This is a genomic window from Natronoarchaeum sp. GCM10025703 (assembly GCF_042661985.1).
In the GTDB taxonomy this organism is placed as follows: Archaea; Halobacteriota; Halobacteria; order Halobacteriales; family Natronoarchaeaceae; genus Natranaeroarchaeum.
The window spans coordinates 113,123-343,808 of sequence record NZ_JBHSZF010000001.1; the positions used below are offsets into that span (position 1 = coordinate 113,123).

Annotated in this window: 191 protein-coding genes, 2 tRNA genes, 1 other RNA gene and 56 pseudogenes (1 of these 250 only partly in view); 147 read left to right on the plus strand and 103 right to left on the minus strand. The window is 62.9% G+C overall.

What is annotated here, in order from left to right:
• The 4 genes from ACFQH2_RS00620 to ACFQH2_RS00635 form a co-directional block, all read left to right on the plus strand.
• On the plus strand, positions 1-30 hold the 3' end of the coding sequence (locus ACFQH2_RS00620) for an LAGLIDADG family homing endonuclease (RefSeq protein ID WP_377057122.1). Its footprint begins 3,735 nt before the window's first position; only the last 30 of its 3,765 coding nucleotides appear in the window; its start codon lies beyond the left edge, outside the window; the stop codon is at positions 28-30.
• Positions 31-81: 51 nt separating this feature from the next.
• A complete protein-coding gene (locus ACFQH2_RS00625) occupies positions 82-399 on the plus strand; it encodes a hypothetical protein (protein ID WP_377076330.1) in 318 nt (105 codons plus the stop codon).
• Positions 396-866, plus strand: coding sequence for a hypothetical protein (locus tag ACFQH2_RS00630; RefSeq protein ID WP_377076331.1), 471 nt, complete (start codon positions 396-398; stop codon positions 864-866). Before ACFQH2_RS00625 ends, ACFQH2_RS00630 begins: the two co-directional genes overlap by 4 nt.
• A 91-nt stretch (positions 867-957) precedes the next feature.
• On the plus strand, positions 958-1,104 hold the full coding sequence (locus ACFQH2_RS00635) for an HVO_2523 family zinc finger protein (protein ID WP_377055841.1): 147 nt from the start codon (positions 958-960) through the stop codon (positions 1,102-1,104).
• On the opposite strand, the gene ACFQH2_RS00640 is transcribed toward ACFQH2_RS00635, so the two are convergent.
• A complete protein-coding gene (locus ACFQH2_RS00640) occupies positions 1,098-1,706 on the minus strand; it encodes a TVP38/TMEM64 family protein (RefSeq protein ID WP_377076332.1) in 609 nt (202 codons plus the stop codon). The genes ACFQH2_RS00635 and ACFQH2_RS00640 overlap by 7 nt on opposite strands.
• 183 nt (positions 1,707-1,889) lie before the next feature.
• Here ACFQH2_RS00640 and ACFQH2_RS00645 point away from each other — a divergent pair, with 183 nt between their 5' ends.
• The 5 genes and pseudogenes from ACFQH2_RS00645 (at position 1,890) to ACFQH2_RS00665 (ending at position 6,574) form a co-directional block, all read left to right on the plus strand.
• Positions 1,890-3,269, plus strand: coding sequence for an MFS transporter (locus ACFQH2_RS00645; protein ID WP_377076333.1), 1,380 nt, complete (start codon positions 1,890-1,892; stop codon positions 3,267-3,269).
• Between the two features lie 58 nt (positions 3,270-3,327).
• A complete protein-coding gene (locus tag ACFQH2_RS00650; RefSeq protein ID WP_377055847.1) occupies positions 3,328-3,612 on the plus strand; it encodes a DUF7536 family protein in 285 nt (94 codons plus the stop codon).
• A gap of 153 nt (positions 3,613-3,765) precedes the next feature.
• Positions 3,766-4,903 (plus strand): annotated as a pseudogene (gene citZ, locus ACFQH2_RS00655) (citrate synthase).
• Between the two features lie 131 nt (positions 4,904-5,034).
• Complete coding sequence (locus ACFQH2_RS00660; protein ID WP_377055851.1) at positions 5,035-5,871, plus strand: class I SAM-dependent methyltransferase; 837 nt, start codon at positions 5,035-5,037, stop codon at positions 5,869-5,871.
• 76 nt (positions 5,872-5,947) lie between these two features.
• Positions 5,948-6,574, plus strand: coding sequence for a class I SAM-dependent methyltransferase (locus tag ACFQH2_RS00665; RefSeq protein WP_377055853.1), 627 nt, complete (start codon positions 5,948-5,950; stop codon positions 6,572-6,574).
• A 14-nt stretch (positions 6,575-6,588) separates the two neighbouring features.
• Here the strand turns inward: ACFQH2_RS00665 and ACFQH2_RS00670 are convergent, their stop codons facing one another.
• Together ACFQH2_RS00670 and ACFQH2_RS00675 are read right to left on the minus strand one after the other, a co-directional pair.
• A complete protein-coding gene (locus ACFQH2_RS00670; protein ID WP_377076334.1) occupies positions 6,589-7,725 on the minus strand; it encodes a stage II sporulation protein M in 1,137 nt (378 codons plus the stop codon).
• A 68-nt stretch (positions 7,726-7,793) separates the two neighbouring features.
• Complete coding sequence (locus ACFQH2_RS00675; RefSeq protein WP_377076335.1) at positions 7,794-8,132, minus strand: hypothetical protein; 339 nt, start codon at positions 8,130-8,132, stop codon at positions 7,794-7,796.
• A 296-nt stretch (positions 8,133-8,428) separates the two neighbouring features.
• Between ACFQH2_RS00675 and ilvA the strand changes: the two are divergent.
• Positions 8,429-9,639: pseudogene (ilvA, locus tag ACFQH2_RS00680) on the plus strand (threonine ammonia-lyase).
• On the opposite strand, the gene ACFQH2_RS00685 reads toward ilvA, so the two are convergent.
• Positions 9,615-9,962: a hypothetical protein gene (locus ACFQH2_RS00685; RefSeq protein WP_377055859.1), complete on the minus strand. Its 348-nt coding sequence runs from the start codon at positions 9,960-9,962 to the stop codon at positions 9,615-9,617. The pseudogene ilvA and the gene ACFQH2_RS00685 sit on opposite strands and share 25 nt — an antisense overlap.
• Positions 9,963-10,051: 89 nt before the next feature.
• On the opposite strand from ACFQH2_RS00685, the pseudogene ACFQH2_RS00690 reads away from it, so the two are divergent.
• The 7 genes and pseudogenes from ACFQH2_RS00690 to ACFQH2_RS00720 all read left to right on the plus strand — a co-directional run bounded on the left by ACFQH2_RS00690 (position 10,052) and on the right by ACFQH2_RS00720 (position 15,819).
• A pseudogene (locus tag ACFQH2_RS00690) lies at positions 10,052-10,431 on the plus strand (Rid family detoxifying hydrolase).
• Entirely contained in the window at positions 10,428-10,634 is a 207-nt protein-coding gene (locus ACFQH2_RS00695) for a hypothetical protein (RefSeq protein ID WP_377055863.1), read from the plus strand. Before ACFQH2_RS00690 ends, ACFQH2_RS00695 begins: the two are co-directional and overlap by 4 nt.
• 27 nt (positions 10,635-10,661) lie before the next feature.
• Positions 10,662-10,743 (plus strand) — tRNA-Ser (locus tag ACFQH2_RS00700).
• 170 nt (positions 10,744-10,913) lie between these two features.
• Positions 10,914-11,192, plus strand: a pseudogene (locus ACFQH2_RS00705) (hypothetical protein).
• A 281-nt stretch (positions 11,193-11,473) separates the two neighbouring features.
• Complete coding sequence (gene thsB / locus ACFQH2_RS00710) at positions 11,474-13,129, plus strand: thermosome subunit beta (protein ID WP_377057124.1); 1,656 nt, start codon at positions 11,474-11,476, stop codon at positions 13,127-13,129.
• A gap of 356 nt (positions 13,130-13,485) precedes the next feature.
• Entirely contained in the window at positions 13,486-15,012 is a 1,527-nt protein-coding gene (locus ACFQH2_RS00715) for an alkaline phosphatase family protein (RefSeq protein ID WP_377055867.1), read from the plus strand.
• A gap of 82 nt (positions 15,013-15,094) precedes the next feature.
• Positions 15,095-15,819, plus strand: a pseudogene (locus ACFQH2_RS00720) (class I SAM-dependent methyltransferase).
• 4 nt (positions 15,820-15,823) lie between these two features.
• Here the strand turns inward: ACFQH2_RS00720 and lrp are convergent.
• Positions 15,824-16,285 carry an HTH-type transcriptional regulator Lrp gene (lrp, locus tag ACFQH2_RS00725; protein ID WP_377055871.1) on the minus strand — a complete coding sequence of 154 codons (462 nt, stop codon included), beginning with the start codon at positions 16,283-16,285 and terminating at the stop codon, positions 15,824-15,826.
• Between the two features lie 127 nt (positions 16,286-16,412).
• On the opposite strand from lrp, the gene glnA reads away from it, so the two are divergent.
• Together glnA and rnpB are read left to right on the plus strand one after the other, a co-directional pair.
• The gene (glnA, locus tag ACFQH2_RS00730; RefSeq protein ID WP_377055873.1) at positions 16,413-17,768 is read left to right on the plus strand and encodes a type I glutamate--ammonia ligase; all 1,356 of its coding nucleotides are present in this window, start codon (positions 16,413-16,415) and stop codon (positions 17,766-17,768) included.
• A gap of 113 nt (positions 17,769-17,881) precedes the next feature.
• An RNA gene (gene rnpB / locus ACFQH2_RS00735) (RNase P RNA component) lies at positions 17,882-18,267 on the plus strand.
• 28 nt (positions 18,268-18,295) lie between these two features.
• Here the strand turns inward: rnpB and ACFQH2_RS00740 are convergent.
• Positions 18,296-19,339, minus strand: coding sequence for a hypothetical protein (locus ACFQH2_RS00740; protein ID WP_377076336.1), 1,044 nt, complete (start codon positions 19,337-19,339; stop codon positions 18,296-18,298).
• A 390-nt stretch (positions 19,340-19,729) separates the two neighbouring features.
• On the opposite strand from ACFQH2_RS00740, the pseudogene uvrA reads away from it, so the two are divergent.
• The 4 genes and pseudogenes from uvrA to ACFQH2_RS00760 all read left to right on the plus strand — a co-directional run bounded on the left by uvrA (position 19,730) and on the right by ACFQH2_RS00760 (position 24,561).
• A pseudogene (gene uvrA / locus ACFQH2_RS00745) lies at positions 19,730-22,692 on the plus strand (excinuclease ABC subunit UvrA).
• 128 nt (positions 22,693-22,820) lie between these two features.
• Entirely contained in the window at positions 22,821-23,234 is a 414-nt protein-coding gene (locus tag ACFQH2_RS00750) for a hypothetical protein (protein ID WP_377076337.1), read from the plus strand.
• Positions 23,231-23,479 (plus strand): hypothetical protein, encoded by a 249-nt coding sequence (locus tag ACFQH2_RS00755; protein ID WP_377076338.1) that lies wholly within the window; start codon positions 23,231-23,233, stop codon positions 23,477-23,479. Before ACFQH2_RS00750 ends, ACFQH2_RS00755 begins: the two co-directional genes overlap by 4 nt.
• A gap of 93 nt (positions 23,480-23,572) precedes the next feature.
• Positions 23,573-24,561 (plus strand): annotated as a pseudogene (locus ACFQH2_RS00760) (WD40/YVTN/BNR-like repeat-containing protein).
• 550 nt (positions 24,562-25,111) lie between these two features.
• Here the strand turns inward: ACFQH2_RS00760 and ACFQH2_RS00765 are convergent.
• Complete coding sequence (locus ACFQH2_RS00765) at positions 25,112-25,309, minus strand: hypothetical protein (RefSeq protein ID WP_377055883.1); 198 nt, start codon at positions 25,307-25,309, stop codon at positions 25,112-25,114.
• A gap of 85 nt (positions 25,310-25,394) precedes the next feature.
• Here ACFQH2_RS00765 and gfo6 point away from each other — a divergent pair, with 85 nt between their 5' ends.
• The 3 genes and pseudogenes from gfo6 (at position 25,395) to ACFQH2_RS00780 (ending at position 28,671) form a co-directional block, all read left to right on the plus strand.
• A complete protein-coding gene (gene gfo6 / locus ACFQH2_RS00770; protein WP_377055885.1) occupies positions 25,395-26,477 on the plus strand; it encodes a D-xylose 1-dehydrogenase Gfo6 in 1,083 nt (360 codons plus the stop codon).
• A gap of 113 nt (positions 26,478-26,590) precedes the next feature.
• A pseudogene (locus tag ACFQH2_RS00775) lies at positions 26,591-28,344 on the plus strand (glycoside hydrolase family 3 N-terminal domain-containing protein); the annotation flags it as partial.
• A gap of 180 nt (positions 28,345-28,524) precedes the next feature.
• Positions 28,525-28,671, plus strand: coding sequence for a fibronectin type III-like domain-contianing protein (locus tag ACFQH2_RS00780; RefSeq protein WP_377076953.1), 147 nt, complete (start codon positions 28,525-28,527; stop codon positions 28,669-28,671).
• Positions 28,672-28,832: 161 nt separating this feature from the next.
• Here the strand turns inward: ACFQH2_RS00780 and ACFQH2_RS00785 are convergent, their stop codons facing one another.
• Positions 28,833-30,317, minus strand: a complete 1,485-nt coding sequence (locus tag ACFQH2_RS00785; protein ID WP_377076339.1) for an aldehyde dehydrogenase family protein — start codon at positions 30,315-30,317, stop codon at positions 28,833-28,835.
• A 90-nt stretch (positions 30,318-30,407) separates the two neighbouring features.
• Here ACFQH2_RS00785 and ACFQH2_RS00790 point away from each other — a divergent pair, with 90 nt between their 5' ends.
• Positions 30,408-31,289, plus strand: coding sequence for a dihydrodipicolinate synthase family protein (locus tag ACFQH2_RS00790; RefSeq protein WP_377076340.1), 882 nt, complete (start codon positions 30,408-30,410; stop codon positions 31,287-31,289).
• 86 nt (positions 31,290-31,375) lie between these two features.
• On the opposite strand, the gene ACFQH2_RS00795 is transcribed toward ACFQH2_RS00790, so the two are convergent.
• A complete protein-coding gene (locus tag ACFQH2_RS00795) occupies positions 31,376-32,326 on the minus strand; it encodes an extracellular solute-binding protein (protein WP_377076341.1) in 951 nt (316 codons plus the stop codon).
• Here ACFQH2_RS00795 and ACFQH2_RS00800 point away from each other — a divergent pair.
• Positions 32,293-32,445, plus strand: coding sequence for a hypothetical protein (locus tag ACFQH2_RS00800; RefSeq protein ID WP_377077015.1), 153 nt, complete (start codon positions 32,293-32,295; stop codon positions 32,443-32,445). The two genes, ACFQH2_RS00795 and ACFQH2_RS00800, sit on opposite strands and share 34 nt — an antisense overlap.
• A gap of 365 nt (positions 32,446-32,810) precedes the next feature.
• Here ACFQH2_RS00800 and ACFQH2_RS00805 read toward each other — a convergent pair whose 3' ends face one another.
• From ACFQH2_RS00805 to ACFQH2_RS00820, 4 genes are all read right to left on the minus strand, one after another.
• Positions 32,811-33,740 carry an Ldh family oxidoreductase gene (locus ACFQH2_RS00805; protein ID WP_377076342.1) on the minus strand — a complete coding sequence of 310 codons (930 nt, stop codon included), beginning with the start codon at positions 33,738-33,740 and terminating at the stop codon, positions 32,811-32,813.
• A gap of 3 nt (positions 33,741-33,743) precedes the next feature.
• Positions 33,744-34,889: a UxaA family hydrolase gene (locus ACFQH2_RS00810; RefSeq protein WP_377076954.1), complete on the minus strand. Its 1,146-nt coding sequence runs from the start codon at positions 34,887-34,889 to the stop codon at positions 33,744-33,746.
• Positions 34,890-34,918: 29 nt separating this feature from the next.
• Complete coding sequence (locus ACFQH2_RS00815) at positions 34,919-35,224, minus strand: UxaA family hydrolase (RefSeq protein ID WP_377055899.1); 306 nt, start codon at positions 35,222-35,224, stop codon at positions 34,919-34,921.
• A gap of 80 nt (positions 35,225-35,304) precedes the next feature.
• A complete protein-coding gene (locus tag ACFQH2_RS00820) occupies positions 35,305-36,309 on the minus strand; it encodes a YeiH family protein (protein ID WP_377076343.1) in 1,005 nt (334 codons plus the stop codon).
• Positions 36,310-36,713: 404 nt separating this feature from the next.
• On the opposite strand from ACFQH2_RS00820, the gene ACFQH2_RS00825 reads away from it, so the two are divergent.
• Positions 36,714-37,571 (plus strand): carbohydrate ABC transporter permease, encoded by an 858-nt coding sequence (locus ACFQH2_RS00825; RefSeq protein ID WP_377076344.1) that lies wholly within the window; start codon positions 36,714-36,716, stop codon positions 37,569-37,571.
• 1 nt (position 37,572) lies between these two features.
• On the plus strand, positions 37,573-38,442 hold the full coding sequence (locus tag ACFQH2_RS00830; RefSeq protein ID WP_377055908.1) for a carbohydrate ABC transporter permease: 870 nt from the start codon (positions 37,573-37,575) through the stop codon (positions 38,440-38,442).
• A gap of 27 nt (positions 38,443-38,469) precedes the next feature.
• On the opposite strand, the pseudogene ACFQH2_RS00835 reads toward ACFQH2_RS00830, so the two are convergent.
• The 3 genes and pseudogenes from ACFQH2_RS00835 to ACFQH2_RS00845 form a co-directional block, all read right to left on the minus strand.
• A pseudogene (locus ACFQH2_RS00835) lies at positions 38,470-39,038 on the minus strand (NAD(P)-dependent oxidoreductase).
• Between the two features lie 5 nt (positions 39,039-39,043).
• Positions 39,044-39,430: pseudogene (locus ACFQH2_RS00840) on the minus strand (C-terminal binding protein); the annotation flags it as partial.
• Positions 39,431-39,489: 59 nt separating this feature from the next.
• Positions 39,490-40,605: a mandelate racemase/muconate lactonizing enzyme family protein gene (locus ACFQH2_RS00845; RefSeq protein ID WP_377076345.1), complete on the minus strand. Its 1,116-nt coding sequence runs from the start codon at positions 40,603-40,605 to the stop codon at positions 39,490-39,492.
• A 365-nt stretch (positions 40,606-40,970) separates the two neighbouring features.
• On the opposite strand from ACFQH2_RS00845, the gene yicI reads away from it, so the two are divergent.
• The 6 genes and pseudogenes from yicI to ACFQH2_RS00875 all read left to right on the plus strand — a co-directional run bounded on the left by yicI (position 40,971) and on the right by ACFQH2_RS00875 (position 47,890).
• Positions 40,971-43,211: an alpha-xylosidase gene (yicI, locus tag ACFQH2_RS00850; protein ID WP_377076346.1), complete on the plus strand. Its 2,241-nt coding sequence runs from the start codon at positions 40,971-40,973 to the stop codon at positions 43,209-43,211.
• Between the two features lie 66 nt (positions 43,212-43,277).
• A complete protein-coding gene (locus ACFQH2_RS00855; RefSeq protein ID WP_377076347.1) occupies positions 43,278-44,426 on the plus strand; it encodes an ABC transporter ATP-binding protein in 1,149 nt (382 codons plus the stop codon).
• A gap of 207 nt (positions 44,427-44,633) precedes the next feature.
• Positions 44,634-45,416: an IclR family transcriptional regulator gene (locus ACFQH2_RS00860; RefSeq protein WP_377055919.1), complete on the plus strand. Its 783-nt coding sequence runs from the start codon at positions 44,634-44,636 to the stop codon at positions 45,414-45,416.
• Between the two features lie 667 nt (positions 45,417-46,083).
• Positions 46,084-46,551 carry a pyridoxamine 5'-phosphate oxidase family protein gene (locus ACFQH2_RS00865; protein WP_377055921.1) on the plus strand — a complete coding sequence of 156 codons (468 nt, stop codon included), beginning with the start codon at positions 46,084-46,086 and terminating at the stop codon, positions 46,549-46,551.
• 94 nt (positions 46,552-46,645) lie between these two features.
• A pseudogene (locus ACFQH2_RS00870) lies at positions 46,646-47,065 on the plus strand (CBS domain-containing protein); the annotation flags it as partial.
• Positions 47,066-47,145: 80 nt separating this feature from the next.
• Positions 47,146-47,890 (plus strand): annotated as a pseudogene (locus ACFQH2_RS00875) (sugar phosphate isomerase/epimerase family protein).
• A gap of 20 nt (positions 47,891-47,910) precedes the next feature.
• Here the strand turns inward: ACFQH2_RS00875 and ACFQH2_RS00880 are convergent.
• Together ACFQH2_RS00880 and ACFQH2_RS00885 are read right to left on the minus strand one after the other, a co-directional pair.
• The gene (locus ACFQH2_RS00880) at positions 47,911-48,981 is read right to left on the minus strand and encodes a CGCGG family rSAM-modified RiPP protein (protein ID WP_377076348.1); all 1,071 of its coding nucleotides are present in this window, start codon (positions 48,979-48,981) and stop codon (positions 47,911-47,913) included.
• A 95-nt stretch (positions 48,982-49,076) separates the two neighbouring features.
• Positions 49,077-50,432, minus strand: a complete 1,356-nt coding sequence (locus ACFQH2_RS00885; RefSeq protein WP_377055931.1) for a hypothetical protein — start codon at positions 50,430-50,432, stop codon at positions 49,077-49,079.
• A 133-nt stretch (positions 50,433-50,565) separates the two neighbouring features.
• On the opposite strand from ACFQH2_RS00885, the gene ACFQH2_RS00890 reads away from it, so the two are divergent.
• The 3 genes from ACFQH2_RS00890 to ACFQH2_RS00900 are packed head-to-tail and all read left to right on the plus strand — an operon-like array spanning position 50,566 to position 51,682.
• Positions 50,566-50,838, plus strand: coding sequence for a DUF2249 domain-containing protein (locus ACFQH2_RS00890; protein ID WP_377055933.1), 273 nt, complete (start codon positions 50,566-50,568; stop codon positions 50,836-50,838).
• The gene (locus tag ACFQH2_RS00895) at positions 50,817-51,464 is read left to right on the plus strand and encodes a hypothetical protein (RefSeq protein ID WP_377076349.1); all 648 of its coding nucleotides are present in this window, start codon (positions 50,817-50,819) and stop codon (positions 51,462-51,464) included. The genes ACFQH2_RS00890 and ACFQH2_RS00895 overlap by 22 nt, the downstream gene beginning before the upstream one ends.
• Positions 51,461-51,682 carry a DUF2249 domain-containing protein gene (locus ACFQH2_RS00900; RefSeq protein WP_377055937.1) on the plus strand — a complete coding sequence of 74 codons (222 nt, stop codon included), beginning with the start codon at positions 51,461-51,463 and terminating at the stop codon, positions 51,680-51,682. Before ACFQH2_RS00895 ends, ACFQH2_RS00900 begins: the two co-directional genes overlap by 4 nt.
• 42 nt (positions 51,683-51,724) lie before the next feature.
• On the opposite strand, the pseudogene ACFQH2_RS00905 reads toward ACFQH2_RS00900, so the two are convergent.
• Both ACFQH2_RS00905 and ACFQH2_RS00910 read right to left on the minus strand, forming a co-directional pair.
• Positions 51,725-52,119: pseudogene (locus tag ACFQH2_RS00905) on the minus strand (DUF2267 domain-containing protein).
• Positions 52,120-52,338: 219 nt separating this feature from the next.
• On the minus strand, positions 52,339-53,010 hold the full coding sequence (locus ACFQH2_RS00910) for an SDR family oxidoreductase (RefSeq protein ID WP_377076350.1): 672 nt from the start codon (positions 53,008-53,010) through the stop codon (positions 52,339-52,341).
• Between the two features lie 253 nt (positions 53,011-53,263).
• Between ACFQH2_RS00910 and ACFQH2_RS00915 the strand changes: the two genes are divergently transcribed.
• The gene (locus ACFQH2_RS00915) at positions 53,264-53,701 is read left to right on the plus strand and encodes a hypothetical protein (protein ID WP_377055941.1); all 438 of its coding nucleotides are present in this window, start codon (positions 53,264-53,266) and stop codon (positions 53,699-53,701) included.
• Between the two features lie 49 nt (positions 53,702-53,750).
• Here the strand turns inward: ACFQH2_RS00915 and ACFQH2_RS00920 are convergent, their stop codons facing one another.
• A complete protein-coding gene (locus ACFQH2_RS00920) occupies positions 53,751-54,212 on the minus strand; it encodes a DUF4112 domain-containing protein (protein WP_377055943.1) in 462 nt (153 codons plus the stop codon).
• 449 nt (positions 54,213-54,661) lie between these two features.
• Here ACFQH2_RS00920 and ACFQH2_RS00925 point away from each other — a divergent pair, with 449 nt between their 5' ends.
• Positions 54,662-55,690 (plus strand): tyrosine-type recombinase/integrase, encoded by a 1,029-nt coding sequence (locus tag ACFQH2_RS00925; protein WP_377055945.1) that lies wholly within the window; start codon positions 54,662-54,664, stop codon positions 55,688-55,690.
• Positions 55,691-56,067: 377 nt separating this feature from the next.
• On the opposite strand, the gene ACFQH2_RS00930 is transcribed toward ACFQH2_RS00925, so the two are convergent.
• The gene (locus tag ACFQH2_RS00930) at positions 56,068-56,265 is read right to left on the minus strand and encodes a hypothetical protein (protein ID WP_377055947.1); all 198 of its coding nucleotides are present in this window, start codon (positions 56,263-56,265) and stop codon (positions 56,068-56,070) included.
• A 604-nt stretch (positions 56,266-56,869) separates the two neighbouring features.
• Here ACFQH2_RS00930 and ACFQH2_RS00935 point away from each other — a divergent pair.
• Positions 56,870-57,313 (plus strand): hypothetical protein, encoded by a 444-nt coding sequence (locus ACFQH2_RS00935; RefSeq protein WP_377055948.1) that lies wholly within the window; start codon positions 56,870-56,872, stop codon positions 57,311-57,313.
• A 267-nt stretch (positions 57,314-57,580) separates the two neighbouring features.
• Here the strand turns inward: ACFQH2_RS00935 and ACFQH2_RS00940 are convergent, their stop codons facing one another.
• Complete coding sequence (locus ACFQH2_RS00940; protein WP_377055950.1) at positions 57,581-58,546, minus strand: hypothetical protein; 966 nt, start codon at positions 58,544-58,546, stop codon at positions 57,581-57,583.
• Entirely contained in the window at positions 58,547-59,392 is an 846-nt protein-coding gene (locus ACFQH2_RS00945; RefSeq protein ID WP_377055952.1) for a hypothetical protein, read from the minus strand.
• A 264-nt stretch (positions 59,393-59,656) separates the two neighbouring features.
• Here ACFQH2_RS00945 and ACFQH2_RS00950 point away from each other — a divergent pair, with 264 nt between their 5' ends.
• From ACFQH2_RS00950 to ACFQH2_RS00980, 7 genes and pseudogenes are all read left to right on the plus strand, one after another.
• Positions 59,657-61,441, plus strand: a complete 1,785-nt coding sequence (locus tag ACFQH2_RS00950; protein ID WP_377055954.1) for a hypothetical protein — start codon at positions 59,657-59,659, stop codon at positions 61,439-61,441.
• 646 nt (positions 61,442-62,087) lie between these two features.
• Positions 62,088-63,592, plus strand: a pseudogene (locus ACFQH2_RS00955) (type I restriction-modification system subunit M).
• Positions 63,585-63,911: a hypothetical protein gene (locus ACFQH2_RS00960; RefSeq protein WP_377076351.1), complete on the plus strand. Its 327-nt coding sequence runs from the start codon at positions 63,585-63,587 to the stop codon at positions 63,909-63,911. Before ACFQH2_RS00955 ends, ACFQH2_RS00960 begins: the two are co-directional and overlap by 8 nt.
• A complete protein-coding gene (locus ACFQH2_RS00965) occupies positions 63,898-64,506 on the plus strand; it encodes a restriction endonuclease subunit S (protein ID WP_377076352.1) in 609 nt (202 codons plus the stop codon). Before ACFQH2_RS00960 ends, ACFQH2_RS00965 begins: the two co-directional genes overlap by 14 nt.
• Positions 64,506-64,889 carry a restriction endonuclease subunit S gene (locus tag ACFQH2_RS00970; RefSeq protein ID WP_377076353.1) on the plus strand — a complete coding sequence of 128 codons (384 nt, stop codon included), beginning with the start codon at positions 64,506-64,508 and terminating at the stop codon, positions 64,887-64,889. The genes ACFQH2_RS00965 and ACFQH2_RS00970 overlap by 1 nt, the downstream gene beginning before the upstream one ends.
• Positions 64,882-67,838 (plus strand): annotated as a pseudogene (locus ACFQH2_RS00975) (type I restriction endonuclease subunit R). Before ACFQH2_RS00970 ends, ACFQH2_RS00975 begins: the two are co-directional and overlap by 8 nt.
• A complete protein-coding gene (locus ACFQH2_RS00980) occupies positions 67,831-68,553 on the plus strand; it encodes a M48 family metallopeptidase (protein WP_377055962.1) in 723 nt (240 codons plus the stop codon). The pseudogene ACFQH2_RS00975 and the gene ACFQH2_RS00980 overlap by 8 nt, the downstream one beginning before the upstream one ends.
• 1,295 nt (positions 68,554-69,848) lie before the next feature.
• On the opposite strand, the gene ACFQH2_RS00985 is transcribed toward ACFQH2_RS00980, so the two are convergent.
• Both ACFQH2_RS00985 and ACFQH2_RS00990 read right to left on the minus strand, forming a co-directional pair.
• Positions 69,849-69,922 (minus strand) — tRNA-Ile (locus ACFQH2_RS00985).
• A gap of 103 nt (positions 69,923-70,025) precedes the next feature.
• A pseudogene (locus ACFQH2_RS00990) lies at positions 70,026-70,606 on the minus strand (FxsA family protein).
• 130 nt (positions 70,607-70,736) lie between these two features.
• Here ACFQH2_RS00990 and ACFQH2_RS00995 point away from each other — a divergent pair.
• Positions 70,737-72,374: pseudogene (locus ACFQH2_RS00995) on the plus strand (DUF255 domain-containing protein).
• A gap of 52 nt (positions 72,375-72,426) precedes the next feature.
• Positions 72,427-73,229, plus strand: a pseudogene (locus ACFQH2_RS01000) (TrmB family transcriptional regulator).
• Positions 73,230-73,371: 142 nt separating this feature from the next.
• Here the strand turns inward: ACFQH2_RS01000 and mptA are convergent.
• Positions 73,372-74,298 (minus strand): GTP cyclohydrolase MptA, encoded by a 927-nt coding sequence (gene mptA, locus ACFQH2_RS01005; RefSeq protein ID WP_377055969.1) that lies wholly within the window; start codon positions 74,296-74,298, stop codon positions 73,372-73,374.
• A 69-nt stretch (positions 74,299-74,367) separates the two neighbouring features.
• Positions 74,368-75,191 (minus strand): annotated as a pseudogene (locus ACFQH2_RS01010) (NAD(+)/NADH kinase).
• 247 nt (positions 75,192-75,438) lie between these two features.
• Between ACFQH2_RS01010 and ACFQH2_RS01015 the strand changes: the two are divergent.
• Positions 75,439-76,719 (plus strand): KaiC domain-containing protein, encoded by a 1,281-nt coding sequence (locus ACFQH2_RS01015; RefSeq protein WP_377055973.1) that lies wholly within the window; start codon positions 75,439-75,441, stop codon positions 76,717-76,719.
• Here the strand turns inward: ACFQH2_RS01015 and ACFQH2_RS01020 are convergent.
• Entirely contained in the window at positions 76,716-77,687 is a 972-nt protein-coding gene (locus ACFQH2_RS01020) for a succinylglutamate desuccinylase/aspartoacylase family protein (RefSeq protein ID WP_377055975.1), read from the minus strand. The genes ACFQH2_RS01015 and ACFQH2_RS01020 overlap by 4 nt on opposite strands.
• A gap of 138 nt (positions 77,688-77,825) precedes the next feature.
• Here ACFQH2_RS01020 and ACFQH2_RS01025 point away from each other — a divergent pair, with 138 nt between their 5' ends.
• Positions 77,826-78,203 (plus strand): hypothetical protein, encoded by a 378-nt coding sequence (locus ACFQH2_RS01025; RefSeq protein ID WP_377055977.1) that lies wholly within the window; start codon positions 77,826-77,828, stop codon positions 78,201-78,203.
• Positions 78,204-78,226: 23 nt separating this feature from the next.
• Here ACFQH2_RS01025 and ubaA read toward each other — a convergent pair whose 3' ends face one another.
• Positions 78,227-79,051 carry an SAMP-activating enzyme E1 gene (gene ubaA / locus ACFQH2_RS01030; RefSeq protein WP_377055979.1) on the minus strand — a complete coding sequence of 275 codons (825 nt, stop codon included), beginning with the start codon at positions 79,049-79,051 and terminating at the stop codon, positions 78,227-78,229.
• Positions 79,052-79,174: 123 nt separating this feature from the next.
• Here ubaA and ACFQH2_RS01035 point away from each other — a divergent pair, with 123 nt between their 5' ends.
• The 4 genes from ACFQH2_RS01035 to ACFQH2_RS01050 all read left to right on the plus strand — a co-directional run bounded on the left by ACFQH2_RS01035 (position 79,175) and on the right by ACFQH2_RS01050 (position 83,275).
• Entirely contained in the window at positions 79,175-79,495 is a 321-nt protein-coding gene (locus ACFQH2_RS01035; protein WP_377055981.1) for a rhodanese-like domain-containing protein, read from the plus strand.
• Positions 79,496-79,690: 195 nt separating this feature from the next.
• On the plus strand, positions 79,691-79,879 hold the full coding sequence (locus tag ACFQH2_RS01040) for an HVO_0416 family zinc finger protein (RefSeq protein ID WP_377055983.1): 189 nt from the start codon (positions 79,691-79,693) through the stop codon (positions 79,877-79,879).
• A gap of 406 nt (positions 79,880-80,285) precedes the next feature.
• Complete coding sequence (locus ACFQH2_RS01045) at positions 80,286-82,130, plus strand: UvrD-helicase domain-containing protein (RefSeq protein ID WP_377055988.1); 1,845 nt, start codon at positions 80,286-80,288, stop codon at positions 82,128-82,130.
• A 5-nt stretch (positions 82,131-82,135) separates the two neighbouring features.
• Positions 82,136-83,275 (plus strand): M24 family metallopeptidase, encoded by a 1,140-nt coding sequence (locus tag ACFQH2_RS01050; protein WP_377055990.1) that lies wholly within the window; start codon positions 82,136-82,138, stop codon positions 83,273-83,275.
• Here ACFQH2_RS01050 and ACFQH2_RS01055 read toward each other — a convergent pair whose 3' ends face one another.
• From ACFQH2_RS01055 to ACFQH2_RS01065, 3 genes and pseudogenes are all read right to left on the minus strand, one after another.
• A complete protein-coding gene (locus tag ACFQH2_RS01055; RefSeq protein WP_377055992.1) occupies positions 83,276-83,482 on the minus strand; it encodes a hypothetical protein in 207 nt (68 codons plus the stop codon).
• A gap of 82 nt (positions 83,483-83,564) precedes the next feature.
• The gene (locus tag ACFQH2_RS01060; RefSeq protein WP_377055994.1) at positions 83,565-83,828 is read right to left on the minus strand and encodes a DUF7533 family protein; all 264 of its coding nucleotides are present in this window, start codon (positions 83,826-83,828) and stop codon (positions 83,565-83,567) included.
• A 65-nt stretch (positions 83,829-83,893) separates the two neighbouring features.
• A pseudogene (locus ACFQH2_RS01065) lies at positions 83,894-84,121 on the minus strand (GNAT family N-acetyltransferase); the annotation flags it as partial.
• 397 nt (positions 84,122-84,518) lie between these two features.
• Here ACFQH2_RS01065 and hmgA point away from each other — a divergent pair.
• A pseudogene (hmgA, locus tag ACFQH2_RS01070) lies at positions 84,519-85,728 on the plus strand (hydroxymethylglutaryl-CoA reductase (NADPH)).
• 9 nt (positions 85,729-85,737) lie between these two features.
• Here hmgA and ACFQH2_RS01075 read toward each other — a convergent pair.
• Together ACFQH2_RS01075 and ACFQH2_RS01080 are read right to left on the minus strand one after the other, a co-directional pair.
• A complete protein-coding gene (locus tag ACFQH2_RS01075) occupies positions 85,738-86,826 on the minus strand; it encodes an aminomethyltransferase family protein (RefSeq protein WP_377055998.1) in 1,089 nt (362 codons plus the stop codon).
• Positions 86,827-86,892: 66 nt separating this feature from the next.
• A complete protein-coding gene (locus ACFQH2_RS01080) occupies positions 86,893-87,189 on the minus strand; it encodes a DUF6432 family protein (protein ID WP_377056000.1) in 297 nt (98 codons plus the stop codon).
• Positions 87,190-87,310: 121 nt separating this feature from the next.
• On the opposite strand from ACFQH2_RS01080, the gene ACFQH2_RS01085 reads away from it, so the two are divergent.
• A complete protein-coding gene (locus ACFQH2_RS01085) occupies positions 87,311-88,195 on the plus strand; it encodes a DUF7093 family protein (protein ID WP_377056002.1) in 885 nt (294 codons plus the stop codon).
• A gap of 33 nt (positions 88,196-88,228) precedes the next feature.
• Positions 88,229-88,621 (plus strand): DUF5611 family protein, encoded by a 393-nt coding sequence (locus ACFQH2_RS01090; protein ID WP_377056004.1) that lies wholly within the window; start codon positions 88,229-88,231, stop codon positions 88,619-88,621.
• Between the two features lie 3 nt (positions 88,622-88,624).
• On the opposite strand, the pseudogene ACFQH2_RS01095 reads toward ACFQH2_RS01090, so the two are convergent.
• The 3 genes and pseudogenes from ACFQH2_RS01095 to ACFQH2_RS01105 all read right to left on the minus strand — a co-directional run bounded on the left by ACFQH2_RS01095 (position 88,625) and on the right by ACFQH2_RS01105 (position 91,652).
• A pseudogene (locus ACFQH2_RS01095) lies at positions 88,625-89,822 on the minus strand (DUF418 domain-containing protein).
• A 1-nt stretch (position 89,823) separates the two neighbouring features.
• A complete protein-coding gene (locus ACFQH2_RS01100; protein ID WP_377056008.1) occupies positions 89,824-91,281 on the minus strand; it encodes a DUF402 domain-containing protein in 1,458 nt (485 codons plus the stop codon).
• Positions 91,278-91,652 carry a DUF7532 family protein gene (locus tag ACFQH2_RS01105; RefSeq protein WP_377056010.1) on the minus strand — a complete coding sequence of 125 codons (375 nt, stop codon included), beginning with the start codon at positions 91,650-91,652 and terminating at the stop codon, positions 91,278-91,280. Before ACFQH2_RS01105 ends, ACFQH2_RS01100 begins: the two co-directional genes overlap by 4 nt.
• Positions 91,653-91,842: 190 nt before the next feature.
• Here ACFQH2_RS01105 and ACFQH2_RS01110 point away from each other — a divergent pair, with 190 nt between their 5' ends.
• Both ACFQH2_RS01110 and argS read left to right on the plus strand, forming a co-directional pair.
• Complete coding sequence (locus tag ACFQH2_RS01110) at positions 91,843-92,316, plus strand: HTH domain-containing protein (protein ID WP_377056012.1); 474 nt, start codon at positions 91,843-91,845, stop codon at positions 92,314-92,316.
• A gap of 60 nt (positions 92,317-92,376) precedes the next feature.
• Positions 92,377-94,221 (plus strand): arginine--tRNA ligase, encoded by a 1,845-nt coding sequence (argS, locus tag ACFQH2_RS01115; protein WP_377076354.1) that lies wholly within the window; start codon positions 92,377-92,379, stop codon positions 94,219-94,221.
• Here argS and minD read toward each other — a convergent pair.
• Complete coding sequence (gene minD, locus ACFQH2_RS01120; protein ID WP_377056016.1) at positions 94,218-95,615, minus strand: cell division ATPase MinD; 1,398 nt, start codon at positions 95,613-95,615, stop codon at positions 94,218-94,220. The genes argS and minD overlap by 4 nt on opposite strands.
• 218 nt (positions 95,616-95,833) lie before the next feature.
• Here minD and prf1 point away from each other — a divergent pair, with 218 nt between their 5' ends.
• Positions 95,834-97,087: a peptide chain release factor aRF-1 gene (gene prf1 / locus ACFQH2_RS01125; protein WP_377056018.1), complete on the plus strand. Its 1,254-nt coding sequence runs from the start codon at positions 95,834-95,836 to the stop codon at positions 97,085-97,087.
• 19 nt (positions 97,088-97,106) lie between these two features.
• On the opposite strand, the gene ACFQH2_RS01130 is transcribed toward prf1, so the two are convergent.
• Positions 97,107-97,952, minus strand: a complete 846-nt coding sequence (locus tag ACFQH2_RS01130) for a hypothetical protein (protein WP_377056020.1) — start codon at positions 97,950-97,952, stop codon at positions 97,107-97,109.
• Between the two features lie 119 nt (positions 97,953-98,071).
• Positions 98,072-98,419 (minus strand): hypothetical protein, encoded by a 348-nt coding sequence (locus tag ACFQH2_RS01135; protein ID WP_377056022.1) that lies wholly within the window; start codon positions 98,417-98,419, stop codon positions 98,072-98,074.
• Positions 98,420-98,556: 137 nt separating this feature from the next.
• On the opposite strand from ACFQH2_RS01135, the gene ACFQH2_RS01140 reads away from it, so the two are divergent.
• From ACFQH2_RS01140 to ACFQH2_RS01175, 8 genes are all read left to right on the plus strand, one after another.
• The gene (locus ACFQH2_RS01140) at positions 98,557-99,663 is read left to right on the plus strand and encodes a tRNA (guanine(26)-N(2))-dimethyltransferase (RefSeq protein ID WP_377056024.1); all 1,107 of its coding nucleotides are present in this window, start codon (positions 98,557-98,559) and stop codon (positions 99,661-99,663) included.
• 53 nt (positions 99,664-99,716) lie between these two features.
• Positions 99,717-100,106 carry a YhjD/YihY/BrkB family envelope integrity protein gene (locus tag ACFQH2_RS01145; protein WP_377076355.1) on the plus strand — a complete coding sequence of 130 codons (390 nt, stop codon included), beginning with the start codon at positions 99,717-99,719 and terminating at the stop codon, positions 100,104-100,106.
• The gene (locus tag ACFQH2_RS01150) at positions 100,064-100,822 is read left to right on the plus strand and encodes a YihY/virulence factor BrkB family protein (RefSeq protein WP_377076356.1); all 759 of its coding nucleotides are present in this window, start codon (positions 100,064-100,066) and stop codon (positions 100,820-100,822) included. The genes ACFQH2_RS01145 and ACFQH2_RS01150 overlap by 43 nt, the downstream gene beginning before the upstream one ends.
• A 125-nt stretch (positions 100,823-100,947) precedes the next feature.
• On the plus strand, positions 100,948-101,139 hold the full coding sequence (locus ACFQH2_RS01155) for a hypothetical protein (protein ID WP_377076357.1): 192 nt from the start codon (positions 100,948-100,950) through the stop codon (positions 101,137-101,139).
• Positions 101,140-101,490 (plus strand): hypothetical protein, encoded by a 351-nt coding sequence (locus ACFQH2_RS01160; RefSeq protein ID WP_377077016.1) that lies wholly within the window; start codon positions 101,140-101,142, stop codon positions 101,488-101,490.
• On the plus strand, positions 101,409-102,005 hold the full coding sequence (locus tag ACFQH2_RS01165; RefSeq protein WP_377076955.1) for a phosphatase PAP2 family protein: 597 nt from the start codon (positions 101,409-101,411) through the stop codon (positions 102,003-102,005). The genes ACFQH2_RS01160 and ACFQH2_RS01165 overlap by 82 nt, the downstream gene beginning before the upstream one ends.
• A gap of 64 nt (positions 102,006-102,069) precedes the next feature.
• Complete coding sequence (locus ACFQH2_RS01170; protein WP_377056030.1) at positions 102,070-102,717, plus strand: potassium channel family protein; 648 nt, start codon at positions 102,070-102,072, stop codon at positions 102,715-102,717.
• A 49-nt stretch (positions 102,718-102,766) separates the two neighbouring features.
• A complete protein-coding gene (locus tag ACFQH2_RS01175) occupies positions 102,767-103,201 on the plus strand; it encodes a universal stress protein (RefSeq protein ID WP_377056032.1) in 435 nt (144 codons plus the stop codon).
• A gap of 2 nt (positions 103,202-103,203) precedes the next feature.
• Here ACFQH2_RS01175 and ACFQH2_RS01180 read toward each other — a convergent pair whose 3' ends face one another.
• Entirely contained in the window at positions 103,204-103,977 is a 774-nt protein-coding gene (locus ACFQH2_RS01180; protein ID WP_377056034.1) for a hypothetical protein, read from the minus strand.
• 55 nt (positions 103,978-104,032) lie between these two features.
• A complete protein-coding gene (locus tag ACFQH2_RS01185) occupies positions 104,033-104,377 on the minus strand; it encodes a DUF7577 domain-containing protein (protein ID WP_377056036.1) in 345 nt (114 codons plus the stop codon).
• Between the two features lie 131 nt (positions 104,378-104,508).
• Here ACFQH2_RS01185 and ACFQH2_RS01190 point away from each other — a divergent pair, with 131 nt between their 5' ends.
• The 8 genes and pseudogenes from ACFQH2_RS01190 to ACFQH2_RS01225 all read left to right on the plus strand — a co-directional run bounded on the left by ACFQH2_RS01190 (position 104,509) and on the right by ACFQH2_RS01225 (position 109,934).
• Entirely contained in the window at positions 104,509-104,754 is a 246-nt protein-coding gene (locus ACFQH2_RS01190; protein ID WP_377056038.1) for a PRC-barrel domain-containing protein, read from the plus strand.
• Positions 104,754-105,209: pseudogene (locus tag ACFQH2_RS01195) on the plus strand (NOB1 family endonuclease); the annotation flags it as partial. The gene ACFQH2_RS01190 and the pseudogene ACFQH2_RS01195, both read left to right, overlap by 1 nt.
• Positions 105,210-105,522: 313 nt before the next feature.
• Entirely contained in the window at positions 105,523-106,194 is a 672-nt protein-coding gene (locus tag ACFQH2_RS01200) for a hypothetical protein (protein WP_377076358.1), read from the plus strand.
• Positions 106,195-106,216: 22 nt separating this feature from the next.
• A pseudogene (locus ACFQH2_RS01205) lies at positions 106,217-107,032 on the plus strand (Hvo_1808 family surface protein); the annotation flags it as partial.
• Positions 107,024-107,224, plus strand: a complete 201-nt coding sequence (locus ACFQH2_RS01210) for a PGF-CTERM sorting domain-containing protein (protein ID WP_377076956.1) — start codon at positions 107,024-107,026, stop codon at positions 107,222-107,224. The pseudogene ACFQH2_RS01205 and the gene ACFQH2_RS01210, both read left to right, overlap by 9 nt.
• 126 nt (positions 107,225-107,350) lie before the next feature.
• Positions 107,351-107,956, plus strand: a pseudogene (locus ACFQH2_RS01215) (Hvo_1808 family surface protein); the annotation flags it as partial.
• Positions 107,944-108,741: an Hvo_1808 family surface protein gene (locus ACFQH2_RS01220; protein WP_377076359.1), complete on the plus strand. Its 798-nt coding sequence runs from the start codon at positions 107,944-107,946 to the stop codon at positions 108,739-108,741. The pseudogene ACFQH2_RS01215 and the gene ACFQH2_RS01220, both read left to right, overlap by 13 nt.
• 45 nt (positions 108,742-108,786) lie before the next feature.
• Positions 108,787-109,934 (plus strand): annotated as a pseudogene (locus ACFQH2_RS01225) (nicotinate phosphoribosyltransferase).
• Between the two features lie 20 nt (positions 109,935-109,954).
• Here the strand turns inward: ACFQH2_RS01225 and ACFQH2_RS01230 are convergent.
• Entirely contained in the window at positions 109,955-110,557 is a 603-nt protein-coding gene (locus ACFQH2_RS01230) for a TIGR00296 family protein (protein ID WP_377056050.1), read from the minus strand.
• A gap of 171 nt (positions 110,558-110,728) precedes the next feature.
• Between ACFQH2_RS01230 and ACFQH2_RS01235 the strand changes: the two are divergent.
• Positions 110,729-111,597 (plus strand): annotated as a pseudogene (locus ACFQH2_RS01235) (polyprenyl synthetase family protein).
• Here the strand turns inward: ACFQH2_RS01235 and ACFQH2_RS01240 are convergent.
• Both ACFQH2_RS01240 and ACFQH2_RS01245 read right to left on the minus strand, forming a co-directional pair.
• Positions 111,582-112,655: pseudogene (locus ACFQH2_RS01240) on the minus strand (DUF373 family protein); the annotation flags it as partial. The pseudogenes ACFQH2_RS01235 and ACFQH2_RS01240 overlap by 16 nt on opposite strands.
• A gap of 46 nt (positions 112,656-112,701) precedes the next feature.
• Positions 112,702-113,361: a DUF6517 family protein gene (locus ACFQH2_RS01245; RefSeq protein WP_377056056.1), complete on the minus strand. Its 660-nt coding sequence runs from the start codon at positions 113,359-113,361 to the stop codon at positions 112,702-112,704.
• Between the two features lie 133 nt (positions 113,362-113,494).
• Between ACFQH2_RS01245 and ACFQH2_RS01250 the strand changes: the two genes are divergently transcribed.
• Positions 113,495-114,490: a radical SAM protein gene (locus tag ACFQH2_RS01250; protein WP_377056058.1), complete on the plus strand. Its 996-nt coding sequence runs from the start codon at positions 113,495-113,497 to the stop codon at positions 114,488-114,490.
• Positions 114,491-114,664: 174 nt separating this feature from the next.
• Here ACFQH2_RS01250 and ACFQH2_RS01255 read toward each other — a convergent pair whose 3' ends face one another.
• The 4 genes and pseudogenes from ACFQH2_RS01255 to ACFQH2_RS01270 all read right to left on the minus strand — a co-directional run bounded on the left by ACFQH2_RS01255 (position 114,665) and on the right by ACFQH2_RS01270 (position 117,230).
• Complete coding sequence (locus ACFQH2_RS01255) at positions 114,665-115,270, minus strand: DUF7411 family protein (protein WP_377056060.1); 606 nt, start codon at positions 115,268-115,270, stop codon at positions 114,665-114,667.
• 1 nt (position 115,271) lies between these two features.
• Positions 115,272-115,621: pseudogene (locus ACFQH2_RS01260) on the minus strand (DNA-binding protein).
• Between the two features lie 121 nt (positions 115,622-115,742).
• Positions 115,743-116,191: pseudogene (locus ACFQH2_RS01265) on the minus strand (30S ribosomal protein S19e).
• A 57-nt stretch (positions 116,192-116,248) separates the two neighbouring features.
• Positions 116,249-117,230, minus strand: a pseudogene (locus tag ACFQH2_RS01270) (oxidoreductase).
• Positions 117,231-117,378: 148 nt separating this feature from the next.
• Here ACFQH2_RS01270 and ACFQH2_RS01275 point away from each other — a divergent pair.
• Together ACFQH2_RS01275 and ACFQH2_RS01280 are read left to right on the plus strand one after the other, a co-directional pair.
• Positions 117,379-117,936 (plus strand): AIR synthase related protein, encoded by a 558-nt coding sequence (locus ACFQH2_RS01275; protein ID WP_377076360.1) that lies wholly within the window; start codon positions 117,379-117,381, stop codon positions 117,934-117,936.
• On the plus strand, positions 117,831-118,250 hold the full coding sequence (locus tag ACFQH2_RS01280) for a hypothetical protein (protein ID WP_377076957.1): 420 nt from the start codon (positions 117,831-117,833) through the stop codon (positions 118,248-118,250). The genes ACFQH2_RS01275 and ACFQH2_RS01280 overlap by 106 nt, the downstream gene beginning before the upstream one ends.
• A 19-nt stretch (positions 118,251-118,269) precedes the next feature.
• Here the strand turns inward: ACFQH2_RS01280 and ACFQH2_RS01285 are convergent, their stop codons facing one another.
• The 3 genes from ACFQH2_RS01285 to ACFQH2_RS01295 form a co-directional block, all read right to left on the minus strand.
• Positions 118,270-119,391: a site-2 protease family protein gene (locus ACFQH2_RS01285; protein ID WP_377056070.1), complete on the minus strand. Its 1,122-nt coding sequence runs from the start codon at positions 119,389-119,391 to the stop codon at positions 118,270-118,272.
• A 121-nt stretch (positions 119,392-119,512) separates the two neighbouring features.
• Positions 119,513-119,773 carry a DUF7123 family protein gene (locus tag ACFQH2_RS01290; RefSeq protein WP_377056072.1) on the minus strand — a complete coding sequence of 87 codons (261 nt, stop codon included), beginning with the start codon at positions 119,771-119,773 and terminating at the stop codon, positions 119,513-119,515.
• Positions 119,774-120,059: 286 nt separating this feature from the next.
• The gene (locus ACFQH2_RS01295; protein WP_377056074.1) at positions 120,060-120,890 is read right to left on the minus strand and encodes a molybdopterin synthase; all 831 of its coding nucleotides are present in this window, start codon (positions 120,888-120,890) and stop codon (positions 120,060-120,062) included.
• A gap of 103 nt (positions 120,891-120,993) precedes the next feature.
• Here ACFQH2_RS01295 and ACFQH2_RS01300 point away from each other — a divergent pair, with 103 nt between their 5' ends.
• From ACFQH2_RS01300 to ACFQH2_RS01315, 4 genes and pseudogenes are all read left to right on the plus strand, one after another.
• On the plus strand, positions 120,994-122,415 hold the full coding sequence (locus ACFQH2_RS01300; protein ID WP_377076361.1) for a hemolysin family protein: 1,422 nt from the start codon (positions 120,994-120,996) through the stop codon (positions 122,413-122,415).
• 28 nt (positions 122,416-122,443) lie between these two features.
• Positions 122,444-123,169, plus strand: a complete 726-nt coding sequence (gene pyrH / locus ACFQH2_RS01305; protein ID WP_377056078.1) for a UMP kinase — start codon at positions 122,444-122,446, stop codon at positions 123,167-123,169.
• Positions 123,166-124,868: pseudogene (gene lysS / locus ACFQH2_RS01310) on the plus strand (lysine--tRNA ligase). The gene pyrH and the pseudogene lysS overlap by 4 nt, the downstream one beginning before the upstream one ends.
• A 76-nt stretch (positions 124,869-124,944) precedes the next feature.
• Positions 124,945-126,735 carry a site-2 protease family protein gene (locus tag ACFQH2_RS01315; protein WP_377056082.1) on the plus strand — a complete coding sequence of 597 codons (1,791 nt, stop codon included), beginning with the start codon at positions 124,945-124,947 and terminating at the stop codon, positions 126,733-126,735.
• On the opposite strand, the gene ACFQH2_RS01320 is transcribed toward ACFQH2_RS01315, so the two are convergent.
• A complete protein-coding gene (locus tag ACFQH2_RS01320; RefSeq protein ID WP_377056084.1) occupies positions 126,736-127,236 on the minus strand; it encodes a 2'-5' RNA ligase family protein in 501 nt (166 codons plus the stop codon). It abuts the gene before it with no gap.
• A 41-nt stretch (positions 127,237-127,277) separates the two neighbouring features.
• The gene (locus ACFQH2_RS01325; RefSeq protein WP_377056086.1) at positions 127,278-127,472 is read right to left on the minus strand and encodes a DUF7554 family protein; all 195 of its coding nucleotides are present in this window, start codon (positions 127,470-127,472) and stop codon (positions 127,278-127,280) included.
• 94 nt (positions 127,473-127,566) lie between these two features.
• Between ACFQH2_RS01325 and ACFQH2_RS01330 the strand changes: the two genes are divergently transcribed.
• From ACFQH2_RS01330 to ACFQH2_RS01405, 16 genes and pseudogenes are all read left to right on the plus strand, one after another.
• Positions 127,567-128,619, plus strand: a complete 1,053-nt coding sequence (locus ACFQH2_RS01330; protein ID WP_377076362.1) for a DUF4897 domain-containing protein — start codon at positions 127,567-127,569, stop codon at positions 128,617-128,619.
• A gap of 309 nt (positions 128,620-128,928) precedes the next feature.
• The gene (locus tag ACFQH2_RS01335) at positions 128,929-129,753 is read left to right on the plus strand and encodes a hypothetical protein (protein WP_377056090.1); all 825 of its coding nucleotides are present in this window, start codon (positions 128,929-128,931) and stop codon (positions 129,751-129,753) included.
• A gap of 17 nt (positions 129,754-129,770) precedes the next feature.
• Entirely contained in the window at positions 129,771-130,469 is a 699-nt protein-coding gene (locus ACFQH2_RS01340) for a DUF7345 domain-containing protein (RefSeq protein ID WP_377056092.1), read from the plus strand.
• A gap of 361 nt (positions 130,470-130,830) precedes the next feature.
• Entirely contained in the window at positions 130,831-132,036 is a 1,206-nt protein-coding gene (locus tag ACFQH2_RS01345; protein WP_377056094.1) for an argininosuccinate synthase, read from the plus strand.
• A gap of 1 nt (position 132,037) precedes the next feature.
• Positions 132,038-133,596, plus strand: a pseudogene (gene argH, locus ACFQH2_RS01350) (argininosuccinate lyase).
• A gap of 170 nt (positions 133,597-133,766) precedes the next feature.
• A complete protein-coding gene (lysW, locus tag ACFQH2_RS01355; protein WP_377056098.1) occupies positions 133,767-133,931 on the plus strand; it encodes a lysine biosynthesis protein LysW in 165 nt (54 codons plus the stop codon).
• 40 nt (positions 133,932-133,971) lie between these two features.
• Positions 133,972-134,855: pseudogene (lysX, locus tag ACFQH2_RS01360) on the plus strand (lysine biosynthesis protein LysX).
• The gene (argC, locus tag ACFQH2_RS01365) at positions 134,855-135,901 is read left to right on the plus strand and encodes an N-acetyl-gamma-glutamyl-phosphate reductase (RefSeq protein ID WP_377056102.1); all 1,047 of its coding nucleotides are present in this window, start codon (positions 134,855-134,857) and stop codon (positions 135,899-135,901) included. The pseudogene lysX and the gene argC overlap by 1 nt, the downstream one beginning before the upstream one ends.
• A 61-nt stretch (positions 135,902-135,962) precedes the next feature.
• A pseudogene (locus ACFQH2_RS01370) lies at positions 135,963-136,846 on the plus strand (acetylglutamate/acetylaminoadipate kinase); the annotation flags it as partial.
• Between the two features lie 4 nt (positions 136,847-136,850).
• Entirely contained in the window at positions 136,851-137,987 is a 1,137-nt protein-coding gene (locus tag ACFQH2_RS01375; RefSeq protein ID WP_377056106.1) for an aspartate aminotransferase family protein, read from the plus strand.
• Positions 137,984-139,054, plus strand: coding sequence for a [LysW]-lysine hydrolase (locus ACFQH2_RS01380; RefSeq protein WP_377056108.1), 1,071 nt, complete (start codon positions 137,984-137,986; stop codon positions 139,052-139,054). Before ACFQH2_RS01375 ends, ACFQH2_RS01380 begins: the two co-directional genes overlap by 4 nt.
• Positions 139,051-139,974, plus strand: coding sequence for an ornithine carbamoyltransferase (gene argF / locus ACFQH2_RS01385; RefSeq protein WP_377056110.1), 924 nt, complete (start codon positions 139,051-139,053; stop codon positions 139,972-139,974). The genes ACFQH2_RS01380 and argF overlap by 4 nt, the downstream gene beginning before the upstream one ends.
• Positions 139,975-140,062: 88 nt before the next feature.
• Complete coding sequence (locus ACFQH2_RS01390) at positions 140,063-140,299, plus strand: hypothetical protein (protein WP_377056112.1); 237 nt, start codon at positions 140,063-140,065, stop codon at positions 140,297-140,299.
• A 194-nt stretch (positions 140,300-140,493) separates the two neighbouring features.
• Positions 140,494-140,872 (plus strand): annotated as a pseudogene (locus ACFQH2_RS01395) (helix-turn-helix domain-containing protein).
• Between the two features lie 39 nt (positions 140,873-140,911).
• A pseudogene (hjc, locus tag ACFQH2_RS01400) lies at positions 140,912-141,333 on the plus strand (Holliday junction resolvase Hjc); the annotation flags it as partial.
• A 61-nt stretch (positions 141,334-141,394) separates the two neighbouring features.
• Positions 141,395-142,707, plus strand: a pseudogene (locus ACFQH2_RS01405) (cytochrome P450).
• Between the two features lie 16 nt (positions 142,708-142,723).
• On the opposite strand, the gene ACFQH2_RS01410 reads toward ACFQH2_RS01405, so the two are convergent.
• Complete coding sequence (locus ACFQH2_RS01410; protein WP_377056118.1) at positions 142,724-143,371, minus strand: SWIM zinc finger family protein; 648 nt, start codon at positions 143,369-143,371, stop codon at positions 142,724-142,726.
• Between the two features lie 143 nt (positions 143,372-143,514).
• Between ACFQH2_RS01410 and ACFQH2_RS01415 the strand changes: the two are divergent.
• Positions 143,515-144,602, plus strand: a pseudogene (locus ACFQH2_RS01415) (molybdopterin-dependent oxidoreductase).
• 344 nt (positions 144,603-144,946) lie between these two features.
• On the opposite strand, the gene ACFQH2_RS01420 reads toward ACFQH2_RS01415, so the two are convergent.
• A complete protein-coding gene (locus ACFQH2_RS01420; RefSeq protein WP_377076363.1) occupies positions 144,947-145,285 on the minus strand; it encodes an Hsp20/alpha crystallin family protein in 339 nt (112 codons plus the stop codon).
• 266 nt (positions 145,286-145,551) lie between these two features.
• Positions 145,552-146,832, minus strand: coding sequence for a DNA primase regulatory subunit PriL (locus ACFQH2_RS01425; RefSeq protein WP_377076364.1), 1,281 nt, complete (start codon positions 146,830-146,832; stop codon positions 145,552-145,554).
• Positions 146,833-146,911: 79 nt separating this feature from the next.
• Between ACFQH2_RS01425 and ACFQH2_RS01430 the strand changes: the two are divergent.
• Positions 146,912-147,496 (plus strand): annotated as a pseudogene (locus ACFQH2_RS01430) (hypothetical protein); the annotation flags it as partial.
• A gap of 9 nt (positions 147,497-147,505) precedes the next feature.
• On the opposite strand, the gene ACFQH2_RS01435 reads toward ACFQH2_RS01430, so the two are convergent.
• Together ACFQH2_RS01435 and ACFQH2_RS01440 are read right to left on the minus strand one after the other, a co-directional pair.
• A complete protein-coding gene (locus ACFQH2_RS01435) occupies positions 147,506-148,465 on the minus strand; it encodes a C-terminal binding protein (protein WP_377056130.1) in 960 nt (319 codons plus the stop codon).
• A 132-nt stretch (positions 148,466-148,597) separates the two neighbouring features.
• Positions 148,598-149,341, minus strand: coding sequence for a DNA polymerase sliding clamp (locus tag ACFQH2_RS01440; protein ID WP_377056132.1), 744 nt, complete (start codon positions 149,339-149,341; stop codon positions 148,598-148,600).
• A 131-nt stretch (positions 149,342-149,472) separates the two neighbouring features.
• Here ACFQH2_RS01440 and ACFQH2_RS01445 point away from each other — a divergent pair, with 131 nt between their 5' ends.
• A complete protein-coding gene (locus ACFQH2_RS01445; protein ID WP_377056134.1) occupies positions 149,473-150,240 on the plus strand; it encodes an SAM-dependent methyltransferase in 768 nt (255 codons plus the stop codon).
• Here ACFQH2_RS01445 and ACFQH2_RS01450 read toward each other — a convergent pair.
• The 3 genes and pseudogenes from ACFQH2_RS01450 to tatC form a co-directional block, all read right to left on the minus strand.
• Complete coding sequence (locus ACFQH2_RS01450; RefSeq protein ID WP_377056136.1) at positions 150,237-150,413, minus strand: ribbon-helix-helix domain-containing protein; 177 nt, start codon at positions 150,411-150,413, stop codon at positions 150,237-150,239. The two genes, ACFQH2_RS01445 and ACFQH2_RS01450, sit on opposite strands and share 4 nt — an antisense overlap.
• Before the next feature lie 93 nt (positions 150,414-150,506).
• Positions 150,507-152,330: a twin-arginine translocase subunit TatC gene (locus tag ACFQH2_RS01455; RefSeq protein ID WP_377076958.1), complete on the minus strand. Its 1,824-nt coding sequence runs from the start codon at positions 152,328-152,330 to the stop codon at positions 150,507-150,509.
• A gap of 9 nt (positions 152,331-152,339) precedes the next feature.
• Positions 152,340-153,001, minus strand: a pseudogene (gene tatC / locus ACFQH2_RS01460) (twin-arginine translocase subunit TatC); the annotation flags it as partial.
• Between the two features lie 96 nt (positions 153,002-153,097).
• On the opposite strand from tatC, the gene ACFQH2_RS01465 reads away from it, so the two are divergent.
• Positions 153,098-154,534 carry a twin-arginine translocase subunit TatC gene (locus ACFQH2_RS01465; RefSeq protein WP_377056140.1) on the plus strand — a complete coding sequence of 479 codons (1,437 nt, stop codon included), beginning with the start codon at positions 153,098-153,100 and terminating at the stop codon, positions 154,532-154,534.
• 74 nt (positions 154,535-154,608) lie between these two features.
• Here ACFQH2_RS01465 and ACFQH2_RS01470 read toward each other — a convergent pair whose 3' ends face one another.
• A complete protein-coding gene (locus tag ACFQH2_RS01470) occupies positions 154,609-154,992 on the minus strand; it encodes a hypothetical protein (RefSeq protein ID WP_377076365.1) in 384 nt (127 codons plus the stop codon).
• 198 nt (positions 154,993-155,190) lie between these two features.
• Here ACFQH2_RS01470 and ACFQH2_RS01475 point away from each other — a divergent pair, with 198 nt between their 5' ends.
• The 3 genes from ACFQH2_RS01475 (at position 155,191) to ACFQH2_RS01485 (ending at position 156,068) form a co-directional block, all read left to right on the plus strand.
• Positions 155,191-155,418 (plus strand): histidine phosphatase family protein, encoded by a 228-nt coding sequence (locus tag ACFQH2_RS01475; RefSeq protein WP_377076366.1) that lies wholly within the window; start codon positions 155,191-155,193, stop codon positions 155,416-155,418.
• Positions 155,358-155,810, plus strand: coding sequence for a histidine phosphatase family protein (locus tag ACFQH2_RS01480; protein ID WP_377076367.1), 453 nt, complete (start codon positions 155,358-155,360; stop codon positions 155,808-155,810). Before ACFQH2_RS01475 ends, ACFQH2_RS01480 begins: the two co-directional genes overlap by 61 nt.
• A gap of 117 nt (positions 155,811-155,927) precedes the next feature.
• Positions 155,928-156,068, plus strand: a complete 141-nt coding sequence (locus ACFQH2_RS01485; RefSeq protein WP_377056146.1) for a hypothetical protein — start codon at positions 155,928-155,930, stop codon at positions 156,066-156,068.
• Between the two features lie 4 nt (positions 156,069-156,072).
• Here the strand turns inward: ACFQH2_RS01485 and ACFQH2_RS01490 are convergent, their stop codons facing one another.
• Both ACFQH2_RS01490 and ACFQH2_RS01495 read right to left on the minus strand, forming a co-directional pair.
• On the minus strand, positions 156,073-156,354 hold the full coding sequence (locus tag ACFQH2_RS01490; RefSeq protein WP_377076368.1) for a hypothetical protein: 282 nt from the start codon (positions 156,352-156,354) through the stop codon (positions 156,073-156,075).
• A 29-nt stretch (positions 156,355-156,383) separates the two neighbouring features.
• Positions 156,384-156,629 (minus strand): annotated as a pseudogene (locus tag ACFQH2_RS01495) (hypothetical protein); the annotation flags it as partial.
• Positions 156,630-156,941: 312 nt separating this feature from the next.
• On the opposite strand from ACFQH2_RS01495, the gene ACFQH2_RS01500 reads away from it, so the two are divergent.
• From ACFQH2_RS01500 to ACFQH2_RS01515, 4 genes are all read left to right on the plus strand, one after another.
• Entirely contained in the window at positions 156,942-157,448 is a 507-nt protein-coding gene (locus ACFQH2_RS01500) for a peroxiredoxin family protein (protein WP_377056150.1), read from the plus strand.
• A 2-nt stretch (positions 157,449-157,450) separates the two neighbouring features.
• Positions 157,451-157,681: a hypothetical protein gene (locus tag ACFQH2_RS01505; protein ID WP_377076369.1), complete on the plus strand. Its 231-nt coding sequence runs from the start codon at positions 157,451-157,453 to the stop codon at positions 157,679-157,681.
• The gene (locus ACFQH2_RS01510; protein WP_377076370.1) at positions 157,615-158,340 is read left to right on the plus strand and encodes a prenyltransferase; all 726 of its coding nucleotides are present in this window, start codon (positions 157,615-157,617) and stop codon (positions 158,338-158,340) included. Before ACFQH2_RS01505 ends, ACFQH2_RS01510 begins: the two co-directional genes overlap by 67 nt.
• 123 nt (positions 158,341-158,463) lie before the next feature.
• A complete protein-coding gene (locus ACFQH2_RS01515; protein WP_377056154.1) occupies positions 158,464-158,892 on the plus strand; it encodes a CBS domain-containing protein in 429 nt (142 codons plus the stop codon).
• A 130-nt stretch (positions 158,893-159,022) separates the two neighbouring features.
• Here ACFQH2_RS01515 and ACFQH2_RS01520 read toward each other — a convergent pair whose 3' ends face one another.
• The gene (locus tag ACFQH2_RS01520; RefSeq protein ID WP_377056156.1) at positions 159,023-159,391 is read right to left on the minus strand and encodes a DUF2237 family protein; all 369 of its coding nucleotides are present in this window, start codon (positions 159,389-159,391) and stop codon (positions 159,023-159,025) included.
• A gap of 202 nt (positions 159,392-159,593) precedes the next feature.
• Here ACFQH2_RS01520 and ACFQH2_RS01525 point away from each other — a divergent pair, with 202 nt between their 5' ends.
• The 5 genes and pseudogenes from ACFQH2_RS01525 (at position 159,594) to rpiA (ending at position 164,911) form a co-directional block, all read left to right on the plus strand.
• On the plus strand, positions 159,594-161,654 hold the full coding sequence (locus tag ACFQH2_RS01525) for a MutS-related protein (protein ID WP_377076371.1): 2,061 nt from the start codon (positions 159,594-159,596) through the stop codon (positions 161,652-161,654).
• Positions 161,655-161,680: 26 nt separating this feature from the next.
• Entirely contained in the window at positions 161,681-162,574 is an 894-nt protein-coding gene (locus ACFQH2_RS01530) for a DUF4097 family beta strand repeat-containing protein (protein ID WP_377076372.1), read from the plus strand.
• Between the two features lie 48 nt (positions 162,575-162,622).
• On the plus strand, positions 162,623-163,750 hold the full coding sequence (locus tag ACFQH2_RS01535) for an ORC1-type DNA replication protein (protein ID WP_377056162.1): 1,128 nt from the start codon (positions 162,623-162,625) through the stop codon (positions 163,748-163,750).
• Positions 163,747-164,034 carry a hypothetical protein gene (locus ACFQH2_RS01540; RefSeq protein ID WP_377056164.1) on the plus strand — a complete coding sequence of 96 codons (288 nt, stop codon included), beginning with the start codon at positions 163,747-163,749 and terminating at the stop codon, positions 164,032-164,034. Before ACFQH2_RS01535 ends, ACFQH2_RS01540 begins: the two co-directional genes overlap by 4 nt.
• A gap of 193 nt (positions 164,035-164,227) precedes the next feature.
• A pseudogene (gene rpiA / locus ACFQH2_RS01545) lies at positions 164,228-164,911 on the plus strand (ribose-5-phosphate isomerase RpiA).
• 52 nt (positions 164,912-164,963) lie between these two features.
• Here the strand turns inward: rpiA and ACFQH2_RS01550 are convergent.
• Positions 164,964-165,131 (minus strand): DUF1931 family protein, encoded by a 168-nt coding sequence (locus ACFQH2_RS01550; RefSeq protein WP_238478301.1) that lies wholly within the window; start codon positions 165,129-165,131, stop codon positions 164,964-164,966.
• Between the two features lie 656 nt (positions 165,132-165,787).
• On the opposite strand from ACFQH2_RS01550, the gene ACFQH2_RS01555 reads away from it, so the two are divergent.
• Entirely contained in the window at positions 165,788-166,033 is a 246-nt protein-coding gene (locus tag ACFQH2_RS01555) for a GIY-YIG nuclease family protein (protein WP_377056168.1), read from the plus strand.
• Positions 166,034-166,074: 41 nt separating this feature from the next.
• Here the strand turns inward: ACFQH2_RS01555 and ACFQH2_RS01560 are convergent, their stop codons facing one another.
• Positions 166,075-166,578 (minus strand): GNAT family N-acetyltransferase, encoded by a 504-nt coding sequence (locus tag ACFQH2_RS01560; protein ID WP_377076373.1) that lies wholly within the window; start codon positions 166,576-166,578, stop codon positions 166,075-166,077.
• 59 nt (positions 166,579-166,637) lie between these two features.
• On the opposite strand from ACFQH2_RS01560, the pseudogene ACFQH2_RS01565 reads away from it, so the two are divergent.
• The 4 genes and pseudogenes from ACFQH2_RS01565 (at position 166,638) to ACFQH2_RS01580 (ending at position 170,787) form a co-directional block, all read left to right on the plus strand.
• Positions 166,638-167,185, plus strand: a pseudogene (locus tag ACFQH2_RS01565) (KH domain-containing protein).
• Between the two features lie 91 nt (positions 167,186-167,276).
• Positions 167,277-167,789, plus strand: coding sequence for a hypothetical protein (locus ACFQH2_RS01570; protein ID WP_377056173.1), 513 nt, complete (start codon positions 167,277-167,279; stop codon positions 167,787-167,789).
• A gap of 198 nt (positions 167,790-167,987) precedes the next feature.
• Positions 167,988-169,645: pseudogene (gene thsA, locus ACFQH2_RS01575) on the plus strand (thermosome subunit alpha).
• Between the two features lie 161 nt (positions 169,646-169,806).
• Complete coding sequence (locus ACFQH2_RS01580; RefSeq protein WP_377056175.1) at positions 169,807-170,787, plus strand: ornithine cyclodeaminase family protein; 981 nt, start codon at positions 169,807-169,809, stop codon at positions 170,785-170,787.
• Here ACFQH2_RS01580 and ACFQH2_RS01585 read toward each other — a convergent pair.
• Positions 170,732-171,010 carry a DUF7535 family protein gene (locus ACFQH2_RS01585; RefSeq protein WP_377076374.1) on the minus strand — a complete coding sequence of 93 codons (279 nt, stop codon included), beginning with the start codon at positions 171,008-171,010 and terminating at the stop codon, positions 170,732-170,734. The two genes, ACFQH2_RS01580 and ACFQH2_RS01585, sit on opposite strands and share 56 nt — an antisense overlap.
• A 50-nt stretch (positions 171,011-171,060) precedes the next feature.
• Complete coding sequence (leuS, locus tag ACFQH2_RS01590; RefSeq protein ID WP_377056179.1) at positions 171,061-173,724, minus strand: leucine--tRNA ligase; 2,664 nt, start codon at positions 173,722-173,724, stop codon at positions 171,061-171,063.
• 106 nt (positions 173,725-173,830) lie between these two features.
• Between leuS and thrC the strand changes: the two genes are divergently transcribed.
• On the plus strand, positions 173,831-175,087 hold the full coding sequence (thrC, locus tag ACFQH2_RS01595) for a threonine synthase (RefSeq protein ID WP_377056181.1): 1,257 nt from the start codon (positions 173,831-173,833) through the stop codon (positions 175,085-175,087).
• A gap of 111 nt (positions 175,088-175,198) precedes the next feature.
• Here the strand turns inward: thrC and ACFQH2_RS01600 are convergent, their stop codons facing one another.
• From ACFQH2_RS01600 to serA, 5 genes are all read right to left on the minus strand, one after another.
• Complete coding sequence (locus ACFQH2_RS01600) at positions 175,199-175,846, minus strand: sensor histidine kinase (RefSeq protein WP_377076959.1); 648 nt, start codon at positions 175,844-175,846, stop codon at positions 175,199-175,201.
• The gene (locus ACFQH2_RS01605; RefSeq protein ID WP_377076375.1) at positions 175,771-177,027 is read right to left on the minus strand and encodes a PAS domain-containing protein; all 1,257 of its coding nucleotides are present in this window, start codon (positions 177,025-177,027) and stop codon (positions 175,771-175,773) included. Before ACFQH2_RS01605 ends, ACFQH2_RS01600 begins: the two co-directional genes overlap by 76 nt.
• Before the next feature lie 113 nt (positions 177,028-177,140).
• Positions 177,141-179,174, minus strand: a complete 2,034-nt coding sequence (locus ACFQH2_RS01610; RefSeq protein WP_377076376.1) for an ATP-binding protein — start codon at positions 179,172-179,174, stop codon at positions 177,141-177,143.
• The gene (locus ACFQH2_RS01615; protein WP_377056187.1) at positions 179,171-181,108 is read right to left on the minus strand and encodes a PAS domain-containing protein; all 1,938 of its coding nucleotides are present in this window, start codon (positions 181,106-181,108) and stop codon (positions 179,171-179,173) included. The genes ACFQH2_RS01610 and ACFQH2_RS01615 overlap by 4 nt, the downstream gene beginning before the upstream one ends.
• A 117-nt stretch (positions 181,109-181,225) precedes the next feature.
• A complete protein-coding gene (gene serA / locus ACFQH2_RS01620; RefSeq protein ID WP_377056189.1) occupies positions 181,226-182,815 on the minus strand; it encodes a phosphoglycerate dehydrogenase in 1,590 nt (529 codons plus the stop codon).
• A 103-nt stretch (positions 182,816-182,918) separates the two neighbouring features.
• Between serA and serB the strand changes: the two genes are divergently transcribed.
• On the plus strand, positions 182,919-183,563 hold the full coding sequence (gene serB / locus ACFQH2_RS01625) for a phosphoserine phosphatase SerB (RefSeq protein ID WP_377056191.1): 645 nt from the start codon (positions 182,919-182,921) through the stop codon (positions 183,561-183,563).
• A gap of 152 nt (positions 183,564-183,715) precedes the next feature.
• On the plus strand, positions 183,716-184,294 hold the full coding sequence (locus tag ACFQH2_RS01630) for a DUF7090 family protein (protein WP_377056193.1): 579 nt from the start codon (positions 183,716-183,718) through the stop codon (positions 184,292-184,294).
• Here ACFQH2_RS01630 and ACFQH2_RS01635 read toward each other — a convergent pair.
• Positions 184,228-185,081 (minus strand): annotated as a pseudogene (locus ACFQH2_RS01635) (hypothetical protein). The gene ACFQH2_RS01630 and the pseudogene ACFQH2_RS01635 overlap by 67 nt on opposite strands.
• A gap of 319 nt (positions 185,082-185,400) precedes the next feature.
• Between ACFQH2_RS01635 and ACFQH2_RS01640 the strand changes: the two are divergent.
• Positions 185,401-186,255: a phosphatase PAP2 family protein gene (locus ACFQH2_RS01640; protein ID WP_377056197.1), complete on the plus strand. Its 855-nt coding sequence runs from the start codon at positions 185,401-185,403 to the stop codon at positions 186,253-186,255.
• A 7-nt stretch (positions 186,256-186,262) separates the two neighbouring features.
• Here the strand turns inward: ACFQH2_RS01640 and ACFQH2_RS01645 are convergent, their stop codons facing one another.
• The gene (locus ACFQH2_RS01645) at positions 186,263-187,282 is read right to left on the minus strand and encodes a lysylphosphatidylglycerol synthase transmembrane domain-containing protein (protein WP_377056199.1); all 1,020 of its coding nucleotides are present in this window, start codon (positions 187,280-187,282) and stop codon (positions 186,263-186,265) included.
• A 107-nt stretch (positions 187,283-187,389) separates the two neighbouring features.
• Between ACFQH2_RS01645 and ACFQH2_RS01650 the strand changes: the two genes are divergently transcribed.
• The 5 genes and pseudogenes from ACFQH2_RS01650 (at position 187,390) to hemB (ending at position 192,393) form a co-directional block, all read left to right on the plus strand.
• On the plus strand, positions 187,390-188,244 hold the full coding sequence (locus ACFQH2_RS01650; RefSeq protein ID WP_377056201.1) for a hypothetical protein: 855 nt from the start codon (positions 187,390-187,392) through the stop codon (positions 188,242-188,244).
• Positions 188,241-189,218, plus strand: a complete 978-nt coding sequence (locus ACFQH2_RS01655) for a glycosyltransferase family 4 protein (protein WP_377056203.1) — start codon at positions 188,241-188,243, stop codon at positions 189,216-189,218. Before ACFQH2_RS01650 ends, ACFQH2_RS01655 begins: the two co-directional genes overlap by 4 nt.
• Positions 189,219-190,343 carry a glycosyltransferase gene (locus ACFQH2_RS01660; RefSeq protein WP_377076377.1) on the plus strand — a complete coding sequence of 375 codons (1,125 nt, stop codon included), beginning with the start codon at positions 189,219-189,221 and terminating at the stop codon, positions 190,341-190,343. It abuts the gene before it with no gap.
• A gap of 179 nt (positions 190,344-190,522) precedes the next feature.
• Positions 190,523-191,314 (plus strand): annotated as a pseudogene (locus ACFQH2_RS01665) (NAD-dependent epimerase/dehydratase family protein); the annotation flags it as partial.
• 69 nt (positions 191,315-191,383) lie between these two features.
• Positions 191,384-192,393 (plus strand): annotated as a pseudogene (gene hemB / locus ACFQH2_RS01670) (porphobilinogen synthase).
• Here the strand turns inward: hemB and ACFQH2_RS01675 are convergent.
• Entirely contained in the window at positions 192,326-192,835 is a 510-nt protein-coding gene (locus ACFQH2_RS01675) for a cupin domain-containing protein (RefSeq protein ID WP_377076378.1), read from the minus strand. The pseudogene hemB and the gene ACFQH2_RS01675 sit on opposite strands and share 68 nt — an antisense overlap.
• Positions 192,836-193,484: 649 nt before the next feature.
• Between ACFQH2_RS01675 and ACFQH2_RS01680 the strand changes: the two genes are divergently transcribed.
• The 4 genes and pseudogenes from ACFQH2_RS01680 (at position 193,485) to ACFQH2_RS01695 (ending at position 196,665) form a co-directional block, all read left to right on the plus strand.
• A complete protein-coding gene (locus ACFQH2_RS01680) occupies positions 193,485-193,997 on the plus strand; it encodes a hypothetical protein (protein ID WP_377076379.1) in 513 nt (170 codons plus the stop codon).
• Positions 193,958-194,701 carry a hypothetical protein gene (locus ACFQH2_RS01685; RefSeq protein WP_377076380.1) on the plus strand — a complete coding sequence of 248 codons (744 nt, stop codon included), beginning with the start codon at positions 193,958-193,960 and terminating at the stop codon, positions 194,699-194,701. Before ACFQH2_RS01680 ends, ACFQH2_RS01685 begins: the two co-directional genes overlap by 40 nt.
• Positions 194,674-195,447: an alpha/beta hydrolase gene (locus ACFQH2_RS01690; RefSeq protein ID WP_377056215.1), complete on the plus strand. Its 774-nt coding sequence runs from the start codon at positions 194,674-194,676 to the stop codon at positions 195,445-195,447. Before ACFQH2_RS01685 ends, ACFQH2_RS01690 begins: the two co-directional genes overlap by 28 nt.
• Before the next feature lie 34 nt (positions 195,448-195,481).
• Positions 195,482-196,665 (plus strand): annotated as a pseudogene (locus ACFQH2_RS01695) (anion permease).
• A 9-nt stretch (positions 196,666-196,674) separates the two neighbouring features.
• On the opposite strand, the gene ACFQH2_RS01700 reads toward ACFQH2_RS01695, so the two are convergent.
• Positions 196,675-197,988 (minus strand): hemolysin family protein, encoded by a 1,314-nt coding sequence (locus tag ACFQH2_RS01700; protein WP_377076960.1) that lies wholly within the window; start codon positions 197,986-197,988, stop codon positions 196,675-196,677.
• 248 nt (positions 197,989-198,236) lie between these two features.
• Here ACFQH2_RS01700 and ACFQH2_RS01705 point away from each other — a divergent pair.
• Both ACFQH2_RS01705 and ACFQH2_RS01710 read left to right on the plus strand, forming a co-directional pair.
• Positions 198,237-198,482 (plus strand): annotated as a pseudogene (locus tag ACFQH2_RS01705) (glutathione S-transferase N-terminal domain-containing protein); the annotation flags it as partial.
• Positions 198,483-198,492: 10 nt separating this feature from the next.
• Positions 198,493-199,011 carry a redoxin domain-containing protein gene (locus ACFQH2_RS01710; RefSeq protein WP_377056221.1) on the plus strand — a complete coding sequence of 173 codons (519 nt, stop codon included), beginning with the start codon at positions 198,493-198,495 and terminating at the stop codon, positions 199,009-199,011.
• Between the two features lie 142 nt (positions 199,012-199,153).
• On the opposite strand, the pseudogene ACFQH2_RS01715 reads toward ACFQH2_RS01710, so the two are convergent.
• From ACFQH2_RS01715 to ACFQH2_RS01730, 4 genes and pseudogenes are all read right to left on the minus strand, one after another.
• Positions 199,154-200,022: pseudogene (locus ACFQH2_RS01715) on the minus strand (ribose-phosphate diphosphokinase).
• Positions 200,023-200,085: 63 nt separating this feature from the next.
• Positions 200,086-200,511: an HIT family protein gene (locus ACFQH2_RS01720; RefSeq protein WP_377056225.1), complete on the minus strand. Its 426-nt coding sequence runs from the start codon at positions 200,509-200,511 to the stop codon at positions 200,086-200,088.
• 45 nt (positions 200,512-200,556) lie between these two features.
• Positions 200,557-201,192: a uracil-DNA glycosylase gene (locus tag ACFQH2_RS01725; protein ID WP_377056227.1), complete on the minus strand. Its 636-nt coding sequence runs from the start codon at positions 201,190-201,192 to the stop codon at positions 200,557-200,559.
• Positions 201,193-201,199: 7 nt separating this feature from the next.
• Complete coding sequence (locus tag ACFQH2_RS01730; RefSeq protein ID WP_377056229.1) at positions 201,200-201,442, minus strand: hypothetical protein; 243 nt, start codon at positions 201,440-201,442, stop codon at positions 201,200-201,202.
• A 100-nt stretch (positions 201,443-201,542) separates the two neighbouring features.
• Here ACFQH2_RS01730 and ACFQH2_RS01735 point away from each other — a divergent pair, with 100 nt between their 5' ends.
• From ACFQH2_RS01735 to ileS, 3 genes and pseudogenes are all read left to right on the plus strand, one after another.
• Entirely contained in the window at positions 201,543-201,770 is a 228-nt protein-coding gene (locus ACFQH2_RS01735; RefSeq protein WP_377076381.1) for a hypothetical protein, read from the plus strand.
• 226 nt (positions 201,771-201,996) lie between these two features.
• Positions 201,997-204,369 (plus strand): alpha-amylase domain-containing protein, encoded by a 2,373-nt coding sequence (locus ACFQH2_RS01740; protein ID WP_377056233.1) that lies wholly within the window; start codon positions 201,997-201,999, stop codon positions 204,367-204,369.
• A gap of 84 nt (positions 204,370-204,453) precedes the next feature.
• Positions 204,454-207,698 (plus strand): annotated as a pseudogene (gene ileS / locus ACFQH2_RS01745) (isoleucine--tRNA ligase).
• A 138-nt stretch (positions 207,699-207,836) separates the two neighbouring features.
• On the opposite strand, the gene ACFQH2_RS01750 reads toward ileS, so the two are convergent.
• From ACFQH2_RS01750 to ACFQH2_RS01775, 6 genes and pseudogenes are all read right to left on the minus strand, one after another.
• On the minus strand, positions 207,837-208,388 hold the full coding sequence (locus ACFQH2_RS01750; protein WP_377076382.1) for a glucodextranase DOMON-like domain-containing protein: 552 nt from the start codon (positions 208,386-208,388) through the stop codon (positions 207,837-207,839).
• 71 nt (positions 208,389-208,459) lie between these two features.
• Positions 208,460-209,599 (minus strand): annotated as a pseudogene (locus ACFQH2_RS01755) (glucodextranase DOMON-like domain-containing protein); the annotation flags it as partial.
• Positions 209,596-211,893: an alpha-amylase family glycosyl hydrolase gene (locus tag ACFQH2_RS01760; protein ID WP_377076383.1), complete on the minus strand. Its 2,298-nt coding sequence runs from the start codon at positions 211,891-211,893 to the stop codon at positions 209,596-209,598. The pseudogene ACFQH2_RS01755 and the gene ACFQH2_RS01760, both read right to left, overlap by 4 nt.
• A gap of 404 nt (positions 211,894-212,297) precedes the next feature.
• A complete protein-coding gene (locus ACFQH2_RS01765; protein WP_377056239.1) occupies positions 212,298-212,831 on the minus strand; it encodes a heme NO-binding domain-containing protein in 534 nt (177 codons plus the stop codon).
• Positions 212,832-212,925: 94 nt separating this feature from the next.
• Positions 212,926-214,104, minus strand: coding sequence for an SPFH domain-containing protein (locus tag ACFQH2_RS01770; protein WP_377056241.1), 1,179 nt, complete (start codon positions 214,102-214,104; stop codon positions 212,926-212,928).
• A 71-nt stretch (positions 214,105-214,175) separates the two neighbouring features.
• Complete coding sequence (locus ACFQH2_RS01775) at positions 214,176-215,918, minus strand: excinuclease ABC subunit C (protein ID WP_377056243.1); 1,743 nt, start codon at positions 215,916-215,918, stop codon at positions 214,176-214,178.
• 177 nt (positions 215,919-216,095) lie between these two features.
• Between ACFQH2_RS01775 and ACFQH2_RS01780 the strand changes: the two genes are divergently transcribed.
• Positions 216,096-216,170, plus strand: coding sequence for a hypothetical protein (locus tag ACFQH2_RS01780; protein WP_377057132.1), 75 nt, complete (start codon positions 216,096-216,098; stop codon positions 216,168-216,170).
• A gap of 19 nt (positions 216,171-216,189) precedes the next feature.
• Here ACFQH2_RS01780 and ACFQH2_RS01785 read toward each other — a convergent pair whose 3' ends face one another.
• On the minus strand, positions 216,190-217,602 hold the full coding sequence (locus ACFQH2_RS01785; protein ID WP_377056245.1) for a DHH family phosphoesterase: 1,413 nt from the start codon (positions 217,600-217,602) through the stop codon (positions 216,190-216,192).
• 124 nt (positions 217,603-217,726) lie between these two features.
• On the opposite strand from ACFQH2_RS01785, the gene ACFQH2_RS01790 reads away from it, so the two are divergent.
• Positions 217,727-218,086, plus strand: coding sequence for a hypothetical protein (locus ACFQH2_RS01790; RefSeq protein WP_377056247.1), 360 nt, complete (start codon positions 217,727-217,729; stop codon positions 218,084-218,086).
• On the opposite strand, the pseudogene ACFQH2_RS01795 reads toward ACFQH2_RS01790, so the two are convergent.
• The 6 genes and pseudogenes from ACFQH2_RS01795 to hemL form a co-directional block, all read right to left on the minus strand.
• Positions 218,087-218,832 (minus strand): annotated as a pseudogene (locus ACFQH2_RS01795) (uroporphyrinogen-III synthase).
• Positions 218,822-219,634 (minus strand): uroporphyrinogen-III C-methyltransferase, encoded by an 813-nt coding sequence (cobA, locus tag ACFQH2_RS01800; RefSeq protein ID WP_377056251.1) that lies wholly within the window; start codon positions 219,632-219,634, stop codon positions 218,822-218,824. Before cobA ends, ACFQH2_RS01795 begins: the two are co-directional and overlap by 11 nt.
• Positions 219,606-220,753 (minus strand): annotated as a pseudogene (hemC, locus tag ACFQH2_RS01805) (hydroxymethylbilane synthase). The gene cobA and the pseudogene hemC overlap by 29 nt, the downstream one beginning before the upstream one ends.
• A gap of 69 nt (positions 220,754-220,822) precedes the next feature.
• A complete protein-coding gene (locus tag ACFQH2_RS01810) occupies positions 220,823-221,293 on the minus strand; it encodes a DUF393 domain-containing protein (RefSeq protein WP_377056256.1) in 471 nt (156 codons plus the stop codon).
• A 59-nt stretch (positions 221,294-221,352) separates the two neighbouring features.
• Positions 221,353-221,526 (minus strand): hypothetical protein, encoded by a 174-nt coding sequence (locus tag ACFQH2_RS01815; protein ID WP_377056258.1) that lies wholly within the window; start codon positions 221,524-221,526, stop codon positions 221,353-221,355.
• Positions 221,527-221,586: 60 nt separating this feature from the next.
• Positions 221,587-222,924, minus strand: coding sequence for a glutamate-1-semialdehyde 2,1-aminomutase (gene hemL / locus ACFQH2_RS01820; protein ID WP_377056260.1), 1,338 nt, complete (start codon positions 222,922-222,924; stop codon positions 221,587-221,589).
• Positions 222,925-223,025: 101 nt separating this feature from the next.
• On the opposite strand from hemL, the gene ACFQH2_RS01825 reads away from it, so the two are divergent.
• The gene (locus tag ACFQH2_RS01825) at positions 223,026-223,835 is read left to right on the plus strand and encodes a GIDE domain-containing protein (protein WP_377056262.1); all 810 of its coding nucleotides are present in this window, start codon (positions 223,026-223,028) and stop codon (positions 223,833-223,835) included.
• A gap of 208 nt (positions 223,836-224,043) precedes the next feature.
• On the opposite strand, the gene ACFQH2_RS01830 is transcribed toward ACFQH2_RS01825, so the two are convergent.
• From ACFQH2_RS01830 to ACFQH2_RS01845, 4 genes are all read right to left on the minus strand, one after another.
• On the minus strand, positions 224,044-225,756 hold the full coding sequence (locus tag ACFQH2_RS01830) for an ammonium transporter (protein WP_377076384.1): 1,713 nt from the start codon (positions 225,754-225,756) through the stop codon (positions 224,044-224,046).
• Positions 225,757-226,179: 423 nt separating this feature from the next.
• The gene (locus ACFQH2_RS01835) at positions 226,180-226,884 is read right to left on the minus strand and encodes a DUF5828 family protein (RefSeq protein WP_377056266.1); all 705 of its coding nucleotides are present in this window, start codon (positions 226,882-226,884) and stop codon (positions 226,180-226,182) included.
• A gap of 95 nt (positions 226,885-226,979) precedes the next feature.
• A complete protein-coding gene (locus ACFQH2_RS01840; RefSeq protein WP_377056268.1) occupies positions 226,980-227,162 on the minus strand; it encodes a DUF5786 family protein in 183 nt (60 codons plus the stop codon).
• 95 nt (positions 227,163-227,257) lie between these two features.
• Positions 227,258-228,355 (minus strand): NADH:flavin oxidoreductase/NADH oxidase, encoded by a 1,098-nt coding sequence (locus ACFQH2_RS01845; RefSeq protein WP_377056270.1) that lies wholly within the window; start codon positions 228,353-228,355, stop codon positions 227,258-227,260.
• A 143-nt stretch (positions 228,356-228,498) separates the two neighbouring features.
• Between ACFQH2_RS01845 and upp the strand changes: the two genes are divergently transcribed.
• Together upp and ACFQH2_RS01855 are read left to right on the plus strand one after the other, a co-directional pair.
• Positions 228,499-229,173 carry a uracil phosphoribosyltransferase gene (gene upp, locus ACFQH2_RS01850; RefSeq protein WP_377056272.1) on the plus strand — a complete coding sequence of 225 codons (675 nt, stop codon included), beginning with the start codon at positions 228,499-228,501 and terminating at the stop codon, positions 229,171-229,173.
• A 72-nt stretch (positions 229,174-229,245) separates the two neighbouring features.
• A complete protein-coding gene (locus ACFQH2_RS01855) occupies positions 229,246-229,443 on the plus strand; it encodes a DUF7569 family protein (protein ID WP_377056274.1) in 198 nt (65 codons plus the stop codon).
• A 145-nt stretch (positions 229,444-229,588) separates the two neighbouring features.
• Here ACFQH2_RS01855 and ACFQH2_RS01860 read toward each other — a convergent pair.
• Positions 229,589-230,187 (minus strand): annotated as a pseudogene (locus ACFQH2_RS01860) (IMPACT family protein).
• Positions 230,188-230,191: 4 nt separating this feature from the next.
• Positions 230,192-230,620, minus strand: a complete 429-nt coding sequence (locus tag ACFQH2_RS01865; protein WP_377076385.1) for a hypothetical protein — start codon at positions 230,618-230,620, stop codon at positions 230,192-230,194.
• Positions 230,621-230,686: the final 66 nt, after the last annotated feature.

Below are 230,686 nucleotides of genomic sequence, written 5' to 3' on the forward strand. Positions count from 1 at the left end.
TGCGAGTCCTGCGGCTGGTCGGAGTGCTGACGTAACATCGTCTGACGCGCTTTTTATTCCTACCCGGCATACGACCGACAGATGCCGACGATCCATCTGGACGTCTCTGAGTCGCTCGCCGAGAGCCTCGATACAGAACGAGAGCTGCTGGGATTCGAATCCCGCGAGGCGTATCTCCGCTGGGTCGTCGACCACCGGACCGACATCGAAGTCGGCTCGGACCGCGAGCAGGTGCTCTCTGCCTTTACCGAGCGCGTCGAGGAGCTGAAGCCAAACTCGACGACGCCGACGAAGCCGAGGCGCTCGATGGGGACGCCCTCACGACCGGCACCGAACCGGAGGAGAGCAGGGAGCCAGTCCGTGAACCCCGAACCGCGCGGATCCAGGACGACTCGGTGAACGAACTCGCTACTGAGCTATCCGGCGTCGAGAACGAACGCCTCGACGCATTCGCCCGGTCGGCAGTCCGCCAGACTGGCGAGACGTTCGACGGAAGCCCCGAAAGCGGCCTCGATTACGAACTACCGGCCGACCTCGACGACGGCGAACGCCCCGGCGAAGCGATCACCGACCTCGACGCCATCGAGGTGCCGGGCCACGACGAGACGCTGATAGAGCGCCGCCGGATCGCCGTCGGGGCGGCGCTGGTCTTCCTGCGAGACCGCGAGGAGGCCAAACGCAACGAGTTCATCGAGGCGCTGTACGAGGAGTATCCCGCAGGCTACGAGACGAGCGAGACCTGGTGGGACTGCGTGAAAGCGGGGTTGCGACAGATCGACCGCGTCTTTCCGGCCCGGGAAGGCCGGCGTGTCTGGCGGTTCAATACGACGCCGGGGCGGGTGACGCGGTTGCCGAGTCGCGACTGAGGGGTCCTGTCGGGGCTCACGAACCGCGACTGCGGCGACGGCCGATGATAGAGAGCGAAGAATCTTGTCGCCGGAGCGAGAACGGCAGGGTATGGCAGATGACGTCGACGAGGGAGCCGAGACGGGCGACGGTGGCCGGCCCTGTCCCCGGTGCGGGACGGCGATGTACCACCGCCACTGCAAGTACGTCTGTCCCCAGCATGGCGTGATCTTCGACTGTGCGGACACCTTCTACTGAGAGCGGTTCCCGACCGAACGGCGACTCTCTACGAGATGCTCGTAGGCCGGGCCGGCGAGCAAAACCATCGCGGCGAGCGTCGTGATGACCCCCAGTCGCGTCCCGACGCCGCCGAGGCCGGCCGTCGATATCGTATGGAACGAGTTACCGAGGACGACGGCCGCCATCGTCCACGGGAGTTCGCCGAGCAGCACGCCGCCCGCGAGCACTCGTAGTCGGACGTTGCCCATCCCGGCAGCGGCGCTGACCGCGTCGGCAGGGACGGGTGCAAGTCGGCCCGCGACGACGCCACGGAAGTCGCCGGTCGCGTCGAAAAAGCGGCTTCCAGCCGTCGCGAGTCGCGCGACGACACCACAGTTCCACCCCGCGGCGACCCACCGGCCGGCGTAGAAGGCCGGAACCGACGTGAGGACTGCTCCCGCAAGCGCGACCGGAAACCCCAGCGCGATGCCGAACCCGTAGCCGACGGCCACCGCGACCAGTGTGGTCGGCCACAGGACGAGCGGGCGGAAGAGATAGAGGAGTACCACGGCGCCACCGAAGAGAAGCGGGTCCGCCGCAAGCGTCTCAACCGCGCCGAGTACCGCGGTTTTGGAGGTCAACAGCGCCGCCGGTACGACGGCGAGAAGGAGAGCACGGCGAGACGGCGATCCGCGAAACGCATCACCACTTGCTGTGTCGTCCTGGTTTGAACCTCTTGTGGTTGAGAGAAGTTCGAGTCGCCGATGAATGGGGTTGCCGGCGACCGAAATCACTTCACGAAGGGGTGTCGAAATCGAACGTGTATGGCAGCCGAGGACACTGCGGAGGCCGAACCCGACGTTTTCGACCCGTTCAGACAGTTCTTCGCGCTGGAACGGGACGTCCTCGTCCTCTCGCTGGCGATGTTCGCCTTTAGTCTCGGCTTCCAGATGACCGGGCGATACATGGCCGAGTACATGAGCGCGCTTGGTGCGAGCGCGCTCGTCATCGGCCTCTACGGCACGTTCGGCAACATCATCGGCGCGGTCTACCCCTACCCCGGCGGTGCGATATCCGATCGGATCGGCTCGCGGTACGCGCTGACGGCGTTCGGTCTCGTCACGACGCTCGGGTTCGGTATCTGGCTCGCCGCGCCGCTGCTGGATGTCACGGTCGGTCCCGTCTCGCTGTCGATTGTCGCCATCTTCCTCGGACTCGTACTTGCGCAGGCGTGGAAGTCCTTCGGCCTCGGCGCGACCTACGCCATCGTCAAGCAAGCCGTCCCACCCTCGCGACTGGCCGCGGGCTTTGCCAGCACCGAGAGCTTTCGCCGGACGGCCTTTCTCGTCGGCCCACTGATCGCGGCCGCCATCTTCGCGCCCTTCACCAGCGCCGCGGACGACGTCGTATTCGCCTTCCAGTTGATCCTGCTGGTCGCAATCGGCTTCGGCGTGCTCGGAACGCTCGCCCAGCATCGCCTCTACGACGCCACCGACGATAGCTTCGGCAAGGAGTTCGAGGGACTCGCACAGTTACGCGAGGACCTTCAAAACCTGCCCGGTCCGCTTCGCCCGCTGCTCGTCGGCGACATCCTCGTACGCTTTGCTAACGGGATGGTCTATATCTTCTTCGTGCTCGTCGTCACGCAGTTTCTGGACGTCGGGCTCTCGCTGTCCCTGCCGACACTCGGTACTGTCTCGCTCTCGCCGCAGGCGTACTTCGGCATCCTGCTCGGCCTCGAGATGTTCGTCGCCCTGCTGGTGATGATTCCGGCGGCGAAAATCGCCGAACGCGTCGGGCTGAAACCCGTCGTCGCCGCGGGCTTTCTGGTCTACGCCGTCTTCCCGGTACTGCTCATTCAGGCTCCTCAAAATGCCCTTGCACTGGCCGTACTCTTTGCATTTTCCGGACTCCGGTTCGCGGGACTGCCTGCACACAAGGCGCTGATCGTCGGGCCTGCCGAGCAGGGGACCGGCGGGCGCGTCACAGGGGCGTACTATCTGCTCCGAAACGTCGTCGTCATTCCAAGCGCGGCGCTGGGCGGCCTCATCTGGGACGGGTTCTCGAACCCGCTGACCGGCGAGGTGCTGTTCGAGGGCGATCCCGTCCTGGCCTTCTCGATTGCGACGGTGATCGGTCTCGTCGGGACAGGCTACTTCCTGCTCTTCGGCGAGGAGTTCGAGGCGTACGCGGCGGAGAGTTGAGCGTCGAACTCCTGCAGAAACCGACGCGGATTAGTGGGGGCCGTTCCTACATCATAGCGTGTCTCAGGAACCGATAGAAAGCGCCGATACCGGCCCCGATCACGACGGGACCAAACGGTTCGCGGCCGCGCTGGGCGTCGGACGTAACGCCAAACTCTCGGTCGCAGCGAGTTTCGTCCTGTCGATACTGCTGTACGTGGCCTTCGTCATCGCGCCGGCCCAGACAACGCACAATCCGCTGCTGTACGCCGGTCTCACCGCAGTGATCTGGTTCGCGCTATCGCTGACGCTGACGCTGGTGTTGACTGCGTACTCCGCCTGGAGACTCGTCCGGAGCGAGTAGGTGCCGAGTCGGTTCCATTCCCAGTTAGCTACACGTTACACCGTTGAAAATCCCATATTCGACGGTGTCGAGCAGTCATTTCTTCGACGAAGAGCAGAAACTATCAGGGACAAACGGCAATGTTTTTCCCCTACGGTCTGAAAGCGTATGGGTATGTCAGACGAGGTCAAAAAGGGCAGAGGGCGTCCTCGTCGCGGAATCAGAACTCAGCAATATCGACGGCGACGTCGGGAAACTGATCTACCGCGGCTACGCCATCGAAGATCTGTCGCGTGACGCGAGCTACGAAGAAGTCCTGTATCTGCTCTGGCACGGACATCTTCCGGATCGCGACGAACTCGCCGACTTCGAGGCGACGATGGCCGAGGAGCGATCGGTCGACGACGGCGTCATCGACGTCGTCAGCGAACTCGCCGAACAGGACGAGGATCCAATGGCCGCGTTCCGGACGGTTGTCTCCATGCTGTCGGCGTACGACCCCGAGGAGAGTGGCTACGACGCCGAGGACGGCGACGCGCTCCTCCGGAAAGGTCGACGCATCACGGCGAAGATGCCGACCGTGCTGGCGGCGTTCAGCCGGATTCGTGACGGCGAGGAGCCGATCGAGCCACGGACGGATCTCGATCACGCCGAGAACTTCCTCTACATGCTAAACGGCGAGGAGCCCGACGAGGTCCTCGCGGAGACGTTCGACATGGCGCTCGTGCTACACGCCGATCACGGCCTGAACGCCTCGACGTTCTCCGCGATGGTGACCGCGAGCACGCTCGCTGACGTCCACAGCGCCGTCACCAGCGCCATCGGAACGCTCTCGGGCGGCCTTCACGGCGGCGCGAACCAGAACGTGATGCGGATGCTCAAAGAGGTCGACGCCGCAGAGAAGGACCCGGTCGATTGGGTCATCCAGGCGCTGGACGAGGGGCGACGCGTCCCCGGCTTCGGCCACCGCGTCTACGACGTCAAGGACCCACGCGCGAAGATCCTCGGCGAGAAATCCGGGGAACTCGGCGAGGCCGCCGGCGACACCAGATGGTACGAGATGAGCGTCGCCATCGAGGAGTACATGGCCGAGAACAAGGGGATCGCCCCGAACGTCGACTTCTACTCCGCGACGACCTACTACCAGATGGGCATCCCGCTCGATCTGTACACCCCCATCTTCGCGATGAGCCGCGTCGGTGGCTGGGTCGGCCACGTTGTCGAGTATCTCGACGAGAACCGCCTCATTCGCCCGCGAGCACGCTACACTGGCCCCGAAGACCAGACGTTCACGCCGCTCGACGAGCGGTAGACGTCACGCGGCGCGGCGTCTTTCCCGTTCAGTCTACGCGACGCCGAGAGCCCTCTTTGCTGTCCCCTCGGCCGTCACGACCACCTCGGTCGACAGGTACGTTTACAATCGTTCCACACCGGCGTAGCAGTATGCAGCAGCCGACTGATGGCCCCCAGCAGTTCTACGACGAGTACGGACACGACGAGTGGGACCGCCTCGAAACCGGCATCGACGGTCGGTTGGAGTTCGAGGAGACGATCAGCGCGCTCGAAGCGGGCCTCCCCGAGTCGGGCCACGTTCTCGACGCCGGGTGTGGTGCCGGCCGGTATGCGGTCTGGCTGGCCGAGCGGGGCTACGAGGTCATCGCACTCGACCTCAGCCAGCGGCAGGTCGAGATGGCGCGTCGCCACGCGGCCGAGCGCGGTGTCGAGTCCAAGGTGTCGGTCTTCCAGGGCTCGATTACGGATCTCCCGCTACCGGCGGATCGGTTCGACGCGACCTGCTGTCTCGGCGGGGCGCTCTCTCACGTACTCGATGATGGCGAGCGGGTGCGCGCAGTCGAAGAACTGCGCCGGATCACGGCGCCGGAAGCGCCGCTGTTCGTCTCCGTGATGGGACTGCTCGGCGCGGTACAGCTATACGCGCTGAGCGGGTCGTATCTCGAAGCGCTCCCGGAACTGCTCGAACACGGCGACTACGACGCGGAGTTACTCGAGAAGCACGGCTACGAGATGGTGTTCACCGATACCCATTTCTTCCGTAGAGAGGAGTTTGCCGGGCTACTCACCGATGCCGGAGTATCGGTGGGCGAGGTGGTCGGTCTGGAGGGACTCGGTTCCCCGTTTCACGACGCCGACCTTCGGGACGTCCTCGCCGACCGGAGCGAGTCCGAGCGGGCGGCGCTCGAACGAGCCATCGGGATGACCAACGAGGACCCGGCGGTTGCAGACATCTCCGTCCACATGCTCGCTATCGGACAGGCGTGACCCGAAGTCAGAACTTCACGAACGGCAACCCGTCGACCGTGCCAAGACTGAAATATCTCTCCGGAAAACGACAGGTATGAACGACCGGCGTGCCGTCCGAGATGCGTACGACGAGATGGCGGACGACTACTTCGAGCAGTATACCGAGGCGGTGCGCGAGGAGGCGCTTCCCGAACCTGTCGAGCGGTTCTGCGAGGGTCTCGGCGGCGACGAACGCGTGCTCTCCGCTGGCTGTGGCGCCGGTGATGCCCCGCTTGCCGCGGCGGGCGAGAGCGGCGTCGGGCTGGATTTCTCTCGCGAGCAACTGTCGCTGGCACGAACGGGTGTCGCAGGCGGACTCGTACAGGGCGACATGACTGCGCTACCGTTCGCCGACGACTCGTTCGACGCTCTCGCTGCGCTTTACTCGCTGATTCACGTCCCGCTCGAAGAGCACCGGGCCGTCATCGAGGAGTTCGAGCGGGTCCTTCGGCCGGGCGGAGAGCTACTCCTCACCGAGGGCGGCGTCGAATGGAGCGGCTCGAACCCTGACTGGCTGGACAGCGGTACGGAGATGCGCTGGTCGATGGCCGGTACCGAGGCGACGCGCGAGGATCTGCAGGCGTTCGGCTTCGAGGTGCAGGGCGTGTGGGACGTTCGAGATCCGACGACAGAAGAGGGGACGAAACCGTTCTTCCTGGCGACGCTACCGGAGAGCCAGTAGTCGCGACATCCTGTTCAGAGGCCGATCAGGCCGGAGTAGTACGGGCTAACGAACGCCTCGATCAGACCGGCGACGGCAAAAAGGAGCAGGAGGCCGACGAGGACGTGATAGGCCCGCTCGATATCGCCAGTGATCGCTTCGCGGCTGTACCGACCACGGGCGAGTCGGAGCGTCGACCGCCCGAGATAGAGGCCGAGCGCACCCGCGATCAGCAGTGATGGAATCTCGATGATGCCGTGGGGGACGACGAAGGCGATCAGTTCGATGGTGTTGGTCTCGAACCGGGCAATCGCGCCGAGGAAGAAGCCGTTGTAAAACAGCGTGACGATCGTCGGGATGCCCGCGGCAAGCCCCGAGTACGCCTGTGCGACGCCGACCTGCCAGTTGTTCGCGGTGAGATTGATCGCTTCGACCGGCGGGAACCAGCCGACGAGGCGGTTCGTGATAGAGGCCTGCAGGACGGGATCGAGTCGAGCGCTGAACAGCCAGCCAGCGTAACCGCTCACGACGAAGATTGCGGTACTCGCGACGTGATAGGTCGGGGTCGAGCGGACGAAGGTAGTGAGTTCGGCCCAGCCACGTCGGAGCGCCGCGACGAACCGCGCGCCGAGGCCGCGCTCGCGGGGACGCGGGACGAGCGTGTGCTCGGTTCGCTCGCTGGCGAACAGCCACGTCTTGACGAAATCCAGCAGGGGGATCACGGCCAGGGAACTGACCAGCGCCGCCAGCGTCGGCGTCCCGATAAACTGGAACAGGCCGGTGAGCGTCGACGTTGCGACCCCGACCGCGATCAGCAGGACGACGTACAGTCCGGTCGTCAACAGGTTGTTCCGGACGAACCCGAGGTTCCGTCTGACGGCAGCGAACACGCCCACGTCCTCGACGACGACCGCCTGTGGGGCGAAGAGAAACGCCACCCAGATAAACAGGATCAGTGGCAGCCAGACGAGTGCTGCGAGAAGGCCGACCAGGACGCCAGTCGCCTCGCTAACCAGGACCCACGCCGCCGCTACACTCCCGATCAGGACGCCGGTAAGGACGGCCATGAGACCGATTTCGAGGAGTGCGAGGCCGACGAACCGCCGGTAGTCCCGTGCGATACCGTCGACGCCAGCCCGCAGTCCCGGTCGGTTGCGGAGGACGGCATACACCGCGTGGACCTGGCCAGTGCTGACGACGGCGTTGATCAGGAACAGGGCGAGGGCCAGCGAGACGATAGTTAGCGCGCCAACAGCAGTAGCTCCGGCGTCAGAGCATTCTCGGCCGCGGTCGCCAGTGCATCGGTGGACTGGCCGTCGATCATCGTCTGGCCGTTCTGCTGGTCGGGCCCCATTCCTGGACCGTCGATCGAGAACGGCCCGAGCGTCTCTACCTCCGTGAGGATCGGTTCGAGCGTGTTCTGGGAGAGCATCACCAGATAGCCACTGAGGATTCCGACGAGCATGACCGTCTGCGCGATTGCCGGCGTCGCCAGCCCAAGCAAGTAGTACGGCAGTATATCGGAGGGTTGAGACCGGTACCCGCGGTAGGCCGCTCGGACGGCATCGTCGATACTCATACTAACATTTCAGTTTGCTAGCCCTTTTACTGTTAGCTCTCGGTGAGTCACTCCGAAGGGGGAATAGAGGATGATGCACGGCGCGTGTGACGTGCAATCCAGTAGAGGTAGTGGATACATCATAAACCCCAGCCCTCCGGAGTGGAAGTGAAACCGCAGTACAGCGGCGTAGTGAAAATATCGTCAGACGGCTGTTCGACAGGCGTCGTATGCCGATCCGGGCAGGAGCTGCCCGGCGGACTGACCTGCGCCGGTGGTCAACAGATCCTTTAATGGGTCCGTTCGTACGGGGCGGTATGATCGATGCCGACGACGTGCTCGCGGCCCGCGACCGGGTTCGAGAGACGTCCCGCCACACACCCCTGGAGTACTCGCACACTTTTTCGGAGATGACCGGCGCGGACGTCCACCTGAAACTGGAGACGTTCCAGCGGACCGGGGCGTTCAAGATCCGCGGCGCGACGAACAGGATCGCGACGCTGAGTGACGCGGAGCGCGAGGCCGGTGTCGTCACCGCAAGCGCCGGCAATCACGCACAGGGCGTCGCGCTCGCGGCGAGTCGTGCCGGCGTCGACAGCAAGATCGTGATGCCCGAGCACGCCCCGATCTCGAAGGTGAAAGCGACCAGAAACTACGGGGCGGAGGTCGTTCTACAGGGCGTCGACTACAGCGAAGCGGCGGAGCACGCCCACGAGATCGAGGCCGAGGAGGGGCGGACCTACGTCCACGCCTTTGACGATCCGATGATCATGGCCGGACAGGGGACGATCGGTCTCGAAATCGTCGACGACCTCCCCGAGGTCGAGACCGTGATCGTCCCGATCGGTGGCGGTGGCCTGATCTCCGGGATCGCCACCGCCCTCAAGGGCTACGACTCCGATATTCGCGTGATCGGCGTGCAGGCCGAGGGGGCCGCAAGCGTCGCACAGTCCCTGCAGAAAGGCGAGATTTACGAGCGCGAGAGCGTCGATACGATCGCCGACGGCATCGCCACCAGACGGGTCGGCGATCGGACCTTCGACGTGATCGAAGAGCGCGTCGACGAGGTCGTCACTGTCGACGACTCGGAAATCGCCGTCGCACTGACCTACCTCCTGGAGCGATCCAAGACGCTGGTCGAGGGGGCCGGCGCAGTGACGCTCGCCGCGTTGCTCAACGAGCGCTTCGAGTTCGAAGAGGACGAAACCATCGTCCCCTGCCTCTGTGGCGGGAACATCGATCTGAACACACTTACGACCGTCATCATGCGCGGACTGGTCGAGACCGGCCGGTACGTCAGGCTCCGGACGGTGCTCAAGGACCGCCCAGGCGCACTGGACGACCTTATCGACGTGATCGCCGCCCAGCAGGCCAACATCTACGCGATCCAGCACGACCGGACCTCGCGGGATATCGGCATGAACGCCGCCGAGGTCGAACTGGACCTGGAGACACGGGGGAAGAGCACGTTGCCACGCTCATCGCAGGGATGGAAGAGCGGGACTACGAGGTCGAGTTGCTCTCCTGAGACGGCGACTCGACCGCATCCAGGACGATCCGATCGCTGAAACCGCCACGCTCGCTGGCTTTCTCCTCGCGGATCGTCTCTATGTGCTCGAACTCGACGTCCCGATGGCGACAGATGGCCCGGATGACTTCGAGTACGTCTGCAAGTTCGTCGAGATCGCCGCTCTCGCGGAACTCCGCGGTTTCCTCACCGAGCTTGTCCGCGAGGCGCTCTCCGTACTCTACGTCGTCGGCGACGTGAACGATCGGCGTCTCGCCGCTCTTGTGGATGATCTCCGGGATCTCATCGCGCACCAGTTTGTCGTACTCGCGTCCGTCGGTCATCGGGTGGCGGTTTCTCCCGGTCTTGGTAAGTCGTTTCGGCAACCGACAGGACCGGCCGTTTTTTGTCGACGCCGCCCGACCACTCGCGCATGAAACGCATCGTCAGCACCGACGCCGCGCCGGCCGCAGTCGGCGCGTACAGTCAGGCGACCACGAACGGCGACTTGCTCTTTACCGCGGGACAGATCCCGCTCACCCCGGACGGGGAACTGCTCGACGACGAACTGATCGACGTCCAGACCGAGCAGGCCCTGGACAACCTCGTCGCGGTACTGAAGAAGACGGTCTCGGGCCCGAAGACGTCCTGAAGGTGACCGTCTTCCTCGACGACATCGACGACTTCGACGCGATGAACGATACGTACGCATCTTACTTCGAGTCGAAGCCACCGGCCCGGAGCGCCGTCGGCGTCGAGAAGCTACCGAAGGGTGTCGGCGTGGAAGTCGAGGCCATCGCAACCCAGCCGTGAGGCCGCGCGTCAAGTCGAGTCTGCTGTGGGGCGTCGTCGGGGCACTCTCGTTTCTCGTCCTGCAGAACGGTTACGTGTTGCTGGGCGGCGATTCGGTCCCGCTGTGGGGCGTTGCCACCCTGACGGCGCTGGTCGGCGTCGTCTCGGCAGTGACGACCTACTACGGCGAAGGCTGGTGGTTGAGTCGGAAAGAAAATGCTTAAACACGGGACGGGATTACCTTCAGGTGAGCCAGGATGGCCGAATGGTAAGGCGCACGCCTGGAAAGCGTGTTCCCTTTCGGGATTCAGGGTTCAAATCCCTGTCCTGGCGTATTTTGTCACGAACAACTCGTGAGTGGCAAATACCCGATTGAAGGGATTTGAACCACGGAAATCCGAGCGTAAGCGAGGATTTGCATCGGGTTCAACTCCCTGTCCAGAAACTCCCCCGCAGAACCACACCCCCGAAACCTTCTTTCGACGTCCCGCCCTCCTCCCGTTATGTCACCGACCGTCGACGAGCTTCTGAAACGAGATTCGGGTAGAGACAGGCAGGTACGAGCGCGTCGAGTCGACGGCGTTCACCAAAGAGGCACTGGCCGCGATCTGTGAGGCAGTCGACTACGAGATTGACACTGGAACGCTGCCGCCGAAGTCGGAGATGCGGGCGGGAATCCTCTGGTCGATCGGCGAACTCGACGAGAACGATCCGGAGGAAGCGACGCGACCGCTGCGGAAAGCGGAGCAGAAGCCGTCGCGAAGGCGCTCCGAGAAGCGTAAAGCCCAGCATTAGGTTTCGATTTCGCAGCAGCGAGCAGGGCCCGGATACCGACGAACGAGGGGTATCCGTGGCGAACGAGAGCTGGTATATAAATATTTGTTTCTGGTAGCTAGCCACAGAAAGACATACGAGAGACGAAGATCGAGTTCGATCGCGCCTGACGCCCTCTAAACACCGAATAGCGAATTTTAATCGGCGACAGGGACGGAAGCGTTGGCGGTAAAATAGACAGATTTATATAGAATCGCAATCAATCCATCGTCTGTACATGAGTCAGCGAATGCAGCAAGGTCAGCCGATGATCGTAATGAGCGAGGACGCCCAGCGCGTTCAGGACCGGGACGCGCAGGACTACAACATCTCCGCTGCCCGTGCCGTGGCGGAGTCAGTCCGCTCGACCCTCGGCCCGAAAGGGATGGACAAGATGCTCGTCGACTCGATGGGATCGGTCACCATCACCAACGACGGCGTCACCATCCTCAAGGAGATGGACATCGACAACCCGACAGCCGAGATGATCATCGAAGTCGCCGAGACACAGGAGGACGAAGCGGGCGACGGCACGACGACCGCCGTCTCGGTCGCCGGCGAACTACTCAAGAACGCCGAGGATCTCCTCGAACAGGACATCCACCCGACGGCGATCATCAAAGGCTTCCACCTCGCGAGCGACCAGGCCCGACAGGAAGTCGGCGATATCTCCGGTGACGTCGACCCCGACGACGAGGATCTGCTCCGCTCGGTCGCCGAAACGTCGATGACCGGTAAAGGCGCTGAACTCAACAAGGAACATCTCTCCCAGCTTATCGTCGACGCCGTCCGAAAGGTCACCGTCGAGGACGACGATGGCGGCCACGTCGTCGATCTGGAGTTCCTCAACACCGAGACTCAGACCGGTCACTCCTCGAGCGATTCCGACCTGCTCGAGGGCGCAGTGATCAGCAAAGATCCCGTCCACGACAACATGCCGAGCGAGGTCGAGGACGCCGAGATCATGCTGCTGGACAGCCCGGTCGAGGTCGACGAGACCGACGCCGACACCGAGGTCAGCGTCACCGATCCGAGCCAGCTCCAGCAGTTCCTCGACCGCGAGGAGGACGAAATAAAGGCGAAAGTCGATGCTATCGTCGACTCCGGTGCCGATGTCGTCTTCTGTCAGAAGGGTATTGACGACCTGGCACAGCACTATCTCGCCAAGGAGGGCATCCTCGCCGTCCGACGCGCGAAGAAGTCCGACATCGAGTTCCTCAAGGAGGTCCTCGGCGCGAACATCGTCTCCGATCTCACCGCTGTCAACGCCACGGACCTCGGCCACGGCGACGTTACCCGTGACGACGCCGACGACCTGTTCTACGTCTCCGGCGACGGCCACGGTGTGACACTGCTGATCCGCGGCTCGACCGAGCACGTCGTCGACGAACTCGAACGCGGCATCAACGACGCACTCGAGGTCGTCGCACAGACCGTCTCCGACGGCCGCGTGGTCGCCGGCGGCGGCGCAATCGAAGTCGAAGTCGCGCGACGTCTCCGCGACTACGCAGACAGCGTTTCCGGACGCGAACAGCTTGCGGTCGAGGCGTTCGCCGACGCGCTCGAACTCGTCCCCCGCGTACTCGCTGGCAACGCCGGACTCGACTCCATCGACACGCTCGTCGACCTCCGTGCCGCCCACGAGGGCGGTGACAAGCGCGCCGGACTGAACGTCTTCTCCGGCGACATCGTCGACACCTACGATGCTGGCGTCGTCGAACCCGCACACGCCAAAGAGCAGGCACTCACCTCCGCCACCGAGGCGGCGAACCTCGTGCTCAAGATCGACGACATCATCTCCGCTGGCGAACTGTCGACCGACAAGGGCGGCGACGAGGCTGGCGGCCCTGGCGGCGCACCCGGCGGCATGGGCGGCATGGGTGGCGGCATGGGCGGCATGATGTAAGCGTGGTTTGAACCGAGTGAAAACCACGGAAATGCGAGCGGCGTCCGCGTGAACAGTTCGGTGGCATAAGCCCATCTTACCGATTTCCGTCCCAATCGCGGCTTCGTTCCCGATCCGTTCGTTCTCGACCGAAGAAGAGTACAGTATCCATCAGCGGACAGGTCCGCCTGTCTCCTTTGTGAGTCCGACAGATAGTAAGGGAGTATACGAACGTTTCGTCGGTCGAGAGTCGATCCGGGGATTCGTGGAAACCGCTGGAGGGCAGCGTAAAAGCCAGGGATATTCCGGGCAGGATATCTCTTACCGCTCTGAACGATCTTGCGGTATTTTTCTGACTGCCCACTCGAACACATCCTATGCCGAGAACCATAGTCGTGGGTCTCGACGGGGCGAACTACGAACTCGTCGAGAAGTATATCGACGATGGGGAGTTGCCGAATTTTGGGCGGATCCTATCAGAAGGGACGACGGGCGACCTCGAATCGGTTCTACCGCCCGTGACGTCACCCAACTGGAAGTCATACTCGACCGGAAAGAACCCGGGGAAGATCGGCATCTTCTGGTGGTTAAACGTCGATACCGAGAACAATCGGGTGTATCTACCGAGCGAGCGATATCACGAGAACACGGAGTTCTGGGAGATCATCGGCCGCTCCGAGCCAGTGGGCGTCATGGGGATGCCGACGACGTTCCCCCCGAAATCGGTCGACACGTCGGACTCGTTCGTCGTCGCGGGCGCTCCGGACGCGAGCAACTCCGGATTCGCCTGGCCACCGGCAGTCGAGGAGGAACTCGTCGACCGGTTCGATTACCGGGTATCCCGGATCAATCGATCCGAGGACGAAGACGAGGCCGCATACGAGGAGGAACTCGATCTGATCGATCAGCGCTTTCGGGCCGCAAAGCACCTGTTCGCGGAGCACGACGTCTCGTTCCTGCAGGTGACGACGTTCTACATCAACTCCCTGCATCATCACCTGTGGGACAGTGAGTACACTCGCCGTGGCTGGAAGATCATCGACGAGCATCTCGGCGATTTCCTCGACGAAGGCCACGATATCGTGTTGATGAGCGACCACGGACACAACGAAATTCACACCGTGTTCCGTGTCAACACCTGGCTCCAAGAGCAGGGGTATCTGCGCTTCGACAATCAGGTCGCCGATGCGCTCCGCACCGTCGGAGTCAACTCGGATCGGATCAACCGACTGGTATCGGCGGTCGATCAACGCCTCACCGGTATCCACGTAAAGGATACCCTCGAACGGCTGACTCCCCAGTGGGTTATCAACAACCTCGCTGACGAGGAAGGACGGATGGGGCGGAACAAACTGCAAAACGCCGACTGGGAGCATACCGACGTCGTCGGTAGCGCACAGGGCCCGCTGTATCTGAACGTCACGAGCGAGGAACGCTACGAGTCGCTGCGGGCCGAACTGATCGAACGGCTCGAATCCCTGACCGATCCCGCCGGCCGGCCGATAGCGCGGGAAGTGTTCCGTGGCGAGAAACTGTTCCACGGCAAGTACGCCGACGAGGCACCGGATCTTATGATCGATCAGGCATCGAACGTGCATATCTCGGATAAACTCGGGTACGACTCGGCGTTCAGCGACACGGACGAGGACTGGAACGGCGTCAACACCCGCTCAGGACTGTTTGCGGCAATCGGTCCCTCGTTCGGTACTGGCGACATCGGAACGCTGTCGATTCTCGACCTCGCGCCGACGCTTCTGCATCTTCGCGGCCACGCCGTCCCGCCGGATATGGACGGGGTCGTACGAGAGGACGTTTTCGCGCCGGATTCCGCTGCGGGGACGCGAGAGGTCGAGTATCGGAACGCTGCGCACCCGGTTCGGGGCGACGGCTCACGGTCGGGATGAGGACGCGTATGGCGGACATGATGGCAATTGACCAGCCGTAGCGAGGCTATCGTTTATATAACATCGAGACGACAGTATGGCCATGCCGGATCCTTTCGGGCACGCGATTTACGACCATTATCACGAACGGCGATCGGAGCCACTCGTTCAGCGGGATGGCGAAGAGACCCTCGATCATCCGATCGAGCAGTTCTATTTCGACGAGTACGAGGCGAGTGACGATCCGTGGCTGGAGTCGTGGCTCGACGGGCCCCTGCTGGACATGGGGGCCGGTGCTGGCAAACACGCGCTGTACTTTCAGCAGCGCTTCGACACGGTCGGCATCGAGATCAGTGAACCGCTCGTCGAGACGATGCGCGACCGGGGCGTCGAAGACGTGCGACTCGCCGACATGTTCTCGCTCCGGGAGACGTTCGACCGCGACCGCTTTTCCGCCGCGCAGCGCACGGGACCCAACTCGGCCTCGTACGATCGATGGATGGACTCCGGTCGTTTCTCGGCGACCTCGCTCACGTGACGCGGCACGACGCGACTGCAGTGGTCGACAGCTACGATCCGGGCCACGAGGCTACGTCGGAACTACTCGGCTACAGGGACGATCCAACGCCTGGACTCGCCTTCCGTGTGATGTCGTTCGAGTACGACGGCGAGACCGGAGCGACGCTGCTGTTCAGGCTGTTCAGTCCCGATCGAGTGCGCGAGGCGACGACCGGCACCTCCTGGACCCTCGTCGACGTCGCGCGGGACGACCCGGACAGCGCTCACTACCGGATCGCACTCGAAAAAACGGCCGCCGTCGACGGCTGAGGCGTTACTCTTCTTTGAGGTCGAGTTCGAACTGGTCGTTCTCGCTGGTGGCGTTGAGGACGACGCTCGTGTTCGACTCGCGGATGTCGGGATCAGTGAGCAGTGTCTTGATCTGCTCGTTCATACCGTCGGTGTCCTCGAACTTGCCGATCGCGATGATGTCGTAGCCGCCCGTGACCTCGTAGACGCTGATCATCTGTTTCTCCTGTTCGAGGCGCTCCGTGATGTCGGGGAGCGCGTTCCCCTCGACTTTGAGCTGGAGGATTGCAGTGACGTCGTAATCGAGTTCGCCGTAGTTGATCTTCGGCGTGTACCCCTCGATAACGCCACCTTCTTCTAGATCGCTGAGGTGATTCGAGACTGTAGTGACCGAGACGTCGAGCTCCTCGGCGAGGCTTCTGAGACTGGCCCGGCCGTCTCCGAGCAGTGCATTCACTAGTTTTGCATCCAGATTTTCGTACGTCATTATACCCACCAATCCACTCCAGCCATTATAATTTTACGAATATCCAGTTTCAGAGCGAGCACGGTAGAATTGCGCAGAACAGTAGGGCTTTAATACTGGCTATCCACTCATCTACTGACGACAAAACATGACAAGTGGAAGCCTCACATCGGAGGAACAAGCGGTACTCGACGAGATAGAAGAGAAAGACGTCGATTTCCTGCGGCTGCAGTTTACCGACATCCTTGGTACAGTCAAAAACGTCGCCGTGCCCGCGCGGCAGGCGGAGAAAGCGTTCACCGAGGGGATCTACTTCGACGGCTCCTCGATCGAAGGGTTCGTCCGCATTCAGGAGTCCGACATGCGGCTCAAACCCGATCCGGAGACGTTCGCCGTTCTGCCGTGGAGAACGGACGATCAGGCCGCCGCAGGCCGAATGATCTGTGACGTCATCAACACCTCGACGGGCGAACCGTTCGAGGGCGACCCACGCTACGTCCTCAAGCAGGCCATCGACCGCGCCAACGAGATGGGCTACACGGTCAACGCCGCCCCCGAACCGGAGTTCTTCCTGTTCGAGGAGGACGAGGACGGCTACGCGACGACGAAAACCGCCGACCACGGCGGTTACTTCGACCTCGCACCGAAGGACCTCGCGAGCGACGTGCGCCGCGACATCATCTATGGCCTCGAGAGCATGGGCTTCGAGATCGAAGCCAGCCACCACGAGGTCGCAGAGGGGCAACACGAGATCAACTTCGAGTACGACGACGCGCTGTCGACCGCCGACAACGTCGGGACGTTCCGAACGGTCGTTCGCGCCATCGCGGCCCAGCACGACCAGCACGCGACGTTCATGCCCAAGCCGATCCCGAAGATCAACGGCTCCGGGATGCACACGCACATCTCGCTGATGACCGACGACGGCGAGAACGTGTTCCACGACGAGAGCGACGAGTTCGATCTCTCTGACACCGCGCACTCGTTCCTCGCGGGCATCCTCGAACACGCGCCAGCGATCACGGCTGTCACCAACCCGACAGTGAACAGCTACAAGCGTCTCGTCCCGGGCTACGAGGCACCCGTCTACGTCGCCTGGTCGGACCGCAACCGCTCGGCCCTCATCCGCAAACCGGCTGCACGCGTCCCAGCCGCCTCTCGTATCGAGGCGCGCTTCCCCGACCCGTCCTGTAACCCGTACCTCGCGCTGGCCGCGCTCATCACGGCCGGTCTCGAAGGGATCGAGCAGGACCTCGACGCGCCGGATCCAGTCCGCGAGAACATCTACGAGTTCGACGAGCAGAAACGCGAAGAATACGGCATCGACACGCTGCCGTCGAACCTTGGTGAGGCCGTCGACGCCCTCGAAGAGGACGAAGTCATCCTCGGCGGGCTCGGCGACCACATCAGCGAGAAGTTCGTCGAAGCGAAGAGCCAGGAGTTCGAGGAGTACCTCGTCGACGTCTCTCAGTGGGAGATCGACCGGTACCTCGAAACGTACTGAATCGACGACCTCGCGACGAACAGCACGCTGATCGCTTTTTATTTTTTACAGTCGATAGCGTCCGCGCCGGGCACCGCGACAGGCTTAAACACAACAGTCCTCTACAGTAATGTGGTAGAGAGAGCCCGGCCTCCGCGTGTTTCACGTGAGGAAAGTCCCCCCACCGTCTTGGCAGGTGACGGGGCGCAAGCCCTGGGCGGGAAACCGTCGGCTCTGGAACAGAAACGACACGTCTCGACCCGATCGATGAGGTGCGCGAACTCCGACCGATAGAAAGTGAGGAGGAGATAACCCACCGAGAGTAGGGAGGCCCATCGGGCCTCCTATTAGGCGAACGGCGCAGGCCGCTCGCAGACGGTCGAGGATCGATGGAACGGCGAATCCCCACCGGTGCAAGTCGACGCCGTCGATGCGAGAGCATCGAACGGTAGCCAGGACACAGGCGTCGATGCTCAGCCGAATGCCGGGCAGAACAGAAGGGGGCTTACTCCTCTCTGCCGAATTCTACGTCACTAGCCGCCGGTTCGTCAATCCTCGTCAGTTGTCCCGAACCGACGGGAGAGCGCATACGCCGTCGAGATGCCGACCACCGAACCGATGGCCGAAAAGCCGGGCAGCGAGTCGTCGTCCTGGTCGGCGACGGAGTACTCGGCACCGATGGGAGCGGCACCGGACTCGGCAAGCCGTCCGGCCGAGACCAGCCACCCCTGTGACTGCGTCCCGTCGAACTCGGAGGTCTGGCCCGTCGTGATGTAGCCGTCGTCGACTGACAGGAGCGACCCGAACGAGCCCCTGCCCTCGCCACTGTACGACTCGGAGGCGATCAGGGCTCCGTCGGCGTTGATCGCCGCGAGCCATCCCTCGTCGAGTCGGCGGCCCGCCAGGACACAACCGCCGTCCGAGCGGATGACCAGATCGTGACAGGCCGATTCGACGTCGTTGACCCAGCGCCACTGCTCGGTGCCGTCCTCATCGGTTTTGATCACGACGGCCCGGAAGATGTGCGAGGAGTCACCGGTCCGGCCGCCGAGGAGATATCCGCCGTCGTCGGTGGGGACGACGGCATGGGCGAGCGAGTATGCACCCTCGATATCGTACAGTTCCTCCCAGTCTACCTCACCGTTCTCGTCGGTTCGAGCGAGTAAGACCTGCGAATCGTCTTTCCTGTCGGTCGATCCGGCGAGTAGATAGCCACCGTCGACCGGGACCACGTCGTAGCAGATGTTGGTCGTGGCGCTCTCCCCGAAAGTCCGCAGCCACCGTTGGTCCCCTTCGTCGTCGATCGAGACGAGAATGATCTTGGTTCCCTGCGTCGAGTAGGATCGGGCGTGGCCGGCCAGAACGTAGCCGTCAGCCACTCGCGTCGCGGCGTTCGCCGAGACGTGCCAGGAACGGGCGTACTCCGATCCCCAGTTGAGCACCCCGTCAGATCCGAGTGATAGCGCAGTGGCGTTCGGTTCGTCGGTGAGATGCGTCGTGACGTCTCCGCCCGCGAGACAGCCGCCGTCGGGCCCCGTAACGACCGAGTACAGGGGGCTTCGTCGCCCGGCCGATTGTCGACGAACTCCCACTCCGCCCCGCCGGTCTCGTCGACGCGCTGGACCCAGCCGTGACGCGTGCCGCCGGGAAAGCCGACCGATCCGGCGAGATAGTAGCCGCCGTCGACCGGCGAGATGGCATTGCATTCGACGTCCTGTGCTGAACGGTCGTAGGTCTCGCTCCACCGCATTGCGCCGGGGGACTCCTGCAGGGACGATCCTCCACCGACGCCTGCGGCAACCGAGGCGGACAACGCAGTCCCCGTCACAGTGAGTCCACCGAGCAGTCGACGGCGAGTAAGTCGACGGTCGGGGAGCGATTGCTTCATGGTAGTTGATCGTGGGAAGCCGGGGGTAAAGATCTACCTGCCGAGGAACCGGAACCGACGGGTATACACGGATCCGGTCCGTACTCCGGCCAGAATGAGCAAGGACTACATCGAGGTCCGAGGAGCCGAGGAGAACAACCTCAAGGACCTCGACGTCGAGATTCCACGCGAGCAGTTCACCGTCGTCACCGGGCTCTCGGGCTCGGGAAAGTCCTCGCTCGCGTTCGATACCGTCTACGCGGAAGGACAACGCCGCTACATCGAGAGCCTGTCTGCCTACGCACGGAACTTCCTCGGGCAGATGGACAAGCCACAGGTCGAGACGGTCGAGGGGCTTTCGCCCGCGATCTCGATCGACCAGAAGAACGCGGCGAACAACCCCCGATCGACGGTCGGGACCGTCACCGAGTTACACGACTACCTGCGCCTGCTGTACGCCCGCGTCGGGACGCCACACTGTCCGGAGTGTGGCAGAGAGGTCGGCGAGCAGAGCGCCCAGAACATGGTGTCGCGCCTGCTGGATCTCCCCGAAGGGACGAAGGCGAAACTCGCCGCGCCGGTCGTCCGCGACCAGAAAGGTGCCTTCGAGGAGTTGTTCGACGAACTCGTCGGCGAGGGGTACTCCCGCGTCGAGGTCGACGGCGAGGAGTACGACCTGACACTCGACAAACCCGATCTCGACGAGAACTTCGACCATACGGTCGACGTGATCGTCGACCGCGTGAAGATCGCACCAGATGCTCGCTCGCGGATCGCCGACTCCGTCGAGACCGCACTGGAGGAGGCAGATGGCGTGCTGAAGGTCATCCTTCCGAACCCGCCCGACGAGATCGATGTCGGCGCAACCGCGCGGTCGACCGGCGATCTGGGAACGGGCGGCGAGAAGGACGATACCGCCGAGGAACGCCGCGTCGTCGAGTTCTCGGAGGAGTTGGCCTGCACTGAGTGCGGGATCGATCTCCCCGAAATCGAGACGCGTTCGTTCTCGTTCAACTCCCCACACGGGGCCTGCCCGGAGTGTGAGGGGATCGGCGAGACCAAGGAGGTCAGCGAGGAACTGGTCGTACAGGACACCGCGAAGCCGCTGAAACACGTCTTCGAGGCGTGGAGCTACAACCGCTCGTACTACCAGACCCGCCTCGATGCCGTCGCGGCACACTTCGACGTCTCGCTGTCGACACCGTTCGAGGAGCTTCCAGCAGCAGTCCGGCAGGCGTTCCTCTACGGGACGAGCGAGGAAGTGCTGTTCAAACGCCGGACGAAAAACGGCACTCGACAGAAACGAAAACGGTTCGAGGGGGTCATTCCGAACCTCGAACGGCGATACGTCGAGACGGATAGCGAGGGCACCCGCGACCACATCGAGAAGTACATGTCCGTCACCGAGTGCCCGGCGTGTGAGGGCACCCGGCTCAAGGACGCCTCACGGGCGGTGCTCGTCGACGACACCGCAATCACGGAGGCCAACCGGATGAGCATCGGCGACGCGCTCGCGCACTTCGAGGAGATGGAGGCAGACATGTCCGACCGCGACCGAAAGATCGCCGAGGAGATCCTCAAGGAGATCCGCGCACGGCTTGGCTTCATGTGCGAGGTCGGCCTGGAGTATCTGACGCTCGACCGGGAGGCGTCGACGCTCTCGGGCGGCGAGAGCCAGCGGATCCGGCTGGCGACCCAGATCGGCTCCGGCCTGGTCGGCGTGCTCTACGTGCTCGACGAGCCGTCGATCGGCCTCCACCAGCGGGACAACGACCGGCTACTGAACACCCTCGAAGAGCTTCGGGATCTGGGCAACACCCTGCTCGTCGTCGAACACGACGAGGAGACGATGCACCGGGCCGACAGCGTCATCGACCTCGGCCCCGGCCCCGGCAAGCGCGGCGGCGAGGTCGTCGCACAGGGCGACGTCGAGGCGGTCATGGCGGCCGACGAATCGATCACGGGCGACTATCTCGCGGGCAGGACGAAGATACCAGTCCCCGACGAGCGACGCGACCCCGACAGCCACCTCACCATCGAAGGGGCACGGCAGCACAACCTCGACGATCTGACGTCGACCTGCCGATCGGCTGTTTCACTGCGATCACCGGCGTCTCAGGCTCCGGGAAGTCGACGCTGATGCACGAGGTGCTGTACAAGGGACTGGCTCGCGAGATGAACGACAACACGAGCGTCGATCCCGGCGATCACGACGCGATATCCGGTCTCGAAGGTATCGAGACGGTCCGGCTCATCGACCAGAGCCCGATCGGTCGGACGCCGCGGTCGAACCCCGCGACCTACACGAGCGTTTTCGATCACATCCGCGAACTGTTCGCCCAGACCGAACTCTCGAAGCGTCGGGGCTACGAGAGAGGGCGGTTCTCGTTCAACGTCAAGGGCGGCCGTTGCGAGGAGTGTGGTGGGCAGGGGACCGTCAAGATCGACATGAACTTCCTCTCGGACGTCTACGTCCCCTGCGAGGAGTGCAACGGTGCGCGCTACAACGACGAGACCCTCGACGTCGAGTACAAGGGCAAGACGATCGCCGACGTGCTGGACATGTCCGTCGAGGAGGCCTACGACTTCTTCAGACACGACTCGCGGATCGAGCGCCGTCTCAAACTGTTAAAAGACGTGGGCCTCGACTACATGAAACTCGGCCAGCCCTCGACGACGCTCTCGGGTGGCGAGGCCCAGCGCATCAAACTCGCCGAGGAACTTGGCAAAAAACAGACCGGCGAGACGCTGTATCTGCTCGACGAGCCGACGACCGGACTCCACTCGGCCGACGAGCGAAAACTCATCGACGTTCTCCAGCGGCTGACCGACAACGGCAACACCGTCGTCGTCGTCGAGCACGAACTCGATCTGGTGAAAAACGCCGACAACGTCGTCGACCTCGGTCCGGAGGGTGGCGAGAACGGCGGTCGGATCGTCGCGATGGGGACGCCAGAGGCCGTCGCCCGGAACGACGACTCACACACGGGTCGCTACCTGCGCGACCTGCTACCGGACGTCGATCTTGACGGGCCACGATCGGATCGCGAGATCGCCGCGGCAGCGTCAGACGACTGAGGCGAGCGGGATACCGTCCCACCGGTACGAGGAGCAGCTTCCATTGTTCGATTCTGTACATGTCAGGTTGTTCAACGATAGTAACGGTTAGCCAAAGGTATTTGCGGATAGTCTACCAACTACGTTCCATGACTCCACTCGAAATCGGGCTGATAGCAGTGGGGATCGTCCTCGCGTTCGCGGGCGCTGCGCTGTTCAAATACACCGTCACTCTCGTCGGGTTCCTTTCGGGAGCCGCTGCCGGCTACTTCATCGCAGGCTACCTCGCTCTGGAGCCACTGATGCTGGCCGGCGCTGCACTCGTCGCCGGAATCGTCGGCGTCTTCCTCGCGTTTTCCCTCATCACGACCGTCGCGACAATTCCGGGGTTCCTGCTCGGTTCCTACGTCGCCGCGACGACCGTCGGCCTCTCCGGGTCCTCGCTGGGCGTCGAGTCCGTCGGGATCACGATGTTCGGCGGCATCGTCGGTGCGGCGGCCGCGGGACTGCTGTTCAAAAAGGTCCTGCCGATTCTGATGGCCTTCGTCGGGGGGCACTGGTGACCCAGGCGTGGACCATCGACGCGTTCACCGAGGCGGCCACGGAGCTCGATCCCTCGCCGGTGTTGTTCGATCCGACGCCGACGTTCCTCGCGGTCGTCGTCCTCGGGACCCTCAGCCAGTACGGCCTCGTGAAACTGGGCTGGGCGAAGAAACTCACAGTCCCGCTGAGTATACTGTGGGCACGGCTCCGCGGCGCTGACGAACCCGTCGACGAACCTGCGGAGCCCGAGCCGAGTAGCGACTAACCCCCATCGCGGGAGTGAACCGGTTGGATGCAGGAGATTCCGGTCGAGCCGTTGTACCGAACGATTATCACGGCCCGACACCGAGAAGAGGATATGCGCATCTACGCGGCGATGCGGGATCGACTTTTCTGCGTTCGGACAGGGATATCCCGGACGAGTGAACAGCTGTCCGGGCACAAGATAGAGTGTGTCACTGCCAACGAGGAGCACGCGTTCTGCGGGACGTTCGACGCCGGACTGTTCCGAACCGGCGATGGCGAGTCCTGGGAGCGGATCGGTGGGGACGTGCTGCCGGACGCAGTGACCGCAGTGGCGCTCTCGTCACACGACCCGGCGGAGCTCTGGGTCGGAACCGAGCCGAGCCGGGTGTTCCAGTCCACCGACGCCGGCGAAAGCTGGGACGAGGTCGACGGCCTGTCGGAGCTTCCTCGGCCGACGAATGGTCGTTCCCGCCGCGACCGAACACCCATCATGTTCGCTGGATCGAACAGGATCCGAACGACGCCGATCGAGTGTACGTCGGGATCGAGGCCGGCGCACTGCTGGTGAGCCGTGACGGCGGAGCGACCTGGACCGACCGGCCCGAAGGCGCGCGGCTGGACAATCACCAGCTGGCCACACATGCCGATGCGCCCGGCCGGGTGTACGCCGCCGCCGACGGCTACGCCGAGTCGGACGACGGAGGTGCCTCGTGGAACCATCCACAGGACGGGCTACACCACCGATACGTCTGGAGCGTCGCCACCGATCCGGGCGATCCGGATACCGTACTCGTCTCCGCGGCGAAAGGGGCGAGATCGGCGCACAGAAGCCCCGAATCCTACGTCTACCGGCGTCGTGGAGATGGCGAGTGGTCCCGGATCGGCGAGGCAGCCACCGCTGGAAGCGGACTCCCGACCGGCGAGGCCGTCTATCGCTACGTGCTGACGGCGGGGGAGCGAACCGGCGAGTTCTACGCGCTATCGAACACCGGACTGTTCCGGTCGAGAGACGCCGGATCGAATTGGAGCAGGATCACGATGGAGTGGCCGGACGCCTGTGAGGAGATGACGGCGAGGGGACTGTCCGTCACCGCGGAGTAGGGCGAACAGGCGGCGGGAACACGAGCGGAGCGACGTGCCGCACACTTCTGAGGCAGTCCTCGACGACGGAGACCGTCACGGATCGCTCCGGGGCAGTTGTCAGCGCACGAGTGGGGTCGCCGCCCGATTCGATATAAACCTGCGTACCCGACAGTGCCGAGTAGCTGCGGTATAGCAATTATATAAGAATAAGTTTATATATAGATTTTGTATAAGAATGCGAGAGCCGATTTTCGGGATATGTATCCTATAGACGGAGAGTAAGCTGTTAACATCGTTTTTATCTTGTATGGTGTGCTTTACGGGCTCATAATGACATTTGATTCCGAGCAGTTACAATCGGGAAATCATAGCGAGTATACCTGTAGTTTGGAAGATATAAGAGCAATTTAGGCGTTGTAACCAGTCTAAAATGTTGTTTGAACTAATTTCTCCGGCAGGGATGCAGTAGACCGTCTACGAAGACGATAAATATATTATTTTCTATACTTTAAGAGTATTTCCAGTATTTATATAATTCTGTAGCCTTGTCGACGTGCGCACCACGTACTCACTCGCCGTGTGCGATGCGGCCGGCGTCGAGGACGCTTTCGACTGGCTTGCGACAGACTGGGCAGTGAACCGTGACACCACCGTCGTCCCACTCCTCGACCAGAACGGCGTCGAGTTCCGCCCCGCATTTCGGGCACACTACCGGTCCTGCCCCGGGATACTCACACAGTTTGCAGTCCATGTCCTCTGGCTCCATGGGAGAGCGGTATCGGGACTCGAACGTAAAACTACGGATCCGCCAGTCAGTTTTAACTGCCGGTAGTGAGAGTGTACGGCTGGACATGGAGCTTGAGTCGATACTCGACCGGGGCTGTAGCCGTGACTGGCAGACGATCGATCCCGACACAGCCGACCCCGTCCGGTTCGCCGTGATCGGGATCGGCTGGTTCACCCGCGAACGGGCCTTACCCGCCCTGCTCGACAGCGATAGTTGCACTCCGACGGTGACCGTCAGCAGCACCACGGAGAAGGCAGAACGTGTCGCGGGGGAGTTCACGACAGTCGAGCGCGGGATCAGCTACGACGAGTTCCACGACGGTGCCGCCACCGACCTGTACGACGCCGTCTACATCTGCACTCCCAACGCCCTGCATCTCACCTACACCGAGACGGCGGCGAAGTACGGAAAAGCCGTGCTCTGTGAGAAGCCGATGGAGCGTGACGCCGAACGGTCTCGGACGATGATCGACGTCTGCGAGGATGCCGGCGTCCCGCTAATGATCGGCTACCGCATGCACACCGAGCCAGCAGTGCGGCGAATGCGCGAGGTAATCGACGCGGGGCTGATCGGCGATCCGGTCGAGGTGTACGGCTCGATGAGCCAGCGGATGCTCGAACACGTCAATCCGGATCCGGAGCAGTGGCGACTGGACGAGGAACTCGCAGGCGGCGGCGCGCTGTTCGATATCGGACTCTATCCGCTGAATACGACCCGGTTCGTCCTCGGCGAGGATCCGGTGGCCGCCACCGGCCGGACGCGGAGTTCTCACGGGGCGTTCGACGAGGTCGACGAGAGCGTCACCTGCACGCTGGAGTTCCCCAACGACGTCTACGCGACCTGTGCGGCGAGCCACAACGCGCGCCAGTCCAGCACGCTACGGATCACCGGTACTGATGGCTACGTGGCCGTCGAACCGGCGTTTTTCCAGAATCAGACGCGCGCGCTGCACGTCTCGCGAGGCGACGGGCGACTCTCGGTCGAGCTAGAGAAAGTCGATCAGATGCGCGAGGAGTTCGATTACTTCGCCGACCGACTGCGGTTGGACGCAACGATCCACCCCGATGGGGAGCACGGCCTGACCGACGTCGAGACGATGGAAGCGATCTATCGGGCCGCCGACCGCCGCGAGTGGGTCGATCTCTGAGACGAGGCGTCAATATTCTCTGCAATGAGTAGAGCAAAGTGCTGCTCCCGTATTTTCCCTGTATGGGCGAGCACCCGGAGTCCGATAGCCGTGTCGCTGACCTCGTAGAGCGGATGACGCTGGAAGAGAAGGTCGCACAGATCGGGACCGTGCGGATCGGGGCGGTGCTCGAGGACGGAGAGTTCGCGGCGAGAAAGGCCGAGGACGTACTCGGAGACGGCATCGGACGTGTGACCCGCGTCGGCCGCGAGAGTCATCTCCCGCCCGCGGACCTCGCCGAAGTCATCGACGACATCCAGCAGTTCCTGCGTGAGGAGACGCGCCTCGGCATCCCGGCAATCGTCCGCGAGGAGAGCCTGTGTGGCTACGCGGGACGGGGCGGGAGCGTCTTTCCACAGAGTATCGGACTCGCGAGCACGTGGGACCCACAGTTGGTCACGCGAGTCGCGGCGACGACCGCCGAACAGCTATCCGCAATCGGGATCGATCTGACGCTCTCGCCCGTCGCTGATCTCAGTCGCGACCCCCGATGGGGCCGAACTGAGGAGACCTACGGGGAGGACCCGTCTCTGGCTGCGGCGATGACCGCCGCCTATGTCGAGGGGTTACAGGATGCAGGCGACGAGACGGTACACGCCACGCTGAAACATTTCGTCGGCCACGGCGGGGGCGAAGGGGACGGAACAGGGCCTCGGCCGACGTCTCGCCCCGGAAGCTTCGAGAGGGAGCCTGCGTTCCCTTCGAGGCAGGTATACGACAGGCCGACGCCGCTTCGGTGATGGCCGCGTACCACGACATCGACGGGATCCCCTGTCACGCCTCGCATAGCCTGCTGACCGGGCTCTTGCGCGAGGAGTGGGGGTTCGACGGGACTGTTGTCTCGGACGGCCGCGGGATCGATCTCCTGCAGTCGAAGCAGGGGGTCGCCGCCGACAGACAGGAAGCGGCCGCGGTAGCGATCAACGCCGGCATCGACGTCGAACTTCCCGAGCGCGAGTGTTTCGGAGATCCACTGGTGGCCGCGGTCGCAGACGGCGACGTCGAAGAACGCAGGGTAGAGCAGGCGGTGAGTCGTCATCTCCACCAGAAGGAGACGTTGGGACTGCTCGATCCGCCCCCTGCCGACAGCCACGACCTCGATGTCTTCGAGGCCACTGGAGCGGCGACTGGTGCTCACGCCCGGTCCGTCGCACGCGAGGCCGCCACGGAATCGCTCGTGCTGTTACAGAACGACGGGCTACTGCCGCTCGACGAGGGGACCGACACCCTCGCCGTCCTCGGGCCGAACGCCGATGCCCCGCGCCATCTGCTCGGCAACTACGCCTATGCGGCCGCCGAATCGCGCGATAGCGGCGTCGAGGTCGTCACACCGCTCGATGGGATCCGCAAGGTCGTCCCCGACGAGACAACGATCAGCCACGTCAGAGGCTGTGACGTCAGGGATCGGACTGATTCCGAGATCGAAGAGGCGGTACGTACGGCCGACGACGCCGAGATAGCGGTCCTCTTTCTGGGCGGGTCCTCGGGGATCGATGTCGAGCGGGAGACGACCGCGACCGCGGGCGAAGGCCTCGACCGGGCGGATCTGGGGCTCCCCGGCCGACAGGACGAACTCGTCCGGGCCGTACACGAAACCGGGACGCCGGTCGTCGTCGTCCTCGTCAACGGACGCCCGCTCGCGACCGAGTGGATCGCCGAGAACGTCGGGGCGGTCGTCGAGGCCTGGCTTCCCGGCGAGGAGGGCGGCCGGGCGATTGCGGACGTCCTGTTCGGCCGGGAGACCCCCGGCGGGAGGCTCCCAGTCTCGATCCCGCGGTCGGTCGGCCAGTTGCCGGTCCACTACAATCGCAAGCCCCCAAGCGCCGACTACGAGTACGTGTTCGGCGACGCCAAGCCGCTCTACCCGTTCGGCCACGGCGAAAGCTACACCGAGCTCCGGTATCGCGAGCTGTCGATTACGCCATCGTCGGTCGCCGCCGGCGACCGCGTCACCGTCGAGGTGACGGTCGAGAACGTCGGTGATCGACCGGGTGCGGCAGTCCCACAGGTGTACGCACGGGACGTCGTCGCGAGCCGGATCCGACCGGCCAGACAGCTCGTCGGGTTCGAGCGGGTCCAACTCGCCCCGGGGGAGGCAAAGACGGTGGCGTTCGCCGTGCCGACCGAACAGCTGCCCTGTACGACCGGGAGCTGATCCCCGTCATCGAACCGGGGACAGTCGAGATACGGGTCGGACCGTCCGCGGCGAAGACCGCACTCGCCCGGGAGTTCGATATCGTCGGCGAGCGGCGCGTCGACACGCGCGCAAAATTCACGGAGACGTCGGTCCGATAGCAGTGGGGCCGGGATCGACTCTCAGGCGTTCTTGCCGCTGTGGAAGCCGACGAGTTTCTCCCGGGAGAAGTGATCGAGCGCGTACTTGATGCCCTCTTTGCCCATGCCACTGTCTTTGAAGCCGCCGTAGGGCATGTGATCGGCGCGGAACCCGCTGACGGTGTTGACGTTCACGCCCCCGGCGTCGATCCGATCCGCCGCGCGTTTCGCCCGGTCGATATCCTGCGTAAAGATTCCGGCTTCGAGACCGTACTCGGTGTTGTTGGCCTCTTCGAGCGCTTCCTCGAAATCGGAGACGCTGATGACGGGGACGAGCGGGCCGAACACCTCCTCGCTGGCGGCCGGCATCTCCGGTGTGACGCCCGAGAGAACGGTTGGCTCGAAATGACGGCCATCGTACTCGCCGCCGCACTCGACGGTTGCGCCTGCCTCGACCGTCTCCTCGAAGATCCGCTTTACCTTCTCGGCCGCACCGTCGTCGATGAGGGCGGAGATACTCGTCTCCTCGTCGAACGGATCACCGAAAGTGAGCGCTTCGGTGTGCTCGACCATCGCGTCGACGAGTTCCTCCTCGATGGAGTCGTGGACGATCACGCGCTCGACGCTGTTACAGACCTGGCCGGCGTTCGAGCACGCGCCGCCGACGACCTGTGCGGCGGCCGAGTCGATATCGGCGTCGTCCCAGACGATGGTGGGGTCGTTGCCGCCGAGTTCCAGCGTGAGCTCTTTCATCCCGCTGTTGTTTGCGATGTACTTGCCGACACCGGTACTGCCGGTAAAGGAGATGGCCTCGACCTCGTCGCTGTCCAGAAACACGTCGCCGATGGTGCTCCCCTTCCCAGTAACGACGTTGACCAGTCCGTCCGGGGCGTCGAGTTCGGTGGCCGCCTGATCCAGATACTGGAACAGTTTGATCGAGACCAGCGGCGTGTTCGACGCTGGCTTCCCGACGACAGCGTTGCCCGCGGCCAGCGCGGGGGCGACCTTGTGTACCATCAGGTTCAGCGGGAAGTTGAACGGCGTGATTGCGGCGACCACACCCAGTGGCTCTCGCTGGGTAAACGCGTGCGTCCGAGCGAACCCCTTCTGGGCGTCCATCGGGACGTACTCGCCGAACATCCGTTTTGCCTCCTCACCGGAAAGTCGGAGCGTCTGGATCGCCCGGTCGACCTCGCCGCGAGATTCGGTGATCGGTTTCCCCTGTTCGGCCGTCATCAGCCGCGCCATCGCTTCGGCTTCCTCTTCGAGCAACTCCGCGGTCCGGTAGAGCAGTTCGTACCGCTGATAGGCGGAGAGGTCCGACGCTTCGACGGCGCGATGGGCCGCCTGGACCGCCGCTTCGGCCTGTTCTGTGCTTGCGACCGGTACGGAGCCGACTTTGTCGCCGTCGTACGGATGCAGAACGTCCGTGCGTTCGTCAGCATCGACCCACTCCCCATCGATCAGTATACGCTCGTCGTGAAGTTCGATCTCGACGCTCATGAGTTTCGTTAACACGGTTGTCACCGATTTCTCATAAACGTTTGTATCAGTGACCGGTATCATCCCCCGGGTTGAACACAAACGTTTTTATCTCAGATATACAAGCATCCATTCATGCGACTTGAGGGGACAGTCTGTCCCATGCCGACCCCGACGACTGGCAGGGACATCGATACCGATGCACTGGCGGAGTACACGAGCTATCTGATCAACGGCGGTGTCCACGGTCTCTTTCCCTGTGGCTCGATCGGAGAGTTCCCCAGTCTCACACGGGCACAGCGGTCGAACGTGCTGGAAACCGTCGTCGACAGCGCGGACGACGTCCCCGTGTTGGCCGGTTGTGGGCACACCAGCGCGGGCGACGTCGCTGAGCACATTCGAGACGCCGACGCCGCGGGCGTCGATGCCGCAGTCGTCGTGACGCCGTACTACCTGAGTACGACGCAGGACGGGTTACAGCGCTTCTTCGAGACCATCGCGGACGACAGTTCGTTACCGATCGTACTGTACAACATCCCAGCCCTGACCGGTGAAGAGCTCTCGGTCGACCTCGTCTCGACGATGGCCGAGCATCCGAACGTCGTCGGTCTCAAAGATACCTCGGGAGATCTGACCTTTCTCTACGACGTCATCGAAACGACGCCATCCGACTTCGACGTCTTCCAGGGGGCCTCGAGCTGCCATAGCATCGCTCGAACTCGGTGCAAGCGGGTTGATCGCTGGGCCAGCAAACGTCTTCCCCGGCCAGTCGCACAGCTGTACGACAGCTATCGCCACAGCGACTACGACCATGCACGACAGTTGATGAACAGCGTCGTCAACCCCGTCGTGAGTACGATGAACGACATCCCGACCGCCGCGGCGATGAAACATCTCGTCCGCCGCAGCGGGATCGATATCGGCACGCCGCTTCCACCGCTCCCCCAACTCGACGACGCACAGCGAGAACGGCTCGATCACTGTTACGACTCCGTGCTGGCGTCGGTGACGGTGTAGTTCGGGGCCGACGCTACGGGGCTTTATGAGAGCCATTAAAAATACTGCAGTAACAGATCGTCCGCCGAAACGAACGACCGGGGTGCTCAGGCTTCGTCGATCTGATCTTCGATCTCGGACTGAGCGTCGTCGAGCGCCTCCTGCGGCGTCTTGCTCTGGACCAGCGCGTTGTTGGCCTGCGTGAACACGATTTCGGAGAACGTCGGGTAGTCCGCGAGCCCCGGACGTGCGTTAGTTCGACCGAGAATGTCCTCGAACAGCGTCAGTTCCTCGAACTCGTTCCGAATCTCCTCGTTCTCGTACACTTCCTGCCGGACCGGGAGACGGCTGTGCTCCTGGGCGAGACGCTCTTGGATCTCGAGCGAGCTAAACGTCGCAAACTGCTGTGCGAGCTCCGCGTTCTGCGCGTTGGCGTTGATAAAGAGGTTCCAACCGCCGAGACAGGAGTTCTGCGCGTCGGGGTTGTCCTCGGAGGTCGGCAACGGTGCGACGGTGAAATTATCCTGCACGCTCGAACCGTCCTCGTTCATCAGCGCGACCGCGTAGGGCCAGTTACGCATGAACAGCGTGTTGCCCTGCTGGAACGTCTCGCGGTTCTCGTCCGTCGAACTCGATGGCATAAACTCCGGCGTGATTTCGTACTCGTGGATGAGGTCGACCGCGTGCTGGAGCGCAGCGACGCCCTCCTCGTTGTTGACGGTGACGCTGTCGCCGTCGTAGACCTCACCGCCCATGCCCCAGACCCAGTTGAGCCACATGATCGTGAGGCCCTCGTTGGTGCCACCCTGCCAGATGTAGCCGTTTTCGATCTCGTCGTCCTGGTCAAGGATGTCCTGGGCCATAGTGACGAGTTCCATGAACGTCTCGGGCGGGCCATCGTAGCCGTACTCCTCAGCTTGTCCGTCCGGTAGTACAGAGCGTTGGCGTCGGTATGGAGCGGCATCCCGTACATCGACCCGTCGATGGTCATCGCATCGACCGGCGTCTGGAGCATATTGTCGGTGTGACCCTCCGGATCCTCCATCTCGGCCGCCCACCCGTTGCTGGCGAACTCGCCGGGCCAGATGATGTCCATATTACCGATGTCGAAATCCCCCGACTCGGCGACGAACTGGTTGACGTAGTACTCCCGCGTCGAGGTGGCATCTCCCGGTGAGGACTGCGTCGACACCGAAACGTCCTCTTGCTCCTCGAACATCGGGACGATATCCTCCGCGTCAGCCCCGAAGTAGCTCGGATGGACGTAGTTCAGATCGGTGCCGTCGTCGTCGCCACCGAGACAGCCCGCCATCGCTGCCATACTCCCGAGTGCCGTTGCTTTCATAAACTGCCGTCTCTGTTTGTCAGGCATACACTCACATACTTTGCATATATCCTTAATAATCTTTTCTATTGTTCCCTTTCTGACCATTGGAAAACAAAGCGTCGCGGCTCGGGACAGACGCCCAGCGCGTCTCGCCCGCTAGTTCGAGCGCCTCCTCCCAGAGGTCAGACCCTACCTCGATCGTCTCAGTTCGTTCCTCACGAACCGATCTCTCGCCGGGAAGCCTGATCTCGTCGACGTCGACCGCCCGTTCGATCCGCTTGAGCGAGGCCAGAAACGCGTTCGTCTCCGATTCTGAACGATCCGCCCGCGGTGGCATCAGGATCGATCACCACGAACAGATCGCCTTTCGTGCATGGCTCCTCGGTGTGGTAGGTGCCAGTGACGTCCTCTCCCATAGCCGCTCCGACGAGACCACCGGCGAGTACTTCGACGGCGATTGCCAGCCCGGAGCCCTTCGGCCCGCCAAACGGCAGGATCGTCCCGTCCAGCGCGGCCTCGGGATCGGTGGTCGGTTGCCCCCTGGCGTCGAGCGCGATGCCCTCGGGGATCTCTTCGCCCTGTTCGGCGGCCTCGTTGATTGACCCGCGTGCGATCGCTGACGTGCTCATATCGAGGTTGAACGGCGGATCGGTCGGTAGCCCGATCGCGATCGGGTTCGTCCCGAGGACCGGTTCCGCGCCGCCGTGGGGCGGCATCGCTGGCTCCGTATTCGTCATCGCGATGCCGACGTAGCCCGCCTCGCGGATCTCGTTCGTGTAGTAGCCGAGCATCCCGAGGTGGGTCGAGTTTCGGACCCCGACCAGCCCCACACCGTACTCTTCGGCCCGCTCTATCGCCTCGGCGATCGCGTGCTGGGCAACGGCAGGGCCCAGTCGCGCGCCGCCGTCGATCGTACTCGCGGCACCCGCGTCGGTGGCAATCTCGATCGACCCCTCCGGATCGACGTTCCCGTGTTCGACCCCGCGGAGATATCGGGGAAGCCGGATCAGTCCGTGCGAGGACTTCCCGCGTGCCTCTGCAGTGACGAGCATCTCCGCCGTCGTCACGGCATCACACTCTCGGATGCCGTGGTCCCGAAAGGCCGCTGCGGCCACCTCACGGGCGCGGTCTCTATCGATCTCCATCGATCACGTGGAGGGGCCGATCCGGTGGATAGCGAACTGGCTCTCGCCGAGCACCTCGCTCAGCGTCTGTTTGCCGTTGACGACATCCAGGATCTCGTCCCAGAGTTCGTCGGTCGCCCAGTCGATCGAGGCGTCGCCGACCAGCGCCTCGCTGACGTCGACATCGGTCTCCTCGGGGACGCGCTCTGCGCTCCCGGGGTTGCCCGTGATCTTGATCGTCGGCATGACGGCATTCGAGAGGGTATGACCCTGCCCGGTCGAGATGATCATGAAGTGTGCGCCGCCCGCGCCGATCCCGGTAACGGATTCAGCACCGTGGCCCGGAGTATCCATGATATACATCCCGCTTTCGTCAGGGATCTTCTCGGCGTAATCCACCAGATCCTGGATCGGCCCGTCACCGGACTTGACGAGCGCGCCCAGCGCCTTCTCCTCGATTGTCGTCAGTCCACCGTCCATGTTGTCCGGCGTTGGCTGTGCGCCACGGACGTCGTAGCCGGTCTCCTGTAGCCGCTGTTCCCAGTCCTCGACGTAGTCGAGAATCTTCTGTGCGACCTCGTCGTTGACCGCCCGCTCTGCGAGGTCCTCCTCGCCGCCGAAGAACTCCGGCGTCTCCGCGAAGACGGCGCAGCCGCCCTGATCGATGAGTCGCCAGGCCGCACCGGCGGTCGCCTTGTGCTGGCAGAGACCGCTGGTCGTGTCGGACGTTGCACAGTTGATCCCGAACGTGAGATTCGAGAGGTCGTGTGGCTGGCGGCGCTGAGCGCTGGCGTCCTGTACCATCTCCTGTGCGGCGTTGACGGTCGCTTTGAGCCCGTTCATCACGCCCTGCTCGTCGTGGATGTTGATGCTCGCGCTCGGACGGCCCGTCTCGCCGATATCGCCCGCCAGTTCGTCGCCGTCGACGATTTCGCCGGCATGTGCAACGACGACTGCGCCGTAGGTGTTCGGATGCGTCCCGTAGCCCAGCAGGGTTCGGTACGTCTGGAACACGTCAGGCTTGGTCTGGCATCGCCCAAGCGGATGCGTGATCGGAATGGCGTCGTCGACGATATCCGCGGCCCGTTTCACCGTGTCGTTGGCGTACGGTGCCGTCGCGATGATCGGGACGAAGTTTGAATGCCGATACTCCCGTCGTCTCGTTCGTATCCAAGGAAGTCAGTCATGATCGATCTGAGTCAGTCGCCGCTCGCAGCGAGGTCGCCACGGCCGTAGTTGCTCTCCACGTTGTGAACGTGGACCCATTCTCCGGCATCGATATCTTCCGACGCCTGGCCGATGCTCAGCCCATACTTGATGATCGTCTCGCCGCGCGAGATCTCTTCGAGCGCGATCTTGTGACCGAACCGAACGTCTTCGAGCACGTCGACGACGACCTCGTCGTCACCGACGTCGACGGTCACTGTTTCGCCCTCGCTCACCTCGCGGATGGCTGTGGCGACATTGTCCTCTGGTTCGACTGCTACGATGTGGGAGTCACCCATAGAAGAACAGGCCGACTCGGAGGTAAAATAGCTTGCTATACCGGCGGTTTCGTGACCGTTCGGTCGATATCGGCCACAGATCAGCCGACGACGGTGAGCAACCCGGCCAGCGAGACCACACTCACGGTCGCGAACGCGAGCAACACCACGAGCACCGGCCGAACGCCAGCGCACCGAAGCTTCTGCAGTTCGAGGTCGGTTCCGAGGCCGACGAACGCGAGGAGGAACAGCCAGCCGTAGGCAGTCTCCATCGACGCCAGCTGGCCCGCGGAGAACACGCCCGCACTGGCGATCAGCGCCAGTGCCAGAAAGCCAAGCACGAACTTCGGGAACCGGTCCCAGAGTTCGCGCCACTGGACGGACGAGGAGCCGTCCGTGTCCATTCGCCGCCGTGCGTAGTAGGTCGCGTAGCCGACCGCGACGACGCCGATCAGTGCGTTCCGGGTCAGTTTCGTCACCGTTGCCCACTGGCCGGCGGCGCTCGAGTGCTCGAAGCCGACAGCGACGACCGGCCCGGTACTGAACATGCTCAGTCCGGCCCACATCCCGAACACCTGTGCAGGGAGTTCCAGCACCCGGCCGATCACCGGGTACGCCAGCAGCGTGATGGCGTCGAACAGCAGGACTGTCGCGGCGGCGTAGGCGAGGTGTTCTTCCTTGGCCTCGATGCTACCGGCGACCGCGACGACCGCGGAGACCCCACAGATGCTGGATCCTGCGGCCAGCAACGAGCCGAGTCGCTCGCCGAGACCGAAGACGCCTCGCGCAAGCGCTTCGACGTAGACGAGCGTGAACAGGGTGACCGCGAGGACGGAGACCACGACGACGGCCCCGCTCTCGACGATGGTATCGAGCGCGAGCGACGCGCCCATCAGGACGATACCCGCACCCAGCCAGAGGTTGTGCGTCCGAACGCCTCGACGCATCCACGTCGGGATGCCGACGGCATTCGTGAGAACCACACCGATTACGATTGCGACCAGCAGTTCGTTGACCCCGGGGACTCGCGCACCGGCGACGCGAGCGAGGCCAGCGCCGACGACTAACAGCGAGAGGCCAGGGATGTATTCCCGGGCCGTGCGCACCAGAGAGAGCTCGTCAGACACGGTCTCACTTCAGAACCGGGGATGTCGACGCCGACGACGAGCGCAACGATTCCAACCGCGCAGACGACGCTCTGCCAGTCGGTATCGAGGGCTGCCAGCGACGGACGGTCGGTTCGATAACGGACCGGCGAACACTCCCGAAACGGCTTCTGTCAGCGGACATGCGTTGTGTTTGTCGTCACCTCGCCGGGATATTTAAACGTCTCGACCCAGCGCTCACAGCAGTCTTCGATGCCCGTAGATTTATGTGCGCGGTCAAGCATTGCATGTGTATAGATGGCAGTCGACACGCCAGAAAAGTCAGGGAGGGCTCTCGCCTGGCGAACAGCGCCTTACAGTCGAGGTACCGACGATACAGACAGTTCCGCTTCTCCGACGGAGAGATGGCAGCCCTGTTGCTCGCTCCGGTTCTCACCTATCTGTTCGTGATCTCTTACTACCCGATCATCGACACGGTATGGACGAGTCTCCATCAGGGGAGCGTACTGCCGACGGCTGAACAACAGTTCGTCGGGCTAGAGAACTACGCCACGGTCCTGCAGAGTTCCTCGTTCTGGAACTCGTTTACCGTCACGATGATCTACACGTTTGGGAGCGTGCCCATCGAGATGGTGATCGGTCTGGGACTCGCGCTCCTGGTCAATCGCGGGTTCAGAGGCAAGTATATCGCCCAGGCGGCGATCCTGTTCCCGTGGGCGCTCCCGACGATCATCAACGCCCGGATCTGGGCGTGGCTGTTCCACGGCGAGTACGGTGTCATCAACGACCTGCTCATCCGGGTCGGCATCCTCGAATCGGCCTACCCGTTCCTGTCGGACCCACAGGTCGCTCTGGGGTCGATGCTGTTCGTGACTATCTGGAAGACGAGTTCGTTCGTCGCCCTGATCCTGCTGGCCGGACTCGCGAGCATCCCCGACAACCTGTACGAAGCGGCACGGATCGACGGCGCGAACAAGATCAAGCAGTTCTGGTACGTCACGCTACCGCTGCTCAAACCCGTGATCCTCGTCGCGCTGATCTTCCGCACCCTGCCCGCGTTTCAGGCGTTCGGACTACCGTACGGACTGACCGGCGGCGGGCCGGGCGAGTCGACGACGACGCTCGTTCTGTGGGCGCACAGTCAGACATTCACCCGACTGCAGTTCGGTGAGGGCGCTGCCGCGGCGACGATCATCACGCTCATCGCGATGGTGATATGTGTAATCTACGTCGTGACGCTGTACGAACCGGAGGTGAGATAGTATGAGCATCGACACTGAGGACCGATCGCTGTTCGAGCGCTACAACCCCCAGCGGATCGGCGAGCTACTGGGCTTTTACGGCTCGATTGCCGTGCTCTGTCTGGTCTCGTTCTTCCCGATCATCTGGATACTGATCACCTCGGTCAAGCCGGCATCGGAGATCATCACGTTCCCCGTAGAGTACATCCCGCGAAGCCTCACCCTCGACAACTACGTCGTCGCGCTCGAACAGGCACCGTTCGCCCGATATCTGTTCAACAGTTTCATCGTCGCCTCGGGGACCGCAATCGTCTGCGTCGTCTTCGGGTCGATGGCGGGCTACGCGCTCTCGCGGCTGGACTTCGAGTACAAACTCCACGTGCTGATGATCGTGCTGGTCTCCGCGATGTTGCCCTTCTTCGGGCGACTGATCCCGCTATTCGATCTGGCGCGTTCGACCGGCTTCCTGAACAGCTATCTCGGGCTGATCATCCCCTACTCGGCGTTTCAGCTCCCCTTCGCTATCTGGATCTTCCAGGCGTACTTCAAGGAGCTACCGGATTCGCTGGAGGAGGCCGGACTGATCGATGGGCTCTCACACATCGGCGTCCTCTTCCGGATCATCCTGCCCGTCTCGGCACCCGCGATGGCGACGACGGCGATCATCGTCTTCATCTACGCCTGGAACGAGTTCCTGTTCGCGCTGACGTTCATGACCGAGGACTCGATGCGGACGATCACCGTCGGCATCGCGCTCTACCAGGGCGAGTACACGTACCCGTGGGCGACGATCTCCGCCGCCGTGTTCATGTCGATCGTCCCGCTGCTCCTGTTGATGCTGGTGTTCCAGCGGAAGATCGTCGAAGGACTGACCTCGGTCGGAAAGGCGTAATCCCAGTTTTTCGCGGCCCGCTTTCCGTTACAACTCGTTGACGACGTTCTCCGGGCGCTCGCCGGTGAGCCCCGCCCGAACGTTCTCGGCCGCCCGGCGGCGTCGCTCGGCGTTGGCCTCCTCGGAGTACCACCCGACGTGTGGCGTCGCGACGACGCGCTCGTGTGTGCGGAGCGGATCGTCGGCGGCGGGCGGTTCCTCCGGAAAGACGTCGAGCCCTGCGCCCCTGATCTCCCCGTCGTCAGCGCCGCCCGGAGCGCGTCGCCGTCGACGATGGGGCCGCGGGCGACGTTGACGAGGACGGCACCGTCGTTCATCCGCTCGAAGGCGGCGTCGTCGAACATCCCGCGCGTCGCCTCGACCAGCGGCGAGTGGATCGTCACGGCGTCCGATCGATCGAGGAGCGTCTCGAACTCGACGAGGTCGGCACCGTGGTCGGCCGCCGTCTCGGCGTCGACGTACGGATCGCTCGCCACGATATCGAAGCCGAGCGCCCCCGCCCGGTCGGCGACGGCCCGCCCGATTGCGCCGAACCCGACGACCCCGAGCGTCTGCGTGGAGAGTCGGTGGATCGGCGCGGCGACCCTCGCTCCCACTCGCCCGCGGCAACGGAGTCGTTGTAGCGAGCGAGGCCGCGGTACAGCGCGAGGAGCAGAGAGAGCGCGTGTGTCGCTACCTCCTCCTGGCAGTAGTCGGGGACGTTCGTCACGTAGATCCCCGCCTCGGTCGCCGCCTCGCTATCGACGTTGTCGACGCCGATGCCGTAGCGCGCGACGATCCGGCAGCCGTCGAGTCGGCTGATCAGGTCGCCATCGATCTCGTATCGCAGATTGAGGATCGCGTCGGCATCGACCAGGTCCGCGTCGATGTCTTCGGTGTCGAGGTCGCCGCCAGCGTCGCGCACGTCGGCGATATCACCCAGTACGTCCCGCTCGATCGAGAGGTCGGCGAAGTCGTGGTCGCTAACCACCACAGTGTGCTTCGTCATACACTCTCAGGGAGCGTGATTAGCTCAAAAAAGCTATCGGTCGGTTACCCGAGGAGGAGTCAGATGATCAGGTCCGAGCCGTCGGTGAGGTATCGCTCGGCGAGGTCGCGGTCGATCTCGACGCCGAGACCGGGGCCCTCGGGGACGTCGATGTAGCCGTCCTCGAGGATCGGACCGTCGCCATGTGTGCGCTTTGCGAAGTCGTTCCACCACGGCACGTCCCGAGAGTGCCACTCCATACAGAGGAAGTTCGGCACCGCCGCCGAGAGATGTGCGCCCGCAACCGTCCCGAGCGGACTGGAGATGTTGTGCGAAGCGATCGGGATGCCGTAGAGATCACAGATCGTGGCGATCTTTTTCATCTCGCCGAGGCCGCCACACTTGTTGACGTCGGGGGCGGCGATGTCCAGCGCTCCCTCACTGGCGTACGTGTTGAACTGGGCCGGGGTCACGAGGTTCTCGCCCGTCAGGACGGGGAGATCGAGCGCCTCGGTGACGCGACGCTGGGCATCGAGTTTCTCCGGCGGCACGGGGTCTTCGAGCCACGCGAGATCGTACGGTTCGAGCTTTTTGCCCAGGCGGATCGCGGTCTCCGTGGTGAAGTTCCAGTGGAGATCCATGCCGAGGTCGATGTCGTATCCGATCTCGTCGCGGACGGCCTCGACCAGCGAGACCTTGTGCTCGATTGCCTCGTTGTCCATCCGTCGGTTCGCCTCGTCGTACTCGGCGTGGGTCGGCACGTCGAGGTCGAACTTGAGCGCGTCGAACCCCTCGTCGACGACCTCGCGGGCGGCACGAGCGTACGATTCGGGGGTGTAGACCTCCTTCGGGTCGTGTGCACCGGCCTCGCCGAGTGACTCCCCGCCGTGGGTGTCACAGTATATCTTGATCTCGTCTCTGTACTTGCCGCCCAGCAGTTCGTACACCGGTACGTCGAGCAGTTTGCCTTTGATGTCGTAACAGGCAGTCTCGATGGCGGTGAACGCCGCCTGTCCGATCCGGCCACAACCGGTGTAGCGCTGTCTGAGCAGTTCGACGATCCGGTCGGTATCGAGGGGTTCTCGCCCGCGAGGTCGACGTCCATCCGCCCGGCCATATCCAGCGCCGCCTCTGCGCGAAAGGTCTCCCCGAGGCCGTAGTGCTCGGTGTTCGTCTCGACTTTGACGATTCCCCACGTGAAGTTGCCCGCGATCGCCATCGTCTTGACATCGGTGATCTCGATATCCCGGTCCGGCGGTCGGTGCGTCTCGTCGACACCCATATCGCGCCACGGGACGCCCCCGCCCTGCGGAATACGGTAGTCTGGTTCGTCGGTCATGAGTACACTCCCCAAGAGCAGGATAAGCAACATAATGATTGTGGTCGGCGAGGGGGACACGGAGGATAGCTTTAATATGCTTACCACGGGTCTCTCGAAAGAGAACGATGGTTCTGAACCACTGTCAGCGGGGTCCGGCGGTACGACCGGAGCGAGAACGCGATAGAGTTACTCTGTGACGTAGACAGGGAACTCGCCCGACCACACAGCGACGACCGCCCGGTGCCGGTCGAACTCCAGTTTCTGAACGCCTCGACGTTCGAGTTCGAGCTTCGGGCGAACCCGGAAGCGGGTGAGGATCGGAACCCCTACCCCGAGTTCGACCGGGCGGCCGTCCGCGAGGACGTCGACCTCGAACTGGAAGAGCGCGACGGCACCCTCGTCGTCCGGACCGAGACGCTCCGGGTAATCGTCGGTCTCGACGCGTGGTCGTTCCGGGTCGAAGCCGACGACGGGACGCTCCTGTTCGAGGAGCAACGCGACGACCGAGACGTCCGCGGCAACGACCGCGTGGAGCCGCTGGGGTTCAGTGAAGAGGAGATCAACCACGGCCCCCACCGTGTTACGGAGACGGGGACGGCGTTCTCGCTGGCTCCCGGCGAGCGCCTGTACGGCCTCGGCGAGAAGTTCACGCGGTTCGACCGCCGGGGCCAGGAGATCGAGTCCTGGCACGTCGAACCCCTCGGCACCGAGAGCGAGCGCGCCTACAAGAACATCCCCTTTCACGTCTCCTCGCGGGGCTACGGCCTGCTGGTCGATACGACCCACCGCGTCAACTACGACCTCGGTGTCGAGTCGACTGCGAGTGCGACCGTCGGCGTCGAGGACGACCGGTTTTCGTTCGTCTTCTTTGCCGGCCCCTCGATCAAGACGATCCACAGTACGTACACCGAACTGACGGGACGGCCCGACAGGCCGCCCAAGTGGAGTTTCGGCGTCTGGATGTCGCGACTCGGCTACGAGTCCCGCGAACAATTAGAACGGATCACCGACCGCCTCCGGGAGGAGTCGATCCCGGCGGACGTGGTCCACCTCGATCCGTTCTGGATGCGCGAGAACAAATCGACGGATCTGGTCTGGGACACCGAGCAGTTCCCGGATCCCGAGGGGATGATCGAGGACCTCCACGAGAACGGCTTTCGGCTCTCGCTCTGGGAACACCCACACGTCCCGGTGGGGACCGATGCGTTCGTCGAGGCCCGCGAGGAGGGGTATTTCGTCGAGGACGGCACCGGGAAGCCCTACGTTATGGAGCGCACCTGTCAGGGGGACTACCGCGGAGCGATCGTAGACTTCACCGACCCGGACGCCGTCGAGTGGTGGACGGACAAACACCGCCGATTGCTGGAGATGGGCGTCGACACGTTCAAAACCGACTACGGGGAGTACGTCCCCGAGGACGCGGTCTTCGCGAACGGGCTCTCCGGGACGGCGATGCACAACGTCTACCCGTATCTCTACAACGAAGCCGTCTACGAGACGGTCGGCGAGGTCAACGGCGACGACGAGGCGCTGGTCTGGGGACGGGCCGGCTGGACCGGCAGTCAGCGGTTCCCCGTCCACTGGGGTGGCGACCCACAGACGTCGTTCAACGGGATGGCCGCGGCGCTGCGGGGCGGACTGAGCGCGTCGCTGTCGGGGATCGGCTACTGGAGCCACGACATCGGTGGGTTCCGCGGGGAGCCAAGCACCGAGACGTACATCCGATGGTCGCAGTTCGGACTCCTGTCGAGTCACTCGCGCTGTCACGGCACGACGCCGCGCGAGCCATGGGCGTTCGGGGAGGAGGCGGTCGAGATATTCAAACAGTTCGCTCGGCTTCGATACCGGCTCATGCCCTACATCTACAGCGAAGCCGAAGTGACGAGCCGAACCGGCTATCCGATCGTTCGCCCGCTCCTGTTCGAGTTCGAGGACGATCCATGCACCCACGAGATCGACGATCAGTACCTGCTCGGCGAGTCGGTGCTTGTTGCCCCCATCTTCGACGAGTCCGGCGAGCGCTCGGTCTACCTGCCAGAGGGCGAGTGGATCGACTGGTGGAGCGACGACCGCTACGAGGGCCAACAGCACCTCGACGTGACGGTGCCCCTCGACCGGGTCCCACTGTACGTTCGCGCCGGGAGCGTCCTCCCGATGCGTGACGCCACCGAACGGATCGAGGAGGGGCCGCCGGAACGGCTGACGCTCCGGACGTATCTCGCCGACGGGGCGGCCGCCGGACGCTACTTCGACGAACAGCGCGAGAAACTCGCCGAGTTCGGAATCAAACGGAGCGGCGAGACGATCACTGTCGAGGCGGATCCCGTCACGCCGACCTGCGAGTTACACGTCGATGGCGTCACAGAAGCGCCAGCGGACGTGATCGTGAACGGGGAACCGCTCGACCGGAGCGAAGACGGAGCCACAGTTGGCGAGTGGGAACTCGCCGACGGAGCGCTCCGTTCGGTCTTCGAGCCGTAGTGGACTCGATGTACCCACGGGATTTATTATCAGGGATTTCAAATCAAGCGTATCAGGTGACTATCTATGGGAACAGTTGACGTTAACGGTCTCACGAAAGTGTACGACGACGGGGGCAGTAACGAGATCGTCGCCGTCGAGGATCTGAATATCAGTATCGAGGACGGTGAGTTTCTGGTACTCGTCGGGCCATCGGGGTGTGGGAAATCGACGACGCTTCGATGTCTCGCCGGGCTAGAGATGCCGTCCAGCGGAACGATCGAACTCAACGGCGAGGAAGTCACTCACAAACGGCCCAAGGACCGGGGCGTGGCGATGGTCTTCCAGAACTACGCGCTCTATCCGCATATGAACGTCAGAAAGAACATGTCGTTCGGGCTAAAGATGACGACGGACCTCTCCAAGGAGGAGCGCCACGAGAAAGTCGAGTGGGCCGCGGACATCCTCGACATCTCCGAACTGCTCGACAAACGCCCGAAAGAGCTCTCAGGCGGCCAACAACAGCGTGTCGCGCTCGGCCGGTCGATCGTCCGCGACCCGGAGATCTTCCTGATGGACGAACCGCTCAGCAACCTCGACGCGAAACTGCGCACGACGATGCGAACGGAACTACAGGAGCTACAGCAGGATCTCGGCGTGACGACGGTGTACGTCACGCACGACCAGACCGAGGCGATGACGATGGGCGATCGGATCGCAGTTCTCGATCACGGAGAGCTCCAGCAGATCGGGACGCCGCTCGAGTGTTACCACCAACCCGAGAACAAGTTCGTCGCCGGCTTCATCGGCTCGCCGAGCATGAACTTCCTCGAAGTCACCCATCGAAACGGGCGACTCGAAGGCCCGGAGTTCAGCTACGAACTCAAGCCGGAGATCCGCGACCAACTACGAGACGCCAGCAACGAGTTGACACTCGGAGTGCGACCGCAGGATATCGAACTGGCGGACCCGTCAGTGGACAACGCGGTCCCGGCCTCGGTCAACGTCGTCGAGCCGATGGGGGAGGTGTCGATAATCTACATCGATATCGGCGGCAAAACGTTCACTGCTGGTGTCAGTGGCGAACTGATCATCGACAACGATCAGGAACTCTACGTCCACCTCCCTCCCGAGCGACTCCACCTGTTCGACAGCCAGACGGGCGAGGCAGTGAAGAACCGAGAAGCCATCGCCGGGAGCGACGCGATAGACGAGTACATGATCTCCTCGACGTAGCGGAAACACCTGTTTACAGCCGCTCGACACCACGTCTCGTTCGCACACGGCAAACGCCTCTTTTCGTACGCAAACCGTCTTATCGACTCCAGTGCCCGGTGTGAGGGGAGTATCAACGTCCTCCACCGCTCCGGTCATACCCCGTTCAATCGGCCCGCGTTTCCGAGATGCAAACAATTAATAATGATTAATCACTGGTTCTGAAACATGAGCGAAACACCCCGGCAAACGGAGGAAAAACGAACTGTCCAGGCGGTCCAGTTCTCCTGTGACATCATCGACGCGCTCAAAGAACTCGACGGAGCAGGTGTCACCGAAATCGCGAACCATCTCGACGTCTCGAAAGGCGCAGTCCACACCCACCTTGCCACACTCGAATCCAACGAACTCGTCAAGAAAGGGGACAACGAATATCGCCTCAGTCTTCGATTTCTCGACCTGGGCGAGTACGTCCGCAATCAGATAGATATCTACTCGGTCGTTCAGGAGGAGATCGATCGGTTAGCCGAGAACAGCGGCGAGGTCGCCCAGTTCATGATCGAGGAGCACGGGCGGGGCGTGTATCTGTACAAGTCTATCGGCGAGGATGCCGTCCAGACGGCGTCGTACGTCGGAACTCGCAACCCGCTTCACTGTACGGCACTGGGAAAATCCATTCTGGCGAATGTACCCGAAGAGCGGGTCCACGAGATCATCGACCGGCACGGACTCCCCGCACAGACGCCGAACACGATTACCGATAGGCAGGAGTTACTGGAACAGCTCGAAACCGTGCGCGAGCACGGTCTCGCGTTCGACAGAGAAGAGGTATTCAAAGGACTGCAGTGTGTTGCAGCACCGGTGCTCGATCAGGAGGGGAAGGTGATCGGTGCCGTCAGTGTCACCGGACCGAAAAGCCGAATGCAGGGCGAGTACCTCGAATCTGAGGTCGCCGAAATGGTACAGCACACCTCGAACGTAATAGAGGTCAACGCGGCACAGATCCAGTAGTCTGTTTGCACAGCGCAAACGAAAGTCGGGGTCGGACGGCGAAACGCCGGCCTTTTCACCGTTTTCGTTTGCGAGAGGTAAACGACAATCTCGGACGAGTTAGGGTGTCGAACCGAATCGTATTACAGCAGTACGCCTGTAAATAGAGACTGAGAAACTGCGGTCCACGCTCGCGGCCACAACCGTCACCAGGGCCGGAACCGGTTACAGGGGTACTTCCGTAAATCAAGGCGAACCACTCCTTCGACTTGCTCGATACTGACAGCACACTGGACGGAGCCGAAAAATAGCAATATATTTAGTATACTACTATAATATATTCTTTCAAATCTTAAAAAAGCGGTCATAACTATCCATCTCTCGATCGGAGTAAATCCCCATTTAGCCTATTGAAACGACCATAAACGTAGCTTCAGGATGTAGGACACGATCTACATTTCGTACGAGTGCAGAGAAGTAGTAATCTATTCATAACGCGGAATCAGTAGTATAAAGCGCCCAGATACAGTATTATGCCTCCCACTGCCGCGAACAGGGACATTCAAGATTTGATAACACATAATAAAAAAATAATACTACTATATTGAATATATTGGTCCTCTCTGCCGACAAAGCCCGATGAACGGCAGTAGGGGTTTTTGTACGGTGTTCGCCCTACTAGAGCACGATGTTCGTCGATACGCTCGAAGAGGCCGGTGTCGAACAGATGAGCGACGCCGAGATCAAGGAGTTCCTCACCGTACAGGGGGTCGGCGTACTCGGCCTCCCCAACGGGGAGGTGCCGTACCTGCTCCCGATGTCGTTCGGGTACGACGGTGACAGACGGCTGTACTTCACCTATCTGGTCAACGGAGAAAGCCAGAAAAACTCGCTGAGCGCCCAGGCCGATTCTGCGAGCTTTCTCGTCTACCAGGCGGACTCGACGTTCAACTGGGAGAGCGTCCTGCTGGAAGGCAGGATCGACAAACTCACTCCGGCGGAGTGGGAGAACCTGGGCGATGCGACGGATGGCGAGTGGCGTCCCCAACTACTCTCCGAGAAATCCGAAGACGGCGCAGTCAGATTCTACGAGTTCGTGATCGAAAGCCAGAGTGGTATCAAACACACGGGGCTTCCGCCGGGGTTCGAGAGCTAGCCGGTCGGTGCTCACCGGCAGTCTCCCACTCGGCACCCGGCCACCACAAACGACTATCACAGCTACCGTTGCCGTTCTAGATGGGGGAGAAAACATGCCAATCGAAGACCTCGCGCGAAGTGATGTCGTAACAGCAGGATCGAACACCTCAGCCACGGAACTCGCGGTGCTCATGGACGACGAAGACGTCGGGAGCGTCGTGATCACTGACGGAGAGACGCCCCGTGGGATCGTAACCGACCGGGATCTGACAGTCGGAGTGCTGGCCGAGGGGGCGGACTCGGACGAGATCAGCGCCGGTGACGTGATGTCGACCGAGCCAACGACGGTCGACCGTGACGCCGGGTTCTACCGGGCCACAGAGCTGATGGCACAGCACGGCGTTCGCCGGCTTCCGGTCTGTGACGACGATGACCAACTGGTGGGGATCATCACCGTCGACGACCTGAACGAACTGCTCGCGGACGAGCACGGCGAACTGGCGTCAGTGATCCGTGCCCAGCGCCCGCCCTACCAGGCGAGCCACGCGGGATCGGTCCCCCTTTTAAGAAAGACCACCCGGAGAGTTATGCAGACGTCGACGAGTGCCTGGGTATGGACGTTGGCCTCACCGTCGGCGACTCGATAGCGCGCATGGCGGCGACCGTCGAGGGGTTCGATCTGGCCGAGTTCTCGATCGGCGAGGGAACCGACGTCGACGAGATCGATCGGAACAGACTCGACGAAGTACTTTCAGAAGCGGATGCCGACCTCTGTGTCCACTTGCCGTTCAAGCAGGTCGCGGTGACGCCCGTCACCGAGATCAACGACGCGATCCGGGCGTATCTGACGCGGTTGCTGGAGTGGGCGGGCGCTCAGGGAGCAACGAAGGCAGTGCTCCACGGAACGGCCCGGAACCCACACGATACGGATCTCCGCCCGGCCTTCGCCGACCAGCTATCGGCAATCGGGGGCATCGCGGCGGACGCGGGCGTCGAACTCGTCGTCGAGAACGTCGGCCACCAGAAACGAGGACTCCCGCTAACGGTGCTGGGGGATCTGGCACGCGAGACGGAGACGGCAGTCTGTTTCGACGTCGGCCACGCATACATGGAGGACGGCCACGACGGCATCGACCGCTTTCTCTCGGGCTACGGCGACCTCGTCTCACACCTGCACGTTCACGACGCGCGAAGCCGCGGCGACACCCACCTACCGCTCGGCGCTGGCGAGATAGACTACGGCATCGTCGCCGAGGAGCTGGGGGTTCGATGGGACTGTCGCAGTCGAGGTGTTCACCGACGACGTGGCGCTGTTGGAGGACACACGACGGCGGATCGAGAGCCACCTCGCGCCCTGACTCGTCGCGGTCCGGGACGATCAGCTCTGTAGCGTGACGCGGTAGACGTAGCCGCCACAGCCACACTGGTCGACTACTGTGGTCTCCGCGTCGGGGTAGTTCTCGCGGATCGGAGCCTCCAGATAGTCGTCGGGACTGTCGTGGTTCGGGTGCGTAACGAGGTTGACGTGATAGCCCGCGCAGGTCTGCTCGATTGCGGCGAGCGCGTGCTCGACCAGCGTCTCCCGGTCGTCGGCGTAGCGGTCGCCCTCCAGGTTCGCGGACCACGATGCCGCATGATCGGTATCCAGAAATTGTGGGCGGTTCTCGTCTTTCCCGCTCTCCGCCGCTTCGCCGCCGTCGGCAACGTCGCTGTTGGACATGTAGTTACCTTGGGCGCGGACGACCCTCAGAGGCAGTGCGAACAGGTTCGGGGTAACGCCGCAGGCCTCGTCGTCGATCGAGTGGGGTTCGATCGGGTGACGCGGCAGGTCGTCGACGTACTCGCGAACGATGGTCCGCTGGACGCGCTGGAGCACTTCGCTACACGTCGATTTCGCGATATCGAGATGCTCCGCGACTTCGGTCAGCGTGCAGGTGCGCGGGACGTCGTAGTAGCCCCGCTCGACGGCCTCGAAGAGTACCTCGCGCTGGCGCTCGGTGAGCGACTCACCGGGGTTCATTCGCTGCTGGACGTACTCGACGTCGAACTCCGCACCGACGGTTCGGAGTAGCTCTCCGAAGTCGGCCACGCGGTCGTGCGCGCCGGTGACGTCGACCCGGGCGATACCGTTCTCGATCTTGACGGGCATCTCGATCGGGACGCCCGCCTGCTGTGCGGCGTTCATCAACAGCGGTGCGTGCGCTTCGACCTGAACCGTCGCGACCCCGTCTTCGAGCGCCATCACTGATAGCTCAGCGATCGTCTCGTGGGCCTCTATCGCGTCGAGGACGGAATCGATGTCGTCCGCCGTCACCTGCACGAGTGCGAACCCCGCGCCATCCCCGGGCGTGGTAGTCACCACCTGGAACTGCGCGTCGGGAAACTCGCGGGAGACCGCGCTCACCCACGGCCCCTCGGGGAGGTTCACGTGGAGTCGAGCCTGTGCCATATCATCGCTTTGCTGTCGCGACGCAAGTCCCTTCCTTTTCGTGGCTCCCGATCCTCGATTCGGTACGGCGTATGAGGGCGCTCCGATCCGGTCCCTCACGGCTCCGGAGCGTCCATTTCCGTCGACTCGTCGTATCGGACGAGCATCGTCGGCCCGGCGTGGCGAGCCAGCGTCAGGACGAGATTACCGACGAACAGCAGGACCCCGGCGATGACGAGACTGCCAGCGAGCAGTCGGACGGTATCCGCGTAGCCGCCCAGCGAAACAGTCGCGGAGGCGAGCAGGAGGGCTGTCCCGACGACCATCGCGGCGAACTCGATGGCGGAGACGCGACCGTCGTAGAGGTCGTCGATTGCGGGTACGCGTTCGAGACCGACGCGGTCGCTGTAGCGTTCGAGCCAGACGATAAACGGCACGACGTGATACACCGTCCCGATCACGACGAACCCGATGAGCGCGCCGAGCAGGAGGCTACCGACGGCCGGATGGCCGAACCGAACCGGCGCGCCGAGTGGGCGAAGGATCCAGGTCCCGGCCGCGGTCAGCCCCCACGCCAGTGCGGTCACCGTCACGACCGCGTATCGCGAGAGCATCGGCGTTCCGCCCGTCGTTGCAGTCCGGAGACGGCGGCCGAGAACGAGTCCAGTCACCAGCACGCCGGCGGCGACGAGTAGCCCGCCGAGGGTAGCGACGGGCGCGTGCTGGATCAGCCGTCCCGCCGCGAGCGTCAGGACGCCGACGGGGTAGATTACGGTCTCGGCGGCCACGAGTCGGTCGTCGAGCGGCGTCGGGTCGCTCTGGGTAAACATCGGACCGAGTTGGTAGAGTGCGCCGACGACGGTCGTCAGCACGCCGCCGAAGACGGCGAGGGTCACGTGTGCGTCCACGACGGCCGGGCGTGCGAGTCCGGCATCGATGAGCACGCCCCATCGGTAATCAGCGGCGAGAGTTCCACCGAGCGTGATCGCGAGCGCAAAGAAGCAAAGCGCCAGCGCGAAGTGTCGCTCGGTGACGTCGAACGGCCGCGCTGGCCAGAGCGTCCGGGAGAGGTTGTAGACGAAGACGGCGAACCCGGCCACGATGAGCGCGGCGAACTCGACGCCATCGAGCGGTCGACCGAGCCAGAGCACGCCAGCAAAGCCGGCGACGCCGACTGCGATCAGCGCGAGTTGCAGGTTCGCCAGCCGTTCGGAGTAGATCTCGACGCCCGACCAGACGGGGACGAACTGCGTCATCGCCCCGACGATGGTGAGACAGACCCACCCGACGAGCAGCAGGTGGGCAACCGCGATGCCGCCGAAGGCCGAGGACGGAACCGGGCCGTCCATCGTCCACGAGAGACCGAGCACGGCCCCCACGACGAGGAATGCGAGGGCAACGAGAAAGTGCCGAAGCGGTATCGTCGTCGGTGGACGAGTCGACGTAGTAAGATCCTCGGAGAGGGTTTGCATGGTTGCCGGTTAGCAGTACTCCCCCGTGAGGCTAGTTCCGCATATGTTCGGGATGCCCGAGCCAGTCGGACTGTATCCGCCCCCGAACACGTTCGGAACAAACCATGGGATGCTGGGGACCCGAACGTCGGGTATGTCCCACGAAGCGACCGTGCTCGCCGAGACGGACGCTCCGGACGACCGGCCGGTCGAGACGCTGGACGTTCGCGAACTCGGGCCGCCGGAGCCGTTACAGCGTACCTTCGAGTTGTTGGCCGACCTGTCCGGCGAGACCGTCCTCGTCCAGCACAACGACCGCGCGCCACAGTTCCTCTATCCGAAGCTAGAGGACCGCGGCTACAGCTACGAGACAGTCGAGACCGACGACGACGTCGTGACAGTGGTGTGGCGAGAGGTGGGCGAATGAGCCTGTTCGGCGGGAACGAACCGGAGTTCGATCCGGACGACGCGTTCGTCTCCGAGCACATTCCGGATCCCGGTAGTTTTCTGGAGGGCCACGAGATCCTGGTCGAGGACGAACACGTCGTCGTCCATCGCCACGCCGCGGACGCCTTCGAGGAGTACGGCGTGTACGACGCCACGTTCGGGTACAACCTGGCCCAACTCAACCGGGATCCGCGACACACCGACGCCGGGTTTCGCTACGCCGAGGAACGAGAGGACCCGGCGACGCTACGCGCGGAGTTCACGCCGACGACCGCGTTCTGTCCGCAGGCCGAGCCACTGGCCGTCGGGGCGTTCCGCGCGCTAAACGCCGTCGACGCGCACGGCTACGAGCAGGTCCGCGTCCGGGTGGACGAGACGCTCAACGGTAGCGAAGCAGTCAACGACCAGCTGAACGCCTCGAATCCGACGAGACGGACGCAGACCTCGATCCGACCGGCGACGGCGAGAGCAACAGACCGGGAGAATCGTCACGTCCGTTCTGAGTCGGTGACACTCGGTACCGTGTGGAATCTGTCGACGCTCCCAGGCGACGAACATGTTCCCGACAACGACCACCGCCGTCCGGCATCTACGTCCGGTGTATGAGCACGTCAGAGCCAGTTCTCGACGCTCGTGAGATCAACGAACCGCCGTTCGAGGCGATCAGCGAGGCACTCGACGACCTCGACGAGGGAGCGACGCTTACCCTGATTAATCCGTTCGAGCCGCGACCGCTGTACGACGTACTGGACGAACGCGGGTTCACCCACACGGCCGAGCAAGTCGCCGAATCGGAGTGGCACGTCGAGATCAAGCATCGCTGATCTCTGCGAGCGCGCGGATCCCGCCGAGTGCGCGGAGGGATGCTAGTCGGATGCTTCCGAGGCGTCGAGGAGCTCGAACAGCGGATCGAACTCTTCCGGAAGCCCTGCCCGGGCCTTCTCGATGTTGCCCGCCGGGACGTCCTCGGCGACGACGACCATCACCTGCTGGGCGTGGTAGTTGGCGTCGGACCGATCGACGCCCTCGCGTTCGGCCACCCGATCCAGGAACTCGTTGTAGTCGAAGCGCTGTCCGTGCTCGGCCTCGATCAGGTAGCGATCGATCTCCATCGGCAGTGGACTCGCGAGATCCGTCGCCTCCCCTCCGGCATCCGCTCGCCGAGCGTCGTCAGGACCGCACGGATGGCGCGAACGGCCTCCCCGTACTGTGCATACTCCAGTCTGTGCTGTACCTGGCCGACGAAATCTTTGTAGTTCATAGCTGTCTGGTAGCAGACCGCTGGTTTCCCCACTGTACTCCGTTCAGAAACTACGACGGCAGAGAGGATAAACCTGATAACGGATGAGAAGTCGATGCAGTCAGCACGGCGGTCGGCCCACCAGTATCGGTCGAACTATCGGTTCATGAGCGCCTCGAACAGCGCCAACAACAACCGAACACGAGCAGTCTGAGCCCGATCTGTCCCAGTTCCCTTCGACTACCTGTACGTCTGCGTGACACGGGCCACGACGAGCGGAGGAGAACGACCAGGATATGAAAAATGAAGCCGATCAGTCGACGAGCCAGCCACCGTCGACGTCGACCGCAGCACCGTGCATGAACGAGGCGTCATCGCAGCGAGGAAGACGGCGACAGTCGCGATCTCTTCGGGCGCGGCGTAGCGCCCTGCTGGCGTATCGGCGGTCATCGCCTCCATCTCTTCGATCAGATCGTCGGTCATCCCCGTCTCGACCGCGCCCGGACAGATCGCGTTCGCCCGGAGCTCCGGCCCGTAATCGTGTGCGAGCTGTTTCGTAAACCCGATCAGCCCGTGTTTCGAGGTCGTGTAGGCCGAACCACCTCCCCCAGCAACTTTTCCGGCGATCGACGCCGTATTGATGACGACGCCCTCGTCGTCCCCCTCCAGTAGTTCGGGGAGAGCGGCACGAGTCAGATAGAAGGGCCCGTTCAGGTTCACGTCGAGGACGCCGTGCCAGAGGTCGTCGGACGTCTCCGTAGAGCGCCATCGCCTCCCCACCGTCGCTCTCGATCTCGTCGGCAACCGCCTCGATACCCCCTCGTCGACGTCGACCGCGACCACGCTTGCACCCTCGTCGGCGAACTCGTGGGCCATCGACTTCCCCATTCCCGATGCTCCACCCGTAATCACGACGACACTATCTGATAAGTCGAACATAACGACACGAGCAGAGATCCGTCGACTGCCACCGAGACGGTAGCCGTCGGTAGTGCGCCATAGACCGAGCAGACATCGACCGGCATGTATCCGTGTGTTTCTATGATGTAAAAGTAAAGAAAATTGATCTTTCAGCAAGTAATCGGCCTCACAGACGCCCGGAAACACGCGCTCCGAGCAGCGCAGAACACAAAGGATTTGCCACGTGGGCAGCGACCAGACGGCCGTGAATCGACGTACATATCTGGCATCAGTCGGAGTTACGGGAGCGGCAGTACTGGCAGGGTGCACAGATGGTAGCACCGGTGGCGACGACTGTCGGATCGAGACCGAAGAAAGATCAGAAAAAATATACGACGGGTGGGAGACGATCGGTGCCGGCCAGACGTGGACGGTCCGGGCCGAGGTCGAGAAAGCGGGTCACGAACTGGAGATCCTTGCGGTACAGACGGGCGATGGTGCGCGGCCGCTGTTACGGGTGGAGGATTCCAACGGGGACCTCGTGCTGGAGACCGACGTCGCCGATCGTATCGAGCGTCGCCTCACCGCCGAGACCGAAGGCCGGTACTACATCTCTCTCGAAAACACTGCGGCGTTGACCTCGGGCGAGTGGGACCTCGACGTCACGTATCACTACGAGGTCGAGCAGGAGGTCTGTGAGTAGGCAGTGATAGGTATCGCCCTCGTCAGGCGAGTACGGTTTCTGTGAATACTCAGTCCGTTTGAATCGGGACATCGACAGCTGTCTCTGCGTCATCACTATCGTTCGAGTTCTCGGCAGGTGGTTCGGCAAGTTCCTCGAGTGCAAGTTCGACATTGCGTTTGTTCGCCTTCCAGAACGAGTCGAAGAGAGTGCCGGCGTAGGGAATCGACCCACCAGCCACGTCGATACTGATATTGGCGATCATCCGCAGCAATGTCATATAGGAGACGCCCAGATTGGCAGACTCGACGATGATATAGACCGAGATACCAGCGCTGAACAGATCACCAGCGACCGGGAGGACGCCGAGAATCGGGTCGATACCGACGCTGGTGTTCGTCCCCGGAATCTGGATACTCTCGTCCAGCGCATACGCAACAGCCTCCATCCGGTGGAGCGCTGCCTCGTCGACGCTGGGCGGGATCTCCCCATCATACTCCACGTCGAAACGCGACTGGAAATTGGCTGTCATACGACCGCAGGTCGGGCGGGACACGGAAAGGCATCGTGGTGATCAGGAACGAAGTGCAATAAAATCGAACTACCCGGCCAGCACTGTCCCAGGCTAGCCGGCTCTCCGGAGTAGCGGTCAGTGCGGTTCTCCGGTTAGCCGTTCCAGAGAATCACACGCTCGGTCACTTCGCCGGGTCGAGTACGTCTTCGGCTTCCTCCTCGGTCAGGTAGCCTTCGGCGATGGCGAGAAAAGTCGTGGAAAGGTGTGTATGGAAGCTACCCACGTCTGGTCATTCATTATCGTCAGGAAAACTCATGGGCCAACGCGGATTTGAACCGCGAACCTCAGCGCCTCTACCGCACGATTTCGGCGCTTTAGCCGCCACGCGGGCGGTTATTTGCGAATTGCTCACTCTGCGGTTGAGCGTAAGGCCCACTCTCCGAAACTTGTGTTCCGGATACCACCTCATGTCCAATCCAGAATACGAACTCTACGAAACCGAACCCGAAACTGCACTTGAACGATACATCTCCGATCGGGAAAACGAAGTCCAATCCGCAACTCTCCGATCACACAAAGCTCGACTGAAAAAATTCATTGAGTGGTGTGGGATCGAAGGAATAGAAAACATGAACGACCTCAATGGTCGCAACCTACAGGACTTCCGCTACTGGCGGAAAGAAGACGGGGATCTGAACAACGTCACACTCCACACCCAAATGACCACCTTCCGAGTGTTCATAACGTGGTGCGAAGACTTCCAAGCAGTCACTCCCGGCCTTCATGAGAAAATACGTGTCCCCAAACTCGATCCGGGGGAAGACGTTTCAAACGACAAAATGGAACCTGAAAAGGCTCTCAAGATCCTCGATTATCTCGAAAAGTTCCAATACGCCTCTCGGGATCATGCAATGTTTCGACTACTGTTCCGAACTGGAGTCCGGACTGGAGGATTGCGTACTCTCAATGTCTCGGATTACCATTCCGAGGACCAATACATTGAGGTGAAGCATCGACCTGAAAAAGATACTCCGCTCAAAAATGGAAGTCAAGGACAACGGCCAATCTACCTCAATTCCATGACCTGCCAAGTTCTCGAAGACTACATCGAGAATAACCGGATTGAAGCGAAAGACGACTACGGACAGAAACCACTGCTCACTACCAACCACGGTCGGCTCTCTCCCAATACCATCCGCCAACGTCTGTACAAACTCAGCCATCCCTGCTTCTACACAGGAAAGTGTCCACACGACGAAAATCCGAAAACGTGTGATTTCAAAAACAATGTAGACTACGCGAGTCAATGCCCATCTTCCAAATCCCCACACTCAGTCCGAAAAGCCAGCATCACCTACTGGCGTCAGCGTGATACTCCAGCGCAACAAGTGGGGGAACGAGCTAACGTGAACCAAGATATAATCGAAAAACACTACGACAAGCGAACTGATAAAGGGAAAATGGACCAGCGGAAGGACTTCTTTGATCGGGAATAAGAGGCGTCTGTTGATCTCTCGAATGACCCATCAATAAATAAAAAAATCCCCCGACCTGTTAAGGCCGAGGGTGGGGCGTTCATTCATTCACAGTAATCGTCGCGTCGATCTTCTTGAGCGGAGTTGGCTTCTCAATATCCACCTGTAGATCATCATGACCAGTTTCATCTTTATGTTTTATTGCGAAAAATTTGATCGCACGTCCAGTGGTGTACGGACTGTACTCTCCTTCTTTTAAAGAATCAAACAACTGGCATTGTTGAAATCCTATTCTTCAGACATATCATCGTCTGAAACAGCCGGTCGCTGAAGAGTGCGTATCTGCCACAGAATAAGAAATCAACTTCAGTAGGCCGTGGTCGGTTGGTTGCAGAAACTCACCGACCGTATAAGATGTATGATAATAAAAGAAAGCCCAATATTGCTCCACCGATAAAACCACTCACTCCACCAATCTGACCGCCAAGTACTGCTCCAACACCACCCAGAACAAATCCAAGAACAGTACTACCAAAAATAAGAAAAGCTCCCGTCTGCCATTCTTCGACCAGATCAACTCCGCTCTTTTCAGCCATACAATACATATCAATGCCCATCCAGTTAAAACAATCGTTGCGCATGAGTTTTAATCGGATGGGATTTCTGAAACGAACGCCATCCCCTTACTGAATACATTACCTGTACTGACCGCAAACGGGTAACATATATCATATACTGGGGATTTCAAGAAAGGCAAATAGAGACGATACAACCACGACGGAGACGAAGCGTCAATAGAGATCTGCTTGTCCGACTACTCTCGGGAGTAGATATCGTGTTCAATCATTCGCTTCATTTCTGATGTGATCGCTTCTGAAAGTAGCCACAGAGAGATTGGAAATACAATAAATATCAGCAATTCAGATATGAAAATTGCGATATAAGATATGATCGTTGAAATCAAGGATACTACAAATAGCTTCCCAGTAAGGGATAGTGTATAACTTGGCACAATAAAACGTTTCCTTGATCTTACAAATAACCGACGGAATCACACTGAATTTAGTTCGCATCCATCGCTTATCAAAACATATTTGAATTGATATTTGTATGCCAAATTTCAAAGAGTTATCGTACTTTCTTTGAGTCTTTAGTAAGATATTTGATAAGAACTAAGTTGAGTGCGCTCGTAGATAGAGTATGAGCGAAAACAAAGAAGCCGATTTCCACATCTACTATCGCAAGGCTGGTGGGGGATTCACTCGAAGTCCTCGCGATCACTTCGTGAAAAACGGTGAAGCACTGTGTGATTATGGCGTCAACCCACCGGATACTGATGATCTAAAACCGATAGAAGATTTGTCTGATGGTGAATGGGCACTGCTTCTAAGTGGAACCCACAGCGGTAGCTCGAATCTCTGTGATAAATGCATTGAGCGGGCAGACTGGGAGGACATCTTCCCAGAGGATATTCCGGATGAGGCTCCTGAGTACGAATGTCCAACATGTGGTGAGGCTGCATTAGCAGTAGACTTAGAGCATGTTGCCTACGTAACCCACGGTTCGCTTGCTCCGTTCCGAGGGACTACTCACAAAGTACCGCGGGACCACTACGAGCAATGGCGGCGTCAGCCTACACAGTGAGCTGAGTTCTCAGTAGTCTTGTTGAATACAGCGTGCGCATCAGCTCGGAATACCGAGGCAACATTATATTCTTACCATGGGCGCGCTTTACCGCTACCCAAGCGCTCTATGGGATTATACTCTCACTCCCTGCCTAATACGCTCGATTCTACTATACCGCCGTATTGGTATGTAATAAAAGCCATCATGTGTGCCGCACCGTGACGTGTCAATTTGGTAAATCGGTTAAGCAAGCCCCGCTTGATGAGGATTAGCCAGGAGAAAGAGCTACAGAATCAACCTGTCTTCGGAAGCATAGCAGTAGATACTCCGAATTAGCAACGTGGCAGTAATAGCAGAGTCAAGTGCGATCTCTGATGAGGTATCCCACCTTTCAAGAATCTCAGTATCATCTCCGTGTGCGCCTCCTTTATTTCTAATCTCGGTGAACGCGAAGACTCTACGCTTGTGAATACGCTTTACCAAATCATCACCCTGTAGATGGTTGACGACAGGGATTATTCCAGAGGCGCTTCCATAGTCTCGGTCATCGCTACCGTACTTATCACCAACATTTCTAAGAAAGTCCTCAAGTGCTCTTCCCGTAGCACTAATTGAATCTCGTGGACTTTGTATATGTTTCAGATAGCCATTTGCCAAATCGGCTTTCGTGTCTTCATCTAAGAAAGACATCAGCTCTTCTCCCAAGATCTCGTCCAAATATATCCTTACTTCCAGCTCCGAATCAAGAGATTCTCGAAGTTGTTCTATTGAGTGGGTGGAGTCCGTTGGAATTTCTCGAACCTCAATAGAAACGTCTCCTTCTTCAGTCAATATTCCAGCATACTGACCTAATCGCTCAAAGTACGTCTGCATATACTCTTGTCCACTTGCTAAGTCCTCATACGCCGCATAGACCATCTTTGAGGCTTCTTCAGATGAATAGCCACGGTTCAAATAAGCTGCATAATCTATGAATGGCTGATGCCTCAACAGTGCTCTCTCGATAACGGCATTTCTGTTATCAGGGGGTAACTGTTGTATCAGGTCGCTATATTCAATATCGACGGTGTATTCACCATCCACAACAACAATCTCTAATTCTTGTAGTATCTTGACTGCTTCCCGAACCTTGCGCTCGGATTCATCGACGAATTGTGCGACCGTTTTATTATTAGCACGCTCATCCAACTCAGAAAAAGCGAACAATATCTCAGTTATATCCTCTGGTGGAACTACGTATGCGGGAAACATTCACTCTAAGTCTTTATTCTTAAGCGAGTTTATCAAAGAGGTAACCTCTTCACTCTCCCAGTCAGCTGATGAGATCTCGATATTGACCGTGACATCGAAACCTGATTCTATGCTTTCCTCAATGGTTTGGGATACCTCAACATTCTCCTCCTGAGAATTTATCGGAGAAGAAGGGGTAGTCCCATCAGAGGATTCTAAATCTTTGTTTTCTTTTTCATTGTTGTTTCCTTCTTCATCATCCTCATCTATGGGAAGTTCTTCCTGAGTAGGCTCTTCATCTTCCGGCTCTTCCGACGCTGAATCAGAGAGAAATTCAGAATATTCTTCGTTCACAACCAGACGAGTTGGATAGCCACTTTGTCCCCGTTTATATTCTCCGACGCCACATTCATCTAAGACCTGTAAAAACGTACCTGCGGCAGACTCAAGGGTTCTATCACTCACCCCAAAATCGAAATTAATCCCCATCTCACTTTGAACAACTTCTCTCTCAAGATACTGTTCTCCATCATCACTCGTTAGACTTCCCCCAACGATTTCGAGAAGTGTGTTGTAGAAATCATATTGCTTGACGAGACTTCTGAACAGTTCTTTTTCCTCCTCGTCAGAAAGTCTCCCATAACCAATTCGCTTACCTTCTGTCGTTGGTTTGTAGCCGTTCTCTGTTTTCTCAAACAATCCGAGTTGAACAGCTGCTTCAAGGGTTCTACTGAAAGTGCTACCCTGTAGGTCTTCAACCCCTTCCTCTAATTCGTCCTTATCCGTTTCTGAAACATCACGTGACTCCTCACAGAGTAGTTTGATATTGCCAATTGTCGCATCGTATGGGGGTTTTTCGTAGCTCATATCATGGGGCTGACTCACCCCCACTACAATAAAGTTCGGAAGAAGACTAATACGTAAAAAGAGATGTTGCCTAATTGGCTGTACTACCCGGTTTGCCTGCTACTGTGTACAACCTCTATATTCAGAATACTATTCATATTAATAGCTAAGGGTCTAACAGATCCGAAAGGGATTTTCCAATACTGTTTAATCCCCTCATCCCACGGTCTATATATCGCAGACAGTCTATTTGATCACTCGACTGCAGAATTGACTCGCTCTGAGGTGCGTGATCGGCTTGATGAAACACTTCTTGCTGCCTTTGAACAGGACAACTCCACCCTTGTTGAAGCTCTCCCTGCGATGGGTAAAAGCTACGGCGTCATCAAATGGGCAGACGACACCGACAACCAGCTCACGATCTTAACCTCTCGTCACGAACTCTACGACCAGTACGAAGACTGGTGTATTGACCGAGAGCTATCTTATCTCGAACTACCTGCCTTCCAGCACGTTTGCGAAACAATGGGAGAGGATGAACCCATTGAGGCGGAGGTAAACGAGGTCTATGACGCAGGAATCTCAGGAGCAGAACTACACCGGAACGCTCAACGATACTTTGGAGAACCGCTCCCTTGCCAACGAGAAGGTCGCTGTTCGTATATGGAGAAACGGGAGTTCAACCCTGATGACTACGACATTCTGATCGGCCACTACTTGCAGGCCCATAATCCGAAATACCTCGAAAATCGGTATGTCGCATTTGACGAGTTCCCCGGTGATGCATACTTTTTCGAGCCAACACACATTGAGGCCACGAGAGCGGTGAGCAACTATCTGAAAGAGGAAGACGATCTCCCCTTCAAGAACTGGAAGGATCTGATTCGACGCCGAGGTAATGACGAGTACAAGGAAGCTATCAAGGAGTGGAAAGAGGACCTCGGTTTCTACTCACATCGAGATACACGGGTCAACCTGCAACGGAGGCCGGGATTCCATGCCCATGCCCCACTGCTTACCCACGCTGGACTTGAATTTCAACTGCTGGAGAATGAGTGGGAGTACGCAAAACTTGGATCAGGGCGGAGAGCTGTTCGCAGTCCAGAGGATGAGTGGACAGTTCTTGTTCCACCCCCACTCTATAATGCGGAAAGCGTAGTCGTCCTTGACGGTACTCCAACGATCACCAAATGGCGGCTTGTTCTCGGTGGTGATTGGTTGGAGCACGAGGAAGTTCTTGAATCTGACGAGGAGAAGCAGGAGTATCTTCGAGACGTTCTTGATCTCCAGATCATCCAGACGAATGCTGGCGCAAAACCCTACCAGAGCGGAACACACGTCAATATCAGGTCGGATGGATCTTTACTGGAAGGCATCTATGAGCGGGAGGGCAGTCGTCCAGCAGTTATCACCTCGAAACAGGCGAAGGAACAGTACGAATCGAGTTCCCTGGAAGAATACATTGAGTCGGCAGAGCACTATGGAAATCTCAAGGGGAGTAACGAGTTCGCCGAAACACGACTGGGAGCGGTAATCGGAAGTCCACATCCTCCGGAAAGCGAAGCAATTCAACGATGGGGCGCTCTCAATGGAGATGCTGTCGAACGGAAAGTGGACGAAGACGGTAGAGTAACCCGTGGCGTTGATCTCGATTTCGGTTCACTCGGAAATGCACTATTCCAAGCTGTCGTTGAAAAGGAAGTCCTGCAAGCAGTGATGCGATTCGGTCGAACACCGAGTAATGGAGAACGCGGGGCGACGGTGTATGTCCATACGTCTCGGCTCCCTTATTGGGTAACTCCTGACGCACGCGGGAAAGTCAAAACATGGTCAAGGGGAATGCAGGAAGTTGTCGTGGGACTCAATGAATCGGAACAGTGGCCAGATGATGAGGTGACGAATAGCGAGATCGCAGAAAAGACTTCGATCGGCAAACGGCAGGTTAGTGAGCTGATGCAGGAGTTAGACGAGGAAGGGTATGTAACACATCGACGGGGAGGCCGTGGAAACGCATACCACTGGTCGAACGAGCGACTGGAGGATTTCACGGAGTTCGGACAGTTGGAGTAGGTTTCCGAATTCTTACGTATATACTTTATACGTCAAACTTCGGAAAGACAGGGAGTATTACCCTCTCAATCAAAATACAATACACTAACGCATTGAGTGGGATTAGATCTCTTCTTAGCTTCTTAATCAGACGAGACACTAAGTCCAACAATTTAAAAAGTCCTATTGTAACTCAGTAAAACAATTCTCCCCCACTCAATGCGATGTAATTCTGGAATAAAACATGGGTAATTATTAGACCTACAAAACAGTCTAATAAATCCATTAAAAGTATATTATCAACTATTACGAGTGCGAATTGGGGATATACAAAGGTAGAAGGACACCCCGAGTTCTACAAGCGGATTGATGGTGAAATGAATCTCACTGGCAAAGAGTATCTTCTTCGGATGATATAGAACTCAAGCGTCGTCGGCTATGTGATGCAGTCCTTGTTGAGGGCGACAAGACAAACTCACATCGAGGCGGTCTTCCGTGAGCAGAGTCGCGGGTACTCTCAGTATTCTCTCCCCCTCAATGCAGTGGAGTATAGAACTTAATCATGGCATCTGCACGTATGCTACCAGCAGTAGAGTTGTAGAATTACTGTGAGCACCTATCGAATCCCATCACAGGACATATTACGATTGAACGGAACACTATGCCCATGACTATTTCGTTGGATGAGCTGGAATCCCATCTGTTCAAATGTGCCGATATAATCCGCGATGCAGTCGATCCAACCGACTATAAGGAGTACATCCTACCGCTCGTTTACTACAAGTCGATCTCCGATGAGTTCGAGAAACAATACGCTGAGACTGTCGAGGAGTACGGCGAGGACTTCGCACATCGGAAGAATCTCTACGACATTCCCGTTGTTCCCGAAGGCCATCTGTGGGAGGACATTCGCTCTGTCTCGGACAACGTTGACCAAGCCTTGGACGAAGCCTTCGAGGCGCTCACCGAGGAGAACCCCGAACTGACGGGCGTTTTCCGCGCGGACTACATCAACGCCGACGCGCTCGATGACGACCGGCTCGGGAAACTCGTCGAACATCTCACGACGTACGATCTCGACCGAAATAGCGTTCCCCCAGATATGCTTGGAGAGGCGTATATGGATCTGGTTCGCCACTTCGCGGAGGAGGAAGGGAAGTCCGGTGGGCAGTTCTTCACGCCCCCGCAAATCGTCAATCTCTGCGTTCGACTTGTCGATGACTTCGATGACGGGATGACCTTCCACGACCCGACTGTCGGCTCAGGCGGGATGCTCATCGAGGCCGCACGGTATTATCGCGAGAACCAGGGCGGTGACGAGAAGAAACTCAAATTCAGCGGGCAGGAAATCAACCCAGACATTGCGGCCATCGCCAAGATGAACCTCTCCATTCACGGGCTGGATGGGCAGATAGAGCGCGAGGACTCCCTTTCGAGTCCCGCATTCGCCGACGAGGAGAACAGCGAACTCACGCGCTTCGACCGGGTGCTGGCAAACTTCCCGTTCTCGGCTGATTGGGCGAAAGACGAACTTCAAGACGATTCGTATGGCCGCTTCAAACATTGGCACGAGAAACTTCCGCGAGCAGATCGGGGAGACTACGCCTTCATTATGCATATAGCTGAACAACTCAAGCGTCCCGAGCGCGATGCGGCGGGGGCAAAGCCGCTATCGTCATTCCCCACGGCGTGCTGTTCCGCAAGCACGAGGGACGCTATCGGACGCATATGCTGGAGAACGATATGGTGGAGGCCATCGTTGGACTGCCTGAGAACCTGTTCCAGAACAACTCGATCCCATCCGCCGTTCTCGTGTTGAACACGAACAAGCCCGCCGAGCGCGAGGGTGAAGTACAGTTTATACACGCCGCAGACGACGCGTTCTATCGAGAGGAATCGAATCAGAATATTCTCACTGAGGGTGGACTCGACCACGCCGTTGAGAACTTCCGCGAGTGGGCGAGCGAGGAGCGCGTGAGCCGCACGGTATCGCTGGACGAAATTCGAGAGAACGACTACAATCTCAACATCGCGCTATACGTCGATACCACGGAGCCGGAGGAAGATATTGACGTTGAGGAAGAACTTTCCAAACTCCGGGAACTCCAAGCCGAACGCGACGAGATTGAGGCGACGATGGACCAGCACATGGAGGCACTGAACTATGAGTGAAGACGCGACGTTGGACGAATTTGTTGAGTCTTCTAACGACGATACTCAAGAGACAACTTGGGAAGAACATCAACTGAGGAAATTAGTCGAACAACTACAAGCCGGAGGGACCCCGGACACTGACAAAGACGAATACTACGGTGGTGATATTCCGTGGGTCAAAACTGGTGAACTGGGACAACTGAAAATCGGCTCTACTGAACAGTCAATAACAGAACAAGGTCTGGAAGAATCAACCGCTCGGCTTTTTCCTTCAGAAAACCGTCCTGATTGCGATGTATGGGGCTACCACGGGCGAGGTGTCGATGTTAGACACTGAGGCGACGACGAACCAGGCTTGCTGTGGTATTATCCCAGACGACCGTCTACTTCCGCACTATCTGTATTACCAACTGGTACATGATAAAAAACAGTTGGAGAGCCTCAGTGCTGGCTCTGGACAGCAAAATATCAGTAAGTCTATTTTGGAGAAGTTCAGAGTCTCGCTCCCTCCAATCTCTGAACAGCGCAAAATCGCCACCGTACTCCACAACGTTGACCAAGCGATTGAGAAGACTGAAGACGTTATTAATCGCCTTAGACGGGTACAGAAGGGTACACTCAGGAACCTATTCAGAAACGGTGTTGGAGAGCAGTCTGAAACTAAGACTACCCCTATGGGACAGTTCCCGAAAGATTGGGAATTGAAAACTATGGAAAGTGTAGGCACTCTGATTAATGGAGATGCGTTCCCTAAAGAATATCAGGGGAGTTCAGAAGGGGACTATCCATTTATTAAAGTAAGCGACACTAATGACTATCGAAGATACGTTTCAGGGGCGCAAAATTATATCTCGCAAGAGATTGCTGAAGAAGTCGGATGTAATATCCAACCTGAGGGGACAGTTATTCTCCCGAAACGGGGGCGGCCATAATGACAAATAAGAGGAGAATATTGGCCCAAGATTCTGCGATAGACAACAACCAAATCGGTATTGTCGGAGAAGAAGTGAAACCTCTCTTTCTGTATTACTATCTCTCAGACGTGGATATGGGCCGCTTTGTTCAGGAGGGAGCAGTCAAATCTCTCACAAAATCCCTCCTCTCAAAGGTTCGTGTTCCCGTACCGCCTGTAGAGATACAATCAAAAATAGTTGCTATTCTGGAGAGTATTGACAAACAGATTGAGACGGAGAAAAGAGTCAAGACTCAGCAGGAACGTCTCAAACGCGGTCTAATGCAAGACCTCCTTTCGGGAACAGTCCGCACAACCGACACTAACATAGAGGTGCCTGAGGAAATCGTACAGTATGGTTAGCATCCCATCCGAGGGTGGCGTCGAACGCTCGCTTCTCTCGTGGCTCGACGGCGTCGGATGGGAGACACACGGACAGGACGGCGACCGTGGTGCGAACGTCCTTGACGATGCCTACGAGCGCGACAGCCATGAGGTAATCTACTGGAATCTCTTTGCCGAGCAGGTCATCGCGTTGAATGAAGAAGTGACCGAGGACAACGTCGATAAGTTCGTTTCCTCCCTCCGCCGCGACCTCGACGTCGATAACCTGATGCAAGGCAACCGCGCGTTCTACCAGTTACTCACCAAGGGCAAGAAGTTTAATGTCCAGCGCGATGGCGGGGCGACCGACACGATCTACGTTGACCTCATCGACTACGAGAACCCTGAGAACAATCGCTTCCACGCGGTGAATCAGTTCTCTGTCTCCCGCGAGACGACCATCCGCCCGGACGTGAATCTGTTCGTCAACGGGATTCCACTCGTGACGATGGAACTCAAGAGCCTCGCGCAGGATAACGACTGGCACGACGCCGTCCGCGATCTCAAAGACTACGAGGACGACGTACCCCGGCTGTTCGTCCCCGGTCTATTCAACGTCGCCGCCGACACGATGGAACTGCGATACGGTGCGATCGGCGCTCCAAAGGAGTTCTACGAGCCGTGGAACGATGCTCCTCCAGAGTACGAGGCTGACAACGAGATGCATCAGGCGGTACGGGCATTGTGCAACCCCAAGAACCTCCTTGATCTACTCAAGCGGTTCGTCTTTTACGAGCGACGAGCTGGCGGCGATGCGAAAATTGTCCCGCGGTATATGCAGTACTACGCCGTGAACGCTATCCTCGATCGCGTCGATGAGGGTGAACACGATCGGGGGCTCATCTGGCACACCCAGGGGTCCGGGAAGTCTTTCACGATGCTGTACGCTGCTGAGAATCTCCTGAAGCGTGATGTAGCACGTAGCCCGCAGGTGTTCATCATCGTCGATACGGACAAGCTCAACAGCCAGATGCGCGACCAGCTGGCGAATCTCTCGCTGGAGCAGTGGACGGAAGCCGAGAGTATCGACCATCTGCAAGAACTCATTGAGCGGGGGCAAAGCGAGCTTGTCCTCACGACTATTCAGAAGTTCCAGGATGTTGAGCCGGAGGAACAGGGCAATGATGAGGTCATAGTCATGTCTGATGAGGCTCACCGCTTCATGGAAGCCGACCTTGGTAGCCGCCTCAATGCAGCGTTACCTGAGTGCTATCACTTTGGCTTTACCGGGACACCTGTTCGAGAGGGAGAACGCCACGAAGATCGGAACACGTTCCGTGAGTTCTCTCCCGAGGGGAAGACTACCTGCACCGTTACTCAGTAAAGCAGGGAATCGACGACGGCCTGATTCTTCCCGTCTACTTCACACTCCGCCACGAGATGGAGTGGGAAATCGACGAAGCGGGGTTAGATGAGGAGTTTGAACAGAAGTTCCGAGGCCTCACGACCGAGGAGAAGCGTGACGCTATCCGCGAGAACGTTAACGCCACTACACTCGCAGAAATCGAACCGCGAGTTGATCGAGCTGTTGAGGAGATCGACCAACACTACGACGAACACGTTGCCCCAAACAGCTGGAAGGGAATGGTGGTCACTCCAAGCCGACGGTCGGCAGCGATGTACGGAGAACACCTCATTGAGCGGCGTGGAGAAGATGAAGTGGAAGTCCTCTACACGGCGACCAACGACGACCCGGACCTCATTCAACAGTTCCACACGGATTCTGAGGAGCGCGACAGTATCGTGAAGGCGTTCAAGGATGACGAGAACCCGAAACTCCTCGTCGTTCACAATATGCTCTTGACAGGCTTCGACGCGCCTGTACTGAAGACGATGTACCTCGATCGGAACCTGAAGAACCACAATCTCATGCAGGCGATTGCCCGGACGAATCGTCCTGCTGCTGGGAAAGAGAACGGGGAGATCGTGGACTTCCAGGGCGTCTTCGAGAACATAGATGAGGCGTTGGACTACGACGCCGAGACGAAAGCCTACGCCGCACAGGACAAGGACGAACTCTATGACGATCTCGTGGACCAGTTGGAGTCCGTTATGGAGATCTTTGATGGGATACCCAAAGACGATACACAGGAAGCAACCTACGAGGCCGTCGAGCGTGTTAGCACCCATCCAGAACGGCGTGATTTCAAGCAGGGCTTCCGTCGGCTTCAGAACCTCTACGAAGCCATCGCTCCCGATGGACGCCTTGTTAACGAAGGGATTGACCGGGAGTACAAATGGCTCAGTCGGATACACGTCGCATTCAAGCGAACTACCTCCGGAGATGATGACCCCGAGGACGATATGCGTGAGAAAACCCGTGAGATCATCAGCGATAACGTGGAGATCACGCAGATCAAGCGCGATTTCCCTACCTACAAGCTCGGAGAGGAATATCTCGAAGACGTCGAGGGCTTGGAGAACCCAGGAGTGAAAGCATCACAGATTGCCCACGCCACACGGGACCATCTCCATCCACGAGAGAACCAGAACCCGCGGTATAAACGCCTGAGTGAGCGCGTCACCGATATAGTCGAACGTTGGCAAGGCGACGATATTAGCGATCCTCAGGCAGTTGATGCCCTGAGATCAGTTGAGGAGGAGATACTGACTGTCGAGGAGGAAGCTGATGAGCAAGGGATGGACAATGCTGAGTTCGCTATCTATACCCATCTGACAGAGGAGACTCCAGAAGCGATTGACTCTGACGAGCAAGCAGAAGCCGTTGCGGAGGAGATCGTCTCGCAGTTTCAGGAACGTATTGATCGTGCTTACTCCGGCTGGAAAACGAACCAACAGACCATCGCTGAAATCGAACGCATCCTGCTGGATGTTCTGGTCGTCGAATACGACCTTGGGCACCTGATTCAGAACGATGACGAGTTTGTGGACTCCATTCGGGATTACCTGATTCAGAACAATGGCTGAGTCACAGTTCCATGAGATCGAACTGTTCGGCAACACTGTTGAATACGAGGTTCGTCATAGTGACGACGCTACAGAACCCCGGATTGATGTGGACATACACGGCGTGACGGTTGTCGTTCCAGATTCGGAGGAAATCCAGCCGTCGGAGCTACTTCGAGACAATGCAGCGTGGGTGATGGAAAAGCAGCGTACCTACGACAGTTACCGTGAAGACATTCCAGATCGCTCTTTTGAGGCTGGTGAGTCGTTCCCGTATCTCGGAGAAGAACGAGAGTTGATCATCGAATCCGCGACGAGTCATGCTGTAACTGATGATGTGATTCGCCTTCGGAAGAGTGCGGTTGAGCAGTCCTCGATCAAGCAGACACTCAAAAACTTGTATCGGAAGAAAGCGCGAGAATATCTCGTTGAGCAAGCGGACTACTATTCAGAGCAGATGGGAGTCGAATACAAGCAGATCGAGATACGGAACCAGCGTACAAAGTGGGGGAGTTGTTCGACTACGGGAACACTTGGCCTGAACTGGCGCTTGATGATGGCACCTCCCAAGGTGGTGGATTACATTGTCGTTCACGAACTCGCACATCTTCGAGAGTCGAATCATAACGAATCCTTCTGGTCGCTCGTTGCTGAATACGATCCGGAGTATGAATCACACGCCGAATGGTTGGCAGAGAACAGTACTCGGTTGATTTTCTCGAAGGAAGATCTATGATATGGAGAGTGTCGGAGATTGAGCTGACCTCATCTCCTTCTTGATCACAGGAATCTGGTGAGTAAATCTTTGTAATCTGTCTCTGGTGTTCTTTTGCATTGAGTCGGCCCATATATCAAAAATAAATAATAGATGGAATTTATATATTAATCAAATTAAGTGTTGTTCTCATACCTACCTCCCGCTCTACTCAGTAAAAAATATTGTAGATATATATTACCATAATACGGATAATATAGTACAGTACAATATAGTAGTAGTATAGTATAACAGTATAATATAGTAGTACTGTAGTTAGTAGTAGTAATATAATAGACTACAATAGAGTACGATATTCCCGCCCTCAATGAATTAGAACTCGTGATTGAAACTCTCAGTATCAACTAAAGTATAGAGATGTAGTATCAAGACGGAAGAATGAGGATCTCGGTCTGTTGCTTGGTGTACTTTGGGGATCTTGATGGGGATTCGTATCTATTCTAATGGATATAAGAGGGGCGTGAGCAAGTTCTTTGAGATTATGAGTGGGATGGGGCGTTTTTCTTGAATAAATGTATCAGGGACCAGCACACGGAAGATCTGCGGTTACTCTGGTTAATTATAATATATACTGAATAAGTAGATAACTAACAGAATTATTAGTATTGGGTTGGAACATTGATCCGGGTTACTGAATGGATACATATGTGACCCCCTCTCTCAAATTTCTCCTCTGAGATCAGAAAATCTGGGTTCCTAAGTGTCCGTATTAGTATTGCAGCGAAGGTGAACAAGCGGGTCCATGGATGGAGCTACAGGATAAGCGAACTTCAGATAGCGATATATTTGAATTCAATTCTTGCTTCCGAATTAGAACGCATTGAGTCGGAGAAGATTGTTCGCTATCCCATCGGGTTAACGCTCGGTGGGATTTTTTTATTTATGAGAGTAGTTCTTTCGCGTCAACGTCGTCGGTCATGTTCTGACTTTGTTTAAGCTCTAACTCCCCCTCAATGCGTCCAAGCACTGAGGAAGCATTATGACGATCTTCCGAGTCTCGATCTCGATCATCCTTAATCTGCTCCATTTCGTGTTCGAGAAAAGCAAGCAGGCGAGGTGATAGCTCCATGTTAGATAATTGATTTACAGGCACTAAAAGGTATGGTAATTGAAATTTCGGCTGAAGTCAATCGCAAGACAGCGGCAGATTGAATCTCTCTTCAACAGATCGTCTGTTGAGATGGATGGATTTGAGAAGGCGGTATTTATAAGTAACACCGTCCCGTGTGTGGGTTTGGAATCACAAAGAAAGGGAGTGGGCCAACGCGGATTTGAACCGCGAACCTCCCGGTTATCAGCCGAGCGCTCAACCTAATTGAGCTATTGGCCCTCGAACGCATTATCGGGTAGTGTGCTCTTGTGTTTAAGCGTTTCCTTCTTCGCGTCCACCGATCACTGTCATCAGGTGACGCCCTCCCGTGGTCTGCGGGGGGTCAGCGGTCGGGTGAGTCGTCCGAATCGTCGAACTCGACGTCGTAGGAGTCGTCGCCGAGGTCGTAGACGTCGTCGTCGCTCCCCTCGGAGCTCCCACCGACATCGAAGGGACTCTCGGTCTGGCCCGATCCGGTTCCCATCCCCCGCCGGACGTGTCCTCGGGGAAGCCGAAGGTGTAGACCTTGCCAGTAGCGAAGCCGTCGGTCTGCTTGTCGAGGTAGGGCACGATGACGAACTTCTTGGCGACGGCTCTGATCGCGATCCGGGTCGGCGGGATGACGAGCAGGAAGCCGATGAGGTCCGTCACGAGCCCCGGCGTGAGCAGGAAGGCACCAGCAGCGATCAGGAAGCCGCCGTCGATCAGTTCGTTCGTCGGGACGCTGCCGGTCCGGAGGGTGCGTTGGAGCTTTCGGATCGTCCGTTTACCCTCGGCCTGGACGGCAAGCGTCCCGATCAGCGCCGTCAAGACGACAAGGAGCACGATCTCGAGCCCACCGATCCAGTAGAACCCGAGCGCGACCAGGAGCGCCGAGTCAAGCAGCGGGATGAGCATCAGCAGGGCCAGAATCCGCTTGAACATACGACAGGGTAGCGGCTCCGCGGTGAAAACGCTTAACACTCGATACTCGTCGGCCGAAACGCGGAGCGCCGTCCGAGATGGCCCGAGGCCGTCCCGAAGCCCTTACCCCCGCGGCGGCGTAGCCGGTGACATGGACGAACACGCAGCCCGGACCAACGTCGAGTGGCACGAGTGGGGGCCGGAGCCGTTCAGAAATCGCCGACCGGGCGGGCAAACCGATCCTGCTGTCGCTCTCGGCGACGTGGTGTTCGTGGTGCCACGAGATGGACAGGGAGACGTACAGCGAGCCCCGTATTGCCGCGAACATCAACGATGGCTTCGTGCCGGTTCGCGTCGACGTCGACCGTCAGCCTCGCGTCCGCGAACGGTACAACATGGGCGGCTTTCCTTCGACGGTGTTTCTCACGCCGGACGGCGAGCTACTGACCGGATCGGGCTATCTCGGCCCCGACGGGATGCGCCAGGTGATCACGAGCGTCCGGAAGATGTGGGACTCGAAAGGCTCCGCCGCGGGGCGAATCCCGCGCAGTGTCAACGGCGAGGGGCCACCGTCGGGCGCGCTAAGCGAGGACATCGAGCGACATTTCCTCGGCTCGCTACACGAGACCTACGACGAACGCGCCGGGGGTGGGGGACCGAAGCGAAGTTCCCGATGCCCCGGACTGTCGAGTTCGCGCTCAAGCGCGAGCGCGAGCAGGCGCTACGCACGCTGAGTGCGATCACCACGAACCTGCTCGACGAGTACGCCGGGGGCTTCTTCAGATACGCCGTCGAGGAGAACTGGGCGGACCCACACTACGAGAAGCTACTGGACACGAACGCCGCGCTGGTCCGGGCGCTCTCCAACGCGTATCTCTACACCGGTCGGGATGAGTACCGAGAGCCGGCAGAGCGCACCCTCGACTATCTGACGACGACGCTGTGGACTGGCTCGGCGTTCGCCGGCAGTCAGTCCGCAGGGAGCGGAGCAAGCTACTACACGCTGGAGCCAACCGAGCGCGAGGGCGAGGACGCACCCCCGTAGACGAAACGGTCTTCGCCGACCGGAACGCGCTGGCTATCGATAGCCTGCTGACCTACTACGCCTACACCGACGAGGACCGGGCCCGCCAGTACGCCGAGCGAGCACTCGAGCACCTCCGTGCCGAACTGATCGACGGGGGAGATACTCCATTACGAGGGCGACGAGACGGTCGAACGCCTCCTCCTGTCGGATCAGGCGCACACCCTCGCGGCGCTGCTCACTGCCAGAGAGGTCCTCGGTGCCGAGACGGTCGAACTCGCGCGGACAGTCGCCGACGCGACCATCGACGAACTGTTTACCGAGGGCTCGTTCCGCGACGGCCCCGCAGCGGGGCTGGGCCTGCTCGACAGGCCGCTCCGGCCGCTCGACGACAACGTCGAGATGGCCGACGCGTTGCTCGATCTGGCCCTCATCACGGGCGAAGATCGGTACCGCGAAGTCGCTTGCGAGACCGTCGAAGCCTTCGCCGGCGCGTACGACCGCTTCGGGCCGCAGGTGGCTGGCTTCGGGTCGGTCACCGCTCGGCTGCTACACGACACGCTGACGATTCACGTCGCGGATTCCGCGGGCTCGGAACTGCACCGCGCCGCACTGCGCGTCGGCGACCACGAGAAGGTCGTTGTCCCAGAGACGACGGGAATCGAGGACGGCACTGCACTCGTACAGCGCGGCGACCGCTCGGCAGAGCCAGCGGCGGATCCGGCCGAACTGGAGAGTCGCGTCCGGGAGCTCTCGACCGAGTAACATAGATTACAAACGGTCGGTGCGTTTATACTGTTCGAGCGTTTTTTGGGGTATGGCCAGTCTCAGGGATCTCGGGCTATCCGAGTACGAGGCACGTGCATACCGGTCGCTTCTCAACACCGGACCCACAACTGCGAAAGAGTTGTCACGGGTGAGTGACGTGCCAATGGGCCGGATCTACGACGTGCTCAACAGTATCGAACAGTACAACCTGGTCCGGACCCAGACCGCGAGCAGGCCGAAAAAGTACGTCGCCGTCGAGCCCTCGACTGCGCTCGATCGACTGCTCGACGACAAGAAACGCGAACTCGAAGAGAAGGCCGACCAGTACGAGGAGATCGTCGACGATCTGGCGACCGAACTCCACGCCGCAGAGCCGGTCGAAGACCAGTTCTGGACGGCCGCAGTCGGCGCAGAAGAGACCGCCGACCTGCTCGTCGAGCGACTCTCGGCGGCCGACGAACGGATCGTCGTCGTCGCCTCCGACCAGACCTCGTTGTTCGATCAGGGCGACATCGGAACGCTCGTCGCAAAACAACTCGAAGCCGCTATCGACCGCGGCATCGACATCAAGGTGCTGATGACGCCCGGGCAGTCGATTCCCTGCCCGAGACCGTCGGCGAGCGCCACCGCGAAACGCTCTCGCCCAGCCCCGACTACGAGGTTCGGGTCAGCGATGACGTGACGGGGACGTTCAACATCATCGACGACGTCGAGGTCTGTATCCAGGTTCCCCATCCGCTGGCGGCAAACGATACGTTCGGCATGATCGATCTGAAAGACCCAGAGTTTGCGACCAACATCCACGACGAGTTCGTCCCGCGCTGGGAAGACGCCCGAACCCTCTCGTTCTAGTTCTCGCCGTCCTCACAGCCGCTCGGGGCGGGATCGAGTTCCCAGTTACGCTCGACGCGTCCGGCCTCACCCACCATCGGCAACGGTATTGTCCGGGTACAGCCGACCGGTTATAAAATAGCGTCCGTCAGACGCCGGGGGCTCAGTTCCGGACTTCCGCGCGGAGTTGGCCCATCCCGATATGTCGTTCGGCGTGGGCGTTGTGCTGGTGGATCGACTCGTCGTTGGACTGGCGCATGGAGATCACCGCGTCGTCGCCCAGGTCGGGGAACTCTTCGACGACGCCCTCGGCCATCGCACGGACGCAGTCCTCGACGAACTTGGCGTCGGCGTGGGACTCGTAGGTCATGTGGTCCTCGTCAGGGCGTTTGGCCATGTTGTAGATCCGACCGCTCATCGAGTCTTTGGCGACTTCGATCAGGTCGCGCAGGTCGACTTCGGGTGCGCCGGGGCTCTCGATAGTGATCTTGGCGTGGCCGCGCTGGGAGTGTCCCGGCTGGGGGACATCGTCGAGGAACTCCTCGACTGCGTCGGCATCTACATCTAGTTCTTCGAGTTTGTCGCGGGCGCGGGATTCGGACATCCCCTGTGAGCAGGGACAGACCGTCATCCCGGTGACGTCGACACCGATCATCTCACGAGTCCCGTCCTCAGTCGCCGTTGCACTCGCAGTGATATCGACGGTGCTCTGGGTCTCCTTGTCGGAGGCCGGCGTCTGTTCGCGCTGAACGAGTTCGGCCTCCATCGCGACGGTAACCTCGCTGGTGTACTCGTGTTTCTCGATCAGACGTTCGGCGGCGTCGCCACAGACGTCCTCGACGCGGTAGGCCTCGTCCCGGGTCGCGTCCTCGAGCGTCTCGTCGATGACCTCCATGTTTCGGCTCATGTCGGCGCCTTTGCGCCAGGAGGGCAGATCGACGAACACTTCGAACTCGGCCATCAGCACGATAGGGCGCTTGTTGGGGCGGGCGAGTTTGACCAGTTTCTCCACATCCGTGACGCCGACCTGACTCAGGCCAACGGTAACGTCCGGGCGCGTCGCTTGGACGTCCGGCAGTTGCTCACTCATCGAACCGTTTTAAGGGTGTCAACTGATTAGTCCTTTCGATAGGGGCACTTCTGCTACTCGCCGAGAGGGTCACTCCAGTTTCTTCAGCGCCTCGAAATAGTCGACGCTTCCCCTGCGATTCTGACCGGGACCTCGGCCGTACTGACGGTGACAGTGGCCGGCGGATCGATCCGCTCTCTGGTCCGACCGTCGCTGACCACGAACGCCTCCTCGGCGCCCGAAACGGAGACCGACACTGTGCTGTCGATGTCGACAGCAAGCGACGGCATCGAGTCCGTCGGACACATCTCGGTGAGGACGATTGCCTCGATAGAGGGATGGACCAGCGGACCACCCTCGCTGAGGTTGTACGCAGTGCTACCGGTCGGCGTCGAGACGAGCACGCCGTCCGCGTGGCCGGTCGTGTACACTTCGTCATCGACGCGGACGGTGAAGTCGGCCCCGTTACCATGGCCTCGCTGGGGACCCTGAAACGCTATCTCGTTGATCGCCGGTTCGAGCGACCAGTCACCGTTGCTCGCCCGGAGGCGGGGTATCTCTCGCGAGCGGGCCCGGCCCGTCTCGCGGAGCTGTTCGACTTCGGCGGTGACGGCCTCGATGGCATCGGCTGGCGCGATGGCGTTCAGAAAGCCGACCTCGCCGAGGTTGATGCCCATGATCGGCGTCGACCCCGCGCCACGGGCGGCGTACAGAAAGGTGCCGTCGCCGCCGATGGAGACGACCAGATCACACTCGGCCATCTCGTTGACGTCGACTCCGGGACGGTCGAGTGCGCCAGCGGTGGCGGTGTCGAGCGTCGTCGTCAGATCGTCCGCTTCGAGCGTCCCGACTAGTTCGGCCGCGAGACTCACTGCCTGCTCGTTGTCCCGCTGTGCGACAATCCCGACGTACATGGAGTCGGGTAGCATGCGGGGAGTAAAAAGCCCCCGTTGACGGCGGGACTGGAGCAAAGTTAATCAGGACCCGGTGTCTGATTGGAGATAGTACGGCCGTTGTCCAGCGATGCTATCGGAACCGATATGAACCATACGAACACGCTCAACGCGTCAGGAGGGTTGCGCCCGGGTAACGGACCATCTCCAGCGACTGCTGGGAGCCACTGCCGGGCTACCGATACTGCCGAAACCGCAGGTGGGCGTCGTGAGTGAGGGCGACGGTTCCGGTCACGAGAACGACGACCCCGAGGAAGCGCAGACGGATCCCGACCACGAGGACGACGACTGGTTCGAGCAGGCGCTTGCAGCGGAAGAGGGCGACGCGGAGGACCTCTTCTCGGGCGAGTGGGCTCTCGAGGAGGCCGACGAGCATGCAGACGACGCCGAAGCGCCAGGAAGCGAAGACGACGAAGCGGACGAGGTGGCCGCACGGTCCTCGTCGGTGGATCAGGCTGCCGACGACCTCGAAGACGCGTTCGAAGAGATAGCCGTGGACGAGAAGCCGGACCCCTTGGAGAGCCTCCAGAACGCAGAGCGGGACGCCAGAACGGTCGACGAGACGGATCCTGGTACTGACGAGGGGGCGGGCGATAGCGGACTGTTCGATCGGGGGTTCGGCGACGCGCTCGGCCAGGCTCCCGACATTCCAGCGGAGTCCGATGACGTCTCCGCCGACGGTGACGACCTGGATATCGACGAGGAGTTCGACATCGACGGGGAGTTTGAGATGGGGGCCGACGACTTCGAGACGCTCGGCGGCGGCGGGTTCGAGGGGGATCCCGACTCGGATATCGACCGGATCGCCCTCGGCATCGAAGGCCTCGATGCGATGGTGCAGGGCGGCATCCCCGCCCGCGCGCTGATGGTCGCCATCGGGAGCGCCGGGACGGGGAAAACGACGCTCGGCCTGCAGTTCCTCGCGGAAGGACTGCGAAACGGCGAGCGCGCTGTCTACATCACCCTGGAGGAGTCACGCCGGCGCGTCATCCGAAGTGCGACCGAGAAGGGGTTCTCCTTCGACGAGTACGCCGAAGACGGGGATCTGGCAGTTGTCGACATCGACCCCGTCGAGATGGCAAACAGCCTTCAGAGCATCCGGAGCGAACTCCCGCGACTCATCGACGAGTTCGGGGCGTCCCGACTCGTGCTCGACTCGGTCTCGCTGCTGGAGATGATGTACGACGACCGCGCGGCCAGACGAAACGAGATCTACGGCTTCACCAAGAGCCTGAAGAAAGCGGGCGTCACGACGCTGCTGACCAGCGAGGCGAGCGAGGAGTCGGCGTTCGCCTCCCGCCACGGCATCGTCGAGTATCTCACCGACGCCGTCTTCGTCCTGCAGTACATCCGCCCCTCCGATTTCCGGGAGACACAACTCGCCATCGAGATCCAGAAGATCCGCGACGCCAACCACTCCCGGGAGACCAAACCCTACGAGATTACGGACGACGGCATCAACGTCTACCGGCAGGCGAACATCTTCTAGTCGACGACGGCGATACCCGCAAGCCGATCGCCGACCGTTACTGTCGCCTCTCGGGTGAGCGCGTAGAGGACGCCTTCACGCTCCGTACGGACGGTCTGGAGCGTCTCGTAGGTCGCCGGATCGTACACCGTCCCGAGCGTCGACCCCTCGGGAATCGTCTCACCGAGTTCGTAATCGCCGGTGACCCGAAACAGCCCCGATCCAGTTGCGTCGACGTTGCCAAGGTGGTTGCGCGCGTCCTGTCTCTTGCCGTTTTCGACTGGCGACCCCGCCAGGATATCGAGTTCGCGGAGAACGTTGAACAGGCCCGTCACGCCGGTATCGATTGCGGATTCGACGAACTGTTTGTTGTGTGCTAACTCGGGTGTGATCGCCGAAATCCCTTCGCGGGCCGCGGCGACCCGGAGTTTCCCGCCGAAGCCGCGCTCTTGCCACTCGTCGGGGGCGTCCTCGCCAGATGGCTCCGCCAGCAGGAGGTCGGTACCGAACGTCTCGGCCAGCGATCTGGAGCGGTCGTCGCCCTCCGTGTAGACGACGTGTGGGTACATATCCGGGCTTCCCGTGTGCAGGTCGACGACGATGTCGGCATCACCGGCGTACTCCCAGAGTTCGGCGGCCATCCGCTGGTGGAGCGTCCCCTCGTCGTGGCCCGGCCAGACGCGGTTCATATTCGGGTTGACGCTGTCTAGCTGTTCGGGCGTCGTGTAGGAGACCCGATCGAAGGTTAGCGGGTTCGCCACAGGGACTGCGATCACCGTCCCCGCGCGAGTGTCGGCGGCAAGCCGGTCGTGAACTCGCCGGAGCACCTCGGTCCCGTTGATCTCCCGGCCGTGCTGAGCGGCCTGGACGTACACCGTCGGCCCCGATTCGTCGCCCTCGTACCGGTGGATCGTCGTCGAAATCTCCGTCCCCGACGGAAGCCGTGCCAGGGTCACGCGCTCGGCCGCGTGTCCGGCGCTCTCGCTCATACGTCCACCTTTGCGAGCACGATAATAGGCTTTCGCCACGGGACTCGTCTCTGCAGGCGCTCTCGGTCGGAGTTTCGGACTGGGAGGACTCCGGCCGTGAAAGGTAAGCTTATTATCATTCCTATCGAACTGTCGGGTATGCCCTCCCGAGAAAACGCCGTCGTCGTAGTGTCCGCTCTGGCAACAATCACCGCCCTCGGAGTGCTGACCGCCGTGGAAGCGACGGTCGGGATGCCCGCCGACTGGGGCGCAGTCGTTGCGTTCCTGCTCTTTGTCGCATTCGGATACGTAGCCCCGCAAGCGTATCTGATGCGCGTCGACGACTCCGTCTCCAGCGCCTCGCGGATGGGCGTCGTCGTTCTCATGCTCGGTCTTCTCTCGGTGATGTTCACCGATACCGTCTCCGGCGTGCAACAGGACGTTATCTGGGGAACCGTCGTGGTGTCGGTACTTGCGGTCTTCGTGTATCAGGCGCGCGAGGGATACCGGCAGTCGGTCGCGAGCAACAGTGCGTAGCGCCACGGAGCACGAGACAGAACTCAGTCGGCACCGATCGAGCACGTCTCGACGTATTCGACGTCGTGGACGGACTCGATAGCGGGGTCGTCGCCACAGACCGGACAGTCCGGATTCTTGCGGATCTCGACCTCGTCGAACTCCATCGCCATCGCGTCGTAAAACAGGAGTCGACCATCGAGCAGGTCGCCCTGGCCGAGAATCATTTTCACCGCTTCGGTCGCCTGGATACAGCCGACTGTGCCCGGCAACACGCCCAACACGCCCGCCGTCGCGCAGTCGGCCACCATCCCATCCGGCGGCGCTTCGGGGAACACACAGCGGTAACACGGTGAGTCCTCGGTCGCGGGGAACGTGGTGATCTGGCCCTCGAACTGGAAGATTGCACCGTGGGTGAACGGCACCCCGGCAAGCGTGCAGGCGTCGTTGACGAGATAGCGCGTCTGGAAGTTGTCACTGCCATCGATCACGAGGTCGTAGTCGGCAATCAGCGCATTGACGTTCTCCGTGGTGACGCGAGTCTCGTGTTTATCGACGTCGACATCGGGGTTCAGCTCCGCGACGAACTCGGCGGCGCTATCGACTTTCGGCCGGCCGACGTCGTCGTCGCCGTGGATCACCTGGCGCTGGAGGTTCGACCGCTCGACGACGTCGTTGTCGGCGATGCCGATGCGGCCGACGCCCGCCGCGGCAAGATACTGGATGATTGGCGCGCCAAGCCCACCCGCACCGATCACGAGCACCGAGGCGTCGAGCAGGCGCTTTTGCCCGTCCGGTCCCACGTCGTCCATGATGACGTGCCGAGAGTACCGGTCCAGTTGGACCGGGTCGAGGTTCAGATCGCTCATACGTACTGTTTGGACCAGGACTCGAATAAACGGGACGGTTCAGGAGGGCACTCCGACAGCGGATCGGCAGAACATCGCGCTGCCGAAGCCCTTTACCCGAATCGAACCGAACAACCGATATTGATGGTCGAGGATATCGCACCCGAAACGGTCAACGAGAAGTTGGAGAACGGCGACAACCTGCAGGTCGTCGACATCCGCCGGCCGCCCCAGTTCGCCCGAGGGCACATCCCCGGCGCCGAGAACGTTCCGTTCCCCGAACTCCCCCAGCGCGTCGACGAGCACGACTGGGGCGACGAAATCGTCGTCGTCTGCCCGGTCGGCAAGAGTTCACAGAAGGCCGCACGGATGCTCGAATCGTACGAGGGCGTCGACGAGGACGCTCGCGTGCTCAATCTCGAAGGCGGCTATCGCGCCTGGGAGTTCGACCTCGAAGAGGCCTGATCCGAACTGTACTGCCGTCAGTCGTGTATCACCGACAGGACCGTCCGACGGAGCGAGCTATTAGGTGTGACAAACTTGCCATATTACTATAGATAGTTGTACGTTCGTCCACGGATCCGTTGGTTTGCGGAGGAACTGGCAAGGGTTTCCCGGCCACCAAGCTTTATTAGCGTGGTGTGTGAACAGGTACCGTGTATGGCGTCCGCACCCAACGATGCCGGAGACGATCTGATCGACAACTTCCTTTCACGTCACGGCCACGAAACAGAACCCGTAGGATGGGAGCGGAACTATAACAAGCTACAGTGTCCGGAATGTGGCGGTCTCCACGACGAAGACGCATCCAGTTGCTCCGTCTGTGGTTGGTCGCCGACCCGACCGTAACGAAGGAGAGACGACTCGCTGTTCGACGTTTTTTTGCAATCGTGCTCCGGAGCAGTGCCTCTGTGAGTGCCGGAGCCCATGCCGTCGCGTTCGACCGTTCGCTCCGGGAAGCCATCTGTAATTCTTAGGCCGATATCGCCAGTAAAATTATATAGATGGCTTCCTCACGTTCCTCTGGAGAACGCATGCCACACTGTCAGAACTGCAATTCGTTTGTCACAGTCGATTACGCGCGAGTGTTCACGCCCCGCGGCGTTGACGAACCGCGGGTCTGCCCGCAGTGTGACGACCTGATTCGGGAGGGAAGCGACGTCCGCGAAGCCCGCTCGTCCCGGGGGAACTGACCGCTGATAGGCCCAGAGCGAAGCCACGGGGCTTATAGTGTTTCGTATAGTGATACTGTGTAATGACTGCAGCCGATACGTCCGTCACCCGCCTGTTCGGTGGTCCTGGAAGCGGGAAGACGACGGCGCTTCTCGACCGGGTCGAAGACCTTCTGGAAGACGGAACGGTGAGCCAGCGTGACGTGCTCGTCGTCTCCTACACACGGGCCGCCGCCGCGGAGATCCGCGAACGGCTGGCCGAGCGACTCGACGAGAACCCACGAGCACTCAAGGGCAACGTCTGCACGATGCACGCGAAGGCCTACGAACTGCTCGATCTCTCCCGGAACGACGTCGTCGGCGAGTCCGACAAGGAGGAGTTCTGTGAGGACTACGGTATCGAGTTCGAGGACGAGTACGGCGGTGGGGGCCGACGAACCGCCCGGTCGACGACGCTTGGCAACAAGATCATCGCGACGAGCCAGTGGCTCCAGCGCACCCAGCGTGACGTCTCCGACTGGTACGACGTACCGTTCAAGTGGGACGTCGAGGAGATCCGACTGCCGCCGGACGTCGATCCGAACGCACAGGACGGCGGGAAGTACACGCCGACCTGGCCGAGCGACGACGACCGTGTCGACGTTCCCGAAGCGATCCGTGCCTGGCGGAACTACAAGGGCGATCAGGGGGTCGTCGGCTTCGCCGACATGCTCGAACGCGTCAAACAGCGCTCCCTCCTCCCGAACGTCGACTACCTGGTGATCGACGAGTTTCAGGACATCACCAAACTGCAGTACGGCGTCTACGAGGAGTGGAAACCGTACATGCAGAAGGTGCTGATCGCCGGCGACGACGATCAGGTCGTCTACTCCTGGCAGGGTGCCGATCCCGCCCTGCTGCTCGACGAGGAAGTCGACGAGGACGTCATTCTGCCGAACTCCTACCGGCTCCCCTCGAACGTCCTGAACGTCGTCAACCGGGAGATCCAACATATCGACCAGCGCCAGGACAAGGACCTGAACCCGCGCAAGGAGGGCGGCGTCGTACAGGGCGAGGAAAGCCCCTCCATGCTCGACCTGGTTCGGGAGGTCCGCGCGACGGTCGATGAGACCGACGAGGAGACCGTGATGTTGCTGTTCCGGGCGCGCTACCAGATGTTCCAGTTCATCGACGAGTTCATCACCGAAGGGATCCCGTTCAGCGTCCTCACCGACCAGCGGATGTGGACCGACCGGCTGACCCAGTTCGTCCAGGCGATCGAGGCACTCGACACCGACGAACCGATCAACGGTCTGGAAGCGCGCCGACTGGCCGACATGCTCGCGGATTCGGCCTTCGGCTCGAACGACCGCGACGAACTGTTCGACGCCATCGAAGACCGCGAGGAGGAAGCGGGCGTCGACGACATCGTAAACCTCACCATCGAACCGGACCTGATCGGCGAGCACGTCCCGTTCATGCCCGGCCCGAAGTCCGCGGCCGACATGTCCCGAAAAGTGACGAGTTTCCAGAAAAAGAGCGTCACCGCCTACTTCGCCGTCGGCGAGTATATCGGGATGGACACCGAGCGCGTCCGACTGGGCACGATCCACAGCGCGAAAGGCCGCGAGGCCGACCACGTCTTCGTCGGCACCGACCTGACCGAGAAGGTCGTCGAGCAGATGGCCGCCACGGTCGAGGATCCGACCGACGTCCCCGGCTGTGAGGAGTTCACGAAGACGACCAACCCCGTCCCGACGCTGACCGACAACGAACGGCGCGTCTTCTACGTCGGGATGAGCCGTGCTCGCGAGCGACTCGTCATCATGGAGAACCTGGTCAGTGGCGCGCCCACACTCCCCATCGACGTCTTGCTCCACAACGAACCCGACGAGCGGCCCATCGACGACCTGTTGATAGAAGCACGAGAGCCCCTCGAAGCACAGTAAGCCGGATGAGCGGATCGAAAGCGCCTGCAACAGCCGATTTCGACTGGTTGGCTGCCGAACTCGCTGGGCGCGACGCCACCGGATTCGTCCACGTGGGCCACGACTCGTCGATCCGGTACTGCACCGGCTACGACGGCGCTACACCTGTCGCGTTCGTCTACACCTCGAAAGCGGCAGTGCTCTGTCTGCCGACGACGGTCGAGGGCGTCCCGGAGTTCTCCAGCATGGTCCGGCGGTTCGATGCACGACGCCGACATCCCGGGCAGGCGGCGGCGAGCGTGCTCGACGAACAATCGGGAGAGACGACGGGAACCGTTCTCGTCCCCCCGCCGATTCCTCACGACGCCGCGCTCTATCTCGAAGAGGCGGGCTACGAACTGGCGTCGAGCGACGTCGTCGAGCGCGCCCGCCGGGAGAAAACGGAGTGGGAGCAGACCCGCACCACGTTCGCACAGGGCGTCGCCGTCGAAGGAGTCGACCGGGCACGCGCGGTGCTCGCCGAGGCGGAGCACTCCGGCAATCGGCTACTCTGGGATGGCGAACTGTTGACGGCTACTCGCCTGCGAGGAGCTATCGACGAGGCGATGGTCGCCGCAGGTGGCCTCCCGAGCGGCACCACACGGGTCGGCGTCGGCGGGCCGCCCGAGACGCCGAGCGTCGACGTACCGATTCCGCAAGCCGCGACGGTTACGGTCGACGTTGCACCGCGGGTGCCAGCAGGCTATCACGGTCACCTCACTCGCACTCTCGTCGTCGACGGCGATGGGGGCTGGAACCGCCGCGCCCACGTCGCAGTGACGAACGCCCGGTCTGCCGCACTGGCGACGCTCGACGCGGGGGCGGGCGTCACGACGGGCGAACTCCACCGCGAACTGGTCGCCGAACTCGGCGCATACGGCTTCGACCCGTCGCCGGAGTCCGGCGACGTCATCGCGAACCTCGGCCACGGCGTCGGCCTCGACCCGTACGAGTCGCCGCCTGTCGACGGGACGGCCGAACTCCCCGCCGGCACAGTGCTGGCGCTCCGGCCGGGACTGGCCACATCCGAGCACGGCTACGTGGCTGTGGGGGATCTGATACTCGTCGAAGAGGACGGCGCACGGCCGGTCGTCGAGTATCCGCCGGGGATGCAGGTCGGCGACTGATCAGGACGAACCGAGAAAATACTTCAGTCCCATCGCCCAGAACGACGCGAAAAAGACGACGGCAGCGGCGATACCGATCGTCTGGTCGTCGATTCCGAACGGGGAGAGGACGACGTTCAATACGAGCAGTACGGCGAAAAAGCCGACGAGGCCGACGAATACGGACACCGCCATCCCGAGTTCACCGGCGAACGATCGAAGAGCCATACGGATCCGTCTGTGGACGGATGATAAATACATTTGCATAGCCGTTGGTGTTGCAGTAAAATTGAAGAAATATACTATGCGATCACTCGTGCTCGGGCGGCGCGTCGGAGTCAGCCTCGTCGGGGTCCCGGATGAACCGTCCGACGGTCTTCTTCGCGACGATCGAGGGCACGTCGAACGGGGTCGTCAGGAACCGTTCCGCGAGCACCATTACGACGCCGAGACCGACGAACAGCAGTCCGATCGAGTTGCCGGCGAGATAGATGTTACTGCCCGCGTAGACCATCGGAATGGCGACGGCGAGCGCGCCGACCATCGTCAGCGACTCGAAAAAGCCCAGTTGCATCGGGTCGACGTAGGCGCGGCGACGACAAAAACACTCCGGGCTTGCTCGGCGGGCGTGTGGAGTGATTACGCCTGTGAGTAGGTCATCCGCACCAGCGGTTCGACACCGCCCTCTGGCACCTCCATCTCGGGGTCGAACAGATCGAAGCCGACCGATTCGTAGTACGGCACTAGCCCGCGCCGACAGAGCAGGGAGAGCCCGGCGACCTCCTGGAGGTCGGGATGCTCGACGACCGCCGTCATCAGCGTCTCGCCGAGGCCCTCCCCGCGGTAGTCCGTCGCGACTAGCACGTCAAAGACGTTCGCGTAGTAGGTTTAATCGGTCAGCACGCGCGCCGAGGCCACGAGTTCGCCGTCCGCTTCGAGTCCCACGGCGACCTCCGTCCCGGCGAGCGCGCGGCGGACGTCCTCGACGTTACGGTCCTCCCACTACTCGTACTCCTCGTAGAGGGCGGTCAGTGCCGGGGCGTCGTCGGGGGAGAGATCACGGACAGTCGTCATCGAGTGAGGTGTATTCGGGCGTTCGACAACGGTGTTTCGGTCCATACTTCGAAAAGCATAGCTTATTACTTCGTATTCTGTAGTCTGTCGCTTCGAGTTCGATAAGCCGATGAGCGGTGTGTACGTCGACGAGCGGTCCGACCGGCCGGAAAGAGCAACTGTTAGGGGCCGGGCAGGCCATGCCCGTACCATGACCGACGCTGCCGACCTCGCCGACCGCGTCCTGAACGGCGACCTGCGCCTGCACGAACTGGAAGAGCATACCGATCACGAGACTGCTGTGACGGCGCGCCGCCTGGTGGTCGAGCGCGAGACGGGGGCCGATCTGTCGACCGTCGGCGAGTACGCTTTCGACGCGGCCGACGCCGAACCGAACATCGAGAACGCCATCGGCGGCGCACAGCTACCGATGGGCGTGGTCGGCCCGGTAGCGGTCGACGGCGGGGCCGCATCCGGGGAGTACTACCTGCCCCAGCGACGACGGAGGGCGCACTGCTGGCGAGCGTCAACCGTGGCCTCTCCGCGATCCGTTCGGCGGATGGGGCGCAGGCCCGCGTCACGAAATCCGGGATGACCCGCGCACCCGTCTTCCGCGTCCAGGGTATCGTCGAGGCAAAGGCAGTGATCGACTGGGTCGCGGAGAACACCGACCGCCTGCGCGAGGCCGCCGAGTCGACGACCAGCCACGGCGAACTGCTCGACATCGAACCCTACGTCGTCGGCGATTCGGTCTACCTCCGCTTCGCCTACGACACGAAGGACGCGATGGGGATGAACATGGCGACCATTGCGACCGGCAAGGCCTGCGAACTCGTCGAGAGGAGACCCCGGCGGATCTCGTTGCGCTCTCGGGCAACCTCTGTTCGGACAAAAAGCCCGCGGCGATCAACGCCGTCCAGGGCCGCGGGCGGAGCGTCACCGCCGACGTGGAACTGGATCGGGAACTGGTCGAGGAGCGACTCGGTACGACGCCCGAAGCCATCCAGGAGGCGAACACCCGAAAGAACCTCGTCGGGAGCGCGAAGGCGGGCAGTCTCGGCTTCAACGCCCACGCCGCAAACGTCGTCGCCGCCGCCTTCCTCGCGACCGGACAGGACGCCGCGCAGGTCGTCGAGGGATCGAACGCGATTACGACCATCGAAGAGCGCGGCGACAGCCTCTATGCGAGCGTCAGCATCGCCAGTCTCGAAGTCGGCACAGTGGGCGGAGGGACGAAACTGCCCACACAGGCCGAGGCGCTGGACGTCCTCGGCGTTCGCGGCGGCGGCGACCCCGCAGGGTCGAACGCCGACGAACTCGCCGAGATCATCGCGGTCGGCGCGCTGGCGGGCGAACTCTCCCTGCTCGCCGCGCTTGCCTCCCGCCATCTGTCGAGCGCGCACGAGGACCTCGGCCGATAGAGAAAACAGCTATTCGTAGGCCGGGAGCCGTCCCGACCGGTCGCTCCCTTCGACGAAGGGGAGCGAGGTACTCGTCGCGGGGACGTCCTCGCCGTCGACACGCACGGTGAGGTCGTCTTCCTCGGCGGCGTCGAACTGCACGAGTGCCAGAGCGATCGGTTCCGCGACCAGTTCGGTCCGGGCGGCGCGGGTCACTTCACCGACCGAGGCGTCACCGTCGAACACTGCCGCACCTGCCGACGGGACCGCCTCGCAGGTCAGTCCGACGAGCCGTTTGCTCGGCCGACCGCGGTTCTCGACGCGGGAGACGACCTCCTGGCCGACGAAACAGCCCTTCTCGAAGTCGACGGCGTTGCGAAGGCCGAGGACGTTCGGTATCTGGCCCTCCAGTTCGGTATCGAACAGCGGCGTCCCGGCTTCGAGCGTCAGCGTCTCCCAGCTATCGTAGCCGAAGGGGGCGGCGTTGAGTCCGTGGTTTAGCAGGGTGTCGTAGACGGCTTCGGCATCGTCGGCCGCGCAGACGACCTCGAAGCCCTCGTCGCCGGCCAGCGCGTCGGTCCGGATCACCGAGACGCCCTCGTCGCCCATCGAGCCGCGGACGAAGGAGAGATGCGCCTCGGGCGTTCCGGACTTGTTGAGCACGCTTGCGACTTTTTCGGTGGCTTTCGGCCCGTGAAGCCCGAAGACGGCGTAGTCGTCGGTCGCCAGGTCGATGTCAACGTCCTCGATGAACGTCTTCTCGCGCCACTCGTCGGCGAGCGGTTCGGCGCGCTGGGGCGGGGTGAAGATCAGGAGTCGCTCGCCGGCGTTGTAGACGTACATGTCCGTCTCGATGCCGCCCTGGGGATCGAGCACGAGCGCGTAGGAGCCTTCGCCGTTCTCGGTCGGCACGGCGTTCGAGACGACGTTGTCGACGTAGCTCACCCGATCCGAGCCCTCGATCGTGAGGACGCCGTAGGCCATCTCGATCAGGCCGACGCCGTTGCGGACGGCGCGGTGGGTACGGCCAGGCCGGCCGAAGTGTCGGACGACCTGCCGTCCGCCGCGCTCGGCAAAGGTCGCGCCGTGATCCTCGTGGACGGAGTGGATAACGGTCATTACCCGTACTGGGGGCTATGGGCGAAAAAGGTCAGCGGTTCGAGCAAGCGGGCGAGAGGCGGCGGATCAGAACGGCAGTCGTTCGCGCAGTTCCTCGAAGAATGATGGCTCCTCCGAGTCGTTCGTCGTCGACGGAATCACGCGCTCGTCGGCCTTGATCACCGTCCGCTTCCCCGAGTCGTCGACCTGAATGAGTCCGTCGTCTTTGAGCGATTCGAGCGCGGCCTCCAGGTCGTGGATACTGACCTCGGCGTGAGATCGAAGCTCGAACACCGTCATCCCGTCGTCGTTCCGATCGACAAGCGCATCAAGCACCGCGACCTCTACGTCAGCCCTGTCGCGATACTCCGGCCGTGCTTTCATATATGATACATACGCCCCATCCGTTTTTACCCTTATTTTCGTTTTCTGACGTGTTTGCAGTGTTCGGCCGACGTACTCGCGGGCGGCAACTTTTTAGGGGGCGGTTGGGTATGCGTGGACAATGGCTATCAGGTGTTCGCTCCTCGGACACGACTACGGCGACAGCGAAGTCGAGCGTGAACGCGAGGAACAGGGGAACGAAGTGGTCGTGACGATCCGGGAGGAACAGACGTGTTCCCGGTGCGGGAAGACGAAACTCGTCAGCGAGAACAAGGAGGTAACCGCGCTGACGGAGTCGGCCGACGAACCCGAACCGACCACGCAGGAGACAGCAGGCGACGCGACGCCAGAGCCCGATTCTGGTGGGGACGCACCGAACACGGAGCCAGCGGCCGCGGAGAGCGAGACCCCGCCGGCCGCCGGGGACGGCCACGACGCCGAGTTCGTCGACGAGGGACCCGACGACAGCGACGAGGTCCCGGCCGCGACGCAGGAGGCCGGTGCCGCGACCGAGGCCGACGACGAACCGGAGATGGACCCCGAAGAGGACGACGCGGTGATCCTGGACGCCGACGACGAACCCGAGGAAGAGCCCGAACGCGAGCGAGCACACGGCGAGTGGCCCGACTCGGACGACACGCGGGCCGACGACGACGAACCGAGCGAGGACTGGCCGGCAGTCGAGGGAGAGGACGAGGGGTACGACGCCGATACCGGGAGCGGTAAGCCCGAGGACGTCGAGTTCGGCGGTGGGTTGCGGCCCGAGTCCGGCGGCGATGCCGACGGCGAGGCAGTCGTCGAACGCCCCGAACAGAACGCCGAGACGACGTTTACGAGCGTGGATAGCGCGCCGACGCCGGTCGAGTCGACGGGAGACGGGAGCGGTTCGCAGTACGTCTGTCCGGAGTGTAGCTTCTCCGCACCGGGGACAGGGAGTTCGCTCAGAGCGGGCGATATCTGTCCCGAATGTCGGAGCGGCTACCTCGCGGAGCAGAAGCAAGCGTAACGGGTAAATCAACGCCGACCGATTTCATCAACCATGAAAGAGTACAAGATGCGACGCGGCGAGTATCTCGAAGAACGAATCCCCGATATGAAAGAAACTGTCGAAGACTACTTCGGCACGATAGACGGGACCGAGGAGTTCAAGGGCAACGACCTCTACGTCGTCGAGGATCCGGACAACCCCGTCTTCGATCGGATCGTCGCCGGCACTTCCGAGTACGGCAGCAAGAAAGACAAGCTTGCGGTTCACTTCGAGGAGCGCCCCGCAGAGGACGTCATCGCGGAGGGCAACGCCGACGCGGCCGCAGACGCCGTCGACGCGAAGAACGATTTCCTGCTCGAAGCCACCGGCCGGGACGCCAAATCCCGCCGCGAGTCGATGAAACGTCAGGTCGAGGACGACCCGGACCACGACGTCGACGCCTGAAGTTCACTTTCTGAGCGGTTCGCGCCGCCGGTAAGTGAGGACGCGCCAGACCCACTCGACCGGCCCGAACCGATAGTATCGTAGCCAGAGCACCGACAGCACCACCTCTACCGCCCAGATTCCCGCGACGATACCGAGTAGTTCGATACGTTGGAAAGTGCCAAACAGACCGAGACCGTGGCCGTAGAATATCGACGTCGCCACCACCGTCTGAAAGAGGTAGTTCGAGAACGCCGTCCGCCCGACTGCGGCGAGCGCACGAGTGATCGGGCCGTCGGACCGCCGGCCAGCGTACAGGAAGATACCGCCGAGATACGCGCTCGAGACCAGGGGCGCACCCCAGTAGTTGAACTGTCGCCAGTACAGCGCCGCGCCCGCGGACCAGTCGTTGGCCGAGATGTAGACGAGGCCCGCGAGGATCAGCGCGAACCCGCCGAGCGCACCGCCGGCGATCAGCCGACGGTAGAACGCCGTCGAACGGTCGTGGGTGAAGACACCGAGTTTGTACAGCGCCATCCCGACGAGCATCAGCCCGCTGACACGCCAGAAGGAGTAGCTAACGTAGCCTGTCGTCTCGCGCTGGATCGCCGCCGGCACGCGATGCTCTAGCTGTGTGACCCAGCCACTTCGGTACGTTTCGACCTCCTGCTGGATGACGCTCGCGGCTGGGTCCCACTGCGGGGCGATGGCTTCGGCACCCGACTGAACGGCGACGAAGAGTTCGAGCACCGATGGGACGGCAAAGATACCGACCCCGATCAGGAGCAGTTTCCGGGGGCCAGCCCCGGGCCGTGATGACCCAGAGGCCGCTGACTCCGTAGGCGACGAGGATGTCGCCGTACCAGAGCAGGTGGGCATGCGCCAGTCCGATGACGATCAGCCAGACCGTGCGCCGGTAGTACAGCGAGCGGGCCTCCTGGCCTTTCCGTTCCTTGCTGTCGGTGAACAGGATGATGCCCGCGCCGAACAGCAGGGTAAACAGCGTGATGAACTTCCCCTCCGCGAAGATGTGCGTGAACAGCCACGCCGCGTAGTTCACCCCGGTGAAGTCGCCGTAGATGTTCGGGTTGAACAACACGTCCTCGGGCATCGCGAACACCCAGATGTTGATCAACAGAATGCCGAGCAGCGCGAACCCACGGAGAGCGTCTAAACTGACGATGCGTTCGGACGGCGGCGTGGGGCGTGGGGTCTCGGTCATGTTAGAGGGCGTTTTCGACTGCAGTCGCGACGTTTCGAGCCTTCTCGGCGAGCGCTTCGGGGAGATAGCCGGCGTCAACGGCGGCGGCGAGTTCGTCCTCGTCGACGCGTTCGACCGTGCCATCGGGCTGTTTCACGACGTCGACGTGGAGGTCGACGTATCGGGCCGAATCCGGGAACAGTTCGACTGGCGTACAGATGTTGACGTAGGTGCCTTTCCGCTCGCCGTCCTCGCCGCGGTAGACCGTCGGATACCACCACCGGCCCTCGACGAGTTTCGTGATGGCGATGTCACCGCGCGTGCGCTCGGTGCCGATGCCGTCGTAGGTGCCCGAACTCCGCATCTCGCGACGGACCGTCACGCCCGCATCGGTGCGTTCGGTCACCTCGCCGCGGCCGAGTTCGAGAAGTCGACCGTCCGGTTTGCCGTGACCGAGCGCGAGCAGGTCGCCCTCGACGGGGCCGAACTGGCCAGTGACGGCGGCAAACGGAAACTCACCCGCTGGCTCGCAGACGGCTTCGACGAAGTCCACCGCGTCGCTGGCGGAGCGGTCGCCGGCTTTGATCCGGTGGTGGCCCGGCATCGTCGTCGTCACGTCGCGGCGCGAACCGTCGAGCGCGCTGCGGGACTCGCGGCCGAACCAACACCAGACGGTCGCGTTGGGAGCCACAAGCCGGCTTTCAGTGTCGGAATCAGCGGGCGATTCGCCGTCGGCGTCCGCGAGCGTCTCCTCCAGCGTGTTCGCACGGGCGGTGGTCCGGTCGAGCGCGTCGCCGAGCGTCCCGATCTCGGCGTCCGCGGCCGGACGCTCCCAGCGGATCCCCCAGCCATCGGGGGCGTCGACCGGGAGCATCTCGGTGGTGCGGACGAGTTCGGTCCCACGCTGGCCGCTGACCGCGGCCCGCACCTCCTCACGGCCGCGGACGAGCGAGACGAGTCCACCGCCCGCCTCGATATCGGTGCTCAGTTGTGGCCGATGGTCGGCCCACGGCGGTGCGGCGTCACGCACCTGCACGCGGATCCGGTCGCCGTCGTCGACGTAGCCGTCGGTGTCGTCGTAGGGGAGAAAGCCCTCGACATCGCCCGTCGGGAGCGGGACGTCGTCCAGTTGGACCGTCGAGGGATCCCCGAGCGCGACGATAGCGCCGCTGCCGAGCGTCTCGGTCACCTGTCCATCGAAGACCGCACCCGTCGGGGCTGGATCCGCCCAGACGAGGGTATCGCGGGCAAGCGACCTGAGTTCGGGAAGGACGGCGTCGACCGCGTCGGTCGGCCCCGATACACCGACCCCCTGTCGATGCTTCGTGTCCGTAATCGAGACATCACGGGGGGCCGCTTCGAGGTCCGCCTCGAAGCGCTCGCGGATCGGTGGCGACGCCTGCACGACGTCGTGACCGGCATCGAGCAGTCGCCGGGTGAGTGCAGTCGTGTAGATGCCTCGGAGCCGAACCCGCGTCATAGCCGCTCTCGCGAGCGGGCGAACCGGACGCGGTCGTGAACCGTCGGACCGAGCGAGAGTTCGACGAGTCCGTCGTCGAGCACCCGGCCGTCCTCGACGTACGCACCCCAGCTATCGAAGCGGAGCCAACCGCGCATCTCCGCGGCGTGCGTCGTCAGGTCGAGGTAGTCGACGGTATGCTCGGGGTATTCGTCGACGCTGTGGGCCATCTCCATGTCCGAGTAGACGCTGTCGGCGTCGCCAAAGAAGGCTTCCAGTTCGTCCGCAGTCTGTCGGGTCGAATCGACGACTGCCTCGGACGTCTGCTTGAGGTCGTCGACGTCGAGGCCGGCCTCGCGCAGTGCGTTCTGAGTGCGCTGGTCGAAATGCATACTCCCCCGTTATCGGGCCAGGGTTTTTAGCGTGACGCGCCAGAGCGGGCTATCAGGGGGTCGTCGAGGCGGAACTGATGGCCCGAAGCAGTATCCGAATCGTGACAGTACATTCCAGTGACTGGTCCCCGAAAAGAGGGGTCGGGAAAGGACTTTATCGGGCTATGTGGTACATTCTCTCGGGGGATTCATGGACAGAACGGACGGACCACTCCGAATCGAGGTGTATATGCGCGGGTTCGCACCCGACGCTACGCAGCAGACACAGGAATCGACGCTGCAACGACTGTACGAGTTGCAAGAATCGGGCGTCGTCGACGAAGTAGATGTCACGCGGTGGAGTCGAAAGGTCTGTTTCCGGTCAGGCGGTCGCGGCGGCGTTCCGGAGGAGATAGCGATGTACAGGGAGTTCGAACGCGCTCTGGAGGACACCGACCTCACCGTCGATCCGTTCTTTCGCGTGCGTCAGGGCGCAGCGGGTCGGACGGTGATGTTCCTGCCGGTACTCTGTCTGGTGCTCCGGAAAGGTGAGCAGTTCTCGGGAGTCTACCCGTGTGCCGGCCCGGACGAAACGTACACCGTCTCGGACTGTCTGGAGGCGCTCGAAGAGGACCGGGAGCTCGACGAAGTGCCGGGCGTACGGTCCGAACCGAAGCCGGTCTGAGTCCCAGCGCTCCGCGTCGAAACTCGTCACTCCTATATCCGGCGCTCGAATAGGGGGCACATGTTCCTCTCTATCCGCGACGAAGTGGCAGACGCGCTGGCGGGCGCACTCGATGCGCTCGACCTGCCCGAGGACGACCTCGGCATCGAGGAGCCACCGGAGGATGTCGACGCCGTGCTCGCGTCGAGCATCGCCTACCGGTTGGCCGGCGAGGTCGGCGCACCGCCGCCGAAAGTCGCCGCAGACGTGGCCGAGGCCATCGACGCCGGCGAGTACGAGTACGTCGACGCCGTGACCACACAGGGACCGTACGTCAACTTCCTGCCGAGCGACCGGTACTTCGCCGACACCCTCGACGCCGCCCAGTCGGACGGCTTCGGCCGACTCGACGACCGCGAGACGAGCGTCGTCGTCGAACACACCAGCGCCAACCCGACCGGCCCCGTCCACGTCGGCCGGGCGCGCAACCCGATCATCGGCGACGCGCTCTGTCGCGTGCTCGATTACGCCGGCTACGACGTCGACCGCCACTACTACGTCAACGATGCCGGGCGACAGATCGCCGTCTTCGCCTGGGCCTACGAGCGCTTCGACGAGGGGGACCTGCCCGACCCCGAACGCGACAAACCCGACTACGAGTATGTCCGCTACTACCGCAAGGGCAACGCGTTCCTCGAGGACGCGCCCGAGGAGGAAGTCGAGGACGCCGAAGCCGAGATCGAGGCCATCATGCAGGGCCTCGAAGCCGGCGACGAGGACGCTTACGAGCGCGTGAGCGAGGTCGTCGACACCGTGCTCTCGGGGATGCAGGAGACCCTCGCCAGACTGCCAGCCGAGTTCGACGAGTTCGTCAAGGAGACGCGCTTTATGCGGAATGGCTCGACCGCCGACCTCGTCGAGCGACTCAAGGAGCTCGATCAGGCCGTCTACGACGACGAGGCGTGGCAACTCGAACTCGACGAGTACGGCATCGAGAAGAACCTCGTCTTCCTGCGCTCTGACGGCACCAGTCTCTACCCGACGCGGGATCTGGCCCACCACGAGTGGAAGTTCGACAACTACGACCGTGCCGTCACCGTCATCGGCGAGGACCACCACCTGGCATTCGAGCAGCTAGACGCCGCGCTCGACCTGCTGGGCAACGATACCGACCAGCTCGATCAGCTGTTTTACTCGTGGGTCAACCTCCCCGGCGGCGAGGGGATGAGCACCCGCGAGGGCACCGGCGTCGACCTCGACGACCTGCTCGACGAGGCCATCCACCGTGCCCGCGAGGAGGTCGAGGACCGCCTCGACGACCGCATCCGCGACGACGACCTGGACGTCGAGGACGTCGACCGGATCGCCTGTCAGGTCGGCATCGGCGCGGTCAGATACGATATCGTCGCCAAGCAACCGACCAAATCGATCACATTCGAGTGGGAACGCGCGCTCGATTTCGAGGCCCAGTCCGCGCCGTACGTCCAGTACGTCCACGCACGATGTTGTGGGATTCTGGACGAGGCGCAAGGGGCCTCGAATAGGTCGAGCGGTGACGAACCGCGAGACGGCGAGGCGCAAGTGACACCGACCCCCGCCGACGTCGACCCCAGTTTGCTCGACACCGACGCCGAACGCGACCTGCTCCGCACCGTTGCCCGCCTGCCGGCGGTGATCGAAGAGGCCGCCGAGGACCTCCAGCCCCATATCGTCGCGACCTACACCCGCGACATCGCCGAGCGGTTCAACGTCTTCTACCGCGAGTGTCAGGTGCTCGGCGACGATATCGACCCCGAGGTGCGCGACGCTCGCCTCGCACTCGTTGCCGCCGCCCAACACGCCGTTGCGAACTCCTCGATGTCCTCGGAGTCGAGGCTCCCGAGTCGATGTGAGAACGCGGGGAGAAACGTCCGCCGGAGCGTCTAGAACAGACCGCCCAGGAATCCTTTCCCGTCCTCTTCGTCCGCGTCTTCTTCCGCTTCCCCTTCGCCAGCGGTGTCCTCGTCGGTGCCGTCTTCTGCCGGAGCGTCGCCCTCCTCGGCCGTCGAATTGCCACCACGGAACGGGACTGCGTCGTCAGCGAGGTCGTCGGACGAGTTGGTCGCGGCGTCGGCATCCGCTTCCGCGTCGGGAATCGTCACGCCGTCCGCGGATGCTTCGGCCCCGCTGTCTGCACCGCCCGCTTCGGGCGCGACCGTCCCGGCCGCGGCTTCGACAGAGTCACTCTCCGCGTCGGCGACGACGTCCGCCTGCTCGTCGACGTCTTCGTCGGGGGTCGCCTGCTCGTCCGACTCCTCGGCGTCCACATCCACGTCCGACTCTTCGATTTCGGCATCCGGGTCGGACTCTTCGGTTTCCGCGCCCGGGTCGGACTCTTCGGTTTCCGCGCCCGGGTCGGACTCCTCGCTTTCAGCCCCCTCCCTCTCCAGCGAGAGGTCGATATCTTCGTCGGGAATGTCGTCTCCGTCGGTGTCAGCCGAATCAGTCCCGTCAGCAGCGGTCGCGTCGGACTCGACGTCCGAGAGCGCATCGGACACGTCGGAGGACTCGGCACCGACTGCCGCCGATGCCTCGTCCGTCGTCTCCGGGGACTCCTCGGAAGCGTCGCTCGACCCGCCACCAATCCCAGCGGCGAGTTCGCGGTATGCCCCGGCGGCGGGCGAGTCGGGCGTGTTGACGACCAGCGGTGTTCGGGCGTAGACGCTGTCCCGGACGGCGTCGTCTTCCGGAATAACGCCGATCAAGGGGAGGTCGAGGCGCGCGGCGATCTGTTCGTAGGAGACGTCGTCGCCCGAACGGGTGCGGGTGAGCACCAGCCCTGAGATGTCGCCGCCCGCCTGTTCGGCGAGTTCGACCGTCTTCTTCACGTCCTGGACCGACGCCGGTTCCGGCGTCGAGACCAAAATCGTGGCGTCGGCGATGCCAAGGGGTAGCACGGACTCGTGGCTGATGCCGGCGCCCACGTCCAGCAGGACGTAGTCGAACTCCGAACGGAGTTGGTCGATGACCTCACGGAGTCTCGTCGCGTCGGCCTGCGCGAAACTGGTGAGTTCGGTCCCGCTGGGCACCGCACCGATCCGTTCAGCCACCTCGTAGGTCGCCTCGGTCACGGTCGCGTCGCCGGAGAGTACGTCGTGTAACGTCGGCCCGTCCGGTGACAGGTTCACGAACCCGGCGAGGTTCGCCATGCCGAGGTCGGTATCCACGAGGACGACCTTGTGTCCTGCGCCTGCCAGTGCAGTACCGAGATTGACGGTCGTAGTGGTCTTTCCCACCCCTCCTTTGCCGCTCGCGACGGCGTAGACTGTTGTCGAAGACATCCGTTGTTATGAGGCTAACACCCATGTGTAATAAAACATCGTTCAGAAGTGCCGGTAACTGGCAAATTCCAGACCTGACAGGAGACGTTGTCGACGTGACAACGACGGGACTGGTGGGCGCGCTCGAAGCTACTGACCGATTCGAGCAGTGAGAGCCGTTGGCGTCCGCTATCCATCTGTCAAAGCATACTTAGGCCCGCCAGCGGTTAGTACACATAATGAGCCAGCAGGAAAAAGAGCACTCCGACCGGAAGAAGTACGAGTTCCGGAAGGTCATCGAGGACCTCAAAGAGTACGAGGGCTCGGGGACCCAACTCGTCACGATCTACGTCCCGCCGGACAAGCAGATCAGCGACGTGGTCGCACATATCACGCAGGAACACAGCGAAGCGGCCAACATCAAGTCCAAACAGACCCGGACGAACGTCCAGGACGCGCTGTCGAGCATCAAGGCGCGCCTGAAGTACTACGACACCTACCCGCCGGATAACGGGATCGTCCTGTTCTCGGGGGCTGTCAACACCAGCGGCGGCCGAAGCGAGATGGTGACCGAGACGCTGGAGAACCCGCCCCAGCCGATCGAGTCGTTCCGCTACCATTGCGACTCCGATTTCCTTACCGAGCCGTTAGAGCACATGCTGGCCGACAAGGGGCTGTACGGCCTCATCGTGCTGGACCGCCGCGAGGCGAACGTTGGCTGGCTGAAAGGGAAGCGCGTCGAACCGGTCAAGTCCGCCTCCTCGCTGGTCCCCGGCAAGCAGCGAAAAGGTGGTCAGTCCGCACAGCGATTCGCCCGCCTGCGCCTCGAAGCGATCGACAACTTCTATCAGGAGGTCGCCGAGATGGCCAACGACCTGTTCGTCGCCAAGCGCCACGAACTCGACGGCGTGCTCGTCGGCGGCCCCTCGCCGACCAAAGACGAGTTCCTCGACGGCGATTACCTCCACCACGAGCTCCAAGACAAGGTGCTCGGGAAGTTCGACGTCTCCTATACTGACGAATCCGGGCTCTACGACCTCGTTGACGCCGGCGAGGAAGCTCTCGCGGACGCCGAACTCATGGAGGACAAGGCGCTGATGAAGACGTTCTTCAAAGAGCTTCACGACGGCGAGAAGGCGACCTACGGCTTCGACCAGACCCGTCGAAATCTGATCATGGGCTCCGTCGAGACGCTCCTGATCAGCGAGGACCTTCGCAAGGATGTCGTCACGTACGAGTGTCCGAACGGCCACGAGGAGCGGAAGCTACTCGAAAGCCGGAAGTCGACACCCGATCACACCTGCTCGGAGTGTGGCGAGACGGTCGACGCCGAAGCGGGCGAGCGCGAAGACGCTATCGACCACCTCATCGATATCGCCGAACAGCGCGGCACCGAAACGACGTTCATTTCGTCTGACTTCGAGAAGGGCGAACAGCTACTCAACGCCTTCGGTGGGTTCGCAGGAATCCTGCGGTACTCGACCGGCGTCTGAGTGCTGTCTCTGCTGGCGCTCAGTTCCCACTCGCCTCGAGGCTAACCTCGTACTGCTCACTGGCGGTGATCAGGATCCAGCCCATCCCGTCGTCGTCTACATCGGTTTGGGTTGCGTAGTTACCCGTCCCTTGGAGTAGCTGGTGGCCGTAGCTGCCGTCGAGATCGAGGCGTTTCATGAAGAACTCCCCGTCGCCGCCGTGATCCATCGACACGCTCACGCCCTCGCTGAAGTCGATCGGACCGACGTAGTCCGGTTCCGCTCCCTCGACAGTCATTGGGAGGTCGACCACTGTCGCGTCGGCGGCCGGGTTCTGGACTGCCGTGATCGTCCACTCGACTCCTTCGTCCGCCTGAACGTCGATATCGTGCTCGCCCGTGACGAAGAGCGGGACAAAACTCTGGTAGATCTGGAGATCATAACCCAACGTCTGCTGGCTGTTGCCGTCGGCGTCGATGACCGTAAGATCCAGCCCTTCGACAGGATCGACGCGGAGGCCGGAGAAGCCGTCCACCACGTTGAGCTGATCGATGGTTCCGGAGCCGGTCCCCGAGAACTCTTCTTCGATAGCAGTGTTCTCTCCGCCGTTTTCCCCACCGTTCTCTTCGCCGTTCTCCCCACCGTTCTCCTCGCCGTTCTCCCCGCCGTTCTCCCCACCGTTCTCCTCGCCGTTCTCCCCACCGTTCTCCCCGCCGTTCTCCCCGCCGTTCTCTGAGCCGTTCTCCCCGCCGTTCTCTCCGCCGTTCTCCCCGCCGTTCTCTCCGCCGTTTTCTTCACCATTCTCCTCGTCGTCGGAGCCGAGGCAGCCACCGACGGCGGCCATACTTGCGATACCACACGTACCGATGAACGTTCGTCGTCGCATCGTGTGTTAGGGCAGGGTATCAGCTAAAAGGTATACGCACAATATCGGAATAGAAGTAGCTGCTTACCGAAGCTAAACATATACTACTCCGGGAGACAAACGAGTAGACGGCAACTACATTACAAGAACTCGCGGACGTCCGAGTACCACATGTCGTGGTGGTCGACCGCGTCGATCCGGCGGGCGATCATGACCGCAAGTGCGTGCCAGCAGAGATCGGTCGGATCGTTCTCATCGAGGTTGTAGAGACTGTCCTTGCAGGTACAGCCCCGTCCCTCGATGACGTACTCCTCGGTATGGCCGACCACGACCGTGAAATCCCGGTACTGCTTGACCCGCTCCTCGGCGACGGCTTCGATCGCACGCGCGCCGCGGTCGCCGTGGACGGCCGTGATCCGCTCGACGGCGGCGGGCGTCAGTTCGCCGGCGTCCGAGAGGAGCGCCTGCCAGTCGTCGAGGTCGGTCACGATGGACCACCTGCTGGCGTCCACGTGACTGGAGTAGGCCGGTACACCGGGCGGTAGTTGGGGCGCACCTGTCAAAACAGGTTCGGATACGAGAGGTGCATCGTGGCACTTTTCGCTCGTGGGCGGCGAGGGCGTGTATGGAACTTCGGGAGGGTGCAGTCGAAATCGAGGTGCCCGAACAGGACTCCGAGGGCATCGACGACGCCGTCTTTTTCAATCCGGTCCAGGAGTTGAACCGGGACCTCACGGTCGCGACGCTGCGGGCCTATCGGGAGCGAGAACCACGCGCCAACTCGTATCTGGACGCGATGGCTGCAAGCGGGATCCGCGGCGTCCGCGCGGCGGCAGAGGGCTGGGACGCCACGCTCTGTGATACCGACCCCGACGCCGTTGACCTCTGTGAGCGAAACCTCGAACGGAACGATCTGGACGGCGAGACGGCCGAGCGCGACGTCAACGCCCTGTTGCACGAGGAGTTGTTCGACGTCGTCGACATCGACCCGTTCGGGACGCCGATCCCCTTCGCCGACGCCGCTTTCGCCAACGTCCGCAACATGGTCTGCGTAACGGCGACCGACACCGCGCCGCTGTGTGGCGCGCACTTCGACAGCGGCGTCAGGAAGTACTCCGCCGTCCCGCGCAACACCGAGTATCACGGGGAGATCGGGATGCGCATTCTGCTGTCGGCGCTCGCCCGCACCGCGGCCCGGTACGACGTCGGCGTGCGGCCGCTGTTCTCCCACGCGACGAACCACTACGTCCGGACCTATCTCGCACTCGACCATCGCGCGACCGACGCCAACGAGACGCTCGATGAGATCGGTCACATCTACCACTGCGAGGACTGTCTCCACCGCGAGCACGAGCACGGACTGCTCGCGAATCCGCCCGAAACGTGCCCGGCCTGTGAGGGGAACCGCGTACTCACGGCCGGGCCAATATGGCTCGGCAAGAACCACGACGCGGCGTTCGTCGAGCAGGTCCACGAGCACGTCACCGACGACATGGGGACCGCGAAGAAAGCCCGAAAGTTGACGACGACGATTGCAGACGAGATCCACCGGCCGACCCACTACGATCAACACCGCCTCTGCAGGCAGTGGGGCCGGACTGCGATCGGTATGGACGAGTTCATAGATCGGCTACGTGCGGCGGGCTACGAGGCCTCCCGAACCCACTACGGTGGCACGACATTCAAGAGCGACGCGAGCGTCGAGGAGTGCAGGGCGGCCACGATGGACTGATCCGGCACGCACCACGCAACCAGTTTTTGTATGATTACCCGCATATACATTCTGTGGGAGACCCATCGATGTCGTCGGTAGACCAGTTACGAACGATCCTCAGGACGGCCCAGTCCGAAGGGATCACGTTTCTGGCGGCGGGGGTCGCGTACTACGCCTTCGTCTCCCTGATCCCGTTGATGCTGCTCGCGCTGGTGATCGGATCGATCATGGGTGGCGACGTCTTCGAGGGACAGATTATCGCGTTCGTCGGGGAGTTCCTGACGCCGGAGGCCCAGGAGGCGCTGGTCGAGGCGCTGACCGGCGAGGCCGGTCGTAGCGGCGCGACAGCCATCGGGCAGCCGTGTTGCTCTGGAGCGCATTACGGCTCTTTCGGGGACTCGATCGGGCGTTCGCACAGGTGTACGGCACCGCCAGAACGACGACGTTCTTCGATAGCATGATCACGGGCGCGACCGTGTTCGGTGCGATCATTGTCGGCATTGGAGCGGTGACTATCATCGGCACGGCGATCAGCCGACTCCCGCTGGGTCCACTCGGCCAGGAGATAGCGACGCTGATCCTCTTCTCGACGCTCGTCGTGGCGTTTTATCCGATGTACTTCGTCATGCCCGATCCGAGTCTCGACCCGATCGATGCGGTACCCGGAACGGTGATCGCAGCGGTCGGCTGGATAGTTCTCGGCGTTGGATTCCAGTTGTACACGGCGTTCGCGGGCAACTTTGCGGCGTACGGCGTCATCGGGGGTGTCTTGCTGTTGCTCACCTGGCTGTACTTCGGTGCGCTGATCGTAATGGTCGGTGCGGTCGTCAACGCAGTGTTTAGCGGCCATATCGACGAACAAGCGGCGAGCGGGGAAGTCGACGTGGGGCAGGCACAGGAGGAGGAACCGGAGGAGAGTACCGACAAGCAACCCGAACAGGACCGGCAACTACAACGTGGTGGCGTTCGACGTGTCACACAATCGGAAGCGATGACGGACGACGAACCCAGCGAACACGACGATAGCGAGGATCGTGGCGTCGGAATGGCCGGCCCCGGACCGGAGGAGGCTGGCGTCGACGCTGATACCGACGAGGGCGAGGCGAGTACCGGTACCGCACCGAAAAGTGAGGTGCAGCGGCTCAACAGCGAGCAGCAGAGCTCAGAAAACAGCTAGACGACTTCGAGGACGACGTCGAGAGCCGGACAGTCGATCGCGATAGCGTCGAGAGCGATCTCAAGCGCTACGTCCGTCGACGGGTTCGCCGCGGTCATGCACGGGGCTGGGGGCCGTATCTCGTCTTGCTGTACGGCACGGCGATGACCATCGGGGCGTTCGTCTACCTCAACGGCGGGTGGGCTGTCGCGGCGATGCTGGTCATCTGGCTGTCGACACTCGGGCTATACGTTCTGATGTTGCTGGTGGGTGTCGGACTGAACGTGCTCGGCGTGCCCGGCCGACTTCGGAACGTGATCGGCGAGTGGCGCTCCTAGATGACGGCGTGGTTTACCGGCGTCGAGGCGATTCAGGGAGCGACGCCGGAGTGGGCCGCGCTCCCCTTTGCCGGGGCGACGCTACTGGGCGAGGTCTGGATCCTCGTAATAGCGATGACGCTCGCATACTGGTTCACTGGCCGCCGCGACATCGCCGCGCTGTTCGGCGTCTCGCTGACGGCGCTCTCGCTGGTACTGGTTCTGAAGGCGGTGTTCGGCCTCCCCGTCCAGCAACCGGTCCCGCAGTACCCGCCGAATCGGTCGCATCGATCGCTCGGCCGTTCTACGAACGTGAGACGACGGCAACCACGGACGGTTTCCCGAGCGGTCACGCTCTCGGGGCGACAGTGACGTGGGGCGCGCTCGCGGCGTTGCTCGATAGCCCCTCCCGGCGATGTCGGCTGCTCCTCGCGGGTGCCGCCATCGCCCTCGTCGGCGTCTCGCGGGTCGTCCTGGGCGTCCACTACCCGGTCGATGTGGTGGCCGGAACCCTCCTCGGAGCGGGCGTCCTCGCCGTTGCCCTGCCGGCGTGCAGGCGACTCGACGATCCGGCGACACCGGCGCTCGTAGCCGCCGTTCTCGCAGGATGTCTCGCCGTCCTCGTCACCGGTGGCAGCGGCCCGGCCGCCAGCGCGGCCGGTGCGGCCGTCGGCGGACTGGTCGCGTGGACCACGGTCGGTCATGGTCCCGCGTCGCTCACTCCGACGGTACGTGGCGTCGGCACCGCAGTCGTTGCCCTCGGGGTCGTCCTGACGGGCGGGATCGGACTCGGACTGCTCGCTGGTTCGCCGGTCGGCCCGTATCTCGGGACCGCGCTGGTGGGTGCCGGAGTACTCGCGTTTCCGGCGTCGCCGATCGTTCGGTGAGATCGCCTGCCGGAACCGTGAGCGTCGCCAGCCTTTTTTATCCCCGGTAGCGTACCACTATCGCATGAAGTTCGTTATCATAGGGTACGGGCGTGTGGGCATCCGGACCGCACGCATCCTCCGCGAGGAGGGCCACGAAGTGATCGTCGTCGACGAGAGCCCGGAGAAGGTCAGACGCGCCGAGTCGGACGGGTTCGAGACGATCGAGGGCGACGGGAGCGAGGACAGTACCTTGGAGCAGGCGGATCTCGAAACGGTCGACGCCGTCGGCGGGCTAACCGGTGATCTCAACGCCAACTTTGCGGCCTGCATGATCGGGAAACATCACGGCTGTCGGACGGTGCTCCGGATCGACGAGGACTACAGACACGATATCTACCGGAAGTACGCCGACGACGTCGACGAGGTCATCTACCCCGAGCGCCTCGGCGCGGCCGGAGCGAAGACGGCGCTACTCGGCGGGGATTTCAACGTCGTCTCCGATCTCACCGAGAAACTCCAGCTATCGGTGTTCCGCGTGGGCGAGAGCGCGGCCGGCAAGCAGATACACGACGTGGACCTACCCGAGCGCGCACGGATCTACGCACACGGCCGCAAGAACGAATCTCTGACTATCCCGCTGCCCGGGACGACGCTCAACGAGGGTGATCAGGTCGCCGTCATCGTCGAGACGGACAGTATCGAGACTGTCAAGACGGCGCTCGCCGGCTGAAACATACCCCGACACTTTCGGAGCCACGGGACGAAAAGAAACTGGTATCATGTACGAGGAGATCTTGCTCCCGACAGTCGGTAGCCCCGGCGGCCAGCGCGCAGTCGCCGAAGCGATGGATCTCGCCGACCTCACGGGGGCCCGGCTACACGTGCTCTACGTCGTCGACGACGACCCCAGGAGGGGACTCACTGACGGTCGATGGGAGACGATCCGGGAATCCCTCCGGACCGAGGGCCGGGAGGTCATCGCCGACGTCGTGAGCAGAGCGACCGAGGCGGGCGTCGAGACCGTCACACGCGTCGACGAGGGGGCCCCGGACGAGAGTATCGTCGAGTATGCCGACGAGAACGGGATAGACGCCATCGTAATGGGGACCCACGCCCGGACGGGAATCAGCAAGTTCCTGCTCGGAAGCGTCACCGAGAACGTGATCCGTCGCGCGAATCAGCCAGTGCTGGTCGTGCGCATCGACGAGGAGTAGTCTCAGCGGAAACAGCGATCGAACGCGCCAGTCCGCCGGATCGCGAGCAGTTCCTCGACGGCCGGGGCGTCGAACCGCATCGGGCGACGCCACCACGGCCCGTTGCCGGAATCCGAGGAGAGATCGGTGACCAACCGGTTGGCGTCGCTCCCCGCCTCAGCGCTACTGAGCGGGACCGCCCGATCGTACAGCGCCGAGTCGTCCGGATCGCCGGCGAGCAGCACTTTCGCATCGAACTGTTCCCGGCGGACGTGGGCGTTGGACGCGAACCACTCCTGCTCGGCCGGTGGGAGCGCTCGATACTCCTCCCCGGTAAGCGGGTCGCGAGCGAGACGGAACTGGCCGATGACGTAGGCACCCCACTCGGGGGCGATCCAGCGCGCGCGTGGTTCGTCGCTCGCAGTTGGCGCGTTTTCGTCGTCGACAGTCGGTTCGGCTTCTTCGTCGGTCGCCGAAAGCGTCGCGTAAAAGAAGACGTAGTCGCCCGCCGACAGATCGGTCAGCGGACCGGCCTTGACGCCGTGCTCGTCGCCGTAGGTGTACCGGTCGCAGTGGGCGTATTCGGCAAAGGCAGGGTCGAGGTGGACCGGCGTGTCGAGGTGACCGTCGGGGAGCGACGTGCGGAGGTCGAGATCCGCGTAGGTGGGGACCGGTTCGTCGACCGGTTCACGCTCCGGGATCGGGACGTACTCGAACCGGCCGTCGGCGTAGATGGGACCGCGGACGCCGGGGAGGTTCGTGTTCGCGGCGACGTTGATCGCTACTGCTCGGGGCACGGTGTCACAGACAGTCCGGTGGCTAAAAAGTCCCGGCTACCCGGTCGGCGCGGCATCAGACGCCCAGTTGGCTCCCACAACTTCGACAGTACGAGTAGATCGCCTCGCGTTCGTTTCTGGTGCCGCAGTGCTGGCAGACGATGGCGTCCTCACCCGCCGCAACTGCGTGGTGGACTTCCGGGCGATCCTCGGGAGCGCCTTCGGGGTGCCGACCGTGCTGTGTGTGCGCGGGATAGGGCTGGCTCGGCGCGGCGCTCGGCGTCGTCCCCTGCGTGTGTTCTCCCTCGTCGGAGAGGTCGAACGACCGGTCACGGTCCTCGCCACGCAGGTACAGATAGACGAACGCCTGCACCAGGACGAGCAAGAGTGCGTACACGAGCACCCATTGCCAGACCTCCATGCGTCGTGGTACGACCCCACACACCTTCAGTGTTCGGCCCAGAACAGGACTCCACCGCCGGTCGTCGCGATAAAAAAACGGTGTCGGTTCCGCCCGTGGCGTTTATACTACAGGAGGCGAAACGAGTCTGTATGTCCGACATACTCGCGGAAAACCTCTCCGGAAAAGCCGTCATGGGTACTGACGGAACCGAGCTCGGCATGTTGTACAACATCACGATGGATCTGAAAAGCGGCGAACTCCACGACGTCGTCATCGAGCCCGACGAAGACACGACGGGCCACGGAAGCGATCTCCGGACCGACGAAAGCGGCCGCTATCGCGTCCCCGTCCAGGCAGTCCAGGCAGTGAAAGACTACATCGTCGTAAAGCGGTAATGTACGTTCTCGACTCCTCAGCGTTTATCAACGAGTATCACACCGATAGCCAGACAGCAACCATCCCGCTCGTCCGGGAGGAGCTCGAAGACGAGAGCGCCTACCGGTACGACGCGATGGAGGGCTCGGGGATGCATATCCATATCCCCGGCGACGAGACCGTCGAGAAGATCGAACGGGCGGCCCGCGAGAGTGGCGACCTCGATGCGCTCTCGGACACTGACATTCGGCTGATCGCCGCGACCTTCGAACTCGACGGCCGGCTGGTGACCGATGATTACGCGATGCAGAACGTCGCCGAGAAGCTCAACGTCGACGTGGAAGTGATCGCACGGGACGGAATCGCCGAACAGCGTAACTGGCAGTTCCAGTGTCAGGGCTGTGGTCGCGAGTTCGACGAGAACAAGGATCGGTGTCCGATCTGTGGGAGCCCGCTCTCCAGAAAGAATCCCTCGAACGCCTGGGCGGGATCGGAATCTTCGAGTCCGCGCTCGATCAACTGCCGGAGCACCTCCTGTTCCGTGAGCTCGTACTCCCTGGCGAGTCGCTCGACTCGCTTGCCGACATCGTCGTCACAGACGATGGAGTACTGTCGTGGCATGACAGTTTGTACCGAAGCGTGAGGTAAAAAACTGAGTCAGACGGCTGTCATACGTTCAATCCACGATATCTGCGGCGAACCCCCTGGAGCCGACGGAAGACGTTGTCTGGACCGTCACTAACGTCCATTACAAACAGTTTTTATGCGCCTGTCACGATACTGTGACCATGCGCCAGCACCTCGCCGTGTGCATGGCCCTGCTGTTTGCACTTTCACTGGTTGCGATCCCTATCGGCAGCGCAGCGACCGTTCAAGCGACCGGGACGGCGACCCCGCAGGAGGGCGACGTCGCAACGGCGAGTACGACACTCCAGAGCGACGGCGATGTGAGCGACGGCGGTGTAGTCCACACATGCGCCATGGACCCACCCGAGGATTACGCCGATCCGGCGGAGGACGGCCTCGGCTGGTCGAACGGCTACTGGTACGACGAACCACTCGACGTTAACACGACAGGAGGACTCAACGAGTCCGAGTTCGACGCGCTGGTCGCCCGGACCGAGGCCCGCGTCGAAGCGATCCGGTGTCTCCCCTTCGAGAACGAGACGACAGTCGAGGTGATCACGCGCGAGGAGTTCGCGAACGAAACCGCCCAGTGGAACGTATCGGAGGACCGCCGCGCGTTCGAGAACGTTGTCTACGAGGCCCTGTTGCTCGTCGACGACACGGATGTCGCGGAGGTCCGGCGGGAGAACCTCGAAACGGGCGTGGGGGATACTACGACCCAGCCACTGATCGGATCGTCGTCATCGCGGACGACGAAGAGTCACTGGAGTTCGACGAAACGGTTCTCGCCCACGAACTCGGTCACGCCCTGCAGGACCAACAGTTCGATCTGAGTCGCTTCGACGAGCAGATGCTCGACGCAGCACCGCAGAGAACGGACTGATCGAGGGTGACGTCGGCTACGTCGAACAGCTCTACGAAGGGGCCTGCGAGGACGGCGTCTGGGCGGATACCTGCATAGAGGTTCAGGATCCCGAGCCAGCACCCGGGCCGGACGACCTCGCGAACGTCGGCCTCTATCTCCTCTCCTTCCAGCCGTACAGCGACGGCCCCGCGTTCGTCGACGCGCGCTACGAGTACGACCCCGGCGAGCAGTCGGCCGGCAACTGGGGGCCGGTCAACGAACTGTACGAGAACCCGCCCGGAACGACAGCCGAGGTGATCAGTCCCGACCGGTATCCGAGCTACAAGTCGACAAACGTGACGATACAGGACAACAGTACTGACGAGTGGGAGCGACTGACAGTCGAGGGGCGACCCGACTACGAGACCGTCGGGCAAGCAGGGCTGTTCACGATGTTCGCTAACCCGACGTTCGACTCGGCGGCGGATCAGCTGATCGAACCGAGCGAGCTGCAGGACAACGACTCGCCCTACAGGCTCTACAACTACAGCAACGAGTACGTCACTGGCTGGGACGGCGACCGGCTACAGGTCTACGAATCCGAGGACGGCGAGACGGGCTACGTCTGGGCGACCGAGTGGGAGAGCGAGGAGGACGCACTGGCGTTCAGGCAGGGCTACGACCGACTGCTCGACGATGCGTGGAGTATGGACCGCGTCGAGGGTCGGGCCGGCACCTACGAGTCCGGCGACGCGTTTGCGGGGGCGTACTACGTCGACCGCGAGGGGACACAAGTGTCCATCGTCCACGCGCCAACCGTGGATCAACTTTCGGACCTCGAAAGCACCGCCGAATCGACCACCGAGTGGGAACTCCCACAGTCGACGCCTGCCGACGACACCGGCACCGGCACCGACACCGGCACCGACGAGATACCGGGCTTCGGGATCGTAGCCGCCGTGATTGGCCTCTTCGGTGCGTTTCTGATTGTCCTTCGGCGGCGACGCAACGGCGGTTGATCGTCCCCGACGATATCACCCGGAGCGGACAGTTTTAACACTGCTTAGCAGTTGTGTAGGGACGTGAACACGAGGATCGTGGCGGCGATCGGAGTCGGTCTCTTGTTACTGCTTGCCGGCTGTACGGTGCCGACAGTCGACGATGAGGGGCCACAGCCGCTCGACGACGGCGAACTCGGCCACGTCGATGGCTACGAGTACGACGACTCCATCGACGTCGACACGAGCGACGGACTGGACGAGGGTGAGTTAGAGGCTGTCACGAAACGAGCGATGGCCCGGATCGAACAGGACCGTCGGCTGAACTTCGAGCAGGCGGTGCCAGTCGAAGTGATCAGCCGCGAGGAGTTCCAGAGCGGCAGCGCGACCGAGCGGAGTTACGACGCGCTGGACAAACAGCTCTGGCGGGCGGCCTTCGTCGTCGGCGACGACAGCAGCGTCGACGAGGAGTTCAGCGCGCTGTACGGCTCGTCGGTCCAGGGCTACTACACGAGTGCCCGGGGCGGACAGATCGTTCTCGTCGCCGACGATCCGGACGCGGTCGAAGTGGACCGTGGGACGCTCGTCCATGAACTCACGCACGCCCTGCAGGACCAGCACTTCGGGATCAATCGCGACACTGCAACCCGCGACGAGCGGCTTGGCTGGCTGGGGCTTCTGGAGGGTGAGGGCAACTACATCATGGACCGGTACGAGGAACGCTGTGGGACCGAGTGGGAGTGTATCGACCCCGTCGAAGGGGGTCGGGTGCGAGCCAGCAGTCGTTCAACGAGGGGCTCTACCTGTCTATCTTCCACCCCTACTCGGACGGCCCGCAGTTCGTCCACGAACTACAGGAGCGTGAGGGCTGGGAAGGGGTCAACGCGGCCTACGAGGACCATCCGACGAGTACCGCGCAGATCATCGATCCGGACCGCTATCCGGACGACCCCGGTACGGACGTCGACATCGCGGATCGAAGCACCGACGCGTGGGAGCCAGTCGGCGAGGACGGCCCGCGCTCCGAGATGCTCGGCGAGGCCGGACTGTTTGCGGCGTTCTGGTACAACGGCGTGATCGACCAGCAACAGATCACTTCGGCGAGCGGCGAGTACGCCCGGTACAACTACGCGCACCCGCTGACGAACGGCTGGGACGGCGACAGCATCGTCGTCTACGAGGACGGCGACGAGCAGGCCCACGTCTTCGAGTCCGAGTGGGAGACCGAGTCCGACGCCGAGGAGTTCGCATCGGGCTACGCGGAGCTACTGACGGGCAACGCCGCCGAACCCATCGACAACCGGACCTACCAGGTCGACGAGGGCGAATCGTTCGCGGGGGCGTACCGCCTCGTCCAGAACGGTACGACGGTGACCATCGTCTACGCACCGACTGTCGAGGCGCTCGACGAGGTCCATGCCATCGAAGAACCGGTAACCGCGTCGGTCGCGACGCCCTCGACCGTATCGGCTACCGACAGCGACCAAACCGCCGCAGCTGCCTCCACTGGCAGTAGTGACGGTATTGCCACACACTGACGGCCGAACGGACGTTTTTTGATGCCGCTCCCGAACAGTAGCCGTATGAGTGATCAGTTCGGGACGGTTTCTGCGGAAGCGATCCGGGACGGGACGGCGACGGACTCGTACTTCCATCGCACGGAGCGCACCCTCGAACACGCCGGAAAGAACCCGACGGTCGTCGCGGAAGTCACCGTCGACCAGTTTCCGACCGGCACGTACGACGTCTTTACCGGAATCGAGGACGTCGCACGCATGCTCGAAGGGCGATCCGTCGACGTCGATGCCATACAGGAGGGACGACTATTCGATGGCGGCCCAGTGATGCGGATCGAGGGGCCGTATCTGGAGTTCGCCCGGTTCAGAACCTCGCTGCTGGGTTTTCTCTCGCAGGCAGCGGGTACGCAACGAAGGCCCTGCAAGCGCGGCGGGCCGCACCGGACTCGCAGGTGCTCTCGTTTGGCGCGCGACACGTCCACCCGGCGATCACGCCGCTGGTCGAGCGGGCCGGGGTACTCGCGGGGATGGACGGTATCTCCCACGTCGCGGCAGGAGAGGTTCTCGACCGGGAAGCCGGCGGAACGATGCCACACGCGCTCTTGCTCTGTTTCGGGAAGGGCAACCAGGAAGCAGCGTGGGTCGCGTTCGACGAGGCAGTCGACGAGAACGTCCCGCGGGTCGCGCTCTGTGATACGTTCACCGATGAGGTCGACGAGACGCTACGGGCTGCCGACGCGCTGGGCGAGAACCTGGACAGCGTCCGAATCGACACCACGAGTTCGCGTCGCGGGGACTTCAGACATATCCTCAAAGAACTCCACTGGGAACTCGACGCCATCGGTCGCGAGGACATCGACCTGTTCGTCAGCGGGGGGATTACGCCCAAGACCATGCGAAAGCTCCGGGATGTCGCCGACGGGTTCGGCGTTGGGAGCTACGTCACCGACGCCGATCCGCTGGACTTCGCGCTCGACATCGTGGCTATCGATGGGGATCCGATCTCGAAACGCGGGAAGCTCTCGGGTATCAAAGAGGTCTACCGGACCCCCGACGGTGGCCACCACGTGGGGCTGGCACGCCGGGACGGTCCGGCCGACGGCGAATCGCTATTCGAGCCGTTGCTCCGGGACGGAGCAGTCGTCCGCGAGTTCGATCTCGACGCCGCTGCGGAGCGACTCACGGCGGACGCGGATCTGGTTGGAATGGAGTAAGTCGGCGGCAGTTGCTGAAGCTACAGGTGTTCGACGCTGCCGTTCGGCTCGCGTTCGCGATATATTTCGCCCTCGAAGAGCGTGATCATTACGTCCTCTCGCTGCCACGCGTTCGGGGGAAGACCTGCCTTCCGGCAGGTGCGGTCGAGATACTCTTCGGCCGACCAGCCGTTCTGGACGGGTACGGTGGGGTAGAGCCAAGCGCTGTTGTCGCCGGCGTCAACGATTGCGCCGTGTGTGCCCAGTTCCAGGTCCCCAACCGGGTCGTCGGTGAGGATGAGGTTCGTCACCGCACAGACCGAGACTGTGATGTTCGATAGCTCTGCCGGGCGCACCTCGGACCCACAGGAGTTGTCGCTCGCCGCCTCGATGGCGGCTTCGACGATGACGTGACCGAGTTGATCATCACCCTGATGGGCGCCAGCACATCCACGGAGGCTCGCTCGACCGCGGGTCGACTGGAGGCGAACGTACGCCCCAGTACGTTCGTAAAATGCCTCGCGCATGCTTCCCGGCTGTTCACGCTGTCCGTTCTGGACGTATGCCTCGACGGCCTCGCGTGCAAGTTCAACCGACCGCGCCCCATCCTCGTAAGAGAGACTGACGCTTTGAGCCTCAGACATAAGGTGTATAACGGTGTTGAACGACTTGAGTCCTTTCCTTCCAGTTGGATTAGCTTACCTGTTGGTATGTTACTAGTAAACAGGATAAGTAGTTTTTTACTGTTACCGGAGGATCGACCAGTATCCATCGATCCGTCACCTACTTGCCCGAGCACTCCTAACGCGGCGTCAATGAAGTTTCTGGAGCGCCGGAGGGGCTGGTCGAGGATCGGCTGGAGGCGGTGCTCGAAAATGTCGAACCCACGGAGCTCTCCGAGGAGGTCCAGCAGGTCGCACTGTCGGGCGGAAAACGCGTCAGGCCGCTCGTTACCGTCTTGGCGTGTGAAGCCGCCGGCGGGGAGGCCGAGGACGCCGTCGACTTCGGCGTCGGGATCGAACTGGTGCACAACGCGTCGCTGGTGGTCGACGACGTGATCGACCAGTCGGAGATGCGCCGTGGCGTCGAAAGCGCGTGGACAGCCCACGGCTACGGCCCTGCAATCGTGGCTAGTGACGGCTTACTGGGCGAAGCGTTCGAGCTGTTCTCCGACGAGCCCCGTGCGATGCAGGCGGCAACGGAGGCGATGATCGAACTGGGCGAGGGTGAAGCGACCGAACTCGTCGCCCAGCCAACGAACGAGGAGGAGTACATGCAGCTCGCGCGGCGGAAGACTGGCGCGCTGTTCCGTGCCGCGGCGGAACTCGGCGCGATCGCCGCCGGCGCCGATCCGTTCGACGTCGAAGCGTTCGGCGAGTACGCCGAGCGGATGGGCGTCGCCTTTCAGATCCGTGACGACGTGCTGGACACGACCGCCGACGCCGAAGCGCTCGGCAAGCCGACCAACCAGGACGCCGAGATGGATCGACCGTCGGTGGTGCAGGTGACCGATCTGACGCCGGACGAAGCGACCGCACTCGCCCGGGAGGAGGCCGACGCCGCGATTGACGCGCTCGAACGCACGGAAGCGGCCAACACTGACGCTGGGGAGTATCTCCGTGACCTCGCGGAGTTCGTCGTCGTCCGCGAGCACCAGGACGGCGCTTCGGTGTCTGTCGGATAGCGCGATTCCGCAATCGCGAAGACGAGCGTACTGCTGATTCCCAGCAACGTCCCGCTCGTGAGCGCCGCCGCAAGGTAGGACAGGCCCTCGATACCGAGAACGTACGCGCTGACGCCGTGCAGGACAACTGCGATAGCGAGGACGTACAGCGGCGCGTTGAGATAGCGCCACTCCAGTTGATCAGCCAGATATTCGTCCGTGATCTGACCCAGACTGGTCGTCGCGCCCGCCGCCGCGAACCACTGGATTGCACCGTAGACGAGCGCCGAGAGCACTTCCAGCGCACCGAGACCGCCCGGATCGGCCGCCTGCATCGTTTCGAGTTGATCGACGCCGCTCACGCCGCCGATGACGAGCAGAACCGCGGCGACCAGATACGTTATCAGCGTCACGCGACCGGCGTAGAGGCTCCTGCGCGCCCCTTCGGCCGCGCTATCGATGTACTCGCCCACTCCCAGCCCCCGTGAGAGCAAGTACAGTCCGAGCAGGCCGGAGGTGACGCCGAGGACGAGTCCCGGAAGGTCGAAGACGCTCGCCAGCACCGCCAGCGGGTACATCAAAAGCAGGATACCGAGCGGCATCAGAAGCGTCCCGCGGGTCTCCGGGTCGTTCAGCACCTGCTTGATCGTGTAGTAGATCGATTCGAGGTCCTGTGCCTGCCGGACGACGACCCGCGAGACGCCGTCGACGGTAACTCGTGAGCGGATCACCGGGACGACGCTCTCGTCCTGCGCGCCGTCGGTGACGATCAGGGCGCGGACCTCTTCGCGGGTCGAAAGGCTCGCCAGCACCGTGTCGACCTCCTCGCCGACTGCACGGTTCGCAGCGACGTCACCGCCGTTCGTGCCGGTGACTGCAGCGACCTCGACCGATTCGTCGTCGACGGATTCGGTGATATTGAGTCCCTTGAACAGGACGTTGACGTCACTGTCCTCGGGGTCGGCGGTAGCGAGTTCGACGGCCGCCTCGCGGACGTCCCGCCGGCCGATAACGGGCGTCGAGATGCCCGTTTTGCGGCCGAGGTCGTCGTCGAGGTCGACACACAACACCAGCAGCATCGGACGATGCTACGCTCGCACGTGATTTACCTTTTTGGTCCTGACGCTACGACTCGTGCTCGACGCCCTCGAACAGCGTCTCGACGCTCTCTTCTTCCTCCGGAAGCGCATCCGGGTAGACGCCGATGGCGAGCACGAAGTCCTCGCCGTGGTCGACCGCCTCGGAGACGTGGAGTCGAAGATCGATCGTCACGCTGGAGCCAGCGATCCCCGCCGCACCCTCGTACTCGGTAATCGTCGGTTCGGCCCCGAGCATCGACGTCGAATACTCGCCGACCGACTGCAGGTCCTCGATCCCCTCGTATCGGTCCTGCACCATCTCGGCGATGCGGTCCGTGTCCCAGCGATCGATCGGGTTGACCGACCGGCCGGCAATCTCGAACTTCGGCGTCGAGAGGACGCTGAAGGCCGCACCCTGAAACCGCTCGACCAGGTCGATCTCGACGGCCCGGTCGTACTGGCTGTGCCAGTTCGTGAGCCGCACGGTTCGGCTCTGGTCCGCAACCTCGAAGGTCTCCTCGATGGCGGCCTCCTCCACCGTGTTTTCCCCGTAGCCCGTGCTGTCGAGTGCGCTCTGTGAGACACTGCCCGGCGATGCGCTGACCTCCAGCGCCTCGTCACCGGTGACGAAGCCGAGACAGCCCGCAAGTCCGCCGGTGAGTGCAACACCGGAGGCCGCAAGAACACGTCGTCGCTGTGGATCCATACTACACGGACAGGAAGTGGAGGGTTGAATACTCTGTGGCCCAGCGCCGGTGTGGGGCCTGCTTACACGCACCGCTCGGAGGGGACTCGATTCGCACGCTTTTTCAGGACCCGACGCATAAAGGGGATAACGAATGATCTCGAAGGGCTGCGAGCAGTGCGCTAAAGGAGGAAAGATGGTGCTGTTCGTCTACGGGTACTGCGACCAGCGCGACTGCTTTTACTGCCCACTCGGCGAGAACCGAAAGAACGTCACGGACGTCTACGCCAACGAGCGAAAGGTAGAATCCGACGAGGACGTCCTCGAAGAGGCCCACCGGATGGACGCGCTGGGCACTTCGATCACCGGCGGCGAACCACAGGAGGCGATGGACCGGACCTGCCGATATCTCGAACTGCTGAAAGACGAGTTCGGCGAGGACCACCACACGCACCTCTACACCGGTATCACGGGCGGGCGCGAGAACATGCGCCGCCTCTCGGACGCCGGCCTCGACGAGATCCGCTTTCACCCGCCGTACGAGCAGTGGGGCGACCTCCACGGCACCGAGTGGGAGGAGATCCTCTACATCGCTCGCGAGGAGGGGCTAACCCCCGCCTTCGAGATTCCCGGCATCCGCGCCGAGACGGAGTTCCTCGACTTCCTGGACGAGGGCGCGGCCGACTTCTGTAACGTCAACGAGTTCGAGATGAGCGACGGTAACTACCGCCGGATGCAAGAACAGGGCTACGAACTCAAGGACGGCCACATGAGCGCCGTCGACGGCGACCGCGAGGAGATTCTCGACATCATGGGCGATCACGAGAAGGTCTACTTCTGTACCAGCGTCTTCAAGGACGCCGCCCAGCACCGCCGCCGACTCAAGCGCATGGCCAAGAACATCCGCCGGGAGTTCGACGAGATCACCGACGACGGCACCATCGTCTACGGCAAGACGTGGGTAACCGAACGCCGACTCGACGACATGGGCGTCCCCGAGGAGTTCTACACCGCCAAGTCCGATCACGTCGAGATCGCCTGGTGGCTCTTAGAAGAGATGATCGAGGAGGGCGACGTGGAGGAAGGCGAGATCGTCGAGCAGTATCCGACGGTGGACGGGACTGTAGTCGAGCGGACGCCGCTGGCGTAGAGAACCTACTGCGAGCGAAGGAAGTGAGCGAGCAGCCTTTTTGGCCGAGATTTTTGCGCCGAGCGGTCGTAGCACGACCCGAGGCGAAAAAGGTCGTGCTGGACGCCGCTGGCGTAGAGAACCTACTGCGAGCGAAGGAATTGAGCGAGCAGCCTTTTTCGCCGGGAAACGATCCTACTCGTCGCCCGCTGAACGCACGTCAGTCACGTACGTCTGTTCGTGGTCCGGGAAGACGTCGCCGATCGCTTCGTGGCCGTGCTCTTCGGCGAGCAGTGCGCGCAGTTCCGCCTCGTAGTCCGACCGCGGAATCTCCTCGCTCGGCCCGACTGTGACGTCGAGCGTCGTCTCGACCAGTCGGTCGACGGCACCGCGGCCGAATCCGGACAGCGGCGCGATATAATCGATCTCATGGCGGTCTTCAAGGCTCTGGGCCTGTGCGCGGGAGACCGAGGGGACGCGGTCGTCCCGCCGGGTACCGTCCGCGACCGCGTCGAACTCCATCCCGGCGACGGTTTCGAGCGCGTGGACGTGGACGTCCTGAATCGCGTTGCGGGGGTAGCCGTCCGACCGCATCTGCTCGACTGCCTCGTGGGCGACGCCCTCGTCGAGTTCGACGCGCTCGAAGGGGTACGACAGCGTTTCGGCGGTGTCGCGGGCGTGTTGCCAGTCGTCGGTGACGCCGAAGTGGGCGGTGACCAGCGTCACGTCGTAGAACTCGTCGAGCAGCAACGCGGCGAGAGTGGAGTCTTTCCCGCCGCTGAAGAGGAGGCCAAGCCGCATCCTACCGCCGCCGGATATTGAAGCTCTTGGAGTCGGGTTTGAGCTCTTCGAGGATCTCTTTCATCTGTTCCTCGTCGATCTGTCCCTGCACGCGGCCGCTCTGGGCGAGCGCGACGACCTGACGTTCGACCTGCTCGCCGAAGTCCGGCTTGGACATCTTGACCGTGTTGAGTCGCTTGCGCGCGCCGTCGGTGAGGTGCTGACGGAGCAACGCCTGTTTCTGTGCGTCGGCCTGCTCCTGTCGGGCCTGCTGTGCTTCGGGGATCCCCCTTCGCCCTGCTGTTCTTTGAGCTGTTCCATCTTCTTCTGGCGGATCTCGTCTATCTTCTCCTCGTCGGGGTTGTTGCCCATGGCTATCTAGATAATGCCGCGCTGGCGGCAAAGTCATTACGGACGGGCCACGAGGACGACTGCAGGCCGATTGCCGCCGCTACTGGGTGGCAGATACGGAGTAAAACAGTGTATCAGTCGCTCAGGCGTACTTCTCGAGTTCGGGACGGTCGAGGTCTTCGAGCACTTCGGTCGCGGTTTCGTCGAGGAGGCTCTGTCCTTCGGGAGTGACGCGGCGGCCCTCGCCATCGGCGATCGTGATGAGATCCTCGTCTTCAGCTGCTGGAGGATGGTGCGGATGACGTTCTGGCTGCCGTCGGTTCGCTTGTCGGGGGCGACGCGGTAGCGGTTCGAGCCGTTCTTCGAGCTACCGTACTCGGTCGAGAGTCGCTCGACGCCGACCGGGCCACTCATCGCGACTTTGCGAAGGAGACTCGCGGCGCGGGTCGCCCAGAAGTCCTCCTGTTCGGGCGGCAGTTCCGAGCCGACGCCGGTCGTCGTGTACTCGGCCCAGTCGGGCTCTTCGATCTCGATCTCCTCGACGAGCGCTTCGATGAGCGCGTCCGCAGGTACGTCGTACACCGTTGTCATAGGGATTTCTTCCCTGCCGCGCCATTTAAGACCATCGTATCGTGGCCGGGGCGGGGCTCAGGCCTCCGTCGCGTACCGATCGAAGGCGTACGTGATGCCGGTGAGTTCCGCGGAGATGTCCCAGAGTTCCCGCGCCAGTTCGCGGTCGTACGACGCCTCGCTGGACCGCTGTCGTTCGGGGTAACCGCGCATGTTCATCAGTCCGCCGGGGCCGATATACTCGCTGCCCTCGATATCCGGGGCAGTCGCAGCGTACAGCAACGGTAGCACGCCACGGTCTGCTGGCTGTCCGAAGAGCCGGTTTGCGGCCGACGCCATCCATAGCCGTACCTTCGATCCGGAAAGCTCCGGGCCACGACGTTGCAGGTCGGTCGCTGCATAGCCGGGATGGCACGTCAGACTCGTTACATCGACGTCGGCGGCACTCAGGCGTCGGTCCAGTTCGTACGCGAACAGGACGTTCGCAAGCTTGCTCCGGCCGTACGCGCCCCACTTGTCGTAGGAGGCTTCGGCATCGTCGCTGGCTACGTTCAGAAATAAGTCGCTCGGGGTCGATCTCGCCGCGCTCGTGGACCCCACTGGAGTGGGTGACGACCCGCGTTTCCTGGTCGGGAGTGATGAGCAGGTCGAGCAGTCCGGCCGTCAGCGCGAAGTGCCCGAGATGGTTGACGCCGAACTGTAGCTCGAAGCCGTCCGCCGTTTCGCGATAGGGCACGGCCATCACCCCGGCGTTGTTACAGAGCACGTGTAGTTCGTCGTACTCGTCGCTGACGCGCTCTGTAAACGTCTCGACGGAATCGAGATCCGCGAGGTCACAGCGCTCTACCGAGAGGTCCGCGTCGGGGACTTCCTCGCGAATCTCGTCCCGGGCGGTCCGCCCACGGTCGAGGTCGCGACACGCCATGATGACGTCTCCACCCTTGTTCGCGAACGCCCTGGTGGCCTCGAACCCGAGGCCGCTGTTCGCACCGGTAACGACGATCGTTCGTCCGGACTGGTCCGGCATGTTCTGGGCCGTCCAGTTATCGGTCCCTGCCATTTGATCCGTATATGCACTGAAATTGCTAAACACTGTGGGTACGGGCGAAAGATGCTCGCCCGACAATTGAGGCCGGTAACCGGGGCGTTCGGCAGGGGCGGTGCCGCCGACCGAGTCGCTTTTTTCGGTGCTCCCGAAAGGAGGGGACATGGACGAGCGCGCCGCGCTTTTGATGCTCGAAACGGAGCTAGACGCCGCCGGCGATGACGCCGCTGTCGTCGGCGAGCAGGTCATCACGACTGACATGCTCCACGAGCGAACCGACTTCCCCGAGGGGACCACCCGATACACCGCCGGTTGGCGCGCCGTCGGCGCATCGCTATCGGATGTCGCTGCGATGGGGGCTGAAGCAACGGCCGCCGTCGCCATCTACGCCGCCCCCGAGTTCGACCGTACGGAACTCGCCGAGTTCGTCGATGGGGCTCGCGACGTCTGCGAGTCGGTCGACGGGGCCTACGTCGGCGGCGACCTCGACGACCACGTCGAGTTCACCGTGGCGACGACGGCGGTCGGGGAACCGACGAGCCAGTGTTGCGAAGCGGGGCGCAACCGGGCGACGCAGTCTGTGTCACCGGTGCCCTCGGTCGGAGCGCGGCGGCCCTGGAGCAGTTTCGCGCCGGGGCGACCGACCGCGGAAACGAGCTATTCCAGTTCTCGCCTCGGGTCGCTGCCGGGCAGGCGGTCGCATCCGAGGCAACCGCGATGATGGACTCCAGCGACGGCCTCGCCCGGTCGCTCCACCAGCTATCCGAGGCGAGCGACTGCGGGTTCAGAAATAGAGTTCGACGCCGTGCCGGTCGCGGCGGCCGTCGACGAGGTCACGGACGGGGACGACGACTACCGGGAGGCGGCGCTCTTTTTGGCGAAGATTTCGAGCTAGTGTTTACCGTCCCCGAGGAGGCCGTCGACGACGTTGCCGAGCGCTCGCCGACCGCCGTTACCCGGATCGGGCGTGCTACGCGCGAGGGGATCCTGATGGACGGGGACCCGCTCGAAGACCGGGGCTACACCCACGGCTAAGCAGGGGATCGGCGGGACGTTACGTAATAACCTCGAACGGGACCGGCGTGAAACACAGCGCCGCGAGCAGGAACGCAAGCGCTCCGATAGCCATCCGCCGGGGGCCGATCGAGGATTCCGACAGCGGCTGTGCGGGGCCGACGACCACGAAAAAGAGCGCTATCAGCCCCCAGAACACCCAGATGAACGAGCCCGAAAAGCTCACGTCCGCGACGTAGTAGAGGTAGCCGGCAAGCCCGAACAGCGTCCATGGGACGAGCGCGGCGAGGTCCTCCATCCGCGTGCCGAACATGGCCCGGGAGATGTGGCCGCCGTCGAGTTGCCCGACCGGGATCATGTTCAGGAAGGTGATGAACATGCCAACCCAGCCGCCGATGACGACCGGATGAACGCTCCGGATGGGGTCGTTGGCGTACAGTGACTCTCCAAGGAGGGTTGCGAGCAGTTCCAGTAGCGGCGGATGGCCGAGCATGACCGTGATCCCCTCCTCGCTGGCCGCGATCTCGCTCGGAACGGTCAGGGGGTCGAGCGTGAGTCCGATCGCAGTAACGATGATCGTCGCGACAAGTCCGGCGAGAGGACCTGCAACCCCGATGTCGAACTGCGCGCGCCGGTCGGGGATCGGCCCGCTCATCTTGATTACCGCGCCCGCGGTGCCGATGATCGAGGGGATCGGGATGAAGTACGGTAACGTCGCCTCGACGCCGTGATACCGGCTCATAACGTAGTGGCCGAGTTCGTGGACCCCGAGCACGGTGAGCAGGGCGACGGTGAACGGCCAGGCGTCGATGATCGCGAGTATGCCGTTGCTCAGATCGATGTGGAACCAGAGCGCCCCGGCGATCAACGTGGAGACGATAGTCGCCAAAAGGAGGAAGACGTTCGTCCATGGGATCCCGTCGATCCCGTCGTCGACTGGCTCTGCGACGATGACGTCGGTCCGGCCCCGTCTGGTGAAGGTGATCCGATAGCCGGCATCGTTGAAAACGGGCCAGAGTTCGCGGAGCAGACTCTCGTAGGAAAGCAGTGGCGTGCCGTAGTACTCGATCCGGTCACCCTCGGTGCGGACCTCGTGGACGTGAAAGCGGCCGGTGAACACCTGTAGCGGTGGTCCGATATCGGGTGACTCCGTCGCGTGCATCTATCCCGATGTAATGCTCTCCACGGTTAAAGACTCCACGACGAGGGCTACGCTATCGACGAGTCGTCGCTAACTGTGCGGTAGTAGCAGCGAAAACGAGGAGGGCGGCAAAGAGGGATCTTCAGGCGGGTTCGACGCGCCAGGTCGTCGCGCTCGTGTACGACCACTTCTCGACTTCCAGATCCGTGCAGGAATCCCGGAGCTTGACCATCAGGGCGCCGATCTCTTTGGGCGAGAGACCGACCTCGTCCGCGATGAACTTCCCTTTGAAGTAAAGCTCGCCGTCTCTGGCTTTCTCCGCAAGGTACTGTCGGAGCGTCTCTTCCTTGCTGAGGTTAGCTTGCGGGTCATCGTCCGTGGAGGGCTGCGGTGTTGCACTCATTGATACCACCTGATTCTACCTAACCCGCCGGTATATGTTATAAAGAGAGGTTACTTCGATCCGTTTCGATCCGATTTGCAGATTTTTCCAGTAATCGTAGACGTTTTACGGCTATCATCAAAGCTTCAAAGCCGGTCCAAAATCTCCCAGACGTTTTAAAACCGGTTCTAAATCCGTATTTTGTTATTTCGTTTGAGTAATATACTATTAATTGATACGATGGGTGACGGGCGAACTGGCGGCGTAGACAGGCGACTCGCGGAGCGAAGTTGCCCTCGCGCGACGGCTAGTCGCGCTGGTGGACCCAGAACTCGTCGTCCACGGTGACCTCCTTCTTGAACAACGGCACCTCGTCTTTGAGCCGATTGATCCCGTCTTCGACGGTTCGGAACGCCTCCTCACGGTGCCCGGCCAGGACGACGACAAAGACGATATCTTCGCCGTACTCGATGAGTCCGGTTCGATGGTGCAACAGGACGTGCTGAACGCCCTCGCGGGCTTCGAGTTCCTCCTTGATCGTCGCCATCCGTTCGTCCGCGATACCCTCGTACTTCTCGAACTCCAGATACTCCGTCGGTTCGTCTTCGGGGTCGTCTTTCGCGCGGACGCGCCCGGTGAACGTAGCGATTGCCCCGGCCCGTTCGGCGGCAGGCGAGCGTTTCGCCCGTGCAACGAGCGATTCGAGCGACTCGAACGGTTCGTGGTCCTCGACGGCCGCAAGGACAGCAGAAACGTCGATAGCGTCGGCGTCGGCCCCCTCCGCGAGGACCGGTCCAGCGTGGTCCCGTCCGCCGAGGACGACCTGTGGCAGGTTGGCCCCGCTGTATCCCTCGACCACTGCGTAGTCGTACTCTGTCGACAGTTCGGTGAGCGTCTCATCGAGCGTTCGACTCGTTCCGGTGGCGAACCAGCCCTCGTCGTCGGTGATCCCGTAGGTCGCCTCCGCGCCGGCGGCCCGGTGGCGTGCCGTGTCCTTTCCGTCGGTATCTATCGCCGGCGCATGAGTCATCCGTTTGATCGTCGCGACGCTGCCGCGATCGCTCAGACGGTCGACGATCCGTTCGACGAGCGTGGTCTTCCCGGAGTCCGAGGGGCCGACAACGCCGAGTACGTGCATATCTCGAACCACGGCGGCGCGGGATTTGTAGGTTCTGGAGCGCTATCGAGAGTGACGAGCCATCGAGATGAAACTTTACGGCTGGGACCGATACGTTCAGGATATGTTTCCGTTCGTATCCGACCCGATTACTGTCGATCTACTGGCAACGGTGTTTGCGACCGCAGATGGCGGATCGATCGCGGCCAGTTCCGACCTGTTGTCACGAGAGGTAGTGACGGCGGCCGGCGTGGCCGCGATCCTCGTTCTGATCGGTCTCTCGGCGTTTTTCGCCTCCACTGAGATCGCTATTTTCTCGCTCGGAAACCACCGGGTGAGCGCGCTCGTCGAAGACGGCGTCCGCGGAGCGAAGACGCTGGAGGGGTTGAAATCGAAGCCACGACGCCTGCTGGTGACGATTCTCGTTGGGAACAATATCGCCAACATCGGAATGTCCTCGATCGCGACGGGTCTCCTCGGGATGTACTTCGAGGCCGGGCAGGCGGTCCTCATCGCAACGTTCGGGATTACATCGGTCGTCCTGCTGTTCGGCGAGAGTGCGCCCAAGTCCTACGCCGTCGAGAACAGCGAATCGTGGGCGCTGCGGATGGCCCGCCCGCTGAAACTCTCGGAGTACGTTCTGTTCCCCCTGATCGTCATCTTCGATAGGCTGACCCGAATCGTGAACAAGATGATGGGCAGTGCGGGAAACATCGAGAACGCCTACGTGACCCGATCGGAGATCGAAGACATGATCGAGACGGGCGAGCGCGAGGGAGTACTGGAGGCCGACGAACATCTTATGCTCCAGCGAATCCTCCGCTTCCGGAACCGGATCGCCAAGGAAGTGATGGTGCCGCGACTCGACGTCGTGGGAGTCTCCGCAGACGCGACCGTCGAGGAAGCGGTCGACGTGGCGATCGACAGTGGGTTCACACGGCTACCGGTGTACGAGGAAACGCTCGATGAGGTCGTTGGCGTCGTCGAGGTGAACGACCTCGTGGCTGCCGGCGGTGACAGCGAGGAGGTGACGGCGAGGGAGGTTGCGATAGAGCCATACATCGTCCCCGAGTCCAAAGACGTCGACGAGATCCTGACCGAACTCAGGGAGGACCGCCGCAGGCTTGCGATTGTCGTCGACGAGTTCGGGACGACAGCAGGAATCATCACTATCGAGGACATCGTCGAGGAGATCATCGGCGAGGTGCTCGGAAAGACCGAGCAGGTGCCGATCAGGTGGCTTGCCGAAGACGTCTTGCTGGTCCGCGGTGAGGTCAACGTTCACGAGGTCAACGACGCGCTGGATCTCGATCTCCCCGAGGGCGGCGAGTTCGAGTCGATCGCCGGCTTCGTGTTCGATCGGGCGGGCCGCCTCGTCGAAGAGGAGAGACCGTCACCCACGACGGGGTCAAACTGGTCGTCCAGACGGCTGAGAACAACCGGGTGCTCGAAGTTCGCGTCGAACTCCCGGAGGAGCGTTCGCCGGTCGAGGGTGACGAGGAGTAACACGCTGAACCCGTGGAACGTCGGACTTGGCAACCCTTAAGACTGCAACAGGGTTACGACGCGGTAGCATGAAAGTGGTCGTTTCTATCGGCGGGAGCGTACTCGCGCCGGATCTGGGGGCCGAACGGATCCGCGAGCACGCAGACGTCATCGAAGGACTGGTCGACGACGGTTGTACCGTGGGCGCGGTCGTCGGCGGCGGTACCGTCGCACGCGAGTACATCGGCACCGCGCGCGACCTCGGCGCGAACGAGATGAAACTCGACGAGATCGGTATCGACGTCACGCGACTGAACGCGCGATTGCTGATCTCCGCGCTCGGGCAGCAGGCCGTCCCATCGCCCGCAGAGACGTACGAGGAAGCAGGTGCAGCGATCAAGCGTGGCGACGTCTGCGTGATGGGTGGCGTCGCGGCGGCACAGACGACCGACGCCGTCAGCGCCGCCCTCGCCGAGTACGTCGACGCCGATCTGCTCGTCTACGCCACCAGCGTCCCCGGCGTCTACAGCGCCGATCCGAACGAGACTGACGACGCGACGAAACACGACCAGCTCTCGGCGGCGGAACTGGTCGACGTTATCGCGGGGATCGAAATGAACGCCGGCAGTTCGGCACCGGTCGACCTACTGGCCGCAAAAGTGATCGAACGCTCGGGGATTCGGACGATCGTTCTCGACGGCACGAAGCCGGAGCGTATCGCAGAGGCGGTCAGGTACGGCAACCACGACGGGACTGACGTGATCCCGGACGGTGTGGGCGACGAGCCGACCTACTGGGCCGATCAGGAACGATGAGCGAGGAACCGGACGAGGACCGGCCGGACCACGGCGTCCCCGCCGAGTACGATCCGTATCTCCTGCGAGAGGACGGCGGCGAGGGGACACAGCACGCGTTCTGGGCCGACCGGGTCGCCGACCATATCGAGGATCGAGAGCCGGACGACCCAGTCGTCATCAAGGGCGGCATCTCACCCTCGGGCATCCCGCATCTGGGGAACGCCAACGAAATCGTGCTGGGCTACTTCGTCGCGGAGGTGCTCCGCGAGCGCGGCTACGAGGTTCGGCAACTGTTCACGACCGACGACCGCGATCCGCTTCGCGGGCTTCCGCGAAAGCTTGCGGATCTAGACGGCCAGATCGTCGGCCTCGGCGATATCGACGCCGGCGCGCTCGGGCGGAATCTGGGCAAACCCTACACCGACATTCCCGACCCCTTCGGCTGCTGTGACTCCTACGGCGACCACTTCTCGACGCTGATCGCAGCGATTGCGGACGATCTGGACGTGCCGATCGAACTCGTCTCGAACACGGACTGCTACGAGGACGGCCGCTTCGAGGCCGCGACCGAGTTCGTGCTGGAGAACCGCGAGACGGCGCGTGACGTCCTCGCCGAGTACCAGAACAAAGTCGACGAGGACTACGTCCCATTTAACCCCATCTGTGAGGAGTGCGGGAAGGTCACCGAAACCGTCACCGACGTCGACGTCGAGGCCGGCACCGTCTCCTACCGCTGTACGGACATGGAGGCCGGCGATCAGACGATCGACGGCTGTGGCCACGAGGGGACGGCTGCCTGCGCGAGGGGAAACTCCCCTGGCGCTTCGAGTGGGTCGCACAGTGGCGCGAACTGGGCGTCGACTTCGAGCCGTTCGGCAAGGACCATGCCGAGGGCTCGTGGCCCAGCGGCGTCGATATCGCGCTGAACGTCTTCGACGTCGAACCGCCGGTACCGATGGTCTACGAGTGGTTCACCCTCGACGGCGAACCGTTCTCCTCGTCGGCCGGGAACGTCGTGATGGTTCCCGAGGTGCTCGAACTGATCGAACCCGAGGTGCTCCGCTACTTCTTCGCCAGGGACCCGACCCGCTCGCGGGACTTCTCGATCCCACGGCTCGACCAACTCGTCGACGAGTTCGACCGCCTCGAAGCGATCTACTACGGCGAACAGGAGCCAGGCGAGGACGCCGACAAGGCGTTCGCCGACCGGGTCTACCCGTTCCTCGTCGACGGCGAGCCAGCCGACGAACGGCCGATCCGGATCCCGTTCCGCTTTGCCGCAGTACTCGGGATGACCGAGGACCCCGCGCTTCGCGAGGAAATCGCGAGGCGAGAGGGCCACATCCCCGACGACGCCGACGAGGATGTCGTCGCGGATGCGCTCTCGCGGGTCGAGCAGGCCCGCCGCTGGGCGCGCCGGACCGACAACGCCTACAACTACGAACTCAAGCGCGAGTCCATGCCCGACGTCGAGTTCGACGCGAACACCGAGGCGGCGCTCGACGAACTCGCCGACTTCATCGAGACCCACGACGACCCCGAGGCGATCCAGGGCGAGATCTACGAGATCGCACGCCGACACGACGTCGACGTCGGTGACTTTTTCGCCGCCGGCTATCGGCTGTTCTTCGATCAGGAGGAGGGACCGAAGCTCGGCACCTTCCTCGCAAAGCTCGACGAGGCGTTCGTGCTGGACCGACTCCGGCGCGAGCGGTAGTCGGTGCGACGGCAGACCAGTAGCGGGTTTCATCCAAACCAAACGCATATCCGAACGCCACCCCGAGAATACTCCAATGAATACGCTGATCTGGGTCGCCACCGGGGTCCTCGGCTACTGGATCCTCGTGAGTGTGGCGAACCAGCGCGGGTGGTTACCCGAGTACGTCAGCACACAGGGTCCGATCACAACCATCCACACGGAGCGGGGCAAAGCGTTCCTCGACCGCCTGGCGCAGCGGGAACGGTTCTGGCGGGCCTGGGCGAACCTCGGGCTGGGTATCGCGCTGGTCGTCATGGTTGGAGCGTTTCTGATGCTCGGCCTCTCGGCAGTCCTGGCGCTGTCCTCGCCACAGCCGAGTCAGGTGACACAGCCGAGAAACGTTCTCGCCATCCCCGGCGTCAACGACTTCCTGCCGCTGTCGATGGCACCCGAGATCATCTTCGGGCTGGTCGTCGGTCTCGTCGTCCACGAGGGAGGCCACGGACTGCTCTGTCGCGTCGAGGACATCGACATCAAATCGATGGGCGTGGCGCTGCTGGCGATCATCCCCATGGGCGCGTTCGTCGAACCCGAAGAGGAAAGCCAGCGGAACGCGAGTCGTGGCGGCCGGACGCGGATGTTCGCCGCGGGCGTGACGAACAACTTCGTGCTCTCGGTGTTCGTCTTCGCGTTGCTGTTCGGCCCGGTCGCGGGCGCGATGGCCGTCGCACCCGGCGCCTCGATAGCCGGACCGGTCCCGAGTTCCGGGGCCGAAGCCGCGGGGATCGACCGGGGCGACCGAATTACGGCGATAGACGGCGAACCGATCGAGACCAACAGCGACCTCGAAGCGACGCTCGACGAGACCGACCAGAGCGCGGTGACGGTCGAACTCAACGGCGAGGAGGAGACGACGATAGAGCGATCACTGGTGGTCGATGGCGTCACACAGGGCGGTCCTGACAACGTCGATATCGGTGACCGGATCACCGCCGTCGGTGGCGAGAGCGTCGTCACGCAGGACGAACTGCAGACGGCACTCGCAGCCGAGGAGGTAGTAACGGTGACGCTCGAACGGGACGGTGCGGAGGAGACCGCGACGATGGCGACGGGGACGCTCGTCGTCGTATCCGAGGGCGGCCCGCTCGACGAAGCGGGTCTCGAACCGGAGAGCAACACCGTCATCACCCAGATTGCCGGTGAACGCACCGTGACCGGCGAGGACCTGCGAGACGTCATGGCCGAGCAGTCTCCGGGCGAGGCCGCAGAGGTGGTGACGTACGACGGTGACGAGCGAACGACCCACCAGGTAACGTTCGTGGAAGCCGACGACGGTCGCGCGCTCGTCGGCGCGGCATCGGTCGCGCCGGGCGTGAACGGGATCACGACCGACGACTGGGGGCTGCAGTACTACCCGGCAGGGAGCTATCTCGAAATCCTCGGCGGCGAGTCGGACGGGGAACCGACGGTCGACCCCGGAGTAACCGACTCCTTCATTGGCAAGACGTTGCTCGTGCTGTTCCTGCCCGTCGCCGCAATCGTCGGGTCGGGGGTGTTCCCCGAGAGCTTCGCCGGCTTCACGGGAGAGTTGATGAACTTCTACGTCCTCGAGGGGCCGCTCGCGGTCTTCGGGCCCGGCGTGTTCGTCCTCGCAAACGTGCTGTTCTGGGTCGGGTGGATCAACATCCAGCTCGGCTTTTTCAACTGCATTCCGGCATTCCCGCTGGACGGCGGGCACATCCTGCGCACCAGCACCGAGGCAGTGGTCTCGCGGCTACCGATCGAGGGCTCCTACCAGCTGACGAAAACCGTGACCACGACCATCGGGTTGACGATGTTGCTCAGCCTGTTGGTCGTCATCTTCGGGCCGCGGCTACTGGCGTAGTCAGGCCGGAAGCGAAATCGTTCTCGCCGCTTCCTCGTTGATCGCATCCCATAGCCGAAGCTCAGTGATCGTCCACGTGATCGGTTCGATCTCTCGCTCCGCGAACGCGCGGGCGGCCGCGACGTCGCCCCCGCCGCGCGCAAGCGTAACGTGCATGGCGTAATCCTCACCTTCGAGGCCGTCGATGGCTCCGAACTCCTCGACTAGCTGGTCGTGGAGTCGCGCCATCCCGGGCGATTCGACGGTGAGGTAGACGACTGGGCTGGAACCTCGAGGAGGCTGCTCGAAGTAATCGATCCCGGTGATCCGCGCTTCGACGGTCGGCGCACCCTGCAGTTCGCGGCGCACCCGCTCGGCGAGGTGGGTGAACTCGTCGTCGCCGAGCCGTTTGAGCAGCACCGAATGGTGCTCACGGATCGACTCGAAGCCGACGAGTTGGGGGAACAGGTCGGCCGCGAGCGCGGCGACGCGACCGGGAACCGGGGCGTTGAGACTGTACACTGGGAGCAACTACCGGAGCCAGCAAAATGAGCGTATCGAACTCAAAGCCGGTCGAGCAGCCAGAGCACGATCAGAGCGGCGATACCGAGCAGGATGACGGGCTGGAGGAAGCCAAAGAGGCTCGCAAGCCCGCCGATCAGCATCGAGAGGAGTTCGAGCACCAGTACGACGATGAGTAGCGCGAGTGCAATACGGAGGAGGGTCTCGACTTCGACATTGCCACGGGGATCGTTCATGCAACAGCCATTGCCCCCGATGTTTCAAAAACGCATTGGCCGGTCGGAAGAGAGCAACAAGGCTTTAGCGATCAGGGTGAGAACGTCGGGAAGAATGGATCCGAGCGAGCGCACGACAGGACGGCGGATCGTCGCCGTCGGTATCGCAGTACTGCTGGTAACGACGCTCGTAGCCGGGAGTCTCGCCGCTGGCGCAGCAGCGGACCAGCGGAGTCAGTCGATCCAGCAGGACGGAACCCAGGCACCCGTCGCTCAGGAGGAGTTCGATGCCGACGACGTTCGGCTGACCGTCGACGTCGACGACGAGGGCACAGCAACGTGGACTGTCGAGTACTGGAAACGCCTCGACGACGACGAGAGCACGACCGCCTTCGAGTCGATCGAGACTGACGTCGAGGAGAACCCACAGGAGTACGTCGACGAGTTCGCCGCGTCGATGGACGGTACCGTGGCGTCCGCCACGAACAGCACGGGCAGGGAGATGGCAGCAAACGACTACACCGTCAGCACGAGATCGGAGTCGATCCCGCAGGAGTACGGCGTGTTGACCTACAGTTTCGAGTGGAGCGGCTTCGCCGCTGTCGACGGTGAGCGACTGGAGATCGGCGACGCTATCTCCGGGTTCTTCCTCGACGACCAGACGCGACTCGTCGTCGCCTGGCCGGGAGAGTACGAACTCGTCGACGTGCAACCCGAACCCACCGAGACGCGAGAGGGCTCCGTCCTCTGGCAGGGCTCCCAGACCTCGTTCGTCGGCGACGAACCACGTGTGGTCGTCAGCACGGATCCCGGCGCTGCCGATGCACTCGGGGAGGAGAGCGGTCTGCCGCTAGCCCCTGGGTGCAGGACTCACCGGAGCGGTGCTGGTCGTGATTCTCTGGTTCCTCTACACCCGCGGGCTCTCGGACAAGGGCGGCGACGGTACGAGTGCGGCGGACAACGCGGCGAGCGATGCAGGGACAGTAGAGCAGAGACAACCGACTCCAGCCGCGGCCGCGGAGTCCGATCCCGCAGCGGCGGGCCAACAGGCCGCTGTGCCCGACGATGCCGATGCGCCCGACGCCGACGCCGACGAGAGCCCCCTCGGAGCTACTCAGTAACGAGGAACGGGTTGTTCGACTGCTGGAACAACACGGCGGACGGCTGAAACAACAGCAGGTCGTCGGCGAACTGGAGTGGACCGACGCGAAGACGAGTCAGGTGATCGGCGCGCTGCGCGAGGAGGGAACGGTCGAGACGTTCCGGATCGGCCGCGAGAACGTCGTCCGGCTTCCGGAAGAGGGCGAGGAAGGTAGCTTATAAACCCCACGTCGTTTCGCACCCCGAAATCGTGGCGACATTCAGGAATCGCACGACGAGGCGGGGTTACAATCCGCATTAATCCGGCTTAACGGTCGGCAATCGTGGCTGAGCGTCTGTACTTTATATACTGTACCGGCTGCAAGAGGGGAGTGTAATGAGACGCACTGTAGCCGCACTCGTGGCGCTTGCCGTGGTGGTGTCCATGGTTGCCGCCGCGCCCATGGCCGTCGCAGGACAGGCGTTCGCACAGGACGACGAGAACGACGACGACGAGAACGGTGTCGAGCCGGGCGAGCAGTTCGCGGGGGTCGTAGCCGTACACGAATCCGAGTTCGAGGGTGAGATGAGCGAGCGGACCTTCGGCGTGAAGATGGCCCAGTCCGCGAACGCCTCGGCACAGGGTGAGATCGTCGGTGAACAGGTCAAAGACGTCGAGCAGCGGCTCGACGACCTCGACGAGCGCGTCGCGGAACTCGAAGAGCAACGCGCTAAGGGCGAGATCACCGAGGGGCGGTATCAGGCCGAGATGGCCGTCGTCGCCTCCGAGCGACAGACCGCCGCGAACCTCGCGACACAGAGCGAGGCGAGCGCCCAGGGCCTCGATGCTGAAATCCTGACAGCAAACGGAATCAACGTCACCGCGATCATGACCCTCCAGGAGCGCGCGAACGAACTCGGTGGTCCCGCAGTCGCCGAGGCCGCACAGACCATCGCAGGCGGGAACGGCCCCGCTGACGCCGGACCGCGCGTCGAGATCGGTGCCGGGGCTGACGGCAAGGTCGGCGTCGACATTCCCGGCCTGAACAACGAGAGCGACGACGACGAGAACCGCTCGGAAGCAAGCGCCGATGCAGGCGCCGACGCCGGCACGGATGACACCCAGGTCGACGCCGAGATGAATACCGACGTCGACACGACTGACGACGGCAAAACGACGGTCGACGGAGAGACCGAAACCGAAGCCGGAGCGGATCACTGATCAACGTTTCAGTACCGATGATTTCCAATCGTGCGATAGCGACGGTGCTCGCAGGACTCGTGGTGTGTAGCCTCGCCGTGACGCCGGTCGCGGCAGCACACTCTCCGGAACCGTCTCTGGTGATCGACGTCGACGAGACGGGTGACGCACAGGTCACGCTAACGACGACCTACGACCTCGACAGCGAGGAAGAGGCCGCCGCGTTCGAGTCGGTGCAGGACGACGAGGAGACACAGACCGAGATACTCGATGGGTTCGCCATGGACCTGCAGTCCGTCGCCGACGCCGCCAGCAAGCGCACCGAGCGGCCGATGGTGGTCACCCGCGAGGACGTGACGACCGAGCGCCAGGACGACGTTGGCGTGCTGAGAGTGACGGTGCAGTGGACCAATCTCGCGGCGATAGAGGGAGATCAGCTCGTCGTCACCGAACCGTTCGCCAGCGGATACGAGACGGACCGCCCGCTAAGCATCGTCGCCCCCGACGGCTTTATTCTGGCTGACGCGATGCCGACGCCCGACGACGAAGGCGACGGGACGGCGACGTGGGCCGCTGGGACCGCACTGGACGGCTTCGAGGTCAGCATAGAAGCGCCCGATGGTGAAATCGAGGCGAGTGCGGGCGACGCCACCGACGACAGTCTCCCCGGCTTCGGGGTCGTCTCGGCGGCGCTTGCCGCACTCGTCGGGGGCGCACTGGTCGCACGCCGGAGGTAACTGTCGGAGCGGGCTACCCCAGCAGTGACAGGGAACAGCAGCAGCGAGACGGCCGCTAGCCTTCGTTTTCCGGCGAAAACACGGAAGTTTTTAATACTCAGAGTGGGGTAGCTACACTCAACATGGAGACGACTGCTACGGGGACGAGTTCTGAACCCCCGAGAGCGGTGCGTCTCCACTCGCTTCTTTCGGTCGGCGGCGGCGGGGCCCTCTCAGGCCCACTACCACTTCCCCCACCGACTACACGAACTACAACAAACAGTAGAGAACAGATTATAGCTCTTATAGACATCTCTGCGATTTTTATTCAGTAATAGAAAGAAAGGATTTAATACCGTCCGAAGGCTGGCTTCGAGTACAAATGGAACGTGTGGCCCTCGCATTTTCGGGCGGACTCGACACGACAGTCTGTGTCGGACTGCTCGAAGAGGAGTACGGATACGACGAAGTAATCGGCGTCACCGTCGACGTCGGACAGCCAGCCGAAGAGTTCGAAGAGGCCGAAGAGACCGCCGAGGCGCTCGGCGTCGAGACGTACGTCGTCGACGCCCGAGAGGAGTTCGCCGAGCTCTGTCTGGACTCGCTGAAAGCGAACGCAACCTATCAGGGCTATCCGCTCGGGACCGCGCTGGCGCGACCCGTCATCGCGAACGCGATTCTCGACACTGCAATCGAACAGGACTGCGATGCCGTTGCACACGGCTGTACCGGAAAAGGGAACGATCAGCTACGGTTCGAGGCCGTCTGGCGCGACTCGGAACTGGACGTGATCGCCCCTGTCCGCGAACTCGAACTCACCCGCGAGTGGGAGATGCAGTACGCCGAAGACCACGACCTCCCCGTCCAGAGCGGTAACGACGGCGACTGGTCGATCGACACCAACCTCTGGAGTCGCTCGGTCGAGGGCGCGAACCTGGAGAAACCGAACTACGTCCCGCCGGAGGACATCTACGACTGGACCGATGCGCCGGGCACCGCCGGCGACGCCGACATCGTCGAGATCGAGTTCGAGGACGGCGAACCGGTCGCCGTCGACGGCGAGGAGTACGGCCCCGTCGAACTGATCGAGCACCTCAACGAGCGTGCGGGCGCGTACGGTATCGGCCGCACGGACATGATGGAAGACCGCATGCTCGGTCTCAAAGTCCGCGAAAACTACGAGCATCCCGCCGCGACAGTGCTGCTCAACGCCCACGAGGCACTGGAGGGACTCGTCCTGACCCAGGAAGAACGCGAAGCCAAGCAGGGCATCGACCAGCAGTGGTCGAAAAAGGCCTACCAGGGCCTGATCGACGCCCCGCTCGTCGACGCGCTCGAAGGGTTCATCGAGAAGACCCAGTCCCGCGTCACCGGCACGGCAACGATCAAACTCGAAGGTGGGAGCGCCCGCCCGGTCGGCCGCGAGAGCGAGTATGCCGCCTACTCCGAGGAGGCCGCCTCGTTCAACACCGAGACGATTCAGGGCCAGGGGATCACCCAGAAGGACGCCACCGGCGTCGCCAAGTACCACGGCTACCAGGGCCGCCTGGCAAACGCCGTCACCGAGCAGGTCGACGGGGACGAGTGAGATGACCGAGGAGAGAGACCCCAGTTCCGATGTAGTCCGGCGCGACCGCTTCAGCGGCGGCCCCGCCCGGGAGTTCCTCTCCTCGATGGACGCGGACACGCGCATCTTCGCGGCCGATATCGCAGTCGACCGCGCACACGTCGTCATGCTGGCCGAGCAGGACGTCATCGAGGACGACATCGCCGGCGAGATGCTCGCGGCGCTGGGCGATATCGAAGCCGCGGGCCACGACGCCCTGCCGGAGGGTGAGGACGTCCACGCCGCGATCGAGACCGCCGTGATCGAGCGCGTCGGGCGGGACGGCGGCAAAATGCACACCGCGCGCTCGCGCAACGACGAGGTGGCGACCTGTATCCGCTACCAGTTGCGCGAGGACCTGCTCGACGCCGTCGAGGCAACTGTCGCGCTGCGCGAGCAGTTACTGGAGACCGCAAGCCAGCATACGGAGACGATCATGCCCGGCTACACGCATCTCCAGCCTGCACAGCCGACGACCGTCGCCCACTGGCTCTGTTCGTACGAGCAAGCGATCGCACGTGATACCGAACGCCTGCTCGATGCCTACGAGCGCGTGAACCGTTCGCCCCTGGGCGCGGCGGCCTTCGCCGGGACGACGTTCGACATCGACCGCGAGCGCACTGCAGCGCTTCTCGGCTTCGGGGGCGTCCCAGCGAGCGGAGCGAGTGAGGGCCCGGTAGCGCATCGCTCGACCGGTGTCGTCGAGAACTCGATGGACGCCTCCTCGGCGCGTGATTTCCTGCTCGAAAGCGTGACCGCGCTGGCCACCCACACCACCACCCTTTCGGGACTCGCCGAGGACGTCATCGTCTTCGCCAATCGCGGCTTCGTCGAGCTATCGGACGATTACGCTTCGACGTCTTCGATCATGCCCCAGAAGAAGAACCCGGACACGCTCGAACTCGTTCGCGCGACTGCGGGCGAGGCGGCGGCCGGAGTCAACGGCCTGTTGACGACGCTCAAAGGGCTACCACGCGCATACAACCGCGATCTGCAGTCCGCGACGCCCTATGCATGGGAGACCGTCGACGCCGTGCTCGACGCGACCGACGTGGTCGGCGGGGCCGTCGCCACGGCCGAGTGGCCCGAAGACGTGCTCGCCGACGCCGCTGGCGAGGGCTTCTCGACGGCGACCGGCGTTGCCGACCTGCTGGCCGCCCACGGGCTTCCGTTCTGAACGGCCCACGAGGTCGTCGCGGTCGCCGCGGAGGAGATCGAAACACGAGACACCGACCAGTCGGACGAAGACGGCCGGCAAGAGGGTAAAACCGATCTCGACGCCGTCGACGCCGCGGCACGCGAGGTGCTCGACGACCCCGTTTCAGAGTACGTCGACCCCGAAGCGGTCGAGGCCGCGCTCGATCCGGTCGAAAGCGTTGCCTCCCGTGATTCGATGGGGGGCCGGCGGCCACAGCGGTCGCGGCCTACCTCGACGAGGCCGATGGACGGGTCGACGCCGATCAGGAGACACTCGCCGACCGCAGAGAGAATCTCGAAACCGCACGCGACCAGCTCGATACCGCGGTGAGCGACTATGTGTGAGCCACCCGAGAGACGGCGATCCCCGCCCGGGGAAACATATATAATTTGATACTGGATCAGCAAAAACTCTGCAAACTCTGTTTTTGGACCGTTAGCTTGCAGTGTGCGTATTTCTTTTCTCTGATAAGTTCGCAGGATTTAAGTAGGTATAGGAACGAGAGAGGAGTACAATGGTAGAATGCGTCGAATGCGGGGCGGAGGTCTCCCTGCACGACAGCCTCGAAGTCGGAGAGATCATCGATTGTACCACCTGCGGCGCGGAACTGGAAGTGATCGACGTCGAACCACCCGAACTCGACAAGGCCCCAGAGCTCGAAGAGGACTGGGGCGAGTAATGACGGCAGGAGCGGTGAGCACGCCCACGAGGATTCCTCTATGAAAGTCGGATTACTCTACTCCCGGATCAGGAAAGACGAGAAACTGCTACTCGAAGAGCTACGCGACCGCGACCACGAGGTCGCAAAGATCGACGTGCGCAAACAACGCTTTTCGATCCGGGAGCCGCCGGAAGCGTTCGAGGGCGTCGACATCGTACTCGACCGCTGTCTGGCGACGAGCCGGAGTCGCTACGCCACGCAGTTCTGTGATGCGTACGACATCCCGGTCGTCAACAGCGCCGAGACCGCCGAGATCTGTGCCGACAAGGTGAAAAACAGCCTCGCGCTCGAACGGGCGGGGATCCCTACACCGAACACCGAGGTCGCGTTTACCAAGGAGTCGGCCATGGAGATCATCGAGTCCTTCGGCTACCCCTGCGTGATCAAGCCGGTTATCGGCTCGTGGGGACGCCTGATGGCCAAGATCGACTCCCGCAGCGCGGCCGAAGCCGTGCTCGAACACAAGGCGACGCTCGGCCACTACGAGCACAAGGTGTTCTACGTGCAGGAGTTCGTCGACAAGCCCGGCCGGGACATCCGCGTACTGGCTGTCGACGGTGAACCCGTCGGCGCGATGGTCCGCTCGTCGGAGCACTGGCTGACCAACGCCGCGAAGGGTGCCGAAACCGACGCCTTCGAGCAGATGACGAGGCGCGAGCGCTCGTCAAAGAGGCCAGTGACGCCGTCGGCGGCGGCCTCCTCGGCGTCGACCTGATGGAGACGGGGGTGTCCCAGGACGACGATGCACCCGAAGCGGGTGGCTACACCGTCCACGAGGTCAACCACACCGTCGAGTTCAAGGCACTGAACGACGCCACCGAGATCGACGTGACGGGCGAAGTCGTCGACTGGCTCGAATCGAAGGTCGAGGTGACTGCGTGATGGCCGACCTGACCGCGGGCGTCGTCGGCGCGAGCGGCTTCACCGGCGGCGAACTGCTTCGCCTGCTGGCGAGCCATCCGAATTTCGACATCGCACAGGCGACAAGCCGGAGCTACGACGGCAAGTCCGTCGGCTCCGTGCATCCGAACCTCCGCGGGACGCACCCGGAGCTGCGCTTTTCCGATCCCGAGGAGCTAGCGACCGTCGACGTGCTGTTCACGGCGACGCCCCACGGCGTCTCGATGGAGCAGATCGACCGGTTTCAGGACGCGGCCGACACCGTCGTCGACCTCTCGGCTGACTTCCGCCTGGATACCGAAGCGGCCTACGACGAATGGTACGACGGGCACTCCCGGCCGGAACTGCTCGAAGGATCGGTCTACGCGCTCCCGGAGATTACGCGCGATGAGCTACCGGGCGCTGATCTGATCGCCTCCGGCGGCTGTAACGCCACGGCGACGATTCTGGGCCTGCATCCGCTGATCGAGGCGGGCGTCCTCGACGGCTCCGAACAGGTCGTCGTCGACGTGAAGGTCGGCTCCTCGGAAGGCGGTGCGGGCGGCGGCGACGCCTCCTCGCATCCCGAGCGCTCGGGCGTCGTCCGCCCGTACGCGCCGACCGGCCACCGCCACGAGGCCGAGATCGAGTCGTTCCTCGGACTGGACGTCTCCTTTACCTGCCACGCGGTGGACATGGTACGCGGCGCGTCGGCAACTGCCCACGTCTTCCCGAACGGACCAGTCTCGAAAGGCGACCTCTGGAAGGCCTACCGCGGCGCGTACGAGGACGAACCGTTCATGCGCATGGCCGCGGGCGGGAGCGGCGTCTACCGGTATCCCGAACCGAAAGCCGTCGCCGGCACGAACTACGGCGAGGTCGGCTTCGAACTCGACCCCTCGAACGAGCGCATCGTCGTCTTCTCGGCTATCGACAACATGATGAAGGGTTCTGCCGGGCAGGCCGTCCACGCCACCAACGTCGCGCTGGGACTCGACGAAACGGCCGGACTGGAGTTCCAGGGGCTCCACCCCATTGGATCGCCGTAGCGGCCGTGAACCGTCAACTTTTGATACCGACACACACTGAATACATGCAACAGGGATTCTCATGACAACTGTCGTCAAGATCGGTGGAGCGCGTGCCGTCGACCCGGCAGGTGCACTCGCCGACGTCGCGAAGCTGGTTGAACAGGATGAACAGGTAGTCGTCGTCCACGGTGGCTCGACCGCCGTCGACGACACGCTGAGGAACTCGGCGAGGAGCCGACGTACGTCGAGACACCGGGCGGCGTCGTCGGGCGGTTTACCGACGAACGCACCATGGAAGTGTTCGAGATGGTGCTCCCCGGACGGCTCAACACCGATCTGACCGCCGGCCTGCAGAACCAGGGCGTCGACGCAGTCGGCCTTTCGGGCGTCGACGGCGGACTCATCACGGGCCCCCGGAAGTCCGCGGTTCGAGTCGTCGAAGACGGCACGAAGAAAATCAAGCGCGGCGACCACTCCGGAAAGATCACCGACGTCAACGCCGGTCTGCTGGAGACACTACTTGGCGACGGCTACACACCCGTCGTGACGGTACCGATGCTCGGCGAAGAGAGCGTGGAACGCAGTTCCGCGGAGAGCGGCGATGAGCCGCGATCAAAGCGGTTCACGCCGGTCAATGCCGACGCGGACCGCGCCGCGGCCGCAGTGGCCGGCGCGCTCGACGCAACGCTGGTCGTCCTCACCGACGTCCCCGGCATTCTCGCCGACCCCGACGACGAGTCGACCCTGATCGAGCGGGCGACCGACCCGGCGGGACTCGAAGGCATCGAGGAGGCCGCAGAAGGGTTCATGACGAAGAAGGTCATGGCCGCGAAGGAAGCCCTTGCTGGCGGCGCACGCGAGGTCGTCGTCGCCGACGCCAACGTCGATGCGCCGATCAGCGACGCTATCGACGGCGGCGGGACACACATCACGGCCGACGCACTGGCCGAGACCGCGGAGGAGAGTCATGAGTGGCTTCGTCTTCAACGAGAAGCCGATCCAGATCGAGCGCGGCGAGGGCGCGTATCTCTACGACGACAGCGGGACCGAGTATCTCGATATGGGTGCCAGCTACGCCTGCGTCCCGCTCGGGCACAGCCACACGACCGTCGACGACGCCGTCCACGAGCAGGTCGACGATCTGACCTACGTGCAGGCGTCCTATCCGGTGCAGAGCCGGACCGATCTCTACGAGCTACTGGCCGAGACGGCACCGAAGACCGTCGACAACGTGTGGCTCTGTAACTCCGGCACCGAGGCCAACGAGGCCGCGCTGAAGTTCGCCCGATCGGCGACGGGGAACTCGAAGATCGTGGCCACGATGCAGGGCTTTCACGGTCGGACGATGGGCGCGCTGGCGACGACCTGGAAGAACAAGTACAAGACGCCGTACGAGCCGTTGATCGGCGACGTGGAGTTCGTCCCGTACAACGACGGCGATGCGATGGCCGAGGCGGTCGACGAGGACACTGCCGCCGTGATCGCCGAGCCGATTCAGGGCGAGGGCGGCATCAACCCGGCCACGAAGGAGTTCCTCCAGACCACCCGCGTCGAGACGGCGACGAACGGCGCGGCCCTGATCTTCGACGAGGTACAGACCGGGATGGGACGGACCGGATCGCTGTGGGCCGCGAACGGGAGCGACGTCGTCCCCGACATGATCACCAGCGCGAAGGGGTTGGGCAACGGGCTTCCCATCGGCGCAACGCTGTGTCGCGACTGGATCGCCGAGGACTACGGCTCGCACGCCTCGACGTTCAGCGGCGGTCCCGTCATCAGCGCCGCCGCCGAAGCGACGGTCTCGACCATCGTCGACGAGGAGATACCGGCCCACGCCCACGAAATCGGGCGCTATCTCCGCGAAGAGATCGAGGCCGAACTCGGCGACGTCGTCCGCGACGTCCGCGGCGAGGGACTGATGATCGGCATCGAAGTCAAGCGCGGATCGAACCGGCTACTGAAGCAACTCGCGCTGAACCACGGGATCCTCGCGCTACCCGCCGGGCGGTCGGTCCTGCGGCTACTCCCGCCGCTGACGATCGACCGCGAGCACGCGGATCAGGTCGTGGATGCGCTGGTCGACATACTGGGTGAGAACGAATGACGGCGACAGTCGAGACCAGCGCGGACAGCGAGGCCCGCGACCTGCTCGTCGATCTGGTGAGCATCCCCTCGCCGACCGACGAGGAGCGCGAGGCCGCCGAGCGACTGGCGACGTTCTTCGAGGCGCACGACCGCGAAGTCTGGATTGACGAGATCGGAAACGTGCGCGCGCCGGCCAACGACTCGGTGTTACTCACGTCACACATCGACACCGTCCCGGGCGACATCCCGGTACGGATCGAAGAGGGCGACGACGGCAAGATGCTGTGGGGGCGCGGCAGCGTCGACGCGACCGGCCCGCTCGCCGCAATGGCGGTCGCGGCCGTCGAGACCGGCGTCAGTTTCGTCGGCGTCGTCGGCGAGGAGGTCGACTCCCGCGGCTCTCGGTTCGTGATCGACGACCGCGATCGCGTGCCGGACGTTGTCATCAACGGTGAGCCCAGCGGCTGGGACGGTATCACGCTCGGTTACCGCGGACTGCTCGCCGGCACCTACGTCGCGACGAGCGAGTCCGGACACACTTCCCGCCCGGAGAACAACGCCGTCCAGGACGCTATCGCCTGGTGGTCGAACGTCGAGAGCGAGTTCGAGGCCGACGACTGGGAGCCCGTCTTCGAGCGAGTCACGCCGAAACCGACGAGTATGAACGGCGGTCTCACCGACGACGGCCTGTCCGTCGAGGCGACGATGGATGTCCAGCTCCGGATCCCGCCGGACCTGACAGTCGAGGAGGTCCGCGAGATCGCGGACGGCTACCTCGACGGGATGGGCTCGGTCCACTGGAAGGACAAGGTCGAACCGGTGATGGAGAGCTCGCGGACCGAGGTGGCTCGCGCGTTCCGCGTCGCCATCCGGGAGAGCGGCGGCGATCCGCGCCTGCTCAGAAAGACCGGGACGAGCGACATGAACGTCTTCGCTGACCACTGGGACAGTCCGATCGTCACCTACGGGCCCGGTGACTCGGATCTCGACCACGCGCCGAACGAGCACCTGTCGCTGGCGGAGTACGACCGCTCGATCGAGGTGCTCGAATCGGTTACGGAACGACTCATAGGTGAACACGAATGAGCGAGAGTCCACGACACTTCCTCGACGTAGACGACCTGACACGCACAGAACTGGAGACCGTCCTCGACGTCGCCAGCGAGTACAAATCCGAGTTCGCGGACGGCGTCACACACGACGACTTCGACCAGCGCACGCTCGGGATGGTGTTCCAGAAGCCAAGCACGCGGACCCGAGTCTCCTTCGAGACCGGGATGACCCAACTGGGAGGCCACGCCGTCTTCCTCGGCGAAAGCGACATCCAACTCGGGCGGGGCGAACCGCTCAAGGACACCTCGCGCGCACTCTCACGATACGTCGACCTGCTGATGGCCCGCGTGTTCAACCACGCCAACATCGAAGAGCTGGCCAGCTACGCCGACGTCCCGGTGATCAACGGGCTGACCGACGACGCCCACCCCTGCCAGACGCTCGCGGACCTGCTGACGATCCGCGAGCACAGGGGCGATCTGAACGACGTCTCGGCGGCATGGGTCGGCGACGGCAACAACGTCGCCCAGTCATTCGCACTCGGCTGTGCGCTCACCGGCGTCGACCTCACCATCGCCACGCCCGAGGGGTACGGTATCGACGAGGACGTCGTCGAGCGCGCCGCAGACCTCGGCGGCGAGCCGACAGTCACGACTGACCCGGTCGAGGCAGTTGCGAACGCCGACGTCGTCTACACTGACGTCTGGATCAGCATGGGCCAGGAGGACGAGCGAGACGTCCGGATGGACGACTTCGACGGGTTCCAGTTGAGCGACGAACTGCTGGCCGATGCCGACGACCCCATCGTGATGCACTGTCTGCCGGCCCATCGCGGGGAAGAGGTCACTGACGACGTCATCGAGAGCGACAGTGCGGTCGTCTGGGATCAGGCGGAGAACCGGCTACACGCGCAGAAGGGACTGATGGTCTGGCTGGACGAGCAAGCCGAGTGAACAAAGTCCCGGGATCGGCCGCATGACCGATCCCGTTTCGAGCGTGAATCTGGGTGATTCTTGTGATCGGGCCTCGAACGGCTGAGTGATGAGTGAACCGCTCCGCGTGGCATCCGGCGAACTGAGCATGGACGAACTGGTGGCGACGCTCAACGAGGGCCAGCGAGTGATCGTCGAGACGGAGATGCTCGGTTCGACCTACGACGTAACGCTACGGTTCGACGGCGGGACCTACTACTGTGACACGCCGACAACGCTCCACAAGCACGACGACGAGGCCGAGATGCGGGAGTGTATCCGCCGGTTCGGATACAGCACCGACTGACCGTTGTTCCGGGCGAACAGGCGACATCGCGGCCCACGACGCGGCATGTCGCGCACCCGCCTCGTCCAGCGCCGTGGTAGTGGGGTCGGGGACGAGTCGGGAGTAGCCCCGTTTCGGTTCATAAACCTGTGTCTCAGGCGGTATGATCTGTCGGAAGTGTCCGGTTTTATCTCCCGGTCGCTCTATGTCCAGATATGACCGAGTCTCCTGACCCCAACATGCGGCGTCTGATGGAAGCCGCCGAGCCGGATTTCACCGTCGTGATGTCCTGCGTGTTCGGCGTCAACGAACACGTTACCCGGACATACGTGCGGTTGCTCGACCAGCCTGGAAGCACGGTCGAAGAGCTGCCGACGCGCTGACCGGGATCGGAGCAACGTCAACCGCGCGCTGACGACGTTGCTTGATCTGGGCCTTGCGACGCGCGAGCGCAGACTGCTCGATTCTGGCGGCTACGTCTACCAGTATATGGCCGTCCCGCTCCCGGAAGCAAAGGAGATGCTGAAAGAGGGACTCGACGCGTGGGCGGAGCAGGTCCACGGCGTCATCGAGGAGTTCGAAGAGCAACCCTGACCACGGGGGTTAAGGGAGCGCCGACCCAGCATCTACCCGATGTCGAACGCGAAGGGCGACAGGCGAGAGCGCGAACTCGTGAACGAACTCGACGCCGCCGGTTTCGCCGTGATGCGTGCGCCGGCGAGCGGGAGTGCCACCGACCGGGAGCTACCGGACGTACTGGCTGGCGATGGGGAGACCTTCTACGCTATCGAGGCGAAATCGAGCGCCGGCGATCCGATCTATCTGACCGGCGAAGAGGTCGAGGCGCTGGTGTACTTCGCACAGAACTTCGGGGCGAAGCCACGGATCGGTATCCGGTTCGACCGGGAGGACTGGTACTTTTTCCATCCGGCGGATCTGTACACGACCGACGGGGGAACTACCGGGTGAAAAAGGAGACCGCACTGGCCGACGGGACCGACTTCGACGAACTGACCGGCCACTCCAGTCAGGCCCGACTCGACGACGTCGACGACTGATCTATCAGATATCGTATCTACGTGCGGTTCATGTTTGTGTGGGCTAATATACGGACAAATGCAGCCAAAGCCCCCAGGTCCAAACAACTTCCCGGTAGTCGGGACCACGCCCTACTACTCGCGTGACCCGTTCCGATTCATGTCCGCAGTTCGCGATGCCTACGGTGACGTCGCGACGTTCGACCTCGGGCCACAGGAGACGTATATGGTTTCCTCGCCGAAGCTTGTCCAGCAGGTGCTCGTCGCGGAACCGGACCGCTTCCGAAAGCCCAAGTTCCAGAGCGACGCGATGGAGGACCTGCTGGGCAACGGCCTGTTGCTGAGCGAGGGCACGTTCTGGCAGGAGATGCGCCAGCTGCCCAGCCAGCCTTTGCACCCGAACGGATCAACGAACTGACGGAAATGATGGCCACTCGGGCGGAGCATCTCGTCGACGGCTGGAGCCACGGCGAGGTGCGCGACATGGAAGTCGAGATGGCGACGGTGACCGTCGAGATAATCGTCGACGCGATGTTCGGCACCGAACTCGGGCCGGAGCGAACCCGGACCGTCCAGGAGAACCTGGAGCCGCTGGGTCGCCGGTTCGAGCCGGATCCGCGACGCGCAGTCGTCCCGGACTGGCTGCCAACCGCGGAGAACCGACAGTATCACGCGGCGATAGAGACCCTTGAGGGCGTCATCGACGACGTCGTCGCCGAGCGGACGGCCGAGGGGCTCGACGGCGACGACCTGCTCTCGATCCTGCTCCGTGCGCGCGACGACGGCCAGATAGACGACAAGCAGGTGCGCGACGAGGCCATGACGATGCTGCTCGCCGGCCACGACACGACCGCGCTAACGCTCACCTACGCGCTGTACCTGCTCTCGGAGAACCCGGAGGCCGAGCGCCGGCTTCACGAGGAGGTCGACGACGTGGTCGAGGGCAAGCCCGGAATGGGCGACATCCCGCAACTGGAGTACACGCGCTGGGTGCTCGATGAGGCGATGCGGCTGTACCCGCCGGTGTACACGATGTTCCGACAGCCGACAGAGGACGTCGAACTCGGCGGCTATGCGGTGCCGGAAGGATCGCTGGTCATGTTGCCCCAGTGGGCGGTCCACCGCGATCCGGAGAACTTCGAGGATCCCGAGACGTTCCGACCGGAGCGCTGGGAGTCGCCGTCGAACCCGCAGTTCTCTTACTTCCCGTTCGGTGCCGGGCCGCGAAGCTGTATCGGCAAGCGGTTCTCGCTCGTCGAGGCGACGATGGTACTGGCGTCGATTGCGGATCAGTGGACGCTCGACCGCGTCGACGACGGCCCGCTCGACCTGCGTGGCTCGCTGACGATGCATCCCGCCGACGGGATGGAGATGCGGATCGAGCGCCGCTGACGGACGGTACGACGGCTCAGGCGGTATCGGCGGGCGGCGTCGTCGAGAGCCGCGAGCGGGGGAACGAGTAGACGGTCAGGGAGTCGGGGACCGGCCCGTCCTCGGTCAACTCGAAGGATTGTGGATAGACCACCGAGACCACCGGGTCGTCGGCGTCGTACGCGCGGTTCGAGTAGTGCTCTGCGACGGTCCCGCGTGCCGCGGAGATAGAGACCTCGTCGGCCCGGCGCTCCGAGAGGCCGACGACGAGCAGTCGGTCGCCCATCTCGCGGTCGTACACAGTGTCCCCGACGCCAAGTTCGTGGGTCGGACAGAGGTAGGGTTCGGGTACTGTACGATCCATGAACAGGGTCTCGCCACAGCGCTCGCAGTCGACAGCGATCTGATCGGGCCCCGGAACACGTCCGGCCGTGATCTCGATAGCGACCCGCCGGACGTGTTTGCACCGTTCACCCCTGAAGCGGTGATCCGGGCAGGTACAGCGGCCTGCCGGTAGATCGACGAGATACGATTCGTCGCCCGCGCTGACGACCTCGTAGCTGCCGCGGCCGATCGAACGAACCGACATCCGTTCGGTCAGCGCTCGCCGGGAGCGGTCGTCGAGGTCGTCGATCGGGGCGTCAAGGAGGGCTGCTGACGCGGGTGTGTGTGCAGAGTGCGTCATACCTACAGATAAGGGCTGAACGAGTGTAAGGCTTGTTCAGCCCGTATAAACGCGGAGATCGGCAGATCCACACATCGGTAGCCGACACCGTTTCGTCGTCGCGACCGTATCGTTTTGTCTCGCTAGCACGTACCACAGTTGAGATGGGAGCGAGAGCCAGACTCCGTGACGCGCTCGACCGGTTCGAGCCGCCGCCACGGGCGGTCGACTGGTCGCTGCTGCTGTTCGTCTCCGCGGAGGTCGGTACCGGTCTCGTCTCCTTTACCGTCGGTGTTCCCGAGGGGTGGCCGCTCTTCTGGCTGCACCGCGCGCTCGGCTTCGCTATCGTCGGCCTGCTCGTCTGGAAGCTCGCACGCGTTCGACGGCGACTCACGGATCCGAGCCTGTGGCAGCGGTCGACGGCGCTGTCTGTCCTGACGCTCGTCGCCGCCGTCGGCGCGCTCTCGACGGGGATCCTCTGGGTCTTTGGACTCGACATACGGATCTCCTACTGGACCCTGCTGTCGGTCCACGTTGGGTTCGGGCTCGTGTTGCTCCTGCTCGTAGTTGCACACGCGTCGACGCGGTTCCGGCTCCCTCGCCGAGCCGACTTCGAGCGTCGGCGCACCGTCCTGCGATACACTGTGCTGCTGGGCGCGGGCGCTGCCGCGTATCGGCTTCAACAGGGCGTCAACGAGCTGCTCGATACCGCCGGTTCGGATCGTCGGTTCAGCGGCTCACAGCCGCGGGAGGGCGACGGAAACGGCGCGTTCCCGATCACGTCGTGGGTCGCCGACGATCCCGATCCGATCGACCGGGAGTCGTACCGGCTACAGGTCGACGGGCAGTCGCCAACCCCATCGAACTCGACGCCGAGGAGTTGGCCGCGGGCCACGAGACGGAAGCGCTGCTCGACTGCACCAGCGGCTGGTACACGGTCCAGGAGTGGCGCGGGATCCGGGTCAGCGACCTGCTGGACGCGGCCGGCGAAATCGACGAGGAAGCGGCCTACGTCAGGTTCGTCTCGGTCACCGGCTACCGGTGGAGTCTCCCGCTCGCGGAGGCGGAGGACGCCCTGCTCGCGACGCACGTCGGCGAGGAGCGGTTGAGCCACGGACACGGCGCGCCGGCCCGACTTATCGCGCCCGGTCGGCGCGGGTTCCAGTGGGTGAAATGGGTGACGCACATCGAGGTCCGCTCGGAATACGACGCCGGACAGTGGGTGGTGACGCTGACCAGTGGATTCGACTGAGGGGGCCGTCGTATCGACCTTGTCGAGCGCCGTCTCGAAGTGCTCGGCCGTGACCTCTATCTCCTCGACGCTCGCGTCGCTCTCCGCCTCCAGAACGTACTGCCGGACGGCGATCTGGGCCGCCTCTCGACAGACCGCCTCGATGTCCGCGCCGACGAAGCCGTCCGTCCCCCGTCTCGGCCGCTGATCTCGACGAAGTCACCGCTGCTGACGCCCAGTTCACCCAGTACTTCACGGTCGATGACAGCCATTCCGCTACCGGGATCGAGGTTTTTGAGTTGCTTCACTGTCAGTTGCATGCTGATCACCCCTGAAAAATTCGATACGGTCGGACGACAACGCGATCAGGCCTGGATCTCGATCTCTTTGCCGGTGACCTCACTACCGGTCTCGACCGGCAGTCGCACTTCGAGGATGCCGTTCGTATACTGGGCTTCGATCTCGTCGTCGTTGACCGTCTTCGGGAACCGGAACCGCCGGTGATAGGTCCGGCGCTCGCCGCGTCGTTCGTCCTCTTGCTCGCCGGCGATGTTGAGAACTCCATCGTCCCACGAGACGTCGATCTCTCTGGGATCGAAGCCCGGCATCTCGACGCTCAGGACGAACTCGTCGTCCTCTTCGTACAGTTCGAAGTCGTTACTACCGGTTCTGAAGAGTCGACTCGGGAAATCCAGGGATTGCATCCAGGAACTGGCTGGTCCGCTCTGCATGGCTGATCACCAGTGTTACGAGTAAAGATATGCACGCGGTTCGTAATAAATATTGTTAAATTTTGTCTACTAATAGATAGTGTAAACATTGGGAGTTCCCGACCTCAGCGGATTCGCGCCTCAGTGCCGGGATTTCGGCAATCGCCGACGTGGGGCGGTTGCTCCGGGGGTTCCGGAAACGGGTTCTCGGAAGCCGATACAGTGCCTTCGAAGCGCTTTTGATCGGCCCGTGGGTTCGATCAGGTATGGATATCGAGCGGGAACGAGTGATCGAGATCGTCGGCGCCGTCGGAGCAGTTGCGCTGATGATCGCTACGATGGTGTTCGTCGGGTCGACTTACGCGACAGAGGGCGCACTGACCGAGCAGGGCGGAATAATGCTCGTCGGTAGCGTGATCTTCTTCATTCTGCTGATGGCGGGAGTCGGCGTACTGCTGGCGTACAAGGTCAGCGGCGAAGAGGAAGAATCCGACGAAGATCCCGATCTCAGTCTCGAGCAGTAGACTCGGCGGCGTCGAGGCGCTCGCCGTAGTAGGTGAGCGGATGATCGATCTCTGAACATAGCTCGTCCTTGTCGACGCAGATTCCGAAGGCGTCCATCGTCGCACAGCAGGCGGCGGATACTCGCCCGCCCCGTCTTCTCCCAGATGTGCGGCCTGATAGCGGGTGGCTTCGCCGTCGGCGGACTCGCCGGTGGAGAGGTCGGCGACTTCCTCGGGCGACAGCCCAAGACTCGCCAGAAAGGCAGTGAGCGCGAACCGGCCCGGTGGATCGAGGTCCTCGCCCTCGTCGACCCGGTCGAGCAGCGCGCGCATACACGGCGGGAACAGGTCGGGGCGGACGGCATCGAAGTCAGTGCTGAGTTGGCGGTCAGCGAGCGAGTCGTCGATCCGGCCGACGGCTTCGTCGAGACCCGTCGCGATGGCCTCCGGAACTGCAAGGGGAAGCCCCTCGGCGATCCGGTCGCGGATCGCCTGCTGGAGCAGGTCGTGCAGTTCGGTCTCCTCGACCGGTACGGTCCCGTCCGAGAGCGCCCGGTTGACAAGCCGCCAGTCCTCGCCGTCTAGATCAGCCGCAAGTCGGAGATACCGACCGACTGCAACCCGGTAGCCCTCGGTCGTCTCCTCGATATCATCGTTCAGATCGAACTCTGCGAGGAGGCGGTCGACCGAGAGGCGCTCGCCGCTGGTGCTTTTGAGCTGATCGTCCGCGGAGAGATCCGCCTCGAACCGCTCGCGAGCGGCGGCCGCTTCCGCGTGAGCGTATTTGCGGATCAGCACGTGTTCGTCGACGAGCGAGACCAGCACGCGGGCGATGGGGTAGGAGAGCAACTCGACGCGGCTGCGACGGTGGGACTCGCCGATCGTACCCTCTCTCAGCGCGGCGTCGACGCGCTCGACGGCCCGTTCGACGGCGGTCGCGCCGTCCCGGTTCACGAGTTCGACCAGGTCGACCTCGGCCGCCTCAACGGCCTCGCGGGCATCGTCGAGGAAGGGGTACCGCGCGTAGAGGCGCTTCATCGCTCCCGGATTGCGGTTGCGGTAGGATAAAACGACCGATCCGACAACCATTTTTGTTAACGACGTCCTATGGAGGGGTGTGACGTCGTATTTCGCGTATCCGTGTCCCGGCTGCCGGACGACGAACAACCTCCACGAGCCGGACTGCCGATTCTCGGGGACGGAGTGGCGCGAGATCGAACACGCGTACACCGCGATTCTGGCCGTCCTGTCGGCCGAGCCGTGCGCCGAGTCGGCGCTCCGGGAGACAGTCGACGCGCGCTGGAGTGGCCTCCACGCCGCGGCACTCGATCAGTTACAGCGCGAACACCGCGTCCGCGAGGCCGACGGCGTGCTGGAGCTACTGACGCCCGAAGAGCGCAAAGAACGCGTCAGCACGCCCACACACGACCCCGTCAAGACGATTTACGAGGAGGGCTCCGTACCTGGCTGTCACGACAACAGCATCTTCGCGTTGATCGCCTGGTTCGAGATGGTCGGTCTGGACTGGCCCGAGACCCGCGAGAACGTCATCGACTGGCTCCACGAGAGCGGCACGTGGGCCCGCGGCGGGTTCGAGGAGTCCTCGCCGGAGGAACTCGTCGACACGAAAGAGCACGTCCACGAGGAGGGCTACGGCTGGAAGGAGAAAGCGGTCGCAGCAAAACGAGTGATCGACGGCCACTGGGCCGGGCTACCAGCCTTTCGGCTCGACCGTGTTCTCGGGCTCTTCGCCCTGCAGCGCGCGCAGCACGTCTCCTGAAACGATCTCGTTTAGATCCTGATGCGAGTCCGCCGAGTACCACGCTGCGTGGGGCGTGAGCACGACATCGTCCCGCTCCAGTAGCGGCGAGCCAGTCGGTGGCTCCTTTTCGAGGACATCGAGGCCCGCACCGAAGATATCGCGGTCAACGAGTGCCTCGTACAGCGCTTCCTCGTCGATGATCCCGCCCCGGCCGACGTTGACGACGATGGCGTGGTCGGCCAGTGTGTCGAAGGCGTCGGCATCGAACATGTGGTGGGTCTCCTCGGTCAGCGGTGCGTGGATCGTCACCGCGTCGGAGCGTTCGAGCAGTTCGTCGAACTCGACGATGTCGGCGTCGTACTCGTCGGCGACCTCCTGGTCGACGTACGGGTCGTAGACGACGAGGTCGAGATCGAACCCTTCGGTGAGTTCGGCGATTCGACGGGCGATCGTCCCGAACGAGACGATGCCGAGGGTCGAACCGTAAAACCGCGGGAACGGACGGTCCGGCATCCAGTTCCACTCCTCGTCTTTCACTTCACGGTCGTACTCGACGAGCGTCCGGCGACATGCAAGGAGGAGCGAGAAGGCGTGGGTCGAAACCTCGTTGGTCGAGTAGCCGGGGACGTTGACGACTGGAATCCCGGCCGCTTCGCAGGCTTCGACGTCGACGTTGTCGAAGCCAGTCCCGGCTCTTGCGACGATCTCAAGACTGTCGAGTTGATCGATCAGATCGGCACCGACGGCCGTGTTCACGTCGAGGATCACTGCGTTCGGATCGGCCTCGACGATGGCGTCTGCGTCGCCCGTCTCGATAGGGACGAGTTCATGATCGATCGATGAGAGCTGTTCACTGATTACGTCTTCTTTAATAAACGGCGTGTTGCTGACTGCGATTGACTTTGTCATAGATTCTTCACGGAAGATGGTTATTTACGTCGCGATTTGCGGTTGTTTTACCGCTCGACGTGGTCGTATGTGGTGTGTGGAGAGTAATAAATGGTCGTCTTCAACCCAGCGAGTGAGAACTGGCAGCAGGCCTCAGTCCGACTGGATCCGCGGAGCGAGCATGAAGGTGACGTTGCCATTGCCCTCGGCGATATCGAAGTGAAGTTTTACGGGGAACTCCTCGCCGAGTTCCATCGTCACTTCGCCGTCGTTGGCGATCGCTTTGTTCATATCCTTGAGATAGTCGAGGCTGAACAGCGACTCTGCGTCACCAGGCTGGAGATCGATCAGGTCCTCCTCGTCGAGTTCGAGGTGGACGTCGTCGGTGTCTCCGGCCGCCTGCACGTAGAACTGTTCGTCGGCCGCGTCGACCCCCAGCGCGATGTGATCGGAGACCATATCGGCGGCTTTCACCGCACGGTCGATATCCTTCCCCTCGATGACGACCTCCGCGGGGAGATCCAGATCCGGGATGTCGGGCTCCTGGCGGATCGAGTCGGGGTCGATCAGCGCGAGGGTGTACTCCAGTCCGTCGATCTGGATGTGAAGTTTGCGTGTCTCCTCGTCGAGTTCGAGTTCGATAAGCTGACCGGAGTCGGCCATCCCGGCGATATCTTCGAGTCGAGTGAGGTTGACACCGATCAGGCCGCCATCAGCCTCGTAGGACTCGAACGCCACCGCGTCGAGCGAGAGGTCGACCATGCCGACGTTGGCCGGATCGACCGCACGAATAGAGATGCCGTCCTCGTCGAGATGGATCTTACACTCGTCTACCAGCACGCTCACGGAGTCGAGTGCCGTTTTGAGCGTCTCCGCGCTAACGATCGCCTTGAACATATACCAACAGTTTGTAGCCCCACCCCATAAAAACCCACGCGTTCGCGCTCGCGCGTAGGGCAGAGCGCCCGGAGATGGAACACGGCAAGCGAAGTGCGTATACGGCCGGCCGGACAAATAGAGACAATCAGATGGCGCGGAAAGACAAATACTACAATCGGGCGAAACAGCAGGGCTACCGCTCGCGTTCGGCGTTCAAGCTCAAACAGCTAGACCGCGACGAGAACCTTCTCGGCGAGGGTGACGTGGTTGTCGACCTCGGTGCCGCCCCCGGCGGGTGGATGGAGGTCGCGGCGGAGGAAGTCGGCGAGGAGGGAACGGTGATCGGCGTCGACCGCCAGCGGATCGACGATATCGAGTCCGAAGCGACCGTCAAGACGGTTCGCGGGGATATGACCGAAGAGGACACCCGCGAGCAGGTCCGCGACGTCGCAGGCGACGTCGACACCGTTATCTCCGACATGGCACCGAACATGACCGGCGAGTACCACCTCGACGCCGCCCGTTCGGCCCACCTCGCGCGGATGGCCTTCGAGACGGCGCTCGACGTGCTCGACAGCGGCGGCGACCTCGCAGTGAAGATCTTCCAGGGCCAGGATCTGGAACCGCTTCGCGAGGACATCGACGAGGAGTTCAAATACGTCCGGACGATGACACCGGACGCCTCCCGTGACGAGTCTTCCGAGGTCTACCTCGTCGCGAAGGAACGACTGACCGCACCGGTCCGAGCGGGCGAGGAACTGACCGTGACCATCGAGGACGTCGGGAGCGAGGGCGACGGCATCACCAGCGTCGATGGTTTTCGGCTGTTCGTCCCGGATACCGAGATCGGTGAGACCGTCGACGTGCGGGTCGACGCGGTCAAATCGCAGTTCGGCTTCGCGGAACGGATCGACTAGTCCTCGGAATCCAGGCGGCCGTGACGCTCGTCGATCTCGTCGAGAATATCGAGGTTCTTTCTAACCGAGGCGCGGATCGCCTCGCTACGGTTCACGTACTTGCCGTCCTCCCCGACGTGGTCGTCGAGGTCATCGAGTAGTTCCGCCGGAACCTCGACGCTGATCTTTGGCATACGAGAGGATACTCGCGGCCCCTAATGAGAATGGCGACTGTCACTACCGAGAGCAGACGGACTGTCGATTATGAGACGGTTCGCAGGGATCGATCAGGACGGCGTCTCCCCACGCCGGCCGATCTTCCGTCGCGGCAGTGTGAGCACCCAGAGGATCGCAAGCCCGATCAGGTAGGCAAGAGCGGTCGGGATAGCGAGCAACATCATGGTGAACAGCCCACCGGGCGAGAACGCCGCCGAGAGCGCGAAGACGGTGATGGTGACGATCCGCCAGCGGTCGTACATCGACTCGAACGAGATGATGTCGTTCCGGGCAAACAGCCACATCGTCATGGGGATGTTCGCGAGCAACCCGATCCCAGCGGTGAGGAAGAACACCATCCAGAAGAAGTTTCTCAGCCGGAACGCTACGACCACGCCGGCGTCGATGGCGTCAGTCACCAGATAGGAGATGATCCCCGGCGCGATGACGAAGAAGCCAAGCAGGCTCCCGCCGATCAGGCTGGCGAACAGGTAGATACCCCAGGCGTAGAACACGCTACGGGAGCCACCTTCGCTGCTGACGAGCCCACGTTCTTCGAGCGCTGGCCAGGCGTAGTAGAGGATCATCGGGAGCACGGCTACCAGGGCGATAATGCTGCTGACCTGCACCTCGAAGATCAGCACTTCGACGGGATGGAGCGCGATGACCTCGTCGGTCGCCGAGAACGCCTCGTTGACCTCGACGCCCGGTAGATAGGTCGGGCGGGTGATCCCTGCCGCGGTGGCCTGCTGGACGTCAGTCCGTAGCTCCGCCGGCACGCGGGCGAGGAACTGCTCGCGGATCGTTCCGATCCCGCCGGAGTAGAGCCACATGAACAGGCCGACGAAGACGACGGTGAAGACGCCGAAGATGCGGAACACTTTCGATGTGAGGCTCTCGACGATAAACCGCATATCGTAGAAGTAGCCGCCGAGTTCCTCCTCGTCGGTGTCTTCCTCCAGGAACGGGTTGAGCATCCCGGTTGCGGTGTCGGTGACGACGTTCGAGGAGTCGTCCTCCTGAACGCCGGCGGTGGCCGCGTCGTCGCTCTCGCCCGCGGCCGGTTCGGCCTCCTGAATCTCGTCGAACCGGTCGAGGATCGCTTGCGCTTTCTCCGGCTGGTCGTCCTCCATCGCCGTCTGTGCGATGCCGACCGCCTCGTCCTCGGTCAGATCGAGGAACGGTTCCGGCGGTGCCGCTCTGACCCCGCCGGCATCGAGTTCTGCGAGGTCGATTTCGGCCGGGGCGGCCGCCTCGTGTGCCTCCTCGACTTCGTCGAACCGGTCGAGGATGGCCTGCGCTTTCTCCGGCCGGTCGTCCTCCATCGCCGCCTCTGCGAGGCCGAGCGCCTCGTCTTCGGTCAGGTCGATGAACGGTTCCGGCGGTGCCGCTCTGATCCCACCGGCATCGAGTTCCGCGAGATCGATTTCGGCCGGTTTGCCGGCGCTCGCGGGAGCGGGGCCGCCGACGCCGCGCTCGGAGTACTTCGGCTGGACGGGCGCTTTGAGCACCTGCAGCGTGTAGTAGGCGACGCCGAGCAGGCCCGTGAAGACGGCGACCTGCAGCGCAATGACGGCCTGGTCGACCGTCTCACCGGCAGTGAGTTCACCGCCGGGACGAAGCAGTTCGGGGAGTCGTGGAAGCAGTTGCTGATTGAGCAGTTCGATCCCACCCAGCGAGAGAAAGGCGAACGCGGCGGCGAAGACACCGACCACGGCGACGCCGAGTGTCAGTGCCTTCCGGCGGAAATTCCCGGAGTCGACGGCGTCGGGTGCCTGTCCGGCCCGCTTGACGTTCGTGATCACCTTGGCGAGACCGAGACTGGCCGCGTACAGCGTCACGAGCGGGACGCCCCACATGATCTGGGTGAAGGGGTCCGGCGGCGAGAAGATCATCCCGAAGACGAAGATGCCCAGAACCGCGTACTTCCACTTGTCGCGGAACGTCTCATACGAGACGATTTCGGTGTACGAAAGCACGGCCATCACGAGCGGGAGTTGGGCCGCGAGACCGAACGAGAGTGTCAACAGGATGATGAACTCGGTGTATCTGACGATACCGTAGCTGGCTTGATCCCCGCGTTCGTCGCGTTCGTCGCGAGGAACTCGAACATGAACGGGAAGAAGAATGCGTAGGCGTAGACGATACCGCCGACGAACAGTGTGAGAATGGCGAGAGCGAAACCGGCGATCCGGCGTTGATTGATCGGGACCGCGTCTTCGGCGCGTTCGAGGATTGCCTCACGGCCGTAGTAGAGGATCACCGGGAGCGTAAACAGCGCACCGACGACTAGCCCGATCTTGATCTGTAGGAGGATGACGTCGAAGGGAGTCCGGACGACGATATCAGTGTTGGCGGCGACCGCCTCGCTCATCCGGGACTTCGTGTTGGCTTCGAGAAAGTTCCAGACGTAGATCCGCATCGCCCAGATCGTCCCCATCATCCCGATAACAAAGGCGATAAACGCCTTCTGGAGATGCTTCTGTGCGCCAGTGAGAATCCCACCGATCGTCTCGCGCCCCTCGGCGATCGTCTGGGCCGTGTCGTCGTCGACGGCCGAACTCATAGACTACCGGGACTTGACCGCTTGCCGTTATCAATCTTCTTCTCCGGGTTTGCAGTAAAAAGGCCTATAACGGATCGTGGCCCTACATTCGATCAGATGGGCGAGGATCCGACCGAGCAAGAAGACGAGGACCTCCCCGACGACGAGACGCAGGACGCTTCCGGACCCGACTCGTCGCCGGATAGCGACGCTACTCCCGATAGATCGGGCGCAGAGAGTGATCCCGATTCCGCCGCGGACGAGCAAGAGACCGGTGACGACGGCGCGGACTCCGCCGGAAACGGCTCCGGCGACGAGAACGCGGCCGCGGAGAACTGGGACAGTCGATCAAAGCCCCCGTGGCAAGAGAACGCCGAAGCGGACGGCGACGCCACGGGCGGCGAGGCGTCCGACGGCGAGACCGAATCGGACGACGACGCCACGAGCGACGCGCACGCAGACTCCGAGGACGACGAGGAGCGGGCACCGGACGATGAAGTCGGGGATGAAGAGCCAACACCGGACGCCGACGAGTCGGTAGAGCACGAGACCGACTCCGACGAGGAGTCGGAAGCGGGCGACGACGACCCCGTAGATGCCGAGACCGACTCAACCGAAGAGTCGGAGCCGACCGACGAGGTCGACGAAGGATCGGAGCATAGCGACGAGGAACCCGAACCGGACGACGAAGCCGAAGACGAGTCCGAGACGGGCGTCAAAACGGCACACGATCCTGACGCGGACACGGCAGGCGCGGCGCGGACTGACGGGAGCCACGCGACGACGGAGTTGCCCGCTCACGAGAGAGACGACGACTACGCCCCCGAGACGCCGCCGGACGACGAGGAGATGCCGCTGACCGAACACATCGAGGAGATGATCCAGCGGCTCGCAGTCGTGCTGTTCGCGGCCGCAATCGTGACCCTGGCCCTCTTCCCGTTCGCATCGGACGTCATCATCTACATGTGGTTCGACGTCCTGCCGCAGGCCGAAATCGCGAGACCACACGTCTACGGGCCGCTGGAGTTGAAGCTGACCGAGCTGAAGCTTGCGAGCATCGGCGGGCTAACCCTCGCACTACCGATTGGAGTCTACCAGACGTACCTGTTCATGCGGCCCGGGCTGTACCCCCACGAACGGCGGTACTACCTCGCTGCCATACCGACCAGCCTCGTACTCGCCGTCGTCGGGATGGCGTTTGCGTACTTCCTCATCCTGCCCGGTCTGTTCGAGTACTTCCTGTACTACTCCAACGGCGCCGAGGAGATGTTCGTCGCCTTCGGGCTGAGTGATACCTTCGGGCTCATCCTGACGATGCTCGGGCTGATGGCGATCGTGTTCCAGATTCCGTTGTTGATCATGCTGGCGATCATGATGGGGCTCACCTCGCGGGAGTGGCTCATCGAGAACCGACTGTACTTCTGGGGCGCGTTCCTCGGCGTCGCGTTCCTGTTCAGCCCCGATCCGACCGGGATGGCCCCGCTACTCGTCGCGATTACGATGGTCGGACTGTTCGAGGGGACGCTGCAGTTGGTCAAGTGGACCGGTAGATAATCGAGACGGAACACCCAGAGAGCCGTCCGTCGTTTGCGCTCGCCCAGGACGTTATCGCTGCCCGTTCTCGTTGATCAGAGAGGTATCCGCGACGTCCGGGGGCGGGTCCGCTGAAGGGCGTAGTCGATGGCCTCTTCGATGTTTTCAGGACCGTCATACACGCCGTCGAATAGCTTCATAAACTCGTGAGCGATCTCTTCGGAGCGGTCGCGGGTGGTCACGGCGCGCACTTCCCCTGACTCCGAGAGTTCGGTGTAGGGAAACAGCGTCACGAAGACGGTGTACGTGCCTCTGTCACCGCTCTCGGCTTCGGGGAACGCGACGTGGATCCGGACGTCGCCCGAATCGTGTACGTAGCCGACGTACTTCGGGTCGTTCCCCGACCGACGTGCGAGTCGGTCGTACCGCTCGTCTCGACTCCACTCGTCTGGTAGCTCCGCGTCGTCCATCGATACCATCGAGTACAGCCAGTATAACCAGTGTATAGAATCACCCAATATTCGCCCGTCCGTGTAGTGTTTCTCCACGAATATCTGATTCGGTCGCACATTGGCTGAAGAACTGGCCGAACGTTTAGAGAAGCCAATCGATACGGCCGGTCCGTCGGTTCTTCCCCGACAGAAGATACTTTTCGCCAGCGTCCAAACGGAGCGACGATGGGTACGGTCGTGCTGGTCCGCCACGGCGAGACGGAGTGGAACGACGAGCAGCGGGTACAGGGCTGGGCCCCAGTCGGCCTGAACGAGCGGGGACGGGTGCAGGGGCCGCGCTCGGCCAGCATCTCGCAGACAGGTACGATGTCGACCGGATCGTTGCGTCGGATTTGCGGCGCACAGTCGAGACGCTCCGGGAAATACGGCGTGCGGTGGACGTCGACGACGTGACGACCAGTCGTGCGTGGCGCGAGCGGGACTTCGGCGTCCTGCAGGGTCTCGGCTACGAGGCGCTCTTCCATGGCTACCCGGAGTACTCCGTCGTCGAGGCCGGTTACGCGGGGGCCGAGGCGAGGCCGGAGGGTGGCGAAAGCTGGATAGATTTCCGCGAGCGGGTGCTCGATGCCTGGGACGCGCTCCAGGCCGAGGTCGACGACGAAACGGTCGTCGTCGTAACCCACGGCGGGCCGATACACGTCGTTCTCGGAGAGTTGCGGGGGCTGGATATCATCGAGTCGATTGCCGACATCGACGTCGGCAACTGTGCGGTGACCGAGATAGAAATCGACGGCACCGTGGCGATACTCGGCCGGGAGTGCGTCGTGGCACATCTCGACGAGTGAGCGGTCATCGTTGGTGCTCGAAGATAGCTCCACCCTGCTCGTAGACGGTCTGCAGGGCGCTATCCTGCTCGCCGCGGCCACAACGGTTTTATCCCCGCCGTTCCCCCGTTCGAGGAGATGAGCGAGTACTACGTGACGCTCGAGGGCGACCAGGTCGCGGGACCGTTCGAGACCCGCACCGATGCGAAACGCTACGCGGACGAGAACAACACGAACGAAGTCGGGTTGACCTACACGGTCGAACGAATACGCGAGTGACGACTCACTCGGTCGCGTCCGCGTACATCCCCGCGACGGGCGTCCAGTCGTACTTCCGGTAGCTGACGCTGGGGCGTTCGTTCTCGGGGACGACCTCGTGGCGATGCAGGAGGTCGTAGACTCCGTCCCGACCGCCGAAGTCGCCGCGGTACCAGAGGAGAAGCCGCGGGACCGAGACGGTGCCGGCGTCAGGGTCGTACTCGGCCTCCGTTTCGAGATACGACGCGGTGGCGATATCGAGTTCCTCGTCGATCCGGTCGGCGTGATAGCTACGAATGGGGGACAACTCGACGCGCCACAGTTGACCGCGAAGTGGATCCGATACTCGACCTCGGAGAGTCGGTGCCGGCGCTCGAACTCGTCTCGGAACAGCGACGGAAGGTAGCCGAGGCCGTACTTCGACATGGAGGCGCGGAGGATCCCGTGTTCCATATCGTCGAGGCTCCGGGGGTGGCGGCGACGACGAACCGCCGGTCGCCGAAGAACGCGCGCTTGTCGTCGAGCGGATCCGAAAGCTCCTGGAGTCCGATCTGAGCGGCCGCGTTGTAGCAGTTGATCCAGAACGCCTTCAGGGCATCCTGATCGTCGCCCAGTCGATCTAGCGAGGACTCGTCGAGGGCGGCAACCTGCTCGACGTACTCGTCCACTGAGCCGTCGGTACGCACAGCACCCAGCAGATCACCGGAGAGCGCGACGAGGTCGGATGGTGGGAGGGAGGACTCGCCAGCGGTACGTCCCGAAGTATTGCTCACGGATAGCGTCTGCTGGGCGCTCGCAGGAAAATAGTTGACGCGGCCGTGCATCGCTGATACGCCAGCGAGAGCGCTCGCCGCTTCCGACAGCGGTATTCCGTCGCCGCCGTTATCCGACGGTATGAGCACGACACTCACGGACTTCGAGCTACCAAACGTCGCGACTGGACCCGATCCGTTCCGGCTCTCGGAGTACGCGGTCGAGGATGAGCGCCGCGCTATCGTGCTGCTGTTCCAGCGGGACTACCACTGCGGGAACTGCCGAGAGCAGGTCCAGGAGATCGCTCGCCGGTACGACGAGTTCGAGGCACTCGGTGCCGACGTCGTCTCGGTGCTGCCGGAGCCTGCCGACCGCACGCAGAAGTGGAACGACCAGTACGACCTGCCGTTCCCGCTGCTCGCCGACGAACGGAAAGACGCCGCGGACGCCTACGGCCAACCGACGCGATTCGGCGTGCTCGGTTCGCTCCACGACATCATCGGCCGGATGCCCGAGACAGTCGTCATCGACAGCCGGGGTACCAGCCCGGCGGTCGCACATATCGACCGCGGGGAGATGCCCGCAGACCGCCCGAGCGTGGACGAACTGCTGGAAATCGTCGCTAACCTGGTCGACGCCGAAGCGTAACCGTGCAGGAGGGCAACCGGGTCACTGGGACGCTCCGCGCGCTGTGGGGAATGGCCCGACCGACACAGTTACTGCTCATTTTCGGTGTCTACGGGTTCGGTGCAGTGGTCGCACACGCAGTCCACCAGACCGTCGACTGGACTGCACTGCGGGCGGGCATCCCCCGTTGCTCCTCGTCGCCGCGAGCGTCCACTACGCCAACGAGTACGCCGACTACGAGACCGACGCCCTGACCGACAGGACGCCGTTTTCGGGCGGGAGCGGCGCACTGCACGCGACCGGTCTGCCACGACGCCTCGCCGCACAGGCCACCGTGGGAGCGTTCGTGGCGGCAGTGCTCGCCGTCGTACTGCTCTACGAACGGCTCTCTCCGACCGTGGTTGCCCTGCTCGCCGTCATCCTCGTTTTCGGCTGGCAGTACTCACTGCCGCCGCTCGCGCTCGCCTGGAACGGCTGGGGCGAACTCGATAACGCACTGCTAGGCGGCCTCGTGCTTCCGGTATACGGCTACACCGTGGCGACTGGCTCGGTCTCGGCGACCGCAGTCGCCGCGAGCCTCCCGTTTACCGTCGTCGTCTTTCTGAACCTGCTCGATACGACCTGGCCCGACCGGACGGCCGACGCCGCGGTCGGCAAGTACACCCTGGCCACGCGGTGGGACGCGGGACGGCTCCGCCAACTGTACGCCGGGGTCGCAGTCGTCGCAGTCGCGTCGCCGGTCGCGCTCGGGGCAACGGTCCTGCCGGACCCTATCTCTGTCACCGCGCTTGTGGCGACCCCGTTTCTGGCCTGGGGGACACTCTGGTACACGCGACGACGCTCGCCGTTACCGACCGTAGCCACGATGCTCGTCGTGCTAGTGGTCCAGATACTCGCCTGGCTGCTCGTCTGACCGAGAGACAGATCGCGATTCGAGTCGTCAGTATGCCTCCACAGAGTATTAGGGATTAATAGATCTTTGTCGGTGCAAAATAAATCAGAGCGGCCGTGAGATTCTACTATAATCGAGATTCCCGTGATCAGAGAGGCGTCGGATCGAGCGCCGGAGATCCAGCCGGACTGTCAGATCGAGAACGCGGCAAGCGTGCTCCGAGACCCGGATGTGCCCGCATTGCTCGTCCGTGAGTCGTCGGACGAACTCGCCGGAATCGTCACCGAATCGGATATCGTTGCAACCGTCGCCGAGGGCGGGGTCGCCCACCAGGTCCGAAGCTGTATGTCGACGCCAGTCGTGACGATACCGCCGGCAACGCCGATCGGACTGGCTGCGGATCGGATGCGGGAAGCGGGCGTCTCCGTCCTGCCAGTCGTCGAGAAATCCGGCGAGTATCACGGCCTCGTTACCCGGACTGCACTCGCGCCGTATCTCTCCCGACAGCAACTCGACATCACGTGGGACGGTGACCCGCTCGTGCTCGACGACGCGTCGACGGACGCCGCCTGAGCAGTACCGTCCCAGAGACCGGGGTGCTCGCCGGGAACGGCTCTCATCGAACGCCGCTAGCACCTGTGGGGCTGTTGCCCCCGCTCGTCGAAGAGAGTCGTCGAAGCGGCCGATAGTTCGCGCAGAAGGGCTACGCTTCGTACTCGTGTTCGAGTAGCGTCGAGAACGGCACCGTATCGAGGACGGACTCGTTGGTCGCTTCGAGGACGACCGGCGGCGCGGCGTCTGCCTCCTTCGCTTCGACCCAGCGGCCGATGCAGAGACACCAGTGATCACCCGGTTCGAGACCGGGGAACTCCATCGCCGGGCGCGGCGTGATCAGGTCGTTACCCTGGGCCTTGCTGTACTGGAGGAACTCCTCGGTCATCACCGCACAGAGCTCGTGACGGCCCGGATCACCGTCGATATCGCGACAGCAGCCGTCCCGCAGATAGCCGGTCGTCGGGTCCTCGCTACACGGTTCCAGTTCGCCGCCCAGCGCGTTCTGTTCGGATGGCACGGTCGATAGGTCCGGGACGGCGCGGCAAAAACCCCGTGCTCATCGGGAGTGAGTACGGGACGTACTGACCTCTAAATCTGTGGCAATACACTATATACAGTGAATTCTCACGCTGCAGTCTTCAGAAGCCAGAGCGTGGGCGTCGCGACACCGGCGAGCACGCCGGGACCTTTTTCTCGCTCGCATCGAATGTGGCGAGTGAATGGAGTTCGAGGCGATTCCGGGCGTCGGCGAGAAGACCGCCACGGCACTGGCCGAGTTGGACGACCCAGAGCGAGCGCTGGAGGCTGGCGACGTCGCGGCGCTCTCGGCGGCCCCGGGGATTTCACAGGGACGCGCAGCCCGGATCGCACGCGGAGCGATCCGCCGGGAACACGACGACAACGGCGAGTTTCTGGCGACTGATCGGGCACGGGAGGTCTACCGCGAGGTGCTCGGCTTGCTCCAGGAGCGGACGGTCACCGAGTACGCGGAGAGCAGACTGGAGACCCTCTTCCCGACCAGCGCGCGAAGCCGCGTCGAAGAGGTGCGAGCCTTCACCCGCGAGGCGATAGCCCGCGAGGTCGACGCGGACGCGCTGGCGGCGCTCAAGGACGTCGAACCACTCGACGAACCGAACGATGTCCGGGTACGGGACCGCTGTCTGGCGACGACCGACGCCGAACGGTATCGAGAGGCGACGGACACGATCCCCGAGTTGAGCGTCGAAGTCGTCGAGGACACCCGCGGACTCGCCGAACTCGCGCGGGGGTACTCGACGGTAATCGCGCTCGACGAGGCGTTTGCCGGCATCGACGTCGAGGGTGACGTCCGCGTCGAACCGAACGCGCTCGGCAAGCCAAGCGAGGTCGTTCCCGAACGCCCACTGGCGTTTTTCGCGGCGAACCGCGACCGACTGCGCGCCGCGATCCGCGTCCACCGCCGAACAGATCTGGAGCCATCGTGTGATCTCGACGCGCTGGAGGCGGCACTCGACCGTCTGGATGCGGACGGTGCTGTCGCTGGCGACGACGAACTCGACCGGCTCACGGTTGCGGTCGACGACCTCGACGCCGCCGTCTCGACAGCCGAGAGCGTCGCAAACGATCACCTCCGCAAGTCGATCCGCGAGCAGGACGTCACCGTCGAGGGGTCGGATCTGCTCTCGCTGGTCGAACAGGGTGCAGGCGTCGACTCCCTGCTGTCCCGGGAGTTGGCGGACGAGTACGCCGCCGCGGTGACGGCCGCACGCGAAGAACTGGTCGACTCGCTCGACCTCGACAGCGGCGAAGCGGAGATCGCCCGCCGCGCGTTCGGCGACGACCCGGCGTTTCCGGTCGAGCGCAACGAGGAAGCCATCTCGCGACTGCGCGAGGAACTCAAGACGGCCCGTGATCGCCGCGCCACCCGACTCAAACGCGAACTCGCGAGCGACCTCGCGGACGAGCGCGAGGCCGCCGAGGCCCTGGTTCGGGCGGCGCTCGAACTGGACGTCGAACTCGCCGTGGCGCGCTTTGCCGACGATTTCGGCTGTACGATGCCCGAGTTCGGCGGGGACGAGGGGCGCATCGCCATCGATGGCGGCCGGTCGCCCCTGCTCGACGTGCCGATCGAGGCCGTCGACCCCGTCGACTACGAGATCGGTGGGGTCGCACTGCTCTCCGGGGTGAACAGCGGTGGGAAGACGTCGACGCTCGATCTGGTCGCCACAGTCGTGATCCTCACACATATGGGTCTGCCAATCCCCGCCGAGACGGCCCACGTCGCCCGGTTCGAGGACCTGCACTATCACGCCAAGACGCAGGGGACCCTCGATGCCGGCGCGTTCGAGAGCACGGTGCGGGAGTTCGCCGGCCTCGCCGAGGGCGGCGACGGCAGCCTCGTCCTCGTGGACGAACTCGAGAGCATCACCGAACCGGGCGCGAGCGCGAAGATCATTGCGGGCATCCTCGAAGCGCTCCACGAGAACGGTGCAACGGCGGTGTTCGTCTCCCACCTCGCCGGCGAGATTCGGGAGACGACGGCGTTCGACGTGACCGTCGACGGCATCGAGGCCGAGGGGCTGGTCGACGGCGAACTGCAGGTGAACCGCTCGCCGGTCAAGGACCACCTCGCGCGCTCGACGCCGGAACTCATCGTCGAGAAACTGGCTGGCGAGCGCGACAGCGAGTTCTACGGCGAACTGCTGAGAAGTTCGAGTAGCGACGAGGGAGATGAGAGCCCCCAAGCGGGTTTAAAAGATTTTCTCCGGCTTTCCGGCTCGGTAACTGGCAATCCGTGTTAAAGAGGATTCCACCAGTACGAAGACGTATGACACGACGAATATCCCGACGAGCACTCCTCGGTACCGCTGGCGCAGCGGCAATCGGAACCATCTCCGGCTGTATATCGATCGGCAGCGGCGTCTCCGAAGCGTTCGAGCGGAGCTACGAAGCGAACGATCTGACGGTCGAGGGATGCGTCGGTGACCTGAGAGTCGAGCGGACGGACCGCGAGGACATTCTCGTAGAGGGCGAAAAGCACGCCAACGACGAGGACGAACTCGACCAACTCAGCCTCGATTCGGACAGCGACGGCGAGAGCCTCGTCCTGCGCGTCGAGAACGACGCCGATACCGGTACGTTGCTGTTCGGTTCGACGCCGAAGTTCGATCTGGAGGTTACAGTGCCTGCTACCTCTACTATCGACAGTCTCTCCACGAACACGGGCGATCTGACCGCCGAAACAGGTCCCGACCCGACGAGCGTCGAGACCGATACCGGGGATATCCGGGTGGCCGACGGGAGCGTCGACGTCCGGACGAACACCGGCGAGGTGGAGATGGAGGAGTCGGCGATGCCGACCGAGATCAGGTCCGATACGGGGGACGTGACGATCCAGAACGGGTCGACACTCCAGCAGGTCGATACCGATACCGGCGACGTCACCGTCGCGTTCCCGTCGCTCGACGGGGACGTCTCGATCACGACCGAGACGGGCGACATCAGCATCTCGCTATCGGCGGATCTGGACGTCACTGCCGACGCCGACACCAGCACCGGCGACGTGGATCGGTCCGGTCTCGAGTTCGAGGACGTCGTCCGGGGTCGGGCCGGTTCGAGGGAACGCTCGGTGCGGGGGCCCACAGGCTCTCTGTCCGGTCGAGCACCGGCGACGTGCGCATCAGTGCGCTCAACTGATAGAGTGGCCGAAACCGCCGTCTGACGCGTGACTGCCGAAGGATTAAGTGGGTTGGGGAGCGTGGTGAAAGTAATGAGCGACGATCCCGAAGACGGCATGTTGTCCTGGGACGAGACGGTGTTCCGGGACGAGCACGTCTTCGAGATCGACTACGTTCCGGAGACGTTCAAACACCGCGGGAGCCAGATGGAGAGTCTCAAGTACGCGCTCCGTCCCGCGGTGCGTGGCTCTCGTCCACTCAACGCGATGATACGGGGGCCGCCGGGCACCGGAAAAACCACCGCCGTCCAGAAACTGTTCACCGAACTGCGCGCGCAGACGGACGTCAAGACGATCCGCGTGAACTGCCAGGTCAACGGCACCCGGTACTCCGTCTTCTCGCGCCTGTTCGAGGGTGTCTTCGACTACGAGCCACCGACGAGCGGCATCTCGTTCAAGAAACTGTTCAACCAGATCACGGACCAACTCGTCGAGGACGAGGAAGTGCTCGTCGTCGCGCTCGACGACGTGAACTACCTGTTCTACGAGAACGAGGCCTCCGACACGCTGTACTCGCTACTGCGGGCACACGAGGAACACACCGGCGCGAAGATCGGTGTGATCGTCATCTCCTCGGATCCCGATCTCGACGTCATCGACGAACTCGATACACGCGTTCAGAGCGTGTTCCGGCCCGAAGAAGTGTATTTCAACCGCTACGGCGAGAGCGAGATCCTCGACATTCTCGGAGAGCGCGCCAAGCGGGGCTTTCACGAGAACGTCGTTACGACGGACGTGCTCGAACGCGTCGCCGAGCTTACGGCCAACAGCGGCGATCTGCGCGTGGGCATCGATCTGCTCCGGCGCGCGGGACTGAACGCCGAGATGCGCGCCAGCCGGACGATCAACGTTCAGGACGCCGAGGACGCCTACGAGAAGTCCAAATACGTCCATCTCTCGCGAAACCTCGGGAACCTGACCGAGAACGAGCAGACGCTCGTCGAGGTCGTCGCGGAGAACGACGGCGAGCAGGCTGGCGACGTGTACGATGCGTTCCACGACCGAACCGATCTGGGCTACACGCGCTACTCCGAAATCGTCAACAAACTCGAAAAACTGGGCATCGTCGAGACCGAGTACGCCGAGATAGAAGGGCGCGGCCGCTCGCGCGCGCTCTCGCTCGCCTACGATTCCGACGAGGTACTCGACCGCCTCGAATGACCGGGAGCGTTCACGACCTCGTCGACGACCTCTACGCGCACCTCGAAGCGACTGCCGAGCGCCCGGTCGACCGCGAAGCAAGCCGCTGGATCGGGGAGGCCGAAGCCGTCGCGGGCGATGTCGCCGGGAGCGACGTTTCGACCGACGTGATCGGAGACCGGATCGGCCACGTCGAGCGCCTGCTCTCGGAGATCGGCGGAGTCGACGACCCGGCGGCGGACGAGCACGTCACCGAGGCGAAACGACTGGCCGACGAGATCGAGAGACTGCTCGCCGACGACTGAGGTATCCACGCCGAGGGTTTATAAACGATAGCGCGGCGACGGCTGGCCATGTCCTGAACGAAGGCCCGACGGGGGCAGGAGCCAGTACGACACACCCCGTCGGGAGCGGTACGTGTCGTCAGTTCGCCATGGGCACCGGAAGAGACCGGCCGGATGTCCAACGTTTTTGCCGCCTGCCTGCACAGAGTCCGGTATGAAAACCACGGGCGGATCCACCGAGGCGAAACGTCGCGCCGGGGAGCACGCGGCGACAGCCGTCGAGGACGGGATGGTCGTCGGACTTGGCACCGGGAGCACCGCTGCCCATGCGATCCGGGCAATCGGGGCGGCCGTCGACGACGGACTCGATGTCGTAGGCGTACCCACCTCGTTCCAGTCCAGACAGCTAGCCATCGAAGAGGAGTTCCCGTCGTCGACCTCGACGAGGTGGGGGCGTCGATCTCGCGATCGACGGCGCGGACCAGATCGCGGACGGACAGTTGATCAAAGGCGGCGGGGCCGCTCATGCCCGCGAGAAAATTGTCGATGCGGCGGCCGACCGCTTTCTCGTAGTCGCCGATCCGAGCAAGCAAGTGGAGTCGCTTGATCACGCGGTCCCCGTCGAAGTGTTGCCGGCAGCACGACCGGTCGTCGAACGCCGACTGCGGGAGCAGGTGGCGAGTCGTCGCTCCGAACGGCGGAACGAAAGGACGGCCCGGTCGTCACTGACAACGGGAACGTCGTGCTCGACTGCGAGTTCGGGACGATAGACGCGCCCGGGACGCTCGCGGAGCGACTGGCGACGATACCCGGCATCGTCGAGCACGGACTGTTCGTCGACCTCGCCGACGAGGTACACGTGGGGACGGCAGAGGACGTGACGGTCGAGCGACTGTAGGGCGCTGGCGCTGGAAGAGCGATCATAAAAAATCGAAGAGTAAGAAACCGGCTTACAGGTCGCGGGGCTGGACCGTCTTCCGGTCGTTGGCTTCGGCACGTGCTGCGGCGTCTTCGAGAAGTTCGTCGACTTCCTCGTCGAGTGCTTCGTAGAAGTCCGATGCAACGTTCTTGTCGTCGAGCGCTTCCTTCACGGCCGCTTTGACAATTAGATCTGCCATACGAAGTCAGATTGAAAATCCCGCTTTATAAGCGTTCTCAAATCGTCCGGTGAGCGGGGCTCTCACGGGCGTCCAGCACCAGGTCGCATTATTAATCCACAACGATTATCCGGAGAAAAAGGCGTTGCGGGAGAAATCAATCGTTCCGAGCCGAGTTGGCCCTGACCCGCAGTGGCGTTGACGGGGTGAACGGGCGTCGGATGAGACGCTCCGGAGCGTCCCAGAGCGGTTCTTACGCCGCCCGCATGCCGCAGGGTGCGCGAAAGGACGACGTCGGCGACGGACTCTCGCTCGCCCGCCAATCCGCCCGGGTTTTACAACTCTGAAAACAAACTTTCCGTTTACAAAAGAGAACGGTGGTGGTTTAGAAAGATATTTACCACGAGAGTCCGTATCGTTTAATGCCGGTACTATCCGTGCCGGTTGTGCCCAATGCCCACGTGTGACCACTGTAACGCGCACGTCTCCGAGCGTTTCGAGCGCGTCTTCGCTGACGAATACGGACGGATCTTTGCGTGTCCGAGCTGTTCGGCAAATGCTGGGATTGCAGAGGCAGCGCGCCTCCGCGCTCAGCAGGCGTAAGTTCCGTTCCGGGAAGTCCAGCGCGGTGATCACCACGCGGAGCCTTTAGCGTTGTAGAGATTGACTGATGACTGATGAGTACCCACTACGTCTACGTGCTCGAATGTGCCGACGAGACGCTCTACACGGGATACACCACGGACGTCGAGCGGCGCGTAAACGAACACGACAGCGGCGCTGGCGCGAAGTATACCAGGGGTCGAACACCCGTCGAGCTGGTGCATACCGAGGAGTACGAGACGAAGGCCGCGGCGATGTCCCGGGAGTACGAGATCAAGCAACTGAGCCGTAGCGAGAAGGAGCAACTGATCGAGGACTAATCGTCGGCACCGACCTGCGGTTCGGGCGGACGCTCCGCCCCTCAACGCTCAGACGGCCGCGCTGTCGCCGGGACTGACAGGCTGGCGAGTATCGAAGGTCGATTGACGGTCGCCCGTACCGTCACGCCGTGTCGAGGACGCCCCGGTAGCGGCCGTCCCCCCGGTCGGATCGATGGCGAACCCGAGCGATTCGTAGAACGGCAGGACCCGTTCGTCGAACTCGGCGGTGAGTCGACCGCGGTCGGTAGCCGCCCTGACGAGGGCACCCCGATCCCGTTTCCGCGTCGCCGTCGCTGGACTGCGATTCCGGCGATGTGTGTCGCGTCCGCAGCGGGATCGAGGACGATGACGCCGACGATGCGGCCGTCAGCACTGGCCGTCAGGACGTCGCCACTCTCGATCCGGCTCTCGATCCCCTCGACGTCGAGGAGGGCCGCATCGAGGAGAGACCGAACCGCGAGTACGTCGTCTGTATCGGCGCTGCCGAGTTCGAACTCCACGCGGAACCGTTCGGCAAGCGACGATATGGAGGTTACGACCGTCATGGCCCCACGCCACGGCGTGCCGGAGAAAGCTTTTACAGGTCGAACTACTACCGCTACCCATGCAACACGTGAAGATTCCGCAGGACAGGATCGGTGCGCTGATCGGCGAAGGGGTGAGACGCTACGCGAGATCGAACGGCGGGCTGAAGTTCGACTCGATGTCGACTCCGAGAACGGCTCTGTCGGCATCGAAAAGACGGGAGATCCGGTGACCGCGCTCAAAGGGCCGGACATCGTTCGCGCGATCGGCCGCGGCTTTGCGCCCGACGACGCGATGGCACTGCTCAACGACGAGATGATGATGCTCGATATCATCGACATCGGTGCCGCTACGCGTAACAAGAACGATCTCAAACGACAGAAGGGCCGACTGATCGGCGAAAACGGCCGGACCCGGGAACTGATGGAAGAGTTGACCGGTGCGGCAGTCGTCATCTACGGTTCGACGCTCGCGACCATCGGCACGCCACACGAAGTGGAGGCCGTCCGCGAGGCCGCCGAGATGATCATCGAGGGTGCACCGCACGGCTCCGTCTACTCGTTCCTCGAACGCAAGCACAACGAACTCAAGCGCCAGGGGATGGACTACCACCAGTACACCGGTTGACATCCTCCAGCAGTTTTTGCCGATCCGGGATTCTGAAGTCGTCCAGACGCATCCACAGGCGTTAACCCCACCCGGCGGCTAGCAGGAGCGAATGGTCGACAACTTCGAGGCGGGCCGACGACGGTTTCTACAGGGAGCGGGTATCGGCGGGACAGCGCTACTTGCAGGCTGTACCGAGCAGTTGGGACTCGACGATGACGGGGATGGAAGCGACGAGGTGGACGGTGTCGGCATCGTTGCCAGCATCGATCAAGAGGAACTCCAGACGCTTCAGGTAGAGATCCAGCAGGAGGTACAACAAGCAGTTCAGCAGGAAGTCGAGGACGGCGAACTCGCAGAAGACGAGGCACAACAGGAGGTCCAGCGACGACTCCAGGAGCGTCAGGGCGAGATCATAACGTTCATCGAAGAACAGATCGCGGCGATGAAGACGGAGGTACAGGCCGAATCGTCGATCGAGATCCTCGAGGAGTACCCACGAGCAGGGGCAGTCCGTGCGGACGGCGACGCCGAGGAGCTGATCGCCGCTCTGAATCTCGACACCGTACAGCAACTCGTCTCGGCGAGCGGTCTTCAGGCACCCGAGCAGCAAAACAGCGAGTAAACGACGAAACCGTCGGCCCGTTTCGAGCCACTGCCCGGCACCACGGGTGGTTTCTAATATATAAATAGCATTCATTGACAACTACTAACACATACCGGGGCGCTACTGTCGGACGATCTCTATCATAGTAGCAAAAGGTTTATATAGAATGGCAATCAACTCTTTGTTGTTATGGCGCAGCAGATGGGCAACCAGCCAATGATTGTACTTTCCGAGGAGAGCCAGCGCACCTCAGGAAAGGACGCACAGTCGATGAACATCACAGCCGGCAAGGCCGTCGCCGAGTCCGTCCGGACGACGCTCGGCCCGAAAGGCATGGACAAGATGCTCGTCGACTCCACGGGGAACGTCGTCGTGACGAACGACGGCGTTACGATCCTCAAGGAGATGGACATCGAACACCCGGCGGCAAACATGATTGTCGAAGTCGCCGAGACGCAGGAAGACGAAGTCGGCGACGGTACGACCTCCGCGGTCGTCGTCGCCGGTGAACTCCTCAAGCAGGCCGAGGACCTCCTCGACCAGGACATTCACGCGACCACCCTCGCCCAGGGGTACCGACAGGCCGCGGAAGAGGCAAAGTCGATCCTCGAGAACATCGCCATCGAGGTCGACGCCGACGACACCGAGAGCCTCCGAGCGATTGCCGCGACCGCGATGACCGGCAAGGGCGCAGAGAACGCGAAAGATCACCTCGCCAATCTCGTCGTGCGCGCAGTCAGCAACGTTGCCGAGGACGACGGCACCGTCGACACCGACAACATCAAAGTCGAGAAGATCGTCGGTAGCGCAGTCGAGGAGTCCGAACTCGTCGAAGGCGTCCTGATCGACAAGGACCGCGTTCACGAGAACATGCCGTACCTCGTCGAGGACGCCAACGTGGCCGTCATCGACGACGCGCTGGAAGTCAAAGAGACCGAAATCGACGCCGAAGTCAACGTCACCGACCCCGACCAGCTTCAGGAGTTCCTCGATCAGGAGGAAGCCCAGCTCCGCGAAATGGTCGACGACCTCGTCGACGCTGGCGTCGACGTCGCCTTCGTCGAGGACGGTATCGACGACATGGCACAGCACTATCTCGCCCAGGAGGGCATCCTCGCGGCCCGCCGTGTCAAATCCTCCGACGCAGAGAAGATCGCACGCTCGACCGGCGCACGCACGGTCGGCAACGTCTCCGACATCGAGGAAGACGACCTCGGCTTCGCCGGCAGCGTCTCGCAGCAGGACGTCGGCGGCAGCCAGCAGATCCTCGTCGAGGACGTCGAAGAAGCAAAGTCCGTCTCCCTCCTGCTCCGTGGTGGCACCGAGCACGTGGTTGACGAAGTCGAGCGCGCAATCGAGGACAGCCTCGGCGTCGTGGGCGTCACCCTGGAGGACGGTCAGGTCCTGCCCGGCGGCGGTGCTCCCGAGACCGAACTCGCTCTCGAACTGCGCCAGTTCGCAGACTCCGTCGGGGGCGCGAACAGCTCGCAGTCGAAGCCTTCGCCGACGCGCTGGAAGTCGGCCCACGCACGCTCGCCGAGAACGCAGGCCTCGACCCCATCGACTCCCTCGTCCAGCTCCGTAGCGAGCACGACAAGGGCAACAGCACGGCCGGCCTCGACGCCTACACCGGAGACGTCATCGACATGGAAGCGGAAGGCGTCGTCGAGCCGCTCCGCGTCAAGACCCAGGCCATCGAGTCCGCAACCGAAGCGGCTGTGATGATCCTGCGAATCGACGACGTGATCGCAGCAGGCGACCTCAAGGGCGGCGGCACGGATCAGGGCGACGACGAGCCCGCAGGCGGCCCCGGCGGCGCACCCGGCGGCATGGGTGGCATGGGCGGCATGGGTGGCATGGGCGGCGCGATGTAAGCGAGGCGACCACGTCGCCTCGAACAGTCGAGCGGCACCGCCGCGAGACGACTGCCGGATAAATATCGAATCGACCACGTTTTCTCTTTGTTTCAGTTCGAGAGCGCCGCGGCCGCCAACCGGAACCAGATATTAAGTCCCGCCCGCGAAACTATCCGGACATGGAGACGTTACTGCTGAACGGCGATGACGTCGAAGCGAACGCGCAGTTAGCAGCCGTAGTAGACGCCGTCGAACAGGCCTTTGCCGCCTACGCCCGCGGCGACGTGCAGATGCCCGCCAAATCCTACATCGATCTCCCGCAGTACAACGGCGACTTCCGCTCGATGCCCGCCTACATGGATGCGGGCGAGTGGGACGCCGCCGCGATCAAGTGGGTGAACGTCCACCCCGACAATCCTGAGGATCACGACCTGCCGACCGTGCTCGGAACGCTCGTCTACTCCAATCCCGAGACGGCCTATCCCCTCTCTATCATGGATGGGACGGTGCTCACCGAGAAACGCACCGGCGCGGCAGCAGCCGTCGCGACCGACCATCTCGCCGTCGAGGACGCCACGAGCCTCGGACTGGTCGGCGCTGGCGTCCAGTCGTACACGCAGTTAGAAGCCATCTCACGGATCCGACCGATCGAGGAGGTCGTCGTCAGCGACGTCGACGAGGAGCGCGTCGAGCGGTTCGTCGATACCTTCTCCGAGCGCTTCGACGTGCGTGCCGGGTCGATCAGCGAGGCGGGGCACTGTGACGTGCTCTCGACGGTGACACCGGTCGAGGAACCGGTCGTCGGCCCCGACGACCTCGCGACCCACACCCACGTCAACGCCATCGGGGCCGATGCGGCCGGCAAGCACGAAATCGAGGACGACGTGCTCCTGGCCGCCAAACTGGTCATCGACGACTACGAGCAGTGCACCCACTCGGGCGAGATCAACGTTCCCTGGAGCGCGGGCGTGCTGGGCGACGAGGACCTCCACGGCGAACTCGGCGACATCGTGATCGGCGAGCGGGACGCCCGGCTGGCCGACGACGGCGTGACGGTCTTCGACTCGACCGGACTGGCGATCCAGGACGTCGCCGCCGCTCACGTCACCTACGAGCAGGCCCGCGAGAACGGCGACGGCTACGGCTTCGAGCTGGTGTAAGACTCACTCCCCTGGCCCGCGCCACGAAGTCGAAGACCTTCGTGAGCAACCAGACGATGATGATGAAGGGGAGCAACGGCACCAGCAGGATGAGCATCCCGACCAGAATCCCCCAGCCGAGGGCGTCCATCTCGATGTTTCGCTTCCCGGTCACGCCGGGCGTGACGGTGCGCAGTACTTTCTCCGGGACGGACGGCTCGTCGTCGGCATCCTCAGCACTCATAGGATAGCATCAGCACGAGCCGAAATAAGGACGGGTGCTCGACGCCGACGTTACTCTTCGATGTTGATCGCCGGCCGTCCGGGTTCGGCTTTCGAGACGAGATCCTCCGGCGCTTCCGCGGCGCTGAGCACCGCAACGTTGGCGTCGAACTCGCGGTCGAGCAGCCACGTCGCACGCCGGAGCGCCTCGCGTTCGCGCTCGGGCAGGAGTTGCTCGTCGAGCGACTGGGCGCTTGCGGCCAGATCCTTCGCGAAGTCGGCGGCGTCCTCGCCCTGCTGGCGCAGTTCCTCGTCACGCATGATCGTCCCGACGACGTCGTCGTCGGCGTCCATCGCGATGTCGAGGGCGCGGTGTTTCCAGTCGGGGGCGACGGCGATTTCGATCAGTTCGGGATCCTCGATGCCGGCGACCTCGACGATGTCGCGGACGTCCTCGCGGGTGTTCTCGATCAGCCGACGCTCGACCTCGTAGTCGGCGGGTGCGTCGGCGCTCGGCCAGTCGGCCTCGGCGATGAGGCTCTCGTTGCCGAGGCGCTCCCAACACTCCTCGGCGACGTGGGGAGCGACCGGCGCGAGCAGTTTCGCCACCGTGACCAGTCCACGCTCGTAGGTATCTGAGTCGGGGTCGGTCTGCTCGGCGTACCGGCGCAAGAGGGAGACGAGTTCGCGAACCGCCTGAAGCGCGTGGTTAAACCGCATGTTGTCGAACTCCTCGGTAGCAGTCGCCGCGGTCGCGGCGATTTCTCGGTCGACGTAGTCGGCGACTCGGTCGGCCTCACCATCGGGAACTCCACCCTCGGCGTAGGCGTCGGTCAGGTCGTAGACGTTCTGGAGGAAGTCGTTCGCGGACTTGACGCCCTCAGGGCTCCAGGCGAACTCCTTCTCAGGCTGGGCGGCCTCCATGATGAACAGCCGTGCCGTGTCGGCCCCGTACTCCTCGATGATGCGCTGTGGCGAGACGCCGTTGCCACGGCTCTTGGACATCTTGTAGCCGTCCTCGCCGAGCACCATCCCCTGGTTCATCAGGTTGGTGAACGGCTCGCGGACGCCCTCGACGAGGTCGATATCGTCGAGGACCTTCGTGAAGAAGCGCGCGTACAGCAGGTGCATGACCGCGTGTTCGATGCCGCCGACGTACTGGTCGACCGGCATCCAGTCGCTGGCCCGTGCGGTGTCGAACGGCGCGTCCTCCAGCTCCGGCGAGGTGTACCGCAGGAAGTACCACGAGGAGTCGACGAAAGTGTCCATCGTGTCCGTTTCGCGGACTGCGTCGCCGCCACACTCGGGACAGTCGACGTGTTTCCACTCCTCGGCGGCGTCGAGCGGATTGCCCGTCGTGTGGACGAACTCCGGCAGTTCGACCGGCAGATCCTCGTCGGGGACGGGGACGTTCCCACACTCGCGACAGTGGATCATCGGGATCGGCGTCCCCCAGTAGCGCTGTCGGGAGATACCCCAGTCACGCAGGCGGTAGTCGGTGCGGTCTTCGCCGTCGAAGGCCTCGACGAAGCGGTCCCGCGCGGTGGCGCTGTCGAGGCCGTCGAACTCGCCGCTGTTGACGAGCAGGCCGTCCTCGGTGTAGGCTTCCTCCTGCACGTCGACGTCTTCGGGGTCGACATCCGCGTCCTCGGTCGGTTCGACGACCTGCACGATCGGGATGTCGTGTTTCTCGGCGAAGGCGTGGTCCCGGTCGTCGTGCGCGGGGACGGCGTACAGCGCGCCGGTCCCGACGTCGTCGAGGACGTAATCGGCGACGTAGACGGGAATCTCCTCCCCGGTCGCGGGGTTGATCGCGTGCTCGCCGGTGAACACGCCGGAGGTCTCCTCGACCTCGTCGCTCTGTTCGACGCGGTCGATGTACTCGGCGACCGCGTCGTTCTCCTCGGCGATCTCCGCCGCGACGGGGTGGCCGGGCGATAGCGAGAAGAACGTCGCCCCGTAGACCGTGTCCAGCCGCGTCGTGAATATCTCGACGTCGCCGTAGTTGGGGAGTTCGAACTCGACCGATGCGCCCTCCTGGCGGCCGATCCAGTTGCGCTGCATCTCCCGGACGTTGTTCGGCCAGCCGTCCAGGTCGTCGAGCGACTCCAGCAGTTCGTCGGCGTAGTCGGTGATCGTGAAGAACCACTGGTCCATCTCGCGTTGCTCGATCGGCGTGCCACACCGCCAGCAGAGTTCCTCGTCGCCTTCGACCTGCTCGTCGGCCAGCACCGTCTCGCAGTCGGGACACCAGTTCAGTTCGGCACCCTGACGCTCGACGAGTCCTTCCTCGCGGAAGCGTTTGAACAGCCACTGGTTCCACTGGTAGTACTCCGGCTCGCAGGTGGTGATCTCGCGCTCCCAGTCGTAGCTAAAGCCCATCCGGGTAAGCTGTTCTTTCATCGAGTCGATACACTGCATCGTCCACTCGCGGGGGTTCGTATCCCGCTCCTCGGCGGCGTTCTCGGCGGGCAGGCCGAAGGAGTCCCAGCCGATCGGGTGGAGTACGTTCTCGCCCTGCATCCGCTCGAACCGGGCGAAGGCGTCCGTGATCGTGTAGTTCCGGACGTGGCCCATGTGGAGGTTCCCGGAAGTGTAGGGAAACATCGCGAGGACGTACTCCGGATCCGCGGCGTCGTCGTCGATCCGGAACACGCCCGACTCGTCCCAGGTGCGTTGCCACTTCGGTTCGATCTCCTGATGATCGAACCGACGCTCCCGCTGTTCGCTGGTCATACGGGGGAATCGGACAGCGACGATGCTATACCTTTCGTCTCGACGACCCGACCAATCGCCGCGGAACCCGCGTCGCTTTTCCCGGTGGGGTGCTATCACACGCGTAATGAGTATGAAACTCGACGCGCCGGCGGCCGACGCGCCGCCGGAGGCCGAGGACGGCGTCTGGCTGTCCTGCATCAACTGCGATCACACCCTCGCGCCGTTCGATGACGTCCTGTTCACCTGTCCGGAATGTGACGGGCTACTGGAAGTCCGTTACGCCGATCTCCCGACCTTCGAGGATTTCGAGGGCACCGGCGTCTGGCGGTACGACGACGCCTTACCCGTCGATATGGGCGTGACGATTCAGGAGGGCAACACCCCGCTATACCAGGTGCCCGATCTGGAAGCCGAGACCGGCGTCGAGCATCTCCACGTGAAACACGAGGGGATGAACCCGACGGGCAGTTTCAAGGACCGCGGGATGACCGTCGGCGTACAGGTTGCCAGTCGCCTCGGCGTCGACCGACTCGCGTGTGCTTCGACGGGGAACACCAGCGCCGCGCTGTCGGCCTACGGCGCACGCTCGGCTATGGAGACGCTCGTCCTGCTCCCCGCCGGCAAAGTCGCCGCGGGGAAGGTCGCCCAGGCCAGCCTCCACGGGGCGCGCATCCTCGAAGTCGACGGCAACTTCGACACCTGCCTCGACATCGTGCAGGACCTCGCGACGAGCGGGCACGTCTACCTGCTGAACTCGCTGAACCCCTTCCGACTGGAGGGTCAGAAGACGATCGGTCTGGAGATACTCGAACAGTGCCAGGACCGGACCGGCGACTACCCTGACCGGATCGTCCTCCCGGTCGGCAACGCCGGCAACACCAGCGCGCTCTACAAGGCGTTTCGCGAACTCGTCCAGTCGGGCGCGCTCGACGAGAGCGAGGTACCCAAACTCACCGGCGTCCAGGCCGAGGGGGCCGCACCGATGGTCGAAGCGGTCGAGGAGGGCAACGACGAGATCCGCCGTTGGGAGACCGTCGAGACGCGCGCCACCGCGATCCGGATCGGCAACCCAGTCAACGCGCCGAAGGCCCTGCCTGCGATCAGCGAGACCGGCGGCACCGCAGTCGCCGTCTCCGACGACGAGATTACCGACGCTCAGCGCTCGCTCGCCGAGGAGGGCGTCGGCGTCGAACCCGCGAGCGCGGCGTCGATTGCCGGACTCCGCAAACTCCGCGAGCAGGACGTGGTCGGCAGCGATGAGAACGTCGTCTGTCTGACGACCGGCCACCTGCTGAAAGACCCCGAAGCGGCCGCCGCGGCCGGAGGCACTCCCGAACCGGTGCCGGGGGATACTGAGGGCGTTCTCGATCATCTGGAGTGATCGAGAGCTCGTAGAACCGTGTTTTACCGCATCCTCGATCATCCGGAATGATGAGGGCTCGTGGAACTGTGTTCCACGGCGTTCTCCAGCATCTCGAATAAGTACGAACCGCTACTCCGCCCGGATCTCGAACCGAGCGCCGCCCGACTCGCTATCGACGAGGTCGATCGTCCAGTCGTGAGCGTCGGCCATCACATCGACGATGCGAAGCCCGAGGCCGGTGCCGTCCTCGGCGGTCGTAAACCCGCGATCGAAGACGGCCGATTTCACCTCGTCCGGGATCCCCTGCCCATCGTCGGCGACGTAGAAGCCGTCGTCGAGCGGTCCCACCCGGACGCGGATCCGCTCGTCTCCGGACGTGGCGTGTTCCACGGCGTCCTGCTGAGTGTGCGAAGCAGGGCTTGTGGAGCCATGTTCCACAGCGTTCGAAAAGAGGTTCTCAAGCAGTTCGACGAGTCGATCGCGGTCGGCATCGATCGTTCCGACAGCCTGGGAGACCGCAAGCGTCGCTTCGTCCGTCTCGATCGAGTCCCAGGCGTCGGCGGCGGCGTCCGCAATACGCTCCGATTCGACCTCGCCGACGATCTCGCCGTCGCGCGCCAGCGTCAGCAGATCGTCGCTCATGCATTCGATCCGTTCGAGCGCGGCATCGATCTCGCCGACGATTTCGGGGTTGCCCTCGATCAGTTCGAGGTAGCCCTGCGCGATCGACAGCGGGTTCCGGAGATCGTGCGAGACGATTCCGGCGAACTCCTCCAGGCGCTCGTTCTGGCTCGCGAGCCGTTCTTTCCGGGCGGCGCTGTCGAGTGCGGTCCGGAAGTTCGCCGCAAACACCTCCGCAGTTCGAGGGCCGAGTCGGTGAGGAGATCATCCATATCGACAACGCCGAGCGCTCCGTGGTCGCCGAGCGGAAAGGCGACACAGGTCGGGGTACTGTCCTCCGAGACGGCATCGTACCGTCGGCGGTCGCCATCTTCGAGTACCGCAATCGGGACCTCCGTCTCGTAGCTAGTCTCCAGCGTCGGTTCGCACTGGCCGTAACAGTCACAGTCCAGCTCGCAGGCAGCCTCGAACGTGAGTCCCTCGTCCTCTGCGACCGCGACCACTACGGTCGGCATATCGGGGACGTCCTCGGCAATGTTTGTTGCAACGTCGACGATCTCGGTGCTGCTTTCGGCGGCGACGAGATCCCTACTAGCAGTGTGCAGCGCATTGAGCATCTCCTCGTGCCGGCGCTGTGCGGTCACGTCCCGGGTCGAGCCGACGATCCCGACGACATCGCCCGTCTCGTCGCGGCGGGGCGCTTTCGTCGTGCTTACCCATCGGTTTCGGCCGTCGTCGTCGACGTAGCCATCGACCTCGTTCACGACTGGCTCGCCGGTCTCCATGATCTCGACTTCCTGCTCGCGGAGTTCAGCGCCCATCTCCGGGTTGAGTTCGAAGTCGGAGAGTCCGACCACATCCTCGCGGGTGAGGCCGTAATGGTTCGCCTTCGCGCCGCTGACCGCCGCGAACCGGCCGTACTCGTTCTTGATAAACACCCGATGGGGAATGTTGTCGAGGAGGTCGTCCAGCAAAGCCGCGTCGTCGGCGAACGGATCGGTCCTATCGGCGGCGTGGCGGATCCGTTCGGCGACGGCGCCCGGGAACAGTTCGTCCGCAGACTCATCGGACGGGATACAGATCACGTCGTCCGCACCCGCGGCTTTCGCGTCGCGAGCGAACCCGTCGCTTGCGTCGATGGCGACGACGACGACCGCGGCCGAGTCGACCCGCTCGCGAACGGCCCGAACGTGCTCCAGACCGTCGACTTCGGAACTGTCGGGGATGACAATGCAGTCGGTCTCTGTCGGCCGCGAGATTGCTCCAGACGCGTCGACGTGTCGCGTGGCTACGCCGTCCACTGCCTGTCGTAGCGCCCGCTCGACCTGTTCCAGCACCCCCAGAATCGACCAATGTGACAGTTAGTCGATGCATATGCTGACCCATTTCAGGTAGTTAATGACTATGGATTGTCACTGCCTGATAAAAAACTGCCGACTCGCGGGACGGATCAGCCGACAGTCGGTGCGTTCGGCCGTCTACACCTCGCAGTGTCGATTTCGAAGCGTGCGCCCGCCTCGCGCTCGGTGTCGACGACCGATACCGACCAGCCGTGTGCCTCCACAAGCGTCTGTACAATATAAAGCCCGAAGCCGGTACCGTCCGTATCCGTCGTGAACCCCTGGTCGAACACGCGAGCTTTCTCCTCGGCCGGGATTCCGGGACCGTCGTCCTCGACGTACCAACCAGTCTCGGTCGTGCCGACCGTGACGGTGACCGACGGCTCGCCGGTCGCTGACTGATTGCTCGTGGAGCCGTGCTCGACAGGGTCGTCGGTCTGCGACCGACTGTTCGTGGAGCCATGCTCCACGCTATCCTGACGAGCCTGTGAGTCAGGGCTTGTCGAGCCGTGCTCGACAGCGTTCCGAAACAGGTTCTCCAGCAGTTCGACGAGCCGTTCGCGGTCGGCGTCGACGATGTCGTCGGTTACATCGATCTCCAGTGTGGCATCGTCAGTCGAGACGCTCTGCCAAGCGGTCTGGGCCGCGCTCTCGAGCGAGACGGGAGCCGTCTCGCCGACGATCTGGCCCTTTCGGGCGAGGGTCAGTAGCTCCTCGGTGAGATGGCTCATCCGGTCGAGCGAGCGGCTGATCTCCGTCCTGATCTCCTCGTCGACATCTGTCTGTGGGAGGTAACCTTTCGCGACCGCGAGCGGGTTTCGGATGTCGTGCGAGACGATCCCGGCGAACTCTTCGAGGCGTTCGTTCTGCCGGGCGAGTTCGCGCTCGCGGGCGCGCAGCGCCTCCTCGTGTGTCATCCGGGACAGTGTCGTCTCGACGTTCGCGGCCAGCACGTCCGCGAGGTCGACTCCGAACTCGTTCAACGGTTCGCCGGTCGCGCCGAAACCGAGCACGCCGTGGTCCCCGAGTGGGATCGTAACGATATGGGGGCCGAACTCCTCGATATCGTCTAGCTCGGACTCGGTCCTGACTGCCGGCGACGAGCCGTCCGCTGGAGCGTGAATGAACTGGGAGCGACCCGCCTCGAAGGCCCGCTCGAACCACTCCTCCTGGTCCTCGAAGACTGACGGCTGGTCCGTTCTCGTCTGCGAACAGACCGGCTCTACGCTGTCCTCCTCGGCGAGAGAGACCTGAACAACGGGCAGGTCTGAGATGTCGTCGGCGATATCGACGACGATCTCGGCGATCTCCTCGCGGGACTCGGCGCTTACCAGATCGCGACTCGCGGCGTGGAGCGCGTTGACCATCTTCTCTTGTCGCATCCGTTCGGTGACGTCGACGGACGTGCCGATGAGGCCGACGACCTCGTCGTCGCTGTCGTATCTGGGCGCTTTGGTGATGTTGATCCATTGGTCACGTCCCGTCGCGTCCGAGTAATGTTCTGTTCGGTTGATCACCGGTTCCTCGGTCTCCATGATCTCCAGCTCCTCCTGCCAGAGTTCGTGTGCGTACTCGGGCGTGAACAGTTCGTGATCGGTCAGGCCGATCATCTGCTCGCGGGTGAGTCCGTACTCCTCGGCCGCGGCAGCACTGGCCTCGGCGATCCGGCCACGGTCGTCCTTGATAAACACCTGATGGGGGAGATACTCCAGCAGCGAGTCGAGTTGCTCGCTGTGACTGGCGAACTCACCGCCGGTGTCAGTGGCGGACCGGATCCGCCGCGTAACCGCAACCGAGACATCGTCGTCGGTGGTCGCCGTCGGCGGCAGCGAGATGACGTCCGCCGCCCCGTTGTCGAACGCCTCCGAGACGAACGTCTGGGAGGGATCGTCAGCGACGACGATCACCGGAGTATCCGGCAGTCGAAGGCGGACCAGCGCGGTCTGGGTCCGCCCGTCGACGTCACCAGCGGGGTCGTGAGAGACGACCACAGCATCGGGAGCGTGATCACCGATCGCATCCGGAGTTGCGACCGACGAGATGGTGATGTCGTCGTCGACGGCAGCAAGCGCCCGTTCGGCCTGTCCGAGGCTCTCGGCGGGGTCGACTAACAGAACCTCGATCGGTTCGAGCGAATCAGTCATCGGGGTACCACCCCTGTGAACTCGAAGCGAGCACCGCTCGGAGCGTGTTCCGCATCGGTGCCCGTCACCGACCACTCGTGGGCCTCGGCGAGCGTCTCGACGATGTACAGTCCGAACCCGGTGCCGTCCTCGCCGGAGTATCCCTGATCGAAGACCAGTGGCTTCCGGTCATCCGGAATGCCGGGACCGTCGTCCTCGACGTAGAAGCCGTCGGCGACCGTCCCGGCGGTGATCCGCACCGCGTCGGCGGTACTCGTCGAGACATGCTCGACGCTGTCGTCGGTCTGCGACCGACTGTTCGTGGAGCCATGCTCCACGCTGTTTTTGAGCAGGTTCTCGAACAGCTCCGCGGTCCGGCCAGGGTCGGCCTCGAAAGCCAGATCGGCTCGGACGTCGAGCATCGCGTCGCCGGTATCGACGCTCTGCCAGGCGCGCTCGATCAGCGAGCGCAGTGAGACCGTTTCGGTGTTACCGACGATCTGCCCCTGGCGGGCGAGCGCCAGGAGTTCGTCGGTGAGCCGTTCCATCCGGTCGAGCGCCCACTGGACCTGGTGGCCGCTCTCGTCGCCCTCGTCGAACATCTCAGCGTAGCCCTGTGCGACCGAGAGCGGATTCCGAAGGTCGTGCGAGACGATGCTCGCGAACTCCTCTAAGCGCTCGTTCTGTCGTTCGAGTTCGCGCTCGCGTTCGCGGATGGCGTCCTCCCGCGCTACCCGATCGAGCGCCGCCTCGACGTTCGCTGCGAGCACCTTCATTAGCTCGATGCTGAACTCGTCGAGCGGGTCGCTCGTGGACTCGAACCCGAGCACACCGTGCTCGCCGAGCGGGAGTACAACGGCGATGGGGTCGGTTTTATCGGCCCGCTCCGACTCGGTGTAGCCGACGACGGCCGAGCGGTCGGCCACGGATAGCTGGACGATGAACTGCAAGCTCTCCGTCTCGTAAGCGCGGTCGAACCACTGTGTGTACCGGTCGTAAATCGAGGGGCGACCCCCGTCACGGCTGGTCGCGACGGGCCGCAACGATCCGCCGGAGGCGTCGGAGAGCAGGACGTCGAGCATGGGCAGACCGGGTATTTCCTCGGCGATTTCGACCGCCGTTTCGACGATCCGCTCCATACTCTTGGCCGAGACGAGTTTCCGGCTCGCGGCGTGCAGACCGTTCATCATCTTCTCGTTTCGCTTCTGGTCGGTGATGTCTCTGGCCGTCCCGATGATGCCGGCCACCTCGTCGCCCTCGCTGTCGTATCGCGGGGCTTTGGTCGTGTTCACCCATCGATCCCGCCCGTCTTCGTCGGTGAAGTGCTCGACGTTGTTGATCATCGGCTCTCCGGCCGCCATGATCTCCTCTTCCTGGGCGCGGAGGTCAGCCGCCGTCTGTGGCTCGAACAGGTCGTAATCGGTCATCCCGATCAACTGCTCGCGGGAGGCCCTGTGCTCCCGCACAGAGACGTCGCTAATGGCTGCGATCCGACCGACATCGTCTTTGATAAATACCTGGTGGGGCAGGTATTTCATCACGGAATGGAGCAGTTCACCGTCGGTCTGGAACGACTCACCCATTCCCGCCGCGTGTCTGATCCGCCGGACTGTCGGCACAGGGCGGTCGATCCCGGCCGCGATGTCCGAGTCGACACAGATGACGTCGGCAGCACCCGCGGAAAGGACGCCTGGAGCGTAGTAGGCCCGCGGATCGACCGCGAGAACCACGATCGGTACGTCACGCAGATGCTCGCGGGCGGCGTGCATCTGCTCGGCACCGTCGATACCCTCCTCTTCGTGTTCCAGAACGACGAGACAGTCCGGCTCGACCGACGTCGAGGCGAGTTCCGCTGTCGATGAGACGGTCTCGAGGGTCATCGTGTCGTCCGTTTCGTGGAGCGTCCGCGAAAACGGCCCGAGCTCGCCGACCGGGTCGACGAGTAGTACGGTCATCGGCGCAGGAGAACGGGCCATGTAACCAGGTCTCTTCTCGATTCATACTGTACCAGTAAAACAGTGGCGGCTCCTACCAAATAGAAATACATCCGATCGTAAACGGAGACGGCGCGGTTAGTCGTCGCGGCCGTCGAGCGTGATCTGGCGGATCTCGATGATCCGGTCGTCGTCTTCGAGATCCTGCCGGACCTCGTCCGGGATGCCCTGATCGAGATTGTAGACCGACAGCGCCTCGCCGCCGATCGCCTCGCGAGCGTTGAACATCCCGGCGATGTTGACGTCGTGTTCGCCGAGCACGCTACCGATGTAGCCGATCACGCCCGGCGTGTCGTCGTTCCGGGCGACAAGCATGTGGCCGAACGGAATAGCGTCGACCCGGTAGCCGTCGATGCGGACGATTCGTGGGTCCTCACCAGCAAAGAGCGTCCCCTCGACGGTAATCTCGTCGTCACCATCGCGGACGGTGACCCCGACGAGACTCTGGAAGTCCTCGGACTGGCGGGTCTTCGACTCGGTGACGTCGATGCCGCGCTCCTCGGCAATGCTGGGGGCGTTGACAGCGTTGACGCGCCATTCGAGCGGTGCGAAGACGCCTTTCAGCGCGCTGGCGGTGACCAGATCGACATCTTCGTTGGCGATTTCGCCCTCGTAGCTCACCTCGATCTCGGAGATCCGATCGCCGAGTAGCTGTGCTGCGACCTTGCCGGCGGTGTCGGCCAGGTCGAGATACGGCTCGACGCGGGGGAACGCGCTCTCGTCGATCGAGGGGGCGTTCAGCGCGTTGATAACCGGCTCACCGCGGAAGGCGGCCATGACCTGATCGGCCGTCGAGACCGCGACGTTCTCCTGTGCGGCCTCGGTGCTGGCACCGAGATGGGGCGTGACGATGACGTCCTCGACGCCGAGCAGCGGGTTGTCCGGCTGGACCGGTTCGTCGGCGAAGACGTCGACCGCCGCGCCGGCCATGACGCCGTCGTCCACGGCGCGGGCGAGTGCGGCCTCGTCGACGACGCCACCGCGGGCGCAGTTGATGAGGTACCCGTCTTCGAGTTTCGCGAGTTCGTCGTCGCTCAGCAGGTTCGCCGTCTCGTCGGTCAGGGGAACGTGAACGGTTAGCAGGTCCGCACGGTCGAGACACTCGTCGAGGTCGACGAGTTCGGCGCCGATCTGTTCGGCGCGCTCCTGGCCGATATATGGATCGTATGCGACGAGATCCATTCCGAGCGAGGAGAGCTTTTTCGCGACTTCCTGGCCGACACGACCCAGACCGACAACGCCGAGAGTCTTGCCGTTGACCTCGGTGCCGAGATAGTCGCTTTTTGCCCACTCGCCGTTCTTGAGGCGCTGGTGTGCCTGCGGGATCGAGCGAGCGGTCGCAAACGCCATCGCGACGGAGTGTTCCGACGCCGCGCGGACGTTGCCCTGCGGGGCGTTGGCGACGATGACACCGTGGTCGGTGGCCGCGTCGATGTCGATGTTGTCGACGCCGATACCGGCCCGACCGACGATGACGAGTTCTTCGGCCGCGTCGAAGACCTCCTCGGTCACCTCGGTCCCCGAGCGGACGATCAGCCCATGGGCGTCAGCGATCGCTGCGAGCAGTTCGTCGCCCTCGACGTCATAGGCCGTTTCGACCTCGTGGCCTGCCTCACGGATCCGGTCGAGACCGGCGTCCGCGATCGGATCGGTTACGAGTACCTTCATGCACGAGGGATTGCTCGGGGCAGTCATAACCCTTTCTTCATGGAGCCGAGCGTGGCGAGCGAAATCGGGCCCTTTTCAACCCCACTACCCCAACGAGCGGGCAATGACAGTACTCGCGTTCGACTTCGACGGCACGCTATCGGACTCCGAGATGACGGTGCTGCTCGGGGATCAGTACGGTGTCGCAGACGAGATGGACGAGATCACGAACCGGGCGATGAACAACGAGATCGAGTACGCCGAGAGCCTGCGACGCCGGGCCGCCCTCCTCGAAGACCTCCCCGACGAGAAGGCCAGCGCTGCCTTCGACGAAGTCTACCTCCGCGAGGGGGCCGCCGAGACGATCCGCCGACTCAACGAGGCGGGCGTCTACACCGCCATCCTCACCGGCGGGTTCGAGCGAGGCGTCGAACGGGCGCTCGAACGCGAGGGCGTCGGGGTCGACGAAATAGTCGCCAACCGACTCCCCGTCGAGGATGGCGTCCTCACCGGCACGGTCGAAGGGCCGCTGATCGAGGGGACCAAAGACGACGCCCTCGCGGATCTGGCCGAGCGCGAAGACGTCGACATGGCCGAGACCGTCGCGGTCGGCGACGGCGCGAACGACCTGCCGATGCTCGAAGTCGCCGGGCAGGCAATCGGCTTCGAGCCGAAATCAGCCGTCGCGCCGTCCTGCGATGTCGTCGTCGAGACGATGGCTGAACTGCAGGACGTGCTGGAAGGGGAAGAGATCCTGTCGAGCCGGTAGGCGAGACAGGGCTCGATGAGGTTTGCTCATCGGCCGTCATGTCGAGCCGGCAGGCGAGACCGATCCACCAGCACTCGTCGCGCCGCAATGCGGTCTTCCGCCAGACCGCCGTGACCCGCAGGCTTAATACCTTTCACCAGTTTTCGACATGTATGGATTATGCGCTCGCAGTCGACGGGGCGCCGGAGACAATCCCCGGCGGAACCGGCGTACTGTTGCTCCACCCGAGCACCGGCGAGACCGATCGGATCGACACCGATTTTCTGAAAACTGATACGGATCACTTCCTCGTCATCTCGACCCGGACGACCGCCCGAGAGGTCAAGCAGAAACTCGACTACTACGACGTCGACGAAGACAGCGCCGAGATTCTCGACACGCTGAGCGTCGAGCGGGGCTACTCCCGGCGGACCGGCGAGTCGGTCCACTACGTCGGTGCGCCGGACGACCTGGACGGAATCGTCGAGCAGGCCGAGCGGTTCCTCGAATCACACGACGGCAAACTCCGGATCACGCTCGACTCGATCACCGAACTGGCCTACTACGCCGGCGAGGACCCGGCGAAAGAGGCGGTCGGTCGACTGCTGGATCTGCTGGAAGACCACGATGCGGTCGGACTATTCCATCTCTCGAAGGAGGTGCATCCCGAGGAGGTGCTCGGAGACTACCGCGAGCAGTTCGAGGGCGTCATCGATCTGAACGAGGACGGCGAAACGACCGTCGAGTTCTGAGAACGCTGTACTCTAGCGGTTTCGAACGTCTTCTCGGCCCACGTGACTGCGTAGTCCGGGCCCCGGTCCCGATACATCTCCGTGTCCAGGGCAGTGAACGGCGCGGGTAGCTCCAGGGCGTGTTTGAGAGAGCTACAGGCGAGTTCGGTCGCATCGGCGAAATCGGTCTCACCGCGAGCCATTGCGCCGGGCACGTCGGCAAGCCGTCCTTCGATACGCTCGCCGGCGTCCTGCCACGCCTCGCCAAGCCGTGGCCGGGTGTCGAGCCAGTCGGCGAAGACGTCTCGCGTGTGCAGACCGAGCCATGCGTCGTACAGTGCGGCGGCGATCTGATAGGTGCTGTTGGGGTCGAGTTCGACTGCCGCGTCGAGGTCGCGGTACTGGTCCTCGAAGAAGCCGATGAACTGTTCGGGGACGTCAAGGCCGACCTCGACGAGCGCCTCGGCGATCAGGAAGTCGACGAAGTCGTCGGGCGAACCTTCGACGCGCGGCTTGATGATCACGACTGGTGGGTCAGTCTGGCGCGTCCACGCGACGCTGCGTCGCCGGGCATCCCGATCGTAAAGTCGCTGCTGGCGTACCGACTGAGGAGCGCCGGGGCGTCCTCCGGCAGCCATTCCGAGGGATAGGTGTGGGGATCGAGCGTGTCGACGAGCAACCCCAGATCCTCGGCCTGTGCCGGCGGAAGCATCTCGAAATCCGATGCGGCGTCGAGCACGATCGCATCCGGGGCGTGCTCCTCGCGGATCGCTTCCAGATCAGCAGGGAGTTCGCGGGCCTGAAACATCAGGCGAGCAGTGTCTGCAGGATCAGTACGATAGTAAGTACGCCCGTGATGCCGATCGTTCCGACGACGATTTTGGTGGCCTGACTCATACTCGAATCGAAGGCGCCCGGTCTCTTTAAACCTTCCAGACGTTCGTACCAGTGGGCGCGGATCGGTCGAGTAGGCGAAGGCAGTAGCAGGATCGAACAGTGCCGGCGGTGGTAGGACCGACAAACTAATTCCGTTTGCCGAAATTGGTATCAATAACGGTACAGATGATCCCCGCGATATCTCACGAGACGAAACCGACCTACCTCCATAGACAGCGAGGGTCGGTTCCATGACTTTGCTTACCGTCGTCGCCGTCACTGGCCTGGGCGTCGGTATCGCCCTGCTGACGACGTGTGTACTGTGTACCAGCATCGACCAACTCGAACGAGCCAGCGGCGACCTGCGCCGCAGGGCAACCGAAATCGCGCCGTACGTAGCGGTCGCCGCGGTCTTTTTCCTGCTCAAGATGGTGACCAACGACCTCAGTTTGATGCTCTCGGAAACCATCGACTGGAACATCACGGACACGCTCTATGCCGTCGAAGGGCTGTTCGTTGCCCATCTCCAGAACCTTGTCCCGGACGCCACCTACGGGTTCTTCTCCGTGATGTACATGTTCGGCTTTCCGTACCTGTTGCTCGTCCCGATCGTGCTCTACTTCCTGTTGCCGTCACAGAACCACCTCAAGAAGCTGTTTATCGCCTACGTGCTCAACTACGCCATCGGCGCAATCAGCTACTCGGTGTTCATCGCGTACGGGCCACGCAACTGGATCAGCGAGCACGTCGACGGAACGATGTATCAGTTGTACCCGGAGACGCAGGAGCTTACGGCCGCAGTCTCCGACGGTTCCGACGTGTTCCCCTCGCTACACACCTCGATGGCGATCATCGTGTTGCTGTTCGCCTGGCAGACGCGTCGCGCGTATCCCCGGTGGTTCAAAATCGCCGTGTTCGTCTCGACGAGCGTCGTGCTCTCGACGATGGTGCTTGGCATCCACTGGGTCTCGGACGTCGTCGCGGGCGTGGCGCTCGGAACCTGGTGTGTCGTCACCGCCTCCTGGATCGTCGAGCGCGTCGATAGGGACTCCGGTACGAACCGCTCTCTCGACGAGACCAGTCTGCCCTCGGAGGTCGATGATTGAGATGGACTCACGCGGTCGACCGAGCGCCCAGTATCGCCGTGGCGCTCCCGCCGATCACGATCGGCGACCAGTAGACCGCCCCGCGGAAGACGAGAACGGCAGCAGTGATCGTAGCGACGGGAACGCCGGTAGTCGGGAAAAGCAGGGCGACGTAGGCGGCCTCGATGCTGCCGAGGCCGCCCGGGAACGGTGCCATTCCGGCGAGGTTCGCCAGCGGAATCGCGAAACACGCCACCGCGACCGGGATGGTGTGGCCCACCGCGGCAAAGGCCGCGAGAAGCGCGACGACCTGGAGGAGCCAGCCCAGAAGCGACAGTCCGAAGACGACGGCAAGCCGGCGTCGGTCGCCCGCGATCAGACGAAGGTTCTCGACGAACACCTCGAGGCGTTCGGTCAGCGCCGCAGCGAGCACGTTACCGTCGACGCGTCCCGCGGTCAGACGCGATGCGAGCGCACCGATGGTCCGCGGCACCCGGTCGACGACCGCCTCTCGGGCGCGCCAGACGAGCGGCGCGGTGAGGACGATACCGACGACGACGGCGAGCGCCGACGCAGTCGCGACTTCGACCTCGTCGACGATCGTCGCAGTCGTTCCGTAGTAGCCGACGCCGACCAGCGCCAGCAAGACGGACGGGAACACGTTGCAGACGTCGATCGTGGCGATACCGGCGAGACCGGTCTCGTAGCGCGCGTCAGTCGTTTTCGAGACGAGCAGGGCGGCAATCGGCTCGCCACCCGCCTGTCCGAACGGCGTGACGTTGTTCGCGAAGACGGATCCGGCGTAGAGCAGAAAGGAGCTCCCAGCGGAGAGGTCGACATCGAGCGTCCCCATAACCGTCCGGAGCATCAGACTCCAGGCGGCCAGCCAGCAGAAGCCGAGCGCGAACGTTGCAAGAACGTAGGGAAGGTCAGCCGTGGACAGTGCGTCGACGACGTCACCGAGACCAACGACGAGAAACAGGCCGACGAACACCACGAGGGCACCGCTGAAACCCAGGACGAGCGCACGTCGGCGTTGAACGGCCATGGACGCACTATCGGGACGGAACGCTTGAAACCCATGGTATACGCGAGCCGTCGAACCGATCCTCGGATCAAAAAGTGTATCATAGTGGATGAAAGGAGAGTTAGCTAATGAAGGATCAGCAGTTTCTGGAGTCGGACTGGGATTACTGCATCGTGCTCGACGCGTGTCGGTTCGACGTGTTCAGCAAGGTGTACGACGAGTATCTCGATGGGACACTGGAGAAGCGCCGGAGCAAGGGTTCTTCGACACCAGAGTGGGCCTACCAGACGTTTACGGACACACACGACATCGCGTACTTTTCGTCCAACCCGTTCATCAACGATCTGGGCATCCCGCTGAACGAACTCAAGTGGGGTGCGTCCTGCGACTACGAGTGGACGGCGAACGAACATATCACGAACGTGTTCGACGTCTGGAAGGACGGCTGGGACGACGACCTCGGGACGGTGCCGCCGGACAGTCTGGCAGACGCCTTCCGGGAGCACCGTGACGTCGCCGAGGCGGCCGACCGGACGGTGCTACACTACATGCAGCCACATGCGCCCTATCTCTCTCGCGGCAAAGGACAGAAACTCAAACAGATCCGGAAGGGAATCAACCGACAGGACGAGGAAGACGACGACGAGGATGGTGGAGCGCTCTCGTCGATGGCCGATTCGCTCCGGCCCAGAGTCGAGGAGCGTCTCGAAGGCAGCGAGTTGGCCCAGAAAGCTGGCCTCTGGCTCGAACTCGACCCGGTCGACCTGGTCCGTGACGGCACCCGCACGACTGCGATGGCCCTGCACGAAGAGAACCTGCGGATCGCGCTCGAATCGGTCGCCGACCTGATCGACGAACTAGACGGGCGCGTGGTCGTCGTCTCCGACCACGGGGAAGCGTTCGGCGAAGAGGGCGTCTGGGAGCACCACATCGAGACTCATATACCACCGTTGATGGAGACACCGTGGCTCGTCGTCGAATGAAGATCAGCCACTACTTCGAGTTCGGAGACGCCGTTACCGGCGGGATTAGCGAGTCAGTCAAGAACCAGCGGAAAATGCTGGATCGGATCGGCCTGGAGTATACGACCGAACCGACGCTCGACGCGGACGTGTTCCACTGCAACCTCATGGGCCCGCGGTCGGTCTGGTACGCCAGACGCGCACGCTCTCAGGGCGTTCCGGTAGTCGCGCATACCCACGTCACCGCGGAGGACTTCGGCGATAGCTTTCGGTTCACGAACGCGCTCGCAAAGCCACTGCGCCCGTATCTGGAACGAGCCTACGGGCTTGCAGACGCTCTCGTCTGCCCCTCGGAGTACAACCGGGGGTTGATCGAGACGTACGCCGATGTCCCCACGACTGTCATCTCGAACGGCGTCGACCGCGAGAAACTGGACGGCTACGAGTCCCTGTCCGAGCGGTACCGGGAGCGGTACGATCTGGAGTCACCGGTCGTCTTCCTGGTCGGGCACGTCATCAAGCGGAAGGGACTAGAAACGTTCGTCGAGACGGCGCGTCGGCTCCCCGACATTGACTTCGTCTGGTTCGGGCCGATCGATCGGTCCCTGAAGGGTCGCTCGACGACGTCGCTGATCGACGGCGCGCCACCGAACTGCACGTTCACGGGCTACGTCGACGATATCCGCGGAGCCTACGCAGCGGGCGATATCTTCTTTTTCCCGACGCACGAAGAGAACGAGGGGATCGCACTACTGGAGGCGATGACGGCCAGCAAACCGGTCGTCGTCCGGGATATCGAGACGTTCTCGTGGCTCGACGACGGCGAGAACAGTATAAAAGTCGGCGAAGAGGAGGGGTTCGTCGACGCGCTCGAACGACTTCGCGCGCCGGAACGGCGCGAGCGCCTGGGTGCGAACGCTGCCGAGCGGAGCGAGGCGTTCTCGCTGTCGGCAGTAGCGGGACGGTACGAACAGCTATACGAGGAGGTGTGCTAAATGAAAATCGGATTTTTCACCGACAGTTACTTTCCCGAAATCGACGGTGTGACGTATACGATCGACCTCTGGCGGGAGGAACTGGAGGCGGCCGGTCACGAGGTGTACGTGATCTATCCCGACGGGGACTACGACCCCGACGAGCGGGAGGTTCCGGTCAGGTCGATGCCGAACCCGTTTTATTCGGGCTATCGCATCCCACTGCTGAGACGGCCATCGACGTTACCGGAACTGGATATCGTCCACTGTCACGGCCCGGCGACCGTGGGGCTGCTCGGCCGGTATTACGCCTGGAAACAGGATCTCCCGGCCATCTACACCCACCACACCCCAATCGAGGAGTACTTCCAGCAGAGCATCAAACTCGCCTCGGTGGCGAGCCTGCTCGGATCGATCTACGTGCCCTGGGAGAACACACTGCTGGAGAGTTTCGACATCGTGACGACCTCGACCGGGCAGATCGAACGGACGGTCGAGCACGTCCAGTTGCCCGTCGGGATCGACATGGATTTCTTCGCGCCGACAGAGGAGGACTGGTATCCGGACCCGGACCGGACGGTAATCGGGTACAGTGGCCGGCTTAGCATGGAGAAGAACGTGAGCGAGATCGTGCGCGTCGCCGAGGACTGCCCGGAGTACGAGTTCGTCATCGTCGGCGAGGGGCCACGCCGTGAGCCGCTCGAAGCGACCGCGCCCGACAACGTCGAGTTCCGTGATTTCCTGCCGAGAGAGGAGCTACCGACGTTTTACTCCTCGATCGATGCGTTCGTAACGGCCTCGACCGCCGACACGCTCGGCCTCTCGACGCTCGAAGCGAACGCCTGCGGGACGCCCGTCGTCGCCGCCGACGTTCCGCCGTTCGACCGAACGATCGGCTCCGACAACGGAGCGCGGTTCCCGTACGGCGACTGCGACGAGATGGCGACAGCAATCGAGAGCGCGCTCACGTCGGCCTGGGAGACCAGGTCTGCCATCGAGCGGTACGACATACAGAAGACGATCGTACAGCTGAACAGCTATACCACAACGCCCCCCAGTCGCAGGACGCGTCACCGGTCACGGACGGGACTCCGTGGCAGCCGTCCACGGATGAGTAGCGTCGCGACGCGGCCAGCGATCCAGTAATTGTTTTACGCCGTAGCGGCGAACCGGCCAGTATGCAGAATGCTCGTGTGCTCGTGACCGGCGGAGCGGGATTTATCGGTTCTGAACCTGGCGAACTCGCTCGCCGAGCACAACGACGTGATCGCACTGGATAACGGCTTCCTCGGGACAGAAGCGAACCTCGACGACGATGTCGAGTACGTCGAGCTGACGTGCTGGACGAGGACCTGCCGACCGACGTCGACGTCGTCTTCCACCTGGCGGCGTTGTCGAGTCGCCAGCAACTCGAAGAAAACCCGAGGCACGGAGCCCGAGTCAACGTCGAGGGGTTCGTCAACGTCGTCGAGCAGGCGTACGACGACGGCTGTCGGACGTTCGTCTACGCGTCGACGTCGTCGATCTACGGGAGCCGAACTGAACCCACGCCCGAGGACATCTCCATCGAAGCCGCGACTGGCTACGACGCCTCGATGCTGGGCCGGGAGCGCTACGCCGAGTACTACGGGAACTTCTACGACGACGTAACACTGGCTGGCCTGCGGTTTTTCTCGGTGTACGAGGGCTACGGCGGAGCCGAAGCGCACAAAGGCGAGTACGCGAACACGGTCTCGCAGTTCACCGAGAAGGTCGCGGACGGCACCCCGCCCGTGCTGTGGGGCGACGGGAGTCAGACGCGCGATTTTACCCACGTCGAGGACGTCGTTCGGGGCATCGAACTCGCCGCAGACAACGAGTTAGCGGGCGTCTACAACCTCGGGACCGGCGAGACCTACTCCTTCAACGAGATGGTCGACCTCATCAACGAGACGCTGGGGACCGACGTCGACCCGGAGTACGAACCGATTCCCATCGAGAACTACGTTCACGACACCTGTGCCGATGCGTCGAAGATCCGCGACGCGACGGGCTGGCACCCCCGGATCGGCTTCGAGGAGGGCGTCGAACGCGTCTGTGAACCCTACCTCGACGGGGACGCTGTCGACGCCGAGTAACGGCTCCAAGAGGTGCGGCGACGACGCGACGAACGATGGGATTTTGCGGTGGCCGATCCAATCGTAGATATGGACCTGACAGACCGCCCCCGCCGGCTTCGGCGAGACGGGGTTCGCGAACTCGTCCGTGAGACCGAACTCCGGGCGAGCGACCTGATCGCGCCGGTGTTCGTGGACGCGACGACCGACGAGCGGGTGCCGATCGACACCATGCCGGGCCACGAGCGCGTCCCGGTCGACGACGCCGTCGACCGGGTCGAGGAGGTGCTCGAAACGGGCGTCGAGGCCGTCATCCTCTTCGGGATTCCCGAGTCGAAAGACGCTCGTGGGACACGGGCATGGGCCGAGGACGGCGTGATCCAGGAGGCAACGCGACGCATTACGGCCGAAACCGATGCCTACGTGATTACGGATCTCTGTCTCTGTGAGTACACCGACCACGGCCACTGTGGCGTGCTCGAAGACGACGCCGCCGAGAACCCCCGACTCACGGTCGACAACGACGAGACACTGGACCTGCTCGACCGCATCGCCGTCTCGCAGGCCGAGGCCGGCGCGGACATGATCGCCCCAAGCGGCATGATGGACGGGATGGTCGGAGCGATCCGGGAGGGCCTCGACGCCGCGGCGTTCGAGGACATGCCGATCATGAGCTATGCCGCGAAGTACGAGAGCAGTTTCTACGGGCCGTTCCGGGATGCCGCAGACGGCGCGCCCGCCTTCGGCGACCGCCGACACTACCAGATGGATCCCGCAAACGGCGAGGAGGCGCTCCGCGAGGTCTCACTCGACGTCGAGCAGGGTGCGGACGTCCTGATGGTCAAGCCCGCACTCCCGTATCTCGATATCGTCGGGAACGTCGACCGGGAGTTCGACCGGCCCGTCGCCGCCTACAACGTCAGCGGCGAGTACGCGATGTTGCACGCCGCCGCCGAGCAGGGCTGGCAGAGCTCGAAGCGACCGCGCTGGAGTCGCTCATCTCGATCAAACGGGCCGGCGCGGACCTGATTATCACCTACTTCGCCGAAGACGTCGCCGAGCGACTCTGGGCTGTTCCGCCCCACACTCCGTGCAGGTGAACTGGAACGTCCCGTCGACCATCGTCGTATCCTGCGTCGTCTCCTCCTCGCACTCCGGACAGTAGATCCGGGACTGCAGGGCGTCCCAGTCGTGGCTCGCACCGGGCGCGCCGATAGCCCACCCGACGACGGTCTCCGAGCCATCGTTGTACCCCTCCTGGAACTCTCCCGGCGGGAACCGGATGAGTTCGTCGGCCGCCACCTCGACCGACTCGCGCTCGATGCCCACGTCGAACGTCGCCGTCCCTTCCTCGACGTAGAACACCTCCTCCTGATCGTGATGAGTGTGCAGGCCACCCGAAAACGATTCGCCTGGCTCCAGTTCGAAGTAGTTCATCGCGAACTCCGTCGCTCCGAGCACGGCGGAGACCGGTTTTCGGACGCTGTGGACGCCAAGCGGGCTGAGTTCGTCCTCGACGTCGTCGATGCGGACTTTCTCCATGACGGGGCGTACGGAAGAGACCGGAAAAGAACTATCGGCGATCCGAACGAACGACGGCCCGACGAACTGCCTCCGAGAGCAGTGCGGATCTCCGTTTTGCACTGCCACCACTGGCACCTCCGATAAAAAAGGTGTGGAGCCGGTCGAACGAACCGAGAAGCGTGTTTTTACGTGTGAGTAGAGCGAACGCATTCGGAGAGATCGATGTTTGACAGTGATACCCGGACGGTGGGCGAACTCGAAGAGCAGATCGGTGCCTTCGAGGACCCGCCGGTGGAGACGGTAGACGACGACGAGCGAGCGCGACTGGTCGACGCGCTCGTCGCACTGGCTGATGCCTACGGGAGCCGCGGGGAGTTCGACGAGGAAGAGACGATGCTAGCGTCTCGACCGGCTTCATCAGGAACACCCGGACGCCGACGTCGACATCCACCTCGCTATTGCGCGAGCGAACGCGACGGCGGTCCACGACCGGGATGGCGTCTACGAGACGGGGATCGATCCGGGCCGGATCGAGAGCCACCGCGAGGAGATCGAAACGCTGTACGCGGAGCGGCCGGAGCCGACCATTGCCGCACCCCTGGCGCGGGCGACCGCGGGGACGATCCACGCCTACGGCAAGGCCGAGGAGCCCGAGCGGATCGAACCGTTGCTCGACCGACTCGAAGCCCTCTACGAGAACCACGAGGAGACAGACGTCGCGGCCGCAGTCATGCGCGGCTACGCCCACGCCGAGCGGTATCTCGGCGGCGACGACACTGATTTCCTCTCACGTGCCGAGACGCTGTACAGTTCGCATCCCGACGGCGATGTCGCAGTCGGGCTTGCGGGCGTGCTTGCCGGGCGAACCAACACCGACGCCGCACAGGAAGACGTCGAGTCGATCGAGCGTCGGATCGCACGGATCGAGACCCTCGCCCAGCAGTATCCCGCCGTCGAAGCGGAGATCGTCAGATGGCTCCCGATCGCGGCCGCAAACGTGACCCGGATCAGCTTCGAGCTGCCGATTACGGCCGCATCGAGCACTGGGCCGGGAAGACGAACGAGTATCACGAGCGTCTCGATACCCCCACGAGCGCAACCTGGGCGGCGGTCGCGACCTTCTACTCCGCCCGCGCCTCGTTGTACGACGCCGAGGTCGAGGCTGGCGAGGAGAAGCTAGAACGGCTCAGAGCACTGGAGGCCGAATACGACAACCCGATCTTCGAACACTGGCTCGGCCGGTGTCTGTTCGATGCGGTCAGAGCCAACGTCGAGACGGCCCGCGCCGAGCGCGCACAGGAGTTGGCTGACGAACTGGCCGAGTACGCGGTCGGGCATCAGGATCAAGAGCAGATCGAGGCGGGCCTCGACACGCTGCGATCACAGGCTCCGACGATCTTCGGCGACGAGGAACCGACTCTCGGTGACGACCTCGACGACCCCGTCAAGACGTCGGCGACCGGCGGGAGCGTCAGCGACCCGGCAACGAACGGCGGGAGCACCGGCGATGGGCCAGAGCTCTCACGCCTCGACGAGCGGGCGACTGTCGAAGGGAGCCAGGAACTCAGCGAGGCGATCGACCTGCTCGACGATGGCGGGCACGAGGGGGGTCCTGTAGCTCCGGCGGCTGTGAGAGCTGTAACTCCGAGCAGGACCTGGCCGAACCGGCGAGCGGCCCCGCTATCGTGGCGGGCGTCGTCGTCGCCGCGACGGTCTTCCTCTCGGTCGCATATGCCGGCTATCGACTGGTCAAACTCGGCGCGTCCGCGGTTCGCAACAGCTAACGACGACGTAACACCCCGGTTGCGGGACACCGATAGCCACCCTTTTTGTCGATTCGGACCGCGCTATCCAGCATGGTTTCGTGGAAACAGGGAGCGATAGCCGTCCTCGTGGTCCTCCTCGTCGTACTCGGCGGCGGTGTCGTCTATCTCTCGCTACCCTACGAGGGTTCCGAGTCGTCGATCCAGTCGGTAGAAGACGATCCGCGCGTCTCCATCGAGACGGAGGGCGACGTCGCCGTCCTCGCGCCGACTGACGCCGAGTCGGACGTCGGCGTCGTCTTCTATCCCGGCGCACGCGTCGCACCGAACGCCTACTACGAGTCGTTGTCCCCGCTCGTTACGGAGGCCAACGCGACGGTGTACATCCCCGAGATGCCGTTAAATATCGCCTTACTCGACAGTGATGCCGCGGGCGAGATTCGGGCCGGCAAAGAACAGATCGAGACATGGGTCGTCGGCGGACACTCGCTGGGCGGCGTCGCAGCCTGCGGGTATGCCGCGGACGAGGAAGTCGCGGGCCTGCTCATGTTCGCATCCTACTGCAACGAGGACGTGAGCGACCGGGAGATGGCGGTTCTGAGCGTCACTGGGAGCGCGGATACGGTGCTCGACCGGGAGGCGTACCGCGCCAGCAAGGACCGCCTCCCGCCAACCACGACCAGCGAGGAGATCCCGGGGATGAACCACACGCAGTTCGGCTCCTATCGCGGCCAGCGCGGGGATTCGGCCTCGCCGCTGAGCTACGAGGAGGCCCACGACCGACTCGCGGACGTCGTGGTGCCTTGGATCGAAGAGCAAAGAAGCGGGACACTCGATTACGCGGCGAGAACAGCGTCAGTACGGTAAGCACTTATACTACCCACGGGTAAGCCCGGGGTAGATGGTCGACGCCGCGACGCTGGCGACGCTGGGTATTGCGTGTCTGGCAAGCCTGTTTATGGCCTGGGCAATCGGTGCTGGATCGAGCGGCTCGACCCCGTTTGCACCCGCGGTTGGTGCGAACGCGGTATCGGTAATGCGAGCCGGATTCTTTGTAGGACTGCTCGGCTTCGGCGGTGCAGTCCTGCAGGGCGCGAACGTCTCCGAAGCGATCGGACGGGAACTGATCGCCGGCGACGTAACGCTGACGGCGACTGCCGCGACGCTCGCGCTGATCATCGCCGCGACGCTCGTGGCTATCGGCGTGTTTACGGGGTATCCCATAGCGACCGCGTTTACTGTCACCGGCGCCGTCGTCGGCGTCGGTCTGGCGATGGGGGCGACCCCGCGTGGGCGAAGTACGCCGAAATCACGACGCTGTGGGTGTTCACACCCTTCGTCGGCGGCGGTATCGCGTTCACCACGGCGAAGCTACTCCGCAGGGAGTCGCTGGCGGAGCGCTATACAGTCCCCCTGCTGGCAGGACTGGTCGGCCTGATTCTCGCGAACATCGAGTTCGTCGTGCTGGGCCCGTCCGGTGAGGGAGCGACGCTGGCGGCCGAGGTCGGGCGGTCGCTCACCGGGCCGGGACTGGTAGGACAGGCGATCGCTTCGCTCGGTCTGGCCGTCGTCGGCGCAGGACTGCTCTACCGCGAGATGGGCATCGATGCGGATCGCGGTCAGCGTCGGTTTCTGCTCGTGATGGGCGGCCTCGTCGCCTTCTCGGCCGGGGGCAGTCAGGTCGGTCTCGCGATCGGCCCGCTCTTGCCCCTGTTGGAGCCACAGGGTATCTCGATTACGGCGATCCTCGTCGGTGGGGGTATCGGCCTCCTGATCGGGTCGTGGACCGGCGCGCCGCGGATGATCAAGGCGATCGCACAGGACTACTCCTCGCTCGGTCCGCGCCGCTCGATTGCGGCGTTGATCCCCTCGTTTGCCATCGCACAGACAGCAGTTCTCTTTGGCATCCCCGTCTCGTTCAACGAGATCATCGTCAGTTCGATCATCGGGAGCGGCTACGCCGCAGGAGACGGCGGCGTCAGCGGGTCCAAGATGGGCTACACCGTGCTTGCCTGGGTGGCGTCGCTCGTCGGTGCAGTTATCGTCGGCTTCGGCGCCTTCTCGACTGTCGATTTCTTCCTGTAGACGGGGCGCCTAGAGGTCCTCGACGTCGGCGACGCCTTCCTGTTCTTCCTCCTCACCGCGTTCGACCTGTTTCAGCAGTGCCTTTTTGATGCGGGTGTTCTCGACCTCCTCGACAGTGATCCGGATCCCGTCGTACTCGATCTGCTCGCCCTCCTCGACGAGTCGCCCGGCACGGTTGAACACGAAGCCTGCAACGGTCTCGAACTCCTCGCCCTCGGGGAGGTCGATCTCCAGAGCCTCGTTGACCTCGTGGATATTGACCTCTCCCTGGACGACAGCGCCGTCCTCGAGGTAGTCGATCGGCATTTCTTCGCCGCCTTCGAGGATTTCGCCGACGATCTCCTCGACCATGTCCTCCATGGTAATCAGGCCCTCCGTAGTACCGAACTCGTCGATCACGATCACCATATGCATCCGCTCTTCGCGCATCTCGGTCAGCAGTTCGTCGACGTTTTTCGATTCGGGGACGTGTAGCGTCGGGCTGATGAGATCGTCGAGTTCGAGTTCCGACGCCTCCGTCTCCCCGTAGTTGACGTCCCGAACCAGATTACGGATGTGGACGACGCCGATCACGTTGTCGAGGCTCCCCTCGTAGACAGGGACGCGAGCGTGGCCGCTCTGGACACAGGTCTGGATCGCCTCGTCGATACTGGCGTCGACCGGCACCGCAGTCATGTCAAGCCGCGGCGTCATCACCTCCTTGGCGATGGATTTGTTGAACCGGAAGATCCGCTGAAGCATCTCGCGTTCTTCCTCCTCGATGACGCCTTCGCGCTCGCCGGTCTCGATCATGTCCTGGATCTCCGAGCGGGTCACGTACCCCGACTCGATTGCCGCCTGCCCGCCGGTGAGTCGATTTACTTGCCGGGTGAGGAAATCGAACGTCACCACCAGCGGCAGGAGTACGTAGCCCGATAGTTTCAGCGGGCGAGCGATCCGGAGCGCCCACGATTCGGTGTGCTCGACCGCGTAGGATTTTGGCGCACTCTCACCGAACAGCAGGACGACAGCGGTGATGCCAAAGGTTGCACCCGCAACCGCCACCCCCTGGCTGAAATAGATCGCCAGCAGGCCGGTTGCGATCGAGGACATCGCGATGTTGACCAGATTGTTCCCGACCAGAATCGTCACCAGTAGCCGGTGAGGATTGGTTTTGAGCTGTTTGAGTGTCGACGCCCCCGGCCGCCCCTCGTCAGCCAGAGCATCGGTCCGATAATCCGGGAGCGAGAACATGGCTATCTCCGAGGAGGAGAAAAACGCTGACAGCCCCATCAGAAAAACCAGCACGGCGGCTCCTGCGATAGTGACTGTCGAATCCGTCAGTTCAGAAGCCGAACAGTGTAAACCCGAGTGTAGACGCCTGCAAAATCGATGAGAGGGGTATCGTCATCTAGGGGTAGTTGTCTGGCGGATGAATTAACTCTTGTGAGGCTGAGAGGGGTGCCTGGAGCAACCGGACGCGGTTATTCCCTGATTATCAGGTGGTGGTGAACCGTCGGTCGATCCGATCAGAGGTGAGATCGATCGCCGCGAAGCCAACGTTTTCAGCCGTCCAGACCCACTGGTCGATTATGAGCGAGACACCGATCACCTTCTACCGCCTCCAGGCCTGCCCCTTCTGTGAGCGCGTCACACGGATGCTGGACGAACTGGAGCTGGACTACCAATCCCGGTTCGTCGAACCGATGCATTCCGACCGAGACGTCGTCAAGCGAATAAGCGGGAAACGGACGGTTCCCGCAATCGTCGACGAGTCGACCGGCGTCACGATGACGGAGAGTGCGAACATCGTCGACTATCTCGAACGGACGTACGGGGGAGCGCCTAATGGTCGAACTCGACTTCGACGTCGTCGACCTGCCGGAGCGAGACCACGTCGAGGAAGGCGACGTTGCACCCGACTTTACCCGGCCGCTCGTCAACGAGGAGTTCTGGGAGGACCGGTCGCTATCGGACCTGACCGAGGATGGGCCGGTGCTCCTCGTCTTCTACACGATGGACGGTGCGTTTCCGGCGACCTACATCTGGAACGAAATTCGCGGCCGAGAGTGGGAGACCGAGTTCGACGTCCGGATCGTCGGACTGTCGATATCGGATCCGTACTCCCACAAGCGGCTGATCGAGGAGCGTGGGATCGACTACGACCTGTTCAGCGATCCGAACAACACCGTCGCCGTCGAGTACGGCATTCCCAACGACCTCGACGGGATGACCGGCGTGTCGGAGCCACGCCCGGCGGTGTACTTGCTCGACGATGAGCGAGTCGTCGAGTACGCCTGGGTCGCCCAGGAGTGGCCGCAGTTCCCGGACTACGACGAGATCGAGGCGGCGCTGTCGGAGCTGTAGGGTTGCCAGCAGAGAGAGCGAACAGGCGGCACGAAGACGTCACGACGCGGCGTGCCACGCACCCGCGCAGACCGGCGTCGTGGTAAAGAGTCAGCGCACGCGGTGGCTGGCCGCCCGATCGTTTATAAATTCTCGTGAAAACTCAGAGCTGATCTGCAAGCGCGTCGGCGACTACTGGCGCGGCGCTGACGGCACTGCAGGGGCGTTCGAGCGTATCAGTACCGTAGACAGTATCGACGCCAGCCCGCGAGAGTTTCGTGACCGCGTTGCCGGCGAGCAACGGGTGGATGCAAGTGACGAAAACCCGGTTTGCACCGCGCTCCTGGAGAATGGTGAGGGCCTCGCTCATCGTGGATCCGGTAGCGATGATGTCGTCGACAACGACGATGTCACGGCCGTCGACGCTCGTGTCGCTCGGCGATATTTCGACATCGGAGCCGGAGTGTCGTGTCTTCTCGAAGTAATCGACCGTCCCGGTACCGGCGGCCTCCCGGACCGTCTCGGCAAGATCGATCGCACCGGCGTCCGGGGAGAGAAAGAGCGGATCGATCAGGTCCTCAGGCAGCGGTTCGGCGAGCCGAGCGGCCGCGCTGATCGGCGTCGCAGGTGGGTCGAAGAAGTCACAGACGTCCTCCTCGTGGGGGTCGATCGTCAGCACCCGATCAGCGCCCGTGCTGATCGCCCGGGCCACTGCACGGACCGAAACCGGCTCGCCCTGCTCGAACGCCTGGTCCTGTCGCGCGTAGCCCAGATATGGGACGACGGTGATGACCTCCCCGTAGCCGGCTTCGTGGGCGGCGTCCTGAAGCTGGAGCAGTTCGATGTGTGCGTCGCTGCTCGGCGTCGAGGCGACGACGATAGCCCGCTCGCCGTCCGCCGGTGTCACGTCGCCGATGCTGCCATCAACTCGCCGTCGGGAAACCGGTCGAATGCGACGGGCGCGAGCGGTTCGTCAAGCCGCTCCGCCAGTTCGGCCGCGATCGACTGGGAGTGGCGTCCGCTGAGGATCATACCCGATGGAACTCCGGCGTCGGTTAAACGCGTTTTCGTTCGCACCGACGCCCGCGGACGCGTTCAGGTTCGTTCTCTGACATCTTCGACGATATCGTCGAGGTCGTCGTCCGAGAGGTCCGGGCGGTCGCCCGCAATGGCGTGGACCGGCGCGCCGCCGTCGCCCTCGAACCGGGGGATGATGTGGCCGTGGACGTGAGGGACTTCCTGGCCAGCCACCTCGCCGTTGTTGAACGCGACGTTGCAGGCGTCGGCACTGACCGCGTCCTCGACGGCCGGGACGAGGGAGTGGAGGGTATCGAACACTTTCGGGGCGAGATCCTCGGGGAGGGCGTTCAGCGTCTCGTGATGTGCTTTCGGGATCACGAGCGTGTGGCCGGGGGCGAGCGGGTTGGCGTCGAGGAACGCGAGCGTTTCGTCGTCCTCGTAGACGGTGTGGCTCGGAATCTCTCCGTCGACGATCGCACAGAAGATGCAGTCCTCGCTCATACTCGAATGCCTCGGCGGCCGATAGCAAAAACGTTGCCCACGCCCTCACTCCATGAGCGCGTCGAGTCGCTCGGCGAACGTAGCGACGTACTCCTCGACGTCGTAGCCGAGGCGAGCGATCCAGACGTCCCGATAGGACGGGTGCAGGACGGGGAGAACGGCCGGATCGATTCCCGCCAGGTCGACAGGGTCGAGAACGCAGTCCAGAAAGCCGTCGAGCGAGCGCTCGGCGAGCGAGAAGACCGATCGGGTGGCGTGTTTGCCAGCGGGGACGAGCACGTCCGGGTCGATTCCTTCGAGTTCGGTTTCGAGGTGGCCCCTGCAGGTCCGCCGTTCCTCGTCCGTCGGTTCGGGGTTCGACCCGTCTTCGCCCTCGGGAAAGCACTTGACGGCGTTCGTGAAGTACGCGTCCTCGCCGTAGCCTGCGTCGGCGAGTAGCCTGCGGATCCGCCGCCCGGAGTGGCGCGTGGTGAACGCTTTGCCAGTCCAGTTGCCGCCGCGCCAGCGCTCGTCGGACGCGTCGTCCGGCGGTAGCCCTGCGCCGGGAGCCTCGCCAACGACCACGACGCTCGCGTCGAGCGGACCGGTGCCCCACGAGATGCACTCCCGGGATTCAGTGAGCGCCGAGCAGCGCGAACAGTCAGGTTCGAGGACGTTGCGAGAGGCGGGGAACTGCGTCATACTCTGCTTACTCCGTCAGCGGAAGGATGACGCCGAAGACGACGACAGAGAGGAACGCGACGACGACGCCGATCGCTTCCATATCGAAAAACAGCGTGTGTGTCCAGCCCGGTACATCAGAGAGCAAGACGCCTGCGAACAGTAACTCCCCGACGACACCGCCGATGAACAGTCCGACTCCGAGCAGAAACCCGTACTTCGTCAGCGTGGGATAGTTGAGGTCGCCATAGCGACCCGACGTATGTGCCATATGCCCCTTCGTCCGTCGATCAGTTATAAACTTCTTGGTAGTGAGTGGAGAGATGAGAGCGAACAAAAGAGTAATATCAGCCGATATCGTTCTTGTGGACATGCAACTCGAAGTGCTGGTCGAACTGCTTGCGTATTTCGCCCTTACCGTAGTGGTAACGGGAGTCGGTCTCGTCGCCGAATTGAACAGTTACCTGTATCTGTCCGGCGGTGAGACCACGGTCGCGCTCTGGCTCGCCGGCATGGGAATTCTGTGTCTGTACGCAGGCGTGTATATGCTCGGCTACGGAAAACTGATCCCGGCCACCCTCAGCGTCGTTCAAGACTAACTGACACGTCACTGACTGTTTTCGAGGAGCTATCGACTCCCGCCGAGAGACAGCCGAGGCCAATCAAGCGGACGACGAGCGGGCCTTGTTTTGAGAGAGTATCCAACCGCGGGACTGCGATCACGAGGCAGTGATTCGGAGCGGTCCGCCTTGAGTACACCATTGACAAATGTTGTAATTTATCACCAAGCATTTATATCTTGAAGATTTATCTGTAATCAATACAATGCGCGAAGGTAACACACCTGTACATCGCCGTGACGTCCTCAAGGGCGTCGGGGGAGCGACGATGGGATCGGCAGTCGCCGGTGGGGCGGGCGCAAGCGCCGCTGCCGTCAGCACCGCCACCGAAACGGCGATGCTGCAGTACTTTCACACCGACTGGACGGAGGTGGAAGCCAGCATGGCCCAGGTCGCCGACGCCGGGTTCGGCGCGATTCACGTCCCCCCGCCACAGGAGAGCGTCCTGACCAGAGCGGATCAGGGCAAGGAACATCCCGATTACGGCGCGGAGTACCCCCATCACCCGCCGCTCGGCTATCAGCCCTACGACCGCACATCCCTCGATAGCGAGTTCGGCACCGAGGCCGAGTTCCGCTCGATGATCGACGAGGCCCACGCCCAAGGCGTCGACGTGATCGTCGACGTCGTGCTCAATCACAACGGGGCCGGGATTGCTCTCGACGACTTCCCGAATCTCGACTCCGAACAGTTCTATCAGGAGGGCGGTATCGAGGGCTGGATGTACTCGTTCGATTCGAGCGACGACCGCTGTTATAACGGCAGCGAACCGAAAGATCCCAACCAGTGGGAGTGTGACCCGGAGGCGATAGAGGACCACGACCTCGTGGGGCTTCCATCGCTCGACTGGACGACCCAACACGTTCAGGACCTCGCCTACGACTACCTCCAACTGCTCGCGGATTGCGGTGCCGACGGCGTACGCTGGGATGCCGCCAAGCACATCCACAACTGGGTCTTCGAGGAGTACCTCAACCCCTGGGCCGACGAACTGGGGTTCTACACCGTCGGCGAGGTGTTGTTCGATCCGATCGGCTACGTCGACGAGTACGCCCGGACGGGAATGGACATCACCGACTACCCGCTGTTCTACACGATGAAGTACGAGGCGTTCACCAGCGGCGGCGACTTCCGTGCGCTGGACCGTAGCGACGCGGGCTACGTCGCGCAGAACCCCACCCAGTCGCTCACTCTGATCGCCAACCACGACAGCGCGCCGCCCGAACTCGAAGCGCTCGCTCGGGCGTTCGTTCTCACGTACGAGGGGTATCCGCGACTCTACAACTACCTGCTCGAGTTCGACGATCCGGGGCTCCGCAATCTGCTCTGGATCCGCACCAATCTGCTCGGCGGCCGCGCGATTACCCACCACGCTGACGCGGACGTCATCGTCTACGAGCGCAAGGACAACGCCGTCGTCGCGCTCAACAAGAGCGGCAGCGAGCGAAGCGAGCGGATCGACGTCCCCTGGGCCGACGAACCGCTACAGGAGTACACCGGCAACGCCAGCGATACGGTCGCCGACGGCGACGGGCGGGCGGAGATCACTGTACCGGCCGGCGGGTGGGCGGTCTACGCCCCCGACGACGCCGCCAGCGACCCGTCCGAGGAGAACGACTCTATCGACGACGGGGATGGAAGTAACGGAGGCAGCGGGGACGCCGAACTCACCATCCGGATCGAGGCACCGACCGCGGACGGCGAGTCGGTCTACGTCACCGGTAGTAGCGGCTCACTTACCGACTGGGGCACCGGTATCGAGGGCAACCACGCGGGCGGAGACGTGTGGGAAGTCACCATCGACGATCCGGGCGCGTTCGACTGGAAGACGCGACGCGGCCCCGAAGGTGCCTCGGGCGACATCTGGGAGACGGGCGACAATCACACCGATGCCGACCTCGCGCCGGCACATCAGGGCTGGGAGGACGGCTTCGACGGGACAGCGGACGAGGAATCGCGCGACGATGGCGGGTCGGACGACACCACTGACTCCACCAACGACGGAACCGACGACACCACTGACTCCACCAACGACGGAACTGACGACACCACCGATTCCACCAACGACGGAACCGACGACACCACTGACTCCACCAACGACGGAACTGACGACACCACCGATTCCACCAACGACGGAACCGACGACGGAACCAACGACACCACTGATTCCACCAACGACGGAACCAACGACACCACTGAGACTGCCAACAGTGGATCCGACGATACCACTGACTCTGATGACAGTGGAACCGGTGACTCGACGGATTCCAGCGACAGTGGGACAGACGAGGGGGACGAGACAACCGAAAGCGAGAGCACCGATGATGGCGCGACCGACGACAGCACTGCTGTCGACGCTGACGAAGGGAGCACCGACGACGCCGCTGAGGATGAGGGATCCGAGGCGCCTGAAACCGGCGACAGCGGGGCCGAACCGGACGCGGACGGCACTGACGACAGTACGAACGATACCGACGACGACCTCCCCGGGTTCGGGATCGGTGCAAGCATCTCCGGGATCGGCGGGGCACTGCTGGCAGGCAAGCGACTGGCCAGGACTGACGAAGACGCCGAGTGATCACGGCAAGCCGTTGTTGCTCCGGGGCGTGATCCACAGCGGGGTACCGATTGCCCTTTGTTTTAGGAGTGAGATAGGGCGTGTATGGACCGATTTCGGGAAGTCGACGACCAGTACGATCCGGACGCGGTCGAGGACCGCGCGTTCGAGTACTGGGACGACGTCGACGCCTACGAGAAAGCGAAAGCCGAACGCGAGGGTAACGAGGAGTTCTTCTTCGTCGACGGGCCGCCGTACACCTCCGGCGCGGCGCACATGGGAACGACGTGGAACAAGACGCTCAAGGACGCCTACATCCGCTATCTCCGGATGTCCGGCTACGACGTCACGGACCGGCCAGGCTACGACATGCACGGCCTGCCCATCGAGACGAAAGTCGAGGAGCGCCTCGGCTTCGAGAACAAAAAGGACATCCAGGAGTTCGGCGAGGAAGCCTTCATCGAGGAGTGCAAGCAGTTCGCCGACGAACAGCTAGAGGACTCGAATCGGACTTCAAGTCCTTCGGCGTCTGGATGGACTGGGACGACCCCTACAAGACGGTCGACCCGGAGTACATGGAAGCGGCCTGGTGGGGGTTCAATCAGGCCAATGAAAAGGGCCTCGTCGAGCAGGGCCAGCGCTCGATTTCGCAGTGTCCCCGCTGTGAGACTGCCATCGCGAACAACGAGGTCGAGTACGAGGACGTCACCGACCCGTCGGTCTACGTGAAGTTCGATCTGGTCGATCGCGAGGGCCAACTCGTCATCTGGACGACGACCCCGTGGACGATTCCGGCGAACACGTTCGTTGCCGCCGATCCCGATCTGACCTATCAGGGCGTGCGGGCCACCAAGGACGGCGAGGAGGAGGTCGTCTACGTCGCCGAGGAGTGCGTCGAGGACGTCCTGCGGGAGGGCCATTACGACGACTACGAGGTCATAGAGGAGGTCACCGGCGAGGAGATGGTCGGCTGGGAGTACGACCATCCGCTCGCCGATGCTGTCGATCACCCCGGCGGCGACGGCGCGTTCGAGGTGTACACTGCCGAGTACGTCGAAGCGGACCGAACGGGACTCGTCCACTCCGCACCCGGCCACGGTGAGGAGGACTTCGAGCGCGGTCGCGAACTCGGTCTGGACATCTTCTGTCCGGTCGGCGGGGACGGCGTCTACACCGACGAAGCGGGCAAATACGCCGGCGAGTTCGTCAAAGACGCCGACGGGGCGATCATCGCTGACCTCGAAGCGAAGGGGGCGATGCTCCACTCCGGCGAGACCCATCACAGCTACGGACACTGCTGGCGGTGTGACACCGGGATCATCCAGATCGTCACCGACCAGTGGTTCATCACGATCACCGATATCAAAGACCAACTCCTGGAGAACATCGAGGACAGCGAGTGGTACCCGCAGTGGGCGCGCGACAACCGCTTCCGCGACTTCGTCGAGGATGCACCGGACTGGAACGTCTCACGCCAACGCTACTGGGGTATTCCGGTTCCCATCTGGCTCCCGGGCAACTGGGATGGCTCGATGGACGACGCCATCGTGATCGGCAACCGCGAGGAACTCGCCGAGCGCGCCGACCAGAAGATCGATCCCGCAGACGTCGACCTGCACAAGGGCACCGTCGACGAGCTAACGATCACCGAGGACGGCCGGACGTACAGCCGCGTCGCCGACGTCTTCGACGTCTGGCTCGACTCCTCGGTTGCCACATGGGGTACCATCGGCTACCCCAGCAACGAGGAGGACTTCGACCGCCTCTGGCCCGCCGACCTCATCATCGAGGCCCACGACCAGACGCGTGGCTGGTTCTGGTCCCAACTCGGAATGGGCACCGCGGCGATGGGCGAGGTACCCTACGACAACGTCGTGATGCACGGCTACGCCAACATGCCCGACGGCCGCGGGATGTCCAAGTCGAAAGGCATCACCGTCGAGCCTGACGAAGTGATCGAGGAGTACGGCGCGGACCCGATGCGCCTGTTCCTCCTCTCGGTCAACCCACAGGGCGAGGACATGCGCTTCTCGTGGGACGAGACAGAGAGCATGCAGCGCAATCTCAACATCCTCTGGAACGTGTTCCGGTTCCCGCTGGAGTACATGCGACTCGACGGCTTTGAGCCGGGCGTTGCGACGGAGTCGCAACGAGGTGAAGGCGGTGAAACCGCCGGAACGACGACGCTCGATGATGTCGATTCCGATCTCGAACTCGTCGACGAGTGGGTGCTTGCACGGCTCCAGACCGTCATCTCGGAGATGACCGAGGCCTGGGACGAGTACCGCCAGGACCGCGCGCTCGACTCGCTGCTGGAGTTCGTCGTCGAGGACGTCTCGCGGTTTTATATCCAGGTAGTCCGCGAGCGGATGTGGGACGACGAAGGCTCGGCTAGCAAACAGGCCGCCTACGCCACGTTCTATCACGTCCTGAGCACGGTCGTCAAACTGCTCGCACCCTTCGCGCCGCTGGTCAGCGAGGAGATCAATCGGACGCTCACCGGCGACAACGGAAAGGATACTGTCCACGCGCTGGACTGGCCCGAGGCCGAGGAGTACTGGGCCGACGAGCAACTGGAGACCGATGTTGCCCTCCTGCGGGCCGTCGAGGAGGCCGGGTCGAACGCCCGGCAGAAGGCCGAACGGAAACTGCGCTGGCCCGTCACGCGGGCCGTCGTTGCGGCCAACGACGAGCGAAGCGTCGAGGCCGTCGAGCGTCACCGCGACCTGCTGGCTGACCGCCTGAACGCCCGTGAGATCCAACTCGTCGGGACAGGCGACGATTGGGGCGAACTCCAGTATAGCGCCGAGGCCGACATGAGCGAACTCGGCCCGGCCTTCGGCGGCCGCGCCAGCGAGGTCATGAACGCGCTCAACGAGGCCCGCGTCGACGAGCAGTCCCTCGACGCGCTCGAAGCCGAAGTCGAGGACGTGCTGGAAGACGACGACGAACTCACCGACTCGATGGTCGAGTTCGTCACCGAGACGCCGGAGGGCGTCACCGGAACCGGCTTCAGCCGAAACGGCGACGACCTCGGCGTCGTCTACGTCGATACTGCGCTCACCGAGGACATCGAGAGCGAGGGCTACGCCCGCGAGGTGATCCGGCGGGTCCAGGAGATGCGAAAGGAACTGGATCTGGATATCGAGGAGCCGATCCGCCTCGATGTCGACATCGACGACGACCGCGTCGCCGATCTGGTGGCGGACCACGAGGACCTGATCGCAGAGGAGGTTCGTGCCGACGAAGTCGGTACCGTCGACGACGGCCACCGCAAGACGTGGGACGTCGAGGACGTCGATATGGAGATCGCTATTGCGTCGATTGCGGCACCGGAAGCCTCCGAGTAGGAGCGCTCCGGCTATCGGGTGTCGGCCGTTTTTTTGCGAGGAGAGTCGAACGCTCCCGGAGAGCGATGCGGCTATCGACGGACAGTGTTCGATAAAAATAACGCGCGCAGAGAACCGCAGAATGGGCCGACAGTGAGGTTACTCCTCGTCGTCCTCGCTGTCCTCGGAGAGGCGCTTGGCGGCGAGTGCGCCGGCACTGACGCCGGCCGCACCCGCGGCGATGCCGAAGCCGGGCAGGCCGTCGTCTTCGTCCTCGGTGTTCTCGTCGCCGTTCTCCTCACCGTTTTCCTCACCGTTCTCGTCGCCGTTTGCCGGTTCGGGCGCAGCGTCGCCCAGCGGGACGAGCGGAATTGCGGGCGTGGTGTCCGCGTCGTACGCGAGCACGTCGGCGCGAGTCTCGCCCTCCGGTAGGAGGAGATCCATCGCAGCTGGGTCGTCAGCGCCCTCGATTCCGCCGCCGATGGCGTACTCCGCAGGCTCGGGGTTGATCGCCCGGATGCCGCCCTCGCCGTACCCGTCGAACGGCGTCATGATCGCCGCGAAGGCGACGTTGTCCGTCCAGTCGACCGCGCTCTTCGGGAAGTCGACCGCGACCTTGTCCGAGTCGGTCTGGTAGTACTCGACATCACCGGAGACCGGTTCGCCCTCGGCGTCTTCGACGTCTGCCGTCCCTTCGCCGTGTGCGAGCACGCGGGTGTGATGCGGGCTTGCAGTGTTGAAGTTCGTCCCCGTTCGGCCCTCGGTCCCCGTCGGACCGCTGCCTCGGGAGAGTTGATGTAGATCTGGACGAACTGGTGGGAGACCGGATCGAGGCCGAAGTTGTTCTGGATGTCGGCCGCCATCGTGAACTCGAAGCGCACTCGAGCAGGCGACTCGTAGACAGTCACCGTCTCGACGTCCCAGGTGCCCTCGTAGAAGTCGCCACCGGTCGGGTAGGTGTACTGGTCGGGACCGTACGGCGCGCCGCCCGTACCGGTCTCGAAGGTTTCGACCTCCTCGAACTCGGCGACGAGCGAGGAGTACGGAATCTCCGCGAGCGTGCCGTCGGCGTATGCCAGCGCGTCCGCAGTCGGGGTGTCCCCGGCCGTGTCGATGACGTTCGGCGCACTATCGTTTTCGGCACCACCGAAGACCTCTGCACCGACCTCAGTTTCGACCGGGCGAACGTTGCCGGCCGCCGAGTTGTCGTAGCCCAGTAGCAGGGGTGCGACCTCCATCTGATCGAGACTGCCCTCGATGGAGTCTTTGGGGAACTCGACCAGCATCGCCTCGTTGGCGTTGTTAATCGTCAGTTCGCCCGTTGCGAGTTCGGTACCGTCGGCATCTTCGATGCGAACGCCGTGTTCGCCGTCGGCGACGAGGCGGTACTGATAGGGTGCCGCGAAGGTCGCATTGACACCCTCGCGCGCATCAGTCGACCCGCCGCTCGCGTCGGGATCACGGATATACGCCTGCAGATGTTGGTGGGAGAGGCCGTGATCGTAGTCCCACGGGTTCGTCAGGTCGCCGTCGATTTCGACGACGAACTGGAAGTCGTTTTTCGACTGGTGGACGTCGAACCGCGTCAGATCGAAGACGCCGTCGTCGAAGTCGTTGCCGGTCGGATACTCGTAGGTGCCGGGACCGGCGTCGGTCCCACGCTCGGCACTGAGTTCGATGAGCATGTCGCCGACCGAGAACAGCGAGGGCGTCTCCAGCACGGCGAACGTGTCGATCTCGACGGTCACGCCGGTGTCGCTCTCCCTGGTCGCGATGTTCTCGCCGGTAACCTGATCGACCGGATCGACCTCCGGTCGCAGGATCGGCGAGATAGGATTCTCCTCGAAGTTCGCGATGACGATCACGCTTTCCGGACCGTCGACGTCGTCGAGTTCGGAGGCGTCACGACCGAAGACGATCATGTTCGGGTTGTCCTGCGTGAACGCGTACGCGTTCCGGAGCTCTGCGGCGGGTTTGAGCGCGTCAGGTCGTGGTACGTCTCGATGACGTCCTTGTAGAACTGGAGGTGCTCCTCGTCGTACTCGTCCCAGTTCATGAACGCGCGCTGTTTGCCGCCCTCACGGACGTCTGCACCGGTGTTGATGTTGCCAGCGTCGTTACGACCACGGTTGTCCTCCTCGAACGCGTCGAGCGAACTCGCCGGCCAGCGGCTCTCGCCCCAGCGGCTGATCTGGCGCTCCTGGCCGTAGTAGACCGACGGGACGCCGGGGAGGCCAACGCCGGCCGCCCAGGCGGCGCGCTGTCGTTTCGCACCGGTCTCCCACTCCTCGTCCGGGATCTCCGAGGGATCCTCCGGCGGGTCGTTCGCGTTGACGACCGTACTGTTGAGCAGGCGTTCCTCGTCGTGGTTCTCGATGAGGTTGAGGATCAGCGAGGAGTTCGGGAACCCCTGGTTCTCGCGTTCCTGAACGTCGCTGACGAGCGACTGGGCACCGGTGTCGCCGGCCGCGACCGAGTGGGACGTGCCGGTGAAGCCCTCGGTGTCGAAGTGCATGTCGAAGGCGTTCTCGGACATCGTCGGATCCTTCGGAATCGTCTCGTCGAGCATCAGGTACTCGCTGTTGTTCTCGCGGACGACCTCGCGGATCTCCTTCCACATGCTGTTGGGGACGCCCCACGCGATGTCACAGCGGAAGCCGTCGACACCGACTTCGCCCGACCAGAAGTCCGCGATTGCAAGCATGTGCTCGCGGACGGCCACGTTGTCGTAGTTCCAGTTCGGCATCACGCGCAGGCCGAAAAAGCCGGTGTTGGTCGGGATGGGATCGGCGATCTCGGCCGTCGGGTTCTGCTGGAGTCCCTGAACGGTCCCGGCCGCTTCGACGCGGTCCCACCAGTCGAAGTACTTCGAGTCCTCGTTCCACTCGTTGATCGCCGGATACTCGAAGTTGGCGTCGAGCAGTGCCTGCGTTCGCTCCTCGTCCTGACTGGCAATCGTGTCCTGGAAGAACGGATGGCCACGGCCAGCGTGGTTGATGACGATGTCGAAGATGACGTTGATGTCGCGTTCGTGACACGCATCGACGAACTCCTTGTAGGACTCGACCGGATCCTTCCCCTCCGGAACGAGGTCCTCGGCGATGCCGAAGTAGTCGTTCGAGTCGTAGCCGTGGGGACCGCCGCCCGGTGGCTGGTCCTCGGTAAAGTTCGAGAGGTTGTTGTTAAGGAACAGTTTGTCGACGCTCTCGGCCGGGACGATCGGCGTCAGCCACACCGCGTCGACGCCGAGTTCGTCGAGATAGTCGAGGCCGCGAGCGCCCGTGCCAGCATCGCCGTTGATGATCGTATCGAACGTCGTCTGGCCGCGTTCACCGGCCCACGATCGGGGGAAGATCTGATACATGACGCCGTCTTCCATCCACTCCGGTGCACGGTTCGGATAGTGGATCGAGCCGTCCGGATCGAGTTCGACGGTATCGATCATGCTCCGCGCGTGTCCGTCGTGTGCGGCGACGTGGACGCGGGCCGTCTCGCCGTCGAGGGCGCTCGTCGGGACGTGTGCCTCGTCGCCGTCGCTCTCGATATCGGCCGTTTCGAGCGCGTCTCGGTCGTCGGCGAGGAAGACGACTTCGAGGTCGTCCGTCGACGCCCGGCTTGCCGGTGCGAGTTCAGGGTTCGACTGAAGGACGAACTGGTCGCCGTCGTTTTCACCCTCGAATTCGACTTTCGGACGAGCACCGTCACCCTCCGGGAACGCGTGGATCGTCATCCGGTGTGTCCCGTCGGGCGCGTCGAGTTGGACGACGTACGTTCCGGGGACATCGGCCTCGAATTCGCTGACGTTCTCGTCACCGGTAGAGTAGCGAGTGACCGAGGCGGAGTCGTGTGTCCGCTCGAACGTCAGTTCCGCGTCGCTGTCGGACGGTTTCTCCGCGAGCGACCACTCGAAATCGCCGGCGTCGTAGTTCTCCGGGTCGCGCCCGAAGTCGGGGATCCGTGGCGCGAGATTGTCGCGGGCATCGTACGACCAGCCGCCGACGTCTGCAGGGTTCGAGAGCGTCTCGCCCACTTCGACGAACCGTGGATGGCCCGGATGGTGGGAGTCCGCCCCGTCGGCGTGCGTTTCGGCGTGCTGGTCCATCAGTTCTGCTGTCGACGGCATCGAGGTGAGCGAGAGAGCGCCGAGCCCTGCCACACCGCCGAGAACGGTTCTGCGGTCTACGTCGGGATTGAGATTGCTGTCGTTATTACTCATAATGTCGTTTGGGGAGCTGCATGTGTCTGCGAGACAGGGACGCGGCTCCATGGTCCCTGGAACAAGGCCACCCGTCCGCGGCGTGCCGCCCACGGATGGAGGTCACGGACAACCGTCGACCGGCTAGTCGACGAATACGAACGAAAAGTGCGCGTCCGACCCTCAGGTCGGACCGCTCTGAATGTCCGCGACTGATTTGGCTGCGACTCATCGACACAAGGTGATGTAATTGTTCATCATGTATAATACCATATCTATGACTAGTATTTGCCTCTAGTCTACTGCTGTGTAATCAAGTATATAATATATATTACTACTACAAAATGTAGTGAAAAATTCGTAAGTAGAAGTTCAGGCCGGTCGACAGTTCCGGCCGTTTCCTATCAGAAGGAGCATCTATATCCTCAATCGAGGTCGACGTGCAACTCGCACCGGTCGTCGCCCTCTCGAAGGCAGGTCGACTCGTCGATCATGGTCGTAGCGTCGTACTCCGCCGCAACCCCGGCGGCGATCCCTCGTAACACCGTACAGAGTTCGCGTTCCGACCGATAGGTTAGCACGACCGCCTCGCCCTCCGCTCGGGTCGAGACCGTCGTAGACGCGCTCTCACCGTTGTCCTCTTCGAGTTGCTCGTAGATCGTATCCAGCGCCAGCAGCACTTCCCGTGCGTCCCACTCGTCACGGACGTGGGCTTTGAACGTGTCAAGAAGTTGTGGTGCCAGCGACTGGCCGAACGCGCGCTGGATCGAGTTCTCGGTCCGGCCGCTCAGTTCCGAGAGCGCGGTGACGGCGCGCGTAATCTCGTTGTCGGGGTAGTGAGTCACGGGCAAGTACAGCTTCGGGTCGAGGCCTGCCCTCTCAGTCACCGAGTCCCAGTCGACCCCGTCGCTATCCTCTTCTACGTACTCTTTGAGCGCTTTGTGAACGATCCCGTGCATAGCGTTACCGTCCTCGCAATCTGACCTGTGTAGACATGTATCGGAGTACAGACCTACAACTGGTAAATATTCCGACGATAGGTCGACACAAACCTTACTTTTCTAACTCGTCGACAAGTTCGGTGTCGTCGATTTCCTCACGCGAGTCGCGCCCGACCTCGCTGGAGGGTTCGCCCGACGCGGCCTCGCCGAACTCGCTGATGAGTTCCTCGATGTCGTTGAGGCCAAGCATTTCGGCGGTGTCGTCGTCGAAGTCGAGACTCTCCAGCGAGCCATCGGCCTGCTGGACGTCGCTACCCGAGAGATGTTTGCCGTAGCGACCGATCATCGAGGTGAGTTCCTGTGGCATGACAAAGGTCGTCGACTCGCCCTTGCCGATCTCTTCGAGCGTCTCCATTCCCTGATCGATGATGGCGCGCTCGCCCATCGATTCGGCGGATTTCGCGCGAAGCACGGTCGAAATCGAGTCACCCTGTGCTTCCAGGATCTGGCTCTGTTTCTCACCCTGTGCGCGGATGATGTTGGACTGTTTGTCACCTTCGGCCTTCTCGACGGCACTGCGGCGTTCACCCTGCGCCTCCAGGATCATAGCACGGCGACGACGCTCGGCGCTGGTCTGCTGTTCCATCGCCTGCTGGACGTCCTTGGAGGGGTTTACCTCGCGGACCTCGACCGCTTCGACGCGGATCCCCCACCGGTCGGTCGCCTCGTCGATCTCGCCGTGGATCCGGGTGTTGATCTTCTCGCGTTTGTTCAGCGTCTCGTCGAGTTCCATGTCGCCGATAACGGCCCGGAGCGTCGTCTGGGCGAGGTTCGAGACCGCGTTCTTGTAGTCGTCGACCTCGAGGAACGCCTTCTTGGCGTCCATCACACGAATGTAGATTACCGCGTCGGCCCGAACCGGAGAGTTGTCCCGCGTGATCGCTTCCTGCTGTGGGACGTCGATCGTCTGTGTTCGCATGTCGAACACGTAGGTCTTCGAGACGAACGGCGGAACGAAGTTGATCCCCGGCTGGAGGAGCTGTCGATACTCGCCGAAGACAGTCAACGCGCGTTTCTCGTAGGCGTTGACTATTTCGACGGCGCTGGCAACTGTCACGACCGCCAGCGTCAGCAACAGCGCACCGACAATCGAGAGCGGCGTCAGATCGATGAAGTTCGTCAGTAACAGCGCACTCGCTCCCAGCGCAAGCGCGCCGATCATGATGGTCTGCGGTCGGAGACCGTGCGTTCTGTGGACGCTTTGAATCCTGTCGCCCCCGGACTGAGACATATCCGCAGGTTAGGACCGACGAGGGTTAACGGTTGTCACTACATCTCATGCGAGCATCCGCCATCGCGGCCTCAGAGCCGATCACGGAGCTCGTCCGCAGTCTTCTCCCCGATCCCGTCGACGGAAAGTAGCTCTGTCCGCGACGCCTCGCGCACTCCCTCGACGCTCCCGAACCGACCGAGCAGGCGCTTGCGGGTCTCCGGGCCGATGCCGCCGATTCCGTCAAGTGCTGTCGAGACCTCGTCACGTAACGTCTGATGATACTGCAGAGCGAAGCGATGCGCCTCGTCCCGGACTCGCTGGAGGAGATGCAGCTGTGGTGCGTCTCCGGGCCAGTCGTAGCTTCGATCCGGTGTGATCACCAGTTCCTCGTCTTTCGCCAGAGCGATCGCCGGAACCGACCAGCCCACATCGGCGAGCGCCTCGCGGGCCGCCGAAAGCTGACCGTCACCGCCGTCGATCACCAGTAGCTCCGGGTCGGGGCGGTCGTCGCGGCCGTCGACGGCGCGGCGGGCCCGCCACTCAACGAGCGCACGCATGTTCGCGTAATCGTCGTTCCCGTGATCGAGGCGTTTGCGGCGGTAATCACCGCTCTCGCGGCTGCCATCGACGAAGGTGACGTTGCTCCCGACGGCGTCGCTCCCCTGGGCGTGACTGACGTCGAACCCCTCGATCCGAGTCGGCCGCTCGATATCCAGGGCGGCCGCGAGCGCGCCGGTCTCGTCCCGCCCGTCGGTGCCACGCCGGGCGTTTTTGAGCGCCAGATCGACGAGCGTCGCCTCCCGTCCGGCACCCGGAACGCGAACCGCGACACCTTCGGCATCCAGCCACGCTTCCAGTTCACCGTCGTCGAGATGTTCGGGGAGGACAAGCGCGTCCGGAAGCTCCCGCTCGGCGTAGTACTGTGGAATGAACGCCGACAGGACGCGAGCGATCTGGTCCGGGCCGCTGTCGGGGGCGGCGAGGCTGTGTCGTTCCCGGTCGACTAGCTGGCCGCCGTCGCTGTGCAGTCGAGCGACCGTCGCCTCCTCGCCCTCGATTGCGACGCCGAGCACGTCCAGCAGGCGTTCCGCACCGTCCTCGCTGCGCGCAACTGCATCCCCGCTGTCGCCGTGAAACGCCTCCACGGTCTCGAGGCGATCACGTAGGTTGGCCGCCCGCTCGAACTCCTGCTCTTCGGACGCTTGCTCCATCGACCGGCGGAGCGGCATGGCAAGCACACCGAGTTCACCCTCGAAGAACCGCTCCGCTGCGGTAACGTCCTCGGCGTACGCCGTCTCGGAGATTTCGCCGGTACACGGTGCCGTACAGATGCCCACCTCGTAGTCGAGACAGGGGCGATCCCGGTTGGCGTACTTGTGCTCCGAACAGCCCCGCAACCCGTAGATTTCGCGGAGCGCCTTGACGACCGTTTCGAGGCGCGCCCGACTCGTGTACGGGCCGTACACCGTTGCCCCCTCGTCGGGATCGCGGGTGATCTCGATCCGCGGGACGGCGTGGTCGGTTAGCTGGACCAGTGGGTAGGACTTGTCGTCTTTCAGTCGGACGTTGTACCGGGGCTGGTGGCGCTTGATCATGTTCGCCTCCAGCAACAGCGCCTGGGTTTCCGTGTCCGTCACCGCGACGTCGATGGCCTCGGCGCGGTCGACCATCCGTGCGATCCGCTGGCTCCGCGGGTCGGCGTAAGAGCGCACCCGGTCGCGGATGTCGATCGCCTTCCCCACGTAGAGCACTTGCCCGTCGGCGAGGAACTGGTACACGCCAGGCTCGGTGGGAAGGTCGTTCGCCCGGTCACGGACCGTCGGCGCGTCCATCGACCCGGCCAGGCGAGCGGCGAGTTTCAAGCCTGCGGCTCGTACCGTAGCGAGCAGGCGACGGGAACAGCCACGACGCGGCGTGTCGCACACCGGCCTCGGCCAGCGTCGTGACAGGGGGTCAGCGCACGGGGGTCGTGGCCGCTCGATCGTATATAAACCCAGGGCGGCGTCGGTCTGCTTGCGAGCGCGCTCACCCAGCGCTGTACGGTGAACAAACTCCTTGGAATCGACACCTGTCCGAACGAGTAACAGGGTCTGGTCCGCGTCGTCAGGAAAGTTGCTCGGCGACGATTCCGTCGGCGAGTTCGACGAACTCTGCTTCGGTACCTGCAGGAATCGTCGCACCGGCGGCGACGTCGTGACCGCCGCCGTCGCCACCGACCGCACGCGACGCCTCGCCCATCACGGCAGAGAGGTCGAGTCCCTCACGGACTAGCGAGTGGGTCCCGCGCGAGGAGACTTTCACCTCCTCGTCGTTCTTGTTGGCGAAGGCGATGATCGGCGTTCCGCGGTCGACGCCATCGGCCCCGACCGCCATTCCGGCGACGATGCCGACGATAGTCTCGCGGATGCGGTCCTCGGCGTGGAACCACTGGATGTTCCCTTCGCGGGTGACGCCCTCGGAGGTGACCCACTCGATCCCCTCGGAGAGGTTTCGGCGGTGATCCCGCAGAAGCTGTCTGGCACGGTCGAGCGCGTCGTCGCGGCTTCCGAGACAGACCGCGAGGCCGACGTCGGCGCGCTCGTAGCGAGCCGTCGCGTTCAGCAGCGTCGAGAACTCGCTGGCGTCCCGAAGCTCTGTCCCGACTGGCTCGGCGGTGAGCGAGTAGGTCGTCCCGATAAGGCCGTCTATCTTGCTGGCCGGGACGCCGCGCGAGACGGCGCGCTGGACGAGCGCGCTGGCGACGGTCTGGCGCTCGTCGTCGGTCAGATCGACCCACCGTCGCCAGTCACCGTCGGCCTGCAGGTCGAGGTCCAGGTCGTCGAGGAAGTTCATCGCGCCGCGCTCGTCGTTGCTGATGCCGGGAATGTACACGTCGGTCGAGTACTCCAGTAGCTTGGGGAGCGGGCGGGTCTGCTTGCCGTACAGCGAGAGGTCCGTCCCCTCGTCGAGGACGCCCGCGGCGACGCCGTCTTCGACGATCCGTTCGTTCGCGCCGACGAGTTCGCCGCCGCTTGCCTGCATGTCACCGACTGCACCGACGACGGCGAGACCGGCGAGGTCGCGGTTGTCGCCGCCGTCGGGTTCGAGCGCTCTCGCGAGTGCGTAGCTTGCGCCTGCGCCCGAGAGTTCGGACGCGCCGTTGATCCCGAACAGCAACGGGTTCAGGTGGTACTCGGTCTCCGCGTCGGCGGGCTGGTGGTGGTCGGCGATGACGGGTGTGAAATCGCCCGCCGCCTCGTGTTTGCTGATGATATCGAGTTGGCCGCTGCCGAAGTCAGTGAAGAGCACGACCTCCCGGTCCAACTCCGCGATCCCGGCAATCTCCGCCTCGTCTAGCTGTTTACTGAACACCGTCTCGAACGGGATGCCGGCGCGTTCGAGCGCGCTGGCCGCGATTGCGGCGCTTGTCAGGCCGTCCGCGTCGATATGCGACGCGAGGACGACCCCGTCCGCCTCGTGCAGTCGCTCGGCACACTCGGCTGCTCGGTCGGCGAGGTCGGGGATCGGAGCGTCCATCTACCGGGAGTTGTGCGGAATCGGGGTTAAACCTGCGGGTCCCGGACTGCTCGTCGAGCGCCTCTGTCCGGCCGACCGTAGAGTCGCCGGTAGCTATATTCCGGCTGAAATATCAGTTGCAAACATGTACGATCGTGGCCGGGGATCGGTCCCTATTTCGGACGTGACCGAGCGACTCACGTTGCTCGCCCTGATCTGGCTTGCCCATCAGGGCGAGACGTCCGCTCACGCTGAGGACGTGTGTACGGCCTGTGAAACGCAGTTCGGAGAGGCATCATCGGGCCCATCGGAGGAGGAGGTCGTCCAGCGGCTGAAACGCCTCGCTGGCAGCGGGTTCGTCGAACAGACACGCGTCGGCGAGCGGTCACCTGTCGGCAAAGGAAATCCGGCCTACGACCTCTCGGTCGACATCGAGACGGCGCTCGAACCGTTCGAAGCCGAGCGGCAGATCGCTTCGCTGCTGGAATCGATTGAGGCGTCGTAGCTACTCGTGATAGGTCGGTGCAACCTCCTCGACGACGTCGCAGGCGAGTTCCTCGAAATCGGCCCGATCTGGAATCACGTCGACGTCGATCCCGTAGTCGGCCGCGGTCTCGGCCGTCGGCGGGCCGATAACACCGACGACGCCGTCGTTCAGCCCCTCGATGGCCTGCTCGCGGAGTCCCCCTCCGCTGCGGCCTCCACGAAATGAGCGACGGTGAGCGACGACGTGAACGCGGCGGCAGCGAGGTCGCCCTCGGCGGCGAGTTCGGCAGAGGCCCCGGAGCCGTCGGGCCGAACGAGGCGATACAGGATCGTCTCGTGGACGTACGCGCCCGCCTCGTCGAGACCGTCGGTCAGCACGTCGCTACCATGATCGCTGCGGGCGACTTCGACGCGTTTCCCGGCCACGTCCTCGGCCAGGGCGTCGACAAGGCCCGCGGAGGTGTACTCCTCGGGGACGACGTCGACCGCGTAGTCGGCCTCGCGGAGCGCTTCAGCAGTGCTCTCACCGATGGCTGCGACGGTAGCGTCGCCGGGGTCCCAGCCCGCTTTTGCGGCGAGTTCCACGCCCGTCTTGCTCGTCAGGACGACGAGGTCGGCGTCGGTCCGGGGCGTCGCGTCGGTCGGTTCGACCGCCAGCATCGCGTCGGCCACCGGCGTTGCGCCCAGCGATTCGATCAGTTCGGCGGCCTCGTCGAGGCGCTCGTCGTCCGGTCGGAAGACGGCGACGGTCGTCTCACGCGGCATCGTCCCGCTCCTCGTGTGTGGCGTCAGGATCGTTTTCGAGGAAGTCGACCACGCGGTCGCGGGTCGCCGAAACCTCGCCGATGACCGTGATTGCGGGTGGTTCGATCCCCGCCTCGTCGCGGACGTCGACGATGGTCGAGAGCGTCCCCGTCGCGACGCGCTGGTCGGGCCACGTCGCGCGCTCGATCAGTGCAACGGGCGTGTCAGGCCCCATCCCGGCGTCGAGCAGTGCGGCCGTGTAATCGGAGAGTTTGCCGACGCCCATCAGGACGACGAGCGTACCGCCAGTGTTCGCCAGCGCCGCCCAGTCGACTGCTGACTCCTCTTTGGTCGGGTCCTCGTGACCGGTAACGAGCGAGACGCTGGAAGTGTACTCGCGGTGCGTGGCGGGGATACCGGCGACCGCGCCGCCCGCGAGCGCCGACGTAATGCCGGGGACGACCTCGAAGGGAACGCCGTGTTCGGCGAGGTGCTCCATCTCCTCGCCGCCGCGGCCGAAGACGAAGGGGTCGCCACCTTTCAGGCGAACCACGGTCTCGCCCTCGCTCGCGAGCTCGACGAGTCGCCGGTTGGTGTACTCCTGGGGCGTCCAGTCGCCGCCAGCCCGCTTGCCGACGTCCTCGCGCTTGGCCTCGGGTATCGAGTCGATGATGTCCGGGCCCGGCAGTTTGTCGTGAAGTACCACGTCGGCCTCGTCCAGCAGCCGACTGGCTTTCACCGTGAGCAGGTCGGGGTCGCCGGGGCCGCTTCCGACGAGGTAGACCTTGCCGACATCATCGGATTCCGACCCTCCGTCGCTCATTCCTCCTCGCCCCGCTTCGCTTCGCCCTCCCCTCCTCGCGGCGCGCTTCCTCGATCAGTTCTGCCGCGCCCTGATCGGCCAGATCCTCTGCGAACGCCCGGGCGTCACGGGCGTAGCGCTCGACAGCCAGATCCCGACTCGTCGCGACCGTCTCGCCGCCGTCGCGGCTATACACCTGCACGGTCGCGTTGACGTATTCGCCCTGCACGACGGCGTAGATACCGATCGGCGCGACACAGCCACCGCCGAGTTCGGCGAGAATCGTGCGTTCGACGCTCGTCTCGACGCGGGTCCGGGGGCTATCGAGGACGGTATGAAGCGTCTCGCCGACCTCGTTGTCCAGACTCGTCACCGCGATTGCGCCCTGGCCCGGCGACGGGACGAACTCGGTCATCGGAAGCCGCTCGTACTCGATGTGGTGGAGCAGACCGCTCCGGTCGAGCCCCGCCTCGGCGAGAACGATGGCGTCGTACTCGGTTTCTATCTCTCGCTCCATCGCGCGCCGTTCGATCTCCGCGAGGTCGGAGAACCATTCCTCGACGTCGCGGTCGTAAGGATGCTCGTACTCGTCGTTCTCGGTCTCGCCTTTCTTCTCTTTCTCGGCGTCCGTGCGCGCCTCGTGTTCGGCCTGCATGCCGGGGGCGAGCAGTTTCTCGATCCGGGTGTCGACGTTCCCGCGGAGCGGTTCGACCGTCAGCTCCGGGCGCGCGTCGAGCAGTTGTGCCTGCCGGCGCAGGCAGAGGTGCCCACCGTCGCATCGTCCGGGAGGTCTTCGAGGCTGGTGCCGTCCGGCGTCACCAGCACGTCGCCTGGCGACCCCCGGTCGGGGATGCCCGAGACGATCAGTTCGTCCGGCTGGTCGGTCGGCATATCCTTCATCGAGTGGACCGCGGCGTCGACATCCCCGTCGAGGACTTTCTCGTCGAGGCTACGGACGAACGCGCCGGTTTTGCCGAGGCGATGGATCAATTCGTCGCGAATCCGATCACCCTTCGTCTCCACCTCCACCAGTTCGACGTCCTGTCGACGGTCTTCGAGGGCCTCTTTCACCGTCGCCGCCTGGCGGAGGGCGAGATCCGAACTCCGTGTCGCCAGACGGATCGTATCGCGTGTGCTCATACCCTGGTGTCTATCTGCCACGGTGAAAAGCACGTTCTTTGTCCGACGGCGGGCCGCCGAGCGGTCGTGTCAGACGCCAGCACTGGGATCGGAGTCGCCCGTCCCGTCGACGGCATCCTCGAGGGTTTCGACTGCGTCGGCATCCCCTACCTCACGGAGCGCGGAGAGTGTCGCGACCGCCTCCTCCGTCAGCCGGTAGGTGTCGTGGTAGTCGTCGGGATCACGCCCACGGCGGGAGAGCGCGCCGACCACGCTCGCGATCCGGTCGTAGTTCTCGCGCACGAGCGAGCCGACGATGCTGGGCGTCCCTGCCCGGTCGGCTAGCTCCTGGGCCGCGGACCGCCCCGCGTACACCCGGCCCTCGTCGGGGTCGACCAGCACCATCGCGAAGGGGCGCTCGCCGAACTGGGCGTCGAGAAACTCCTTGACGGGATCGGCGTACCACGAGACAGCGACGATATCGTCGAGCCGTTTCAGCGCGACCGCCGCAACCGAGCAGTACGGACACTCGCCATCGAAGATCAGGACGGAGCCACTCATTAGGCGTACCAGGGGTTACACAGGCATAAACGCCACCCCGGGACCGGAAGAGGGGGCGCTCACTCGGCGAAGTAGCTCGTGAAAAAGCCCGAGAGAAAGGCCGTAATCGCGACCGACAGTGCGACCTCCGAGAGGCCCCACGGTCCGTCGTCGTCGTCCGCGAGTGCGACCGTGATGCCGACGCTGATGACTACCGAGATGATGCCGTTGACGAGGTGTTTGAACAGGCCCATACTCGGTAGACGACCGGATCGGAGAAATAGGCTACGCCGATTCGGTACTCGTCCGTCCCCCTACAGCGCCTCGTCGTACGCCTCCAGCAGCGTCTCGATGTCCGCCTCGGTGTGGGCGTAGCTGACGAACTGGGACTCGTACTGGTTGGGGGTCAGGAAGATCCCCTGTTCCTTCATCGCGGGCCAGAACAGGCGTTCCCAGCGCTCGTCCTCGCAGTCGGCCACGTCCGCGCCGTTTTTCGGGCAGTGCTCGTAGCGCGGGCAGTCGGCGCGCTGGCGACACCCTGACTCGCACTGGTCGCCGGTCGACGAGGGGCCATCGCGGGTAAAGAGTACTTTGAACATGCTATCAGACCCCGCAACGGTGTAGCTTGGCGCTCGGTCTGCGACGATCTCGGTCAGCCCTTCGCGCAGTTTCTCGCCCAGTCCGTTGACGTGCTCGTAGACGTCGTTTTCCGCGGCGTAGCTGAGCGACTCGTAGCCCGCCGCCATCGTTACGGGATGGCCGGAGAAGGTGCCGGCCTGGAACACGTCGCCAGCAGGCGTGAACTGTTCGATGATCTCGGCTTTGCCGCCGATAGCGCCGACCGGGAAGCCGCCACCGACGATCTTGCCGAACGTCGTCACGTCCGGCGTGACGCCGAACTTGCCCTGGGCACACTGGAGTCCGCCCACGCGGAAGCCCGTGATGACCTCGTCGAAGATCAACAGCGAGTCGTGATCCTTGGTCAGATCCCGCAGCGTTTCGAGGTAGCCGTCGACGGGGTGGACGATTCCCATATTTCCGAGGATCGGTTCGGTGAGCACGGCGGCGATCTCGTCGCCGTGGGCCTCGAATACCTCGGTGATCGCCTCGCTATCGTTGAACGGGACCGGAATCGTGTGCTGTGCGAACGCCTCGGGAATACCGTTGGTACTCGGCGTCGGATGCTCGGGGTCGCCCTCGACGAGCGTCGACTCCTGTGCGCCGTGATAGCCGCCCTGCATGACGACGATCTTGTCGCGGCCGGTGTAGCCCCGGGCGAGTCTGACCGCGGAGACGGTCGCCTCGGTGCCGCTATTGACAAAGCGGGTCATCTCGACGCTCGGGACGTGCCGGGCGACGAACTCCGCGAGGTCGACCTCGATCTCGGTGGGTGCGCCGTACATCGGCCCTTCGCTAACCGCCGACTGGACGGCGCTCTGGACCGGTTGCGGCAGGTCGTGGCCGTACAGCAGCGGCCCGTAGCCGTTGACGAAGTCGAGATAACGGTTGCCGTCGGCGTCGATCACGTGGCCGCCGTCGCCGCGCTCTACGAAGAACGGATACGGTCGGATCGCGCGCACGGAGGAGTTGACGCCGCCCGGAATCGACGACAGCGCCCGGTCGTACAGATCGCGAGAACGCTCGTGGTTCATGCGGTTGGGTTGGGGCGCGCCGGTAAAGTTAGTACCGGCATCTGCCGGACAGTCGGGACCACCCCCTCCTGCTGGGCCGCCTGTCGAGCGGAACCGATTTGATGGATAGCAGACAACATCCGATGATGCTCTTCGAGATAGCCCTCCTGACCGGCGCCGCTCTCGTCGCAGGCTACTTCCTGTTCGACGGCGGCCGCAGACTGCGTACGGTGTATCACATCCTGCAGAACGATCCGATCGACGTCCGGTCGGTCAACGGCCACACCGGCCCCGTCGAGGTCGAGGGGACGGCGGTCCCCGACGACGACCACGGAACCATCACGGCACCCTTTAGCGGCGCGGAGTGTCTCGCCTGCTCGTACGAGGTCCAGGAGCTACGCTCCTCGGGGAAACATTCGAGTTGGCAGACCCTCGACGAGGGGCAGGGCGGCGTCGACTTCGTCGTCGACGACGGCACGGGCCGGGTCCGCGTCGATCCACAGGGATCCGATATCCGTCTCGAGGGCGACACGCTCACCGTCTCGCCCGGCACCGAACTCCCGGATCGATTGGCCAACTACGTCGAGTCGACCGAGGAGGTCGACAGGCAGGACGGCACCATGAACCTGCTCGTGACGGAAGTGAACACGGGGAACAAACAGCGATTCATCGAGCGTCGCCTCGACGTCGGCGAGACGGTCTACATCTACGGACAGGCAAGGCGAGGCCCCTCGGCGGGTTGGGGGAGCGACCTCGTCGACGCCCTGATCAGTGACGGGAAGGCCATCCCCGTTTTCGTCGTTTCGGATACCGACGAGCGCGGGACGGCGTGGCGCTTCGCCCAGGGCGGCATCTGGCGGGCCGCCCTCGGCGTCGTGATCCTCGTCATCGCCACCGCAGTCGTGCTACCAGCACTGCTGGGCGGGCTGTAACCGGCAGGATGACGCGGGAGGACTGGTGAACGGTTCAGCAGTCACTGATCGGATTGCGTCTGTAAAAAATGAAGAGGGACCCGCCGCAGGAGCCACCTGCCAGCGCGTCCCGGAGGAGTGGACGTGGAACCGTCCGAGAGGACCAACGGACCGTTGCGCCAACCAGTCGCATACGGCCCAGAAGTTTGCACTGCGTCAGCGCCGTGAGTTAGTTCCCCCAGACCGCATCGGGTCCGGTTTTACCAGTTCGTACTTGCGTCGCGTCGTTGACAGGCATCACGAAGATCTTGCCGTCACCGGGTTCGCCGGTGTTGGCACCCTCACGGATCGCCTCGACGACTTCGTCGACGGGCACGTCCGCGACGACCGTCTCGATCTTCACTTTCTGGTGCAGATCGACCGTGTACTCTTCGCCGCGCCACTGGCCCTTCTTGGCGGGCTGACTGCCGCGGCCGGAGACGTTCGTCACCGTCAGCGACGGTGCGCCGACTTCCGCTAGCTGTTGTTTGACGTTGCTGAGTCGGTCCGGACGAACGATCGCGGTGATCATCTTGATCGGCGTCTCGTCTTCGACCTCACCACCGTCAGTGCGAAGCTCTGACGAGGATCCGTCTTCGACTTCACCACCGTCAGTACGGATCTCCTCCACGCCACCGTCCGCGGCGACGTCGGGCGAACCGAACTCGGGGTAGGTGTCGACGCCGTGCTCTGAGACGTCCAGTCCGTCACGCTCGTGTTCGGGGGAGACGCGGGCCTGTCCCGCAGCCTTGAACGCCCCGAACACCGCGGCCGTAGCGACGACCGTCCAGATCGTGATGACGCCGACGCCGACGACCTGACTAACCATCGTAACACCGGAGCCGGAGACTGCCATGCCGGGCAGAGCGATCATGATCAGACCGATCATGCCGGCCGTCCCGTGGACCGGGAACACCGCACAGACGTCGTCGATCTTCAGGTTCTGCTCGACGAACTTGAAGACGAACGGAAGCTGAAGACCGGAGACGAGCGCGATGATCATTGCGCCGTACCAGGTGACGATGTCTGCGATACCGGTGACACCGACCAGTCCAGCCAGCAGACCGTTCGCAACGTAGAGCGTGTCGACCTTGCTCGTCAGGTACAACGAAGCGATGCTGGCACCGATCGCACCCAGCGCCATGCCGAGCGTCGTTGCGAGAGCGACACGACCGACGTATGCGAATCCTTCAAGTGCGATTCCGCTGTCGGTGACTGCGAACACGTTGACCGCCGTGCCGACGTTGAAACCGTACCAGCCGAAGGCGAGGATCAGCGTCCCCAGAACCGCGAAGGTCATCGAGTGGCCGGGAATGACGTTGACGCTCCCGTCATCGTTGTACCGACCCATGCGTGGGCCGAGTACCCAGGCCGCGGTGAGCCCCGCAACGCCGCCGAGACCGTGCACGATCATGCCACCGGCGAAGTCGTGGAAGCCGAACGATTCGAGCCAGCCACCCCAGCCGAGACCGCTAACGAAGGGGTAGATCACTGCCGCGAGCACCAGCGTGTAGCCGACGTACGCGCGGAGTTTCGCACGCCCGGCGACGGCACCGGAGACGATCGTCGCCGCGGTCATGGCGAACACCGCCCCGAAGAGCCAGTTGACCCAGGCGCCTGATTCGCCGTTGATCGTCGAGGCGTACAGTTCAGTCGCCGAGCCACCAGTCGTGAGCGCGGCGGTCGCGCCAGAGACTGCTGCGCCGACGAAGAAGAACGCGAAGACACCGAGTGCCCAGGTCAGCAGGTTCTTGGTCAGCTGGTTCGCCACGTTCTTCGAGCGAACCTGGCCCGATTCGAGCATGGCGAAGCCAGCGTGCATGAAGAAGATCAGGAAACTGACTACCAGGATCCACAGAAGGTTGACACCCTCTGCGAGGACAGCGATATCGGCTTCTACCATACGACCACCTCTGACACTGCCGAAGGCTCACGGAGCGTTATTGACTGATCGTCCAGCAATTCCACCTTATTTCGCACGTTCATGACTACCATTGCGATTGAGGGTAATGAAACAACCCAATATAAGGGTTAGCGTTTACATCCTGGCACATTCTCTGTCCCTAATTGGAATAGGTCCAGAATAAGGTTTGATTATATTAGTATAAGGTTGTAAATCTCCCTGTAAAGGCGTCACAGTGACCGAAATTTGGACAAACAGTAAAACTCGCGCTCCCGGGTGCGAGCGACCGTAGAACGTCGGTTGCTCGGTCGCGGATAGGGCTTTACGCAGAGTTTTCACTACTAAACGCCGTCTAAGACGCTCTCGCGTATGTTTAGAGAAAAGTTGTCGGAGCCCGGCATCACTCGCATTTCTCGCGCGCGCTCAGTTCGTCGTCGACTTCGAGCGGCCGTCCGCGTCGTCCTCGGGTGGCTCGACGCCCTCGACGGCCTCGGCAACCTCGGTGTCTTTTTCGGTGTCGATATGCCACCGATCGATCGTGTCCTCGTACTCGGCGAGTCGTTCGGAGACGTCCTCTTTCAGATCGTCGTCGTTGACGTTGACCTCGAAGATGAACTCCTCCTCGTCCCCGTTGGTCGACTGCTGGAGGTTCGCACTGATCAGTTGGTTGTCGAAGTAGTACGGCGCAAGTTGGGTCATCACCCGCTGGTAGACCGTGTCCTCGACCTTGCGCAGCGCTTTCCGGCCAGCCGAGTCGGCCGCCCGGGCGACGTAATCGATGGACTCGCCCCACTTGCCGACCGCACCTTCGGTGTCGTCCTCGTCGAGTTTCTCGTAGGACTCGCTGAGTTTCTCACCCGCCGTCTTGATGTCCTCGTCGGGTTCTTTGCCCGCTTGCTCACCCTTCCCTTCCTCGACGCTGGCCTGTTCGGCCGTCTTCTCGCTGACGTCCTCCTCGATGCGCTCGTGGGTTTTCGGTCGCCACTCGTCCCACTCGGCAAACGCGTCCGCGTACTGACCACCCTCATTAACATCGACGTCCCTGAGAGCGCGCGAAATGCGTTCACCATGCTCGACGACATCTCCCCACGTTCCTCGGATCTTGAATCCCGAGATGCTCTCTTCCATGGCCGTAGTTCCCCGCTAAAACAGGCGTCTATATACGCTTTATCCCTGCGCCCCGGTACTGCGACACACTCTGTCGCACGACCGACGGGGTCGGATTACTCCTCGTCGTCGTCGTCTCGCATCTGGTCGAGTCGGCCGACCAGATCCTCGGTCGACTCGTCGGTATCGAAACTGACAGCCCCATCGTGGTCGTTTTCGCGGACGGTGACGGCCTCGTCATCGTCGGTTTCGACGTTCTGATCCTGTTGTTCGGACTCATCGTAGCTACCAAAACCCATACTAAGTTACACGGAGGGCAACGACAAAGGTAGTTCGGTTCGTAAGCGGGCTGGTAAGCGACCGCGAATAACCGGATGAGCGTCCGGAAGACCGCTCAGAACGCTCGCTCGTACTGCGGCGGGACGTCGATCCGGTCCAGGGCGTCGAGTTCACGTGCCGCGCGGAGGGCGAACTGCGGATCACGGAGGAACTCCCGCCCCACGATTGCGAGGTCAGCCCGGTCGTTACGGATCAGGGCGTCCGCCTGCTCCGGCGTCGTGATGCCGCCGACCGCGCCGATACTCACGTCCTCGCGTGCGTTCTCACGGACGCCCTCGGCGAGGGGCACCTGATAGTTCGGGCCCGCAGACGGTAGCTGTTGATCGGGGTGGATGCCGCCGCTGGAGACATCGATCAGGTCCACGCCGACAGTGGCAAGCCGATCCGCGAGTCGGCCCGACTGCTCGACTGTCCAGGAGTCCCGATCCGGGAGCCAGTCGGTGCCCGAGATGCGGACGAACAGCGGGTGGTCGGCGGGCCAGACTGTCCGTACCGCCTCGCAGACCTCCACGACGAACCGACACCGGTTCTCGAAGCTTCCGCCGTACTCGTCGTCGCGCTCGTTGGTGACCGGCGAGAGGAACTCGTGAAGCAGGTAGCCGTGTGCGGCGTGGATCTCGGCGACTTCGAAGCCGGCGTCGAGGGCGTGCTCTGCGGCCTGCGCGAAGGTGTCGACCAGTTCTGCGACCTCCTCGCGGGAGAGCGCGGCGACGTCGACCGGCGACTCGTGACCGGGATACGGAATCGCGCTCGGCGCGACGGCCTCCCAGCCACCCTCGTCGGGCGGAAGCGGTCCGCGCCCATCCCACGGTCGTGCAGTGCTTGCCTTCCGACCCGCGTGGGCGAGTTGGATTCCGGGGACGCTCCCCTGCGAGCGGATGAACTCGGTGATCGGCGCGAGCGCGTCGGCGTGCTCGGCGCTCCAGATGCCCAGATCCTCGGGCGAGATCCGGCCGCACGGCTCGACGGCGGTCGCCTCGGTCATCACGACGCCGGCACCACCGACCGCACGTGCGCCGAGGTGGGTCCGATGCCAGTCCGTCGCGAGGCCGTCACGGTCCTCACAGGAGTACTGACACATCGGCGAAACCATCACGCGATTGGAAATCTCCGTCCCACGCAGTGTGAACGGGGAGAACAGATCGTCTGTCATCGTTGTAGATACTCACCGCGGGCACAAAGACACGGTGATCGCCGACGGAAAGCAAACGAGTGAAACCCTCAGTGGGACGACAACGCCGGACACGGGCGGACGCAGACCGATAGCTTATACTCGCCGGCCGATGGAATGCCGATATGACCATCGAAGACCGAGACGAGGCACACGTCGTCACACACGCGCTCGCGAAAGACACGCTCTCGAAGATCCGGGACGTCGAGACCGAGCAGGTCGCGTTCCGCAAGGGACTCGTCAAACTCGGCCGGATCTGTGGCTACGAGATCATCGACGGCCGGATGGAGACGGAGTACGTCTCGATCGAGACGCCGCTCGAAGAGACGATGGGCGAGCGCGTGAAAGGGCTGGAAGACGTCGTCATCATCAACGTTCTGCGCGCGGCGACACCGTTCGTCGAGGGACTGCTCAAGGCGTTCCCGCGGGCCCGCCAGGGCGTCATCAGCGCCAGTCGAAACGAGCATGCCCGCAAGGACGACGGCTCCTTCCCGATCACCGTGGACTACGTGAAACTGCCCGAGATCACCGAGGACGATACCGTCATCGTGGCCGACCCGATGCTTGCGACCGGTTCGACGATGTGTACGGTGCTCGATCACGTGCTGGAGAACTCACCCGAGCCAGAGCGCTTCATCGTCCTCTCGGCCGTGAGCGCGCCCGACGGCCTGATGCGCGTGGGCGACTCGTTCGACGAGGTCGACCTGCTGACGGTCGCAATCGACGACCATCTCGACGACGACGGCTTCATCGTCCCCGGCCTCGGCGACGCCGGTGACCGCGCGTTCCGGACGCAGTGAGTCGGTCGCGGGAGCGGACCGCTGCTCCCGGACCACTAGAGCTTTGTGCGAGAGGGACACACGTCGGGGTGAATGTCGAACTCGTGTGACAGTTGTGGCGAGCCAGTCTCCGATCCGCTCGCACGGACGGTCCGGCTGACAGTCGATCGCTCACAGGTCGACACCCAGCGGCTCTGTCCGCCCTGTTTTGCCGACTGGATCGGCCGCTACCGTGCGGAGATGGAGTCGGCCGACGAGCCGCTCAACGACGACGAGATCATTGTCGACTGACCGACATAATCGTGATCAGTGAGCGGGATCGCGAGGGAGATCGAACCCCATTGCTTCGGGTTGAAAACAGGTAGCAGAGAGTCGAATCGGCCGGGAGAAAGTTCCGTACGAAACGGGCCATTGTGGAGGGGTCTCTCCCGTCGACTCACTCGATATCGGCCCGGCCGCTCGTTGCGCTCCGGAGTCGGTCGCGTACCGTCGGGGCGTCCTCGACAGGCACCCGAACTTCGAAGACCACGTGTTCGTCGTACGACGCGTCGAACTCGACGCCGACGCTTTCGAGGATGCCACGCACCGTCCCGGAGTCGTCGTAGTCGACGGTGATCGAGAGGCGTTCGTGGGGGCGCTCCTCCACGACGCCCGCGGCGTCGAGCGCGTCCTTGACGGCCCGCGAGTACGCCCGCGCTGCCCGCCGACGCCGAGGTTCGTCCCGCCGTAGTACCGCGTGACGACGACGGCGACGTTCTCGATTTCTTCTTGCTGAAGGACGTTGAGCGCCGGCTTGCCCGCAGAGCCGGCTGGCTCGCCGTCGTCGCTCGACCACTCGCGGAACGGATCGGCGCGAACCCGGTACGCGGGGACGTTGTGCGTCGCGTCGTCGAACTCCGTTTCGATAGCGTCGACGAACGCCTCCGCACGTTCCGTGCTTTCGACGGGGGCGATGTGACCGATGAACTCCGAGCCTGTCACCTCGAACGAGGCCCTGGCGCGCTCGGCGACGGTCAGGTAGGTGTTATCGGCCATCGACTCACTCCTCGGATCCATCGGGAGAGTCGGCGGTCAGCCTGCTCTGTGACGGATCGGTCCCCGAAGTGTACTCCTCGTACAGCAGGGCCACGAGGATCAGCAACAACAACGTCTCCGCCGTTTTCGAGACGCCGTCGATCGGCGAGCCGACGAGGTGTTCAGCCAGCAGGAAAAGCGGATTCGTGTCGTGGCTCGGTTCGGGCGTCCGCTGAATCCAGGGGACGACCACAGTGTGCCCGGCGAGATGCCAGTACGCCCAGCTAAGAATATAGGTCAGCATCAGGCCGATACCGAGTACGTACGCCCGGACGCGAGAGAGCACGCGCTGGCGAACCAGCAGGACCGCGGCGAGAATCCCGACCGCCGAGGCGACGAACAGGAGCGGGCGGGGATCCCAGTAGATCGGCTGATCGATCCGGGCGGCCGTCACCAGCCGTGGGATGCCCCAGTAGAGATGGAGGCCGGCGACGACCGCCGCCAGTTGTACCGCAGTGAA

Coding starts and splice junctions, on each gene's coding strand:
- ACFQH2_RS00815 (WP_377055899.1), bottom strand. CDS start 35,224: ATGGGTGACTCCCACATCGTAGCAGTCGAACCAGAGGACAATGTCGCC.
- ACFQH2_RS01045 (WP_377055988.1), top strand. CDS start 80,286: ATGACTGCAGCCGATACGTCCGTCACCCGCCTGTTCGGTGGTCCTGGA.
- ACFQH2_RS01470 (WP_377076365.1), bottom strand. CDS start 154,992: ATGGTATCGATGGACGACGCGGAGCTACCAGACGAGTGGAGTCGAGAC.
- ACFQH2_RS01100 (WP_377056008.1), bottom strand. CDS start 91,281: ATGACGCGGGTTCGGCTCCGAGGCATCTACACGACTGCACTCACCCGG.
- ACFQH2_RS00885 (WP_377055931.1), bottom strand. CDS start 50,432: ATGCAAACCCTCTCCGAGGATCTTACTACGTCGACTCGTCCACCGACG.
- ACFQH2_RS00970 (WP_377076353.1), top strand. CDS start 64,506: ATGACAAATAAGAGGAGAATATTGGCCCAAGATTCTGCGATAGACAAC.
- ACFQH2_RS01810 (WP_377056256.1), bottom strand. CDS start 221,293: ATGAGTGGCTCCGTCCTGATCTTCGATGGCGAGTGTCCGTACTGCTCG.
- ACFQH2_RS01025 (WP_377055977.1), top strand. CDS start 77,826: ATGCCCTCCCGAGAAAACGCCGTCGTCGTAGTGTCCGCTCTGGCAACA.
- ACFQH2_RS00860 (WP_377055919.1), top strand. CDS start 44,634: ATGAGCGAAACACCCCGGCAAACGGAGGAAAAACGAACTGTCCAGGCG.
- ACFQH2_RS00945 (WP_377055952.1), bottom strand. CDS start 59,392: ATGAGCTACGAAAAACCCCCATACGATGCGACAATTGGCAATATCAAA.
- ACFQH2_RS01420 (WP_377076363.1), bottom strand. CDS start 145,285: ATGCAATCCCTGGATTTCCCGAGTCGACTCTTCAGAACCGGTAGTAAC.
- ACFQH2_RS01190 (WP_377056038.1), top strand. CDS start 104,509: ATGTCCGACATACTCGCGGAAAACCTCTCCGGAAAAGCCGTCATGGGT.
- ACFQH2_RS01650 (WP_377056201.1), top strand. CDS start 187,390: ATGAAGGATCAGCAGTTTCTGGAGTCGGACTGGGATTACTGCATCGTG.
- ACFQH2_RS01105 (WP_377056010.1), bottom strand. CDS start 91,652: ATGCATTTCGACCAGCGCACTCAGAACGCACTGCGCGAGGCCGGCCTC.
- mptA (WP_377055969.1), bottom strand. CDS start 74,298: ATGAGTGAGCAACTGCCGGACGTCCAAGCGACGCGCCCGGACGTTACC.
- ACFQH2_RS01455 (WP_377076958.1), bottom strand. CDS start 152,330: ATGATCTTCTCGCCGCCGGACCCCTTCACCCAGATCATGTGGGGCGTC.
- ACFQH2_RS01500 (WP_377056150.1), top strand. CDS start 156,942: ATGAGCACGACACTCACGGACTTCGAGCTACCAAACGTCGCGACTGGA.
- thsB (WP_377057124.1), top strand. CDS start 11,474: ATGCAGCAAGGTCAGCCGATGATCGTAATGAGCGAGGACGCCCAGCGC.
- ACFQH2_RS01770 (WP_377056241.1), bottom strand. CDS start 214,104: ATGTCTCAGTCCGGGGGCGACAGGATTCAAAGCGTCCACAGAACGCAC.
- ACFQH2_RS00790 (WP_377076340.1), top strand. CDS start 30,408: ATGCGACTTGAGGGGACAGTCTGTCCCATGCCGACCCCGACGACTGGC.
- ACFQH2_RS01130 (WP_377056020.1), bottom strand. CDS start 97,952: ATGCGACGACGAACGTTCATCGGTACGTGTGGTATCGCAAGTATGGCC.
- ACFQH2_RS01375 (WP_377056106.1), top strand. CDS start 136,851: ATGAGTGGCTTCGTCTTCAACGAGAAGCCGATCCAGATCGAGCGCGGC.
- ACFQH2_RS01830 (WP_377076384.1), bottom strand. CDS start 225,756: ATGGTAGAAGCCGATATCGCTGTCCTCGCAGAGGGTGTCAACCTTCTG.
- ACFQH2_RS01640 (WP_377056197.1), top strand. CDS start 185,401: ATGACTTTGCTTACCGTCGTCGCCGTCACTGGCCTGGGCGTCGGTATC.
- ACFQH2_RS01675 (WP_377076378.1), bottom strand. CDS start 192,835: ATGGAGAAAGTCCGCATCGACGACGTCGAGGACGAACTCAGCCCGCTT.
- ACFQH2_RS01435 (WP_377056130.1), bottom strand. CDS start 148,465: ATGACAAAGTCAATCGCAGTCAGCAACACGCCGTTTATTAAAGAAGAC.
- ACFQH2_RS01345 (WP_377056094.1), top strand. CDS start 130,831: ATGGAACGTGTGGCCCTCGCATTTTCGGGCGGACTCGACACGACAGTC.
- ACFQH2_RS01250 (WP_377056058.1), top strand. CDS start 113,495: ATGATCTCGAAGGGCTGCGAGCAGTGCGCTAAAGGAGGAAAGATGGTG.
- ACFQH2_RS01580 (WP_377056175.1), top strand. CDS start 169,807: ATGGAGACGTTACTGCTGAACGGCGATGACGTCGAAGCGAACGCGCAG.
- ACFQH2_RS01200 (WP_377076358.1), top strand. CDS start 105,523: ATGCGCCAGCACCTCGCCGTGTGCATGGCCCTGCTGTTTGCACTTTCA.
- ACFQH2_RS01020 (WP_377055975.1), bottom strand. CDS start 77,687: ATGAGCGAGAGCGCCGGACACGCGGCCGAGCGCGTGACCCTGGCACGG.
- ACFQH2_RS01300 (WP_377076361.1), top strand. CDS start 120,994: ATGTTTCCGTTCGTATCCGACCCGATTACTGTCGATCTACTGGCAACG.
- ACFQH2_RS01340 (WP_377056092.1), top strand. CDS start 129,771: ATGATTTCCAATCGTGCGATAGCGACGGTGCTCGCAGGACTCGTGGTG.
- ACFQH2_RS01255 (WP_377056060.1), bottom strand. CDS start 115,270: ATGCGGCTTGGCCTCCTCTTCAGCGGCGGGAAAGACTCCACTCTCGCC.
- ACFQH2_RS00645 (WP_377076333.1), top strand. CDS start 1,890: ATGGCAGCCGAGGACACTGCGGAGGCCGAACCCGACGTTTTCGACCCG.
- ACFQH2_RS01815 (WP_377056258.1), bottom strand. CDS start 221,526: ATGGGCCTGTTCAAACACCTCGTCAACGGCATCATCTCGGTAGTCATC.
- ACFQH2_RS00765 (WP_377055883.1), bottom strand. CDS start 25,309: ATGGAGCCAGAGGACATGGACTGCAAACTGTGTGAGTATCCCGGGGCA.
- ACFQH2_RS00685 (WP_377055859.1), bottom strand. CDS start 9,962: ATGACCGACGGACGCGAGTACGACAAACTGGTGCGCGATGAGATCCCG.
- ACFQH2_RS01615 (WP_377056187.1), bottom strand. CDS start 181,108: ATGACCGTACTACTCGTCGACCCGGTCGGCGAGCTCGGGCCGTTTTCG.
- lysW (WP_377056098.1), top strand. CDS start 133,767: ATGGTAGAATGCGTCGAATGCGGGGCGGAGGTCTCCCTGCACGACAGC.
- ACFQH2_RS01475 (WP_377076366.1), top strand. CDS start 155,191: ATGGGTACGGTCGTGCTGGTCCGCCACGGCGAGACGGAGTGGAACGAC.
- ACFQH2_RS00855 (WP_377076347.1), top strand. CDS start 43,278: ATGGGAACAGTTGACGTTAACGGTCTCACGAAAGTGTACGACGACGGG.
- ACFQH2_RS01660 (WP_377076377.1), top strand. CDS start 189,219: ATGAAAATCGGATTTTTCACCGACAGTTACTTTCCCGAAATCGACGGT.
- ACFQH2_RS00920 (WP_377055943.1), bottom strand. CDS start 54,212: ATGACAGCCAATTTCCAGTCGCGTTTCGACGTGGAGTATGATGGGGAG.
- ACFQH2_RS01550 (WP_238478301.1), bottom strand. CDS start 165,131: ATGGCAGATCTAATTGTCAAAGCGGCCGTGAAGGAAGCGCTCGACGAC.
- ACFQH2_RS01060 (WP_377055994.1), bottom strand. CDS start 83,828: ATGCAACTGGGCTTTTTCGAGTCGCTGACGATGGTCGGCGCGCTCGCC.
- ACFQH2_RS01740 (WP_377056233.1), top strand. CDS start 201,997: ATGCGCGAAGGTAACACACCTGTACATCGCCGTGACGTCCTCAAGGGC.
- argC (WP_377056102.1), top strand. CDS start 134,855: ATGGCCGACCTGACCGCGGGCGTCGTCGGCGCGAGCGGCTTCACCGGC.
- ACFQH2_RS01725 (WP_377056227.1), bottom strand. CDS start 201,192: ATGACGCAGTTCCCCGCCTCTCGCAACGTCCTCGAACCTGACTGTTCG.
- ACFQH2_RS01325 (WP_377056086.1), bottom strand. CDS start 127,472: ATGAACGATCCCCGTGGCAATGTCGAAGTCGAGACCCTCCTCCGTATT.
- ACFQH2_RS01410 (WP_377056118.1), bottom strand. CDS start 143,371: ATGACGCACTCTGCACACACACCCGCGTCAGCAGCCCTCCTTGACGCC.
- ACFQH2_RS00830 (WP_377055908.1), top strand. CDS start 37,573: ATGAGCATCGACACTGAGGACCGATCGCTGTTCGAGCGCTACAACCCC.
- ACFQH2_RS01765 (WP_377056239.1), bottom strand. CDS start 212,831: ATGCACGGGATCGTTCACAAAGCGCTCAAAGAGTACGTAGAAGAGGAT.
- ACFQH2_RS01720 (WP_377056225.1), bottom strand. CDS start 200,511: ATGAGCGAGGACTGCATCTTCTGTGCGATCGTCGACGGAGAGATTCCG.
- ACFQH2_RS01690 (WP_377056215.1), top strand. CDS start 194,674: ATGGTTTCGTGGAAACAGGGAGCGATAGCCGTCCTCGTGGTCCTCCTC.
- ACFQH2_RS00825 (WP_377076344.1), top strand. CDS start 36,714: ATGGCAGCCCTGTTGCTCGCTCCGGTTCTCACCTATCTGTTCGTGATC.
- leuS (WP_377056179.1), bottom strand. CDS start 173,724: ATGACCAGCGAACAGCGGGAGCGTCGGTTCGATCATCAGGAGATCGAA.
- ACFQH2_RS01560 (WP_377076373.1), bottom strand. CDS start 166,578: ATGACGGTCGTAACCTCCATATCGTCGCTTGCCGAACGGTTCCGCGTG.
- ACFQH2_RS00960 (WP_377076351.1), top strand. CDS start 63,585: ATGAGTGAAGACGCGACGTTGGACGAATTTGTTGAGTCTTCTAACGAC.
- ACFQH2_RS01380 (WP_377056108.1), top strand. CDS start 137,984: ATGACGGCGACAGTCGAGACCAGCGCGGACAGCGAGGCCCGCGACCTG.
- ACFQH2_RS01175 (WP_377056032.1), top strand. CDS start 102,767: ATGTACGAGGAGATCTTGCTCCCGACAGTCGGTAGCCCCGGCGGCCAG.
- serA (WP_377056189.1), bottom strand. CDS start 182,815: ATGAAGGTACTCGTAACCGATCCGATCGCGGACGCCGGTCTCGACCGG.
- ACFQH2_RS00805 (WP_377076342.1), bottom strand. CDS start 33,740: ATGGAGATCGATAGAGACCGCGCCCGTGAGGTGGCCGCAGCGGCCTTT.
- upp (WP_377056272.1), top strand. CDS start 228,499: ATGACCATCGAAGACCGAGACGAGGCACACGTCGTCACACACGCGCTC.
- pyrH (WP_377056078.1), top strand. CDS start 122,444: ATGAAAGTGGTCGTTTCTATCGGCGGGAGCGTACTCGCGCCGGATCTG.
- ACFQH2_RS01090 (WP_377056004.1), top strand. CDS start 88,229: ATGAAAGAGTACAAGATGCGACGCGGCGAGTATCTCGAAGAACGAATC.
- glnA (WP_377055873.1), top strand. CDS start 16,413: ATGACAAGTGGAAGCCTCACATCGGAGGAACAAGCGGTACTCGACGAG.
- ACFQH2_RS01080 (WP_377056000.1), bottom strand. CDS start 87,189: ATGAAAGCACGGCCGGAGTATCGCGACAGGGCTGACGTAGAGGTCGCG.
- ACFQH2_RS01055 (WP_377055992.1), bottom strand. CDS start 83,482: ATGGCTCTTCGATCGTTCGCCGGTGAACTCGGGATGGCGGTGTCCGTA.
- ACFQH2_RS01465 (WP_377056140.1), top strand. CDS start 153,098: ATGGGCGAGGATCCGACCGAGCAAGAAGACGAGGACCTCCCCGACGAC.
- ACFQH2_RS01585 (WP_377076374.1), bottom strand. CDS start 171,010: ATGAGTGCTGAGGATGCCGACGACGAGCCGTCCGTCCCGGAGAAAGTA.
- ACFQH2_RS01785 (WP_377056245.1), bottom strand. CDS start 217,602: ATGGACGCTCCGATCCCCGACCTCGCCGACCGAGCAGCCGAGTGTGCC.
- ACFQH2_RS01075 (WP_377055998.1), bottom strand. CDS start 86,826: ATGACCGTTATCCACTCCGTCCACGAGGATCACGGCGCGACCTTTGCC.
- ACFQH2_RS01610 (WP_377076376.1), bottom strand. CDS start 179,174: ATGACTGATTCGCTCGAACCGATCGAGGTTCTGTTAGTCGACCCCGCC.
- ACFQH2_RS01425 (WP_377076364.1), bottom strand. CDS start 146,832: ATGAAGCGCCTCTACGCGCGGTACCCCTTCCTCGACGATGCCCGCGAG.
- ACFQH2_RS01530 (WP_377076372.1), top strand. CDS start 161,681: ATGACACGACGAATATCCCGACGAGCACTCCTCGGTACCGCTGGCGCA.
- ACFQH2_RS01730 (WP_377056229.1), bottom strand. CDS start 201,442: ATGGCACATACGTCGGGTCGCTATGGCGACCTCAACTATCCCACGCTG.
- ACFQH2_RS01185 (WP_377056036.1), bottom strand. CDS start 104,377: ATGGAGGTCTGGCAATGGGTGCTCGTGTACGCACTCTTGCTCGTCCTG.
- ACFQH2_RS00880 (WP_377076348.1), bottom strand. CDS start 48,981: ATGGCACAGGCTCGACTCCACGTGAACCTCCCCGAGGGGCCGTGGGTG.
- ACFQH2_RS01570 (WP_377056173.1), top strand. CDS start 167,277: ATGGTCGACAACTTCGAGGCGGGCCGACGACGGTTTCTACAGGGAGCG.
- cobA (WP_377056251.1), bottom strand. CDS start 219,634: ATGAGCGACGGAGGGTCGGAATCCGATGATGTCGGCAAGGTCTACCTC.
- ACFQH2_RS00935 (WP_377055948.1), top strand. CDS start 56,870: ATGAGCGAAAACAAAGAAGCCGATTTCCACATCTACTATCGCAAGGCT.
- ACFQH2_RS00750 (WP_377076337.1), top strand. CDS start 22,821: ATGACTCCACTCGAAATCGGGCTGATAGCAGTGGGGATCGTCCTCGCG.
- ACFQH2_RS01450 (WP_377056136.1), bottom strand. CDS start 150,413: ATGCCAAAGATCAGCGTCGAGGTTCCGGCGGAACTACTCGATGACCTC.
- ACFQH2_RS01295 (WP_377056074.1), bottom strand. CDS start 120,890: ATGCACGTACTCGGCGTTGTCGGCCCCTCGGACTCCGGGAAGACCACG.
- ACFQH2_RS01035 (WP_377055981.1), top strand. CDS start 79,175: ATGGTCGAGGATATCGCACCCGAAACGGTCAACGAGAAGTTGGAGAAC.
- ACFQH2_RS01485 (WP_377056146.1), top strand. CDS start 155,928: ATGAGCGAGTACTACGTGACGCTCGAGGGCGACCAGGTCGCGGGACCG.
- ACFQH2_RS00940 (WP_377055950.1), bottom strand. CDS start 58,546: ATGTTTCCCGCATACGTAGTTCCACCAGAGGATATAACTGAGATATTG.
- ACFQH2_RS00660 (WP_377055851.1), top strand. CDS start 5,035: ATGCAGCAGCCGACTGATGGCCCCCAGCAGTTCTACGACGAGTACGGA.
- ACFQH2_RS01655 (WP_377056203.1), top strand. CDS start 188,241: ATGAAGATCAGCCACTACTTCGAGTTCGGAGACGCCGTTACCGGCGGG.
- ACFQH2_RS00715 (WP_377055867.1), top strand. CDS start 13,486: ATGCCGAGAACCATAGTCGTGGGTCTCGACGGGGCGAACTACGAACTC.
- ACFQH2_RS00675 (WP_377076335.1), bottom strand. CDS start 8,132: ATGAGTATCGACGATGCCGTCCGAGCGGCCTACCGCGGGTACCGGTCT.
- ACFQH2_RS01050 (WP_377055990.1), top strand. CDS start 82,136: ATGAGCGGATCGAAAGCGCCTGCAACAGCCGATTTCGACTGGTTGGCT.
- ACFQH2_RS01085 (WP_377056002.1), top strand. CDS start 87,311: ATGGCTATCAGGTGTTCGCTCCTCGGACACGACTACGGCGACAGCGAA.
- ACFQH2_RS01330 (WP_377076362.1), top strand. CDS start 127,567: ATGGATCCGAGCGAGCGCACGACAGGACGGCGGATCGTCGCCGTCGGT.
- ACFQH2_RS01040 (WP_377055983.1), top strand. CDS start 79,691: ATGGCGTCCGCACCCAACGATGCCGGAGACGATCTGATCGACAACTTC.
- ACFQH2_RS00890 (WP_377055933.1), top strand. CDS start 50,566: ATGTCCCACGAAGCGACCGTGCTCGCCGAGACGGACGCTCCGGACGAC.
- ACFQH2_RS01230 (WP_377056050.1), bottom strand. CDS start 110,557: ATGTCTGAGGCTCAAAGCGTCAGTCTCTCTTACGAGGATGGGGCGCGG.
- ACFQH2_RS01555 (WP_377056168.1), top strand. CDS start 165,788: ATGAGTACCCACTACGTCTACGTGCTCGAATGTGCCGACGAGACGCTC.
- ACFQH2_RS01290 (WP_377056072.1), bottom strand. CDS start 119,773: ATGAGTGCAACACCGCAGCCCTCCACGGACGATGACCCGCAAGCTAAC.
- ACFQH2_RS01845 (WP_377056270.1), bottom strand. CDS start 228,355: ATGACAGACGATCTGTTCTCCCCGTTCACACTGCGTGGGACGGAGATT.
- ACFQH2_RS01525 (WP_377076371.1), top strand. CDS start 159,594: ATGGAGTTCGAGGCGATTCCGGGCGTCGGCGAGAAGACCGCCACGGCA.
- ACFQH2_RS01535 (WP_377056162.1), top strand. CDS start 162,623: ATGAGCGACGATCCCGAAGACGGCATGTTGTCCTGGGACGAGACGGTG.
- ubaA (WP_377055979.1), bottom strand. CDS start 79,051: ATGAGCGATCTGAACCTCGACCCGGTCCAACTGGACCGGTACTCTCGG.
- ACFQH2_RS01245 (WP_377056056.1), bottom strand. CDS start 113,361: ATGGATCCACAGCGACGACGTGTTCTTGCGGCCTCCGGTGTTGCACTC.
- hemL (WP_377056260.1), bottom strand. CDS start 222,924: ATGAACCACGAGCGTTCTCGCGATCTGTACGACCGGGCGCTGTCGTCG.
- ACFQH2_RS01855 (WP_377056274.1), top strand. CDS start 229,246: ATGTCGAACTCGTGTGACAGTTGTGGCGAGCCAGTCTCCGATCCGCTC.
- argS (WP_377076354.1), top strand. CDS start 92,377: ATGTTCCTCTCTATCCGCGACGAAGTGGCAGACGCGCTGGCGGGCGCA.
- gfo6 (WP_377055885.1), top strand. CDS start 25,395: ATGGAGCTTGAGTCGATACTCGACCGGGGCTGTAGCCGTGACTGGCAG.
- ACFQH2_RS01315 (WP_377056082.1), top strand. CDS start 124,945: ATGAATACGCTGATCTGGGTCGCCACCGGGGTCCTCGGCTACTGGATC.
- ACFQH2_RS01645 (WP_377056199.1), bottom strand. CDS start 187,282: ATGGCCGTTCAACGCCGACGTGCGCTCGTCCTGGGTTTCAGCGGTGCC.
- ACFQH2_RS01445 (WP_377056134.1), top strand. CDS start 149,473: ATGGCGCGGAAAGACAAATACTACAATCGGGCGAAACAGCAGGGCTAC.
- ACFQH2_RS01285 (WP_377056070.1), bottom strand. CDS start 119,391: ATGCACGCGACGGAGTCACCCGATATCGGACCACCGCTACAGGTGTTC.
- prf1 (WP_377056018.1), top strand. CDS start 95,834: ATGAGCCAGCAGGAAAAAGAGCACTCCGACCGGAAGAAGTACGAGTTC.
- ACFQH2_RS01710 (WP_377056221.1), top strand. CDS start 198,493: ATGGTCGAACTCGACTTCGACGTCGTCGACCTGCCGGAGCGAGACCAC.
- ACFQH2_RS01735 (WP_377076381.1), top strand. CDS start 201,543: ATGCAACTCGAAGTGCTGGTCGAACTGCTTGCGTATTTCGCCCTTACC.
- serB (WP_377056191.1), top strand. CDS start 182,919: ATGACAGTACTCGCGTTCGACTTCGACGGCACGCTATCGGACTCCGAG.
- ACFQH2_RS00930 (WP_377055947.1), bottom strand. CDS start 56,265: ATGGCTGAAAAGAGCGGAGTTGATCTGGTCGAAGAATGGCAGACGGGA.
- ACFQH2_RS01825 (WP_377056262.1), top strand. CDS start 223,026: ATGGATAGCAGACAACATCCGATGATGCTCTTCGAGATAGCCCTCCTG.
- ACFQH2_RS00625 (WP_377076330.1), top strand. CDS start 82: ATGCCGACGATCCATCTGGACGTCTCTGAGTCGCTCGCCGAGAGCCTC.
- ACFQH2_RS01835 (WP_377056266.1), bottom strand. CDS start 226,884: ATGGAAGAGAGCATCTCGGGATTCAAGATCCGAGGAACGTGGGGAGAT.
- ACFQH2_RS01160 (WP_377077016.1), top strand. CDS start 101,140: ATGACGGCGTGGTTTACCGGCGTCGAGGCGATTCAGGGAGCGACGCCG.
- ACFQH2_RS01540 (WP_377056164.1), top strand. CDS start 163,747: ATGACCGGGAGCGTTCACGACCTCGTCGACGACCTCTACGCGCACCTC.
- ACFQH2_RS00635 (WP_377055841.1), top strand. CDS start 958: ATGGCAGATGACGTCGACGAGGGAGCCGAGACGGGCGACGGTGGCCGG.
- ACFQH2_RS01760 (WP_377076383.1), bottom strand. CDS start 211,893: ATGAGTAATAACGACAGCAATCTCAATCCCGACGTAGACCGCAGAACC.
- ACFQH2_RS01840 (WP_377056268.1), bottom strand. CDS start 227,162: ATGGGTTTTGGTAGCTACGATGAGTCCGAACAACAGGATCAGAACGTC.
- ACFQH2_RS00980 (WP_377055962.1), top strand. CDS start 67,831: ATGGCTGAGTCACAGTTCCATGAGATCGAACTGTTCGGCAACACTGTT.
- ACFQH2_RS00925 (WP_377055945.1), top strand. CDS start 54,662: ATGTCCAATCCAGAATACGAACTCTACGAAACCGAACCCGAAACTGCA.
- ACFQH2_RS01390 (WP_377056112.1), top strand. CDS start 140,063: ATGAGTGAACCGCTCCGCGTGGCATCCGGCGAACTGAGCATGGACGAA.
- ACFQH2_RS00865 (WP_377055921.1), top strand. CDS start 46,084: ATGTTCGTCGATACGCTCGAAGAGGCCGGTGTCGAACAGATGAGCGAC.
- ACFQH2_RS01110 (WP_377056012.1), top strand. CDS start 91,843: ATGGACAGAACGGACGGACCACTCCGAATCGAGGTGTATATGCGCGGG.
- ACFQH2_RS01790 (WP_377056247.1), top strand. CDS start 217,727: ATGTACGATCGTGGCCGGGGATCGGTCCCTATTTCGGACGTGACCGAG.
- ACFQH2_RS01140 (WP_377056024.1), top strand. CDS start 98,557: ATGGAACTTCGGGAGGGTGCAGTCGAAATCGAGGTGCCCGAACAGGAC.
- ACFQH2_RS01630 (WP_377056193.1), top strand. CDS start 183,716: ATGGATTATGCGCTCGCAGTCGACGGGGCGCCGGAGACAATCCCCGGC.
- ACFQH2_RS01170 (WP_377056030.1), top strand. CDS start 102,070: ATGAAGTTCGTTATCATAGGGTACGGGCGTGTGGGCATCCGGACCGCA.
- argF (WP_377056110.1), top strand. CDS start 139,051: ATGAGCGAGAGTCCACGACACTTCCTCGACGTAGACGACCTGACACGC.
- ACFQH2_RS00665 (WP_377055853.1), top strand. CDS start 5,948: ATGAACGACCGGCGTGCCGTCCGAGATGCGTACGACGAGATGGCGGAC.
- minD (WP_377056016.1), bottom strand. CDS start 95,615: ATGTCTTCGACAACAGTCTACGCCGTCGCGAGCGGCAAAGGAGGGGTG.
- ACFQH2_RS01275 (WP_377076360.1), top strand. CDS start 117,379: ATGGACGAGCGCGCCGCGCTTTTGATGCTCGAAACGGAGCTAGACGCC.
- ACFQH2_RS01775 (WP_377056243.1), bottom strand. CDS start 215,918: ATGGACGCGCCGACGGTCCGTGACCGGGCGAACGACCTTCCCACCGAG.
- lrp (WP_377055871.1), bottom strand. CDS start 16,285: ATGACGTACGAAAATCTGGATGCAAAACTAGTGAATGCACTGCTCGGA.
- ACFQH2_RS01335 (WP_377056090.1), top strand. CDS start 128,929: ATGAGACGCACTGTAGCCGCACTCGTGGCGCTTGCCGTGGTGGTGTCC.
- ACFQH2_RS00965 (WP_377076352.1), top strand. CDS start 63,898: ATGTTAGACACTGAGGCGACGACGAACCAGGCTTGCTGTGGTATTATC.
- ACFQH2_RS01440 (WP_377056132.1), bottom strand. CDS start 149,341: ATGTTCAAGGCGATCGTTAGCGCGGAGACGCTCAAAACGGCACTCGAC.
- ACFQH2_RS00900 (WP_377055937.1), top strand. CDS start 51,461: ATGAGCACGTCAGAGCCAGTTCTCGACGCTCGTGAGATCAACGAACCG.
- thrC (WP_377056181.1), top strand. CDS start 173,831: ATGAGTATGAAACTCGACGCGCCGGCGGCCGACGCGCCGCCGGAGGCC.